Origin of the sequence: Bifidobacterium aquikefiri, assembly GCF_002259795.1 — a bacterium.
GTDB classification, from domain to species: Bacteria; Actinomycetota; Actinomycetes; order Actinomycetales; family Bifidobacteriaceae; genus Bombiscardovia; species Bombiscardovia aquikefiri.
The window spans coordinates 1-169,830 of record NZ_MWXA01000004.1; the positions used below are offsets into that span (position 1 = coordinate 1).

Annotated in this window: 125 protein-coding genes, 5 tRNA genes and 1 pseudogene; 37 read left to right on the forward strand and 94 right to left on the reverse strand. The window is 52.2% G+C overall.

Features of this window, described 5'->3' with window-relative positions:
* Window positions 1-557: IS256 family transposase (locus BAQU_RS03250; protein WP_211277101.1), on the forward strand; the 557-nt coding region annotated here is incomplete at its 5' end.
* 404 nt (window positions 558-961) lie between these two features.
* Here BAQU_RS03250 and BAQU_RS03255 read toward each other — a convergent pair.
* Complete coding sequence (locus BAQU_RS03255; protein WP_094692723.1) at window positions 962-1,915, reverse strand: capsular polysaccharide synthesis protein; 954 nt, start codon at window positions 1,913-1,915, stop codon at window positions 962-964.
* Between the two features lie 913 nt (window positions 1,916-2,828).
* Between BAQU_RS03255 and BAQU_RS03260 the strand changes: the two genes are divergently transcribed.
* A complete protein-coding gene (locus BAQU_RS03260; protein ID WP_094692725.1) occupies window positions 2,829-3,881 on the forward strand; it encodes a glycosyltransferase in 1,053 nt (350 codons plus the stop codon).
* A 132-nt stretch (window positions 3,882-4,013) separates the two neighbouring features.
* The gene (locus tag BAQU_RS03265; RefSeq protein ID WP_094692727.1) at window positions 4,014-4,988 is read left to right on the forward strand and encodes a glycosyltransferase; all 975 of its coding nucleotides are present in this window, start codon (window positions 4,014-4,016) and stop codon (window positions 4,986-4,988) included.
* 103 nt (window positions 4,989-5,091) lie between these two features.
* On the opposite strand, the gene BAQU_RS03270 is transcribed toward BAQU_RS03265, so the two are convergent.
* Window positions 5,092-6,582: a flippase gene (locus tag BAQU_RS03270; protein ID WP_158215627.1), complete on the reverse strand. Its 1,491-nt coding sequence runs from the start codon at window positions 6,580-6,582 to the stop codon at window positions 5,092-5,094.
* A gap of 386 nt (window positions 6,583-6,968) precedes the next feature.
* Entirely contained in the window at window positions 6,969-7,232 is a 264-nt protein-coding gene (locus BAQU_RS03280) for a hypothetical protein (protein WP_094692733.1), read from the reverse strand.
* 115 nt (window positions 7,233-7,347) lie between these two features.
* Here BAQU_RS03280 and BAQU_RS10670 point away from each other — a divergent pair, with 115 nt between their 5' ends.
* From BAQU_RS10670 to BAQU_RS03335, 10 genes are all read left to right on the forward strand, one after another.
* Window positions 7,348-7,482 (forward strand): hypothetical protein, encoded by a 135-nt coding sequence (locus BAQU_RS10670; protein WP_275542230.1) that lies wholly within the window; start codon window positions 7,348-7,350, stop codon window positions 7,480-7,482.
* 205 nt (window positions 7,483-7,687) lie between these two features.
* Entirely contained in the window at window positions 7,688-7,891 is a 204-nt protein-coding gene (locus BAQU_RS03285; RefSeq protein WP_094692735.1) for a hypothetical protein, read from the forward strand.
* Between the two features lie 589 nt (window positions 7,892-8,480).
* Entirely contained in the window at window positions 8,481-8,939 is a 459-nt protein-coding gene (locus BAQU_RS03295; RefSeq protein WP_244568416.1) for a PTS sugar transporter subunit IIA, read from the forward strand.
* Complete coding sequence (locus BAQU_RS03300; protein ID WP_094692741.1) at window positions 8,936-9,241, forward strand: PTS sugar transporter subunit IIB; 306 nt, start codon at window positions 8,936-8,938, stop codon at window positions 9,239-9,241. Before BAQU_RS03295 ends, BAQU_RS03300 begins: the two co-directional genes overlap by 4 nt.
* Window positions 9,238-10,617: a PTS ascorbate transporter subunit IIC gene (locus tag BAQU_RS03305; protein ID WP_094692743.1), complete on the forward strand. Its 1,380-nt coding sequence runs from the start codon at window positions 9,238-9,240 to the stop codon at window positions 10,615-10,617. The genes BAQU_RS03300 and BAQU_RS03305 overlap by 4 nt, the downstream gene beginning before the upstream one ends.
* Window positions 10,618-10,750: 133 nt before the next feature.
* Complete coding sequence (locus BAQU_RS03310) at window positions 10,751-11,479, forward strand: GntR family transcriptional regulator (protein WP_094692745.1); 729 nt, start codon at window positions 10,751-10,753, stop codon at window positions 11,477-11,479.
* Between the two features lie 914 nt (window positions 11,480-12,393).
* The gene (locus BAQU_RS03315) at window positions 12,394-12,771 is read left to right on the forward strand and encodes a hypothetical protein (RefSeq protein ID WP_094692747.1); all 378 of its coding nucleotides are present in this window, start codon (window positions 12,394-12,396) and stop codon (window positions 12,769-12,771) included.
* A 1,012-nt stretch (window positions 12,772-13,783) separates the two neighbouring features.
* Complete coding sequence (locus tag BAQU_RS03325) at window positions 13,784-14,458, forward strand: bifunctional 4-hydroxy-2-oxoglutarate aldolase/2-dehydro-3-deoxy-phosphogluconate aldolase (protein WP_211277102.1); 675 nt, start codon at window positions 13,784-13,786, stop codon at window positions 14,456-14,458.
* Window positions 14,459-14,599: 141 nt separating this feature from the next.
* Window positions 14,600-15,955, forward strand: a complete 1,356-nt coding sequence (locus BAQU_RS03330) for an MFS transporter (RefSeq protein WP_094692751.1) — start codon at window positions 14,600-14,602, stop codon at window positions 15,953-15,955.
* Window positions 15,952-16,551, forward strand: coding sequence for a P-loop nucleotide/nucleoside kinase family protein (locus BAQU_RS03335; protein ID WP_094692753.1), 600 nt, complete (start codon window positions 15,952-15,954; stop codon window positions 16,549-16,551). Before BAQU_RS03330 ends, BAQU_RS03335 begins: the two co-directional genes overlap by 4 nt.
* A 77-nt stretch (window positions 16,552-16,628) precedes the next feature.
* Here BAQU_RS03335 and BAQU_RS03340 read toward each other — a convergent pair whose 3' ends face one another.
* Entirely contained in the window at window positions 16,629-17,456 is an 828-nt protein-coding gene (locus tag BAQU_RS03340) for a DeoR/GlpR family DNA-binding transcription regulator (RefSeq protein ID WP_211277103.1), read from the reverse strand.
* Window positions 17,457-17,631: 175 nt separating this feature from the next.
* The gene (locus BAQU_RS03350; protein ID WP_094692757.1) at window positions 17,632-18,666 is read right to left on the reverse strand and encodes a LacI family DNA-binding transcriptional regulator; all 1,035 of its coding nucleotides are present in this window, start codon (window positions 18,664-18,666) and stop codon (window positions 17,632-17,634) included.
* Window positions 18,667-18,946: 280 nt separating this feature from the next.
* Between BAQU_RS03350 and BAQU_RS03355 the strand changes: the two genes are divergently transcribed.
* The 5 genes from BAQU_RS03355 (at window position 18,947) to BAQU_RS03375 (ending at window position 23,140) form a co-directional block, all read left to right on the forward strand.
* Window positions 18,947-19,720 (forward strand): glucose 1-dehydrogenase, encoded by a 774-nt coding sequence (locus tag BAQU_RS03355; protein WP_094692759.1) that lies wholly within the window; start codon window positions 18,947-18,949, stop codon window positions 19,718-19,720.
* A 78-nt stretch (window positions 19,721-19,798) separates the two neighbouring features.
* Window positions 19,799-21,133, forward strand: a complete 1,335-nt coding sequence (locus BAQU_RS03360) for an MFS transporter (protein WP_094692761.1) — start codon at window positions 19,799-19,801, stop codon at window positions 21,131-21,133.
* 260 nt (window positions 21,134-21,393) lie between these two features.
* Window positions 21,394-22,230 (forward strand): MurR/RpiR family transcriptional regulator, encoded by an 837-nt coding sequence (locus BAQU_RS03365; RefSeq protein ID WP_094692764.1) that lies wholly within the window; start codon window positions 21,394-21,396, stop codon window positions 22,228-22,230.
* A 33-nt stretch (window positions 22,231-22,263) separates the two neighbouring features.
* The gene (locus BAQU_RS03370; protein ID WP_158215628.1) at window positions 22,264-22,581 is read left to right on the forward strand and encodes an HAD family hydrolase; all 318 of its coding nucleotides are present in this window, start codon (window positions 22,264-22,266) and stop codon (window positions 22,579-22,581) included.
* 22 nt (window positions 22,582-22,603) lie between these two features.
* A complete protein-coding gene (locus BAQU_RS03375) occupies window positions 22,604-23,140 on the forward strand; it encodes an HAD family hydrolase (RefSeq protein ID WP_275542231.1) in 537 nt (178 codons plus the stop codon).
* Window positions 23,141-23,213: 73 nt separating this feature from the next.
* Here the strand turns inward: BAQU_RS03375 and BAQU_RS03380 are convergent, their stop codons facing one another.
* The 4 genes from BAQU_RS03380 to BAQU_RS03395 all read right to left on the reverse strand — a co-directional run bounded on the left by BAQU_RS03380 (window position 23,214) and on the right by BAQU_RS03395 (window position 27,632).
* On the reverse strand, window positions 23,214-23,474 hold the full coding sequence (locus BAQU_RS03380; RefSeq protein ID WP_094692770.1) for an HPr family phosphocarrier protein: 261 nt from the start codon (window positions 23,472-23,474) through the stop codon (window positions 23,214-23,216).
* A gap of 12 nt (window positions 23,475-23,486) precedes the next feature.
* Window positions 23,487-25,556 (reverse strand): glucose PTS transporter subunit IIA, encoded by a 2,070-nt coding sequence (locus BAQU_RS03385; protein WP_094692772.1) that lies wholly within the window; start codon window positions 25,554-25,556, stop codon window positions 23,487-23,489.
* 120 nt (window positions 25,557-25,676) lie between these two features.
* Window positions 25,677-26,576 (reverse strand): N-acetylmuramic acid 6-phosphate etherase, encoded by a 900-nt coding sequence (gene murQ / locus BAQU_RS03390; protein WP_094692774.1) that lies wholly within the window; start codon window positions 26,574-26,576, stop codon window positions 25,677-25,679.
* 3 nt (window positions 26,577-26,579) lie between these two features.
* Window positions 26,580-27,632: a MupG family TIM beta-alpha barrel fold protein gene (locus BAQU_RS03395; RefSeq protein WP_158215629.1), complete on the reverse strand. Its 1,053-nt coding sequence runs from the start codon at window positions 27,630-27,632 to the stop codon at window positions 26,580-26,582.
* Window positions 27,633-28,143: 511 nt separating this feature from the next.
* Between BAQU_RS03395 and BAQU_RS03400 the strand changes: the two genes are divergently transcribed.
* Window positions 28,144-29,334, forward strand: coding sequence for an endonuclease/exonuclease/phosphatase family protein (locus BAQU_RS03400; protein ID WP_244568417.1), 1,191 nt, complete (start codon window positions 28,144-28,146; stop codon window positions 29,332-29,334).
* A gap of 1,176 nt (window positions 29,335-30,510) precedes the next feature.
* On the opposite strand, the gene BAQU_RS03410 is transcribed toward BAQU_RS03400, so the two are convergent.
* From BAQU_RS03410 to BAQU_RS03445, 8 genes are all read right to left on the reverse strand, one after another.
* A tRNA-Arg gene (locus BAQU_RS03410) sits at window positions 30,511-30,583 on the reverse strand.
* A gap of 651 nt (window positions 30,584-31,234) precedes the next feature.
* Window positions 31,235-33,418 carry a beta-glucosidase BglX gene (gene bglX / locus BAQU_RS03415; protein ID WP_094692780.1) on the reverse strand — a complete coding sequence of 728 codons (2,184 nt, stop codon included), beginning with the start codon at window positions 33,416-33,418 and terminating at the stop codon, window positions 31,235-31,237.
* 66 nt (window positions 33,419-33,484) lie between these two features.
* The gene (locus BAQU_RS03420; RefSeq protein WP_094692782.1) at window positions 33,485-37,036 is read right to left on the reverse strand and encodes a GH36-type glycosyl hydrolase domain-containing protein; all 3,552 of its coding nucleotides are present in this window, start codon (window positions 37,034-37,036) and stop codon (window positions 33,485-33,487) included.
* Complete coding sequence (locus tag BAQU_RS03425; RefSeq protein ID WP_094692784.1) at window positions 37,033-37,953, reverse strand: alpha/beta fold hydrolase; 921 nt, start codon at window positions 37,951-37,953, stop codon at window positions 37,033-37,035. The genes BAQU_RS03420 and BAQU_RS03425 overlap by 4 nt, the downstream gene beginning before the upstream one ends.
* Before the next feature lie 84 nt (window positions 37,954-38,037).
* A complete protein-coding gene (locus BAQU_RS03430) occupies window positions 38,038-39,699 on the reverse strand; it encodes an ABC transporter ATP-binding protein (protein ID WP_094692786.1) in 1,662 nt (553 codons plus the stop codon).
* Complete coding sequence (locus BAQU_RS03435; RefSeq protein ID WP_094692788.1) at window positions 39,696-40,730, reverse strand: ABC transporter permease; 1,035 nt, start codon at window positions 40,728-40,730, stop codon at window positions 39,696-39,698. Before BAQU_RS03435 ends, BAQU_RS03430 begins: the two co-directional genes overlap by 4 nt.
* 5 nt (window positions 40,731-40,735) lie before the next feature.
* A complete protein-coding gene (locus BAQU_RS03440) occupies window positions 40,736-41,731 on the reverse strand; it encodes an ABC transporter permease (protein WP_244568418.1) in 996 nt (331 codons plus the stop codon).
* A gap of 190 nt (window positions 41,732-41,921) precedes the next feature.
* The gene (locus BAQU_RS03445; protein ID WP_094692792.1) at window positions 41,922-43,571 is read right to left on the reverse strand and encodes an ABC transporter substrate-binding protein; all 1,650 of its coding nucleotides are present in this window, start codon (window positions 43,569-43,571) and stop codon (window positions 41,922-41,924) included.
* A gap of 418 nt (window positions 43,572-43,989) precedes the next feature.
* Between BAQU_RS03445 and BAQU_RS03450 the strand changes: the two genes are divergently transcribed.
* Window positions 43,990-45,132, forward strand: a complete 1,143-nt coding sequence (locus tag BAQU_RS03450; protein ID WP_158215630.1) for a LacI family DNA-binding transcriptional regulator — start codon at window positions 43,990-43,992, stop codon at window positions 45,130-45,132.
* Window positions 45,133-45,265: 133 nt separating this feature from the next.
* Here the strand turns inward: BAQU_RS03450 and BAQU_RS03455 are convergent, their stop codons facing one another.
* The 16 genes from BAQU_RS03455 to BAQU_RS03535 form a co-directional block, all read right to left on the reverse strand.
* Entirely contained in the window at window positions 45,266-46,711 is a 1,446-nt protein-coding gene (locus BAQU_RS03455; RefSeq protein ID WP_244568419.1) for an MFS transporter, read from the reverse strand.
* A 496-nt stretch (window positions 46,712-47,207) separates the two neighbouring features.
* Window positions 47,208-48,011 carry an SDR family oxidoreductase gene (locus BAQU_RS03460; RefSeq protein WP_094692798.1) on the reverse strand — a complete coding sequence of 268 codons (804 nt, stop codon included), beginning with the start codon at window positions 48,009-48,011 and terminating at the stop codon, window positions 47,208-47,210.
* An 86-nt stretch (window positions 48,012-48,097) separates the two neighbouring features.
* Window positions 48,098-49,549, reverse strand: coding sequence for an MFS transporter (locus BAQU_RS03465; protein WP_158215631.1), 1,452 nt, complete (start codon window positions 49,547-49,549; stop codon window positions 48,098-48,100).
* A 121-nt stretch (window positions 49,550-49,670) separates the two neighbouring features.
* Complete coding sequence (locus BAQU_RS03470) at window positions 49,671-50,324, reverse strand: peptide deformylase (RefSeq protein WP_094692802.1); 654 nt, start codon at window positions 50,322-50,324, stop codon at window positions 49,671-49,673.
* A gap of 164 nt (window positions 50,325-50,488) precedes the next feature.
* Window positions 50,489-51,862, reverse strand: coding sequence for a phosphoglucosamine mutase (gene glmM / locus BAQU_RS03475; RefSeq protein ID WP_094692952.1), 1,374 nt, complete (start codon window positions 51,860-51,862; stop codon window positions 50,489-50,491).
* Window positions 51,863-52,142: 280 nt separating this feature from the next.
* Window positions 52,143-54,755, reverse strand: a complete 2,613-nt coding sequence (gene pepN / locus BAQU_RS03480; RefSeq protein ID WP_094692804.1) for an aminopeptidase N — start codon at window positions 54,753-54,755, stop codon at window positions 52,143-52,145.
* Between the two features lie 265 nt (window positions 54,756-55,020).
* Window positions 55,021-56,859, reverse strand: coding sequence for a ribonuclease J (locus tag BAQU_RS03485; protein ID WP_094692806.1), 1,839 nt, complete (start codon window positions 56,857-56,859; stop codon window positions 55,021-55,023).
* A gap of 70 nt (window positions 56,860-56,929) precedes the next feature.
* Complete coding sequence (dapA, locus tag BAQU_RS03490; protein ID WP_094692808.1) at window positions 56,930-57,835, reverse strand: 4-hydroxy-tetrahydrodipicolinate synthase; 906 nt, start codon at window positions 57,833-57,835, stop codon at window positions 56,930-56,932.
* 169 nt (window positions 57,836-58,004) lie between these two features.
* Complete coding sequence (gene dapB / locus BAQU_RS03495) at window positions 58,005-58,751, reverse strand: 4-hydroxy-tetrahydrodipicolinate reductase (RefSeq protein WP_094692810.1); 747 nt, start codon at window positions 58,749-58,751, stop codon at window positions 58,005-58,007.
* Window positions 58,752-59,623: 872 nt separating this feature from the next.
* Window positions 59,624-63,841: an ATP-dependent DNA helicase gene (locus tag BAQU_RS03500; RefSeq protein WP_094692812.1), complete on the reverse strand. Its 4,218-nt coding sequence runs from the start codon at window positions 63,839-63,841 to the stop codon at window positions 59,624-59,626.
* On the reverse strand, window positions 63,838-68,511 hold the full coding sequence (locus BAQU_RS03505) for a PD-(D/E)XK nuclease family protein (protein ID WP_094692814.1): 4,674 nt from the start codon (window positions 68,509-68,511) through the stop codon (window positions 63,838-63,840). The genes BAQU_RS03500 and BAQU_RS03505 overlap by 4 nt, the downstream gene beginning before the upstream one ends.
* 468 nt (window positions 68,512-68,979) lie before the next feature.
* Complete coding sequence (locus BAQU_RS03510; RefSeq protein ID WP_094692816.1) at window positions 68,980-73,074, reverse strand: DNA-directed RNA polymerase subunit beta'; 4,095 nt, start codon at window positions 73,072-73,074, stop codon at window positions 68,980-68,982.
* Between the two features lie 148 nt (window positions 73,075-73,222).
* On the reverse strand, window positions 73,223-76,789 hold the full coding sequence (gene rpoB / locus BAQU_RS03515) for a DNA-directed RNA polymerase subunit beta (RefSeq protein ID WP_094692818.1): 3,567 nt from the start codon (window positions 76,787-76,789) through the stop codon (window positions 73,223-73,225).
* A 291-nt stretch (window positions 76,790-77,080) separates the two neighbouring features.
* Window positions 77,081-78,991 (reverse strand): heavy metal translocating P-type ATPase, encoded by a 1,911-nt coding sequence (locus BAQU_RS03525; RefSeq protein ID WP_094692822.1) that lies wholly within the window; start codon window positions 78,989-78,991, stop codon window positions 77,081-77,083.
* A 105-nt stretch (window positions 78,992-79,096) separates the two neighbouring features.
* Complete coding sequence (locus tag BAQU_RS03530; protein WP_094692824.1) at window positions 79,097-79,672, reverse strand: hypothetical protein; 576 nt, start codon at window positions 79,670-79,672, stop codon at window positions 79,097-79,099.
* 35 nt (window positions 79,673-79,707) lie between these two features.
* Window positions 79,708-80,376, reverse strand: coding sequence for a tRNA (cytidine(34)-2'-O)-methyltransferase (locus tag BAQU_RS03535; RefSeq protein ID WP_169713260.1), 669 nt, complete (start codon window positions 80,374-80,376; stop codon window positions 79,708-79,710).
* 348 nt (window positions 80,377-80,724) lie between these two features.
* Here BAQU_RS03535 and BAQU_RS03540 point away from each other — a divergent pair, with 348 nt between their 5' ends.
* Window positions 80,725-81,633: an HhH-GPD family protein gene (locus BAQU_RS03540; protein WP_094692826.1), complete on the forward strand. Its 909-nt coding sequence runs from the start codon at window positions 80,725-80,727 to the stop codon at window positions 81,631-81,633.
* A gap of 48 nt (window positions 81,634-81,681) precedes the next feature.
* Here BAQU_RS03540 and BAQU_RS03545 read toward each other — a convergent pair whose 3' ends face one another.
* The 6 genes from BAQU_RS03545 to BAQU_RS03570 form a co-directional block, all read right to left on the reverse strand.
* Window positions 81,682-83,046: a PFL family protein gene (locus BAQU_RS03545; protein ID WP_094692828.1), complete on the reverse strand. Its 1,365-nt coding sequence runs from the start codon at window positions 83,044-83,046 to the stop codon at window positions 81,682-81,684.
* Between the two features lie 139 nt (window positions 83,047-83,185).
* Window positions 83,186-83,476, reverse strand: a complete 291-nt coding sequence (locus BAQU_RS03550) for an ACT domain-containing protein (protein ID WP_094692830.1) — start codon at window positions 83,474-83,476, stop codon at window positions 83,186-83,188.
* A gap of 115 nt (window positions 83,477-83,591) precedes the next feature.
* Entirely contained in the window at window positions 83,592-84,842 is a 1,251-nt protein-coding gene (gene galK / locus BAQU_RS03555) for a galactokinase (protein ID WP_094692832.1), read from the reverse strand.
* Window positions 84,843-84,847: 5 nt separating this feature from the next.
* On the reverse strand, window positions 84,848-86,122 hold the full coding sequence (galT, locus tag BAQU_RS03560) for a galactose-1-phosphate uridylyltransferase (RefSeq protein WP_094692956.1): 1,275 nt from the start codon (window positions 86,120-86,122) through the stop codon (window positions 84,848-84,850).
* Complete coding sequence (locus BAQU_RS03565; protein WP_094692834.1) at window positions 86,115-86,939, reverse strand: DeoR/GlpR family DNA-binding transcription regulator; 825 nt, start codon at window positions 86,937-86,939, stop codon at window positions 86,115-86,117. The genes galT and BAQU_RS03565 overlap by 8 nt, the downstream gene beginning before the upstream one ends.
* Before the next feature lie 255 nt (window positions 86,940-87,194).
* Window positions 87,195-87,896: a polyprenol monophosphomannose synthase gene (locus tag BAQU_RS03570; protein WP_094692958.1), complete on the reverse strand. Its 702-nt coding sequence runs from the start codon at window positions 87,894-87,896 to the stop codon at window positions 87,195-87,197.
* A 274-nt stretch (window positions 87,897-88,170) separates the two neighbouring features.
* Between BAQU_RS03570 and BAQU_RS03575 the strand changes: the two genes are divergently transcribed.
* The gene (locus BAQU_RS03575) at window positions 88,171-89,319 is read left to right on the forward strand and encodes a quinone-dependent dihydroorotate dehydrogenase (protein WP_094692836.1); all 1,149 of its coding nucleotides are present in this window, start codon (window positions 88,171-88,173) and stop codon (window positions 89,317-89,319) included.
* An 83-nt stretch (window positions 89,320-89,402) separates the two neighbouring features.
* Here the strand turns inward: BAQU_RS03575 and BAQU_RS03580 are convergent, their stop codons facing one another.
* From BAQU_RS03580 to BAQU_RS03630, 12 genes are all read right to left on the reverse strand, one after another.
* Entirely contained in the window at window positions 89,403-90,506 is a 1,104-nt protein-coding gene (locus BAQU_RS03580) for an NADH:flavin oxidoreductase/NADH oxidase (protein WP_094692838.1), read from the reverse strand.
* Window positions 90,507-90,685: 179 nt separating this feature from the next.
* Entirely contained in the window at window positions 90,686-92,848 is a 2,163-nt protein-coding gene (locus BAQU_RS03585) for a transglycosylase domain-containing protein (RefSeq protein WP_211277104.1), read from the reverse strand.
* Window positions 92,849-92,916: 68 nt separating this feature from the next.
* Complete coding sequence (locus BAQU_RS03590) at window positions 92,917-93,636, reverse strand: Crp/Fnr family transcriptional regulator (RefSeq protein ID WP_094692960.1); 720 nt, start codon at window positions 93,634-93,636, stop codon at window positions 92,917-92,919.
* Between the two features lie 83 nt (window positions 93,637-93,719).
* A complete protein-coding gene (locus BAQU_RS03595) occupies window positions 93,720-95,006 on the reverse strand; it encodes a lipoate--protein ligase family protein (protein WP_211277105.1) in 1,287 nt (428 codons plus the stop codon).
* Between the two features lie 260 nt (window positions 95,007-95,266).
* A complete protein-coding gene (gene adhE, locus BAQU_RS03600; RefSeq protein WP_415447766.1) occupies window positions 95,267-97,936 on the reverse strand; it encodes a bifunctional acetaldehyde-CoA/alcohol dehydrogenase in 2,670 nt (889 codons plus the stop codon).
* 376 nt (window positions 97,937-98,312) lie between these two features.
* Window positions 98,313-98,468, reverse strand: coding sequence for a hypothetical protein (locus tag BAQU_RS10410; RefSeq protein ID WP_158215632.1), 156 nt, complete (start codon window positions 98,466-98,468; stop codon window positions 98,313-98,315).
* Between the two features lie 594 nt (window positions 98,469-99,062).
* A complete protein-coding gene (rpsI, locus tag BAQU_RS03605; RefSeq protein ID WP_094692844.1) occupies window positions 99,063-99,554 on the reverse strand; it encodes a 30S ribosomal protein S9 in 492 nt (163 codons plus the stop codon).
* 20 nt (window positions 99,555-99,574) lie between these two features.
* Window positions 99,575-100,024: a 50S ribosomal protein L13 gene (gene rplM, locus BAQU_RS03610; RefSeq protein ID WP_094692846.1), complete on the reverse strand. Its 450-nt coding sequence runs from the start codon at window positions 100,022-100,024 to the stop codon at window positions 99,575-99,577.
* Window positions 100,025-100,225: 201 nt separating this feature from the next.
* Entirely contained in the window at window positions 100,226-102,397 is a 2,172-nt protein-coding gene (gene malQ / locus BAQU_RS03615) for a 4-alpha-glucanotransferase (protein WP_094692848.1), read from the reverse strand.
* A gap of 97 nt (window positions 102,398-102,494) precedes the next feature.
* On the reverse strand, window positions 102,495-103,148 hold the full coding sequence (locus tag BAQU_RS03620; RefSeq protein ID WP_094692849.1) for an AbrB family transcriptional regulator: 654 nt from the start codon (window positions 103,146-103,148) through the stop codon (window positions 102,495-102,497).
* A gap of 76 nt (window positions 103,149-103,224) precedes the next feature.
* The gene (locus BAQU_RS03625) at window positions 103,225-103,878 is read right to left on the reverse strand and encodes an IMPACT family protein (RefSeq protein WP_094692851.1); all 654 of its coding nucleotides are present in this window, start codon (window positions 103,876-103,878) and stop codon (window positions 103,225-103,227) included.
* Window positions 103,878-104,870 (reverse strand): NAD(P)-dependent oxidoreductase, encoded by a 993-nt coding sequence (locus BAQU_RS03630; RefSeq protein ID WP_094692853.1) that lies wholly within the window; start codon window positions 104,868-104,870, stop codon window positions 103,878-103,880. The genes BAQU_RS03625 and BAQU_RS03630 overlap by 1 nt, the downstream gene beginning before the upstream one ends.
* Between BAQU_RS03630 and BAQU_RS10415 the strand changes: the two genes are divergently transcribed.
* Window positions 104,869-105,081: a hypothetical protein gene (locus BAQU_RS10415; protein ID WP_094692855.1), complete on the forward strand. Its 213-nt coding sequence runs from the start codon at window positions 104,869-104,871 to the stop codon at window positions 105,079-105,081. The two genes, BAQU_RS03630 and BAQU_RS10415, sit on opposite strands and share 2 nt — an antisense overlap.
* Before the next feature lie 50 nt (window positions 105,082-105,131).
* Here BAQU_RS10415 and BAQU_RS03640 read toward each other — a convergent pair whose 3' ends face one another.
* The 3 genes and pseudogenes from BAQU_RS03640 to BAQU_RS03655 form a co-directional block, all read right to left on the reverse strand.
* On the reverse strand, window positions 105,132-106,400 hold the full coding sequence (locus BAQU_RS03640) for a CapA family protein (RefSeq protein WP_094692964.1): 1,269 nt from the start codon (window positions 106,398-106,400) through the stop codon (window positions 105,132-105,134).
* A gap of 411 nt (window positions 106,401-106,811) precedes the next feature.
* Entirely contained in the window at window positions 106,812-107,516 is a 705-nt protein-coding gene (locus tag BAQU_RS03650) for a DUF4391 domain-containing protein (RefSeq protein ID WP_094692859.1), read from the reverse strand.
* Window positions 107,517-107,876: 360 nt separating this feature from the next.
* Window positions 107,877-109,124: pseudogene (locus BAQU_RS03655) on the reverse strand (AGE family epimerase/isomerase); the annotation flags it as partial.
* 315 nt (window positions 109,125-109,439) lie between these two features.
* On the opposite strand from BAQU_RS03655, the gene BAQU_RS03660 reads away from it, so the two are divergent.
* A complete protein-coding gene (locus tag BAQU_RS03660) occupies window positions 109,440-110,441 on the forward strand; it encodes a LacI family DNA-binding transcriptional regulator (protein ID WP_094692863.1) in 1,002 nt (333 codons plus the stop codon).
* Between the two features lie 110 nt (window positions 110,442-110,551).
* On the opposite strand, the gene BAQU_RS03665 is transcribed toward BAQU_RS03660, so the two are convergent.
* Window positions 110,552-111,784 (reverse strand): ISL3 family transposase, encoded by a 1,233-nt coding sequence (locus tag BAQU_RS03665; protein ID WP_094692865.1) that lies wholly within the window; start codon window positions 111,782-111,784, stop codon window positions 110,552-110,554.
* Between the two features lie 108 nt (window positions 111,785-111,892).
* On the opposite strand from BAQU_RS03665, the gene BAQU_RS03670 reads away from it, so the two are divergent.
* Genes BAQU_RS03670 through BAQU_RS03685 form a run of 4 tightly spaced genes read left to right on the forward strand, consistent with a single transcriptional unit; the run spans window position 111,893 to window position 115,898 of the window.
* Window positions 111,893-113,125 (forward strand): extracellular solute-binding protein, encoded by a 1,233-nt coding sequence (locus BAQU_RS03670; RefSeq protein ID WP_094692867.1) that lies wholly within the window; start codon window positions 111,893-111,895, stop codon window positions 113,123-113,125.
* A gap of 6 nt (window positions 113,126-113,131) precedes the next feature.
* The gene (locus BAQU_RS03675; RefSeq protein ID WP_094692869.1) at window positions 113,132-114,043 is read left to right on the forward strand and encodes a carbohydrate ABC transporter permease; all 912 of its coding nucleotides are present in this window, start codon (window positions 113,132-113,134) and stop codon (window positions 114,041-114,043) included.
* 2 nt (window positions 114,044-114,045) lie between these two features.
* Entirely contained in the window at window positions 114,046-114,885 is an 840-nt protein-coding gene (locus BAQU_RS03680; RefSeq protein WP_094692871.1) for a carbohydrate ABC transporter permease, read from the forward strand.
* 8 nt (window positions 114,886-114,893) lie between these two features.
* Entirely contained in the window at window positions 114,894-115,898 is a 1,005-nt protein-coding gene (locus tag BAQU_RS03685) for a glycoside hydrolase family 130 protein (RefSeq protein WP_094692966.1), read from the forward strand.
* Window positions 115,899-116,256: 358 nt separating this feature from the next.
* Here the strand turns inward: BAQU_RS03685 and BAQU_RS03690 are convergent, their stop codons facing one another.
* The 3 genes from BAQU_RS03690 to dinB all read right to left on the reverse strand — a co-directional run bounded on the left by BAQU_RS03690 (window position 116,257) and on the right by dinB (window position 119,896).
* Entirely contained in the window at window positions 116,257-117,930 is a 1,674-nt protein-coding gene (locus tag BAQU_RS03690; RefSeq protein ID WP_094692873.1) for a PH domain-containing protein, read from the reverse strand.
* Window positions 117,930-118,460: a PH domain-containing protein gene (locus tag BAQU_RS03695; protein ID WP_094692875.1), complete on the reverse strand. Its 531-nt coding sequence runs from the start codon at window positions 118,458-118,460 to the stop codon at window positions 117,930-117,932. Before BAQU_RS03695 ends, BAQU_RS03690 begins: the two co-directional genes overlap by 1 nt.
* 152 nt (window positions 118,461-118,612) lie before the next feature.
* Window positions 118,613-119,896: a DNA polymerase IV gene (dinB, locus tag BAQU_RS03700; protein ID WP_094692877.1), complete on the reverse strand. Its 1,284-nt coding sequence runs from the start codon at window positions 119,894-119,896 to the stop codon at window positions 118,613-118,615.
* 174 nt (window positions 119,897-120,070) lie between these two features.
* Between dinB and BAQU_RS03705 the strand changes: the two genes are divergently transcribed.
* Window positions 120,071-120,157, forward strand: a tRNA-Ser gene (locus BAQU_RS03705).
* 160 nt (window positions 120,158-120,317) lie between these two features.
* Here BAQU_RS03705 and dapC read toward each other — a convergent pair.
* The 9 genes from dapC to nrdF form a co-directional block, all read right to left on the reverse strand.
* Window positions 120,318-121,541 (reverse strand): succinyldiaminopimelate transaminase, encoded by a 1,224-nt coding sequence (gene dapC, locus BAQU_RS03710; protein ID WP_094692879.1) that lies wholly within the window; start codon window positions 121,539-121,541, stop codon window positions 120,318-120,320.
* A 103-nt stretch (window positions 121,542-121,644) separates the two neighbouring features.
* Window positions 121,645-123,159 (reverse strand): amino acid permease, encoded by a 1,515-nt coding sequence (locus tag BAQU_RS03715; protein WP_094692881.1) that lies wholly within the window; start codon window positions 123,157-123,159, stop codon window positions 121,645-121,647.
* A 166-nt stretch (window positions 123,160-123,325) separates the two neighbouring features.
* Entirely contained in the window at window positions 123,326-124,093 is a 768-nt protein-coding gene (locus tag BAQU_RS03720) for a hypothetical protein (protein WP_094692883.1), read from the reverse strand.
* 163 nt (window positions 124,094-124,256) lie between these two features.
* Window positions 124,257-125,468: an FAD-binding protein gene (locus BAQU_RS03725; RefSeq protein WP_094692885.1), complete on the reverse strand. Its 1,212-nt coding sequence runs from the start codon at window positions 125,466-125,468 to the stop codon at window positions 124,257-124,259.
* Between the two features lie 80 nt (window positions 125,469-125,548).
* A complete protein-coding gene (gene rpmG, locus BAQU_RS03730; protein ID WP_094692887.1) occupies window positions 125,549-125,716 on the reverse strand; it encodes a 50S ribosomal protein L33 in 168 nt (55 codons plus the stop codon).
* A 45-nt stretch (window positions 125,717-125,761) separates the two neighbouring features.
* Window positions 125,762-125,835 (reverse strand) — tRNA-Met (locus tag BAQU_RS03735).
* A 4-nt stretch (window positions 125,836-125,839) separates the two neighbouring features.
* Window positions 125,840-125,911, reverse strand: a tRNA-Thr gene (locus BAQU_RS03740).
* Between the two features lies 1 nt (window position 125,912).
* A tRNA-Tyr gene (locus tag BAQU_RS03745) sits at window positions 125,913-125,994 on the reverse strand.
* 375 nt (window positions 125,995-126,369) lie between these two features.
* Window positions 126,370-127,362 carry a class 1b ribonucleoside-diphosphate reductase subunit beta gene (gene nrdF / locus BAQU_RS03750; protein ID WP_094692889.1) on the reverse strand — a complete coding sequence of 331 codons (993 nt, stop codon included), beginning with the start codon at window positions 127,360-127,362 and terminating at the stop codon, window positions 126,370-126,372.
* A 376-nt stretch (window positions 127,363-127,738) separates the two neighbouring features.
* Here nrdF and BAQU_RS03755 point away from each other — a divergent pair, with 376 nt between their 5' ends.
* Window positions 127,739-128,512 carry a radical SAM protein gene (locus BAQU_RS03755; RefSeq protein ID WP_094692891.1) on the forward strand — a complete coding sequence of 258 codons (774 nt, stop codon included), beginning with the start codon at window positions 127,739-127,741 and terminating at the stop codon, window positions 128,510-128,512.
* A gap of 291 nt (window positions 128,513-128,803) precedes the next feature.
* Window positions 128,804-131,272 carry a trans-4-hydroxy-L-proline dehydratase gene (gene hypD, locus BAQU_RS03760; RefSeq protein ID WP_094692893.1) on the forward strand — a complete coding sequence of 823 codons (2,469 nt, stop codon included), beginning with the start codon at window positions 128,804-128,806 and terminating at the stop codon, window positions 131,270-131,272.
* Between the two features lie 58 nt (window positions 131,273-131,330).
* On the opposite strand, the gene BAQU_RS03765 is transcribed toward hypD, so the two are convergent.
* From BAQU_RS03765 to BAQU_RS03800, 8 genes are all read right to left on the reverse strand, one after another.
* The gene (locus tag BAQU_RS03765; protein WP_094692968.1) at window positions 131,331-132,446 is read right to left on the reverse strand and encodes a proline racemase family protein; all 1,116 of its coding nucleotides are present in this window, start codon (window positions 132,444-132,446) and stop codon (window positions 131,331-131,333) included.
* A 77-nt stretch (window positions 132,447-132,523) separates the two neighbouring features.
* Entirely contained in the window at window positions 132,524-133,102 is a 579-nt protein-coding gene (locus BAQU_RS03770; RefSeq protein WP_094692895.1) for a TetR/AcrR family transcriptional regulator, read from the reverse strand.
* Between the two features lie 120 nt (window positions 133,103-133,222).
* The gene (gene prdB, locus BAQU_RS03775) at window positions 133,223-133,972 is read right to left on the reverse strand and encodes a D-proline reductase (dithiol) protein PrdB (RefSeq protein WP_244568421.1); all 750 of its coding nucleotides are present in this window, start codon (window positions 133,970-133,972) and stop codon (window positions 133,223-133,225) included.
* A gap of 12 nt (window positions 133,973-133,984) precedes the next feature.
* Window positions 133,985-134,173, reverse strand: coding sequence for a CBO2463/CBO2479 domain-containing protein (locus BAQU_RS03780; RefSeq protein WP_094692897.1), 189 nt, complete (start codon window positions 134,171-134,173; stop codon window positions 133,985-133,987).
* A gap of 92 nt (window positions 134,174-134,265) precedes the next feature.
* Window positions 134,266-136,044 (reverse strand): D-proline reductase (dithiol) proprotein PrdA, encoded by a 1,779-nt coding sequence (gene prdA, locus BAQU_RS03785; protein WP_094692899.1) that lies wholly within the window; start codon window positions 136,042-136,044, stop codon window positions 134,266-134,268.
* 24 nt (window positions 136,045-136,068) lie between these two features.
* Window positions 136,069-137,274: a proline reductase-associated electron transfer protein PrdC gene (locus BAQU_RS03790; protein ID WP_094692901.1), complete on the reverse strand. Its 1,206-nt coding sequence runs from the start codon at window positions 137,272-137,274 to the stop codon at window positions 136,069-136,071.
* Between the two features lie 283 nt (window positions 137,275-137,557).
* Window positions 137,558-138,328 (reverse strand): amino acid ABC transporter ATP-binding protein, encoded by a 771-nt coding sequence (locus tag BAQU_RS03795; protein WP_094692903.1) that lies wholly within the window; start codon window positions 138,326-138,328, stop codon window positions 137,558-137,560.
* Between the two features lie 154 nt (window positions 138,329-138,482).
* Window positions 138,483-139,202, reverse strand: a complete 720-nt coding sequence (locus tag BAQU_RS03800; RefSeq protein ID WP_211277106.1) for a substrate-binding periplasmic protein — start codon at window positions 139,200-139,202, stop codon at window positions 138,483-138,485.
* Between BAQU_RS03800 and BAQU_RS10525 the strand changes: the two genes are divergently transcribed.
* A complete protein-coding gene (locus BAQU_RS10525) occupies window positions 139,192-139,494 on the forward strand; it encodes a hypothetical protein (RefSeq protein WP_211277107.1) in 303 nt (100 codons plus the stop codon). The two genes, BAQU_RS03800 and BAQU_RS10525, sit on opposite strands and share 11 nt — an antisense overlap.
* On the opposite strand, the gene BAQU_RS03805 is transcribed toward BAQU_RS10525, so the two are convergent.
* From BAQU_RS03805 to BAQU_RS03830, 6 genes are all read right to left on the reverse strand, one after another.
* Window positions 139,478-140,143, reverse strand: a complete 666-nt coding sequence (locus tag BAQU_RS03805; protein WP_211277108.1) for an amino acid ABC transporter permease — start codon at window positions 140,141-140,143, stop codon at window positions 139,478-139,480. The genes BAQU_RS10525 and BAQU_RS03805 overlap by 17 nt on opposite strands.
* Window positions 140,144-140,785 carry an amino acid ABC transporter permease gene (locus BAQU_RS03810; protein WP_094692909.1) on the reverse strand — a complete coding sequence of 214 codons (642 nt, stop codon included), beginning with the start codon at window positions 140,783-140,785 and terminating at the stop codon, window positions 140,144-140,146.
* A gap of 438 nt (window positions 140,786-141,223) precedes the next feature.
* Window positions 141,224-142,462: an aspartate aminotransferase family protein gene (locus BAQU_RS03815; RefSeq protein ID WP_094692911.1), complete on the reverse strand. Its 1,239-nt coding sequence runs from the start codon at window positions 142,460-142,462 to the stop codon at window positions 141,224-141,226.
* Window positions 142,463-142,757: 295 nt separating this feature from the next.
* The gene (gene nrdE, locus BAQU_RS03820; protein WP_094692913.1) at window positions 142,758-144,944 is read right to left on the reverse strand and encodes a class 1b ribonucleoside-diphosphate reductase subunit alpha; all 2,187 of its coding nucleotides are present in this window, start codon (window positions 144,942-144,944) and stop codon (window positions 142,758-142,760) included.
* Between the two features lie 63 nt (window positions 144,945-145,007).
* Complete coding sequence (nrdI, locus tag BAQU_RS03825) at window positions 145,008-145,559, reverse strand: class Ib ribonucleoside-diphosphate reductase assembly flavoprotein NrdI (protein WP_094692972.1); 552 nt, start codon at window positions 145,557-145,559, stop codon at window positions 145,008-145,010.
* A 360-nt stretch (window positions 145,560-145,919) separates the two neighbouring features.
* Window positions 145,920-147,002 carry a histidinol-phosphate transaminase gene (locus BAQU_RS03830; protein WP_094692915.1) on the reverse strand — a complete coding sequence of 361 codons (1,083 nt, stop codon included), beginning with the start codon at window positions 147,000-147,002 and terminating at the stop codon, window positions 145,920-145,922.
* 228 nt (window positions 147,003-147,230) lie between these two features.
* Here BAQU_RS03830 and BAQU_RS03835 point away from each other — a divergent pair, with 228 nt between their 5' ends.
* Window positions 147,231-148,451, forward strand: coding sequence for a trans-sulfuration enzyme family protein (locus BAQU_RS03835; protein WP_094692917.1), 1,221 nt, complete (start codon window positions 147,231-147,233; stop codon window positions 148,449-148,451).
* A 30-nt stretch (window positions 148,452-148,481) separates the two neighbouring features.
* Here the strand turns inward: BAQU_RS03835 and BAQU_RS03840 are convergent, their stop codons facing one another.
* The 5 genes from BAQU_RS03840 to BAQU_RS03860 all read right to left on the reverse strand — a co-directional run bounded on the left by BAQU_RS03840 (window position 148,482) and on the right by BAQU_RS03860 (window position 156,607).
* Window positions 148,482-152,744 carry a transglutaminaseTgpA domain-containing protein gene (locus tag BAQU_RS03840; RefSeq protein ID WP_094692919.1) on the reverse strand — a complete coding sequence of 1,421 codons (4,263 nt, stop codon included), beginning with the start codon at window positions 152,742-152,744 and terminating at the stop codon, window positions 148,482-148,484.
* Window positions 152,741-153,763, reverse strand: coding sequence for an AAA family ATPase (locus BAQU_RS03845; RefSeq protein WP_094692921.1), 1,023 nt, complete (start codon window positions 153,761-153,763; stop codon window positions 152,741-152,743). Before BAQU_RS03845 ends, BAQU_RS03840 begins: the two co-directional genes overlap by 4 nt.
* A gap of 93 nt (window positions 153,764-153,856) precedes the next feature.
* Window positions 153,857-154,150, reverse strand: coding sequence for a co-chaperone GroES (gene groES, locus BAQU_RS03850; protein WP_094692923.1), 294 nt, complete (start codon window positions 154,148-154,150; stop codon window positions 153,857-153,859).
* Between the two features lie 181 nt (window positions 154,151-154,331).
* Complete coding sequence (locus BAQU_RS03855; RefSeq protein ID WP_158215633.1) at window positions 154,332-155,756, reverse strand: hypothetical protein; 1,425 nt, start codon at window positions 155,754-155,756, stop codon at window positions 154,332-154,334.
* Between the two features lie 152 nt (window positions 155,757-155,908).
* On the reverse strand, window positions 155,909-156,607 hold the full coding sequence (locus tag BAQU_RS03860; protein ID WP_094692927.1) for a GNAT family N-acetyltransferase: 699 nt from the start codon (window positions 156,605-156,607) through the stop codon (window positions 155,909-155,911).
* A 68-nt stretch (window positions 156,608-156,675) separates the two neighbouring features.
* On the opposite strand from BAQU_RS03860, the gene BAQU_RS03865 reads away from it, so the two are divergent.
* The 4 genes from BAQU_RS03865 (at window position 156,676) to mscL (ending at window position 159,021) form a co-directional block, all read left to right on the forward strand.
* The gene (locus tag BAQU_RS03865; protein WP_094692929.1) at window positions 156,676-157,269 is read left to right on the forward strand and encodes a 5-formyltetrahydrofolate cyclo-ligase; all 594 of its coding nucleotides are present in this window, start codon (window positions 156,676-156,678) and stop codon (window positions 157,267-157,269) included.
* 121 nt (window positions 157,270-157,390) lie between these two features.
* Window positions 157,391-157,594 (forward strand): FmdB family zinc ribbon protein, encoded by a 204-nt coding sequence (locus BAQU_RS03870; RefSeq protein WP_094692931.1) that lies wholly within the window; start codon window positions 157,391-157,393, stop codon window positions 157,592-157,594.
* A 106-nt stretch (window positions 157,595-157,700) separates the two neighbouring features.
* Window positions 157,701-158,447: a flagella basal body P-ring formation protein FlgA gene (locus tag BAQU_RS03875; protein WP_158215634.1), complete on the forward strand. Its 747-nt coding sequence runs from the start codon at window positions 157,701-157,703 to the stop codon at window positions 158,445-158,447.
* Window positions 158,448-158,547: 100 nt separating this feature from the next.
* Complete coding sequence (gene mscL / locus BAQU_RS03880) at window positions 158,548-159,021, forward strand: large conductance mechanosensitive channel protein MscL (protein WP_415447773.1); 474 nt, start codon at window positions 158,548-158,550, stop codon at window positions 159,019-159,021.
* Window positions 159,022-159,030: 9 nt separating this feature from the next.
* On the opposite strand, the gene BAQU_RS03885 is transcribed toward mscL, so the two are convergent.
* The 8 genes from BAQU_RS03885 to BAQU_RS03920 form a co-directional block, all read right to left on the reverse strand.
* Window positions 159,031-159,216 (reverse strand): hypothetical protein, encoded by a 186-nt coding sequence (locus tag BAQU_RS03885; RefSeq protein WP_094692974.1) that lies wholly within the window; start codon window positions 159,214-159,216, stop codon window positions 159,031-159,033.
* A gap of 80 nt (window positions 159,217-159,296) precedes the next feature.
* The gene (locus BAQU_RS03890) at window positions 159,297-162,944 is read right to left on the reverse strand and encodes a helicase (RefSeq protein WP_094692937.1); all 3,648 of its coding nucleotides are present in this window, start codon (window positions 162,942-162,944) and stop codon (window positions 159,297-159,299) included.
* A gap of 6 nt (window positions 162,945-162,950) precedes the next feature.
* Window positions 162,951-164,303 (reverse strand): FHA domain-containing protein, encoded by a 1,353-nt coding sequence (locus BAQU_RS03895; protein ID WP_094692939.1) that lies wholly within the window; start codon window positions 164,301-164,303, stop codon window positions 162,951-162,953.
* A 116-nt stretch (window positions 164,304-164,419) separates the two neighbouring features.
* Entirely contained in the window at window positions 164,420-165,826 is a 1,407-nt protein-coding gene (locus BAQU_RS03900; protein ID WP_244568423.1) for an MATE family efflux transporter, read from the reverse strand.
* A 346-nt stretch (window positions 165,827-166,172) separates the two neighbouring features.
* On the reverse strand, window positions 166,173-166,556 hold the full coding sequence (rplL, locus tag BAQU_RS03905; protein ID WP_094692941.1) for a 50S ribosomal protein L7/L12: 384 nt from the start codon (window positions 166,554-166,556) through the stop codon (window positions 166,173-166,175).
* Window positions 166,557-166,668: 112 nt separating this feature from the next.
* On the reverse strand, window positions 166,669-167,190 hold the full coding sequence (gene rplJ / locus BAQU_RS03910; protein WP_094692942.1) for a 50S ribosomal protein L10: 522 nt from the start codon (window positions 167,188-167,190) through the stop codon (window positions 166,669-166,671).
* A gap of 328 nt (window positions 167,191-167,518) precedes the next feature.
* Entirely contained in the window at window positions 167,519-168,220 is a 702-nt protein-coding gene (gene mtnN, locus BAQU_RS03915; RefSeq protein WP_094692943.1) for a 5'-methylthioadenosine/S-adenosylhomocysteine nucleosidase, read from the reverse strand.
* A gap of 146 nt (window positions 168,221-168,366) precedes the next feature.
* Window positions 168,367-168,834, reverse strand: coding sequence for a hypothetical protein (locus BAQU_RS03920; RefSeq protein ID WP_094692944.1), 468 nt, complete (start codon window positions 168,832-168,834; stop codon window positions 168,367-168,369).
* Window positions 168,835-169,830 lie beyond the last annotated feature (996 nt).

The window sequence follows — 169,830 nt, forward strand, 5'->3', positions numbered from 1 at the left end:
TCTCCTCGCTCATCTCGCGTGGGCTTACCGGCGTGCGCCTGGTGACCGGCGACCGGTGCGCCGGACTGGTGAACACCGTCAGTGAACTCCTGCCACAGGCCCGCTACCAGCGGTGCATGGTGCACTTCATGCGCAACGTGCTCTCGAAAGTCTCCCCTCGTCACACCCGATGGGCCGGGGACGCGCTCAAGGCCGTGTTCGCGATGGAATCACGCGAATCGGCGTTGGCCAAGGCCGAGCAGGTCGCCACCGAGATGGAGGAGCGGAAACTCAGGGAGGCCGCCAAGTGCCTGCGCGAGGGCATCGACGAGACCACCACGTACCTGCTCAAGGATTACCCGGTCGAGCATCGCCGGCGCATCCGAACGAACAACATGATCGAACGGTTGAACCGGGAGATCCGCAGGAGAACCCGCGTGGTGGGCGCTTTCCCGGATGGTAGATCGGCATTGATGCTCATCACTGCGAGAATCCGCTACGTCACCGGCAACCAGTGGTCGACCCGCCGCTACCTGGACATGTCCCGACTCCACGACACCATACAGGAAGCGAACTGACAACGCACACAGGAAACAAAAACCAAAGTGCGCAAGAACCCGGGCACTACCCATTCTTTTATTCTCTATAATACTTTTTATTCAATTCACGGTCGTTATCATTGACAATTCTCCATTATTTGCTTTGTTCTTAGCACTTTTATACTCTTCAGTGGTTGCTCAAAGCCATGGATCAACGGCGTTATCTAAGTCGTATCGAACACGAGTAAATCGGAAATTTAAAAATATTTCATTACCTTGACAATTGTAAAAAACAATGAGTATTTACCAAATATCTACAGGATGATATCGTATCCGTCAATAAATGATTAAACGATTATCTGTGTACTCCGTATCCCCTGTGTCTCAGTCATCGTTAGCTATCGTTGCGAGGAGTCATACAAGCACAGCGCTTGTATGACAAATTACTCAATATTGATAGTTCCATAATTGATTAATTGTCCGTAAACAGTCAAGGAGCCGTCAAAGAGTTTTGTCTTATATGGCCTTTTATATGTCAACTTATGAATGTATGTGTTGTCAATTGGAGGAATTCGGCTAGAGCTCAAATTCATATAACTCTGCAGAGCCAATGTATTCACATTATTGATTGGTACATTATTTATCATCTCTCGAAATTGAACAAAGTGCTGGTATGCGATTTTGAGAAAAGTTTCACACATAAAATAATCAATTAATCGATTCTCAGTCTTCCAATATTGTTCATAGCAGTCAATAACATATTTGAATAGCGGATTTCCCTCTTTACCGGCAATAAAGTAGAAAGTCCAATGTTTTGAAAATGCACCGGATGGTGGGTCCACCAAACGTGAGGCAGAATAGAAATCATACTTCATAATTTCTGAAGAAAGAGAATTGCTCAGATAAGCGCTAGCATCTAGCCAAACGCCTCCATGTTCATAAAGCAATTTGAAACGCATGTAATCAGATAAGTTGGTCATGGATATAGTTCCCGATTGAATCTTAGAAAGGAGTGGCAGAGGTATCTGAATAAATTGTTTGTAGTTTTCCCTACTGATTATATGAACGGTTCTGTTGTTAGCGTTCCTCTGAATACTATCAATACATCTTCTGACAAGATACGGAGTAGTATCGTCAATCCCTTGCCACCACATGAGCCACACTGGACCGTCATTTATGCATGCATGATTCGATGAACTTTGTTGTATTGGCACCTTGCAGCAAACTTCCTCGAATAGTCTGTCTCTAAGTTTCGAATAATAGGCGACGTCACTAACGAACGGCAAATAGGTCATCGCTCTTTGAAGAGCAAATACCAAACCATACTTTTGATAAACGAACCAAGATGTTTCAAATATCTGTTTGAACTTGTTAGTGATTTTTTGAGTTAATCTCATGCATCAGTCCTTCTTCTCATGTGTTACCACGTCTCCAATTTCTTTCAGTCACCAACACCCATTTCTGACATACATACCCGATACAAGCAAACAAAGATCTGAAAAATTGCTTATTGAGGGCCACAGTACCCGTAATTGCCTGGGTCGCGAGAATTAGTCATTTTCTCAGCTTGATTCCTAACTATCTGTGTATTAGCAGACAGACTTTTCGTCGATTGCGTATCGATGATTTCGTGAAGCCGGGACATATTCGCCCAACATCGAGTTAATCAGCCGTTGAAATTCATGGATACGATTTTCTAGCTTATTAGAACCAGTATCGGAATCGGTATGCTCAACCGCGTGGATTCTTCTTCTTTATGCACCACACCTAAGGACGTTCAACCATGCAACTAGGGATAAAGGTTTAGATGTTGACACATCGAAGGAGACGCCTTCAGAGATGAGATTCGTTACCTCACAGAAAATTTGAACTGGTTCCAAGCGAATTCATTAGGTTCAATACTAAAGCCTTGCGTTTGGATTTCTGGGAAAACGATACTCGCAGCACCATCAAAAATCGGCATCAATGTACAAGAATTCCGCCTCGATGCAACAATCGATTTTGTATTATGGATCTTTCTAGTTTGTCTGATTAGGTTTTCGCTGCTATCTTATCTGCCTCTTACACCTCTAGAAATCTTAAGAAAATTCACAAGCAAAGATATATGCAATTCAGGATATTATCGAAACATAAGTGGATGGTAAGCCACGGAATTTCGCGTACTGTCAATGACCCTAGCGACACACTCTAAAAATTGATTATTGAATATGTCGTAGCCAACTCATTTCAGGTCACACACACGTTATAAAGTCAAATTACCCGAATCCGTTTCATAATCGTAGTCACAACATACAATAAGAGGAATCTCAGATGCCTTCCAAGCCATTAGTCAGCGTGATAGTGCCCGTGTACAACATACCTAATGACTTGTTAAGCAGGTGTTTCAATGCGTTAGCAGTACAAACTTATACGAACATGGAGATCATTGTAATAGATGATGGTTCTACAATTGAAGGAAATAAAACAATTTGTGACGCTTTCCAATCTAACCATTCTCAATTTTCGGTAGTTCATAAAAATAACGAGGGAGTGTCAACTGCAAGAAACATCGGCATAGAAAAATCCAAAGGTAAGTGGGTAACATTCATCGATTCAGATGATTGGATAGAACCAGATTACATAGAAAAGCTAATATCATTTACAAACACCAATAAAATGGCTGACATCGTGTTCTGTGACTGCACTGTAGAGTATGAAAACCGAAGTGTGAAAAATTCATTCGTTCCGCATAACTTTAAAAGATTCTTGAATTCGAAACACGATCGTCAACTTCTCCTTTTAGAAATGCTGGGGCAAAACAAGTTCTATAATCCGCCAGAAATCGGAATAGGCGTGCCATGGGGAAAGTTATATAGGCGTAATTTTCTCAAGGACAACAACATTGTATTCGAAAGGAACTTAAGACGAATGCAAGATAACGTTTTTAATCTTTATGCATTCAAACTGGCCAAATCAATTGTTTACGTTCCCCAGTATCTTTATCACTATAATAATTTAGAGATGAGTGTAAGCCATAGATTCAATACACGAATTATAGAGGATTTCGATAAAGTTCATGACTCGACAGCACAATTTCTTAAAAAATTCCCTTTCGACAATGCTCTGGAGCGGGGATATCGCTCTCGTGTAGTTCAAAGCCTTCATCCTATTTTACGTAGTTATTTTTTCCACAAAGATTATTCGAATAACTACTCTACGAGGTATCAAGAAATAAGGAAGCTCATTTCTAAAGAACCTTATAAAACAGCTTTGGAGCATTTGCCTGTCAGCAGTTTGCCACCAAAAATGCTCGTATTCTCTTTACTCTTGAAGTTGCATCTGTTGCTAATAATGCAGATGATAATTTCCAAGGAGAACAATTAGGCATAAAGATTGACACTATTGCAGCTAATCCAACTTATACTCGCTAATCTATCTATTCCATTACTTGGTTAGTCCAAATCGAACAGTAGATTGAATATTATTATTCATGAAAACTTGGGTTATAGGCAGGAAATGTTTGAAACAACTAATACTAAGAACGATTTTCCTTTGACTATTGTTATTCCTGCAAGAGGAACAAGCTCAACGTTATCGCGTCTCTTTGTATCAATAGAGCGAGAAGCGGTGAAAACGAACGTGCTTGTTGTAGATGATAATTATTCAGAATATGAAAAGAGCGAACTAGCTAAAACAGTAGCTTCGTTTGCTAAAAAATCACTGAATAATACATATAGAGTAATTCCAAATTATGGCAAATACGCTGGTGGAGCTCGCAATACCGGAATTAATGCGACAACAACAAAATGGTTGCTTTTCGCTGATGGTGATGATTTCTTTTCACATGGTTGGTATAAATGCGTTGCTCAATATTTTTGTTCACCCTTTGATGTTGTTTTTTTTGGATCAACATCATTCAATGAATCAACTGGAATGCTTGGACAACGCCACCGTCGTTATGCATGGGCTGTTAAGAAATACGAAGATAAAAAGAGTGTTAGGAATGAGTTACGTCTTCGCTATGATTTTCCCGTCCCTTGGTGCAAATTAATGAAAACATCTCTGATTAAAAATACTCATATCAAGTTCGATGAAATTATTGCTAATGAAGATGTGAACTTTTCACTAGAACTAGGTAAAAATGCCAATTCCATCATGGCAGACAAAACATGCATATATGTTGTGACTGAAAGCAAGAGTTCATCGATGCAGCAGGTTGATTATGAGAGAAGCAAGGCGCGGATCTCTGTCGCTTTGAAGGCACAAGACTTTTTGATTAATGAAACTGATTATCGGCATTGTCATATTTCGATTTTCTATTGGTACTTACTTGCAATTAAATCTGGTCTGACTCATGACGAACTTAGCAATCTCAGAGAGTTCATTAAATCCAATAACGCTTCATTGTTTTCAAAGAATATTCTTCTTTGCTGCAAACAAATATTGCAACTTGCAATTGTCAAACTAAATAATGCTGTTCATAGACACTGAATCAATATCCGATGACGGTTTATCTCTAAACTCTAGATAAGGCAGTGTGGTGCTGAGTGTAGCTCCAGTGTTATCAAACCCTTACGCAGCAAAATCGATGTGCTTAATCGATTTTTTTCAATCCAAACTTCACTAAAACTTTTCCCAATATTGAAACTGTAACTGCTTCACGGAGCAAAATCAGAATTCCTAAGTATATGATTGCAAAAATGCCACAAGAGAGAATAACTGATAATAATGGATTCAATATCGCAAGCGAACAATTTGCAGCATAGGTTATGGCTGTGGACAATAACACAGCAAGAGCTAATTTCTGTAGTTGCGCTTCCCTAAATAATGGGAAAATTGTTTTACGCAAAAAATAAATATTGAGAATTAACGCAAACAATTGAGTCAAAACAATACTGATGGCAGCTCCCACTCCTCCCCAGATTGGTATAAAGAAATAACAGATTATGATTGACAAAATTAATGTCGAAAATGTCACTACTGCAAATGTCTTCTCTTTATTTGTCGCTGTCAGATCTTGACTCAAAAGGATATTGATGGGAACTAAAAAAAGAACCGGAGAAAGAAAATAAAGTGGGATTGCTGAGCCTCGAAATTCATTTCCTCCTAAAACTGTGACAATGTCATTGCCAGATAGCAAACAGATAGAAATGAATGGAAGGCTGATAAGCATAACAAAATTTATGTATTTCACCATCAATCGGTTGAATTTTTCAGCATTACTCTTTCCAGAGAAAAAGGAGAGCCTAGGAAGCATAACACTTCCGACAGAACCTATAGCAGCATTAAGTACACCTTTGATCTTAAAAGCCAGTTGATATATACCAACTACCGATGTTGTACTCAAAAAACCAAGCATGACTATGTCAATTTGACTGTATATACCTGATGACACACTTGAAATAGCAAAGGACAGTATTGGTTTAAAATGCCTTCTGAGATCCCATTTTCCTTCTTTTTTGAAGGAAATGAGCTTACGCAGCCTCAGCATGTTCACGACGTTTGAACCGTATCCAGCGATAACCGTAACCAATCCGTACATCACATAGTCTGATGCATTCCTCACCAACAGAAACATTGCGATGAGTGAAACAATTTTGAATGCAATGTTTCTCACCGTTATATAGCCATACTGTTCTATCGCTTGATAGAACCAGTCAATGCCGAAAGATGACAGCCAAATGCCGGAACTGAATATGAGCATCAAACTTGTTTCTTCGCGCATTTTAGGAACGAAGAATATCGCGAGAATAAAAACAAGATAGACAATGGTCGTCGTACATAGCAAAATGACCAGTAATTCTTGAACCGTCTTGCTGAGTTGCTTATAATCATCACGCACCCTTGCGCACTCACGCACTCCATAAACGGTGATGCCCATGACCGCAAATAAAGAAAAGTAGCCAATCAGACTCTGCGCAAAAGCCACTGCACCAGTTCCGCGAGTGCCTAAAACTCTTGAAGCATAGGGAACAGTCACCAATGGAAAAATGAATGACGACGAGGTCAAAATCATGTTCATCAACACGTTGAACTTAACAGACCTTATCTTAGGCTTGTGCTCCAAGGGCTTCTCTTCATTCACTCGTCTTAGCATACTCGATTGTCATACCCTCGATGCATACACTTACTGTTGAGTTTACAAATAATCTGAGGAATCACTACGTATAATTCAGTATTCAGCGTATGTTTTAACATATATATTCCCACTCCTCCACACTCCCCTACCGAAAATGCGTGGCTTTCCCTCGTGCATCCCGCAGATAATCCCACGCTTGATACAGCCTCTTTTTGCCGATGAGCTTTGACAGCACGAGCAACCTTGACATTGTTTCGCCATAGTCCGATGGGGGTTCGTGGGTTATAGAGGCTTTGTGCGATGTGGCTGAGGATTCCTTGTTGAGTCCATGCATCAATCGTTGGCTTGGCGTTGCGTCGCTGGTCATCGCTCAACTTGTGATACTCCCCCTCTCAATACCATGAGCGTATGATGCCGGTCTCTGGTCTGCGAGCAATGCATAACCGCAGGGTCTCGTGCTGAGACGCGAGATACAGATATCCCACATCCTTGCCGTCTTTCACGGCAACATAACCGAACACATTTTCGATCTCGCCATCGAAAAAGCCTGATTCTGCATATTCGTCGTGTTGCAGCCAAAGCTGATCGTAGAACCCTTTGATTGCGTCATCATAAGCCGCTTCTTTCCGAACGCACAGCGGAGGGAATGTAGTCATAATTCATGATGGCAATGAGGGAAAGCGCAAGCGTCTGTGTGATCGACTCTTTGGATTCGGTTTTTCGCGCTTCTTTGACAATTTGCTTGAGTCTCTCGAACATAATGTTCGGTTGATGGAAACCAGTGGAGAAGAGGGTCTGCAGAATCCTCACATCGTAATTCCGACTCAGATTCAGCTCCACCAAGTTCTCGGCATAGCTTTGTTCGTGGCTGATGGATGTCAGATCAACGTGACGGCTGCGAAGTGACGCAGTCAAGCACCATCTACTCTTCAGCCCACTTGTCTACCGCCCCCTCGTAACCGCTGCAGGGAACCAGATTTCCTGATTGCCCACGAGGATTTCTCATTGGTAGGAGCCATGGCTGCGAAGCGCCAGGGAGCAGCGCTATAAACCAGGCGAAGCAATCAAGCACATAGGATCCGACCTGCCAAAAATACGAGATATTCGGCGCATGCTCAGCGATGAAACATTCCATGTTGACCTTAGGAACGAGTCCCCATTCCCCAATGGAGGAACCATCACCTGTGTCTGCACGATTCCCATTCTGAAACCTCATGCACTGAACTTCACCTATGACGAATCTTCCAATGAGACTTTCACGGCACGCTACCGCGGCACACTGTACTTCCAGGAATTCGAGCAGGTGACATCGTAGGAGATCCACATTCGTGGCCGAGGGACTCCCCCACCACGCTCAGCTTCACGAATTCCCCAGCACAAATCCATATTCTCCGTAATGATATGGACTGATTTGCACTGGACTGTCTCCCTATTGGGTTTCATGGCTGGCGGCGGCCATCGCGAGGTCTTGATTATCCGATCGGTATTCGGTCTCGATCACGACACCGCTACTTGCGATAGCCCCTGCAAGTTCACACCACATAGAATCGATGCGATCGCTTGACGAAACCGATGCGCGAGCCCAATCCTATTGTCCGTTCTGACTTAACCATGCATTCGAATTGATATGCCAAACCTCCGCTGACAACACCTGACATGATTCCACCCTCATAGCAAGCAACACAAGAAGCCACGGTAATGCGTTGCGCAAGATAGACATGTTTGGGAAAATGGAAATTCATCATGACATTATGATGTTATAATTATTTTACGGATCAGCCCAAACGTTTCATTGTTACTGATCCACTTGTTTCACCAACGAAGGGGAAGCAAGAACACATCGATGGCAGAGGACTCCGAGTTGAGTAATTCAGATGTCATCCGCGAGTTGCAAAGGAGCTACGGTGCTTAATCAGTTTTTCACAAACGGTACGATGCTGTATTCGCGAAGCGTGACCGGGTGGGAAGAAGCGGTTGACCTTGTCACGCAACCGCTGTTGTCGCGTGAAACCATCAGACCGCAGTATGTCGACGCGATTAAGAAATCCATATCCTCGCCAGGCGGCACCTATATTGACCTTGGATACGGCATTGCATTGGCTCACGCTCGCCCAGAAATGGGAGTGGTAAAAACCTCACTTGCTGTACTGCACGTGTCACAGCCCTTTCTGCTGGCGGATTCGCCTGAGCATCGGATTACCACACTGTTCTGCCTCGCGGCAGAAAGCAATGAACGTCATCTGGAATTGATGAAGGAACTCGCATCCCTGCTGAGCGACGCAAGGTGGCGTCAGCAACTCGAATCAGTCAGCAATGAAGAAGAATTACGGTGTGTTTTCACCGGGGAAGAAGATAACTCATGAAATTTCTAGCTGTTTGCAGCACAGGCCTGGGCTCCAGTTTCATCACGCAGCTCAATGTAGAGAAAGCTCTGAGGGAACTTGGCGTTCAGGGCATCGAAACCGATCACAGCGATCTGGGCTCGGTTTCACAGGGTGATGCGGATGTGATCGTGGTCGGACGAGACATTGCAGAGGCTGCATCAGGCCTTGGCGACGTCATCGTTCTCGACAGCCTCATCGATATGAAGGAAATAACCCAAAAAGTCTCATCCGCACTTGAACGTCACGGAATCACCGTGCCAGAAAAGGAGCAGAAGCAATGAACGGCGTACTCAAGGTTCTACTCGACATATTTCGTCAACCTGCGGTAATCGTCGCCCTGATATCCCTGATCGGTCTGAGCGTGCAGCGCAAACCCCTCACTGACATCATGAAGGGAACCATTCGAACCTTCGTCGGCTTTCTGGTGCTGGCAGCAGGTGCCGGAGTGGTCAGCGGGGCACTCACCCCATTCGGAGACATGTTCCAGGAGGCTTTCCATGTCCAGGGCGTGGTGCCGAATAACGAGGCCATCGTGGGAACGGTACTGGTGCAATACGGCTCTGTCGCCGCGTTGATCTTCTTCCTCGGCATGGTGATCAACATCCTGCTATCGGCGACAACCCGATTCAAATACGTCTATCTCTCAGGGCATGTGGCCTTCTACATGGCAACCATGATCACTGTAATATTCGTTGCCGCGGGCTTCCCCACATGGGGAGTGCTGCTCTGGGGATCCATAGCTCAGGGTCTGATTGTGACGCTATCCCCAGCAATCGTGCAACCCTTCATGAAAGACGTCACCGGCACAGATGATGTCGCACTAGGACATACCGGAGGAGCAGGCATCGCACTGGGCGGTCTGGTGGCTCGATTGACCCGCAGCAAGAAACACCCTTCGAAATCCACGGAGGACATTCACTTCCCCTCCGGTCTCGGATTCCTGCGGGACACCACTGTGATCGTCGCACTGTCGATGGGCATCATCTATGTGATCGTGGCGCTCTTTGCCGGACCGACATACATTGAGTCCAAGCTCAGCAGCGGAGAGAATTTCCTAGTGTTCTCAGTGATTCAAGCAGCAACCTTCTCCGCGGGTGTGTTCATCATTCTCGCTGGGGTGCGAGTGGTTTTGGGCGAGATTATTCCAGCTTTCAAGGGCATCAGTGAGCATCTGGTCAAGGATGCCAAACCTGCTCTTGATGTTCCAGTCACCTTTACCTTCGCTCCAAACGCAGTGATGATCGGATTCCTCTCAAGCTTTGTCGGAGGCATTGTTGGGATGACCATAATGGCTGTAGCTGGCACAACGATAATCATTCCTGGCATTGTCGCTCACTTCATGACAGGCGGCGCTACAGGAGTGATTGGCAATGGAGCCGGCGGACGACGCGGAGCAATACTGGGATCGTTTGTCAACGGTCTCGCCATCACCTTCCTGCCGCTACTACTGTTGCCCGTTCTCGGCAGCGTCGGACACGCAAACGCCACGTATTCCGACGCTGATTTCGGCGTTGCCGGCGTATTCCTTGGGTACCTCAACCGAGCCGGTGGGCAGATTGCCATCATCGCAGGATTGGTGATATCCGTGATTTTGGTCTATGTGGTTTCCTTCCTCCTCGGACGCCGCAAGACCGCGAGCGCACAAGCAACGAAGTAAATACCCCCAGGCCACTCTCGCACCGACATTGATGCAATCGCGGTCGAGGGTGGCCTGCACCATATCCGTGTAGCAGCAAGCACATGCGGACAAGAGTATGGCCACCAAATCCTTCAACCGAAAGGAGTGACCGATGGACTCGAATATCGGCATTCCAAAATACATCACCGTCAGGGATCATCTTCGTCAGCGTTTGACGAGCATGCAGGCAGGCGAACAACTGCCCACCGAGGCTGAGCTATGCACACAGTACAACGTCAGCCGCATTACCATCCGCCGTGCGGTTGATGACCTGATTCGTGATGGCGCACTGGTGCGAAAGCAAGGCAGCGGAACATTCAAAACCAGGGATGACCCATCCACTGGAGAGGTACTCAGCGAACACATCCGCGGTTTTTTTCGTCAACAGTCCGATCTGGGGCGCAAGGTATACACGAAGGTCTTGCAAAACCATCTTATCAATGACGCGCTGATCGCTGCCAAACTCGATCTTCATGACGATGCCGACATCATCGAGCTCGAGCGCTTGCGCTATGTCAATGACGAGCTGCAGCAGCATGTGGCCACTTACCTACCGGCTCAGCGTTTTTCGGCCGTTCTTGAGCATGACTTCTCGCACGGATCACTCTATGAATTCATTGAGCAATCCTATGCAATCGAGCTGTCACGCAATGAGGTTGTGGTGAGAATCGAGAAGGCCGACCCTGCAGTCGCAAGCTTCTTCGGCATCCCTTCCGAAAGCTCGGTGTTGGCAATGGATTCGACGGTTTTCGATACTTTCGGCTCTACCATTGCCTTCGGCACCGCACTCCACCCACCGGAGCACAGCGAAGTCAGATTCATTATCACCAACCGCTCATGAGACTGAAGTAATCGGAACAAGTACCCCTGCCAGCGTCAATTCCTATCACTATTTATCCGATTCTTCATCCGAACATGTCCCATTGTCCGGAGCAGAGTTCCAAAGTCTCTACGATTTCGCCAAAGTGCGAATCTACTGAGCTTCTACGGCAGTCCACCTTTGACTTCTCCCTGCGCAATATTCGCAAATTACAGATACCGAGATCACCTTATTCTCTAGGTGCCTGGTTCGGTGTAACATCCCGATTCACGCGATACAGGACCGGAACCAACTGTCGAGCAGTCGGGTTCTCAAACTCACACGCGCAACAAATCGCACCACGAAGGGGCTCCCGTATTCCCGAGCTTCCCACTGTGCCTCGTCACCGGTGCTTTTGTCTTGATGATGCGGTCCAGACAATCCTGGGCACTGGGTGAGTATTCTTTGCCTTGCTTTCTATCTTTTATGGCATTCAAATTCATCAAAGCCAAAAGCACTATTTCGAAGACATTTGCCGCGTCAACGGTTTATGGAGTGCTACAACGATGAGCAGCAAACTGTATCATCGTCGAGATACCTTGCATTCCTGCTACATCCATCACGCCCGACACCACCAGCGCACGTTCAATCGTTTCATTCCTAACTCCCCCACACACAAGGCAAGCAAGTGGCTGGGGGTTCAAAACTCGACTCAATCAGTTCACTAAAGAACCACGACTAACCTATGCGCATATTAGTGATTACAACTTCACAAGGAATCATTCGAATGCTCAATTTCTGCTCAGCAGCCGTTTTGCAGCACTAACAATGAGGCAACGGGGATTGGCTCACATTGTCGCAAACGCTGTATTATGGACTCGGTGTATTTATTTTTGGGATCCTTGAACCAGTCAGAACATCAGGGACGATGTAAGTCACAAGAAGAAGGGTCAGATATGGGATATCGATACTTTTCACTACGAAACGATGGCAGACTTCCCGTGCATATCACGCTCTCATGGGATCAAGCAGCCTGGATGCAACGAAACATTATCCGCAGATCCCGCGAACTACCCGCAACGCATGAGTTCTCGCTCTCAGATCCACCCTCCGTGCGCGACATCAATGTCGACCTGAACCGGCAAGAATTCCATATCGACCTTCGCCAAGAGGCATCCTTCCCGAATGGTGCAACAATTTCGTGCAGATGCGAAATCCCTGGGTTGACATCCAAAACGCTTGAGTTCACCTATGATGCAGACTCAAATGACACCTTCGGCACACGCTTCTTCGGAAACCCATTTTTCCAGAGTTTCGAACAGGAGACAAACTAGTCTCTTCATGGCGAGCGGAATCATCCACTAATTCAGACATCGAAAGTACCGAAAGCATCGAAAGATCAATATCAGCTTTCCACCAGAAGCCACTTTTCGGAATATCTTGAAACTGCCCGCACACAAAGATCACAACTAATCCAGCACCCTTGAATCGATTTCCGATTTCATCGTCTCGTTCTTGATCTACACGCTGCTGCAATACTGCATGATTTATATTGTGTATATTGATGCACTCTACTTCTCAATTATGCGAGAAGGAAATCATGGGGAGCGAATCAAAAGCAGACAAAATCGCCGTTCCATCTCGCAAAGAACTCATGAATTGCACGAGGTAGGTACTGTCTGAGCACGTGAACGAAATCGATTTGCCGAGCTGACGACCGTCATCCCGAGCATCCCACCCAACCATCATCCAGAACATCACACCCAACCGTCATCCCGAGCGTAGTCGAGGGATCTCCGCTGTTGGCATCTCATGGCATGAGATCTCTCGACTCCGCTACGCTTCGCTCGAGATGACGGTGAGGTCCTAAGTGCAGCTCGAAACGACGGTGGGATTCCAAGTGCTGCTTGGGATGACGACGAAAAGAAACACTCGAGACGAGCTGACTGTGCTTGGGATAACGAGGTAGATCTCAAGATATGTGCCATTCGGAAAACCTACACACCAAAACCGGAAGAGTCCCTTGTTGTATGTTTTATTTGCAGCTCTAAACTTGGTCATAAGGGGAAAGGCCGACTATGGGGTATCGGCATGTGAAACTCTCCAACGGAGGTACCTACGTTGCGCGCATGCAACTCTCCTGAAGGGTCAATGTCGATGGAAGGCTGGTTACCGGCATCTATGAACCGTCAGGATATCATGACATTACAATAGGCAAATCGCGGACAATTGATATGAAAGACGAAGCCACAGCTTCTCGATGCAACCCCTTCTTTCAAATAATTAACACGTAATTTCCCAATTATGTGTTAATCCATGTTGATATATGTGAAAATACGATATATCATGAGTCGCATGTTAGGAAAATATAAAATTTCAGCATTGGACGCCGTCATTACATCAGGCGTCTTGGTAATTGTTCGTCTCGACGATCACGAGGATGCACTGAAGGTTTGCAAAGCTGCAATCCGCGGTGGCGTCAAAGCAATTGAGGTCACCCTTTCGACCCCAGGTGCGTTCGACATCATTCACACGCTTTCAACCGAATTCGCAGATGAAAATGTGGTCATTGGTGCGGGAACCGTTCTCGACCCAGCATCCGCATACAAGTCCATCACATGCGGCGCACGAATGCTTGTCAGCCCCAATCTCAATCCTGAGATGATTCGCACTGCGAATCGATATCAGGCGGTTTCGATCAGCGGTGCAATGACTCCAAGCGAAGTTGTCAATACTCTGGAGGCAGGCGCCGACATCGTCAAACTATTCCCCAGCGAAGTAACCGATCAAACGTTTATCAAAACCGTGTCATCACCACTCCCATGGGCTCCGCTCATGCCTTCAGGTGGTGTAACTGCAGACAATGCAGCCGAGTGGATCAATGCAGGGTCTTTGATTCTTGGTGTTGGAAGCTACATAACCAAGGCCGCTCGCAAGGACGGGAACTACGAACATGTCACACAGGCAGCGGCAACAATGCTTTCAGCCGTTGCGAAAGCTCGCCAAGCCCAAAAGGCATAGGCAGCACACATTCAATGCATTCCAATATTTCTGCAAACAAAGGAAGTTTTCAGAAATATTGGAATGCTTAGCAACTCTTTTCTTATAAACATCAGTTTCATAACTCAATATATTGGTATCAGAACACGAAGGAGTGTACTCATGGATGCCCACGCGCAAGCGATCACAGCAGATCGGACAGTATCTCAAGACGATTCGGACACGCAACGCAGCAAAAAGTTGCGTTGGTTCTTCATCGCCTTGCTGGTCATCGGTGGAGTAGTGAATTATCTCGACCGGAGTAACCTCAGCATTGCAAACACAACCATTGCAAAAGAATTCAACTTGGATTCCACACAAATGGGATTGATTCTTGCCGCATTTTCTTGGCCATACGCAATAGCCAATCTTCCAGCCGGCTATCTTGTCGATAAGTTTGGTCCAAAGCGAATCTATTCCTGGGCAGCAACGCTCTGGTCCGTTGTCTCGCTACTCAGTGCAACGGCGAGCACTTATGGCCTCTTCTATGCGTTCAGAGTTGCACTCGGCATCTCAGAATCGCCATTCTTCACCGCCGGTCTGAAAGTGTGCGATAACTGGTTTGACGAGAAGGAGAAGGCACTCCCTGTCTCCATCGTCAACACCGGTTCACAGATAGCCAATGCCATTGCACCTCCGCTCCTGACCATCTTGCTCATCAAAATCGGCTGGAGAGGCATGTTCCTCATCATCGGTGGACTTGGACTCTTGGTCACCGTTATCTGGATGGTCTGCTATCGCAACCCATCGGTGAAGGAAATTGCTGCCATCAAAGGTGAGGACTGGCAGAAGCAGGCCGCTTCTGAGAAGCAGAACAAGCAGCAGAATTCACAATCAGGTGCAAACAAGAAAAGCTGGATCAGCCTGTTCAAGCAGTCTCAGACATACTTCATGATTATCGGAGCCTTTGGCATTTTCTACACCGTGTGGGTATACCTCACCTGGCTGCCGACATATCTGCAAAAGGCAGAGGGCTTCGACTTGATGACATCGGGATGGCTTGCCATGCTGCCGTATCTGTGCGGGATCGTTGGCGTTCTCTGCGGTGGTTGGATTTCAGGAAAGATGCTCAAGATGGGTTACAGGACCATCACCTCGCGCAAGGTACCAATTGTCGCAGGGGCATTCCTCGCGGCATTCGCCGTGTTGCCCGTTGCATACATGCACAATGTGACCTTGACAATGATCCTGTTGTGCGTCGGCTACTTTGCATCCCAGATTCCAATCGGCTGCATGTGGACTCTCGCTTCGGACATCGCCGAACCGGATCAGGTCTCCTCACTCGGTGCAATCCAGAACTTTGGAGGCTTCGTCGGTGCTGCTGCCGCGCCTATGGTCACTGGTTACATTCTTGACCAGACCGGTCAAAACTTCACACTTGCATTTGTTGTCGCTGGAGTTCTGTTACTTGTCGGAGCATTCTCCTATCTCATCTTCGTGAATGAGCCAGCATCGAAGAAAAGAGGAATCGCACGATGAACACCATTGGGCAGACCCCTGTCTTCTTTGTCATAGGTCCTGCAGGATCAGGAAAATCATCGTTCGCAAGAGCTCTGGCAGTGCGCATTCATGGCGCATATCTTGACAAGGATGCGATTTGCAACACGTATACCGGCGTTCTCCTTGAAGAACACGGATATGACCCCTCCGAACGCGACGGCAACGCATATTATCGAGATGAGCTGATGCCCATTGAATATGAATCGTTGCTCAATGTCGGTTCATGCAACGCAAAACTTGGCATACCTGTCATCTTCGATGCGCCATTCGGTGCATTCTTCAACGATGTGAATTATGTCAAGAACATTGCCAGCAAGCACAACTGGCCTCAGCAGGTACATGCTGTTGTCATTCACATATCCGTTGATGGGAAAAAGGTGCATCAGCGTCTCATCGAACGAGGACTGAAACGTGACTCGTGGAAGCTCGACCATTGGGACTCCTTCTGGCCCAAGGCTTCCGGAGTGACCTGTACATGGCAGCAAGCGACGCACATAACGATTAACAACGATACCGATCGCGAAGACTTCACAAACGACGTCAATGCGGTCATCAAGACAATAACCAATTCATAACGTCCGAATACCATTCACAGCCCCACGAGGTTGGCATCAGAAATCGATGATTCATCTGATGCCAACCTCTTTTATCTCTATTCAGCGTGCACAAGAGTTATATGCGCAGTCTGACCTTGTGCAATATCCGACTGGGCACTCTGCGAAAGATCATCATCGGTGATGATCTCATCAAGTTCGTCAAGAGCCGCCACACGATACGATTCTCGAACTCCATATTTTGTACTGTCAGCTATGAGACATGTCGCCGTTGCACTGCGCATGGCCGCCTGCTTGAACTGCACCTTGTCCGTGCTTGTCGTGGTAACCCCATCGTCCAAATTCCAAGCTCCTGAACTCATGAAATATAAGTCCGCATTAATCTCTTCAAGCACTTTAGTCGCCAAGACGCCAGACGAGGAACGACTATCGCTATCAACCGCCCCACCAGTGTGGATCACGCTGATTCCCTGAGTGGTGAACAGCGAATCCACAACATAGAAATCGTTAGTGACAACGCACACGCCCCTACGTTGGACGAGAAAAGGCGTGAGAGCCTGACAGGTTGTTCCCGCATCGATAATCAACATCATGTTATCTTGTATCAGCTCCCCAGCCTGTTGGGCGATTGCACGCTTACGCGGCATTTCCAACGTACTGCGCTCAGTTCTTCCCCGTGGAGGAGCCTGGCTGATCCAAGAGGTCAGCTTGACTCCCCCCGGCGTCGAAATCACTCTTCCGCTTTGCTCCAAAGCTGCGATATCTCTGCGGATGGTCATATGCGACACACCAAAACGTTCAACCAAAGACTTGATAGTTGCCACACCGGCCTTGTGCAGCAGATCAATGATGATCTGTTGCCGTTGTGCAGGTATGAGCTGATTCTCCTCGCTTGCAATCGCATCTTCGCCCATAATGTTCTTCATACCAGAATGGTATCGCTAATACGGGCGGTGGCGCTCATCACCGAAGATTGATCCAACGTGCAATGATTGGTGGATTGGTTGATTATCGGATTGGTTGCAAGGTTGCAGGGCTGCAGAGTTGCAAGGTTGTAAACATGAAAACGATGACACGGGAAAGAAGAATCGCTGCCGGCCATCACTCATCGCGCAATGAGTGTGCCGGAACCGACCGCACATCCAGAGTAATGCGTTTGCTTGCGCGGTATGGACCAAGCGCCGGTACCTGCCTGGCGGCATCGACCTGTTCCATGAGATTGCATGCCGCGGCTCGCCCAAGTGCCTGCGGATCCTGCTCGAGCAGATAGATGCCATCGGCAACGTATTGAGACCAGCGCCAATCGTCGAAGCTCACCAGCCCAACATCCTGCGGAAATTCGATGTGCAACTCCCTCAGACAGGCAAGGATGTCAAACAGCAAGGGCCCCATAAGCGAAATGAACACCGTTGGACCCTTCACGTGTTTCAGAGATGTGGCAATGGTCTGCTTCAACCACGCATTATCGTGCTGGTTAAGCTCGACATGGAGGAACAGCTTGTCGTTTCGAGCGGCGGAATCTCGGAATCCCTCGATTCGCCTTGTCTGGGCGGAAATCTCGCTGCCAATTCTGCTGAACACGACAATGTTGCTATAGCCGAGCCGAGCGAGATGATCGCCAAGTCGTTTGCATGACACTTCATTGTTTGCAGTCACCATGGAAATGTCCTCTGGAAGATCCTCGGGTTCACGATCAACCATCACCAGTGGCTTCTTTGCCTGGACTATACTCTGATACGCCACAAAATGCTTGGCGCTTGGTTGAACGATCAACCCATCCACCTGTTGCGAAAGCAAGCGATTGATCTGATCATGCTCCTGAATCACGGAATTATCGGCGTTCATCAGCATGACATCGTATCCTGCAGGCTGCAGTTGTCTATAAATGCCTTTGAACAGCAACGAGGAGAAGACATTCGAAATGTCCCCGACGATCAGACCGATCACGTGCGTCTCTTGCTGCCGCATTCTTCTTGCCGACGCACTGGGATGGTATTCCAGACGCTTCACCGACTCCGCGATAAGCGCTCGGGTTCTGGGACTCATTTTCTGATAGTTGCCATTAATGTATCGAGAGACCGTGGTGACCGAGACCCCAGCCTCACGAGCGACATCAGAAATCGTTGCTCTGCCCATACTTCCATTCTCCTGTTCTGGAACAGTCTTTCAGTCAGCGTCGACCGAAGCCTCCCACACACTCATGGTACTGCCGCGTTATGCGCCGTTTGACAGTCCAATGCTCAAGTTATATATTAGGTGTATCGATAAACCAAATCAATGGTGATTGCTTTTATTTAGTAGGGGAAACGATATTACTATTGAGCTTCATCGACGAGAGCGCAGCACACAGCTACCCCAAGAACGGACACGAACAAAGGCTGCTCTTGAGAGACGATTCAGGATAAGGAAGTGCGGTATGGCAGATTTTTCAATCGATAGCTTCAGCCTGCGAGGACGTGTGGTTGTCATCACCGGCGGCGCAAGTGGCTTGGGACAGTTCTATACCCAAGCAGTCAGCAAGGTGGGAGCAGACATCGTTGTCGTATCATCAACGCAGCACGGCTGGGATGAGACCCGCGAGGCAGTCGAATCGCATGGCGGGAAGGTTCTGTTCATCCAGCGCGACATCACCGAAACATCCGCAGCCGAGGCGATTGTTCGGCAGTCCCTCGACGAATTCGGACATATCGATGTGCTTATCAACAATGCGGGCATGCAGCGCAGGCATGAACTCGTCGACTTCCCCGATGAAGACTGGAACAAGGTCATTGACCTCAATCTCAATGCTCTCTACCGTCTCTCCCATGAAACCGCGAAGGTGATGATTGAGCAGGGGCACGGCAAGATAGTCAACATCGGTTCCATGCAGTCATACCGGGCCGGAAAATTCATCTTCCCTTATACGGCAAGCAAGCATGGGGTCATCGGACTGACCAAGGCATATGCCGATGCCTTGGCACCTCATAACATCCAAGTCAACGCGCTGGCACCTGGCTACATCAACACTCCCATGACGAAGGCACTGCAGGAGGATCCCGTTCGAAGTGTAGAGATTCATGATCATATTCCTGCCGGGCACTGGGGCGAGCCAAGCGAATTGATGGGAGCAATGGTTTTCCTGTGCTCTGCCGCTTCAGACTATGTCACTGGGGTGACCCTTCCCGTTGATGGCGGCTATCTGCTGCGCTGAGGCGTCAGAGGAACGATTTTTCGAACTGCAGCCACGCTTTTCCAATCACAACACACCGCATGAACTCAAAGGAGAGTCATGAGTAGTCTCACCAAAAATCTTGATGCCATCCGACAGAACAACAAGATCGGACATTTCCGTTACACCATTGGCGTGACGCTATTCGGCATGCAGCTCATCAACTATTTCGACCGGGTCAATCTTTCGACAGCAGGCCCCTCGATGATGAGCTACTTCCACATGTCTTCGACGGAATTCGGCATCGTGTCTTCAGCATTCACCTGGACCTACATGATCATGCAGATTCCCTCGGGACTCATTCTCGACAAGATAGGGGTGAAATGGGTTTCGAGAGTGTCCTCTGCATTATGGGCTATACCGACCTTCCTCACCGCATTCGTAAGCGGTCTGGGACCACTCATCCTGCTGCGAGTGCTTCTGGGTGTGGTCGAAGCACCAAATACGCCTGCCGGTTCAAAGGCTGCCGGGTATTGGTTCCCGCTGAGAGAACGCGGATTGGCCACTGCCCTGTACGATTCTGGAACCAAGTTTGCGAATGTCATCGGTGTGCCGGTCTGCGCATTCCTCGTTCTGCACTATGGCTGGCAGTCGGCGTTCTTCTTCACCGCGATCATGAGCGTCATATTCAGCCTCTGGTATTGGATCATCTACCGCAATCCACGCGAATCCTCACATCTTTCGAAGGCGGAGTTGGAATACATCGAGCAGGGTGGCGCTCAGGAGGATGCGCAGCCGGAACCTGGGGTCAATCTGTGGTTCGTGCTCCGTCAACGCAAGATGTGGGGACTTATGCTTGGCAACTTCGCCTACAATTATGCAACCTTCATGTTTCTCACCTGGCTGCCGAGCTTCTTCGTCAAGACCCTGAACCTTGACATTCAGCAGTCGGGCTTCATGACGGCGATTCCCTGGCTCTTTGGATTCATCGCAGAGATCATCGTGGGCGGATGGTTCGTCGATCATCTGATCAAACGCGGACTGGATGCTTCAAAGGTTCGCAAGACTACGATCGTCATCGGACTCAGCATGGGCATCGCCCTGGTGGGCGCCGCCTATTCGCCTTCCGTATGGATCGCCGTAATCTGGTTCACCATCGCCTTGACCGGAGTATGCGTTTCGGCTGCAGGCTTTTGGGCGATCCCATCGATCATCGCCCCAACAGGACTCGTCGGCGTGGTGAGCTCGACCATGAATGTCTCAGGCATGATAGCGGCAATCATCACACCGATCATTACCGGTGCCGCAGTCGATGCGACTGGATCCTTCGCCACTGCTTTCATTCTTATCGGCGTCGTTCTGGTATTGGGTGTCTTTGGCATCCTCGTTCTTATGGGGCCTATCGAGCAGATGCATCCAGAACGTAACGATTCCAACGCGACAATATCTCGATAATGATCAAGGACTCTCATCCAAGACAACGTTGCACGTGAGGCACGCGGCGTTTTGGGCAAAACAGTGGTGCATGGCTTTTCGAAGGTTGGGATGTGAAAAACCTTCGACGGCGATGCACCACTGTTCTTTGCCATACTTCGTGATTGGGATACACTATTCACAAGAATCGGGGTCTGCAATCATGAGTCGGCGGAGCTTCGCATTGATGGGGCTCCGCCAGCCATGGAACACGGTGTCTACAGTGTTGGAATCAAGGAACGATGAGCTGCATTTACAAGATTACAGAGGATATGTCGAGCTATACGGCCACGGAGAAAAAACTGGCGGACTACATTCTCCAGCATAGGCAAGAGACCACACTGAGCGCCACCAAGGAACTTGCAGCCCATGCTGGGGTCTCCCCGTCGGCGGTGGTCCGCTTCACCCAGCGCCTTGGCTACAGTGGCTTCGTGGCTTTCAAGGTGGATCTTGCCAGCGATAGTGTTGATGACATTGCCAATTTTGACGACATCCTTCTTGAAGAGGATTCCATCAGTGACGTCGTCAGAAAATCTAAATCCCTGAACACCAGATTGCAGGAAGAGTCATATCGCCTCTTGAATATCGATAGCCTGACCAAGGCGGTCGAGGCAATGCAGCATTGCCAGAAGGTATATCTTTACGGAATCAGTGCTTCTGGCATCGTATGCATGGACTTATGGGAAAAGCTTTCGAGAATCAATCGCCAGACCATCTATCATCAGGACTTCCATGATCAGCTTGCTGCCACCACCCATATTGGTCCCGCTGATGTCGCCCTGGCAGTGAGCTACAGCGGCAAGACACATGAGGTGAACGCCGCCATGCGCTATGCGAAGGAGCAGGGCGCTGTGACCGTCGCCGTTACGCAATTCGAGAAGAGCCCGTTGACGAGATTCTCCGACATTCTCTTACGCATACCCTCAACCGAACGTGAGATTCGGCTGGGAGCCATCGCCTCAAGAAATGCATCGCTCATCGTCACCGACCTTCTCTATATGTGCCTCGCCAAGAATGATCTGGAAAAGACCAAGGAATATCTGATCAAGACCAAGGAAGCGATTCAGCGTTTATATTAGGAATGTCTAGGAATGAGGTTGAGCCACAGCACTGTGACACAGCATAATCAGATACGAGCCGATGGGATGAACACTGTGAACATACGCATGATTGCCATGGATTTGGATGGCACGCTGCTGAAGAACGACCACCGTAGCATATCGAAAGCATCCGTTCGCGCCATAGATGCCGCGCATAACAACCATATTGCATGCACCGTTGCGACGGGAAGAATCTTTTCGATCATTCCCCATCAGGTTCGTGCAATATCTGACATTGACTGGTCGGTCACATCCAATGGTGCAGTGCTGTATGACAACAGGCTGTATGGCAGCAAGGAACCTTCGCTGACGGGGCGGCACCTATGTTGACATTCACGGAGCAGAGCGGCTCTTGCGCAACATCCCTCAGAGCACATGGATAGAAATGTGGAGCTGCGGAAAGATCTATGTTGGCAGAAGGCAATGGGAACGTATGGACGAATACTCGCTACGCCCGTTGCATGTTCAGGCACTGCTGCAGATTGGAAAGGTCGTCGATGATCTGCAGCAGCTGATCGACGACAAGATGCCTATAGAAAAAATCAATTTCCCTTCCATCGATAAGACCGCACAGGAAGTCGTGATGAAAGACCTGCTCGACAACCGGCTCTATTCCTTCATACCCATGCGCGAAGGGCTGGAAGTCATGGGTGCAAGGGTATCCAAGGAGCACGGCATTCAACGTCTCTGCACAGCTCTGGGCATTGGGTTGGAAAATGTGATGGCCATCGGCGACAGTGAGAACGATATCGAGATGCTTGAGGCTTGTGGCATGGGCATCGCCATGGGAAACGCATTGGATGAAGTCAAGGATGCGGCCGATCACGTCACGCTGAGCAACGAAGATGATGGCCTTGCCTTGGCAATCGAACGATACGCGCTGAACTGATGAATCAGATGGACTGATGGGTGGAAAATCACGCCAGAAACGTGATTTTCCACCCATCAGGCAGGCATGCTTACTAGAGATCGTTCTTGAAGAAAGCCTCGAGTTCTTCTGCGGCCTTGTCCTCGTCCGCTCCGGCGATGCTCACCTTCAGCAGGTCTCCCTTGCCAATGCCGAGAGACATGACACCCAGAATATGTTTCGCATCTGCGGTGCTGCCTGAATGATCCAAGGTGATGTCAGACTCGAACTGCTGCGCGATCTTCACGAGCTTTCCAGCTGGTCTGGCATGGATTCCCACAGGATCCGTGATCGTGTATGTAAATTCCCTGCTCATGTACGCTTCCCCTTAGTGTTCTTTGCCTGTTACCGAGAGAACCTTGGTTCCCACTTCAATATGCTGATTCGTGTAGCTGCCGAAGGAAGATACCGCATCCATGTTGGTGACGACGGTGATCACGGTGTCTTTCTTGCCGGCTTCGCGAATCTTCTCGAGATCCATCAACCCAAGCTGCTGGCCTGCGAGCACATGCTGCCCGACCTTGACGCTGAAGCTGAACGGTCCGCCATCGAGTTCAACGGTGTCTATCCCCAGATGCACGAGTACTTCGAGTCCTGAGTCACTGATCATCGTGAATGCATGCTTGGTATCCGAGATCGTGAAGATTTTTCCATCGACCGGAGCCACGACCGTCTGCATCTCAGGGTTGACCGCAAAACCATCGCCAAGCAGCTTCTGCGAGAAGGTTTCATCATCGACCTCGCCGAGTTGGATCAGATTCCCTTCAACCGGCGCAACCATATCGGTAACAACCGTGGTGTGGGTGTCGGTCTGTGTATTCAATCCAGCCATGGTGTGCTCTTGCTCGGATTCGAGCTCTTCTGGCGTGGAGGTATCCTGTGCGTTTGTACCAGCAGCGGCACCCTCGAGAATGGTGCCATCCTCTGCGGTTGCCACCATCGCACTCTTCGGAGTGCCGAAGAAGTATGTGGCTACGAATCCACCAAGATAGGCTGCAAGCAGGCCAATGACATATCCGAGTGCCTTGCCGAATCCACCAGCGATGAGTGGTATGAGAGCGATACCGGAAGGACCAATGGAAGTTGCACCGATTCCGCCAATCGCACCAACAACGGCACCACCAACACCACCGCCGATACATGCGGTGATGAACGGACGACCGAGTGGCAAGGAAACACCGTAGATCAACGGTTCACCGACACCAAGGATTCCGACTGGCAACGCGCCCTTGATCATGCGGGTCAACTGCTTGTTCTTGCGGCAACGAATCCACAAGGCAATTGCGGCACCGACCTGACCTGCACCTGCCATGGCGAGGATAGGAAGCAACGGCGTCATGCCAAGATCCTTGATCATCTCAAGATGGATTGGGGTAAGAATCTGATGCAGTCCCAGCATGACCATAGGCAGGAAGACCAGACCGAGAACGAAGCCGGAGAACGCTCCGCCAACGTTCAAGACCCAATTGATCGCACCGACCAGAGAGTTCGAGACCCAGCCTGCAGCGGGCATTACCAGGAAGATCGTGAACAGACCCATGACCAGCAACGTCAAGAACGGAACGATGATGATGTCAAGCGAATCGGGAATATGCTTATGGAACCACCGTTCGACATAGCTCATGATCCACACCGCAAACAGCACTCCCAACACACCGCCGGAACCGGCGACAAGATCCTTGCCGGTAAAGACGTTGGGAAGGGCGAGCGGTGCCACAACGCCAGGCAGATAGATCAGACCGGCGATGATGCCGCCCAGCCCCTGCGTTGCACCAAATTCCTTTGCCGCGTTGATGCCGATGTAGACGTTCAGGAAGGCAAACAGACCCTGATTGATGACTTTCATCGTCAGAATGAAGGTGCCCCACTCGGCTCCAATGGCCCCAACGGTCTGGAGGTTACCGAGCACGCCCGCGATGCCGGATATAAGACCTGCGCCAACGAATGCGGGAATCAGTGGAATGAATATTGAACTGATGTGCTTGAGCGCTGCACGCCACCACGTTTGTTTCAACGCTGCCTTGTGTGCGGAATGCACCTGCTCTGCCTTGGCCTCGACTTCCTCCTTTGCAGACTTGTAATCATGGCCGGACTTTGCCGTGTGAGCCTTGGCTCCCTCAGGGAACGGCGCACCCAGATCTACGCCGACCTCATCGACCATGCTCTGTGCAACCTTGCTGACGACTCCAGGCCCGAGAACAACCTGCAGCGTGTCTTCCTGCACAACCCCCAGCACGCCGGGAATCTTCTTGAGTCCGGCAACGTCAACCTTGCTTTCGTCGCGAATCGTCATGCGAACGCGTGTCATGCAATTGATGAGCTTCTCGACATTCTGGGTACCACCCACATTGTCATAAATGCTCTCACCTATGCTCCTATATTTATCTTCCCCAGCCATTGAAAACCCTTTCACCCTTACTGCGTTGTTTTGTTATGAATTGTGTCAATATGAATTGTGCAAACATGAAAAACATCTTCAATCCTGCCGTGGGCTGTGACCATGGCGGATTGCATTGCATCAGTCGTTGTTCTTGACCAATCTGGATATGAAGCCACCTGCCTTTCTCAATTGAACTGAAGCGTTCTGCTTGGAAAGTCCCGTCAGTATCATGACGATCGCGAGCTTCACATCGTGCCCGGACGCTTCAAAATTGGTGTCTGCAACCTCTTCGTTGCAGTGTGTCGCCTCTCGAATTATACGTTTGGCCCGTTCAATAAGTTTCTCGTTGGTCGGTTTTACGTCAACCATAAGATTCTCATACACTTTGCCGATGCCAACCATCGCTCCAGTGGAAAGCATGTTGAGCACAAGCTTCTGCGCAGTTCCCGCCTTCAGACGCGTTGAACCGGAAAGCACCTCAGGTCCGACAGGAACTTCAATGGATATGTTCGCATGAGCGGATATTGCAGCATGCCCGTTGCATGCCAGGCTGACCGTTGCGGCTCCTACCTGAGTTGCATAATCGAGACCTCCGATAACATATGGTGTACGCCCTGAAGCGGCAATGCCTACAACGGTGTCATTGCTGTTCAAACCTCGTGCCTTCAGGTCTTCGGCTCCAAGCTGGATGTTGTCTTCTGCACCCTCCACTGCGATGGTCATTGCCTTGATACCACCGGCAATCAACCCCTGTACCATCTTCGGGTCGATGCCGAAGGTAGGTACGCATTCTGCCGCATCGAGCACGCCGAGCCTGCCGCTGGTTCCTGCTCCCATATAGAACAGACGGCCGCCTTGATTAAAGTGTTCGATGATGGTGGCAATAGCTGATTCTATGTCGCGCAATGCAAGAGAAACACTGGTTGCAACGCTTTGATCCTCCTGGTTCATGACCGTCGCGAATTCATGAATGGACATTGAATCCAGGTTCATGGTTTTCGTGTTTCGGGCTTCCGTGGTCAGACTGGCAATATCCATGATTCATTCCCCTTGCATAAGTGTGATGCCGGTACCGGCACCGATGAATGGCAACAATGATCGATCAGCTTCGATGACCCGACCCAAGACCTGCACTCTGGAATCAGGCGGCAAATCTCGTCGGGTAATCTGCAGCTCCCCTGCATAGCGGCCATAGTCTGCATTGTCGAGCGTGAGGGTGCCCGTTGGACGAGGTTCTGCGGAGGCAGCACATGGTGCGACCGGCAGCACCTGGAGGCGTCTGCTCTCCATGAGACGGACGACATCGCGGGCCACATCAGGGCGATTATGCCAGACCATAGCGGTGAGTTCGCTTGGCACTGCGCCCAATCGCAGGCCAATCGTGCCCGACTCGAAATATTGCGTGAAGGCATGAAGCGCTTCGTCGGTGATGGTGTTGTCCGCGATGTAGATGCGATCGGTCTGCGTCCGCTCCAAATCCAGCGCAGCTGCCAACGGATTCCATTCACGATGAATTTCAAGTGTCGGAAGATGCTCAAAGAGTGGAGCTCGCAGCTCGCCATCGCCCGATACAAATCCCATCGTCTTCAATCCGAGGTTGTGGAACCATTCGTTCTTTGCTCGATACCAGTCACGGTCGAGGCCGGTTTCAGGCCGCGGATAGTAGTTATGCCATGCCTCAAGATGGTCGAAATCCGCGTGGCTCTTCCTGAGTGTATCGATATCATGCTGCGAAATCGTACTTGCATTCAATGCAACAGGCATCGCGTGACTCAGGCTTGCAACCTCGCTAAGGTCGATGCCATCATCGATGCGCAGACCAGTGATTCCGGTTTCCAGAATCGCTGTCGGCTCGTTGAGCGACCAGCCCATGCGATTAAGACCGGTATCGGAAACATCCGCGACCAGTTCAAGGTTGCTATCCTTGCACCAGCCCGCAAGCAGAGTCAGTCGTGACCGAAGAAGCTTTGGATCGTCTTCTGGAATGTGCAGCGAAGTGAATACGCCTGTGAAGCCGGCTTGAGCCATGTGAACAAGGTATTCATGCGTTGCTGCGCCTAGCGGATTGCTTACATATATAGAAAATCCCCGCATATCAACTCCTTCATTGGAGCGAAATAGTAACATAAGAAAATATCGTTTCAGAATATTGTTAATATACATGAAATGATATTTCAAGATGGATCGTCACTGAATTTACAAACATATTACAAAAGCTTCACTTGACTGCGAAAGGAAGTCTCGGCCTATTACTCGATAATGCCTGTGATTGCTTGTTGCCGTTGGTCTTTTCGTGAAATTCCTGAACGTTCGATGGCGTTCGAAAGAGAAGGACAACGTTCGGTGGATTTCAAGGCATGAGCATTGATTTCCCTGTTCCCATGCGAAACCGCGACTGTGTATCCTCTTTGTAGATTCAGACAGTTCCCTTACTTCTTTCATTCGGCTGATTTATTCTCGAATGCACGGCTGAACCATACTTCGATCATGCACGTTGCTGGTGTTGGTAATTCATGAACATGCAGATCAGATTGAAGATCGACGTCGAGGATTGAAGTTGAAGATAGAAGTTGAAGATAGAAGTTAGATTGAGGAGTGATGATACATGACGAGGGCTTCGTATTCGTATCACGATGGCGATACCCAACCCTTGCCCGCGGCACAGAACGCACAGGAGTACGCACCCGCTCCAAGAAGCTATGTTTCATCTGGCAATCGCAGCAATCTGGGCAGCTCAGGCAACCAGAGACAGCAGACAGAGCAGACAAACCGGAGAAGACCGCGCGAACGCAGACATGCAAGCCACGGTTTCCTGAGCTTTCTGCTGTGGATCATCTCGGCATTCATCATAGCGATCATGGTGATTCGCATCTTGCCAGCAAGCATTGCAAACAGCGGGTTCATGCCGCTGATCGTTTCGTTTGTACCATGGCTGGCACTTGTTTCGGCGCTGGTACTGGTTCCGGCACTGGCGTGGCGACGTAAAGTCCTCGCTCTGGTAAGCGTGGCGTGCATACTCATTCAGATTTTCTGGCATATCGGCTACATCAAGCCAACCACCACGATTTCCCAGGCGGCAAAGACTGCGGTTGCGAGCGCCACGATCAACACGACCGACAAGTATGCACGGATCATGACCTTCAACACCCATGTAGGCACTGCGGATGTAAATGAAATCGTGCAGACAGTAAAGGACCAGCATGTTGAGGTGCTTGCTTTGCAAGAGATGACGCAGGGATTCATTCAGCGCCTTGAAGCTGCCGGAATCTCCAAGGTGCTCCCCTATTCGGTGATTGCCAGCACCAAGCATGGCGATAATGGTGGCGTCAATGGGCTGTGGACGGCAGCTCCCCAAAGCGATGCGAACTCGAACCTGATCCCAACGGATGCGTCGAGCATTCCTGCCGCATCGATCACCCTGGGCACTTCGATTGTTCGCTTCGGATCCGTTCATCCCAACTCCCCCACCCGTGGGCAGCAAAGCGTGTGGAGCTCAGGTCTGAGCACCATCAGCTCACTCAAGAACTATGACCATACCTATGTTCTTATGGGTGATTTCAACTCAACCTGGGATCATCCGAGTTTTCGGTCGCTGCTCGGTTCGAAGTTCGTGGACTCATCAGAGCAGGCCGGTGAAGGATTTCACATGACGTATCCTGCTAACTCAAAGATCCCGCCACTGATTGAGATTGACCATATCGTGCACACGAGCGGAGTCACAGTGGGTGACATCGAGACCGTTCAGATCGCAAATAGTGACCACCGCGCGCTCCTGGCCACTTTGCAGGCTTTGTGAACAACTCACCGTGGAATCGCATCACCAAGCGATAGAGGCACAGCATTGCGATTGAGTTGGAGGTTTCTCACGTGGCTCGATCGCAATGTTTCTATACGGGCGCACAGAGAAACAGTAGCGTCTGGGCATGCTGACAACTACGAAGATCATCATGAATGACCTTTCACGCTGAGAAAAATAACCCATTTCAAAGATAATCTGATTTGCATCAGATATACCGCGATGGTGAATACGGTATGCTCTTCCGAGCATCTTTCCTGTCGCCACGGGCGTTCCTTTTCCTGGCCTCCCGAGCGCTTTCTTCTCCTGCCAACGCAGGCACTATCCTCTCCTGCCAACCCTCTCCTGCCATCTCGAGCGGAGGCGTAGCCGTAGCCGAGAGATCTCAGTTGTTGGCACCCTGAACGGGTGAGATCTCTCGACTCCGCTACGCTCCGCTCGAGATGACGGAGGGAATAATGGGCCTGGGATGACGGGTGGAACCGGACTGTCACTTCGTTACCAAGGCCACACTGCATTCTGAGGACCAGAACCAGTACGGTATCACCTGCCGGACACATCCATCCACCACGATTGCGCATGTCTGAGCAGCATTGTCATTGAAGCACAGTTTCATGCAAACCAGCGCGTTCATCCATCTAAAGATACGTATTGTCTCCTTGCCGCTCTAAATGTTGCACGCGTTCATTCAACGAGTCCATTGCCCTTTGCCTTGTCTGTGCCCTCTGCCTCAAACGGTATGAAGGTGCCCGCTCTGCAGCATTGACGAATGGGAATCTCAATGATGAAGAGAAGGCTGCATATCGCGCATTGTTCTACAGGAATTTCATGTCGGAAAACATGATTAATGAAATACGAAGTGTGCCTAGCAATGTTTCAATGATCAAGCAACAGGCGAACTCTCGGATTCCTTCACTGCTCGTAGTATCGAACGGAATGGGCACCGGCTTTGATACAGAGACTTGGCAAAGATATCAGATCAACCACTTTGAACGACTCCATGAAGCCGAAATAGTCTTTGTTGACTGTCCCCATTATCTTCATGACTATGAGTACGAACACATCGCTATGACGATCAGGCACTTCATTGATGCAATGGATTAACTGTTACCGAATGTAGAATTGGAGGCCACGATACGGAATAACCTCTGCAGGCTATATGCGAAAACCAATCTGTGCCCCGGATGCGAATCGAACGCACGACACCTTCTTTAGGAGAGAAGTGCTCTATCCCCTGAGCTACCGGGGCAACGATGTTCTATCCTACACTCTTTCCAGCGCGTGACGACACTTTGGCGAGGATATGTCTGATAAACGAGTTCTTCGTATTCTGGCGTGTAGGGTTGCCGAAGATTCTTGAATGTCATCTGCCCTGTTGCTCCGCGCATACCCTTCTGCCGCCACCCTGAGCACACCTTCTCTTCCGTCATCTGTCATCTCGAGCGGAGGCGAAGCCGGAGTCGAGAGATCTCACCTCACGGATGTCAACAGCGGAGATCTCTCGACTCCGGCTTCGCCTCCGCTCGAGATGACAGGGTGCGGAAACCACCCGGGATGACAGGGTGCGGAATCAACCGGGGCGACAGGGTGTGGAATCAACCGGGGTCTATTAACCCAGAAAAAGGAGAACCCGGCGATGGAAATCGCCGGGTAAGGAAGAAGAGAGAAAGAAATTCAGTTATTGGATTTTGGGGAAATCCATCGCCTTGCGACGACAACTCTTATATAACCAGCCATTGCTTTGAAGAAGGATACGTTTCTCTAAAAGTTTTCTGGGAATTACTCACGTCCATACACTATCAACCGTCTGGTAAAGCGCAACGCTCAGACGGCAACACTGACATGGCAAGCGGTGTCGTCTGAGTTTGAAAGACTCAAACGACACCGTAAAAAGACCCCTTCACTCCAGATGCAAGCGAATTGGCTCAGAAAGGTCACGGCTGTTGCCGCCGACCCAAACCAGAAAATCACCGGGATCGCTATGCATCGAGTCATCAAGATGAACATAGCGCACGTCGTTCTCTTCAAGCTCAAAATCCACGCGCGTGGTTTCGCCGGCCGCGAGTGCGACCCGTTGGAATCCCTTGAGCTGCTTGACCGGACGAACTACCTCACCAACGAGATCACGAACATAGAGCTGTGCGATCTCAACACCATCGACATCGGAATCGTTGGTGATGTTCACACTTATGGTAACGGGATGCTCGGTGCTGAAACCATTGCCGGAACTCTCAAGCGAGCCATAGGTGAAACGACTGTAGCTCAAACCGAAGCCAAATGGATACGCCGCATAGTTGGAAACATCAAGATACTTGGACACATACTTCTCATTTGGTGCCTGTTCGTATGGTCTACCGGTGTTGTCCTCGTCATAATAAATGGGGATCTGGCCAGCCGATTCCGGGAATGACATCGTGACTTTCCCAGATGGGTTCACCGAGCCATAGAGCACATCGGCAATCGCAGATCCGCCTTCAGTCCCCGGGTACCACGCTTCAAGAATCGCATCGGCGGCTTCGATGTCATGCAGGTCAAGCGGTCTACCATTGAAGAGAACAACGACAATGTGTGGATTCACCTGATGCACGGCATTGAATAATGCAACCTGTCCTTTCGGAAGGCGAATGTTCGATCGGCTTGATGCCTCTCCACTCATGGTCGAGAGCTCTCCCAGAGCGAGAACTACCACATCCGAACGCTTTGCCAGCTCAACTGATTCTGCAACCACTGATTCGGTAGGAATGAAATAGTCGCAACGCTCCTCAGTCGTCCGCACCTTCGATGCGATTGATGCATCGCACGCAAGCGCATGCTCACGAAGCCCTTGCATCAGCGTCACCGCACGATCGGTTCTTCCACGCCATGACCATGCTCCGAGAACGTCCGGAGATTGGGCGGCTGGTCCGAGCAATGCGACGCTCTGCGACTCCTTCAATGGCAAAATCGAGTCATTGTTGCGAAGCAGAACCAGTGATTCAGCGGTGACGCGTCTGGCTACTGCACGATGCTCCTCGCTGAACACGACTTCCTTCTCGCGTTCCTCATCAGCTCCGCGGAATGGATGTTCGAAGAGACCCAGCTCGTTCTTCAACTGAAGAATTCGCAAGACGGATGCATCGATCAACCGTTCATCGACAGCTCCCGATTCAACCAAGGCTTCAAGGGTGTGCATGTAGCACAGCGTCATCATTTCGATATCGACACCGGCGTGAATCGACAGATCGGCCGCCTGCGTCTCATCCGCTGCAACACCGTGCGAGATCAGCTCCTTGACGGCTCCGAAGTCAGAGATCAGCACTCCATCGAACCCAAATTCGTCGCGCAGAATGTCTTGCATCAGATGTCGGTTGCCAGTCGCAGGAATGCCACCAACAGTGTTGAACGAGGTCATCACGAGTCGTGCACCTGCCTCGATCGCGGCGCGATACCCCCGCAGATACACATCCCGAAGCCGTTGTTCAGACATGTCCACGGTGTTGTAGTCACGACCGCCCGTGACGGCTCCATATGCCGCGAAATGTTTGACGCAGGCCGCGACCTTATTGAAATGATCCTGCAAATCGCCTGGTTCGCCCTGATATCCCTTGACCAGTGCCGATGCCAGCTTGCCATTGAGGAACGGATCCTCTCCGGTTGATTCCATTACACGACCCCATCGAGGGTCGCGGACCAGATCGACCATTGGCGAGAACACGGCAGAGAGGCCGGACACCGAAGCTTCCTCAGCGGATACCTGAGCCATTTCCTTGAAGGCACCGGTGTCCCATGAGCTTGCAAGGCCGAGCGGAATCGGGAAGATCGTCTCATATCCATGAATCACGTCGCCCATGAACATCGTTGGAATGTGCAGGCGATTGCGATCCATATATTGCCCTTGTATGCGCTTGCACTCCGCTGCTCCAACAACGCCCAGAACCGTGCCGATATTCATGATCTGGTCTTCATTCAGGCCAAGCTGGCTCATCGGGCCGGTGCGTTCCTCGGCCTTATCGGAATAGAAATCACCGGTAATTTGCGTCAGTTGTCCGATTTTCTCTTCCAAGGTCATCTGCCGAAGCAGATCCTCGATTTTCGACTGTTCCATGATTGCTCCCTGTAAGCTTCTCTGACTGCAAGGTATTCTCCTCGCACAGATATATGTCTTTACTCGCTAGGCGATGGTGCACCGCTTCGAGCCCACGGTCACCTCTATGTCAGTCGCATCTTCGAGCTGTTCGGCATTGATGACCAGACCACCTTGGCGATATGGCAACTGCTGATAGCTGCCATCAATCGTGCTTCCGTTGATCTGAACCGTCACTGCAGAGTCGTCATCGAGAACGTGATATCGAACCGTGCGCTCAGCGCCGAAGAGATTGACCGAGATCGATGTGCCATCGTCTTCACGCGCAAGCACAGGATCGATGACCAGCCCATTCGCCTCGATCTGCAAGCCAAACACATGTTGCACCAGCTGGCGTAGGTAGATGCCAGGACCGGACGAATATACGCGCCAGCCACCTCGAACCCCGACAGGATCCTTCGCATCGGCGCGCAGACGGTCCCAATCGCGTGCTGCTTCATAGCGGTCGGGAAAGTCTGCATCGGATGAAGCGAAGTAGCAGTTGCGCTGACGGATCTCGCTCGAAGACAGCCTTGAGAACTGGCCGACAGGACTGATGCGCAACAGTTCGCTCACGAAGGAGTCCTTGCCCAGGGTTGCGAGCGCCTCGGAATAACGAATATGAGCATGCGTGTACATCAGACCGATTTCGCGTCCCACGTTCGCCGCCTGTTCCGCTCTCTTGAAATAGCGCGGCACACCGTCGGCAAAGCGAGCAGGCTTGTTCATCAGCCGCACACCATCGGGATAGTGCAGATTCTCGTCGATGAGCTTCAAGTGTCCCTTGGCCTGCTCAGGTGTGAGCAGCCCTGAAATGATTGAACGTGTCATCGGAATCAGTCGGTATTTCAAGCCGGTGCGCGTGTCCGTGGGGTGAATGATCGGCTGCGGCCCCTCGTCGGTAAAGTTCACATAGCCGGCAATCACATCATCGAGGATGAAGTCCTTGGGGAATGCCGCCTCGATTGTGGCGGCTTCGGCGACGAACTTCCCCGCCAGATCCGAAAGTCCAGCCTTCTTCAATTGGGATGCGAGCACCAGGGATGCCTGATGCAGGAGCGCGATGGTCCAGCTCGAAGCCATGTTCTTCTTCATCGATGCCTGAGCGGGCTGAAGCGTATCGTCCCAATCGCCGTTGCCATATGAGAACAGTTTCGTTCCCGACACACGATGATGCTCGATATACGAAAGAATTCGTTCCAGATGCTGGACTACACTCGCCTTGCCGTCGTCATCAAGGAATGGTTCGGTCTGCTTGAGAATGTCGTAGTCTTCGCTGGCACTCAGATACTCGCCCATGGCCATCAGAGGCCACACGGGAATGTCGCCATGCGAATCCTTCTGATACATCGATGAGTATGCGTCGAACATGAACCATTGGGGCAAGGAGCCATCACTGTTCTGATGGGCGAACACCTTCAGCAGAATTTCTCGAGCCCCGGCAAAATGTCCAAATCCAAGCTCCATTTCCAACGGACCCTGCAATACGTCTCTCGTGCCCCATGCAGCCCCTGAATACTGTTCGAGCCCGTGTGGTGAAAGGAAATGTACCAGCGCGTTCTGCACGAACCATGGGATGAGAATGTTGAACTCGCTCAGGCGACCTTCGCCATTGACATGAAGATCGTCGGCAAATGATGCGATGCGTGCGTTGTGTTTCTGCAGCACCTTCGTGGTGTCGAGCGGGCTGCTGATCAGTCTTTCTGCGCAATCACAGGCCTCCTGCGCACCGCGAATGCTCGCTGCAATGGACAGATGGAGCTCTCGCTGGCCCTTGATGGAGAAGGTGAAGATACCACTATGCTGAGGTGCCTCGGCTGAAACGACCTTCGTATCATCCTTCGGATTGGCGAAGAGAACCTCGTCGGACCCACATTGCGCATTCTCGGAGACAAAGGCATAGCTCAATCCCGGATACTGCTTGAAAACCTCGGAATCCCATGCTGGGGCAAAGATGACACCGTGCTCTTCATGACGCGCATACCACTGCCGTGGCTCCTCGACATCGACGGTGAGCATGGCGTCGATTGGGGTGCTTGAAGTGAATCGAATGTCCAGAGCATTGCTGTCTGCCGATGCCGTGGTCGTCACGTTGAGCACCATATCACCGATCCGATAGACCCAGCGGGAACCGCCCAGATGCATGATGAAAGCGGATGGAAGTTGCAGCACACGCCACTCCCCTTCGAATCTCACCAGCACACGGACGCCTTCTGATCTGAGCAGGTTCAGCGCATTGCGCTGGACCGAGACGAGACGGTTCATATTGGTGTTGCCAAGCACAATATGCGACGCGAAAACGCCCGGGGCATAGCTTGTGGAAGCCAGAACAGGGTGCTCGGGATCGAAGTCGCCGCCAGATAGCAGAACCTGGCCATGCGAGCGTGCCACCGCAAGTTCCTTGGTCCGTGACACAACATGGGTTCCGTCGGCGGAGAAGAATGACAGCAAGCTTGAATTTCGCCCATATTCAGGCGAGACGATGCTGCCCGAAACCAGGGACCTGAGCTGTTCGTCGCTGAGTACATCGGCGTTCAAGCCTCTCGCCGTGGCCAGCAGCGATGGGATCGCGCTCTTCGTCGGTTCAGACTGATTCATGGACTGCTGAACGGTGACATTCGTAGCCTTGCCCACGGTCTGGGCATGTTCCAGAATTGCCGAATCGGCCAGCTTCTTGCTCACCTCGGCCATCTCACCACGATAATCGGGGTTGAACGCCACCAACTGGTTCCACTCGATGCCGTCTTCGCCGAGCTGACGGCCCTTGGAGAGAAGACACACCATTGCAAACTCGTATTGATCGATATGACCGCCATGCCAGTTCTCATCGCTCAAGGCAAGGGGAGCCGATCCGAGACGAGCCTGGTGTCCAAAGAAGTCAAAGCCGTCGGTAAGATACGCGGCTGTTCCCTCGCATATGGTCGACACCAGAAGTGGCAGCTGCGGCGCGTCGCTCATCGTCTGTCGAGCCGATACGACGCATCCGGGCCCCTCAAGCGTCTCTTCGTGGAAGGCAACATATTGGGAGATATACGGTTCGCTCGTCAAGGCCTGCTCGACAGGTGCCAATGCAATATCCTGAGCGGTGACAAGCTCCCACGTATCGTTTGGCTCCAATGTCTCGGATCCAGCGGGCACGACCTTCACGTTCCACACCCAGGAACACCCATTGCCAGTGATTTCCTTCAAGGCCTGCGACTCATCCGAAACCGGACTGAGAGTCACGCTCCATCTGACTCCAAGATTCTCTCCACTCCATTGAGCGCACTGTTCAGAACACGTGAAGCGCGGGGCAGCCTTTGCGTCCTCTCCGAAATACGTTCCGGTGAGCGCAATCGACGTGATATCGTCTCCTCGCTTTCGCCTCAGCCATAATCCCGAGATTGCAGCGTCATGGACACCTGGCTGGTATTGCAAAATCTGGATATCATTCACACGGATGGAACGCGGGTCACCGAATGGGGTAAACTCCACATCCAGATCGCCGGCATGCATGGCGAAGTCATGTTCGATTGACTTTCCCCATGAATTCCACTGTGGATTCGACTGTGAATCCCATTGTGTCTGTTCGCCTTGTGCTTCGGGCGTATGAGCCGTCATCGCCTTGTCCTTTCAAGAAATGTCTGTGACCAAAAATCATCAAGCAAGGTTGCCGTCAATCCCGGGTTTTCGCTCTGCGGACCGTGCGCAGCATCGGGAATGATCTCGTAGCGGGCACCTATGATTCTCGCCATTCTGCGTTGCCACTCCTGAGGCCACGCCCAGTTGTCGTTTTCACCATGAAAGACCAGAACCGGCAATCCCGTAGCCTTCACTTCAAAGCTCGTGTCATGGACCTTCGCGAGCTCATCGATGGTCTGCAACAACTGATCTCGGCTCGTGCGCTTCGAACGAGTTCTCAGGAAGCGCTGTAGCTCATCGAGCTCCGAGTCAGGAGCATCCGCCTTTGAGGGATTGTTGAGCGTCCACAGATCGCTTTCAGGATTGTCGAGCAGCATTTTTCTGTCAAGGTCATGTCTGCCCGCCCACCCGTGCGGACCGGAAGACATGAGCGTCAGGCTTTCAAAGCGTTCCGCATGGGCAATGGCGGCAGCTTGGGCCACGAGTCCACCGAAGCTGTGGCCAAGCAGATGCACTCTGACGACACCCACGGCCGACGAGATGATCTTTGCCAGTGCGCATGCATCTGAGGCATCCTGCTCTCGCGTATAGCTCCGCTGCCCTTCTGGAGCGAAGGAATCAGCCTGTCCACGCTGCGAATACACCCACACATCCCAGCCAAGCTCGGCAAGAAGCGGCAAAATGGGGTAGAAATCCTCCTTCGAACCCGTGAAACCGGGAATGCAGAGAACACTGCCCTTGACTTGCTCACCGACGACTGGCGATGCGTGCAGGGCTGTCAATTCTCCGGCAGACATGGTGACGTCGAGGATCTCCACTGACGGCGGAACGGGTAATCCTCCAAACGCCTGTCCTGGACGTATACGTGGATCTTGGATTGTATGTGCTGTAAACATCTATTCCCCTCGGGGTTAAGCATTCTTGAATGAATGGCGCCTGATGCCGCTCGCCACTCCTTGTGGCGAGCGGCATCATCTGTGTCAGGCCTGCTCGCCAACCTGCAACTTCGGAATCGCATCCAGCAGCGAAATCGTATAGTCATCGTGCGGATGCTGCAGAACCTTGGAAGTCTCGCCACGTTCGACAACATGACCTTGGTTGAGCACCATGATGTTATCGGTTATCAATCGCGCACTCAACAAATCGTGCGTGATATACAGCATGCTCACGTTCAGACGGACGCGCAGATCGTCGAGCAGCGCGAGAATTCCAGCTCGCAGCGTCATGTCAAGCATCGAGACCGGTTCATCGGCGATGAGCACTTTCGGATCGCTGGCGAGCGCACGGGCAATGACCACACGCTGACGCTGACCTCCAGAAAGCTGATGAGGAAGCTTTGCGGCGAACTGTTCGACCGGCGTAAGCCCCACGAATTCAAGCAGTTCGAGCATGCGATTTCTGGCCGCACTCCCCTTGAGCTTCGTATAGTTGAGAATCGGACGACTCAGAATGTATTCGACATTGTGAAGCGGATTCAACGCGGCATAGGGATCCTGGAACACCATCTGAATGTCAGAGCGCAAGGCCCGCAAATCGCGACCGCGATGCATCTTCTCGATATGCTTGCTGCCAAGCGTGATAACACCCGAAGTTGGGTTTTCCACAGCCGTGATCATCTTCGCAATCGTCGACTTTCCGGAACCGGAAGCGCCAACAAGCGCCAGAGACTGCCCTGGGTCAAGGGTGAACGACACATCGTCTACCGCTCTGACTTCGCCATCCCCCCGCTTGTGTGCAGGATATATCTTGGTGATGTGAGAGACAGTCAACGCCGTACGGTTATCCTCGGCATGCGCGTTTTCCTTGTATGCCTCATTCGCATTTTCGCGCGTGCGCAGCCCTGGGACCGAAACATGCTCTGCACGCGGATCGCCATAATGGCTCAGCAACATCTTCGTGTAGTCATCCTTCGGATGCTCAAGGATTTCACGGCTGGAAGCATCCTCGACGATGCGGCCATTGTGCATGACCAACACACGTTGGGTGGATTCAAGCACGATGCCCAGATCATGACTGATCAGGATGGCGGTGAATCCCTCTGACTTCTGCAGTTCACGAATCGTGTTCATGACCTCGTGCTGGACGAGCACGTCGAGTGCCGTCGTCGGTTCATCAAAGACCATGAGTTTCGGATCGAGACTCAGCGCGAGTGCGATGGACACACGCTGACGCATGCCGCCCGAAAGCTCGCCTGGATAACGGTTCAAGGTATTCGCCGGCAGACCGACCTTTTCGATCAGCTCCTTTGCACGAGCCTCGCGTCTGTCTTTCTGAACATGCTCATGCGCCTTGAAGATATCCATGAAATGGTTGCGAATCGTGCGTACAGGGTTCAGTGCGTTCATGCCGGACTGCAAAACCATTGCAAATCCGCCACGACGCTGCTTGCGCAGCTCCTCCTGATTCAGCGTTGAGATATCAACGCCATCAAAAATGACCTTGCCCTCACTCACACGTGCAGGCGGACGTGACAATGCCGTGATTGCAAATCCCAGCGTCGACTTGCCCGAACCTGATTCGCCGACCAAACCTACGAACTCACCTTGTTCCAGATCGACGTTCACATCGTGAACAGCCTTGACAGGCTCCGTTCCTGGTGTGTCGTATTCGATGGAAAGATGATCAATATGAAGCAGACTCATCGTGAACTCCCTTCACGCAGACGAGGATTGCTGAGTCGGTCAACGCCGAAGTTGATGAAGGTCATGGAGACGGCCAAAAGTGCGATCATCAGACCGGGAGCAAGCAGAAGCGCCCACTGCCCAGTGAGAATGACCCCATTGTTCTGTGCCCAATAGATCATTGTGCCCCAGCTGATCGTTGTGGAATCGCCAAGACCAAGGAACTCAAGTCCGGCTTCCGCAAGGGCCGCAGAGGTTGCGGCACCGAAGAAGTTGTTGATGATGAGCGAAAGCATGTTCGGGAATATCTCGTGGAAGATGATTCTCGCCGCGCTGTCGCCGCTGAACGCAGCAGCAGTGACGAAGTCACGTGACCGCAGGGATTGGGTCTGGCTGCGAAGCACACGTGAGCCCCATGCCCATCCGGTGAATACAATGACCAGGATGATCACCTTCATACCGCCGTTCTGCAAGTATGATGCGATGACGATCATCAATGGCAGCTGCGGAATCACAAGGAACAGGTTGACGATGAATCCGACGAATTCGCCGCCGAATGACTTGATGTATCCCCAGCTCAGACCGATGACGACAGCGAGAGCAGTGGAAAGAATGCCTGCGATCATGGCGACCATGACCGAGATTCGTCCACCCCAGATGAGCTGAGAGAACACGTCCTGGCCACTCGCCGTGGTGCCAAGAAGATGGCTCAGCGATGGCTGCGCATTGGTTTCGAAGCCGGTCTGCTTTGGATTGTAAGGGCTTAAAACAGGTGCGAATATGGCTATCAGAATGATCAGGCTGAAGAGGATGATGCCGAATCGAGCCTTCGGAACGGACCATACCGTGGCGAAGCTGCGGCCGGCCACCCTGAGCCCTCTGATCAGAACGTTGTCATCAGCCGAATCGTGCTTCGCGCGTGGCTGTGAGTGTTCGCCCTTGTTTGACGGTGGCGTGGCAACTTCAAGGGCTTTGTCCTTGTCGCTTGCCGGGCCGTTCGCAGGATTACCTGACGCGGTTCCTGTGACATGTGCATTCTGTGCTTGTGTCATTCCACTCACCTCCTAGTCCGTGGATCGAGAACGCCGTAAAGGATATCGACGATGAAATTGGCTACCAGAACACTGACCGTGATCATCAGGAACAACGCCTGCATGAGTGGATAGTCCTGATTCGTGACTGCCTGGAACAGCAGCATGCCGATGCCTGGATAGCTGAACACCTGTTCAACCAGCAACGAACCGCCGACGACACCGCCGAGCACCAGACCGAATGAGGTGAGGTTTGGAAGCAGCGCGTTTCGAGCCGCATACCTGAGCATGACGGTGCGCTGATGAAGACCGTTCGCCTCGGCGAAGGTCACATAATCATCGCCGAGCGTGTTGATCATGTTGTTGCGCATGCCCATGACCCAGCTGCCCAACGAAGTAATGAGGATGGTCAATCCAGGAAGGATCGAATGATACAGTGCATCGACCAGGAACGACCAAGACAGGTTGGGAACCGAAGTTGCTGCATATGCACCGGATGTCGGGAAGGCCTTGGCGACGTATCCAAGGAAGAACAGCAGCAGAAGCGCAAGCCAGAATGGCGGGAACGCCGAGAAGAATGAGCTCGAGACACTGCCGGTCGCATCGACGAGCGAACCGCGCTTCCATGCCATCGCTGCACCGAGCATGGTACCGATAATGAAGGAGAGAATGGTGACCGTACCAACAAGCACAAGAGTCCACGGCAACGCTGTAGAAACGAGCGAGGAGACCGATTGTGGGAAGTTGCTGTACGAGATTCCGAAGTTCAGATGAACGACATCATTGAGATATTGAATGTATTGCTGGAATGGGTTGCCTGTGGGCACCCCTAGCTGCGCTTCTATTGAGGCACGCATTTCCGGCGTCACAGGACCATTTTGTGAGAGCTTTGCGATGGCTGCGTCGGCAGGAGAACCGGGCATCATACGGGGTAACAGGAAGTTTACGGTGATTGCCGCCCAGAGTGTGAGCAGAAAAAGACCGATTTTCCCGAGATAGTAGCGCACGAGATGACCTTTCACTGAAAGTTGGTTTGATTGATTGTTACACGTTGGTTGTTGCAAGCTCGGTTGCGGTCGGGCTCATCGCTGTGAAGTCAGGCGTTGCAACCTTGGATATAACAGGCGACATGCAATGCCCAGGGGAATCCAATGATGTGGACTTTCCAGATTCCCTTGAGCAGAGCATGTGCATCTGTAGGAGAGACCAGAATCAGGCCTTCTTGAGGTTGGTCACCACCATCAGCACCTGAGACGTCCATGTGCTTGGCGAAGCATAAGGATTCTTCTCGGTTGGCCAGCCGGTGAACTTCTTGGTGCTGTACAGGCCCCAAAGACCGCCATAGAACATGCCGACAACAGGAACCTGGTTATACACAACCTCTTGCAACTGGTTGACGATCTCCTTCTGTTCGGTGGTGGAAGATGTTGCCTTGAGCTGAGCGAGCAGCGAATCGGTCGTGCTGTTCTTGTAGCGCTCGAAGTTGGCCGAAGCCGCTGTACCGACCGGCTGGTAGAACTCGCCGTTGAGCAAGTTGCTGTAGTCAGTGTAGACATCGCCGGTACCACCGAATGACGCGACAATCAGATCGTAGTCGCCATTGTTCAGAGCTTGGGTGTAAGCAGCTGGCTGTGGCTGATTGAGCTTGACCGAGATGCCAATTGCACTGAGCTGAGTCTGCAGCGTTTCAATACCACGAAGCCAGTCACTGTATCCACTGGGAACCGTGACGGTCAAGGTCAGCTGCTTGCCGGTACTGTCGACGAGCTTGCCACCCTTCTCGGTGTATCCGGCCTTGGCGAAGTACTTCAACGCGGTCGTCTTGCTCTGCTTGACGACTCCGCTGTTAGGAATGCTGGAGTTGACCCAGGACTTCTGATTGGGAAGCAGCAGCCCGGTCTGCGTCGAGGCATCGACGTAGCCTTCCTCGGCATCCTTGGCGATTGCCGCACGATCGATCGCATTGCTCAGGCCAAGACGGAAGTTGACATTGTTATATGGAGTCTTCGTGAGGTTCGGGAAGAGCGAGACCGTGCCGCCCGGAGGGAACCAATAGTGATTGTGCTGCTTGTCGGCACCAACCCAGGTCTTTTGCACATCGTTCATGTACATATAGCCCCAGTCATAGCCCTTGTTGACCATGTCGAGCGCCTTGTTTGATGCTGGGAAAACGATGGAAGTCGCAGCAACCTTGCCCGCCTGCCAATAACTGGCGTTCTTCGTCAGAGTGTATTGGTTCGGCGTATAGGTGCCGAGTTTGTATGGCCCGGTTCCTACAGGAGTCGCATTCGTGTCCTTGACCGGATCCTTGACGCTCTTCCAGATGTGTTGGGGAACGATGAGCTGCTGGTCGATGATCTTGACGGCAGGAACGTCGTTGTCCTTCAGATTGAAGGTAACCGTGTCGCCACTGGCCGAGATGGAAGCAATGTGCTGCCATACGCCGAGCGTGTCAAGGGCGCTGTTGGTCTTCAGCAGATTGAAGGTATAGACGACATCATCAGCGGAGAATGCCTGGCCATCCGACCACTTCACACCCGAGCGAATCGTGTATTCCACGGTCTTGGGATTGACGATCTTGTGAGATGTCGCCAGGAATGGTTTCTCCGTGCCGTCGATGCTGTTGACGACCATCAATGGTTCATAGATGAAGTTGATACCGGTTCTCTTGCTGCTTGAGAATGGGTTGAAATTCTTGGTGAAGGTAGGGCTGCCGTTATCTCCCCCAAAGAGAATTTCAGTTGACGAGCTCCCCCCTGCTCCTGACTGTGCATCGGTGCTGCCGCATGCAGCGAGGCCGATGGCCATGGTGGCAGCAGCTAGGGCAGCGACTGCGCGTACCGCTAGGTGTTTAGTATTCATGTGACGCTTCTTCCTGTCCACGTTGACAAATGACGTACCCGAAATCTCGACGTGCACGTCACCGCTGCAATCAAAGCATTTGGCATGACCTGTTCATTGTGAGGAACCACAATGTTCAGGGCACAGTGAAAACCACTTTGATTCAACTGGCAGAAACAATTGTATGCGCTTACATCTGCTTTTGCAAATATAGTCGATATTATTTCTTTCTGCTCTTACATTGGCTTTATTTCAGTGCTTTTAACGTATACAATTTCGACACGCCGAAATGTTAGCGCTACCAAGCACATGTTTTTTATGTGTACACTGATGTCCAGATGTAAGAAATGTATGAAAACGAATTCACGTCATTCATCGTGATTCGTCCATTGCCTTGATTACATTTCGTCAGTCAATATCAATTCCCATGGAGGCAACGATGTCATCCAAGAAACCGACTGTATACGATGTGGCCAAGGAAGCCGGCGTATCGATTGCGAGCGTTTCAAGAGCTTTGAGAAAGCCAGAGAGCGTACGTCCCGCAACGCGCGAACTCATCGATCGGGCTATAGAGCGACTTGGCTATGTTCCCAGCGGAAGCGCGCAGAGTCTGGCCGCCCGCAGAACCGGCGTCATCGGACTGTTCATGTCGAATCTTGACGAGCTCGACGATCTTCAGGACTTTACGCTGAGCAGCGTCGATGACGCACGAGTGAAAATCGATCCCACCCACCATACCGACTATCACCGCAATGATTCCTTGTATTATGACCAGGTGCTTCGAGGATGCGAGCTGGAGACCTGGAGACGAGGGCTCTCGCTGATGGTCAATCTTGGCTTGGACAGAAACGAAAAGGGGCTCACCCAACTTGCCGGCGAAATGGCCGGAAAAGTCGATGGACTGATCGTGATGGCACGAAGTGTGCCCGATTCCACCCTGGAATTCCTCAAGCGCCGCGTGCCTGTCGTTATGGTAGCGGACGCACCCTCGGATAACGAGGCCGGTTATGATCTGGTCCGTGTCAGCAATCGTAAGGGCATGCGCAAGCTGGTGCAGCATCTTATCGACACACATCATGTCGATGACTTTGCATACATCGCTGGTCCTGACGACTCCCCCGACAATCACAAACGATATGTGGGATTTTGCGAGGGTTTGCGCAGTCGAGACATCAATCCCGAGACCGTGCCAATATACCGCGCCGGATTCTCGTTCACAGTGGCTCGCACCATTACGCTGGACATGGTGACCAGGCACAAGATACCCCGTGCCCTGGTGTGCGCAAACGATCAGATGGCGCTCGGCGTGTGCAAGGCCTTGACCGACAGCAACATTCGCATCCCTCAAGATGTGATCGTAACCGGATTCGACGGCATCAAGGAATCCGAAACGAATGCGCCTCGCATCACCACGGTCAGCCAGCCAATGCGCAATCTCGGACGCGCCGCCGTGAGCACGATGGTACAGCGCCTCGAAAATCCCGATGCCGAACCCTATGCAATCGAACTTCCGGTGACGTTACTGTTGCGAGAAAGTTCAGAAGGCGAAATTTCGAAGAAAAGACCAGCGACGAATATCTGAATACACGAGATTTTCGAGTTTTGTGGCAATTTTGAAGTACACGGACGGAATATCGTTGATTTTTCGTCGCCAACAAGCAAAAAATCAGACTTGTCACTGTACAATTGCCACAAAACTCGAAAATCTCACAATGTTAGAGACCGATTTCCTCCGTTGAAGCGATGTCGTTCTCGTAATCCATATCCTTCGTTTCCTTGGTAAACAGCAGGGAGATGAGGGTCAACACGGCCGCGCCAGCAAGATAGACACCGACGAGCCAGGTGCTGCCGTGAGCAGCACTCCACAATGCCGTGGCCACGATGGGCGCAAGCGCTGCACCAAGAATCGAACTCACGTTATAAGCGATGGCCGAACCGGTATATCGAACATTGGTTGGGAAGAGCTCAGGAAGAAGCGCTCCCATTGGACCGAAGGTAAAGCCCATCAAGGTGAATCCGATGATAAGGAACGACTCAGCGACCCACGTCGTTGAAGACTGACCTCCACGCCCGTCGAGGAAGAATGGGAAGAGCAAGCCAAATACAATGATCACGCCGGTTACGATAAGCAGCAGTTTGCGCCGCCCCATCGAATCGGCCAAGGGACCCGATATCAGGGTAAAGATGCCAAAGAAAATCACTCCAACAATCTGCATCAGCACAAAATCGGTATAGGTGATGCCGAGTCCCGCAGGACTCCCGTTGGTTGCGGCGGTGCCATAGGTCAGGCTGAACGTCGTCATGAAATAGAACAGCACATAAGTGGCAAGCATCGCAAAGGTACCCAGCACCACGGCCTTGAAATGGTGCCGCAAAGTGTCTGCAAGCGGCATCTTGACGATCGCACCCTGACGCTGCGCCTTTTTGAAGGCTTCAGATTCAACGAGCTTCAAACGAACCCAGAGTCCAATCGCGACCATTACCGCGGAGAACACGAACGGAATTCTCCAACCCCAACTCAGGAATGCCTCTGATTGCAACAATGAACTCTGCGGATGCGGAAGCGCATAGTTGATGATCAGGAACAGACCGTTCGCAACGATGAAACCGAGCGGTGCACCCAACTGCGGGAATGTCCCATACCACGCACGCTTGTTTGCAGGAGCATTCTCAGTAGCGACAAGAGCGGCACCAGACCATTCACCACCAAGGGCAAAGCCTTGCGTCAAACGAAGCAGCAACAGGAAGATTGGAGCGATAACACCAATGTGATTGTACGTTGGCAGGAAACCGATGATGAAGGTCGCGACTCCCATGGTGAGCAGCGATGTCACCAAGGTAGTCTTGCGGCCATACTTATCCCCCATATGACCAAAGAAGACGGCACCTATTGGACGAGCAACCATGGCTGCGCCGAATACGGCGAATGAAGCCATCAGGGATGCTGTGCTGTTCGTGACCGGGAAGAACAGCTTCGGAAAGACCAGAACCGCAGCAGTTGCATACACATAGAAGTCATAGAATTCAATGGTCGTTCCGACCAGACTTGCCGCAATGACTCGAGCTGGAGAATTCAGAGGCTTGACTGCCTCACGATCTGCGTTGTTTGACGGTGATGATATTGATGTCGATTCTTGGATCGACGAGGACAAAGATGACACGATTACCCTTCTCGTTTTCGTGCAAAAAAGTCTTCCCGATGGCGAATTCGCTACTTGTAGTGGTCGAAGCCGTAACAAAGTATAGATGACTGGATGGTTATGGTCCTTGTGGGAGCCGTGGAATAGAATCCTAACACGCATGATGCCCTTTTCAAGGATTAGTCCACTTTTTGAGCTCATATTGAGTCTATAAGCTGAGTTTTGCAAACGTGCCGTGGCATACAAGCATTTTTTGGCTTCGCTACGTCCGAGATGAAGCCATTTTCATGCGTTTATACTGTGCCAAGTTCGCAAAACTTGAAATCTCGATTGTTGGTCGTGGCTGTTTGATGTCAACTTATGAGTTTTGTTGCCTTTTTTCAGATAACCAATTGAAAAGTGGCATATTTTCGTCAAACATGTACAGAAATATGCCCCTTTGAAGAGGGTCTATCTGAAAAAAGGCAACAAAACTCAATATCCGCGCTCCAAAAAAGAGGTTTGGTCCGTTTCCAGCTTATTTTTTGCGATAGAGCTTGGTGTATGAACCCTCGGCACGAGGACGAATCACTATCGAATCAATGTCAACCGTGTCAGGCAAATCAACAGCCCAGCGGATAGATTCTGCAATGTCGTTGGCATGCAGCGGGTCTGGGACGCCCTCATACACGCTGTCTGCCTTGGAGTGATCGCCGCCAAAACGCTTGAGTGAGAACTCCTCGGTCTGCACGAGGCCAGGCGACACATCGATAACACGAATTGGCTCGCCAATCTGTTCCAGCCGAAGCACCCGAGCCATCACCCGCTCGGCAAACTTCGAGGCGCAATAGCCTGAGCCACCTTCATAAGGCTCGATTCCTGCCGTCGAAGAAACGATCAGAACCGTGCCTTCGGACTCCTTCAAGGTTGGCAACAGCTTCTGTATGATACGCAGGGTGCCCAGCACATTGAGCTCATACATGCCGCGCCAATCGTCAAGATTCGCCGTTGCCACCGGATCCTTGCCGAACGCGGCGCCAGCACAGTTTACGAGCGCCTTGACTGGACCTTCAGCAACGATGGTCTTCACGGCGTCGTTTGTCGAACCTTCATCCGTGATATCGCAGACCACATATTCGCATGATCCACCCTTCGCCTTGATGGAGTCCGCAAGTGCCTTGAGCTTATCCTCACGCCTTGCGAGCGCGACGACACCCCATCCATCGGCAGCCAGGGTTCTCGCGGTTTCGGCGCCAATACCGCTCGAAGCTCCGGTTACGACGGCACGCCTTGCCGGCTCAGATGGCTTGGCTATGGTTTTTTGATTCACTGAATCAGCCATGTACACTCCTTCACTATGCTTGTTGCAGCGTATACATCGCAGAGGCAACTGTCACATCTGCTTTCGCTGTATATATCCAGTGTGACTCACCCCTGAACCTTTTTGATTACGGGCTTTGCTTTCGGCGAATCCAAACGATATGTCATCAGGGTGAATATCAGCCCGAAGAAGGCCAGAACGGTGAGCATGAGAAAATCGAGCTGAGTGCCGGATGCAACGGCCGCATTCGCATTCACAGAGCTCGTTCTTCCCTCGAAAGCGGTTATCGCGGCAGCCAGGACGGATGTTCCGAGCGATCCCGCATATTGCTGGAAAGTGTTGAACATAGTGTTCACATCGCCCTTTTCTGCAGGAGCAACGCGCTTGGTCGCATCGGACATGGTGCTGCCGAAACCGGTGTTGAAACCGATTCGGATGAACATGTAAAGGAGCGTCAGCGTAAGCACCGTCGAGGACTTGGTGAACCAGCACAACAATGCGCAGCCGACCATCATGGAAACATTGCCCAGAGTAATGGTGATGCGAGGGCCATGCTTGTCATAGGTTTTGCCGGCAAACGGCGATATGAATGCGCCGGCAATCGAACCCGGAAGCATGATCAGACCGGCAACGAGTGCGCTCGTGCCCAGATATTTTTGTGAGAACAAGGGAAGAATCACAGAAATGCCGATATTCGCAAACTGGAAAATGAAGTAGTTTGCCGCGCGCAACCGGACAATGCTACGAGCGAGAAGATGAAAGTTGATGATCTGACGTTTGCCCTTGATGGCATGAACTACCAGCAACGCCAGTGCTGTGAACGTAATGACCAATCGAATGGCGAAGCCCCAGTTGGCTATTCCCATCCTGCCCCACTGATTGACGACTTCGATGAGCCCAAGCATGCTTACTGCGAGCAATGCGAGCCCTATGGCATCGAAACGTCTTGGATTCTTTGATGCTGGCAAGATAACGTATCGGAAACCGACGAGAGCCAAGACCGCAATCAGAGGAACGAGTATCCAGAAAATCATGCGCCATGATATGAAGTTGGTAAGGATACCACCATATACGGGGCCTAAGGCCGGTGCCAGCGAGACCACCATTGCTGCAAGGCCGACATAGAAGCCGAGACGGTGAAGTGGAACCAATTCAAAGATAAGATGATACATCAGTGGCGTTGCCACGCCGGTTGCCATGGCCTGCAACAGACGTCCCGCCATCAGCAACGCAAGGTTTGGAGCGAGGGCGCACAGCAGTGATCCGCAGAAGCAAGTCACGACAGCGAAGCGGAACATCGCCTGCGCTGGGAATCGCTCGTTGAGATAGGCCGTCGAACACATCACGACCGTGACCATGAGCAGATAGCCCGAGGTCAGCCATTGAACGCTGTCAAGGCTGGCGTTGAACTGCTTCATCAGAATCGGGAAAGCCACAGTCAAGGATGTCTCGGTCAGAATTCCCAAAAATGTCAGTAACCCGACCGAGAAGATTGCAATTTTCGACCGTAAGCTCACCTCACGCATGGATGTTTCCCCCCTTGGCCCTTGTGCATTCATACCGAGCCTCACCTTTAGGATTGCGCTTCGACCCATTGCGGTAAGCCCGAGAATTCTCAAAGGCAGTGATGGCAATGTCCAAGCAATCGAGTTCTACCGTACTCGATTCAGCTGGACATAATCAGAGTTCAAAGCCCAGTTCTTCCGAGGCTGCGTGGGGAATCGCCTCGAATGCCCAGTACTCGTCGAGATTCTCGCCAGTACTCAGGCTGCGGATTTCTGCCTTGTCAATATAGAGCTCACCGTGGAGATGATCGGTCTCATGCTGGAAGATTCGCGCCGGCCACCCATGGAGTCTCTCTTCATGTTTCTTTCCGGATTCATCCATCCAGAAAGCATCGATATCAAGCCACCGCTTTCGGACTGCCTGAAAACCATCAACGGAAAGGCAACCCTCGTAGAAGCTGCGCGTTTCGGTTCCGATTGGCTCATATCGGGGATTGATGATGACGTGGAAGGGGAATTCAGCAATTTCTCGAGGATCGTCTTCGTCATCTCGAATATGATCCTCGACCACTGCCAAGGTGAGCGCAATGCCGACCTGTGGAGCAGCAAGCCCAACGCCTGGGGCATCGAGCATCGTCACGCGCATAGCCTCGATCAGCTTGCGGAATGTTCTCTTGCCTAGCTGACCGGTATATGCCTCGCTCTGTTGGCGCAGCACTGGATCGCCGGCCTCTACGATGCCAAGCAGCTGATCTTCCCCCGCCTCTTTCAGCATCGCATCTATTGCCGTGTTGAGACTTGCATCCAGCTTGGTGTGACCGGGGAACATTGAACCTCCAAATATTGCTTTTCGTAATGGATTCGTGTGTTGCTGCAGCTTGGTCTGACACACATCGCTGCAACAACGTCACTTCTTGGATTGACTGTGTTGATTGCGTCAGCGCTGGTTACCACGCCAAGCATCGCCAAGCCGAATGTTAATCACAACGCCAGCTACAGCGAAAGCTCATCCTTGACGACCTGCGCAAGGCGCTCACACGTTGCATCCGCCTGCTCCTGCGTCTCGGCCTCGGCCATGACACGCACCAACGGCTCAGTGCCACTGGGACGCAACAAAACTCGGCCAGTCTCTCCGAGCAACTGCTCCTCATGTGCTACGGCATCCTTGATTTTGGCGTTGGTGGTGGCGGCGAGCTTGTCGACATTCGGTACGTTGATCAGCTGCTGCGGCAGTTGCGGAAAGTCAGCGGCTAGCTGCTTCAAGGACTTGCCCGTGCGTACGACCTCGTTGGCGAGAGTGAGAGCCGTGAGCGTGCCGTCACCGGTGGTGGCGAATTCGCGGTTGATGACATGTCCAGACTGCTCGCCACCAAGGGTGAATCCTCCACGAAGCATCTCTTCCAGCACATATCGGTCGCCGACGGCGGTCTGTACTGTGGCGATGCCCATGTCCTTGAGTGCAAGCTTCAATCCCAGATTGCTCATTACGGTCACGACGAGCGTGTTGTTGGCGAGCTTGCCGTCGCGCTGCTTGGCGCGCGCAAGAATGCCCATGATCTGATCACCATTGACCATCGTGCCATCTTCATCCACTGCAAGGCATCGGTCTGCGTCGCCGTCGAAGGCTACTCCCATAACGGCTTGCGATGCCTTTACCATCGCCTGCAACTGCTCGGGGTGAGTCGATCCGGCATGCTTGTTGATGTTGTATCCGTCTGGGGACGCATTGATGACCACAACATCAGCACCGGACTGACGCAAAGCTTCCGGCGCCACAACCGAAGTGGCACCATTGGCGCAGTCAGCAACGATGCGCAGGCCAGCAAGCGGCTTTGAGCGCGTCTTGTCTGCGCCCATCGGTGCCACGGCATCAACAAGATGCTCGATATAGCTGTTGGTTGCGGTGACGGTATCGTGCGAAACCCTGCCGACACCCTTGCCGGTCGGACGCTCCCAATCCTGGCCGAGCACCTTTTCAATGTCGTCTTCCTTGGAATCAGGAAGCTTGAAACCACCGCGTGCGAAGAATTTGATGCCATTGTCCGGCATGGGATTGTGTGATGCAGATATCACTGCACCCATCTCGACATTGAGCACGGAAGTAAGATATGCGATACCAGGAGTGGGGATGATACCCACATCGATGACGTCAAAGCCACCGGCGCTCATGCCTGCCGCCAGAGCCGAGGCGAGAAAGTCGCCAGACACGCGGGTATCGCGTCCAATCAATGCTCGGCGTCTGCCACCCGTCTGGTCACGGCTGCCCAAGACACGAACTGCTGCATCTCCCAAGTCGAGTGCAAGCCTTGCTGTCAAATCTCGATTGGCCAGTCCTCGCACACCATCAGTTCCGAAAAGTCTTGGCATCTTGCCCTTCTTCATGCTCACGATTCATATGAATCCGAAGTTATAACCATACCAATTGTTGTCCATCATCGGACAAAAATGCGGGTGCTGCGATTTTTCGCACACCACCCGCACAGCAACAATCCCTTTATCCCGGCTCCGAGAGAAAACTGCCGCTCATTGTGAACTTATGAAAGTATGTACCGTAATTTTTGGCCTCATCATGGCGACAAATCAACAATTTCACTCGTTGATACTTCCACAAGTTCACAATGAACAGCAGCTCGCCCAACATGCATGTTCAGAGCTGAGAATTGTAGGTCTGAACCTTCAATACGCGACGAGAATCGTCGAGGTTCTTGATGATCATGCCACGAAGGGCACGATCGGCATCCTTGTTTTCATTGAGCCAGCGCTCTGCGAATTCAACAAGCTGGTGCGCATCGGCAAATCGAGGATACAGGCTCTGCCCACTCAATGGGCAAATCAGTGTCTCCGCAATGTGGAATGACTTATCTCTCCAGATGGAATTGACGGTGCCGAAGAAACTCTCGACATAGTCTTTATACAGCTGCGAATCCGTATTCTGCGAGAAGCTCATCGCAATGGCTTCGATCTGGGAATTCGTCAGATCATTGTCATCCAAGGCTTCGGTCCACGCCCACTTCTTCGCTTGAGCAGTCGGGCGTGCCGCCTTGGCACCATATGCCTTTTCACGATTCTCAGTGGTTTCGCGCCTGCCGAGTTCTGCATCGATTGCCGTATCACTGATCAGGTTGTTGGCAGCGAGTGCATGGATGATGAGCCAACGCAGGCTGTTGTCGATGACCAGGCCATCAAGTGTGAGTTCGCCGCTCAGCAGACCTTGGGCATTGTCTTCGAAGTCATCGTCAACACCATAGCCAAGGTATGCCTGGAGCAACTGGAATTGTTCGTCGGAACCGGCTTCTGCCGCAAGCACGAGCCTCCACAGACTCTGGGCAACGAGTTTCATGATGGCTGCCCTGCGGGTTGGTGCAACATAGTAATGGACGGCGCCCGAAATCTGAGACAGAGCGTATCGGAATGTGGTCGACTGCTTTTCTGTGGAAATAGCCTTCAACGACAGGGCTGCGAAATGCTCTGCCGGGAATTCAGCGTCCCTCGTCATATCCCAGAGTGAGAGCCATATGACCGCTCGAGCCAGTGGATCTTCAAAGGCATAGAGATTCCCCGCGGCAAAGTCCAATGATTCCTTGTCAAAGCGCAGTTTCGTATAAGTGAGATCATCATCGTTCACCAGAATGAACTGTGGACGCTTCAGACCGATGATGTCACTGATCTCGGTGCTTTCACCATCGATATCGAGCTCGAATCGATCGGTGCGAATGATCTTGCCGCTCTTGTCAGCGTTATAGAATCCCACGCCAATGCGATGCGGACGCAATACCGGAAACTCTGCAGGTGCCGTCTGCACAAGCTTCGCCTTGATAATCCTATCGTCAGCATCAGTGTCGATTGCCGCAGTGATCGTATTGATGCCTGACTGCTCAAGCCACAGCTTCGACCAGGAATCAAGATCGCGACCGGAAGCCTGAGAAAGTTCGGCAAGCAGGTCGTTGAGTGTGGCATTGCCATAGGCATGCTTGGTCAGATAGCTGTGGATTCCTTCGAAGAACTTCTTGCGGCCGACATAAGCGACGAGCTGCTTCAACACTGAGGCACCCTTGGCATAGGTGATGCCATCGAAGTTGACGTAGGTGTCGTTCAGATCATGGATCGGTGCCACGATGGGATGCGTGGTTGGCTTCTGATCCTCGGCCAGAGCCCAGCTTTTCTCGCCGGAACAGAAGGTTGCCCAGTCATCAGTGTGCTCGGTCGCCTCGGATGTGGCAAGCGTAGACATGAATTCTGCGAATGATTCGTTCAGCCATAGATCATTCCACCACTTCATCGTCACCAGATCGCCGAACCACATGTGTGCAAGCTCGTGAAGCACGGTTTCGACGCGACGGTTGATGACGGCGCCACTCACCTTGGATTCGAAGATGTAGGAATCGCGCAAGGTCACGAGGGCGATGTTCTCCATGGCTCCCGCGTTGTATTCAGGAACGAAAACCTGATCATACTTGGCATAAGGATAGGGCACGCCCCATGTCTTGGCATAGAAGGCAAACCCCCGCTTGGTCACGTCGAACAGCGACTCGGCATCCTTGTCAAAGGCATCCTTCAAGGATTGGCGGCAATAGAGTCCCATGGGAACCGTGCGGCCATCCTCGTTGGCATATTCAGAGGTCCACTGGGCGTACGGCCCGGCAACGAAGGCGGTCAGATAAGAGCTCATCGTGGGCGTCTGCTCAAAGATCCATCGCTTGATGCCCTCTGCAGCTGCATCGCCAAGCGTTCCCTCGGCTGTCTTGCCGGCCAGATTCTCGACTGAGCCAGCAGGAGAATTCGAAAGAACCGTCCATGATTCTGGAGCAACCACCGTGAAGTCGAATGTGGCCTTTACATCAGGCTGATCGAAGACTGCATATACGCGGCGAGCATCGGGAACCTCAAACTGGCTATAGAGATAGATCCTGCCATCAGCTGGATCGACGCTGCGGTGCAGACCTTCGCCTGTGCGCGAATAGTCGCACGTGGCGATCACATCGACCTGATTGTGCTCTTGAAGATTCTCAAGAGCGATTCTGTCGTCCTTGAAGGCGACTGCGGGATCCAACTGCTCTCCGTTAAGCACGATGCTGTCGATCTGTGGCGCAATCAAATCAAGAAAAGTGCTGCTTCCCGGTTGTGCGTCGAAGGTAAGCGTCGTGGCCGACGTGAAGGTCTTTGATCCTTGCGTCACATCAAGCGACACCACATATGCTGGATGTGAAATTATCCCCTGCCGTTCCTCAGCCTCGATCTGTGTCAGATTCGATCCTGGCATTCCCCACTCCTTAACTATCATCACACGATGATGAATGTGTTGGCTTTGCAACTCATACGAACATATGGACAACTATGTGCCGGTTCCTGGCACGCCGTGTGCCAAAGCATGTCCGATCTCAATCCAACCTTACTCTCAGGCATGCTTGTGGCCCCGAAACATTCGACACCTCTCGTGTCTCCCGCTTCGGGGCCACAAAGCCAGATATGCGGCTCATCCAGTCACGAAGTTCACCGTGCCATCTGAACCGATATATGCTGTTCGCTTACTTCTCGACGTCCTGCGCTATGTCGGCAACGACTGGCACGATCATCGGGCTGCGGTGCAGCTTGCGCGCTATCCAACCCCCCAGGGTTCTGCGCATGATCTGCTGCAGCTGGTGCGTGTTGTGCGTACCCTGCATCATCGCATCCTGGAGTTGTTCAACGATCTGTTCACGAATGCGTACGAACTCGCTCTCATCCTCGGCAACCGCATTGAGGAAGATCTTCGGTCCGCTGATCACATCATTGGATTGCGTATCCACAACAACGAAGGATGATACGAAACCTTCGGACCCGAGGATTCTGCGCTTTTCAAGCTCTTCATCGGTAAGCTCGCCGACCGAATCTCCATCGACATAGACATAGCCGCAGGGAACGCTGCCAACGACTGCTGCCTGACCATGATAGAGATCAACGACATCGCCATCTTCTGCAAGCACCACGTTCTTCGGATCGACACCGGTCTTGACTGCAATCAGACCGTTGGCTACCAAGTGGCGGTTTTCACCATGGATGGGCATGGCGCAGCGAGGCTGAACAATGTTGTAGAAATACAGCAGCTCGCCCTCGTCGGCGTGACCGGAAACGTGGATCGCCGCGTTGTCCTTGTTGATGACTCGTGCTCCAAGGCGTGTGAGCTTGTTGATGACCTTGTACACGCCATGCTCATTGCCTGGAATGAGTGAGCTGGCAAGAATCACGGTATCGAATTCGTTGATCGTGATGTCTCTATGCGTTCCGTCGGCAATGCGGCCGAGCGCAGCCATTGGCTCACCCTGCGAACCCGTGACCATATAGACGATCTTGTTATCTTGAATGTCATGAGCCTGTTTCAGGTCCACAACCGTGTCCTCTGGCAGATGCAGATATCCCAGATCCGAGGCGATTGCCATGTTGCGTACCATCGAACGACCTGCGAATACAACCTTGCGGCCAAACTTATGCGCGGCATCGACGACCTGCTGCACGCGATGCACATGGCTCGAGAAGCTGGCAACGATGATCTTACGGTTTGCCTCAGCAAAAGCCTTGTCCAGAGCCGGTCCGATTGAGGTCTCCGGCTTGACGAAGCCCGGAACCTCGGCGTTTGTGGAATCGACCATCAACAGATCGACACCTTGTTCGCCCAGACGACCGAATTCGCGCAAGTCGGTAATCTTATGGTCCAAAGGCAGTTGGTCGAGCTTCATGTCGCCGGTATCGATGATGTGACCAGCAGGGGTCTTGACCGAAACACCGAGCGCATCTGGAATCGAGTGGGTGACGGTGATGAATTCAAGGTTGAAAGGACCGACCTTGAGTTTGTCGCGGCCTTCGACCTCAACCTTGGTCGGCTCAAGATGATGCTCCTTGCACTTCGCATCGACGAATGCGAGCGTGAGCTTCGATCCGATCAGCGGGATATCTGGGCGCAGTTTCAAGAGATACGGAACCGCCCCGATATGGTCCTCATGACCGTGCGTGAGCACGAGTGCTTCGATGTCGTCAAGACGAGTGCGAATATAGTTGAAGTCAGGAAGAATCAAATCGACCCCAGGCTGCTCCTCTTCTGGGAAGAGAACACCACAGTCTATGAGCAAAAGTCGACCGTTATATTCGATGACGTTCATATTGCGTCCGATTTCGCCCAAACCGCCAAGAGCCACGATTCGCATCGAACCCTTGTGATATTTCGGCGGTGCGACGAGGATTTTATCCGGCTGCGCAGTCGAAGTTGTCAACTTGCGTGAATTGTTTCCCCTGGAACCGGAATAGTTGCCACGACGCTTGCTATTTCTGTTCTGCGACCGGTTAGCTGTATTTCTTTTTCGTGTCGTACTTTTATGTTGTTCTTGTGTCATTTCCACTTGATTTTCTTTATTCAGTGCCTTCGCCTGATACGAAGGCAACGCTCATCGTGTGATGTGCGAATCACAGCAAGCCCGCTCGGCGCATACCCTCTTCCGCCTTGTCAAGTTCGCGTGCACTCGGACCTACGTTAGGTTCGCGCATCGTTGTTCCGGGAATGTATCCCTTGATTTTCAGTGCTGCCTTGGCCATGACGGCCTGGAACCCATCTCCATTGAGAGCGGTGATCACAGGCTCGATCTGAGCCGCCAATTCCTGCGCTTTACGAATGTCCCCAGAATCGAAAGCATCGGCCAACTGTCTCATCGGCTTTGCAGCAACGTGGGCAGCCACTGAGATTACACCTACGGCACCCATGGCGAGGAAAGGCAGATAGAGCGAATCATCGCCTGAATACCAGACCAGATTCGTCAATCTGCGCTTGACAAGAGCCTCGGCAATATTGCCCGTTGCATCTTTTACGGCTGCAATGTGTTCGAATTCCGCAAGGCGCTGATACGTGCTTGTTGTGACATGCAGTCCGGTGCGTCCGGGTACATCGTAAACAATGATTGGCTTTTCGGCTACTTCGTTCACCGCCTTGTAATGAGCCACGATTCCGCTCTGCGAGGGACGAGAATAATAAGGCATCACAATAAGCAAGCCATCCGCTCCGGCATCCTGAGTCATCTCGGCCATGCGCACTGTGTGAGCCGTATCGTTCGAGCCTGCACCCGAGATAACGGGTACGTCAACGGCCTGCTTGACAACCTGAACGAGCTTGACCTTCTCTTCAAGGTGGGTTACCGGTGACTCTCCGGTGGTTCCATTCACCAGCAATCCATCCGCTCCATCGGAAACGAGATGCTGAGCCAAGGCGGCTGCAGCGTCGTAATCTATCGCACCGTCTGACTTCATAGGGGTGACCATTGCAGGTATGACACGGCCAAATGGGGCCGAATCAAGAAGATTAGCGTTCGGAGTGCTCATAAAAACCAAGGTACTGCGCGGCTGAGACTGGAATTGAGCGAGGAAACACCTTCATTGTGAACTTGGCGAAGTAGATCAGCTCAAAAACAGTGCATTTCTGAGACAATCGAGCCAAAAATCGGAAATTATACTTCGACAAGTTCACAATGAATGGGAAAGGTGCAGATTGTTAGAGATTAAGGAAGGAATCGAGGCCAACGGTGAGGCCAGGATGCGATTGTGTGGCCATATTTCGAATTGCAAGAAGCACACCAGGCATGAATGAACCACGGTCGAAGCTATCTGCGCGAATGGTGAGCTGCTCTCCAGCGTTGCCAAGCAAGACCTCTTCGTGCGCATTGAGCCCACGCAGTCTGACTGCATGAACATGGATGCCATCAATGACTTCGCCACGAGCCGAAGTATCGTTCTGTGTCCCGTCTGGGATACCGCGCAGATTTGCTGCACGGCGTGCATCTGCAATCGTATGCGCGGTGTGTATTGCGGTGCCGGACGGTGCATCGACCTTGTCGGGGTGATGCAGCTCGATGACTTCTGCCGATTCAAAGTATCTGGCTGCCACGCCTGCGAAGTAATCGGCAAGAACTGCTGAAATCGCAAAGTTTGGAGCAATAAACACGCCGACTTCCGGGTGATCCGCGAGTGCAGTGCGAATCTTTTCGTATTTCTCTTCCGTCCAGCCGGTGGTGCCGACAACAACGCTGATGTCGCGCTTTACCAGTTCAAGAACATTGTTCAGCGTCACCGATGGAATGGTGAAGTCGACGGCAATATCGGTGTTCTGAGAGTTGACGATATCGAAGGAATCTCCAGCATCGAGCTGTTGTGCGATGACCATGTCATCCGCGGAGTCGACGGCACCGACCACGGTGCGACCCATACGGCCATGCGCTCCAATAACAGAAACCTTGATCATCAGCCTGCAACCTTTCGTTCATTGGGAACATTGTTACGGAAGAATCTTGCCGAGGCTCATCGCCTGGATCACCTACCCAGGGCATCGCCTCGGTCAACACCCATGTCATCGACAAGGATATGGTAACCGGCGTTATGTACTACAAGCGACTTTGCGATCACTGCACTCACCTTTGTCTTTGTCCTTGCTTTTTATGTACTCTCACCCGGGATTTCGAGTTTTGTCGCCTCAAATGATGAAATCGCCTCAGCATGGTCCTTTTGCTCTGGTTTTTTCAACGATTTCGGGCATGTATATGAGAAAAAAGGACTCTTCAGATTTTGGTGTGTGAGGGCTGTGCGGTTGTGAATCACCCAACCCTCCATCACCCTTGGGTGATGGCGCAGCCAGACTACCTCGAGCGCGCCCTTTCTGTAACCATAAGTGTGCCCTTTTCCTCATCATTCCGAGAGCTCCCCCTCTTCCCGTCAACCCGAGAACTCCCCTTCTTTCCGTCATCCCGAGCGCCCCCCCTTCCCCGTCATTCCGAGCGGAGCGTAGCGGAGTCGAGGGATCTCATCCCACTGGAATCCAACAGCGGAGATCCCTCGACTGCGGCTTCGCCTCCGCTCGGGATGACAAAAAGGGGTCGCGTGGGATGATGGAATGGAGAACTCCGCATGACAGTGACAGCCAACGGTCAAGAACAGTCGGAACCACGCACATCAAACCATGAAGAGCGAGTTTTGTTGCCTTTTTGAGTATCAACTTGAATTTCCCCCCAATTTCTGCGAAATATTCCTAGATCTTTAGGGGATGTTGAGCCTGGATACTGGTAAAAGGCAACAAAACTCGCTTACTCGGACTTTGGGACCGTATTTTCGCACAAGAAATCAGTCTTCGTCGGATATTTGGGGCAATCCGGCATCCAAATCACGGATGATTTCGTCTCGGGAACGAGATTCGGTTTGAATCTGTCGGTTTTCGGGTTTGGATTCGCTCACGTAATAGAGGCATGCGTCGATTTGGCCGATATCAATGCCTTGCATCATGGATAGAAGGACTCGATACATATCAAGCTGTAGGAGTTTGATGCGAATGTCTTCGCTCGACACGGGACGACGGCCCGTCTTCCAATCCACAATCGTATATCTTGCAGCGGATTGTTCGCCGTTTGAGCGCAGAGCCCCATCCGATGACCGAGCGTTCAGACCGCCATTGAATACTGCATCGAGTTTGCCTTTCAGCACCTGATCATTGATAGCTCCGACTATGGGCCGTTCAACCCAGGCAACGCTTCTGTGCGCCCAAGGCGAGCGAGCCAGCCGCTCTTCCCAATCACATAGCTGCCTCTGTTCGGAAGTTGTCGCTTGGTCACGCTGCTTCACGAGTTCAAGAATCATGGCCTGACGTGTTATTTCAGTGGCAATGCCGTCTACTCCTTCATCCTGTTGAACGGTGAAATCGTCTTGCGCAGACAGAAAGGCACTCGCCCATTCATGCAATCGCGTGCCCGCCTTGGCAGCGGCGGATGGCATGCGTGGGATCGGACGGACGATGCCACGCCAAAGGCGCCGCTCCGCTGCCTCATCGTGATCGCCGGCGAGCGCCTGCAATGCCGTGACATTCTGTCCACCGGACGAAAGCACTTGCAAACCACTCTTGCGCAGAGCCTTCACATCGTCGGCTTTGCCATGCAGAGAGCCAAGCCTTCCTGAACGCTGCGCAATCACCTGCATGGCCTGCGCGAGCAATGGGGTGCTCCCATCAAGGATTGCCTGGTCGTTTGTATGTTTTTCTTTGGAATCGATCGCTCCAAGGACGAATCGGGCAGAGGTGTCGAGCGCTGATTTCATTCGTGGCTTCAACGCCATCGGCCAAATCAGCGCTTCCGAGTCGGAAGAGTGTGACGATTCGGATTCGTGTGCTTCTTCGGCGCAATCCTGTGCAAGCTCAGCCAACGCTGTAAGCATTGCAGTTCGATAATCCCGGGCGTGATCCCCTACGAAGTAGCCCGTGAATTCAGGATTCTCCGCACTCGTCGCCGATGCAGAGGTTCCAGAATCGGCACCAGCCCGTCGTTGCAGGTCAGCATCACTGAAACACGCCGCGGATGGATCCCCGATAAAGCTCTGATAGCTTTCAATCCAGAAATTCGAGGCTGCGGAATCTTCAAGCAGATTGGATTTCGAACCGTTTGCTTTGCCATTTTTTGAAGCGTTATAGCTGAGCAGCACATCGTGGCGTGCGCGTGTGAGAGCGACATACGCCAATCTGCGTTCGTCTGCGTGGTATCGTGAACCGAATTCCTTCTGCTGTGAGAGCCACTGCGTGTTTTCTTCATCACGGCATTCCCCATAGACCTCATCTTCAAGACTTATCAGGCTGATGCGGTCAAGTTCGCTTATTGTGCTGGCATTCTCATCCGCATCATGCGGGAAGCGTGGCAGAATTCCTGCATCTGCACGAATGGGAACTGGAACGGCTGTCGCATCATCCATCCAACTCCTTGCTGTGGAAACGTAGCTTGCAGGGCGTGCCAATCTTCCAAAGCCATCGATCACCGCCGGATGGGTCTGTTCGATTTTCAACCCATCCCCCTGATTGCTGGGAAATGTTCCGGACTTCATGCCTACCACCGCAACGGCATCCCATTCGAGTCCCTTGGATTGGTGGATGGTCATCAGCACGACGTCTGGGTGCCCTGCGATGTCACTGGCAGGCTCATCGGGACTCTTGCCCATGGAATCGACCCAGGCGACAAATCCACGCAGCGTCGACGGAGTGCCATCCTGTAGTTCGGCTTCAAAGGTGTCAACCAATGCTTCGAAGGTATCCAAACTGGACTGGGCGGAGCTGCGATCGAGTCTGCCCCCATCGTCATGCAGACTCTGTGAGAGTACGACATCGATATCAAGCTGCAACGCGTGAACAGCAGCTCGTATGACGGTCTTCAGACCAGAACCAGCCTGTGACTGGACCTGCCTGAGCACCGATGCGAACTGCAGTAGCAGGTAGTGTCCCCGCTCGCTTATCCGAGAACCCTTATGGCTCAGGATTGATGTGAGATCGTCCTCCATCAGCACATCGATCGCAAAGACATTATTGGGGACGTTGTCGCGATGCTGATTCACATATCCATGCATCTGACTATGTTTCGCGCCCGTTGGGGCGAGTCCAGCCTCTACAAGCCCACGATACTGGCTCTCGACATTGATGCCTTTGACCATCTGAGCGAAGGCATTGAGATCGGCCGGGTTTACATTGAACCGTGGTGTAGCCAGCAACCGCATCAATGCTGCCACATCGGTATGGTTGCAGATCACATTCAGCAGGGCACGCAAATCTCGGATTTCCGGTCTTTCGAGGAGAGCTGAATATCCGACGACTTCATAGCTCAGGCCCGCATCGTGGAGAGCGCCACAATATTGAGGAAGATTGGTCTTCGATCTGAAGAGAATCGCCACATGGGGTGCATGCGTATCAACCGATTCGGAGCTTGCGGCGGCACTGGCCGAAGGGGTCGATTCAACACCGTAGCGGTGCCTCGATTCCTGAACAAATCGTATTACTCCCTGAATCTCTTCGTCCAAGGTCTGTGTTGCGAGAAGTCCCAAGGTTCCACGGTCTGCGCTGTCCCTTGCTCGCAGGGGTTTCACATCGACTTCGCGCATGCTGGCGCTCGTAGCCGTTCCCCGATCCTGACGCAACGGCAAGGTCAGATTATTGGCAGCATCCAGAATCAGCGACCCATTTCTAAAGGTTTGGGAAAGGGAATACTGCCGGGTTGGAGTATAGGCTGTCTGAGCCGAAAGCTTGTCGAATTCCTGCAGAAAGGTTCTAAATGCTCCAGGGCTTGCGCCACGCCACGCATAGATGGACTGAAATGGGTCACCGACCGCGCTGACCGCAGAGCGGTCAGATATATGCCTCCGTGTGGAAGCAGCTTCTGAATCTGGCTTCTGCGAAGCTTGGTCATCGCCGTCAGGATGGAACAAAGCCGCAATCAGCAAGGCCTGTGTGGTGGACGTGTCTTGATATTCATCCAGAAACACATGCGAGAAACGTCTGCGATATTGAGCACCGATCGAGGGAAATCTCGTAACCAATTGGTATGCAGCCAAGGTGAAATCGCTGAATTCAGCCATATTCGCCTTTCGCTTTGCCTCCTGATACTGCTCTGCAAGGGTGAGCAGCACCTCTCGGTTCTGTGCGATGGTTTTGAGATGTTGAGCTCTGAAGGCGCGACGCAAATCGCGGTTATGCTGGATTTCTCCCAATTTCTTGGTTCGTGTCTTCTCGCTCATCTTCTTGCTCGTATCGAGGGGAGCGACCTTCTTGTCGCTGGGATCGGCTTTGGGAATCTCAACGCCGCCAAGGATGGAATTCACACGGCTAATGAAGGCCGAATCCCACGAGTGCATGGCGTGTGCGGCCTGTTCAAAGGTCGTGCAACTTCCATCGATCATCGAATTGGAACAGGCGTGAGCCACGGCAAGCACATTGTTGACCGTGGTCGAGAAACTCTGCGAAGCGACGTCGGCATCGGAAGGTGTTGCTGCAGCCAATTTTCGTAGCAGACGCTCTTCTGAAAAAGCATCGCCTTTGACGGCAGCATCACTATTTTCCTCATAATCTTCGGCTTCTGCATCCTGCGTTGCAAAGAGACTCTGAATGTGTTCACCCACCACCTCGGCAGCGAGCTGATATGCACCGGCATCACTCAGAGGCTGGGTGGACTGGTTGAAGCCGACAAGCAGACCGTATTGTCGCACAATGCTCTGGAAGAAAGCATCGTAGGTCTGCACCTCTGGTTTGAGAAAGATGCTCGCACCGGTATTGGAATGTGCAATAACGGCTGCCGATACGCGGGTCAGTAGCTCCGAGGCGGCCTTCCGAGTGAAGGTCAGGCCAAGGATGCGTTCAGGCGAGACACCCGATTCTATGAGTCTCACTATGCGCATCGTCATCGTCATCGTCTTGCCAGAACCGGCACCTGCAACGATGAGCTGATTGGCATTGATATTGGCCTCGATGATGGACTGTTGCTCAGCGGTGCTGGTAAAGACTGGTTTTTCGCTGTGCTGCATAGCAGTTGTGCCCTGTGTCATCTGCGTTCCTCCATCACGTTCGCGTGAAGCAGTTCCCACGCCTTGCACGTATTCGAGCCACTGCTGGAATTATTGGGCTTATGGCATCGGTTGGCATCAAGCTGCATGCGTTCATCCGTGCTCGACAACCTCACACTGGCAGCGAAAAACACGCGTGAAATCATGCTGAGCGCCCAGATTCCCTGCGTGTGCTGATTGCGCACAATAAAATCCCAGAGTTCCTGATCGACTGTTTCAATGCGGGGTTTCTCTGAGAATTCAACGTCGATAAAACCGTCGATTGCCTTATGATGTGTCCGAGGCTCGAATATGGTATTGAATCTTCCCTCTGTTATCAACCCTGGCTGATGGTTTGTTTCAGGAAGCATATAGGCCAAAGCCGGAGCTCCATCCTGAGCCACATCGAAGAGATCTGCCTGTGAAACATACCGGGTTTGATCTGCACCGCCTGTGCTCTGCTGATCGAACAAGCTTGCAAGCTGATAACAGATGAGCTGCAAATCGTTGAACATGTCCTTGGCGGCATGCCCCTTGCCCGTTTTGTAGTCCACGATGCGAATGGTCTCATGGTCTTCGGATTGACGATGCTCGATTCTATCGATGCGCCCTGTAAGTCCAACCCTGACCGATTCGGGCATGCTTGGCATGAAACCGCCGCTCAAAGCGCTCATGACTCCAAACAGTTCATGCTCATCAAGATGATGCTCGGGATATGTCCGGTTCCATACAGGGAGCACATCGTTGACTGATATGCACGCATTGAACGGATGTTCAGCCTCTGAAGATATAAACCGGCCTACTTTCACTGGAGGTTTGCCGTCCAAAGCGTATTCCGGCTGCACACCATCGACGAAATATGACGCTATGTTATGAAGAATCTGAGGAACAAGCCGACGCTTCGACGCGCTGAGATACATATCCTCTGGATTTGGATGCTCGGCACTTCCCTCCATGAGCTCCTGGTAGATCGACTCCAGGCGTTCTGCGATATGTGATTTCAAGACTTCAAGACCCTGCTCATGCACCGGGCTGGTACTCGAAGATTCAGGCAATGCCAACCTATCCAACCCCTCATTCGTTGCTATCTCTGCAACCTTGTGAATGATGGTTCCGAACTGCATATGCACGTTGCTGGGCATTGGTCCGGTGAATTGAGAATCCAGCACCCATTCCAGCGGGCACTGCCAAATCGTGTCCACTGCTGAAGGTGTCAGCACCACCGACGGCCGATCTGACTGGTCAGGCTGGCATGGCTCGACGTTTCGGTCAGCTTGGTCGGGCTGACCAGACTGCTCAGGCCGTGGCACGTCCTTCACCTTCAGATTGTCCGACGAGTGCAGATACACGAATGGCCATGTTCCGGGATTGGCCTCTGCGTACCCCTGACTGGCAAGCATACACAGGGTTGCCATGGCATCTTTGCCATCCAAACTCGCAGGTTCTGTGTCTGCAAGAGTGCCCGCGAGAGTGCCCGCGAGAGTGCCCGCGAGATCATTCGAATCAGCGTGATGATGCAGGATCTCGTTCGCCAGTTGAGATCTTGCTATGGTGATTATCCCTCGGACACTGTTCTCCAGACCTGCCCACTGCCGTTGCCTTGTCTCTCCATCAGGACTTGTGAATGGCAATAGGTCCATACCGACCTGGGAGTATGGCACTTGCGCCAAATCGCTGAGACGTTCGAAACGCTCGGGAATCATGCCAAACAACAGGTCGGAGGGAATCGTATCGGTATTCCACACAGCGCTTATTCTCAACTGTTCGGCTGATCGAGTCAGGGAAACGAGGAAACTCTTCTTCTCGGAGTTCAGGGTGGCAATCAGCCGTGCCGTCGAATATCCAGCAAGCTCGTCATCGAAACCATCGTCCGAGGTTGGCACGGTCCAGTTGCCATCTATGTTGCCGTGCAAGACGATATTTGCCAATTCCTGAGTACCGAAAAGGGTATCTCGTTCGGTCAGGTTCGGCCAAGTGCCTTGTTGCAGCGACGGCATCCATACTATCGGCCACCGCTTTGCCTGTGCCAATGCTCCGGCAGGCGTGGTAAGCGTCACCGCATGCTCGATGGGGCCAACATGCGCGAGGGAATCAGCCTCAATCTGCATGCCGCGAACCTGGTCGATGAAGTCATCGGTGCTTGCATAACTCTGTGTTGCACCTGACAACTGAAATAGCCGCATCAAGGCATCAAGCCTATCGTTTGCCAATTCCCCTGAATTACCAAGTTCCAGTGATTCTTCCTGCCATGGTTCAGCAAGCCTGCATGCATTCCATGCCGTCCATAGCATCACATCAGGAGGCACATCGTCAACGGTTGAGATTGCCCTCTTCTTCATGAATGATGCCAGGTCAGCCTCGCATTCACGAATCACACGAATCGCATGCTCAAGTGCGAGAATATCCGCATCCCTACCGCTACCGGCTGCAATCGCGTTGAGCACGGAAATAATGGTGTGCGCCTCTGCATCAGTACCAGTGACAAGCAAGGTGAGCAGCAGTTGCCGAGTGATACTTGCTTTTTGGGATGTGGAATGGAATGCATCGTCTATCGTGATGCCACTGAGCTGTTGGGCACCCGCCGCCTGATGATTGACACTCCCCGCCCAGTCAAGCATGTGCTCGCGGATATCGGCAATCAGTGATTCCTTGAGCTGCGCGCTGTCGTGCTGCGCAGTGCTGAGCTGCGAACCTTCATCTGGCGAATCGGCAGCGTTGGTGGTCATTACCGCGCTATCCGCGCTATCCATCGCACATAGGGCACAGCAGGTGTCCAGCACCGATTCCAGACGTTGAATACGTATTGGACGATGCTCTGTTGTTGAACCGTTGATTGCAAAGATAAGTGGACTGGAGAGCAATGTCCTCAACCGATTGGCAAACCACAGGGATTGTGTCTGGGCATTGGTTGCCGGTTGTGACTTTATCCGTCGCTCAATCAGTTCAACCATTGCAAAGAGTCCCCGGATTACCGGTTCATCCTTCAATGGGCGTGTTATCGCGGAGTATCTGACCGGAATGCCCGCCTCTCTCAGACGCTCTCCAAAGGCTCGAATTGTGGAATTGTCGTGGGCGATGATCGCCATATCATTCCAGTCACGTTCATTCGCAAGGCTTTCATGCCTGATCTGCCACAGAATATCATCCATCTCTGCCTGTGGTGATTGGAAGATTCGGCTGTTCACCGTGCCATCATCGTCGAGATCCCGCACAGGCGCTATGGGCAACGTCCCGTCCCATTGGGGCAGCTTGCCCGGGCGCTTGGCCAAAGGTAGATCACTTGGAATTTCTCCGGTGATGCTCAATGACACCCGCGAAGCCACTACATCAAGGAATGTGTGAGCTGCTTGGGATGGCTGATCGCACGATCGCCGTTGAGCAGACGCTTCAGGGAGCACATTGCTCGTGGATGTTCGAGTCGTGGATTCGTACTTCTTTTCAGATGGCTTCCGCACCCTCGCAACGATGGGTAGCCAGGCTACATTGCATTGAGCCGCGCCCAATCTGCCAAGACTTTCAGATACAAGCGCAAGTCGGGATGCATTCCTATCCGTTTCACGCGACTCCGTGCCTATTCGCGAAGCAAGAAATTCGGGATACGCTCCTCTAAAGCTCTGCACCGACTCGTCTCTGTTGCCAATCAGCACCACACGGCTGCCCCGCGCCTCCAATGCCTGGATGAATGACATGCCGGCAAGCGTCAGATCCTGCCAATCGTCTATCACGATGCACCGCGGTATGCTCTCTGCACTGCAATCTCGAACGACATGTGTGGCGACGACCAGCATGCGTGACGCATCAAGTCTGAACTCATGCGGATACCGCCGTTCAATTTCTGCAGCATATTCCTGCCAGAGATGAAAAGCCAAGCTCCACTGGGTATTGAGTCTATCTCGCTGAGGAAAACTCAAGGGCTGTGATGCAAGCCGCTGCAAAACTGGCTGCTCGTCAGTGATGGAGAGTCCCAGCTCATTCATACGAGCGAGCATGTCTCGAAGCTCTGCGGCAAAATCATCATTGATCAGCGCCATGATATCTGTCATACCAGGAATCGAAGGTGCGGCATGGTTGAGCTGCGCAACACCCGGTGCCAGAACTTCCCACCACGGTGCGTTGTCAGTCTGTGCATCGTCACCTTGTGCATTGCCAGTACGTGCATTGCCAGTACGTGCATTGCCAGTACGTGCATTGCCAAAATACCGTGCCAATAATCTGCAACTCTCGCAGTCATCTCCTCTGAGCACCTCTTGGATGTGAAGGGTCAAAACCTTGCGCAGCAAGGAATCCTGTTCCGCACCATTCAACAGTTTTGGCAAAGACAAGGCCTGTGCGGCACGAGTCTGGCTCAGCAGACGGAAGGCGAGAGCGGCAAGCGTGCCCACTGGTCTCGTCTGATCACTCACACCGGTTCTGCGGATGATGGCATTGCTCAGCGCTGCTGCCGCCTTGCGTTGGGAAACAACCATGACCATGGCCTCGTTGCCAAAGGTGTGAAGCCCGGCAAGCATGGCTTCCAAGGCAAACTCCGTTTTCCCGCTGCACGGTGGACCTGAAACGACAAGTGTGCGGGTCACATGCCCCTGCTGATTCTTCAACTCACCCCGTATCAACTGCTCAACGGCTCGCATCGCCTCCGAACCTGCATATGAACTCTCTCTCCCAAATTCCTGCATATATACAAGCTATTGCAAGCCCTCCACAAAAATTTCTCTTCCCGTTGTGGCATATAAGGGCTGTGTGGTTTAAAGCATCCGGCCCTTCGTCACCCCTATACGAAGCGCAAGCAGTTCACCCCGAACGCCCCCTACGTCACCCGGAGCACATCTCCCTAGCCACCCCAAGCGTGCTTTTCTCCCGTCATCTGATACAACCTTTTCTGTCATCATCTGACGCGCGCTTTTTCTGTCATCTCGAGCGGAGCGTAGCGGAGTCGAGAGATCTCAGTCGTTGGCATCCCCTGTAGAGGGTGAGATCTCTCGGCTACGGCTTCGCCTCCGCTCGAGATGACATAGGGAACGCTCAAGATGACAGGGAGAAGAAGGACGCCCGAAATAACGGGGTAGGGAAACATTCATACAACATATGTGAAGGCCCCGCCATTTCATGAATGGCGGGGCCTTCACTATGGACTGGGCTATGAATCAGGCCTGATCGCTTGAGGATGGAGCGGCAGGTGTGGTTCCCGCCGTATTGCCATCATCAGGATTGATTGCGCCATTGTCGGCATCCTGCGAGTTCACGCCACCCTGACCACCTTGATCGTTCAGGAAATCATCGGGGTTGAAATCATCGCCGAGCTTCAAATCGCCGAAGTCGATATTCGAGAAGTCGACATCGTTGAGATCAGCATCACTCAAGTCCATGTTGCTGCCATCACCACCGAGACCGAAGTTCGGATAGATGGTGTCACGGATTGCCTTGTCGGGCTCGACAACCGCATTGTGGTAGCGTGCCAGACCAGTGCCGGCAGGAATGAGCTTACCGATGATGACGTTCTCCTTGAGACCCTTCAAGTCATCAACCTTCTGACTCAAAGAAGCCTCGGTGAGCACTCGTGTGGTCTCCTGGAACGAAGCTGCAGACAGCCACGAATCAGTTGCCAGCGAAGCCTTCGTGATACCCATAAGCTCAGGTCGGCCAGCGGCCGGCTTGCCACCCTTCTTCACGGCGGCGATATTCGCGGCCTTGAACTTTGCCTGATCGGCAAGTTCACCTGGCAGCAAATCAGTCTCACCGGAATCGATCACTGTTACGCGACGTAGCATCTGGTGCACGATAACCTCAATGTGCTTATCGTGGATATCCACACCCTGTGAGCGGTACACATCGTGGACTTCGTTCACAATGTTTACCTGTGCCGCACGAGGTCCGAGAATTCGAAGAATCTTCTTGGGATCAACAGAACCTTCGATGAGCTGCGTGCCAACGTCGACATGCTCGCCATCCTTGACCAGGAGCGGTGCTCTGCGGGTCACTGGGTACGAGATCGGCTCAATGCTCGAATCATCAGGAGTCAACGTGACCTGACGACCACGGTCGGTGTCCTCGACCTTGATATTTCCCGGGAATTCAACGATTGGAGCCTCGCCCTTTGGTGTGCGGGCCTCGAAAAGCTCGGTGACACGAGGAAGACCCTGCGTGATATCGGATGCCGAAGCAACACCACCGGAGTGGAAGGAACGCAGTGTCAGCTGGGTACCAGGCTCACCAATGGACTGTGCCGCAACGATACCGACAGCTTCACCAACATCAACCAGGGTGTTGGTTGCCAGCGACCAGCCATAGCACTTTGAGCACACACCACGCTTTGATTCGCAGGTGAGCACTGAACGTGCCTTGACCTCTTCAATACCATGGGCAACCATGTCGCGAAGCACATCCATAGACATGGCCTGATCGCGCTTGAAGAGCACGGTCTTGCCATCCTTCGGATCAATGACATCCGCAGCAAGCAGACGTGAGTATGGCCCACCATCTGCATTCTTGACGAGCACCAGATTGCCATTATCATCACGCTCGGCAACCTTCATGGTCAGACCGCGCTTGGTTCCACAGTCCTGTTCACGAACGATGACGTCCTGAGATACATCGACCAGACGACGGGTAAGGTAGCCGGATTCTGCGGTACGCAGTGCCGTATCAGCCAGACCCTTGCGGGCACCGTGCTGAGAGATGAAGTACTCGAGCACGGACAGACCATCGCGGTAGTTGGACTTGACAGGACGAGGAATAATCTCACCCTTCGGATTTGCCACCAGACCACGCATGCCGGCGATCTGACGAATCTGCATCCAGTTTCCACGAGCACCGGACTGCACCATGATATTCACGTTGTTGTCCGCAGTGAAATGCTCACGCATGGCAGCAGCGACCTTGTCGGTGCACTCGGTCCACAGGTTGATGAGCTCCTGACGACGCTCCTCATCTGTCAGCAAACCCATATCGTATTGGGAGTTGACCTTGTCGGCCTGCTTCTCATATCCCTGAACCATCTCATCACGCTCAGGAGGAGCAACGATATCGGAGAACGCCATCGTCACACCAGACCATGGTGCACGGGTGAAGCCAAGATCCTTCAAGGCATCCAATGTGGCTGCAACCTGTGCAGTGGAATAACGGGTTGCAATGTCATCGACAATGCCAGCAAGCTTGCCCTTGGGGACCTGCTCGTTGATGAATGGATAGTCAACAGGCAACGTCTCGTTGACGAGCACGCGACCGTACGATGTCGCGAACAGGAATGAACCATCTTTCAGACGCTCTTCCTTGGCAATCTCCGGCTCGCCTGGTTCTGGATCAACGACCTTGATGTCTTGTGGTTCCCAGTTCTTCGGGAGCACAAAGTCAGAAGGTACGCGGAGCAGAATCTTCGACTGCATGTCGATCTCACCACGATCCAAGGCCATACGAGCCTCAGCGAGCGAAGAAAGAATGTGTCCCTGACCCTTGGCACCCTCACGGACGGTTGACAAGTAGTACAGACCCAGAATCATATCCTGAGAAGGCATGGTCACGGTGTGTCCATCAGCTGGCTTCAAAATGTTATCCGAAGCGAGCATCAACGAACGAGCCTCCGCCTGAGCCTCTGCACTCAAGGGAAGGTGTACAGCCATCTGATCGCCATCGAAGTCGGCGTTGAATGCAGCGCAGGCCAGTGGTGGAAGATGTATTGCCTTGCCCTCTACCAGAATCGGCTCGAAGGCCTGAATACCCAGACGGTGCAGTGTAGGCGCACGGTTAAGCAGCACTGGATGCTCGGAGATGACCTCTTCGAGAACACCCCAGACCTCGGCGTCGCCACGATCGACAAGACGCTTTGCGGACTTCATGCTCTGTGCATAGTTCAGATCAACCAGACGCTTGATCACGAATGGTTTGAAGAGCTCCAAAGCCATTGGCTTTGGCAGGCCGCACTGATGCATGCGCAGGCTTGGCCCGACAACGATCACGGAACGGCCTGAGTAATCCACGCGCTTGCCGAGCAGGTTCTGACGGAAACGACCCTGCTTGCCCTTGAGCATATCGGAGAGGGACTTGAGCGGACGGTTCGAAGCACCGGTGACCGGACGACCACGACGGCCGTTATCGAAGAGTGAATCCACAGCTTCCTGCAACATGCGCTTTTCGTTGTTGAGCATGATCTCAGGAGCACCAAGCTCGAGGAGCCGCTTCAAACGGTTGTTACGGTTGATCACACGACGGTACAGATCGTTCAGATCGGAAGTGGCAAATCGGCCACCATCGAGTTGAACCATTGGACGAAGGTCGGGAGGAATGACTAGAACCACGTCCAGAACCATGGCCTCTGGCTTGTTGCCAGTGGTAAGGAATGCATTCACGACCTTCAGACGCTTCAAAGCTCGAGCCTTGCGCTGGCCGGAGCCAGTCTCGATCTCTTCGCGAAGCTCCTTCTCGCAGCCTGCAAGATCGAAATCCTGCAGACGCTTCTTGATGGCTTCGGCACCCATGCAGCCCTCGAAGTAATCGCCGTAACGATCCTCCATCTCTCGCCAGAGGTCGACGTCACCTTCCATATCGCCTGGCTGCAGGCTCTTGAAACGATCGAACACTGCACTCAGACGCTGAATCTGATCGTCGTAACGCTGACGAATGTTCGTCATGTCACGTTCTGCGCCATTGCGAATCTTGGACTTCATCGAGCCCTTTGACTCTGCCGAAGCCTCAAGCTCGGCAAGGTCCTCTTCGACCTTCTTCGCGCGCTTCTCAATCTCGTTGTCACGAGCCTTCTCAAGATGCGCGATTTCCGTATCGAATTCATCCTGCAGATCAGGGAGATCCTGATGACGCTGATCCTCATCCACCTTGGTGACCATGTAGGCAGCAAAGTAGATGACCTTTTCCAGATCCTTGGGAGCAATGTCAAGCAGATACCCCAAGCGTGACGGCACACCCTTGAAGAACCAGATGTGTGTCACGGGAGCTGCGAGTTCGATGTGTCCCATGCGTTCACGGCGAACACGTGACTTGGTGACTTCCACGCCACAGCGTTCGCAGACGATGCCCTTGAATCGCACGCGCTTGTATTTGCCGCAGGCGCATTCCCAGTCACGAGTAGGCCCAAAGATCTGTTCACCGAACAGACCGTCCTTCTCTGGTTTGAGGGTTCTGTAGTTAATGGTTTCAGGCTTCTTTACTTCGCCATAGCTCCATCCACGAATATCCTCCGCGGTGGCCAAGCCGATTCTCAGTTTGTCAAATGCGTTGACGTCCAGCACTATGTGTCCTGTCTTTTCTTATTGGCATTTTTGCTTGTGAAAGTTTAATTTTTCAGGGACTGCGAGAGTGCGCATTTCACAACTCTCGCAATCATACTTCCGATCCTCGTGACTTCACGTACAAAGTCATCTCGAACCGGCTCAATGCTCAGCGATATTGCGGTTCTGCGTCGTCGTGTGAAACTGGCGAGGAAGCATCTGGTCGCGCACCGATATTGAATCCGAGATCATCCAAAGCCGATGATGGATCATCGTCCTCGTCCTTCATATCAATGGCAACACCGTCTGCATTCAAGACCTCAACGTTCAATGACAAGGACTGCATTTCCTTGAGCAGCACCTTGAACGACTCAGGTATGCCTGCAGGAGGAAGATTGTCACCTTTCACGATGGCGCCATACACGCGGACACGACCGTCAACATCATCGGACTTGGTGGTCATCATTTCGTGCAGCGTATAAGCGGCACCGTAGGCTTCAAGAGCCCAGACTTCCATTTCTCCGAAACGCTGTCCACCGAACTGAGCCTTACCACCCAGTGGCTGCTGGGTAATCATGGAGTAAGGGCCAGTTGAACGAGCGTGAATCTTGTCGTCAACGAGGTGGTGGAGCTTCAACATGTACATGTAACCGACAGAAATTGGCTTGGTGAAAGGCTCACCGGTGCGGCCATCATACAGAACGGCCTTGCCATGGTCTCCAACCAGCTTGTTTCCATCGCGGTCGGGCAATGTGGTCTTGAGCAAGCCGTTCAATGCATCCTGCTGAACACCATCGAATACTGGCGTTGCAACTGGTGTATCTGGATCTGCCTTCTCTGCGCCGGCAGGGATGTGTTTCTTCCATTCGGCCTCAAGATCTGGATCGATGTTGATGTCCCAGCCGGAGTGAGCAATCCATCCAAGGTGGAGCTCAAGTACCTGACCAAGGTTCATTCGACTTGGCACACCAAGCGGGTTCAACATGATGTCGATGGGAGTTCCATCTGGAAGGAACGGCATGTCTTCCTCGGGAAGAATGCGGGAGATAACACCCTTGTTGCCGTGGCGACCGGAAAGCTTGTCACCTTGGGTAATCTTGCGGTGTTGCGCGATGTAGACGCGAATCATCTGGTTCACACCGTTGGGCAGCTCGTCGCCATCCTCCTCGGCATCCTCGCGTGTGATCTCCTTGACGGAGATAACCGTTCCGGTCTCACCGTGAGGAACCTTGAGCGAAGTGTCGCGAACCTCGCGGCTCTTCTCGCCGAAGATTGCGCGAAGCAAGCGTTCCTCCGGGGTCAACTCGGTCTCGCCCTTTGGCGTGACCTTGCCGACCAGGATGTCTCCGGCTTCGACCTCGGCACCGATACGGATGATGCCGCGCTCGTCGAGGTTCGAAATTGCGTCTTCACCAACGTTTGGAAGATCACGAGTGATCTCTTCGGAACCGAGCTTGGTCTCACGAGCATCGATTTCGTATTCCTCGATATGGATCGAACTCAAGGTGTCGTCCTGAACAAGGCGCTGGGAAATGATCACGGCATCCTCGTAGTTGTAACCATTCCAAGGCATGAAGGCAACAAGGACGTTCTTGCCGAGTGCCATCTCGCCGCCCTGCGTTGCAGGGCCATCGGCCAGAACCGAACCCTCTTCAACGCGTTCGCCATCCTTGATGACGGGAACCTGGTTGTAGCAGGTGGTCTGGTTGGAACGCTGGAACTTTGAGAGCTTGTAGCTTGACTGCGAGCCATCGTCGTTCAGCACACGAATGATATCTGCGGAAACGTAGGTGACCACACCATCCTTCTCAGCGAGAATGACATCGCCGGAGTCAACGGCCGAGCGCCATTCCGAACCGGTTCCGACCAGCGGACGCTCGGACTTGATCAACGGCACAGCCTGACGCTGCATGTTGGTACCCATGAGTGCTCGGTGGCCCTCGTCATGTTCCAGGAATGGAATGAGAGAAGCACCGACAGACACCATCTGGCGTGGGGAAACATCCATGTAGTCGACTTGCTCGACGGGAACATCTTCCGCTTCACCTTCTGCATCTCGCACAAGAGCCGTCTTCTCAACCAGGTGGCCATCCTTGCCGATGACCTGATTGGCCTGCGCGATGACATGCTCGGCTTCCTGATCTGCTGTCATGTAGACAACGTCGTCAGTAACGAGACCATCTTCAACCTTGCGGTACGGAGTCTCGATGAAACCGAATGGGTTGATGCGACCGAAGGTTGCCAGAGAACCGATAAGACCGATGTTTGGACCTTCTGGGGATTCGATTGGGCACATGCGGCCAAAGTGGCTGGGATGCACGTCTCGAACTTCCATGGATGCTCGATCTCTGGAAAGACCTCCAGGACCCAGGGCGGAGAGACGACGCTTGTTCGTGACTCCTGCGAGTGGGTTGTTCTGATCCATGAACTGTGAGAGCTGCGAAGTTCCGAAGAACTCCTTGATGGTTGCATTCACCGGGCGAATGTTGATCAGGGACTGAGGTGTGATTGCCTCGGCATCCTGAGTGGTCATACGCTCGCGGACAACGCGCTCCATGCGGCTCAGACCGGTGCGCAACTGGTTTTGAATCAGCTCGCCGACCTGACGGATACGACGATTGCCGAAGTGATCGATATCGTCAACGTCAACGCGAAGGTCGACGTCTTCACCATCGCGCTTGCCCTTGAAGGTCTGGTCTCCTGCATGCAGGGTTACCAGATACTTGATAGTGGCGATGATGTCTTCACGCTGGAGGCTGCGGTCGTTGAAGTCAGCTTCGAGCCCAAGCTTGCGGTTGATCTTGTAGCGGCCAACACGGGCAAGGTCATAGCGCTTGTTGTTGAAGTAGAAGGACTCGAGCAGGTTGCGTCCTGCTTCAGGAGTTGCGGTGTCGGAAGGACGAATCTTGCGATACAGATCGGTCAAAGCCGTATTCTGGTCGTTGATCGGCTCCTTCTCGAGAGCATCGAGCACCAGAGGATAGCCTTCAAAAGCCTTGCGAATCTCTTCCTTGGTCATGCCGATTGCCTCAAGGAAGACGATGGCCGACTGCTTGCGCTTGCGATCTACACGAACGCCAAGCACATCACGCTTGTCGATCTCGAACTCAAGCCATGCGCCACGGCTAGGAATGATCTTTGCGCCATAGACTTCCTTGTCGGAAGTACGGTCGCGGTTGCGGTCGAAGTACACACCTGGAGAACGCACCAGCTGGGAGACGATGACACGCTCGGTGCCGCCGATGATGAATGTTCCGTGAGGGGTCTGCAATGGGAAGTCTCCCATGAAGAGGGTCTGTGACTTGATCTCGCCGGTGTCACCGTTCTCGAACTCTGCGTTGACGTAGAGCGGCGCAGAATAGGTATAATCCTTCTCCTTGCACTCCTGCACGGTGTGGCGTGGTTCTTCGAAGTATGGGTCCGAGAACGTCAGACTCATGGTCTGTGCAAAGTTCTCGATAGGAGAAATCTCCTGGAAGACTTCGTCAAGACCGGAGACATGGGCCACGTTATGTGTTCCGTTCGCCTCGTCCTCTTCGGCCTTGGCCTGCCACCGCTCGTTGCCGACCAGCCAATCGAAGCTGTCGGTTTGAACGCCCAGAAGATATGGAACGTCGATGGGTTCACGGATCGATCCGAAATTCACACGATTTGGAGCCTTGTGTAGTGTAATGTCGGCTTCATCGTTGCGTGCGTATGTTGTAGTGGTACTCGTTGCAGCTTTATTGGCAGCCAAAATGGACTTTCCTTATCGCTCGCTGTATTCCGATGGTTCATTATTCATGAGGATACGAGACGCTGAAAAGCACAAAGACCAAGGAAAAATGGTATTCATGTTTGCGGGCGCTTCCCCAATGAGGCATGCCCGCTATATGACACACTCCATACTGCTGCAAAACATTACCACAGTCGCACAGTTATGGCAAGAGTCACAAGATACAACACGGTACATCCTTTACAACGCTGAGTATCTCCACGGCAGGATCACCAGCAGGATCAACGGAGTTTGATTATCTCTACACACTGCTCATGTTCTGCCGTTGCTGCTGGAACGAAAATGGGGCAGCAGCCGAGCGGAGTTGAGAATAAACCCGGATTCACTGCCAACGTGGACGAGCGCGGCAACAAGCGGGGTAAGAATGCCGAATGCGGCAAGAACCATGCCAATCACATCAACAACGATGGTGCCCACAAAATTGAATGCAACCACTCGTCTACCTTGTCTGGCGATAGTAATCATGCGTGCAACATCATGCAAGCGAGAAGAGACAAGCACCACATCAGCAGATTCCTGAGCAATGTCGGTTCCAGAGCCCATGGCGATGCCGACGTTGGCACGAGTCAGTGCAGGTGCATCGTTGACGCCATCCCCCACCATTGCGACAATCCTGCCCTGCGAGCGCAATTCGTTGATAATCTCAAGCTTGTGCTCAGGCTTCAAATCAGAACGATACGAATCGATGCCAGTTTCTGCCGTCACATATTCAGCCACCTCTTTGCGGTCACCGGTCAGCATTACAGTGCGCATGCCCATCGCCTTCAATGCGGCAATGCCCGATGGTGCAGATGGGCGAACGCGGTCTTCAATTTCGATCGCCCCGATGCAGCGATGATTGCACATAACATAGCTCATGGTGGAAACCGGCGAAGCCTTGACACTTGCGATCTTGCTGAATTCAGATTCCGGCACCACCTCTCGGTTACCGACAGTGATGGCATTGCCCTCCACCTCGCAGGTGATTCCAAATCCGGGCGTGTAATTGAATTTTCGAGTAGCAAGAATTTCGAGATTTCTTTTCATCGCCGACTGTACTATAGCCTTGCCAAGCACATGTTCAGAATTTGACTCCGCACTTGCCGCGAGTGTCAGCAACTCGTCTGCCTCAACTCCAGAAATCGGATGCATGTCAACAACAACAGGCTTTCCCAGAGTGACCGTGCCCGTTTTATCAAAAATCACGGTATCAACAGAAGACAATGTCTCCATATGCGTGCCGTCTTTGACAAAAGCTCCTGACCGGGCAGCTCGCGCGATGCAGGCAAGCATGGCAAGCGGCGTTCCCGCTGCAATGCCGCAAGCTCCGGCAACGATGATGACATCGATGGCGCTGGTCGCGTTGCGGGTAATAATTGCAGTGATGATTGCCCCCACCACTGCAACGCTCACCAATGCCGTAGCCATACGGTCTGCCAGTTTTTGCACCGGTGCCTGGGAATTCTGCGATTCTTTGACGGTTTCTATGATTTTCCCGTATGAGGAATCTACGCCAACTCCGGTAGCCTTGATATCAAGCAATCCCTGCTGATTTACGGACCCTGCAAACACAGTGCTTCCTTCGTGCGTCTGCACTAACGCCGATTCACCCGTGATGCGTGATTGGTCGAGCTCGGAGGAACCTGCAACCACGGTACCATCGACCGGCACGCGTCCACCGGGAAAAATGCGCACAACCATATTGCGAGTTACCTGTGCGAGTGCAATCGTGCTGAGCTGATCGTCGTTGCCCACCACCGATACCGTCTGTGGCAGAAAAGCCATTAACTCCTGCAGCGCACTACGGCCGGAATCCATGCAAAGATCCTCGAGAATTTCGGCGGCCAATACGAATACGGTGATGATCAGCGAGGTGACCCACTGCCCGATGGCCGCTGCGGCTGCAATCGCTATGAGCATCGAAAGATCCATGCTCATGTGATGCGCCCGAATGTCATGCCAGGACTCGATGATGATCGGCCAGCAGCCGTAGGTCAGCCCGGCAAAGGTAATGATTCCAATTGCCCACACAGCTTGCGGCACAATGAGTCCCAGAGCGAAAACCACGATTGCGATTGCAGCTGTCACCACCGCTCGTATCACCATGAATGTGTCGATACGACGCAAGATTCCAAGAGATACTGCGGGCTTTTCACTCTCTGTTTCCAACGTTTCAATGGTCATCTCAGGCTCCGACCGCTCGTCTCAACAATATATGCATCTTGACCATAGCGACTTTTCTGCAGGGGTGGAATGGAAGATTGCTCAGCAGCTCGAGGCTGGGCATGGCTACTGAACGGCAATGGTGACTTGATTGGAGGTTAGTTTGGAGTCGTCTTTCATCGAAAGCTGTGCCTGATATGTTCCAGCGTTGACTTTAAGAAGATTCGAATCAGACTGACATGCCGATCCAGTTGCGTTGGTGTTCCAAGCTATGCTTTGAATGTCGGAATCCGAATTTGAAAGCAGTAGCATTCGTGTCGATACAGGGCAAACATCGGACTTCCAGATGGTCTGGCTGCCCGAGCTTATCGTGAGCACTCGAGACGCGTTCGATGCGTTGATGAGGCAATTATCCGAACCACTGTGGGCAATCGTAGCGGTGAAATGCACTGTTCCGCCAACGCCAACCGTTGTTGGCGTGGCCTTCAGTTCCAATGAAATGTCTTCCGCCGAGCAATCCGAAACCCCGCTGACCTGACGCGGTGAGGGAGCTGCCTGACGACTGATTGCGTTGATGTCTCCCCTGTGAATCCAACGATTGATGCCTTCAACACCTTGTGCAATTCCCCATATGATGCCGAAAACTGCACTAAGGAATGCAATAAGCACGATGACTGCGACAATACGGCGGACAAGAAACACACGCCGTTGCCGCTTGCTTATTACACGTCTTCTTTTCAATCCTTGTCACCGCCCTTGAAGCCCAGTTGTCTCCACGCTTCGTAGACCGCTATCGAAGCACAGTTCGTCAGATTCAGACTACGCAAGGATGGGCGCATCGGCAATCTCACCTGTTCGGCAACATCCGGGCCGGTCATGATATCCATTGGGTCGGGAATGTTTCCCGGCTCTGGACCGAACATCAAAATGTCAGTGGGACGGTACTGCACATCGGTATAAAGCTTGGTCGCGTTGGCCGTAAATGCGATGATGCGAGAATTCGGCATAGCCTTGACGAGGCTTTCAAAATTCGGATGCAGTACCACATGTGCCATGTCATGATAATCAAGACCAGCTCTGCGAAGCTTGGTATCTTGAAGATTGAAACCAAGAGGTTCGACCAGATGCAGGATTGTGCCGGTCACTGCACACAGACGAATGGCCGATCCCGTATTGCCTGGAATTCTTGGAGAATAGAAGCACAGGTGCGGAGTGACCGTTACTTGTTTGCTGGCATCTTCGGCCTTCATCATGGCATCAACCACACTGATTGGATTGCCATGGGCATCTGTCACCAGTTCGTCAGGCCCATAGTTCGACTTCCTATAGCCATATTCATACATGGTTTCCACCGATGAGTCCGGTTGTTCTGCCTGTGTGTTCAAAGTTTGCCCTTCCGCTGTCATAAACGCCACCATAACACCGCCGTTTGGCATCAGCACAAGGCCATCCTGACCGAGATTCCCGAGTTTTGTGGCAATTGCGAAGTAACAATCATTGAAACCTCTTGTTTGCATACGCCATTTCAACGATTCTGAGTGTTTATACTTCGCAATTGCCACAAAACTCGGGAATCTCGCTGCCAGTCGATTATCCAGATCGGTTCCTGGGAACTGTTGAATGAAATTGTTTGCTTTTGTTAGATTTTTTGATAAGAATGAAGCCAATAGATGCAAAGGCCGGCACAATGCGATGAATGCCCGGCAATATGGCATGATGACATATGGTGATGCGTGAAAAGGGGAAGTGTGTACATGGCTGATTTGCCTCTGGATTCGCCGCAGATAGTTGAGTTGAAAAGCAGACTCTTCCCTTGGTGGGATAGCAATGCTAGAGATTTGCCTTGGCGCTTCGGGAAAACAACTCCTTGGGGTATTCTCGTGTCTGAAGTGATGAGTCAGCAAACCCAGATGAGCAGAGTCGCTCCGTATTGGACCACTTGGATGAATGTATGGCCGGATGCACGCGCACTCGCGAAGGCATCAACTGCCGAGGTCATCACCGCATGGGGCCACCTTGGATATCCGCGTCGAGCCCTGCGGCTGCAGGAATGCGCTCGCGTCGTGGCTGAAAAATACAACAATCGGCTGCCACAACGCTATGAGGAATTGATTGCTCTTCCAGGAGTTGGCGACTATACGGCGAGTGCAGTACTCTCCTTCGCTTTCAACGCTCGAATTGCCGTGATTGACACGAATATTCGTCGAGTACTCTCCCGTGCTGCACTGGGTGTCGAATCCTTGGGCGGTGCCGCAACCGTTGCCGAGCGAAACCTTGCCAATGACTTGCTCCCGCGTGATTCCAAGGAAAGCAATATATGGAATCAAGCCACCATGGAACTCGGCGCAATGGTGTGTACGGCAAAGAATCCACAATGTGAGATTTGTCCACTATGCGAAAAATGCAATTTCGTTGCCGCAGGAAAACCTGGACTCGCAGAAGGACGGACTCGTCCCCGGCAGCATTTCAAGGGAACAAACCGTCAGGTCAGAGGTCTCATACTTCACGCATTGCGCAGCAAGACAGATGCGGAGCCCTTGTGTTATCGCGAACTCGTCAAACTGTGGCCGAAAAGCGCGCAGCTTGATGAATGTCTGATGTCGCTTGACGATGACGGTCTTATCGAACTCTTGCCTGACAAGGCGATTCGATTCCCGAAATAACATGGCGCACCAAGATGATTGGAAAACGGCACAGCCCTCGAGGGGCAATCAGTTCTTGAAGCTGTGGATCGGCGCGGGAATCCTTCCGCCGCGAGCCACAAATTCCTCGCAGCTATGCTGATTGACAGGCATGATCGGCGCACGGCCAAGCAGCCCCCCAAATTCAGCCATCTCTCCAACGCCTTTGCCAATCACCGGAATGACGCGAACCGCCGTGGTCTTCTGGTTGATCATACCGATTGCAGCCTCGTCGGCGATGATGCCGGAGATCGTTGCCGGTGTCGTCTCGCCAGGAATCGCGATCATATCAAGTCCGACGCTGCATACGCAGGTCATCGCCTCAAGTTTCTCGATCGTGAGGCAACCCGACTGCGCGGCATCTATCATATTCTTGTCTTCAGAAACGGGAATGAATGCACCGGAAAGACCACCAACATAGCTCGAAGCCATGATGCCGCCCTTCTTTACCTGATCGTTCAACATCGCGAGAGCTGCGGTGGTGCCAGGTCCGCCGACCTGTTCGAGACCGATTTTCTCGAGTATCTCTCCAACGGAATCACCGACCGCTGGAGTCGGAGCGAGAGAGAGATCGATGATGCCGAAGGGCACGTTCAATCTACGGCTCGCCTCTTGCGCTACCAATTGGCCAACGCGGGTGATCTTGAACGCCGTGCGCTTGATGGTCTCACAGAGGAATTCAAAGTCCTTGCCGCGAGCGCTGTCGAGTGCCTTGCTGACAACACCTGGACCTGAAACACCAACATTGATGACTGCATCGCCTTCCGTCACACCGTGGAACGCTCCTGCCATGAACGGATTATCGTCAGGTGCGTTACAGAAGATGACGAGCTTGCTGTTGCCTGAACTATCGGTATCGGCGGTGGCCTCGGAAACCTGCCTGACGATGCGGCCCATCAGAGCCACAGCATTCATGTCGATTCCGGTCTTGGTGGATCCCACATTGACGCTTGCACAGACTCGCTCGGTCTCGGCCAACGCCTGCGGCAGCGATTCGATAAGCATGCGTTCCGCCGGTGTCATCGACTTGCTGACCAGAGCGGAGAATCCTCCCAAGAAGTTCACGCCCACTCTGTGCGCCACATCGTCGAGTGTGTGCGCAATCTGGACAAAATCCTCAGGCTTTTTGCATGCGCTTGCAGCAACCAGTGAAATGGGTGTGATCGAGATTCGCTTATTGACGATGGGAATGCCAAACTCACGTTCAATCTGCTTGCCTGTGGCAACAAGATCCTTGGCGTGATTGTAAATCTTGCCATAGATTCGCTCGCACAATGCATCCAGATCATCCGTCGCACAATCGAGCAGACTTATTCCCATGGTTATCGTGCGGACATCGAGCTTCTCCTGCTCGATCATCTGGTTCGTTTCGTGAACTTCCATGATGTTCAACATGTGCTGCTCCTCAATACTGCAACGTGTGTACTGCGTGGGGTGGGGTTTTGTCGGCTGTGGTGGCGTTGAGCGGTCTCAACGTCGTGCAGGCGAGACAATCTTCTGAAAGAACGTGAATTCACCATTCATCGAAGAAACTTCAGATTCTGTGCATCCTCGTGAAGATTTCCTCGCGCTGGCAGCGAATGCGTACGCCTATTTCCTGACCGAGAGTATCCAGATCGTCGGTGATCTCATCGAATTCCTGCGTCGAACCTTCGATGTCCACAATCATCATCATGTTGAAGAAGCCTTCGATTATCGTCTGAGAAATATCGAGCACATTGACCTTGTGCTCTGAAAGATAGGTGCAGACTCGAGCGATGATGCCAACCGTGTCTTTCCCAACTACAGTGATTACCGCTTTATGACTGGGGATTGCCTGATTCATGGAAAAGCTCCTCTAATAAGAATCCGAACGTGCCCCAAGTATAAATCATGGCGCATACCCAGCGTGTGCTGGATATGCGCCATATGAACGGCGAGCAGTAGGTATGTACCTTCAATCAGGATTCGCGATGTGCGCTGGCACTCGCCACCGCCGCAAGAGCGCGCGGCTCATGGAATCCTTCCGTCTCGAATCTATCGGCAATCTTCTGGGCAATCGTTCGGCTTGCACCTTGCTTGACGAGTGCAATGATCGAGCCTCCGAAGCCGCCACCGGTCATGCGTGCGCCATAGGCACCGTTCTGGCGGGCAACATCGACTGCTATGTCAAGCTCTGGAACGGTTACCTCATAATCGGACTTCAACGAATCATGGGATGCGTTGAACAGACGCCCTGCCTCGACGATGTCCTTGCTGTTGAAGGCCTTGACGAATGTGCGTACACGCGAGATTTCGGTGACGACGTGACGAACGCGCTTCTTCATGGTTGCATCCGGAATCGCGTCAAGCGTCTCTTTCAACGCCTGGAAAGGATCTTCGGACTGTTGGATCTGGTCGGCGCATACGCGAAGGTTTGGCACGCCAAGAATGTTGGCAGCCTTCTCACATGTGGTACGACGCTGGGCATATTGGCCATCGTTGAGCTGGTGAGGTGCCTGTGTATCGACAACGAGCAGTTCCAGCCCCTGTGCCAAAAGATTGAATGGCTCCTGCCTGACGCTCTCCAGGGCAGAAAGCTCTGGTCGGCAATCCAGAAGCAGTGCATGGCCAGGCTTGCAGCGCATCGAGGCGTTCTGGTCAAGACCGCCCGTGCTGGCACCTGCCATGTCATTTTCTGACTTCATGGCAGCCTGGATCAGGGTGACTCGACCCTCATCGGAAGCTCCGAAACCAAGTCTGAAGACATCATCGATGGCAAGCGCGGTTGAGCAGGTCATGGCGGCCGATGAGCTCAGACCTGAGCCGAGTGGCACACATGATGCAAATGCGGCGTCGAAGCCTGTCACACGGTCAAAGCCCATCTTGCGCAATGCCCAGGCAACCCCAACGGGATACGCCGCCCAGCCCTTGACACTGCCGGCCTTGAGCCCTTCAAGATTGGTCTCGGAGATATCGCCCGGCTTCAGTTCGGAAACCACGCGAACGATGTTGTCATGACGGGGCTTCAATGCGATGAACGTGCGCTGCGGCAGTGCGATGGGCAGGCAGAGTCCTGCATTGTAATCAGTGTGCTCACCAATAAGATTCACACGGCCAGGGGCACTCCACACGCCAGTCTCATGACCGCCAAAGGCCTTTCGGAAGAGATCGCGAGAACGATGAACACCCTGCTCGGTAGTCAATGGTTCGACAAATTCAATTTCCGACATTTCGCTCAGTTCCTCTCAGCTTCGAGATCGATGGGGCCAAGCTCGTGGAATCGCGCGGCAATCTTCTCTGGCGTCGTGTCAGAAATCCATGCTGCCATGCCCGATTCGGAACCTGCAAGATACTTGATTTTATTCGCGGCCCTTCTGAACGAGAAGAATTGCAAGTTCAGACGGTAGTGGTCGCGACGCTTGTCATGAATTGGCGCTTGATGCCATGCAGAAATGTATGGCAGATCCATCCCCTTGCCGTCACCCTTGTCGAAGAATGCATTGCCACGCTTGAGCAGCGTCGAATACATCTGAGCCAATCCCCAACGCTCGTCGTCGTTGAGCTGGTCGATGGTCACAATGCCATCGCGAACCGGGGAAACCTGAACTTCCAAAGGCCAGCGCGCTGCAGCAGGCACGTATGCCACCCAAGTGCGGTTGCGGAAGATGATACGTTCCTTGGCTTCGATCTCGGCATTGAGCATATCCTTGAGCAGATTGGAACCAGTCTTGTCGAAGTAGGCTTCCGTACGCTTAAGCTCCTGCTCAAGCTTCGGTGCAATAAACGGATAGCAGTAGATCTGACCATGAGGATGAGCGAGAGATACGCCAATCTCTTGCCCATGATTCTCGAACGGAAAGATCTGCTGTATGCCATCGATAGCCGAAATCTCGGCAGTTCTGAATGCCCAGGCCTCGACGATGGTACGAATGCGCTCGACCGGCAAATCCGCTGGCAATGCATGTTCGTTGGGATCGAAGCAGACGACTTCGCACCGGCCATTCGCCGTACTCTTTGCCCACAGGGGATTGTTGTCGACATAAGTGACTGTGTCAGGTTCTCCAGGAACCTGCATCATGGATGGGAAACGGTTCTCAAAGACTACAACATCATAATCGGTGTCTGGAATCTCACCATCCTGGTACGGATCACCTGGTTTGCGGGCTGCCAAAGGATTGCCCGATGCCACTGCACCCGGCCCTGCAGTAATGGGACGATTCATGCGAGCAGTCGCCATGGGAATCCAATCCCCGGTAAGTGGGTCGCGTCGCATCTGCGGAGCCTGAATTGGCATGGGTTTGCCGTTCGCATCCCGGTGAGGCTCGAAACGGTTCGGCAATGGTCGTGGGTCGTGGAGCTCGCGGGTCCGCTGTCCGGAAACGAATTCTGGATCGTCATCCATGTAGAAGAAATCACGACCATCGGCAAGCGTCGTCGGTGTGATGCGAATATGCTCCGACGCATATTCGCCTGGTGTGTAGTGGTCAAATGTTGGTTGAGTATCACTCATCGACATTGTCCCTTTCTTCATTGTTGTCTTCAGCGGAATTCTGGTGTGCAAGCACGAGTGTCTTGACCAATTCCTTTGTTTTTCTTGAGTCTTGCGGATCAAGCTCGTCATCGGTGATTACAGCCTCTACATCATTGAATCCGGCAAACAACGATAGCGATGTGCTGCTCCATTTGGTGTGATCGGTCAAGATGATCGTTTTGTCTGCAATCTGCATCATGGCCATGTCGGTGGCGGCTTCCAAGGAATTCGGCATCAGGAATCCACGAGGAATCGACACGGAATGCGTTCCGAGAAAAACGGTATTGACCCGAAGGGATGCGACAACCTTGTCTGCGATTGGCCCCACCAGGGAATTCGAGCGACTGATAACACCACCGGTGACGATGACCTCAACGTCTTTGCTTTCAAGAGCCTGCACCAGCTCTGCGACCGGCAAGGAATTGGTAAGAATGGTGATGCCCGAAGAACGTCGACTTTCAAGCAGATGCTGGGCAAAGACATAGGCAGTGGTTCCACCACCGATGGCAATCACGTCACCGGGAGAAACATAACTGACTGCCTCTCGGGCAATGGCATCTTTGAGACCGATGTCCATCTGGGATTTTACAGAGAAGAGTGGTTCGGCGAGCAATGAACTTGTTGTGACCGCTCCGCCATGGACCCGCTTCAACAAGCCTTTATCTGCAAGATCGGCGATATCTCGGCGAATTGTCATCGCAGATACGCCTAATTCCTCGGAAAGTGCCGTGATACGTACCGCCCCGCGAGTACGCAATCTGCTCAGTATGAGATGCTGACGTTGTGAGGATATCATTCGAACATTATCGCACACATTCGCGCAAAATGACAACTCAAGTTGAGCGTTTCATGAACGGTTTTACCGATTCCCACTCAAAGACCGCTTCGTGGAATTCATAGTTGGCGATGAGCTGCATTCATTGTGAACTCAAGAAAGTAGCAAAGGCAATTTTCATTGAAATTTCCACCATTGCCAAGCGATTTTCGCCATCTCTACTTCATGAAGTTCACAATGAACAACGCCGGCAGCTTCGCAAGCTTGATAGAGCCGCTATTTGCTGCAAAGGCGCCGAATTCCCCAGAGTGTCACCTTAAGCATCGCCTCGACAACTATCGATTGGGTCATCTTGGATTTGCCACGTGTGCGCTCGACAAAGGCAATCGGCACCTCTCGAATTCTCCCACCGGCAGCAGCGACTCGTCTGGTCATGTCAATCTGAAAAACGTATCCGTTCGCATTGATCCCATCAAGATCAATAGCTCGAAGAATTTCCGCCTTGTAAGCTCGAAAACCTGCGGTCATGTCATGTACCGGAAGAGCGAGCATATGCCTTGCGTACCACGATCCTAACCGTGAGATTGCATTCCTCGTCGGCGACCAGTTGATGGTCTGACCACCTTCAATACGACGAGATCCGATGACCAGATCGATACTTGGATTGCGATTCAATACGGCCAGCATACGCGTAAGATCCTCTGCGCGGTGAGAGCCATCCATATCCATCTCGCAGATGACGTCATAGCCCTGTTGCAGACCCCAATGAAATCCTTCAATGTATGCAGGCCCAAGGCCTTCCTTGGCATGTCGGTGAATCACATGAACACGATCATCTCCCTGCGCAAGAAAGTCTGCGACGCGACCGGTGCCGTCAGGTGAATCATCGTCCACTACGACAATGCTGACTTGAGGGTTTTTCGAGAAGACATGAGCCAAAGTGGGGCCAAGATTTTCTCCCTCGTTATATGTGGGCATAACAATGAGAACAGAGACGGCATTCCGCTGTGAATGCGTGTGGAGATTATTCCGCTGCCCGGCATCCTCATAATCTCGATCAACGCTTCCCTCTGGAGAATTCTCACTCTTGAAATCCCACACAGTCACTCCTTTCATGACTTCTGACAACTCTAACGCCTTTGCAGCTTGGAAACGATAGAACCCGCTGAATTCAAGAGCAATTCTCATGCAACTCACAGAACAGCTGAGCATTTAAGGAAATATTCAGCTCAAACGTGCAACAATGGTAGGCATGGCTTATGTATCCCAATCTTTTGCACGTGACAAAATCAATCAGTGCAGCACTGACATGTTCACCTTTGCGTACAAGCATGTCGCCAAACCGTTTATTTTCAATGAAACACCAGATGTGGCCCACGACCAGATGATCTCTTTCTGCCGGGCGGCAGGCAAGATTCCACCCTTGATGTGGCTGCTCAACGGGCTGCTCGACTACACCGATCCAATGATTGAATCGAATGTGATGGGTATCCATTTCAACAACCCCTTCGGGCTATCTGCCGGTTTGGACAAGAATTGCGACTTGTCGACAGTGCTCGATGCCGCTGGATTTGGATTTGAAACCGTCGGCTCCACCACTTCTCGCCCATGCCCGGGAAACGACCGCCCATGGTTCCATCGTCTGCCTGAGTACGATTCGATGCTGGTGCACGTAGGACTGGCAAATGATGGTTCACAGTATGTCATTCCCCGCGTCGAGAAGGCACACACACAGTCGAAAAGCATGAAGATGTCCATCTCCATCGCTCGTACCAACGACGACAAGACCGGCGACATTGACGAAGGTATTGAAGATTATCGCATATCGCTGGAGCGAGCGGCCAACCGTTCCTCCATTATCGAGATCAACATCTCATGCCCGAATACTCGTGCAGGAGAACCGTTCAACGAAGATCCCAAGAATCTCGATCGTTTGTTCACCGAACTCGACAAAGTACAGCATCAACAGCCGCTGCTGGTGAAGATGCCACTGAACAAGACTTGGGAAGAATTCCAAGGTCTGCTCGATGTTCTGGTCAGTCACAATGTGCAGGGCGTGACTATGGCAAACCTGCAGAAGGACCGTACTGGGCTTGACGTTCCACAGAGCTGGCTCGGTGGGCTTTCTGGAAGCCCGTGCTATGTACCCAGTAACGATACCGTCGCCCGCACCTATCAGCAGTACGGCGATAGACTGACCATCGCCGGTGTTGGCGGCGTATTCACACCAGAACAGGCCTACGAAAAGATCCGCAATGGTGCAAGTCTTGTGATGTTCGTTTCCTCGTTGATGTATCGCGGGCCTCAGCAGATCACCACCTTGAAGCGCGGCTTGGTCAAGCTGCTCAAGAGAGATGGCTTCGCAAACGTTTCCGAAGCTGTCGGAGCGAATTTCCGCTGAATTCAGATAATTGCAAAAGCCTGGCCCTCATATAAGGACCAGGCTTTTTCGATGGTGAGCCATACGAATGGTCTAATGAAGGTTCAGCGCTTGGTGCCGAATGCACCACGAATGTATTGATCGGGATATGGTGCCTCGCGCTTGCCAAGTCCAAGCTTGTGAGCTGCGCGCAACGGCCAATAGGGATCTCGCAGTGCCCCCCTGCCAATTTCGACTGCATCGGCCTGTCCCTTGTGTATGATTCTCTCTGCCTGCTTTGGCTTGGTAATCAGTCCAACCGCAGTTGTGGGAATCTGAACCTGCGCACGAATCGCTGCCGAGAATGGGACCTGATAGTTCGGCTTTGCAGGGATGCTCACACCAGAAACTATGCCGCCTGTCGATACATCAACAAGATCGACTCCATGCGACTTGGCGACCTTGGCGAATTCGATGGTCTGCTCCAAATCCCAGCCACCTGCAGCCCAGTCGGTTGCAGAAACGCGTATAAGCAGGGGCATGGACTCTGGGATCACGTCTCGGATGGCATCAATGACTTGCAGGCCAAAACGCATGCGATTCCCAAGCGAGCCACCGTACTCATCGTGACGGGTATTGACCAGGGGATCCAGGAACTGTGTAATGAGATAGCCGTGCGCGGCATGGATTTCAATCGCCTCGAATCCGGCAGTGAGTGCTCGGCCTGCCGCAGCTCGAAAATCGCTCACAATCCTCTGGATATCGTCAACGCTGAGGACACTGGGCGCAACACACATGCCAAAAGCCTGATCGCTCGGTCCCACAGGCTGCCATCCACCTTCACTTTCAGGCACATTGCCCTGAATGTGTCCGAGTGAGAACGAGCCGGTCGAAGCCTTGCGTCCAGCATGATTGAGCTGAACGGCAACCTTGGCACCGGTCTTCTTGACATCTTCGACAATCCACTGCCACGATGCAATCTGGTCGTCGTTCCACAGACCCACATCACAAGGCGATATTCGCCCTTCGGGACTGACCGCAGTGGCCTCAGTGATTACGAGCCCAAAACCTCCCAAGGCTCGCGAAACATAGTGCTGGTAGTGGAAAGGCGTTGGCTTGCCATCTTGCGCATACACGGAATAGGTGTCCATCGGAGGTAGCCAGATTCGGTTTCGCGTGGTCAAGCCGCGCAAGGTCAGTGGAGAAAACAAGTGTGGAATCTCAGACATTATGCCCCTTCTTTTTGGGTTGTATCAGCGCCAGCGCATGCCCGTGGGCATTGCAACTGCTGCGCTGTTGAGGAAGCTGCCAACAGTGGCGGGCAGACTTCGCCATAACCGATTCCATTGTATGCTCATATGGCGGCGCATGATGCAAAGGTATTCACCACGGTACGGTTATTTCCGCTTCAGTTGTCGCTTGAAGTGGTCGAGCTCGTTGTTGCAGCTGCAGTCGTGCCTGTGTATGCAGCGTCCGGGGTTCCATAATTGTTGTCTATAGGAATCTTTGCTGCGGCAAGGTACGAATTCATGAAGGCCTTCCACGCCGGCGTTGCGATATACATACCATACCAAGTACTGTGATAGACACCGTTTATGGTCTTGTTGTTGAAAGACTGGATGCTCTCGGCGTTGCCTACCGCAACGTATGCTGCAACCTGAGGAACGAATCCACCGGTCAACATATACGTTGACTCATTGGTTCCAGTCTTTGCGAAAGTCTTACGACTATTGTCAAGCTGCGTTGTCGCTGCCTCGCCACCCGACTGCACAACACCTTGGTTCAGCGCATAGGCAACGGTCTGAGCAATACCAGAAGAGATTGCCTGATGGCAGTTAGCGCTAGGCACCTTGAGACTGTCCCCATCCTTGTTCAAGACTTTCTTCAGGGCAATGGGCGTGCACTCCACACCGTTTGCGGCAATCGTGGCATATACGTTGGCCATCGTCAAAGGCGATGCCTGAACGCTTCCAATCACCATAGGAGGGTTGTACGAGTTGGATGAATAGACATCCGTCTGCCCTGTTGGAGAGTTGTGGTAACCCATGAGCTTTGCCGTGTCAGCTATCGAATTGATGCCGATGATCTGTGCCATGGACGCCTGGGTTGTGTTGTGGGACTTGACCAAGCCTTCCAAAGGTGTTTCAGGAGACGTGGTGCCACCTCCGGAATTCTGCACTGGCCATGAGCCCGTTCCCGTGTAGTTGTATCCGGGGAATGAGTTCAATGGATAGCTTGTATAGGTGCTGAGAGACTGATTGATGGACTTGCCCGCCCGCATCCAGGCCGCAAGGTTGATGGGCTTCCATGTCGAACCGACCTGGAATCCCCATCCACCGCCATCAACCTGGTCAACGGCATAGTTCAAGGCGGTCTTGGTTCCACCGCCTGAACTTTGCGAAGCATCATAGGTACGGTTGATGCCGAATCCCAGCACCTCGCCGGTTCCGGGTCGAATGGCAGCAATGGCGACCTCGAAGCCTGTCGGATCATCCACTGGAATCGTCGCGCGTGCGGCATTCATGGCAGAGCTGTTCGCATTCACATCCATCGTGGTGTAGATCTTCAGACCGCCCTGTTCAAGGAGCTTTTCGCGGGCTTCCTCGGTCTTGCCAAACTCCTTGGAGTTCAAAATCTGCTTGGTTGCGTATTCGCAGAAGAAGGCAGCGTCGCCGGCAGCCTGGCATCCAGCGTTCACATTCTGCACATGAAGCGTGTCCTTGACGGGAATTGCCTTGGCGTCATTGCATTCCTTCTTGGTGATATAGCCTTGCTGATACATCAGATCGAGCACAATGTTGCGCTGAGTCTCTGATTCCTTCAGATTCTCGGTAGGATCATATTTTGCAGGATTCTTGGTAATGGCCGCAATGGTTGCTGCCTCTACGATGTTGAGATCCTTTGCCGATTTGTTGAAAAACCGCTGAGCAGCGGTCTCGACACCGTAGATGCCGTTGCCAAACTGTGCGATGTTCAGATACCCCTGCAGAATCTCGGCCTTCGTATACTTCTTTTCCATCTGCACCGCGACAAGCATCTCTCGAAGCTTTCGAGCAACCGTCTCTTCAGAGGCGTGATATACGGCAATGGGGTCATTGTCTTCCTCTGCCTGGCTCATCAGTACGTTCTTGACATACTGCTGCGTCAATGACGAGCCACCCTGCGTATCGCCCTTCTTGATGTAGGTCTGAACGAATGCACGCATCACGCCCTGCACATCAACACCGGCATGCTCGAAGAAGCGGCGATCCTCTCGGGCGACCACAGCCTTTTGCATATAATCGGATACTTGATTCAGCGGCACTACGATTCTGTTCTGCGTATAATACTGCGCGATCACGGTCTTGCCAGCGGAAGCATAAATGGTCGACTTCTGGGGAAGATCGGTGACGTCGAAATTGATGCCCTCGGTTTGCAGGCTAGGAATCAGCGCCTTCACTGCAGTGTTCGCACCAAACACCGCGGGTAGCAAAAATCCGGAGGCTACCACTCCCCCAGTTACGCAAAACATTGCGTAAGCCAGTAATAGCGTAAAAAAACGACGTACGGTTATTGACTTCTTCTTCGGCATGCTGTTCATTCTAAAGCTAGACCCTGAATAAGGAACTCAGGATGTGTGGTTTATTTGTAACTTCCACATTACCTGCGCGAGCGACGAATTAGCATTCCTGGTTCGAAAATAATGATGGAACGGCCCTTGCGGGAGATCCAACCACGATTTGCAAAGTCCATCAAAGCCTTGTTCACCGTTTCTCTGGAAGCTCCTACGAGCTGTGCCATCTCTTCTTGCGTCAGGTCGTGAGGCACCATGAGGCCGGCCTCCATCGGCTCTCCGAAACGTTGGCCGAGCGAAATCAAAGTCTTGGCCAACCGTGCAGGAACATCCATGAATACCAGATCGGAAATATGCTCGTTGTTTCGACGCATGCGATTGGCGAGTACCTGCAGCATGTCTACGGCGACACGTGGATGTTCATCCAGCCAATCAAACAGTGCCCGGTGTTCCAAGGATACGACGTGCGTATGATTCGTCATGACAACCGCCGATGCGGTTCGTGGACCGCCCTTGGGATCGAATACTGGAATCTCTCCAAGTACCTCTCCCCTGCCATGGATGCTCAGCAGCTGCACACGGCTGTCTGCGGATCTGCGAGTCAGCTTCACACGGCCATAATCCAACAGATACATACGCTGATCCTCGTCGCCTTCGCGGAACACGAAGTCGCCCTTGTCGAGTATCCGTGAATCAAGATAAGGAATCAACTGGTCTGCCTCTTCCGGCGAAACCTGTTTGAAGAGAGCAGTCTGCAGGAGGGTATTGCCACGCTTGGGCAGTTCATTTGGCTTGCGAACGCTCATGCCTTCCTTTCTTGAAGCACTGATCGACCTTGCACCAATCGACATTGACTGTGCAACTTGCTCAGTTGATTGTAACCCTGTATTCAGACGATGCATTGGAGCCACGCATCCTTGGAAAAGCTCTGCGTTGCAAGCTCATGCGCCTGATTGGCCACCGCATGCGGAACCGTCGCTGTCTGTGCCTGACTGAGATGCTCCACAAGGAATGCAAGCAGATGATCGATGATTGCATTTCTCGACATTCCCGTCTGGGAACGCATCGGATCCACTCGCTTTGCAACGGATTTCACCGCTTTATCCGAGAGCTTTTCCTTGGAGACACGAAGAACTCTCCCCATTTTCCCTGCATCGATATCGTAGGCAAGCGTGACATGATGGAGCACCGCGCCTGGACCACCACCTTTGCCAGCGAATCGACGCTGTGCGGCTCCCCCAATCTTTCCCTGTTCAGACGCCAGATCATTCATTGAAGAGAAACCTACATTCATGCCCAGTTCCCTGAGTGCGGCAACAAGCCATTCATCGCAGAGTCGATACGACTGTGCAACATCCATGCCCTCAACGAAGCTGAGCGGTGCATACAGCGAGTATGTGATGGTGTTATTCGGCTCAACGAACATTGCGCCGCCGCCGGTGACCCTGCGAACGACCGTGATCCCCTCGCGCTTGGCCTCCTCAAGATTGACTTCGTTATGCAAGGACTGAAATCGGCCGATGATAACGGCTGAAGACTGCCATTCCCAGACACGCAGCATCGCAGGCAATGTTCCATCTGCGACCTTTTCTGCCAAGATCTCGTCAAGAGCCATCTGCGCTGCAGGACTTCTCGGAACATCGTGGATGACCAGCGGGTTCAAGGATTCCCATCGCAATGAAAGCACAGGCGCATATTTGCCCGAGGATGAGAGCTGGGATTCGGCTTGTATCGTGAACTGCTGGCAATCTCTGGGATTCGCTGAGCATGGCGTACATATGTCATGCTCGAAATGTTGTGCTGCTGAAGGCTTCGTGCCTGTGCCAATGCGTATGTCAATGTCAGAACTGTGCGTGTCAATGTCATCCGCGTTGTCTCTCGCCGCTCTGAGAACCGCACTTGCAATGCTCTGAGCGTGTGCACCAACCAATTGAGCTTCAGAGTGAGCACCAATCACTTGCGCAATCGTGTGTACGAGGATTGCAGTGTCGAGAGGAAGCGTGAGCCCGTCAATGCACTGTTCGATGGCCTTGATGAGCACAATGTCGTCGTCATTGGTTGAAATGAAGAAATCACCATCGAGTCGGCTGCTCTCAATCTGCATATTGGCAATAGTCAAGGTAACTCCAACAAGCTTGCCGCCAACCAGTTTGCATTCACCACGAGTCGTTGACATGTTCTGCGCCCTTCACTTTCCACAACAACTATACCTTTCATTCCAAGCATCCGGAAAACAGGCCCGTTGCGAATAAGATTTCGAGTTTTGTGGCAATTTTGCTGTACAAGGTCCGAAAATCGTTGAAGGCACGTTGAAAAATCAACAGAAATCAACAGTTATATCTGAGCATTGCCACAAAACTCGTAAATATCGCCAACCAAGCCATAAAAAATGCGGTCATGAACCCAAATCCAGGGCTCATGACCGCAAATGATTGCTCAGACTCCCCTTGCCTGACGCTTTTCGTGCGCTTCCTGCTGCGAAATGCCGTAGTAAGCGGCGATTGCGATATCTTTCATATCTTCAATCTGAGGAATACGCGGATTTGCAGGTGCACATTGATCCTCATAGGCACGCATGCCGATATGATCGAGCACGCTCCAGAAGTAATCCTCGTCAACGCCTGCAGCCTGGAATGATGAATCCATACCGAGCTTATTGTCACGGTAATCCTCAAGAGCGCTGGCAAGGCTTTCAACACCCTGCTCAGGCGTATCGGCCTTGAGACCAAGGTTCTTGGCAATGTCCTGATAACGCTGCGGTGCGATGTACTTGTTGTACTTTGGCCAGCTCGTCGGCTCATCTGGGACTGCTGCGTTATAGCGCACCACATAAGGCAGAAGAATCGAGTTGGTGCGACCGTGGGCAATATGGCAGAGTGCGCCAATCGTATGGGCCATGGCGTGACACATGCCCAGGAAGGCAGAGCCGAATGCCATGCCTGCCATCGTAGCGGCATTGTGCATTTTCTCTTGAGCGACCTTCTTTACCTCTGGATCCTCTTCGTTCACCGACGCAGCGAGATTATCCCAGACAAGCTTTGCTGCGTGCAGTGACATGCCATCAGTGAAGTCGTTGGCATATACCGACACATATGACTCGATGCTATGTGTCAGCGCATCGAAGCCTGCATCGCACGCGAGGCGACGTGGCTGTGTTCTTGCCAGAACAGGATCAACGATGGCCACCGTTGGAGTGAGCGCATAGTCGGTAATGGGGTATTTATATCCGGTCTTGTGATCGGTGATGACAGCGAATGGCGTGACTTCCGAACCCGTTCCCGAAGAGGTTGGAATGCAGACAAGACGTGCCTTCTTGCCAAGCGGTGGAATCTTGAAGGCGCGCTTTCTGATGTCGAAGAACTTTTCACGAACGTCGGAGAACGAAATTTCTGGGTGTTCATACAGCAGCCACATGATCTTGGCAGCATCCATCGGACTTCCGCCACCGACTGCAATGATGGTGTCAGGTTCAAATTCCTCACGCATCATCTTGGCACCACGTTCAACCGTTTCAACGCTTGGCTCCGGCTCGACGTAGTCGATGATACGGAAGGTCACCAGCTCCTGGCGGGCACGAAGCTGATCGATGACCTTGTCTACGATGCCGAGCTGTTCCATCACCTTGTCACATACGATGACAGCCTTCTTGATGCCGAACATATCGCGAAGATATTGAATGGCGTTCGGCTCGAAATATGTGCGTGACGGTATCTTGAACCACTGCATGTTATTGTTCCTTCGAGCGATGCGCTTGACGTTGATAAGGTTCACGGCCTGAACATTGCCGGATACCGAATTGCCGCCATAGGAACCGCAGCCGAGAGTCAGCGATGGTGCGATGGCGTTGTAGATATCACCGATGCCACCCAAGGAGCTTGGCTGATTCCAGATGATGCGGCATGCATGCATGCGGGAGCCGTATTCTCGGACAAGCGCTTCATTATTGGTATGAATTGCTGCCGTATGGCCAGCACCACGCTTAAGCATCGCTTCGCACATTTCGAAGCCCTGCTCCTTGTTTTCGAACTTCAGCACTGCCTGCACCGGTCCGAGCTTCTCCATGGTCAGAGGCTCCATTGCACCGACCTCCTTGCATTCGGCAGCAAGAATGGTTGCATCCTCTGGAATGGTGAATCCAGCCGCCTTTGCAATGAACTGTGGAGATTTGCCAGGAACGACACTGTTGAGTTTCGGCTTCGGAGCGCCTTCGCCAGCATATGCAGTGACGCCAAACATATACTGTTCGAGCTTTGCCTTCTCATCGGCATTCACGAAGTATGCCTTGCGTCGCTTGAGTTCAGCAACCAAGCGGTCATAGACATCCGCGTGTGCAATGATTGCCTGCTCCGTTGCACAGATCATGCCATAGTCAAAATGCTTGGAAAGGATGAGATCATTGGCGGCGCGCTCGACGTCAACATCGGCATCGACGTATGCAGGTGCGTTGCCCGCACCGACACCCAGAGCTGGTTTGCCCGAAGAATAGGCAGCCTTGACCATTCCAGGACCGCCGGTTGCGAGAATGGTTGCAATGCCGGGATGCTTCATCAATTCGCCTGTGGCTTCGATTGAGGGATGCTCAATCCACTGAATGCAGTTTTCGGGGGCTCCTGCCTCGATTGCAGCATCGCGAACAATTTTGGCAGCTTCTACCGAGCATTTCTGAGCGAATGGGTGGAATCCAAAGACAATGGGACAACGAGTCTTGAGCGCAATCAGTGACTTGAAGATGGTCGTCGAGGTGGGATTCGTCACAGGAGTCACACCAGCCACCACACCGACAGGTTCGGCAATTTCGACGATGCCTCCGATCTCGTCATCGTTGATGACGCCGACGGTACGCTGCTTGGCCAGATAATTGGTGACATGCTCACAGGCGAAGATGTTCTTGGTTGCCTTGTCCTCAACGAGTCCGCGTCCAGTTTCGTCCACTGCCATCTTTGCAAGCACGAGATGCTTGTTCAAGGCAGCGATGGAGGCCTTTGCCACAATGCGATTAACCGTGATCTGGTCAAAGTCCTCGAATTCCTTCAGTGCTACCAAGCCTCTTTGCACCAGTGCGTCTACTTCTGCCGCCGCAGAGCTCTGTTGCGGTTGCTGAGGAATTACCTTCGTTCCCTCGGTTTCGCGATTCGTCGTGTTTTCGATGGAAACCTTTTCTGTTTCTGCATTCTTTTTCACAGCTCCCACAGTTCCTCCCATGGATGTGTTGCAAATCTTCAATATTCGTCAAGTTCTGTTGTATTACATAGGTTATTTCGTACATCGAATTGCTCTGATTCGTGGCCAGACACACCTTCGATTGCCACTCAATTGTGACCTGCATCACAATGTAGCGTAGCTATGGGACGCTGGCAATTTTGTACGTGAATATAAGAAGCTGAGCGTGTTGTGTACGAATGCGGAAATATTTTTGGAAAGTTCTTGTTAGTTTTTGGGAGAATCTGTGTTCATTTCAATATCATGATATGCAAGCGCTTTCTCACAGCTCTTGGGGGTTATAGGCATAGAAGTGTGGGTTTTTGGTCTTTGCTGGTGTACTGGCGTGTAATTCGTTCCAGTAGATGCCCTGCTCCTCTCCCGTCATTCCGAGTGAGCGGAGCGGGCCGATCAGATAGCCGACCTGCTGATAGCCCAAGGGCTGTCATTCCGAGTGAGCGGGGCGAGTCGGTGGTATGAACTTGTCAAAGCTGTATGTACCATCGTCATCCCGAGTGAGCGGAGCGAGTCGAGGGATCTTGGCTGTTGATGCTTGCAAGGGTGAGATCTCTCGACTCGCTCCGCTCGCTCGAGATGACAAGGCAGGTGGATTCGCTCGGGGTGACAAGAGAGATGGGGATGGTTGGGATGGCGGGCATCGACATCGGGTCGTTCCTGCTCTCGTGGTTCTGTTGCGATGCATGATGGTGCCGCAATACGGACACAGGTTGCTTTCATGCATCCCAGGTCAAACAGGATTATCAACCAGCACAAACCCCAGCCTGGAGAACGCCTCACGGCATGTTTCACACATACTTTGTGCCGTGCCGTTATACCAGCGTAAAAATTATCAAACAGAAGCAACACCCACTCCCACAAGAACTAGGAAACGATTTCCCACACACCTCTGTGCCCCCACACACATCTGTGCCTATAGCCAGCTCTTGATGCGCCATTGCCGGAATCGAGCGAACGGAAATACAAAAAATCCTCAAGTCCCGAAGGACTTGAGGAAATACATACAACCGAAAGCTTAACGCTTTGAGAACTGAGGTGCACGACGGGCCTTGTGCAGACCTGCCTTCTTGCGCTCGACTGCACGAGCATCGCGAGTCAGGAATCCAGCCTTCTTCAAAGCTGCGCGATTTGCATCGGTATCAATCGAGTTCAGTGCACGGGCAACACCGAGGCGGATTGCTCCAGCCTGGCCGGTGGTGCCGCCACCATCAACGAGCACCTGCACGTCGAACTTGCCTTCAAGCTTAAGCAGGACGATTGGTGAATTCACCTCTCGCTGCTGCAAACGGCTTGGGAAGTATTCATCGAGCTTGCGTCCGTTAACAGTCCATTCGCCCGTCCCAGGAACCAGACGAACGCGTGCGACAGCTTCCTTGCGACGACCGGTGCCATATCCTGGAGCGATTGCCGAAGCACCGGTGCCAGCACCGGCGTTTGTTTCGGACGTGTATGAAGTGAGTTCTTCCTCAGTCTCAAGGACCGCGGAATCATTGGTATTTTCAGCCATGTTGATAATCTCCTTTGGTCCTACTTGGCCTGCTGTGAGACCTGTGAGATCTCAAAGGTTTGTGGTTTCTGAGGGGTGTGAGGATGCTCTGCACCGGCGAAGATGCGCAGACGATCCATCTGTGTCTTCGCGAGCTTGTTCTTGGGAAGCATTCCCTTGACTGCCTCGCGAATAATACGATCGGGGTTCTTCTCAAGCAGTTCGGCGTATGTATCAGCACGAAGTCCGCCTGGACGACCGGAGTGCGTGTAGAGCTCCTTGGAGAGCTTGTTTCCCGTGATTGCAACCTTGGCGGCGTTGATCACGATAACGTGATTGCCTGAATCCGCGTGTGGTGCAAATGTGGGCTTGTTCTTGCCGCGTAGCAAAGTCGCGACCTGGGTGGCCAGACGGCCAAGCACCACGTCGGTTGCATCGACGATATACCAGTCATGAGTTAAATCAGCTGGTTTAGGCGTGAAAGTCTTCACAGTTCAACCTTTTCCTTGCATTGTGTTCCGGGCTCATCTGACTGTCACAAAGGCATGCAGACAAACCTCTTTATCCGTGGGCTCCCTGAAAGTCCTATACGGCGAGTGGGAAAAGCGCTTCGAGGACCCCGTAGGGAAACACAACAATCCTCTAGTATACCGCTGGACTCGACAACGTCAAACCGCAAAATACCGATGCCGTCAGCAATACCGATGCATGATATGTGTCAAGGACTGCAGGCGCTGATGAATGAAGAGCTCCTCAGCTGGAACTCCATCGCCATTCGCATCTGCCAGAGGAATGCGCCAGTTGGGATATTCATTGTTGGTTCCGGGCTGATTCTGCGTTCTGCCTTCACCCACTCCATCCGCTATGGAAACAGCCAAGAGCTTGCATGGTGACGCGCACAAGGCCTTGTATTGACCTTCAACGATTTCCTGCTCGTGCTGAGGAATATCGGCAAGCCACTCACGATCGATCCATCCTCCATCAACGAGCTCATTCATCAAGGCGCGTTGTTCGATTCGTGCCGCTGCCATGACCTGATCGAGAGGTTCGTTGAGGAGATGCAATGAGTTTCGCAACGACACCTGTTCGAACTGCAGATACCCCGATGCTGGAGGCATGTCATGGGTATTGACCGATGCGATCGCATCCGGCGTCCAATCCTCAGGTTTGATGAATGCTCCATCTCGCTGCTCGAACCATTCCACCACACAGCCCAGAATGCCATGAGACTTCAATGATTCTCTCACATAATCGGGAACGATACCGAGATCCTCGCCAACGACCACACCATTGGCGCGCTGGGCTTCGATTGCCAGAATACCTAGCATGACACCGGCATCGTATTGAACGTATGCGCCGTCTCTCGCCCCTCTGCCTGAGGGAATCCACCAGAGTCTGAACAGTCCAAGAACGTGATCGATACGCAGTGCACCTGCATGAGCGAACATATGGTGAAGCATATCCCTATAAGCCCTATAGCCTGTCTGCGCAAGGTTGTGAGGCTCAAACGGGGGCTGACTCCAGTTCTGTCCTTGCTGATTGAAGTAATCGGGGGGCGCGCCGACCGTTGTCCCGCGTGCGTATCGTTCAGGGCTTCCCCACACATCCGAACCCAACGCATGGACTCCAACGGCCAGATCGGCCATGATTCCGATGCGCATGCCGGCGCTGCGGGCGCTGCTCTGCGCATCGCCGTATTGTTCGTCGGCAATCCATTCAAGCCATTCATAGAAGCTCAGAGTGTCTGGATACTTCGAACATAGATTGCTCACTTCGGGAGAATCAACGCTGAATGCCTGAATCCAAGAAGAACCGTCGTGGGTTGGTTCACCCCATTTATCGTATGCGAGGCACCACGTTGCATAGGCAGTCAGTGCCGGATCTCGCTCGGTTCTGAAGGCATCGAACTGCTGTTGACGTTCAAAGCTGCGTCCTGCCTTGAAAATCGTCCATAATGCAGGCATTTTGGCCCGCCACATGGCGTCTCGGTCCAGTCGTTCCGTATTCGAATTGAGCGAACGAACGGAATCGTGCAGTTGTTTGATTTTGCCTCTTGACTCCTGACCAAGCAGATTATATTCCTCGATGGATTCAGGGCGAATGTATGTGAAATTCAGAAAGTTGCGCGAAGAGGGCAGATATGGTGAAGGAGTTAGAGGTGCCACGGGTTCAGAGGCATGAAGCGGATTGATCATCATGAAATCCGCACCGGTCTTGCGCTTTGCGTTTTGCAGAAGTTGGGCCAGGTCTTCATAATCACCAATGCCCCATGACTCGCTCGAACGGATGGAATACAACTGTGCCATCCACCCCCACGGTCTGGTGAGTTCGAGATCCCTGTCGATTGTAATTCGCTTTGGAGCGCAAATCAATGTTGCCTGCGTGCTACGCCTTCCCGCATTCACCGTGAGCGTGTGGTAGCCAACCGGTATGTCAACCGGGAGAATGATGGATGTCTTGGTTATGAACGAACCCTGAAATGGGACAGCAGCAGATCCATCTCCTGCATTGACGCGAAGTGAACCGGTGAAGACGCGGCCATCTTCCAAGGTTATGGTGCCAGTCGGTGATTCCAACAAGGTGGTGTTGACTTGCACGACGCTTTCTGCACCCTGGATGTGCAGGATTGTGGGTGGAATCAGACGAGAATATTCCTGTGCGCGTATGCGACGCAGCGATTCTCGAATCTTCTCATCGTTCGAGGCATCGTAGCCCATCGATTGAATGATCGATATGAGAACGTCATCAGAAGCTTCATGATAATCATGAGTCTGACCGATGTATGAAGTGGAAATGCCAAGACTATTTGCCAACCGAATCAAGGGGCGAGCCAGCCGTGAATCGCTCTCTGTATTGTGCACCATGACAACCAGTCTAAAACGATATTCTTACAGTCATCACCATAGGTTGTAAATTTTGTGGATTTATATAGATTTCACCTGTCGCTGGACATACGTGAGATCACTGTTGAACCTGATCTGGATCCTGTGATCTCTGCTGCAATGCGTGCTGGGCTGCGTGCATCACATCAGGCTGGGAATCCTTGGCGAGAGTCTGCAAGGTTTCCAGATCCGTTCGTGAATTGAGCGCCACGGCCTGACGCACCATTGTGGCTAGAATCACTGGCGCGTCTTGCTCGTTCACCGTACCCAGACTTGCAAGGTAGGCGAGGGTCGGGGCATCGGTACCTTCGGTCTGCGCTCCTTCGAGACGAATGCGCCAAGAGGCCTGAGGATTCTGCAGGGCAGCGGCACGGACCTGTGCATCGTCATCCTTGGCAAGTCTGCCAACGAGCCAGTTCTTATCTGAGACATTTCCAGCGACTCCTGCACGAACACTCGGCTCTGCATCGCCAGAAAGTTTGACCAGAACATTTGGGAACGGCATCTTCTCGGCAAGAAACACTCGATCCTCAACAGGAGTGTGGGAATTGCCGGCGACAGCCTCCAGGAGTGCCGTAGAACGCGAGAATGCTGCCTGATCGGTACTGTCAGGGAGCGGCGCACGAGCCACTTCGCTCAGTTCGGCTGTATCGGTCGAATGACGCAGACGCTCATATGAAACATTGAGAGTCTCTCCAATATTGTCGTTCTGCTGTGGTTCTTCGTCCGTCATGCTAGCCAGCTTAATGAGAGCGCCTGATTTATATGCTGATTCGCATGCCTCTCACAGTCTGTGTCAGCGTTCAATTTCAATGCGACAGTGCAAGAATGCTGCGCTGAAGACCCTCCTCATGCAGCTGAATGTCGCCACTGAGCCCATCAACGATGCGAGTCTTGAAAGATCGGGCATTTACAGCGGGAATATCAGCGATAAGAACAACGTTCTGGGTATATTGTGTGTCCACTATAGACCCGTTGTTCAACGCGATCGCCCGTTTGCACAGACTCAGCTGTGGATAGCTGATGATGAGTGTGAATCGAGCGCACATGATGGTTTTGCCGTATTGCGCGACGTCCAGAGCTGTAGCTGCCGCGCTTGCATAGGCACGCGTCAAACCTCCCGCACCAAGCAGAACACCTCCAAAGTAGCGGGTGACGGTTATCGCGCAATCCGCTACCGAACGATGCCGCAGGAGCTCGAGAATGGGTTTCCCGGCAGTGCCGGCCGGTTCACCGTCGTCACTCATGCGTTCTGCTGCAACATCGTTTGCATCAAGATACAAGGCGGCAAATGCGATGTGTCGCGCCTTTGGATGCTGCAATCTGATGCGGGCGACAAACTCCACCGCATCATTCACCTGATCGATATGGCAAGCATCCGCGATGAATCGTGAGCGCTTCTCTTCGAAGACCCCATGTGCGGCTGTTTCCTGGGTATTGAGAATGGTGAGTGAATCCTGCATCACACAACAACATTAGTGGCTTTTCCAGCATAGAAGTCACGAATCGAATCCACACACTGACGGACCGCATTATGCACGGCCTGATCGGTGCACCATGCGGCATGTGGCGTGAGGATGGTATTCGGCACAACACGAAGTGGATCCACCTCAGGCATCGGCTCTGTATCGAACACATCAAGCCCGGCAAAGATGTCACCCTTTTCGAGACGGTGCGCGAGAGCACCCTTTTCAATCAATTCAGCACGCGCCGTATTGATAACGATGGCACCCTTGCGCAAGGCAGCCAGATCGTCGGCTGTGACGATTCCCTTGGTGTGCCTGTTGTATGCCAGATGAAAGCTTACCACGTCTGAAGACTCGAAAAGATCGTGAATGCTTTCTACTGACGCAGCTTGAATCTGTTGCATTTCCTCAACATGAGGATGGTGTGACCAGACCTTGACATGCATGCCAAATCCGTGTGCAATTCGAGCTACCCATTGGCCAATGCCGCCGAAACCAACGATTCCCATCGTCTTTCCATAGAGTTCTGTACCATTGAGGGGTTGCCATTCGCCTTCGTGCATATCAGCGTTCATTTCGCCGACTCGACGAGTGATTTCCATGAGCAAGGCAATTGCGTGCTCTGCGACTGCCGCGTCACCGTAATGAACGATGTTGCAGATGCGTATTCCATATTCATGAGCTTTTTCGAGGTTGACATAATTGTCAACGCCTGTGCCGCCAAAGGCTATGCAACGCACCGTTTGGCTCATTGTCTTCAGCAGATCGTCACTGACATGGAAACCGACGACTATCACCGAGTCAGCGCCTTTCATTCTGCGAGCCAGAATATCCTCATCCAGCATGGTATCAGTGAAGAGACGAACGCGGCAGAGACCATCGAATTCAGGAAGCAATGCTCTGAACGCCTTTACCATAACAGGTACACAGTTCGGAATAACGAGTAGGGGCAGACCTTCGCGTGAAGGCGTAGTTTCGATAACACTCATGCTGTCAAGGATAGAACCGGAGCATTACAGGCCAGATAACGGCTCTGCCATTCACGCTTTGAGAGAACATGGTCGCCATGTGGGTGAGATTGCGAGTGACAAGCGGCGTCGAAAAATCGAAATTGCGAGTTTTGTGGCAATTCCAAAGTATCTGGCTGCATTTACCGTCCATTTGGACCATTCTTCCGTCGATTTTGAACAAGGATACTGAACAATTGCCACAAAAACTCGAAATTCGCTCCATCAAGTTTCCCTGCCTCGTCAGCGGGCTTGGGGTTGTGTCGATTCCGTGGACAAATCCCATTCCCTGACAACCCCGGCATCGGCTCCCATCGAATATATGACATTCGAAATGCGTTGTCGTATCTGCTGATCTTGCGTCGGATTGGCACATGTGTTGTTTGACGACAGCGGGCACCATTGATACATGTTGCCTTTCATGTTGGAGGTTGCAACCCAGTCAATGCGATTGACCTTCCAGGAGCCGGCTACACCTTTGTTGCCTGCGAACTGAATTCGCGCTGTCACTCCCTGGTTATTGACGATTCGTTCCGAGGGGGCGCTGACTGTTATGGCATTGCCCAAGCCATATATGATCCAGGTTCCGTTGTAATTTTCGATAGGCTGGGCACAATGGCACCCTGCCCCATATATCACGTCAAATTTTCCGGTATCCGCCAAGGCATGGGCCTCTGCCTTCTGCCATGAATCTGCATGATCCAGATATTCCTGAACGGAATGCATCGCCATCGCAACCACATCGGCACCTTCGCTTCGTACCGTGTCGGCCTTGGCAACTGCCCTGTCGATATCCGCCTGATGGAGAGGATCTCCAAAATCACGCAGACGATCAACGCGCCAATCAAAGTCAGGAATCATGGCATTGAGCGACACCGTTCCCGTTACCAAGCCAAGCTTGCCACCCCCGGTAGGCGAATCGATAACGAGTGGCTTCTCGGCATCTGCCTCGGATACATATGATCCTATTTGAGCAATGCCATGGCTGATCAGTTCATCGTTGAGCCGACGTATGCCCTCTGCTCCCTGATCCCATGAATGATTTGTGGCGTGGGTGCATGCCCTGTAGCCCACCTTGGCAACCGAGTCGACTACCTCCGGTGGAATGGCAAAAACCGGATATCCGGCATAAGGGCCACCGCGCTTGGCTATCGGTGTCTCGAATTCGCATATAGCCAGATCGGATGCCTTGATATAGTCTGCCATGGGCGCGAACAGCGAGGTGAAATCGAATGCGGAACCATCCTGTGCAGCGGTGTTCGTTCCCTCGAAATGTTGCCACAACGTTGGATGGAACAGCAGATCCCCATTGACGAGTATCGATATACAGTCCTGATCGGGACAATCAGGTGCTTTGCCATGGTGACTGATCACAGGGTCGGGCACTCCCGATTGCCTCGTTATGGCATCATGAGCAATCACATCGGAACCGCTCGGAGTCAAGGTCTTGTTGTCCATTATTCGAGACGAGATCATCCAGATTGCAAGTATCGCGAACAGGGCAACGAGCATCAACAGGATTGGTGAAAGAGCCTGAAGATATCCACGCCTGCGCCGTCTATTATCGAGGTGCTGTGGTCTTTGCCGTCGATTCATAACGAGGAACTGCCCATCTTCTCTTCGGGTAATGCGGGTTGTGGTGGCATCTCTTCTCTCAACAGTTTCGCATATGTTACAAAACTTATCGAGTACTGTCCAAGGATGCTTCTTTTGAGCAGAGCGCGGGACTTATACAACTTCACAACAACAGTTTTTACAAAAAATGAAAAAATGAACAGAATGTGAAATGCCGATATTGATGTAGTAGATTTGCCTCGAGGGAACGGAAGGACAATGGCGTACCTTTCGAGCCCCCTACTATCCGGACTCCCCTTGCTTTTGAGTGGAAGCACCGATACAGCGCAGGATTCTTCACTTGGAGCGTTATATTGCCGCATTCAAGGACTCAAGCTGTGCCCGCACCTTGTGCAGCTTGGCATATATCTCGTTGCGCTGGGTGGGATTCTTTGCTCGGGCATGATCCTTGGTGAGTTTGGCCTCAAGATTGTGCAGTTCCGAGAGCGATTGAGACCGCGCAATGCGTGCATCAAGATTTTCTGGATTGGATGTATTCAGAATTGCCTGGGAATTGAAGCTTTCCCATACCTCTTCGATCTTCGTTCCACAGATTTTCAAGGTGAGATCCTGCGCCTTGTGCCATTGCCCAACGAAAATCGTGTTCTGTTGCACGTGACCTGCCCTTACTGGCAGTGCCCTTCGCACAGCCAAGGCACACTCATCACCTTGATCACCGCTCCTAATGCATATGAACAGTATGCCTGATGGACGCAGTTTCGCGATATGTTCGAGTGCATCGACGGGAACTTCGGACGCATTGAGCGCAACGGCAACAATCAGAATCTCCTTGAGCTTTCCCTCGGCAGGGAGTTTCATGTTGGATGAGTTGACGACACCAAGCACCGCAATTTCGCTGATATCATTGACAAATCGCCGTTTGAGCCCTGAAGACACCGGAACTTTCGTGTAGAACATCTGTTTCGGCAGAATTCCTTTACCCTCAGGCATCGCCGCCTGCTGAGGCAATCCAAGAGTCAACGCAGAAACTGAAGCACACTTTGCAACTGCCATGGTCCACCTATTCTCGTTCGTGACTTGCGAAGGATGCGCAAGATGTTATTCCATACTACTTGCCGAGCAAAGATTTTCCATGAACCGCCGCTGCTGTGAGAGATGCTGTTGCAAGAGACATCGTTGCAAGAAAGCAGCATGATTGAAAGCCTTAATCATACATACGGGAAGGCTATCTTGCAGTCTCGTCGAGAAGCGAAGTGGAGTCAGCTCGATAATGATCTCCACTTCGCTCGGCTTTCGTTACATGCATGTCAGAATCGACCACGCGACGCTGGCGGGGAAACGACCGGCATCATAGCGCAGCTGCCTGGCCGCAGCCGAGCCGCCACGCTCCGCCGCGATGCCGTCCTCACGTTCTTTGAGCGCAGGAGCCACGGAAACCGACGGCGTCAGCAGCGGAATCAGCGTGCACTGAAGTGCGTGGTACAGATCGGACTTGCCCGGCCAAACCGTTGCAATAACCCTGTTATCGCAATCAAGCTGATGAAACCACGAACCATGATCATGGTCAATCAGATATTCATCGATATACGCCCAGAAGCGGCTGTACCACTGCGCATACTCCTGTTTCTGCGTGACGGCAAACAGTGTCGCTGAAGTATTCACCGCCTCAGCCAAGGTCCAGTGCATGCGATCGGTAACAACCGGCTTTCCAGCCCAGTCGGTCGTGTACGCCAGGCCATCCCGACCACCTGGAGTGGTGGCCCAGCCATCCTCGACCGCGCGCCTGAACAGTGCCTCGGCAGCCTCGACCAGACGATCTCTCTCTGCCTTGTCAAGACTGGAATCGCTCAACGCATACTGGGTGATGAGACGAGCCCATTCGATGCCATGACCAGGAGTTGCCCCATACGGCTTGAACTGATCGTCCTTCTTGTCTGCGTTGAACTCAAGATCCGGAACCCAGTCAGCGGTGAAATGCTCGGGAATACGCCATTCGTTACGCTCGGACCATCCAACGACGTGACGCACGATCCGACCTGCGCGCCTCCGCCAGGTCTCGTCCTCAAGCACGTCGGCCAAGGCAAGAAACGCCTCGGTCGTATGCATGTTCGCATTCACCCCGCGATAAGGATCAAGCTCCGTGAACTCTGTGTTCCACGTATCTACGGCAAGTCCTGCTTCATCATCCCAGAAATGCGTGAGGAATGTTGCCGTCGCCTCATCCAACAGTTCCCTCGCACCGGGACGACCGATCAAGGTGGCCGAAGCACTGGCCAGCATGACGAACGCATGCGTATAGCAAACCTTGCCCGGCTCGGGCGTACCGTCTTCGCTGACGGACGGATACCAACCCCCATTCCTGTCATCATGAAGGATGCCTTTCAGCCCCCTGAGCGCCGCGTCAACAAGCTCCGTCGAACCCTCGTGCCCTGCTATTGCTCCCAGCGAGTACACATGAGTCATACGACACGTTATCCAGGTCTGAATCCCCTCGCTGGGATCAGGCTCGCCCACATCATCCAGCCAATACGAACCACCCTGCGGCGCAGGGAAACGATGGCCGAACCCAAGAAGGTCATCACGAACCTTCCCCAGAAACTCACGATTCTCATCAGTACCCAGAACATAGGCACCAGCATTGGCCTGCTTACTCAACGACATTGTTGCTCCCTTCAATACACCAACAGCTGCAAAACCGTTTCATTCGATTGCAGTTGCCAACCAACTTTCTGCAGACCACACACGAGACTTTGAAAAATCACCGTATGGTCTCACCTGACATCATTATCGAGGTTCGGTGTCACGAACGTACGTGGTGGAAAACAGCCTACAACATGCTGGAAAACAAAGACAGTGGAGTGTCGTCAAAGCGGTTTGACACGCCGATCGTCAAAGCGGTTTGACTGAATCTTCAAACAGATATAATTTTGACTCAAAGCTTGGGAATTAAAAGATGCCCCAATGGAGGGGATTGGAATGGATAAACCTACGATCGCGGACGTTGCACGCTTGGCAGGAGTGACCAAGGGGACAGTGTCGCATGTTTATAACGGTCACCGACCGATTTCCGCCGCAACTAAGAAGAAGGTCATTTCTGCCGCACTCTCCTTGGATTGGTCGCCCAACTACAATGCACAGGCCCTGGCCGTGCAGCGCGCGAACGCAGTGGGCATCGTACTGGCCCGCGATCCAAGTGTCCTGGCATCAGACACATTCTTCCCAATCTTCCTTTCCGGCGTCGAGACAGTGCTTGCCAAGCATGGAGTTGCATTGGTTCTACAGGTTGTAAATGGGCACGAAATGGAATGCGAGGCATATCGCACCATGGCGCAGGGAAGGGTCGATGGCGTCATAGTGCTTGACCTGAGCCGCAACGATTACCGTATACCACTCTTGAAGAAGTTGCAGCTCAACGCCGTCCTAGCCGATTCTTGCAACAGCTCAAAAGACAGAGGATTCTCCAATGTTTGGGTTGATGATAGAGCACCGATAAAGATACTCATCAGTCATCTTCTCGAGCTTGGACACAGGCGCATAGCGCATGTCTCCGGCCCGATGCAATACGTTCATTCGTATGAAAGAGCGCAATGCTATATCGAAACCATGGGCAGCGGTGAACTCCTCCGAACAGGGGATTTCACCGCGAACTCCGGGGTGGAATGCACCAAGGATCTGTTGTCGTCGTCGAATCCGCCAACGGCGATCATCTATTCCAACGATGTCATGGCTACGGCAGGACTCTCCTACGCGCAGAGCCAGGGATTCAAGATACCCGAGGATCTTGCCGTTGCAGGCTTCGATGATGACCCCATCTCGGAGCATCTCAATCCACCACTGACCAGCGTATACACCAATGCTTTCAAACGCGGGCAGATCACCGCAGACCGTCTTCTTGCAGAGATCAATGGGGCTCTGCCCGAGTCGGTTGAAACAGAACCGTCGCGCATCAGATTCCGAGCCAGTACAGGAGATAGATAGATTTGGCACCTCGCCAATTTCATATTGAAATCAAGTGAAGGGAACACTCAAGGAGGAGTGAAATGAGAAACAAATATAGGCCTTTCGCTGTTTGGTGTGGGTGGGGCTGGTTATATGGTGACGGTGGCTAGGTCGAGCTTGCCGCAGGTCAGGTAGATCATCGTGGAGAAGTAGTCCATGTTGCGGAAGCCGCGGGCTCGGGTTTTGATGTGTTGGATGATGCTGTTCAATCCCTCGAGGATCGCGTTGGTGCACCGGTGGTCGAAATACGTGAGGATGTCCTGCCAGTGACGACGGATCCGGCGGGCGAGGGTTTTCATGGGTTCCAGACGGGAGTGCATCATCCACGAGCACAATGTCTGGAACCCGGCTTCGGCCTGCATCCGGCTCGTGCTGGTGGCGTAGATGTCCTGGAGGGTCTCGCGCATCTGGCAGGCGCGTCCGGTCTTGACCCGTTGTTCCTGCAGGTTATGCTTGGTCTCCAGCTGGAGCCCGGTCAGGCCCTCCTCGTTGCGCAGCCACAGGTATTTCGTGCGCCTGAGCAGGGGGTTGCGCCCGGCCTCCGTCTTGCGGACCTTGTCGACGGCCTCGTTGGCGTGCTTGATCACATGGAACTTGTCGATCACCTTGGCGGCGTTGGGCAGGTGTTCGCGGATGCCCTTGGCGAACCCCAGGCTCATGTCGCAGGTGACCAGTGTCACCCGGTTCGGGTCACCGTTGTGGTCCATGAAATCCAACGCGAACCGTTTGACGGTGTTCGCGTCCTTGCCGGGCACCACGCAGATCACGTTGCGCTCCGCCAGATCGGCGACCACGGTGATGTACCGGTGGCCTTTGCGGCTGGTCTCGTCGATGCCGATCGCCTCCACGCCCGTGTAATCCTCGTACAGGCGGGCCTGGTCCACATAATGTCTGATGAACCGCCACAATCTCGTGTCATGTTCGCCGACCTGCTCGGCTATGTCCGCGACCGGCTGGCTTTTCGCCAGCTCCACGACCATCGCCTCGAACAACAGCGTGAACCCGCTGCCTGGACGGGCCCACGGCACCGGCACCGCACGCACGCCGTGCTCGGGGCATGATACGCGCGGCACGCCCGCGTGGATGAACGCCTTGTACTGGAAGAAGTTCAAGTGCCGCCACACCCGGTTCCTGACATCATGCATCGGGCACGCCTCCCGCCCGCACTCCGCATGTGGGCAAGAAAAACGCGAGCCGGGCTCGAATCCGATCGTGATGTGCAATTCGCGTCTGCCGCCCTCCCCGTCACGGAACTCCACACCCGAAACCCTCCAGGGATCAGGCAACTGCAAGGCGGCGGTGAACAACAACGTGGTATCCATACCCCCAAACTACCCGCCAGCCACCTCCACCCGACCAGCCCACCCACACCAAACAGCGAAAAGCCCAAATATATAACAACGAGCATTGCTATTGCCGCAGCTCTAGTCATGGCTTTGAGCGGTTGTGGGTCAGGCGGAAGCGCAAGCAGCGCCGACACAAAAGCACAGGGACCGATCAAGGTTTGGTTTTCCAACAATGAGCAGGAACTAGCCTGGGGAAAGACAGTGGTGGCGGCGTGGAACAGCAAACACCCCGATCAAAAGGTCACTGCCCAGGAAATCCCCTCCGCATCATCTTCGGAAGAGGCGATTACCGCGGCCATTACCGCAGGAACCAGCCCGTGCTTGGTCTACAACATTTCGAGTTCATCAGTACCTGGCTGGGTCCGGCAGGGAGGATTGGTCGATCTTTCCAAGATTAGTGACGGCAACAGCTATATCGAAACTCGCTCCGGCGATGCCTCGAACTCGTACAAAACCAATGGAGACTACTATCAGTTGCCCTGGAAGTCGAATCCAGTCATGATCATCTACAACAAGGCCATTTTCAAAAAAGCAGGAATCAATCCGGAAAATCCAGGAATGAACACATACAAGGGATTCCTTGCAGCAGCGAAGAAGATCGTCTCCTCCGGAGCCTCGAAGAGTGCCATCTGGCCAGCTCCCACGAATGAGTTCTACCAGCCTTGGAACGATTTCTATCCGCTCTACCTCGCTGAGACGAGCGGCACTCCCTTGATCAAGGATGAGAAGGCCACGTTCGACAGCGAAGCGGGACGCGATGTCACACAGTTCTGGAAGTCAATCTATGAAGATGGGCTCGCGCCTACTGAGAAAGCAGCTGACGATGCTATGGCACAGGGAACGACCGCCATGCAACTTGCCGGCCCATGGGCGATAGCTTCATATAAAGGCAAAGTGGATGTAGGTGTAATGCCTGTACCCACCTCGACAGGCAAGAAGAGCGTCTACACTTTTGCTGACTCGAAGAACATCTCAATGTTTACGTCGTGCAAGGCTCAAGGCACAGCATGGAACTTCCTCAAGTTCTCGACGAGCGAAGCTCAGGACGCCAAGTTCATCGAGGCAACTGGCCAGATTCCCATGAGGAAGAACGCGACCAGCAATTATGCATCATTCGTCGCCAAGAATCCGTCCTATGCACCTTACGTGGATCAGTCAGCACGTACCGGTGACGTTCCGAGTATTACCAATGCCTCAGAGGTCTGGCAGAAGTTCCGCGATCTTTGGTCGGCCGACGTGATCTTCGGCAAAGGTTCCGCGAGTACATTCGTGAGCGATTCCGCTACTGCTGTCAACAGTCTCGTGAAAAAGGGCTGATGCCATATGCATGACAGCAATCTCCAGCGTCCCTGGTACAAGCGGATACGCTTGTTCGGGGACCAGCCGGTAGGACTGATATTCTCAGCCCCCTACATTGTTTTCGTGCTTGCCATATTTGCATACCCATTCATTTTCGCAATCTACATGGCATTTCACGATTACTTCTTTACAGCACCGGGAGTGCAGGCGAACAAACCCTTCGTCGGCTTCAAAAACTTCCAGACCGTACTGACAGATCCTGATGTATTGCAGTCGTTCCGGAACATTCTTGTCTTTCTGATCATCAACGTTCCCCTGACAGTGGTACTGGCGTTGGTGTTGGCGACAGTGCTCAACAAAGGAATCAAGTGGGCTGCGGCATTCAGAATCGCCTTTTACCTTCCCTACATCACGGCGAGCGTGTCCTTGGTGGGCGTGTGGATGATCCTGTTCTCTCAGGATGGTCTCATCAACGCCTTCCTTGGGCGCTTCGCCCCTAACCCATCTTGGCTGGTGAATGAGCATCTGGCGATGCCGTCGATAGCACTGTATGTCACGTGGAAACAGCTTGGTTTCTATATCTTGCTCTACCTGGCGGCACTGCAGAACGTTCCCCAGGAATTGCACGAGGCGGCCGAGGTAGACGGAGCGAATTCCTTCCAGAGATTCATTCACGTCACGGTCCCAGGAGTGAGATCAACGACCACATTGGTCTTGATACTGGCAATCATCACGGGAGCAAACCTGTTCACAGAACCATACCTGCTGACCAACGGAGGCGGCCCTGATGGTGCATCAACTTCGCCGGTACTGCTCATCTACCAGTTTGGTATCCAACAGCAGAACCCGGATTTGGCATCCGCGATCGGCATGGTGCTGGTCATCCTTGTCGGACTGCTCTCTCTGTTCGTTAACAGATTAAATAAGGAACGGTGATCATGCATCACACATCTAAGATAAGGGTGGCGTTACGCCACGTTGTAGTGATCTTGGCGGCCCTTATATTCGTTTTCCCCTTCTACTTCATGATAATCGGAGCCTTCCAGCAGAATCCGACGAACACTCCGGACAGACTGTTCCCGATGTCGGGCTGGACCTTGAATAACTTCATCGCTATCAACTCGCGCATCAGCCTGTTGGGATCGTTGTTCAACTCGCTCGTCTTCGTTGTCGGGGTACTGCTGGGAACGGTGACATTCGGTCTACTTACAGGATACGCGGTTTCCTGCCTCAAATTCAGAGGGAAAGGCTTCGTCTGGATATTAATGATGCTCGTACAGATGATCCCTTTCCAGCTGCTCATGATTCCGCTGTATGTGCAGATCGCTCGGAACTACGGTCTTGGTGATACCTATATCGGAATTATTCTGCCCTTCGCCATCAATACCACGGCCGTATTCATCTTCGCCCAATTCTTCAAGGCTCTGCCGCCATCGATTTTCGAGGCTGCAAGGATAGACGGGGCCGGGGAGCTGCGGATACTATGGTCAATCGCCATCCCCATGGTGAGACCGGCCTTGGTAACGGCTGTACTGGTGACGTTCATCGGCCCGTGGAATGAGTTCCTGTGGCCTTTCCTCATCACCAAAAACACGAGCATGCAGCCATTGGCTGTCTCCTTGGCGAACTTCATATCATCGGTATCGCAGTCGATGGCGAATCCCAATGGGGCAATCCTTGCCGGTGCGACCGTTCTCGCTTTCCCGGTGGTCGTTATCTTCTGTGTGTTCCAAAAATATTTCACTGCATCTGACATCGGATCAGCTACGAAAGGATGAAAATCATCATGACCGGAACGAGTTTCTTCACCGGCGCAACATTCCCTCTGGGACCGTTCACCCCATATGAGCATAATCCAGTGCTCAAACCTTTGGGTGGATCGTGGGAATCGTCGAACCTGTATAATCCCGCTGCCCTTGTGGATGGCGATGAAGTGGTCCTTCTGTACAGGGCCCACGCAGAAGACATCGTCTCACACATCGGGCTGGCAAGAAGCAGAGACGGATACCACTTCGAACGGGAATCCGAGCCAATCTTGTCACCCACGGAAGATTACGAACGCTACGGCTGCGAAGACCCACGGATCACCGCGATCGACGGGACGTACTATCTGACCTACACAGGTTGGGACAGACACAATGCGAGACTTTGCCTAGCAACCTCAACGGATCTACATCACTGGGAAAAGCATGGCCCTTTGTTCAAAGGTTTCGACACATTTGCCGCGACCAACACACCCCATGGGGGCGACTGGTCAAAGGCCGGCGTGATCCTGCCTTACCAGCTCAAGGACAAGTGGTGGATGTATTTCGGCGAGGGATCCATTTATTGGGCCACAAGTGACGATCTAATTCATTGGACGCCCGGAATCCCCGACACTGATCCGCTGTACCGCTCCACCCCAGGCTCCTTCGACGCAGATCTTGTTGAGATCGGCGCCCCGCCGGTGCTCACCGAGAATGGTCTACTGGTATTCGTCATGAATGGAGCCACGCGTACCATCCGCGCAGATGGTGAAGTCGATGTAGATTACCGATGCGGGCAATTCGCCATTGATCCCGACGAGCCAGATCGCGTGATTGCACGTATGAATACTCCGTGGCTCAAGCCACAGACCTTCGAGGATCTCAATGGCCTTGTCCCGAACGTCACCTTCGTGGAGGGATTAGTGTTGTTCAAGGGCAAATGGTTTGCATATTATGGCCAGTCTGATACCACGCTCGCAGTTGCCGTGCACGATCCGAAACAGACATGGGGCGGCAAATTGATGCAGGCAGCCGCTTCACTATGATGGAACTACATAATTGGCACAGGTAAACCCAAGGCATCGGCCGGGCACTGAAACAAATAGGATCTTCATGGTCGCGCAGATCCTATGATCTTCAGCATTTCGGCACTGGGTTTCCAACGTCGCTAGGAGAACCGGGCTGGTTGAACTCCGATGGGATGATCGATCGGTCCGGCAAACTCGTCGACAAGGCACTGCGCGACTTTACCAGTCCGCTTCATGAAGATGTGACCTGCGATTGGCATCCACAGGTCACATGGCTGGGCGGCGGTATGGGATCTTCAATATTGGAAGCGCGAATCTCGTCAGGAATCAGCATAATCATATTGCTGTGCTGCCTATTTGGGACCTGTTCCAATGCTTATCTGGAATTGGTGTGTATCGCCCAGTGTGCCAGTTGTTCGGCTTGAGTGGTTTTCAATGCGGAAAGCCTGATTCTGGTATCTTTTCCAAATGCAAACAGAGGCATAATCAGCTTCTCCACATCTGCTCGCATACGCAGCGGTGTGGTATAGCGGTCCACTGTTTGGATTCGAGACCGCTTGGTAAACAGTGTGAACATAGTGAATCCCCTTGCACCGCCGATGACAATATGCTCATCGTCGAGGATCTCGTAGCCTTCGCATCGAGATTTCATCAGCCGGAATACACACCAGAGACCGCCAAGCAGCACCAATGGCAGCACAAGCCACAGCATCCACATATGCTGCGTGAACACAGCAATTCCGATGAGTGCAAGACATAGGAATGCAGTAATTTCGAGCGGAATCAGCAGCATATAATGTAACAGCACACGAGCCGTATGGTTCAGTCGAGGTTGAGCAATATGCCATTTCGGGAGTATGCGCGATATGACGGCATACAGCTCTCGATCGCGGATTACCGGAATCAGATCAATGCTGCCGCTGTCACCATCATCATCGCTTCCATGAGCTGCACTCACGGCAACAGTGACGGAACTCAACTTCAAGACGCTTCGCAACACGTTTCGGTGAATGCTCACATTCTGAATCCGCTGCACCGGCACAACAACCGTGTGCCTGGTCAGCAAACCACGTTGAATCACAACATCGTCGCCACGCAATGATACCTGAAAATCATAGAACTTGAACAGAGTCGTCACGACACTGAACGCAACAGCGGCAAGAATCAGAACGATTGTCAACAAGCTGAAGGCAAATATCGAAGTTTGAATGAACTGCATGATCCGATGTTCGACATCGGCCAGAATGTGAGCGTTCACCATCTCGTTCAGCCTACCCATCAAGCCCAGCATGGCGAGAAGCGTTCCAAGAAGTCCCAGATTCGTCACTGCGAACACCACGATATCCCGCAGGTGCGCTCGATATACGGGTATATCTGCGTTGGGTTGGAAGGGTTGCGAAAGTAATGGCCGGGCAAGCGATGGCTGCACGGCAACAACCGTGCCATCAGGTCTGCCGTCAGCTTCTGCCTCTGCAGCCCCGCGTCTGTCCAAGACTGTGTCAGCATTGCACCGACTACTTCGATATCGTTCAAGCTCTGCCTGGATCGATTCGTCAACAGCACTCAACACGATTTCTGCATCACTATCGCCGGCACTGGCAACGCTCAGCTTTATGGCATGGAAAGGCTGGAAATACAACGGCTGTTCCTTGCTTATCGCATGAACATGCGATAGCCCAATGACCTTGCGCTTGCGGTTGATAATGCCGCAACGGAATTGAATCGCTCCGTTCGATAGGCGAAAGGACTGAGTGAAGTACGTGAGCAATGGCATAACGACCACATTCGTCAACAGCAACACACCGAGAGCCACGAAGCACCAGAATCGCCATTGGGGACGATTGAGCACGATAATGCCAATGCCCACCATCAGAGAGACGATTGACTTAAGCCCATCAACGATTTCAGACACCAGAAGGATTGGGTGCATGAGCCGCCATGAGGATTCTTGTGTGATCGAGCTGTCATCTGCACTGTTGTCTGATGTGGTATGTGAATGCACAACGCTGCTCGAAGGACTTGCTGGGGTCTTCGCTCCCCTGCTTGTCATCACAGATCTTCCTTGGTGGCCAGCACCTTGGCTGTAATCTGTTCAACGACCTGCAAAGCCTCATCGGAATTCAGCGCCTCGATATCCTCCGAACCGACCGCTGTGTGAATGGCTACGGCAGTAAGTGAAAACATGCGCAAGACCGGTCCTTGACGAGTATCGACATGTTGTACGCGATTGTATGGGACGACGGTCAGATTGCGCCAGAACCATCCGCGTCGGATAATCACCTGATGCTCACCGATCGAAAACCGGTTGATTGCATATTCATAACGGGAAAACAACGGCTGCACAATAATTCTGATTCCTGAAAGTACCGCAATCACCACGATCACGATGCGCTGCCACGATCCCCACCACCCCCAGCGAGGAAAGAACACTGCTGCAAGAGCACAGAGAATCAATACAAAGCCCTGCCCGAATATGGTCGAAAGCATCCAAACCATCTTCACCCTTAACGGGAGTCGTCTCCATTGCTGTGTAGCCAGCCACGAATTATTCTGGTCTGTCTCTTCGTGTGCCTCACCCATAGCGCAAGGAACCTTTCTCAATGCTTATTCTTTCCACCATCACAAGGTTACAGAGGCTGTGCTTTCGGAAGTCACTTTTAGCTGATTCCGCTCAAAAACCGACTCACAAAGCACAACGTGCAACGTGCGTGCCAGTCATGGTTCGTTCAACACTACAGTCCGATATGAATCGACTGCCTTCCATAGCGCTGACGGATAGAATCGACGGCTCTTTCCGTTTCGCCATGCTTTTCACACTGCACTTGATCCGGTTCGTTGAGAATGTCTTCAATCGTTGCCTGAATCGCAGTGCTCCTGGCCTGAGTCAAACCGGACGCGCTTACCCCAGCCAAACGAACGCTCCGCGGCAAAGGCCGAGATTGCAAGACACGCGATGATTGTTCCTCTTTCTGGTCATCCATACCCATCATGGTCTGAAACAGTGACCGCGCAATTGGATACATTACCTGGGCAGTGTCACATGGACGCTCGATAGTCTGCGCCTTCGTTCGATAGCTCAGATCATCGAAGCGAAGCTTCACCGTAATCGTGCGCGCCAGAAGATGACGCGAGCGCAGACTGGATGCAACCTCGTCAGAGCAACGCCGCAGGAGCGCAATAACAGGAAGAGCACTGTTCGTGTCCTTGGAGAAAGTTCGCTCTGACCCTATGGATTTTTCGGGTGCATGGAGCACAATTTGTCGTTCATCCTGACCGCGAGCCGCCTGATAGAGGGTATGCGCCAAACCCGGAGAAGCCACCATCTCCAAGAGTTCGGCCTCACTGTGCTGAGACAATGTCTCAACACCGTTGATTCCCCAAGAGTTGAGCCTTTTCTCGAGCGATGGGCCGATGCCGGGAACTGCACGCAAAGGCATCATCTGCACAAACTCGGCTTGCCTTGCCACCGGAATCAGCAGCATTCCATTCGGTTTCGCATTGGTCGATGCCATTTTGGCAACAAGCTTGTTCGAAGCGATGCCAACGGAACAGGTAAGCGAAAATCGTGAATGCACCTGGGTACGAATCCAACGGGCAATGGCTGATGGGCTTTTCCACCGTCGTAAGGCAGGCCCCACGTCCATATATCCCTCATCGACCGATACACGTTCGATACGGTCGGTAATCTGACTAAAAACCTCATCAAAGATCCGATGCGACATGTGCCGATAATATTGCATGTCAACCGGTAGAAAAATTCCTTGTGGGCACAGTCTGCGAGCTCTCGATACCGGCATTGCCGAGTTCACGCCATATGGACGTGCCTCGTAGCTTGCGGCGCTCACCACTGATCGAGCGCCAGTACCGATAATCACTGGTTTACCGCGCAATTCTGGATGCCTCGCAACTTCGCATGATGCATAGAAAGCATCCATATCGATATGAAGCATGGTGCAACCAGATTCATCGTGACCCCAATCACGCTTGGCGGCTGCGAGTCTCGGTGATGTGCTCATACTTCAATCCTAGCGTTACGCGGCACCTATGACCTTTCTCTTTGGCAAAGGCAGAACGTGTGTAACGAAAGACAAATCACCCCTTCGGAGTGTTTGGTATGACCTATCCGAAGAGCATGGTAATATGTTATGCTGTTGCGCTTTATGGCTTCCACAAGATACCATCGGCGTGATGGAGACGTGCCTGAGTGGCCGAAAGGGGCACCCTGCTAAGGTGTTGATTGCGCAAGCGATCCAAGAGTTCGAATCTCTTCGTCTCCGCGAACAAGGGTTTTGGATATTCGTCCAAAGCCCTTTTTCCATACCAACACACTGAGTTACGCACGTTGTGCTTTGCAAGTCGGTTTTCGGGCAGATTCGAGCGAAAAACTACTTATGAAGCACAGCGTGAGAAGAGCTGAGGACCATAGGGCCTATGTGTTCAGCGAATCGAAGATTCTATCAGGCGGGCGGCGGCTGCACGAATTGCCTCATCTGAAGCAGTTATGGAGAAACGTAGGTATTCAGGGGCACCGTAGAATTCGCCAGGGCTCGGAACAATCCCCAGCTTCGCCAGCTGACCCATATCTTCCCAGCAGTTCTCTCCAAGCGTGTGCACCCAAACGTAGAGGGCACCCTGCGGCATATGGGCATCATAGCCGTATTCCCCAAGCGCATTGACAAGCATCGTCAGACGCGTATGATATCTAGCTTTCTGCTCCTGAACCGCCTCGATGTCTCGCAAGGCAGCAGACATGGCATGCTGTACTGGACCGGGAATAATAAGTCCAATCTGCCTGCGATAGCGAATCATGTCTTCGATCAGTGAATCGTCTCCCGCAATGAATGCGGTGCGATATCCAGCCATGTTCGACTGTTTGCTCAAGGAGTACAGGCTCAGAATTCCGCGTGCAGATCCGGCGCAGACCTGAGGGTTGAGCAAGCATGGTGCCGAATTGAACACCGAAGTCATGTCAATGGCTTCAGGCACATCGGAGTATGGGCGCTCCCCTATGTTCGTACGGTGTTCGGAGAGCGAGTAGTCATTGGCCTCTCGCCAGTCGAGAAATGCGTAGCATTCATCGGAAAGAACGACAGCACCAATTGCGCGTGCCGCCGCAACAATCGCAGCAAACTGCTGGGAGTCAATGATCTCGCCTGTTGGATTACATGGCGAATTGACCCAAATTGCCCTGACATTATCAATGTTCTTCCAGGAAGATACATCGGTGACATCATCGACCTTGACGACTGTGGCGCCTGCAATCTGAGTGCCTATCTCATACGTGGGGTAGGAAATCTTGGGTTGCACCACAACATCGCCTGCATTCAAGTGCAGTAGGCTGACCATCAATGCAACTGCTTCCTTGGATCCGACCGACGGAACGACGGAAGCATGAAGCATCGTCAGATCAACGCCACGTTGACGAAGAAACCAGTCATGAATGGCATTGCGCAGTTCACCGGAACCTATGGTCTGAGGATAGCCGTGAGCGTCTGCTTCATCGGATGCCTGCGACAGTGCCGCACGAACCGACTGAGGCACTGGATCCACAGGCGAGCCCACGGAAAGGTCAATGCATCCACCGTCGTATGACTGCGCAATGTGTCGGAACCTGGCAACACGTGACCAGTCATAAGGCGAATCGAAATTTTGAAATCCCACGTACACTCACTCCAAGTTCAAGACGATATGAATAACTGCTCTTCAGTCTAGCTCAGAGCGATTAACCTGCGAGAGAATACATATGGAAAGCCGTTCGAACATCCTACTGTGCAATGGTTGCTGTGGGTGACCCGTCCTTCAACTTTTCATTGCCCAGGCGTGAATGACGATATGAGTAGCCAAAGTAAATGATGAATCCGATAACAAGCCAGACCACGAAACGAATCCATGTAAGCACTGTCAGATTGAGCATGAGCCAGAAGCACGCAAGCGCGACCAGAATCGGGACCCAGGGATTGCCTGGAATCGAGAATGAACGCCTTACATCCGGACGCTTGCGACGCATGATCGGCACGGAAATAGCCACAAGGGTGAATGCCGAAAGCGTGCCGATGTTAACCATGTCAGACAAGATTCCGATATCGAAGCACGACGCGATGATCGCCACCACAATGCCACCGATGATCTGAATCGATGCGGGCGTGCCATGGCGACCGGTCTTCGACAGGCCGCGAGGCAGCAGCCCGTCGCGGCTCATCGCAAATACGACACGGGTCAAACCGAGCAGCAAGACCATCACGACTGTGGTGAGGCCAATGACAATGCCGAAGGATATGATCTTCGCTGCCCATGTGGCCCCCACAAGCTCGAATCCTGTGGCAAGCGACGGTTCGGCTGCCTTGGCGAGATCCTTGTAGGAAACCATTCCGGTGGTGACTATGGCGACGAGAATATAGAGAACGGTGACGATGGAGAGCCCAAGAATGATGCCCTGTGGAACGGTTTTATGCGGATTCTTGGCCTCTTCTGAAGTGGTGGCAACAACATCGAAACCAATGAAAGCAAAGAAGACGAGGGCAGCGCCGGAGATAATGCCCGGAACACCGTAGATCGATGGTGCCATGCCCGTTGCCCATTGCCATAGCGGTTCGGTCATCGTACCGGTAACCGTGGCACCCTTGACAGAGCCAGCAGGCTGAGACGTGGGGATAAAGGGCGAATAGTTCGAAGCCTTGACATAGAAGAATCCGACAACGATAACGAATATGACGATGGCAATCTTGAGGATGGTCAATGCACCGTCGACTCGTGCGGAAAGCTTGGTTCCCAGCACCAGCAGCGTGGTGAAGAAGGCAACGATGATGATTGGGGCAACATCGATGTGGAACGAGCCGATAGCAATGTTCGTATTAAACCTGATGCCCATCAGCTGCATGAAATCATTGAGATATACGCCCCAGTACTTGGAAATGACCGATCCTGCCATCAGCATTTCGAGGATGAGATCCCATCCGATGATCCATGCAATGATTTCACCGACTGTGGTGTAGGTAAAGGTATAGGCAGAGCCAGCGACCGGAATCATCGAGGAAAACTCCGCATAGCACATGGCTGCAGCACCGCAGACGACAGCGGCCAGAATGAAGCTCAGAATCACGGCAGGACCAGCATGATAAGCGGCAGCCTGAGCCCCTACCGAGAATATGCCTGCGCCGACGGCAACTGCCACACCCATCACAGCCAAGTCCCAGGCATTGAGTGTGCGCTTGAGCTTGCGATGCTCCTCGCCAGTTTCAGCTACTGTTTGCTCGACAGATTTCGTTCTGAAAATGTGCATACCCTCTGATCCCCCACGCCCTTGTTGCGAAGACTGCAGTACGCCGCCTTGTGGAGTCATAAGTATATGCCGTTTCGTGATGCCCGCAAGCCGATTCGCACTCATTGCAGCGATTACCTGTCCTGTGGACACGGTGATCTTGAGCGTCGGCTAGATTACTGAGCAGTCAGGAAGTGATGTTTGCGCTGTCTGACGATGACGATGACGATGACGTACCTGAGCCGCTCTGGCTGGAATCGGAACCACTACCCGAGCCTGACGAGTCAGAACCTGAGCTGGAACCTGAATCGGTTCCTGATCCTGTACCAGATCCCGACATGCCATTCATGCTGCCTCCCATCTGGCCATATCCATTGCCTGTACTGGAATATCCCTGAGTGGTCGAACCGGTTGAACCAGAGGTTGAAGCATAGACAATCAGACCGCCGCCAAGTCCGCCAAGAAGACCGCAGAGCAGCGACATTCCAGCTACAAGCCCGACTACGCTGCCCTTGATGCCGAAACGCTGTGCAAAAGACTTCTTTCGCGCTGGTATCGGAACCTGACTGCGACCATCTGCATGGTTTTGGGCCCAGTCACCTGGATTTGCATGCGGTTGATAATAAGCATTGCTTCCCTGCGGCACACGGTTCGAATACGGCGTTTGTGGCGTTCTTGGCTGACGAGGCGTTGCCGGTCGGGCAACATTGGGACTGTTGGGGTTGTTGGTGGTATTTGGATTGCTCGGGTATGGACGGGAGGGGGTACCAGCATTGGATGCAGGCTCAAAATTCTGAGAGTCATTCGGACGGTAGCCGTTGTTGTACATCTGCTCTGCATTGACCGGATACTTGCCGATCGGATGAGCCAAGCGTGGCTGCGACTTGGGAGCCGAGTCATGTGGTTGTTGACTCGAAACGTTCTCTTCTGGGTTGGTATTATTCACGTCACTCATGATGGTGGCCTTTCTGTGCGACTGATACCATTCAACGGCTCAAATCGTATGAAAGGCTGAAGCGTTACTGCGTATGAACATACGTCTTGCGCAATGTCTTCATGAAAAAGGCTGAACGAATGCTGAGATCAACAATGGCTCGGCGAATCGCTCGTAATTGCCCCTATTCAAGCCCGACAACAACTGGCTCAGGAATGAGATCGATGCCGAAAGCATATTGAACTCCATCTTGGATGGCATGTGCCAACGCCCAAACCTCGCTCGCTTTCGCTCCTCCAATGTTAGTCAGCGCAAGTGTGTGAACCGATGAAAGTGCTGCGCTGCTCTGCTTGCTGACTCTGAATCCTCTGTGGAATCCTGCATGATCGATCAGCCATGCGGCAGAGGTCTTCACCCCCGGTTGACCATCAGCAAGCGTAACGCCGAACTTCGGTGCGTTATCTGGAAGTTGTTCTGCGCGGTGAGCACTGATCTGAGGGTTGATGAAGAAGCTTCCGCAACTATGGCGATCCGTGATCCTAAACACATGCGACGGTTCTGTATCGTCCAGACGCAGTGCGTCGACAACCTGGTTGTCTTTGGCAATGTTTTCTTCTCGTTTCATCCCCGACATCCAGTGATTATTGTATCGCGCGGGATCTTCAAGCATTCCCTTGGCAGCTCTTACCCTCAGTACCGCGCCTCGAATGACCTCGGTATTCATACGATCTCCAAGGCTTGCATTCAGGGCTCTGGCAAGTTGCGGATAGGCCAGTGTGCCAGTCGGACTGTGTCTGAGTACGAAGGTCACTGAGAGCACCACATACCGAGGGCTTGGGAAGAACTTCGCTCCCTCTTCCCCAAACATCGACTGTTTCAGCGCAGATGTGCGATAACCGAACTGCATACTATCGCCATCGAATGTCAGGACAACCTTGGCTTTGCGATCCCACACCTCGACACTTTCGACGCTCGTTGCGACTTCCTGACCATACGCACCTATGTTTTGCACCACAGAAGCACCGACAGTTCCTGGAATTCCAGACAGCCCTTCTACACCCTCCAAGCCAAGTGATACAGCAAATTCAACGAAATCATCCCAGTTGGCACCAGCGCTTGCAGTGAGGTGGACGGTCGTGTCAGTGCCTTCTACCGGATCGGCTTCATCGGGAACGACAATGTCTCTGCGTCCATCTCGGATGACTACGCCATGGAAAGGAGCGTCACCAACCAACATGTTCGAACCGCCGCCAAGCATACACAGGGGAATTCCAGCGTGGTCGGCGTCTTCAATTGCCTCGATAAGGCCCACACGCGTTGTAGGCTCTGAAAATCTTGCAATCTCGCCGCCCACTCCAATGGTGGTTAGGTCTGCAAATGATGGTGATGAAGTCATGGTTACCAGCCTATCCCACTCCAGAAAAAACAGAAGACCCGACCTAAAAGGGTCGGGTCCTGAGGTAAGAATCTGAAAATTCAGCGAGTCTCCCGGTGAATTGTCTGCTTGCCACAACGTGGGCAGTATTTTTTCAGCTCGAGACGATCCGGAGTGTTACGGCGATTCTTCGTCGTGATGTAATTACGCTCTTTGCACTCGGTGCACGCCAGCGTTATGCCTGGACGAATATCTGCGGCCTTTGCCATAGTTCACCTCTATTAGTCTTTCCCACCGGATGTTACCAGTGATTGTAGCGAGGGAGAGACTCGAACTCTCGACCTTACGATTATGAGTCGTACGCTCTAGCCAGCTGAGCTACCCCGCCATAGAGCCTCGAGTGAGAATCGGACTCACGACCTCTTCCTTACCAAGGAAGTGCTCTACCACTGAGCTATCGAGGCGTGGCGGATAGTGGATTCGAACCACTGAAGCATTACGCGGCTGATTTACAGTCAGCTCCCTTTGACCGCTTGGGAAATCCGCCATGTCACCGAAAACGGCAACTTTGCCATCTTGCCACGCTTTCGCATATTCCGCAAGTTGTGGACTCGCCGTGTCGCATCAGTATGAGCAACCTGATACAACACCGTCACCCTCACTCAGCCGTCACACCGCTCCATATCAGTATGCAGACCCTCCAACGCGTACAAACAACCAGGAGGAGGGCAGATTCAAGCTGTGCACCCCACCTACCGGTTTTGAAAATTCCGTACTTTTCCATTAAATCCTTTCCGATAGTCGGCAAAGGCATGAAAAAGGCTCTGAGCCGAAGAAAAATATGATTCAGAGCTTTTCATATAGCTTGAGTGAAGGAAGCGTGACGGTAACCACCTCAGACAGTCAGAACTCCACTACCTGCTCAGAAGTCCCAGTCGTCGTCATCGGTTTCGACAGCCTTGCCCATCACATAGCTGGATCCCGAACCGGAGAAGAAGTCGTGGTTTTCGTCTGCGTTGGGGCTCAACGATGCAATGATCGCAGGGTTGACATCAGTCGAGTCCGAGGAGAACAGCGCTGGATACCCAAGGTTCATCAAGGCCTTGTTGCCGTTGTAGCGCAGGAACTTCTCGACGTCCTCGACCAGCCCGACACTTTCGTAGAGGCTGCGCGTATAGTCGACCTCGTTGTCATAGAGGTCATTGAGCAGCTCGTAGGTGTAGTCGCTCAAATCCTGGCGTTCAGAGTCTGAAACCTTTTCGAGACCCTTCTGATACTTGTATCCGATGTAGTATCCGTGAACCGCCTCGTCGCGGATGATCAATCGAATCACATCTGCGGTGTTGGTGAGCTTCGCATGGCTTGAGAAATACATGGGCAGATAGAAACCAGAATAGAAGAGGAACGATTCGAGCAGAGTAGAGGCAACCTTGCGCTTCAATGGACTGTCGCCCTCATAATAGTCGAGGACGATCTGCGCCTTCTTCTGCAGGTATTCGTTCTCTTCGCTCCAGCTGAATGCATCGTCAATCTCTGGAGTCGAGGCAAGCGTCGAGAAGATCGAGGAATACGACTTCGCGTGCACCGATTCCATGAACGAAATATTGGTGTAGACCGCCTCTTCATGGGGTGTGAGCGCATCAGGAATCAGCGAGACCGCGCCAACGGTGCCCTGAATCGTATCAAGCAAAGTCAGACCGGTAAACACATGCATCGTGAGCGTGCGCTCTTCGTCGGTCAGCTTCTGCCAGCTGGGAATGTCGTTGCTGATCGGCACCTTTTCCGGAAGCCAGAAATTACCGGTCAGACGATCCCACACCTCCAAATCCTTGTCATCCTCAAGACGATTCCAATTGATTGCAGACACGCGATCAATCAGTTTCAGTGGCTGTCTCGGTATGGAAATAGGTACCATAATCTTCCTTTCACATAACTTCCTGCTGCGTGTGGTCCCCATCACCGCAATGTATCAGCAATGTATCGCGGCGAATTGCGAGCTCCGGCATCCTTCCATCAGTACTGAAGGATTTTCTCCAGGAACACCAACCGTTAATGCACACTCATTGTACTCAAATACACGCGCATCATCGCTCAACAAGAAATTTTCTGCACGTGTGAAAAATCACACTTTATGGAGTTCCCACCTTGTAACATGACGAAAACAGAAGACGTTCTAGTATGGATTTCAAGATGTGAAAATCGAATTCCTCATCACGCGAATACACAAGACAGCCGAGCTACTTGCATAGGCTCGACCGCGCAGAATGCACTTCTTGATTCGGGGGTGATTCATGACGCCGTATATATTCAACGTCCAACATTTTTCGACGCATGACGGGCCAGGCGTGCGTACAACCGTCTTTTTCAAGGGCTGCCCGATACGATGCGCATGGTGTCATAATCCTGAAAGCCAATCGTTCAGACCAGAAACCCTGACCAATGAAGACGGTTCCACCGAACATATCGGTGCCCAATATCGTGTTGATGAACTCATTCACGACCTGGCCAAGGATGAGATCATATATGATCAGTCAGGCGGTGGGGTAACGCTTTCCGGCGGTGAGGTGCTGGCGCAGGACAGGAAATATGTATTCGAGTTGCTCGAAGGACTCCATGAGCGCGAAATCAGCATAGGCATTGACACATGCGGGGTTGCACCGCAACGAATCGTCGAAGAAAGCGCAGCATATGCAGATTTCTATCTATATGATTTGAAGTTCATCGATGACTCGCTGCACAGAAAATACACCAGAGGATCAAACCGTTTGGTGCTAAGAAACCTGGAAACACTTGCCCGTCTTAACGCACGGATCATGCTCAGACTCATCATTCTCCCCGGTTTAAACTCGGATGAATCGGTTATTGAAAGCACCATGTTATGGCTGAAGACTCATCACATTGCAATTGAACAGGTCGACATACTGCCATACCACACCTATGGCATGAATAAATATGCAAAGCTTGGACGAAAGGCCGTGCCATTCCCTGTTCCATCCGATGAGCTTATTGAAAGAATCAAGCGACAGATAGAAGACTTCTACCAGAATGTGACAATAGGAGGCTAACTATGACGCGTGTGTTTCCGGTACTGCGCAAACGCAGCCATAGCCATCCAGGATCCAGATCTGGCGCTGAAACGATAGGACGGTAGCAACTGCCAAGTACGCCGCAACATATTGGGGTACACACATTCCGCTGGCACCATTGCAATCAATGGGGCTGTGCAATTGCCTTTATCGCAAACCATCACCGCATGGCGACAATATCGGCAATACCACGAACAGCACTGACAAATCTTAGGTGACACATCTTGCATGCCAACCTTGAGCATCCTTATCACAATCTGGAGAGTAACAATGAGTGATCTGCAATTTATCTCGACCATACCAAGTTCCACAAGTCAACGCCCGGAACAGCTTCACGAAGAAACGCAGGAACGGCGACAAACGCTGAAAAAGCGCGGCTCAACGCCGCGAACCCAGCGACTTCGCAACATAAGCGAATCGACACATCCTTCGATTTCCCTTGAAAGGGCGCTCATCGAAACCGATGTATATCGCAAATATGAAGGAAAACTTCCCACACCAGTGTTGCGCGGTCTTTTCTTCAAAACATTGATGGAACGCCGGACACTCTATCTCGGTGACGACGAACTCATCGTTGGAGAGAAGGGAACGTCACCGCAGAGTGCACCGACATTCCCTGAACTGTGCTGCCACACAATCCAGGATTTCAACAACATGAACGACCGCGAACATGTTTCGTTCAAGGTAACACAAGAGGATAAGCGCATTCAGCAAGACACCATCATTCCTTTTTGGAAACAACGGGCGACCATGACAAAAATGTATTCCGCGCTTCCACAGAGCTGGCATCTCCTATTCGAAGGTGGCATGTTCACGGAATTCATGACGCAGCGGGGACCCGGGCACACTGTCGCCGACGGAAAAATCTATGGTAAGGGCTATGTGGACTGCATTACCGACATTGATGCGCAGATTGCCAGGATTGACTACAACCATGACATGAATTCGGCTGCGAAGAAGGCTGAGCTGCAGGGGATGAAACTGACATGCGAAGGCATGATTATCCTCGGAAAAAGATATGCGCAGAAGGCTCGAGACATGGCTTCATGCACTGAAGATGCGCAACGTCAGCAGGAGTTGCTTGACATTGCACGTATCTGCGAACGCGTTCCTGCCCATGCGCCAACAACCTTCCGTGAAGCCATACAGATGTATTGGTTCACGCATATCGGCGTGACGAATGAAATGAACAATTGGGATTCGTATTCCCCTGGAAAACTTGATCAGCATCTTCAGCCCTTCTATGAGCGTGGCCTCCGTGAGACGAAGCTGACCCGAGAGCAGGCTCGTGAACTCTTGGAATGTCTGTGGATCAAATTCAACAGTCAACCCGCCCCGCCAAAAGTTGGCATCACCCTCAAGGAATCAGCGACATATACCGATTTTTGCAATATCAATACCGGTGCGCTCAAAGCAGACGGTAGTTGCGGTGTCAGTGACGTAAGCTATCTGATTCTCGATGTTATGGACGAAATGAAGCTTTTGCAACCGAGTTCCAACGTGCAGATATCTCGCAAGACTCCTGAACACTTTTTGCATAGGGCTTGCGAGATTTCAAGAAAGGGCTGGGGGCAACCGGCCTTCTATAACTCCGACGCACTGATTCAGGAACTTCTGGGCATGGGCAAAACATTGGAAGATGCACGCGAATCCGGAATCGCCTCAGGTTGCGTTGAAGTTGGCACCGCCGGCAAGGAGGCGTACGTGCTCACCGGATATCTCAACATTCCCAAGGTGCTGGAGCTGGTTTTGAACAGAGGCTTCGACCATTACAGCAATGAGCAGATTGGCCTGGATGTCGGTAATCCGAGAGAGTTCTCAAGTTTTGATGAGCTCTATGAGGCCTTCGAACGTGAATTGCGATATGTCACGGACATCAAGGTTGCTGGCAACAACCTCATTGAACAGCTATTCATGGATACCCTGCCCGTTCCATTACTGTCGGTCATCACCGATGACTGCATAGCCTCTGCAAAGGATTATAACTGCGGCGGTGCTCGATACAACACGAGCTACATTCAGTGCGTTGGCATTGCCACGATTACCGATTCTTTGGCGGTGTTGCGCAAACACGTTTTCGTTGACCACAGCTTCAGCATGAACGAGTTGATAGATGCCTGCAACGATGATTTTTGCGGCAGCGAGAAAATACTCGACCTTGTAAAAAATCACACGCCGAAGTATGGCAATGATGATGAATTCGCCGACTCCATCCTTCACAATGTGGACGATTCGTTGCAAGCCATCATTGCAGGCAGACCGACTCCGAAAGGCGCTCGAACCATAGTTGAATTCCTGCCAACTACATGCCATGTGTATTTTGGTCAGACAATGACAGCATCACCGAATGGCCGACGTGCCCATATTCCACTTCCCGATGGCATATCACCAGAAAAGGGAGCTGATCTCCATGGTCCAACGGCTGTGATTCGATCCGCTGCCAAAATCAATCAGCTACGCACAGGTGGGGCATTGCTCAATCAAAAATTCACCCCTTCCGTCGTTGCCGGCAAGAAGGGCATCCTAGCAATGTCGGCGTTGATACGCGCCTATTTCACTTTGGATGGCCATCACATTCAATTCAATGTCGTTGACCGAGCAACCTTGATAGATGCCCAGAAACATCCGCTGGATTACACTGATCTCATCGTTCGAGTCGCCGGATACAGCGATTATTTCAATAATCTTGACAAGGCATTGCAGGACGAAATAATTGCAAGGACGGAACAGGCACTCTGACATAGCACGGTGCCCATACCATGCAACCATGGTATGGGCATCATCGTCGCTTTCACGATCAGACAAGAAAGCCCTGAGGGTATATGTCGTCTGGGTCGAGAACAAAAGTTGAAAAACCAGTGGTAAAGGCTTTCCCAGTTATGCGAGGAATCACAGCTTCATAGGGACCGACGGTCGTTGTCCGTTCCACCTCGCCGATAAATTGAGAGCCGGTTATCGACGAGAACGCAGCACGCTCCCCCACCCCAATCTTTCCTGCATTCAGCAATGTTGCAAGCTTTGCACTGGTTCCCGTGCCGCACGGGGAGCGATCAATCTGTCGATCACCGAATACGACACCATTCTGGTAATGCCGGTTGCCCTGCAAAGAGCTGCCAAATTCGACAAAATTGACTCCTGAAATGTCAGCCAGAGGATGCCTGACATTGCATTGTTCACGTGCGGCCTGAAGAATTTCCATTCCAAGGTCCATGACCTTCGGTGAATTCACAGGTTCGAGTTCAAGTCCAATCTTATCGGCATCAACGAGCGCAAAAAAGTTTCCACCAAATGCGATTGTGACATCGACCTCAGGCAACTGGGCATCAGGCAACCTGAGAACAACATGTTGCTCGGCCACAAATGCCGGAACATTCGTCAAGGTAACATTCGCAACCTGTCCGTCTCTGACATGAACCTGCGCTGTAACCAGGCCAGCAGGTGTATCGAGCCTGACATCGATATCGTCGTCATAAATCTGCTCGAAAGATTCATATCGTCCTGTAACCAGCCCTGATTCCACAGCGAATGTGGCAACACCAATCGAACCATGTCCGCACATGGTTGCGAATCCTCGGCTATGGGAGAATACAACACCAATATCTGCATCCGGTCGAGTTGGAGGGAACAGAAAGGCACCAAACATGTTCCGATGTCCTCGTGGCTCAAGCATGAGCAACTGACGAATTCCGTCATAATGACGTTCCATTTGCCGCATCACCGCAATGGCACTGTGACCGTGCAACATTTCCAAACCGGATACGACAATTCGCGTGGGCTCACCCTGCGTATGCGATTCGACGGTTTGGACTATCGGACGGGTCCGATAGACATCAGCAGCTTTCAGTCGCCGCACCGCATTTTCGGTACGCTGCTGAAACGAATTTTCATCTATTTGAGCGGTATTGACCATCATTAATCCCTTGAAGAAATATTGTGCGAACCTGCAGACTGTTGTCGCGGTCCCACGATGCCCTGCAAGAGATTGCAGGGTCATTGCCTGATGACGAACCGTTTCAAAGTTTCAGCTACTATTCGTGTCGGCTCACCGATCAAAGGCTGAGAACCTTGGTATAGACACCAGTCATAGAGCATTGATCGTTCTGTAATTGCATACAGTCTTACGATGTCGTGTGCCGACGTTTCTTTTGTTATTTCACCGTTTTCCTGTCCTTTTGCAACGAGTTTGCGATGAATGGCAAAGTAATATCGTTTCTGATTTACCAGTGAACGGTCACCACGGGGATTCAGCTGCGAAGCGAGCAAGGCACTGAGCATTTCAACCGGAACGTCACGCTCGATATAGTCGAAAAACTGAACATTCAACCATCCGATTTGTTCAACGACGGATGTCTGAGGATCGAGTCGTTGCTCGAGCTCATGATATTTGTCGTCAAACAAATCGCTCAACGTGCCCAGCAAGGCTGATTTTCCTTGAAAGTGATGATAGAAAGTCCCTTTCGCAGTACCAGCCTTTTCGATGATTTCATCGACGGTTGTCTTGTCAAAGCCTTTGTCTCTGAATAAACTCCATGCCGCATGGATGATACTTGCCCTTGCATCCCTCACCATGAACAACTCCCTTATACATCTGCGATAGTGCTTTTAGCACTCTACATCAGACTGCAGTCTGGAAATCAGTTCATCTGCTTGCGTACACAAACAATGCTCCCGGCCGTAAGCACCTAATTTTCATACATTATGTCTATATTCATAGGGAAGCATTTTCAACTGTCCAAAATGATCGAATTCCTCAACAGCATCGAGCGTGTCCTTGAGAATTCCGGCTTGCATCTCCTTGTTGTTCGGTTCGCCGGCATTGGAACCAATGGGAACATGGGGTGCCGTGATTCTTGGAGCTCCCTGTTGCCGAGCGATTGGAGGCAATGCTGCAATCAGGCATGTGCTCATGCCTGCAGCCTCGCAAGCTCTCAACACGATGGTCGCCGAACGATGGCATGTTCCGCATCCGCCGGTAGCCAAGACGATGTCGGCCCCTTCTTCCTTGAGCTTGTGTGCTATTTCCGGACCAGTGGCTTTCGTGAACTTATCAACATTGCCACCACCTCCCATAAATCCATAGAAGGTATCGACCAGAGAACCGATGAAACCTTCATCACGCAGTTCACGCAACCGGTCGATGGGCAGCATCGCATTCACATCCTTGTTGATATCTGAATTATCGAAACCGCCATGAGTCACCATGAGTTCGCTCGAAGGAGTGTCACTCGGTATCTCGCGGTATGTAGAGTCACCAGCGGTATTGAAAGGAACCTGTTTCTTATTGTGAATTCCTCCTGAGGTAATGAAGGCGACCTTGCACTGTGACAATGGTTTCTTCAATGGGGTCCACACGGGTTTGGGAGTGATGGGAACATAAATTTCAGAACGCAATCCTGGCGCTGTAGTGAGTTGCATCATTATGTGATCCTGACTTTCCATGATTGAAATGGTTTAGAGTACATTGACATAGCTGAGATAGAATTCACACTTCTGCCCCAGCTCAAGATTCTTATCGGTAAGAATGCAGCGCAAAGGCAGTGAGAGGACACCCATTCGACCGTCGATGCCGACGCGCACGCCAACCTCGGTTATTTCCTTGATGGTTCCGTGCAATAGCAGTGGCTGCAATTCGACCTGCATTGGTTTTCCTTCGTCTTTCGCAGTTTTGTCGATTCATCTGGTCGCCGAGCGACGATCTTTGGGACGCGGACAATGTATCCCATCACACACGGTCATCGAGCAAGCTTCTGATTGTCCTTGATGATTGCCTCGTCCCAACGGCGTTCAGGCGGCTCTATAGGTATTCCCGACATCTTGTTCTTCAACATGAGGATTGCACGACGGGCATCATCTGCGGTGAGCGTGTTGTCCGCGAGAATCTCATTCTCAAAACCCTTCTCGTCCTTGTTGAGCTCGATCATCGCATCCATGTATGGATTGCCGACAACCAGCTGTCCCTGATACGCCGCGAAAGTCACACCCACCACTGGAACTCCGCGAGATCCGATCTGCTCGATGTTTTCGGAAAAATCAATATGGTTGTTTCCAAAGCCTTCGGTCGTGATAATTGCACCATCGACTTCCATTGCCTCGATCTGGGACCCAAGACGACTCGATACGAAACTTTTCTCGTCATTGACCTGTGGAGACCCGATGAACACCACGCCGGTCAGATCGAGTTCCTCATCATTTTGCAAAGCCTCGACAAGAGGTTCGCGGAAGAAATGCCTGGTGATCTCCTTGGTGGCCGGCCCGATGCATGCCAAAGCGTGAATGCCTCCATCAAGCACCTCGTTAGGACTCAAGACAACAGGCACATTACCCATGTCGACGTTTTTCTCGCCGCCTTGGACACCGCAAGGTTCGGAAGGTACAAGAAGATTATCGTGCATCGCCCCCTGACCCATGATCTCTTTGACAAGAACGACGCGCGGACGTCCTTTGCGTCGAACGTCCTTGAATACTTCCTTATTGACTGCATCTTCAGTCGATAGAGCGCCGATCTTCTCTCGTATGGCTCGAATGATTACGTCACAGGCACTATGCGCGGCAAAAGGTCCACGACGCTCCATGCCTGTGCCTTCTTCAATCCGAACATCGACACGGATCATAATGTCGCTGTCATCAGGACAGCCTGGCCGTCCAAAGCGAATCTTTTCATCCATATATCCCTCACAGGAACCGAATTCGTGAATCTGAACACCAGCCTCATCCATGCCAGTGAGCACGAAAACCGCTCCGGAGAGCACATTCGTGATACCTTCGCCAAGCTTTCCCTCTGCCTTGGCTGCGATGGGAATGACATCCATGATCGTGTTCGAATACACATGTCGAGCATTCGGAGCAATCACATCCATTGTGATGTCCTTGACCAAGGAATCGGATTCCTTTGCTTGATCGACAAGCGAACGGTCAATCGAGAGAACTCCGTCTGCATATGATGTCTGGCTGCCAAGAACAACCTGGTGAACCGGATAATCTCTTTTCACCAGAGTGCGAAGCACCTTGTCGGGAATTGATTCCTCAACAGCAGGTGCCTTGAAGCTAACAGACTCCTTCATCCCCTCTGCCGGTGCGATCGAAGGTAAGACACCGAGGGGGATATCCAAATCAATCCCTTCGCTCTTGTCGATATGCAAATGCAAGGTACCGTCAGAATTTATTGTTGGAACAGACTCGACAGACTGTTTGGAAGATGCCGGAGTCGCTTCTTTATCCTGAATCTGACTCACCGCTTCGAGCGCAGACTCATCCTTCTGCACCGAATCAGTCAGCATGTCTGGCGTTAGTTGAGTAAGTGCCTCGGCATCGGATGCAAGTGTTGCACCCAAAGCCTGTCTGATGCTGAGGCCATCATCGCTGAGCGTCATCAGATTCGATTCGACCATATCGTCGAAGATCGTCGGATCTTCAAAATCCTGACCGCTCAATAGTGTTCCGGCAGGCCGTCTGCAGCACAACACTGCAGGATCGTCAAGGTGCTCCTGCAAGACCTCTTGAGACAATGACATATCGATTCCTTTCTAAATGTGGCATCAAGCCTGTGAAATTCTTGTTGTTTTTCTGAAAGATCTGATGAGATGTTCTCGGCCTGCAATCATGTATGCGTCTGTCACATGATGCACCCGCATACCAATCTTCGGAGCAATTTGCATGACAGTATTCGTGCAGTCGGTGCAATGACTGATGAGAATGCTTTGTGCACCCTTCTTCTTCAATGCAAGAACAGCTTGGGCCTGTCCTGGGCACACGCCCGGATTGCGACATTTGAGACGGTCATTCGGCAGGCGACAGACATTCTTGCACATCTCGATGCCACATAATGAGGCACCCTTGCTTGCAACAATCGCCTTGAGCCTGTCTTCGCTTGCTCCGCAGGCACACACTATGATTCCCATCGGACCACGGTCCCGTATCTCCGGACCCGCGATAATGATTCCACCCGAAGTCGCTTCAATACTGCTTTTGGCAGATATCGCGCCGCCCATGTATGGCCCGCCCATTAGCAGCTGAGCATCGCTGGCAACCTGTATATGCAGAGCATCGAGCACTTCACCGACGCTGATTTCGATGGGGACATCATAGAGAACCAGACTCACATTATCGTCGTACCCGCTGCCTTCAATATTTCCAGCAACGGTGAGGTCCTTTGTTTCGACCACTTCTCGATTCACCACCGCGCGATGCAGACGCATCAAGGTTTCCACATTGCTCACCACCGCGCCAGCCTTGCTTGGCAACTCATTCGGGTCGAGAAGCACTCCGAGCACATCCCTCACGATTGCACGTTCATCGCCGGCAGGATATCGATCCTCGAGCATCTTGATTTCGATTCCCGGACTAATGTCGAAATGCGAATTGCCGATATGTGCATCAGACAATGCAGACCGTAGGGTTGCAATTTCACGCTCATGCTTTGCCTTGATTGCGATGATGCCCCGCTCAGCACCTATTTCGTGCATCGCAATCGTCAATCCGCTGAGAATCTCTTGGGGATTCGATTCGATTCTTGCAACGTTGTGTTCCAAAAGCGGTTCGCATTCTGCAGCATTGGCAATCACGACGTGGCACCCTTTTCCAAAGGAGAGTTTCTTCCACATCGGAAAACCAGCTCCACCCATGCCGACCAATCCAGACTGACAAATCCGTTCGGTCTGTGTGAGTTTCGCAGGCAACGTTTTGACCGCATGCTCCCCAAATAGTAACGATGCAGGAATCACTCGGTATTGGCGATCCATCATGCTTCCCTTCTAACAGAAATATGCGAAATGAGTGTTGTCAGGAACAAGTCCACTCTGTGGCGATATCCACCGACAAACGCCAGACTGCGATTATGAGCCGCCCAGAACCCCTGTTGATCCACGGCGAGCCAACAACGTTTTTGTTCTTTGTTCTAGAACACATTCTAGTCAGAGTAATTGAACATATATGTTACGAATAGATGTATTGCAAGTAATGCACGGTCTGGAACAACTCGCCGCCAAATCCAAGCAACCGCCATCAGACGACATCACTCGTTGCAAGTCAATGATTCACTGCGCTCAGGAACTGCCGAGTCCGCGATTGCTGTGGGTGATCCATGATTGCCTCGGGAATCCCCTCTTCGATCTTATGACCGTCTGCCATCACCACCAAGTGATCCCCCACCGTTCGCGCAAAGTTCATCTCGTGCGTTACGACTACCATCGTCATTCCACTATCCGCAAGCTCACGCATAACATCCAGCACCTCATGCGCCAGTTCGGGATCTAGTGCCGATGTAGGTTCGTCGAATAACATCAGTTTTGGCTCAAGGGCAAGGGCTCTCGCAATCGCGACCCTCTGCTGCTGTCCACCGGAAAGTTGGGTTGGATGAGATGATGCCTTATTTTTCAGTCCCACCCGATCCAGCAGTTTGAGGGCAACCTCGCGTGCCTCACTTTCATTCCTTCGCAACACGTGACGCTGTGGAAATACCACATTCTGCAGCACCGTCATGTGTGGAAACAGGTTGAACGACTGAAAGACCATGCCACATGTGCGCCTCAATGACAGCAGTTCATCCTGTCTCAAGGGGAAAGATACATCATAAAAGTTCCCGTTCAAGCTCATATTGCCAGAATCAGGTTGCTCCAATAGATTGATGCAACGCAGCAGTGTAGATTTTCCAGCACCGGAAGGACCGATTATGGAACAGACCTCTCCCTTGCGCACACGCAGGGAAACTTGATGCAGAATCGTATTTTTACCAAATGATTTCGTAATTGCACCCAGTTCCAACATGAAATCTTCTGATTCATTCCTTTGAGTATCCATACTCACTCCTTGTGCGGGTTGTCATCACAGTGGCACATAATGGTGTTTCCATTCATGTCGTTCATGCACAATGGCATGCCTAAGTTGTCGTTATTCAGCGAAACAGCATGCCATTGAGCAGAGAATGCAGATGGTGATCTATCTGTAGGACACGTCAGCTCAGAGGGACCACGTACTGCTTTGTTCCCACCTTTGCCAAGCCTGAACTCAGTTTCTGTGCCTCCAATAGCTTTACAATCGTGCCATCGCTATGCGCCTTCTTTATTCCAGCGTCCAATGCCTTGCCAAGCGAAGTGTTGCCCTTGGTATATGGGAAGGCGGCTTCCGGTGCCTGAACCGTCGCCTGCACCCTCTTGTCTGGGTGATCGTTGGCGAGGGCGACTGAGATGGAATCGTCCTTGGCGAATTGAGGAACCTGCACGCCGTATGCGTCTATTGCCACGTCGATACGGCCAGCGTCGAAATCGGCTTTCAGCTCGACACTGCTTGGATAGGTCTTCAGCTTATCGCCGAGAATGTTCTTCAAGTCGTTGACCCACAGGTAACCGTCAACGGTACCGACCGAATTGACCTTTTCAAGGTCGGCTATGGTTTCGACATGCAGACTCTTCTTTGCAGCCATGCCCAACCCGTCAAGATAGGTCGATGATGAGAAGTCAACCGCCTGCATACGCTTCGCCGTGGCATCGATGCAACCTATGGCCATGTCAATGCTTCCACCCGTGATGGATTGAACGGCATCGGCATATGTGGCCTGCTGCCACACGGGCTGGAGATTGTTTTTCTTGGCTATCTCCTTGACCAAGGTCACGTCAATGCCTTTAGGATCGCCATTGTTATAGCTTGAGAATGGTGGAATATCGATGACCCCCACCGTAAGTTTTCCGGAAGTTACCGTCGTGATCGACGAGGATGATTCGCTTGAGCTGCTTGACCCGCATGCTGCAAACGTTGCGACTGACAGCGCTGCCAAGGACACCGCTGCCACAACTTTCCGTAACGAGAATCGTGTCATAATCCTATCTCTTTCTGTTTCTGGGTTGGGTAACCCAACTTCATGGTTCTTGCGCGCCCGCCCCGGATGGGAAACGGACACCGCTGGAAACCGCCGTGCAATGAGAACGACGACCGACAGTGCTGACGGTTTGGCTAATATGCCGTGTTGATGCGCCGCTCCACCCATGTGGTGATCCATGTGGATGGAAGTGTCACCGCGGCGTAGACCAACCCGGCAAGAACGAATACTCTGAGATACTGGAAGCTCTCTCCTCCCAACGAATACGCCTGCTTCATGAGCTCGGGAACGGCTATGGTATATGCCAAGGATGTGTCTTGGAATGCCAGGATGGTCTGCCCCATCAGACCGGGAATCGTTGACAGCAGACCTTGAGGTGCGACCACACGCAGAAAAGTGATTCTCGGTTTCAATCCCAGCGCCTGACCTGCTTCCAACTGCCCCTTGGGAACCGAGAGAATGCCTGCTCGAATGATCTCCGAGCAGTAGCACGAATAGTTCCACGCCAGAGCACCAATCACAGAGGCTATGTTGGTCAGATTCAAACCAAATCGTGGCAGACCGTAATAGACAAGATAGAGGATGACCAGAGCCGGCATTCCTCGGCCCACCTCGACGATTACGAGTCCCACGGCGCTGATCAGCCGATGCTTTGACATCACCATCAACGCAAGGCAGAATGCGAGAGGCAGTCCAATTGCAATCACGGCGGCGATAATCCACAGACTTTGACGTAGTCCAACAAGCAAGGTGGGAAGAAACTGCATCCAGCTGGTAAGCAGTGAAGCATTATCCGACAATCAAATCACCGACTTTCGTAGACGCTCGTCCAAGGAACGCGAAGCCATCGCAATGGGGACGCTTAAGGCGATGTAGAGCAACCCTGCAAACACATATGGCAGGACCCCCGAAATGCTTAGATTCTGACGCGCGTATGCCTGAGCCTGAAATACCATCTCTGCGACAATGATGGTGGATGCAATTGAGGAATTCTTCAACAGACCAATGAAATATGTTGCTATTGTCGGGCTTACGATGCGCACCGCCTGTGGGGCGATAATCCTGAAAAATGCAATCGGACGCGAGATTCCAAGGGCTTGCGATGCCTCGTACTGTCCGCGAGGCACAGTTTGCAAGCCTGCACGATAGATTTCTGCGAGGTAGCCGGCGGAGATCGTGCCCAAGCCCAGCAGCGCCGCCTCCAGCGATGTGAGGCGAAACTCCGGCGAGGAAATGCCGAACTTGAGAACGAACAGCCAGACAATCATCGGAACGCCCCGAAGCAGGTCAACGACCAGACGGCATATCAGGCGCAATGGCAGAATCGATGTTCTCAGACCGAGAGACAATGGAACCGCGAGTATCGCACCCACAATAAAAGATCCAATGGAAACTATCAAAGTCAACGGAAGTCCTTGCAGAACAACCAGAAGCGGTTCCATGCGCAACCCCCTTCTTAGGACACATCCCGAAAAAATCCAAAGTGGTGAAGTAATCATGTGCTAGTCAGCTGGTAGCACCTAACCTCTTGCTGCCAAGTAAAAGACTTCCTGTTATCGATTGTTTTTCGGTAAGGTAAACTGTAAGTGAACTACGTTCTAGTATGAAGTATTGATCGGCACGTAACAATGGTAGATTTCAGAGGAGTTCACCAGATTCCTACTGCCACCTTGCACATTCTCCCGCCTGTCTGCTCTGCTGAGACGGCAGGTTTTACATGTATGAAAGTGTACATAGTGTCAACACTTGCAATGAACAATGCCGATGCCAAGTACATATCACCCTGCATCTCACAACATGCATCAGGTGCACCGGTGGTGAACACACATCAGAAAGAGCATACGCGCCTCGGCAAAACCTATTGCACGCATCGACTTGTGCTACGCATGCGCGCTGGCAAGCTCGCCACAGGTCACCAGGATGGCATCGCGCAGAATGGAGAGCGCCTCGTCTATATGGAAGCTGGTGACAATCAGTGGAGGAATGACCCTGATGATCGAGGTGCCGATAGCCGTGGTCAACAGGCCCCGACGCAATGCTTCATGCTTGACGTCCAGCGCGTTGACAGATGAGTCGAATTCAAAGCCAACCAACAATCCCATGCCCCGTACCTCACGAATGTGTGGCAACGTTCGTGCCCCTTCCATCAGATATGCACCCATGCGACGCGCATTTCCGGGCAAGTCACGATCCATGATTTCGCCGACCTCGGCTAGCGCCGCCGCAGTGCACAGAGGGCTTCCACCAAAGGTCGAGCCGTGAGTTCCGGGGGTAAATGATGCGGCGATGCGCCTCGTGGTGCACATTGCCCCGATGGGTACGCCCCCGCCCAGCCCCTTGGCCATCGTCACAATATCGGGTCGTATCGCAAACTGCTGGTATGCCATCAGCGAGCCGGTTCGTCCCCAACCGGTCTGAACTTCGTCAAGAATGAGCAGCAATCCCTTGGAATCGCATAACGCACGAATACCTTGCAGAAATTCCTGCGTTGCTGGATGCACACCGCCCTCACCCTGCACCGGTTCAAGCATAATGGCAATGGTCGTGTCGTCTACTTTTGACGCGAAATCATCCAGATCATTGAACTGTGCATAGACAAAGCCTGGGGTCATGCCCCCATATCCGTTTTGATTGGCCGTTCCAGGCTGCCCTGTCGCTGCCATGGAGCCAAAGGTTCGCCCATGAAAGGAGTTGGATGCGGAAATAATCGTATATTTTTTGGAATTATAATGATCGGTTCCATATTTTCTTGCCAGCTTGATTGCAGCCTCATTCGCCTCCGTGCCCGAATTCTGAAAGAAAATCTTCTCCATACCGATGGCATCGCACACCTTCTTTGCCAGCAGTGCCTGCGGAATGGTATACGGATAGTTGAAGGTATGCATGATGTCGCCGACCTGATCCCGTATGGCTGCGACCACTTTGGGGTTTACATTACCTGCATTGTTGACTGCAATTCCACCATAGAAGTCCAAATAGGCATTGCCATCAGGATCATAGAGATACATGCCTTCGGCGCGTTCGGCAACGAAGTCATATCGCTCATATGTCTCAATCATGTAGGTATTGACAAGGTCTCGAATATCTTGCTGAGTCAATCCTGTATCCGCCAATTTCATACCAGACACCCCCTCGTCGAAAGAACCACCGACGCTTGATTTTGTAGTAATCGCGTACAGAGCACCAAAGTGATACGCGATATAGAACGGAGTCTAGAAATAAATTGTTACCGACACTTATCAAGAAAATTTCAATATTTACACAAGAAACATCGTGCGAAAGATACCAGTGCAAATCTCTTTTTATGATAGAAGGTTTGCACTGTTCAGTACACATGATTGGCAGAAGAAGCAGGAAAAACAGCATAACCGCTTCTTTGGCGGAGGCCTACTGGAACTCCGCCAAAGCGAAACATTAGAGCTGGCAGCTGACGCAGCCCTCGACTTCCGTTCCTTCGAGCGCCTGCTGACGAATACGGATGTAATAGAGGGTCTTGATGCCCTTGCGCCATGCGTAGATTTGCGCCTTGTTGAGATCACGCGTGGTTGCGGTGTCTGGGAAGAACAGCGTCAACGAAAGACCCTGGTCCACATGCTGCGTGGCAACGGCATAGGTGTCGACGATGGCCTTCCAGCCGATTTCGTAGGCATCGTCATAGTATTGCAGGTTGTCGTTGGTCATGTATGGTGCCGGATAGTAGACGCGGCCGATCTTGCCTTCCTTGCGAATCTCGATCTTCGATGCGATGGGATGAATCGAGCTTGTGGAATGATTGATGTAGCTGATTGAACCCGTCGGTGGCACGGCCTGAAGATTCTGGTTATAGATACCATCCTTGAGGATTGCCGCCTGAAGCTTCTTCCAGTCATCGACCGTTGGAATCTCGATCTTGAACTTGGCGAAGAGATCGCGCACGAACTGGGTCTGCGGCTCAAGCGAACGGCGACCATCGGTGTATTTGTCGAAGTAGTTGCCTTGGCCGGCTGGCTTAGCATATGCGGACTTTTCAAAGCGAGCAAATGCCGTGCCCCGTTCGACCGCGATGCGGTGCGACGCACGATAGGCATGGTAGGCGACTGTCATGAAATATATATCCGTGAAGTCAAGCGCCTCTGGTGAGCCATAGTGCATGCCCTCGCGCGCCAGGAAGCCGTGAAGGTTCATTTCGCCGAGACCAATGGCATGTCCTTCATCGTTCGCGCGACGAATCGAAGGCACCGCATCGATGTGAGTATGTTCCGCGACAGAGGTGAGTGCGCGAATCGAAGTCTCCACAGTATCGGCAAGACCTCCGTCAATGGCCTTCGCAATGTTGAGAGAACCCAAGTTGCACGAGATATCACGGCCGACATGCTTGAAGGTCAGGTCCTCGTTGAACTCGTTGGGCTCCTGAACCTGCAGAATCTCGGAGCACAAGTTGCTCATCGTGATGCGGCCATCAATCGGGTTGGCGCGGTTCACAGTGTCTTCGAAGACTATGTATGGGTAGCCGGACTCGAACTGAATCTCGGCGATGGTCATGAAGAATTCGCGGGCATCGATATATTTCTTGGTGATGCGATCGTCGGCAACCATCCTGTCGTAGTTTTCGGTGATCGAAATATCTGACAAGGGCTTGCCATAGACGCGCTGCACGTCATAAGGGCTGAACAGTGCCATGGGCTTGCGCTGCTTGGCAAGTTCGAAGGTGATGTCAGGAATCACGACACCGAGTGAGAGGGACTTGATACGAATCTTCTCATCGGCGTTTTCACGCTTGGTGTCGAGGAAACGCAGGATATCAGGGTGATGAGCCGAGAGATATACAGCACCGGCACCTTGGCGAGCACCAAGCTGGTTCGCATACGAGAATGAATCCTCCAGAAGCTTCATGACTGGGATGACGCCGCTGGACTGATTTTCGATATGCTTGATTGGTGCACCGAGCTCACGAAGGTTACTGAGCAGGAGTGCCACGCCGCCACCACGCTTCGATAGCTGGAGCGCCGCGTTGATGCCACGCGAAATGGATTCCATGTTGTCTTCGATGCGAACCAGGAAGCAGCTTACCGGCTCGCCTCGCTGAGCCTTGCCCAAATTCAGGAAGGTTGGGGTTGCGGGCTGGAAGCGACCGCGAATGATTTCCTCCGCATATTTGATGGCCAGGTCCTCGTCGCCCGATGCCAATTCAAGAGCCACGGCCACGCAGCGCTCAGGGAAGTCTTCAAGGTATTGCTTCCCGTCGAAAGACTTCAATGCATAAGAGGAATAGAACTTGAAAGCACCAAGGAAAGTCTCGAATTCAAATCCGAGTGACTCGGCGTGGGCATAGATCTTGTCAAGAAATTCCGGGGTGTATTCTGCGAATACGCCCTTGTCGTAGTATTGATTGTTCAACAGATAGCTCAGACGCTCGTGCGTTGAGGCGAACTGCCTTGTATTGGCAGCAACATGCGATGAGACGAATTCCTGTGCTGCCTGCTTGTCTTTGTCGAACTGAATCTTGCCGTTGCTGTCATAGAGATTCAGCATCGCGTTCAGTGAGTGATAGTCATGCGCCGAATCATAGGTCTCATCGCTCGTCTGATCCATTTCGAGCGCGGTGTCTTCCTGAGCTGCCATTGCTTCCCCTTCACAGAGTGTATTCGTATGTTCCTGATATGTATGTTTTCAAACGTAAGCTTGTTATTGCCGTTCTTTGAGATTCGCGAAGAATTCGGGAACCCCCTTGCGTACCTTTTCCTCATCTTCTCTTGTCCCCATGAGCTCGAAATAATAGAGAAATGGTACCTTGCACTTCTTGGACACCAAGTCACCGGCCATGCAGAACGCCTCGCCAAAGTTGGTGTTGCCAGACGCTATTACTCCACGAATTCCATCGCGGTTTTCACGATCATTCAGGAAGAGTCTGACCTGCGTCGGGATTGCCTTGTCCGCGCTGCCGCCACCATAGGTTGGCACGACGAGGATGTAAGGCTCACGAATATTCAGCGAGCCACCTCGACGGTGCAGAGGAATCCTGTAGACGTTGATTCCTTCATGCTCAAGATGGCAGTTCCTGATGAATCGTGCGGTATTCTCCGAGGCCGATGAGAAGAAGACCACCGCTCCTCTGACTTCGCCTTCTGCAGGAATATCCGGCGTGCTGATTGCAACCGGATCGCCTTCGACTGTTTCGCCATGGCGTTGTTTTCCATGGGTCTCAACACCTTCACCGTCATGATCGACGCCATTCATCGCATTGGCCGTTTTCTCAAGTGTCTCACTCATGAATCCCCCTCATCAACGCGTGCGACTCCCACAACAGCACCCGCAGACTCTATTATCTCAAACCTTTGCGAAAACTACTATATCTAGGTACCGCTCCAAATGGCAACACTATATATAGTGTTTCATGTGGTTAATATCACATTGGTGTAATTTGACTTGATTCGTCCACTACGAACTGCTCTGTTCGTGAGATTTACGAGTTTTGTGGCCATTCTCAGGTATCGTGCCTGATTTTCGTTGAAATTGCGACGAGAACCAGCGCAAACACAGCTGTTATACCTGAGAATAGCCACAAAACTCGTAAATCTCGAATTTTCTTGGCTCTTTTCAGACCAAAAGGCCCACAGTCTTCAACCGAGAACATGTCTGGATGACCAGATCATTGGCAGCAGCCTCACCTACGGTAAAACGGATGCCTTCATCAGCGAAGACTCGAGTCGAAAGACCAGCCTTGATGAAGTATTGCTCCGCCTCTGTGGTTTTTTCGCCAAACTGGATCCAGAAGAAGTTGGCCTCGGCATCAGGAATCGTCCAGCCCTGTTCCCGCAATGCCGTGAGAACACGCTGACGTTCCGAAATGATGACCTGAACGCGATCGTTGAGTTCGTCATAGGCGTCGAGACTTGCCAATGCAGCGGTCTGGGCAACGCGAGAGACCCCGAAGGGAAGTGCCACCTTACGCATGCCATCAACGACATCTTCAGGAGCAACTGCATATCCAATGCGCAGTCCGGCCAAGCCATAAGCCTTCGAGAAAGTCTGAGCGACAACGACATTGGGATATTCATGGAACAGTTCCATGGCAACGGCGGTATTCGGATCGGTATTGAACTGGAAGTATGCCTCGTCGAAGAGTACCAAAACATCACTGGGAACGGCATCCAGCAACTTTCGAGCATCGGTATCGCTCACAGGAACCGAAGTGGGATTGTTTGGATTGTTAACGATGACAAGGCGGGTCTTGTCACTCACCGCCGCAATCATCGCATCAATATCGTGATGTCCATCAGCAGTCAATGGTACTTGAACGCTGGTCGCACCAGCCGTGGCGACGATGATCGGATATGCCTCGAAGCTTCTCCAGGGATAGACAATCTCATCATCAGGTCCTGCAACCAACTGGATCAATTGTGTAATTACCTCAGTCGAGCCACAACCCAAGCAAATGTTTTCGGATTTCACGCCTGTCTCCTGGGCCAGCCGCTCTACGACTCCCCATCCGCGCATATCCGGATAGCGATTGATAAAGTCCAGCGCATCATCGCGTATTGCTTCCTTGACACTTGCAAGGGGTTCAAAAGGATTCTCATTACTCGAAATTTTATAGGTATGACGATCGGACTTCGGAGCCGGCTTACCTTGCTTGTAAGAAGGAAGAAGATCTATGTCGTCACGATGTTTGAAAGCCATAGCCCTATCCTATGCCTTGGCCGGACATAGAAATCCGATTCGCCATACACAGCGCACGAAAGTTGGCCTCTCCAGGCACAGCCAAGAGATCCGCAATCATTTTCATCACATTGATTGCATATTCGTCTTAGTTTTTTCTTATAGGCTGTGACAGATTCCCTATCTTGCAGAGGAAATCGGGAAAACCGGAAGCATGCGGATAAGACGATTGCGTGATATTGATAAATCATGACAACAGATTCAATACATAAAGGTGTCTCTTTCGACGATCAACCACTGGGATTTTCGACACGAAGCATCCATCTTGGCAATGGGACGGACGCCGAGACAGGTGCGATTCGTAGACCAATCACGCTTGCCAATGCGTACGCCCTCCCCTACGACGCATCAGAATTGAACTGGTCAAGCTCGGATCTCAACCTCTATGCGAGAAACGGCCATCCCAACCAGCGCTATCTTGAGAGCAAGATCGCCAATCTGGAAGGTAGCGAAGATGCAGTCGTATTGGCATCAGGCGTCGCAGCTCTTGCTGCAACCTTCACGACCTTCCTTTCGCGGGGCGATCACGCCATTTTCTCGGACACCACCTATATCGCGGCATACCGTCTGCTCAACGAAATACTTCCCAAGAAATATGGTATCGAGACCAGTATCGTCGATACGTCGAATACACAGAACGTGCAACGTGCAATCCGGCCCAATACCAGGCTCATCCATATTGAGACTCCTGCGAATCCAACACTGAAAGTCAGCGACATTGCAACGATTGCACGATATGCACATGATGCGAACCCTGAGATTCTGGTGAGCGTCGACAACACATTCAATACACCTTTCAATGTTCAGCCCATCAAGCTCGGGGCGGACATCGTGATTGAAAGTCTGACCAAGTACATCAACGGACACGGCGACGCACTCGGTGGCTCCATCGCAGCAAGCAAGTCTGTGACCGATCAGATACGTTTCACGTCACAGGTCAACTATGGAGGCGTCATCAGTCCATTCAACGCATGGCTCATTAACAGAGGCTCGGTGACGCTCCCATTGAGGATGAGGCAGCACAACGCCTCAGCACAGCTCATTGCCGAACATCTTGCCGACCATCCGAAGGTGAGTTTCGTTGCATATCCTGGCTTGAAAAGCCACCCTAATCATGACATTGCCGCAAGCCAGCTGGTCGGCTCCGATGCTGGATATTCAGGAGTACTGAGCTTTGGGCTGCAAACCAACCACGATGGCTACAATCGTTTCATCGCAGCACTGCATATCGTGACCTCGGCGGTTTCACTCGGTCACGACGAGAGTCTCATTGTATTTCTTGGAGAGAATGACGAACGACAGTATCTCTATCCAGAGGCGTTCCATCAAGGCTTCCTGAGATTCGCCGTGGGGCTGGAAGATGCGGATGATCTGATCCGTGACCTTGATCAGGCATTACACACGATCTAGCCAGGCGCAGATACAGATGATGCAGCTTTGCTAGCCCTGAGCACGGAGCAGCGACTGGGGAAACATGCGTCGCATGATTCGCGCTGCTCTGGCAATTATGTCCGTCTCATCCGCTCTCGATTCAAGAATTGCAGCAATCATGGTTCGGAGCCTGTCCGTGTCGATTGTTGGCTGGACCTCATTATGTGGCCCTCCCTGCCTCACATCCGCACCATACGCAACTTCCGATGCAGCGGCATAGAGCCTTCGTATGTCACTGGCCGTAGCTGCGCTACTTCTCGCAACCTTTGCTGCAATAATCTCTGCGATCTCAGCATCGGTTTCTCGCCTTGTCCACCGCAATCCTGCATCGATGGCAGTGGCGACAATCTCCTGCCACATAACCAGCACACCAAAGCCAGATCCAACCTTCTGGTATGTCTCGATGCTATGGAGCCTTCGACGACGCTGCACCCTTCGAAGCATCGAAGGGCCGAACAGTGCTATGACGAGAATCATGAGTAACAGCATGATCTGCCACACATACGAAGGAACGTTCCATCTGTTTTCAGCGCGGTTCCCCTGACTTGCATCGCTGTTTTGCGAAGACGAAGGGGATGCACTCACGGAAGGCGTGGAAGTTGTCGGCGAGGCAGTCGGCGCGATTGCATTCGAGGTAGAAGAGGCAGCACTGGCTGTGGGCTCGGCTGAGCTTGATGCATCCGTTGTCGCTGTGCTCTCGGAGGCTGGAGTCACGTCGAAAGGCACCCAGCCGATGCCATCGATATATGTTTCCACCCATGCGTGAAGCTGGTTTGCCGTAACGGTATGTGTTCCACGTTTCGTTGTGCCGGCATTATAGCCGAGCACCATGCGGGTCGATAATCCCATTGCACGACCGAGTACGGCGAGTGCTGAAGCATAGTGAATGCAATACCCAGACTTTGTCTTGAGAAAATCCCCAATGACCTGCATGTTGCCTCGCCCATTGCCATCGGGTGCATCGAGCGAATATGTGAATCCGTTGGTGGTGAAATATCGGACCAGATACTTCATGGCAGCTATTTCCTGTTGTGCATTGGCACCCGTTGTAGGAATCCCCTCGCTGCGCGCCTTGTTCACGATTGCCTGCGCATCCTTCGGCAGTGCCTGCGGAAGCGAACCATAGTATTGCCGCAACCGCCTCCCGGAACCGGTATCGTCGGTATGGAGCGTCTTCAACCGCGCTTTGAAGAGATTCCATGTCGAGAGATTCTGGGAACTTTCCGACGGGTTGCTGGATGGAGCATCAGTCGCATTGTCAGATGAACCGTTCGCATTACCGTCCGCTTCGTCAATGTCTTCGTCGAGCTCTTCGAGGACTTGCTTCATGTCATTGCTCACATCGCTGATCTCATCAAACTCTGAAGTCTTCTGGATCGGCTGCAGATACACGCTGCGAACACCATAGCTGGTGTCATTCTTCGAGCCAGAATCCTTGGTGAAGAGCGAGCCATCATAGCAAGTCAGCCAGAGCGAGGAATCAGCATCGCCCGTGAATCGTATGCCAATTCCCGGCACCGGCAAGAAGCTCGAGGAGAGCGCCTTGACGTCGATTGTGCTTCGTTCGAGATAGTCGTCGAGGTTTTCTATGTCGAAGACGCTCAATGATGCAAATCGTGCAAGCTGCGTCAGCCTATCAGCGCTTGTCGAAGCGAGTGACGAGGACTCATTGGCCCACTGCGAACTGTAGAGATCGCTATTCGCTGCAATCTGATAGCTTGAACCATAATCATCGTTATTGGTCGCATTGAGATTGAAACTCCACGTATCGCCGTTGAAGTTCCCCAAGGTTGACATGCGCATATACATCGCACGATCAGCCGAATATGTGAAGACGGTTGAAGTCGAACCACCTTGAAGATTCCTTTTCAGATCGATCAGTGGACTTACCGTCTCGCTTGAGAACAGTCCAGGCGTCTCGCCGTATCCTATGCTGACGCGTTGTGCCAAGGATAGCGAGAGGGGCGTGGTAACCATTGCAATTGCAGTGATGATTGCACAAATAATCGTAGGTATTGGTACCCATACCGCACTTCCACTCCCAATCTGCCAGTTCTTCGATTGCGAGCCACTCGGGCCTGAACGTTGCCAGAAGACAAAGCCAGGCGAGCGGTTCGTCGTCCACAGCAACGTCAACGCTGCCATGATCACCCCAAAAAGCATCCACCATTGCACACTGCTTCCCACGACCAGATAGCTGAAGCTCATGGTAATGATAGGAAACAGAGCCAACATGGGTGAAGTCTGAATCTGAGTCATCAGGCACCGCAGCAGCATAAGAGTCAGTGCGCCAACGACCAGTATCAGAGCATCCGCGTCAGCGTCAATGCTCACAGGAGGGTATTGTTCATACATGGAATTGAATCCATCAGTGAGTGCGTCCCATGCCGTCGAAAAACCCGAAGGCGTCGTAACCGTATGCTGTATCCCGTTTGCAGCCGTTTCCACCGTCGTCTGCGCCTGCTGAAACAGCCAGATGCCTCTGGTCTGGTATATGCGCGTGTCGGCAAGAACCACTCCAGAAGTCAGAAATAGCACACAGTCCCCTCCGGTTCGTATGAGGGAACGCACAAGATTTCGGGCGGGAATGCTGATTTCAATTGACAGCACTGCGAACCCTGCGGCAAGATACCATATCCAGATGCCCTGAGGTTCAATGACGGCAGTGATGGATTGCAAAGTCGTCCCAAATAACGCCAAGAGTGCGAGAATGCTCATGAGCTGAGCAGCCATGGCATTGAGCAGTGACGCATTGTGTTGCCACGCAATGGATGCAGATGTTGCCTTACTCTGAGTTGCAGCATTCTCCGATTGCTTCGCAGCCATGACTGTAGCAACGACTGGACGCAGCGTTCCCAATGCCCGAGGAAGGCCAGGCTTCGTTGCCTGTACGGTAGCCTTGCGAGCGTGTTCGACATTCTTCGCATCTTCTGTTGCCTCGGACTTGAGAATCTTCAACTGAGGTTTGGTCTCGATGCACGCGTCAGGCTGGACATGCCTGAGCTCATAGCGGTCAGAAAAAGCCGAATGCTGCAGACTTTTCTCAATCCCATGCGTCTGTGTCGAAGACGTCAGCACAACGATTCGGTTATACTCACGAATCTTGTGATTCAATCCTTTGAAAATCGCGGATTTCTCAGCTTCTGAACCCTCATGCCCATGCACATCCACAGGCGCTTGCACTAAGCCTTCGCGACGCGAGCCTTTCACTGCTGGCGATGATCCATCACTGACCTGCTCCGCACCAGAGTGCGCCATGTGTGGTGATTGTTGATCACGATATTGCAGTGATGCCAAGAACCGATATACATCGCTGCCGGATTCGGCAATCACATGCCCATCGGAAACACTGATGCTTGCCTCCGAGGGAACGCTATGGCTGCAATACATCAGCGCCTGTGCAATGCACGATTCGAGATGTCTATCATGTTCGTCGAGTATCAGCAGGACTTTCGCGGGAATTTCACGATTGGATTCCCGCGTCATCAATTCACCGCGATGAGCTGTATATTTCCATGCGATCATTCGTGGAGAATCGCCCTGCGCATAGGCGCGTACACCACTGAAGGATTGAGTGTGAGCATTCCCCGGCACAAAGTTACTCAGTGTCCTCATTCGCTGGGAAGATTGTTCCTCAACATCGGGCAACACCACATATTCGTCATGAATATCCCTGTGAATGCTGCGGATTCTCCAGATTCCAAAGGGGTCAGACCACATCACCACCACAGAGTGAAGGCGGTACAGCCCGCGAACCGGAGCAATCCTGCCGACGAGCGAAGCAACAACTGAGCCGCTTGCATCAAGGCTCACCCATTGCAGTGTGGTGGTTACCACCCGAGGAAGCAGGAATCCTCGCATCAGATGGGGCACGCTCAACCTCACCAAAGTCGAGACATCTGAATCATCAGGAACTCCACTATCCTTCACAGGAATGTCCTGCGCGTCGGTTTGAAGCTGCCGATATGGCTGCCATTGAAACACATCCTGAACTGCACTGGATGCATGCTCGCGATCATAGAGATACGAGGATTGAAGACACACTCGCTGCAGTCCGACCAACAGTAGCGAAACAAGCACGAGCAACCATACTGCAACGCATGAGGCCATCAATGACTTATCATCAAGCATGAGCCCGAAGAACGTGACGATCGCCGCTACGACCATTACCAGCACACCGCCAGCAGTAGGTCTGATGGTTCCACGAGAACGCCAGCGATGAAGACGGGCGGAGCGCCAGGAACGAAACGCCGAGCGAAGCGTGTGCATCATGTCAACACATTGCTGGCTGCGGCATTGCGAAGGATACTGTTATTCTCACCGTTCAATGCAGAAATCCCTTCAAGCTCGTCGGAGATGCGCGGCGCAGCAATGTCATTCACGATCTCGGCCAGTATGGTCTTGCAACGCTCCGCACTGCTGTTCACATTCGAATTCGTCAAAACGAGACGATGCGCCAATACAGGGATAACCAAGTTGCGCACATCATCGGCGACAACAAAATCACGATGTTCAAGTACGGCGTGAGCTCGAGCCATAGCTGCCAGAGCCAGACCTGCACGAGGCGAGGCACCGAAGCGAATTTCAGCATCATCACGAGTTGCATGCACTATGGATACGACATACCGTGCAACGCTCTCGCTGATATGTACCTGCGAGACTTCGCGACGCAGCGCGACAATATCTTCAAGACTGCAGATCTGTTTCAAAGCCGCAAGCGGGTCATCATGCTGAATCCCGGCAATAGTTTCTATTTCAGCCTGTTCTTTGGGATATCCAATACTCGTGCATGTCATGAAACGATCGAGTTGCGCCTCCGGGAGTGGATATGTGCCTTCAAGCTCGATTGGATTCTGCGTCGCAACTACAAAGAAGGGGTCTGGCAGGGCATGCGTTTCGCCATCGGCACTGATCTGCCGCTCAGCCATGGCCTCCAGCATGGCCGACTGGGTCTTGGGATTTGCGCGATTGACCTCGTCGGCAATCACGATATTCGCAAACAACGGCCCTGGTCGAAATACGAAATTCTCGGAGCGTCGATCATAAATACTTACACCGGTCAGATCGCTGGGCAACATATCCGGGGTGAACTGGACGCGATGAACAGTTCCTGCCATGACCTTGGCCATCGCCCTGGCCAAAGTGGTCTTGCCAACACCGGGAATGTCTTCCAGCAACAGATGTCCGCCGGCGGCAACGGTCATGACAGCCAGTTCAACGACATCGCGAGGGCAGTTAAGAACGGCAACAAGTGCATCGACGATCTCGTTCGAGGTCTGCTGATCGTTCATATTTCCCCCCAGCCCGTGGACACACACCATTGTACGTAAAAACCCCGCAGAGCATAATGAAATGCCCTACGGGGTGAACCACCAGCTTCGGTACTACTTCAAGATAGCCAGAACGTCACGAGCCGAAACGATGAGCAGATCCTCACCGTCGTAGTGGACTTCCGTGCCGCCGTACTTTGAGTAAAGAACCTTGTCTCCGGTCTTTACATCAACAGGAATGCGCTCGCCCTTGTCGTCACGACGACCAGGTCCGACCGCAAGAACTTCGCCCTGCTGTGGCTTTTCTTTTGCTGTATCTGGAATTACAAGACCAGAGGCTGTTGTGGTTTCAGCCGCGGCCTGCTTGATGACAATTTTGTCTTCCAACGGTGTGAGTGAGATCGACACTGTGGACCTCCTCTTTCTTATAAGAGAATCAATATGTTTCGCGCCGTAACCCACGTCGAGAGGCTGACGGGACACTCCACACGAGTCATTCGCGCTACACGACATGGTAGCGCGAAATTAGCACTCTGCCAACTCGAGTGCTAACGGCAATCGGAAAACAGCTCAGAGCGAAAAGAAGAAATCAGTTATTGCCACGCCTCGAAAGGATTGTTTCAAGGCCTATGCTCAACGATTCGGAACTCTGAGTCGGAGGATCGACTTCTGCATGAAGCTCGTTGGCATGGAACTGCTCCGAATCGCCGTCACTGTGACGATCAAGTTCTGATTCAGCATCCGCGGCGGCGGTTGGACTGTCAGCAAGCGCACTCTCCAGTTCGGCCTTGCCAACAACACCTGCGACCGAAATCTCTCGAGTTTCATCCGCCGCCTGGCGTGACTGAGAAGAGTCAGATTCCTTGCGAACTGACTTCACAGGCTGCTCGGCAACCGTGGATGCTGCCGGTCCCTGTGCCGCTCCGACGCGAGGAGACGTCAGCGTGGACTTCGATGCAGTATGCTGCTCCCCTTGAGACTTATCTGTCAGCTGCCCACTTCTCTTGGGTGTTGGACTGGCAATGGAAACCTGCTTGCTGGATTTGATCTCTCGACTTTCAGGCCCGCTGCTCTGCAGATCATGAGCATCACGTGCCGATCCAAGCGAGAAGGAAATCAAATCCTGCGAAGCGGCCTTCTGTTGTGAGTCCTGTTCAAGCTTTGGCATGTCAACGTTCGGCAATGATGCCTTGCGAGCTGCAGCTTGCCTCTGTGGCTCCGATGCACCTGCAACGTTGTGCGAATCAGGCTTTGAGACCGTTGTATGTGCACTCGTCTGAGAGCGTGCACTGGCTGATGACTCCACTGACACAGAGCGTGAAGCTGAGGAACTCTTCTCTGAGCGCTGCTGCTCTTGCTTGGCAAGCTGAAGAATACGTTGAATCTCAGCCTTATTCAGGACATCGGTTGCCGTTGCAGGAGATGTCTGCATTCGTTGATGGAAAGAAGGAGTGTGCCCATCCCTGTAAAGCCGACGGTTGCTGGGTTGAACTGCTGTTTTCTCTGGCTTTTCACCTGCCGGCTGCAAGGCTTGCCTATGTTCAGGAGTATCAGCCTGTGACCGGGCATCTGCTGCCTTGATGGTCGCCACCCTATTGGCAGCACCTTTCGAACCTCGGGCAATGCGCCGTTCCCAAGCTCGGGCCGACTTCGCAGCACGCGCACCAAGCATCAGGACACCCAGAAGAAGTATTGCCGGAATCAGAGCATACAGCATGGAGATAGTCGTTGTTGCCCCGAGAACTATCAATACGACTGTCACTATGGCGAGCGCCGCAACGATGAACTGACGCCTTCGAATAGCGGCACGCCTCATCTGACGAATTCGTTCAATATGCTCCTGTTTGTGCGCAGCAATTCTTTGCGTCTGTTCAGAGTCCATGAACGAACCTTTCACCCTTTGCATGCCGGCAACATGCGACTTCGTATCACCAACACGTGTGGCATCTTCTTGAGTTACCACATGCAGCGATGAGGAGTATCTGTCTTCGCGATGCTCCGATGCACGTCTCATCCCCATTATGGTCTTTCCCGGTAACCAACCGCAAATGAGAAGCACAGCAATCACTAAGAGTACGAGGCTGCTTAGTGATTCATAGTTCATATGGCCTACGATAGAGTAAGAATGTTGATTATGTAATAAAAGTCGTGGCGTGTCGAATAAATTCAGCGACTACGTGTTCTCTCTGGCCGCTCTTGGTCACTCGTCGCTGAGTCACCAAGACGATCAACGACGGTATTCTCCACATCGCTCAGCAGCAATGCGTAAGCTTCGTGGTCTCTCCATTCACCATTGATATACATATACTCTCGCCGCAGACCTTCCCTTGGTATGCCCAATTTCTCGACCACGCGCTTGGATCGATCGTTCGAAGGCAGAATATCGATTTCCAAACGATGCAGACGTGGCCCATCGACTGCACCAAATGCCCAATCGGCAAGCATGGCGAGAGCAAGAGGAGTGAATCCAAGTCCGGCATGATTGTGATCGATCCAATAACCGACTGTCCCCGTTCTCATCGAGCCATAGCAGATTGCACCCAGTGATATCTGTCCTACGATCCGCCCCTCGAATTCGACCATGAATACAATTTCTGAACCCGCTTCGGCAAGCTCACGTTCACGGCGTACCCACTGGGAGAATGAAATGCCCTGGCCGTGCATGGGATCTCCTGATTCCCAAGGTTCAAGCCAGTCTCGATTGTTGTATCGAAGTGTATTCCACTCAATGTCATCCTCTTCGCGTAAAGGGCGCAGACTAATTGCTGGTTTGCCCTCGGGAGCGACAATTTCAGTCGGCGTATGGAAATGGCTATTATCGGTACGTGACCGAAATGCATCCATAAATGATTGAAAAACGGACATGCCGCCATTATCGCACCGTTCGCGTTGAAAACTGGTAGATTATATGCTCGCGCGCCATACTGGTTGGTATGGAAAGCATCGCATCTCAGAAATCGGCACTGCGCCACAAAATATTGCATCGACGTTCTAAGATTTCCAAGGCCGCTCGCCTCGCTTCGGCTCAGCAGCTTGTGAGTGTGGCAAAACGTTGTGACCTCATCAAGGCGCAGACCACGATTGCATGCTTCGTGTCGATGGGCAGTGAGGTCCGAACATCGGCGTTCTTGCAGTATTGCATGGAACAGCCTGTACGGGTCCTTGTGCCTCGTCTTGGCAGGGGTCTTGATATGGGATGGAGCTATTATTCTGGCAATGAGACCTTGGAGAACAGGGGAAGGCACCGTCCTGCAGAGCCGGCTGATGAGGTTCTCCCTCCTGCGGCGCTTGAGTATGCCTCGACGATTTTCATTGCGGCTCTCGGCGTTGATGGCCAGGGTAACCGTCTGGGACGCGGCGCAGGTTGGTACGATCAGGCATTGCAATACTGCAATGCAGACGCTCGAATCATCGCAATCTGCTGGCCATGGGAAGTTTCACAGCTTCCCATCCCGCATGACTCGAACGATGTGGCGATTGATGGTGTGCTTACCCCTCTGGATTTCACGCCCATAGACAAGCACTGAGGCACAAGACCGTAGAGAGTGCAATAATACGGTCTGGAGTATTGAGCGCAGTCTATACTGTCTCAGTGCAGCACAATCAGTACTACGTTGTTGGTGAATCAAGAATCAGTGGAGGAAGACCTTGCCTACCTATCATTACCGTTGCAAGAACTGTCAATATGATTTCACAGAGCAGCAGTCATTCAGCGATGATCCGATCACTATCTGTCCTCGGTGTGGTCAGGCTCAGGTTCGTAAGATTTTTTCCGCCGTTCCCATTGAATTCAAAGGTCACGGCTTCTATCGCACCGATTCGGGTTCGCATTCGAGCTCGTCATCGAAATAGTCCCCACTCATATCAGTGAAGGTTTCCATCACGTCATGAGATCACATTCGACCACATGCTCATGGCTCAGGTGCATTCTTGCATCGATTCGTTCAAGAATTGCCCAATGCTTGACTTTCTTTCCTCTCATTCCTCAGCAATGGATTCCCTGCAACGAAGACGTTTCAATGCCCATGTCCGGCATATCCTGTGCGCCGTATGCTCCGCATTGACACTGTTTGCAGTGTGCCAATCCATCGCAGAAGGATCGCGCAATCGTATACAGATCGTCGTTGCATCTCGCGAGATTGCTCGTGGTCAGCAACTCAGCTCGGAGGATCTGAGCCTCATCAGTATTCCCGAGTCATCGGTAACGCGCCACTTTGTCCACACCATTGAGGCAGCGGACGGCAAGCAATCGCAAACCACCCTCTCAGCCGGACAACCCTTGCCCAGCAATGCCATATCGGAAGGCTTAAGCATTGCTGCGGGACACACCTCAATTCAGATCCAGCTTGCCAGTGTGCCTTCGCAACTCTCGATTGGAGACACGGTACGACTGGTATCATCGGCAAGCTGCTCAAAGGCCGGGTCAGACATCGTCACCGAGGATGGCTCAGCCACTCAACCAACCGAAGACCCTGATTTACACAGCGCAAATGCCGAGTCAGACTTGGTATTAACTTCGGTCTGTACTCTTGCCAGGCAGGCTCAAGTGCTCAGTATCGCCGAGCCATCAGACGATTCATTGCTCAACTCAATAACGGCGAATAGCGAAGATCAATCGCTTGTTACATTCTGTGTGTCCCCGGAAGAGGCGGTTGCAATTCTGAGTCAACAGCAGCAGGGTCCTATTCTTGCGGTGAGTGGCTGATGTACACTCAGGAAGAGAAGTACAAGGTCACAGGGCCAAATCTTCGGAGCATTGAGAAGAAGGAGTAAGAATGTCATCTCTGTCAGAAAACGGGAAACGAATGAGTGCGAAAACCATGCAGGCCACGCATCAATTGGCTGCACTGACCGATAAGGGACCCATAGGCGGATTCAAGAAATTCGTTTCACGCGGTTCAATGATTGATATGGCAGTCGGTGTCGTTATGGGCGCCGCGGTCACCGCAGTGGTGAATTCAGTCGTAAAATCATTCATCACACCTCTGATCGGTATGCTTTTTGGCAAACCGGATCTGTCGAATCTTCTGACCATCACCTACAATGGTGCGACCATTTCCTTCGGGGCAATCCTTGGTGAACTCCTCAACTTCCTGATTGTGGCGTTGGCGGTATACTTCTGCATCATTCTGCCCATCAACAAGCTTCGTGACATGACCAGAGCCGTTGCCGGAGTTGAAGAGGCGAAACCTGCGGAACCATCACCGGAGGAACAGTCCGTTGCAATCCTTCAAGAGATTCGTGACCAGCTCAAGGAACAGAATACCCTAAACAAGTAGTGTCAGCCGTTATTCCTTCTCGGCAGTGAACACACCCCAGTGGGGTGGCAATTCGCCAAGGATGCGTGCATCATCGTCCGCATCCCTGGCTTTTTTTGTCTGCATATCGCCTGCCTCAAGCTTCACGCCGTCGGCATCAAAATGCTCGGTTCCCTTCAGCACAACACGGTGGTGTTCTCGCCTTGAGCGCCTCATGGGCTCATAGGTCGGCGCAAGGTCCCGATGCGACGCGCGCCTGTCGATCTGTGAGGAATCATCTTCCGTAGAAAGCGCATTCATTCCGTATCTCCATAGACCTCTGCAAGTTGGCTGACAATACGATCCACTTCCTTGTCGGGGTTGACGAACGCCGCCACACTCCATACGGTAATGACCGACCAACCGAGCATCTGAAGACTTTCGTGAATAAAACGATGCCGCTGTCTGGTTGAGCGAATGCGCATGTAATCGGCGTTATCCGTCAATACGGCTAGTGCAAAGGGCTTGCCCTTCACGCCGACGACCAACGGGATGCGGGTACCTTGGTCGTATCCATAGTAGAGGGCAACTTCAAGTCCACGCTTGCGGATGCGATCAGCAAGGTCATCAAGCAGCATGTCAGGCGATGGTGTTTCATGTGCCACTGGCTTGATGCGTTCCTTGCCAAGATTCTCAGCCCACTGCAACACGACTTTCAGGAACCTTGGTCCTGGCTGATGAATTCTGTCGTCTTCCATGTCTTCTGAACCAAAGGCAGAGATGATGTCAAGGTTCCTTGACGAAAGAGCCAAGGCATCAAGAAGCATGCCCTTGCCTGCTTCACCTTCCAGCTCACCAAACTGCTGGAGCAGTCTTCCGTGTGCAGTCTTGGCGAAGCCGAATGAAATGATGACATCGCCAGACTGAGCTCCAGCAATTTCATCGATGCCGATGATGCGAATGTGGCGCAGGAACTTGGCAAAGTTTGGATCCTTGACTGCACAGGATTTCAGTTCTGCACCCAGCCTGGCTCGATGCGTTGGTGAAAGTGTGACGACGGTAAGCACATAGGATGCCGGAACGATCGTGAACGAATGAGCCCGCTGACGCAGCTCCCCGATAACTGCATCAATCTCCTGCTGGCTGGATTCAACCAGACCGGTAGCCATGACCGGGACACCTGTGGCCTCGATCCGCTTATATCTGACCACACCCTGTGTCGTCGAGCATGTTCCTTCTGGTGTCGAAGAGCCATATCCCTGCACCTTGAGAAATGCCGATACATCTTGTGGACGCCGATCCGGGGTGCTTGGAATATTGACACTGGGAAGCAGCGATATCATGCGCTTTACAGAGTTGGAAGTGACGGTCTCGCGATGCGCCAGGATCACAATCTGCCTGACTCGCTTTGCAATGGTCAGCAACTCGATGGATGGCATATGCGCTGCAGCATCGACGATTGCCATGTCTGCGAGCTGATCGGTGCTGGTCAATGCGGCCAGAGTGGCAGGCGTTGCAACACAAATCGGCTTTGCAGCTGAGATAAGTCTCGGGAAATCTCGGTGGAGTGCATCGACTCCGACTCGCTGATGACCGGAAAGCTTGGTATGGAGCTGGTTTGCCTCCTGAGTATGAGAAAAGAGCATCTCAGAGAGGCGCTTGGTGAGTTCCTGATTCAACATTGCCCCGACGCTGCGCACATGTTCGGTATCGATCTGCACAAATCGATCGGCAGCACTCGAGAGAGCCGAACCATCCTGATTGGAAATCATCTCTGAGGAACGCACGATATCCTCGAAAACGGTAGTCCACCAAGCCAATTGCAATTCAGCGCGAACGGCCTTGGAGCTGACCCGCCTCGAATGCAGATCACGAATGAGTTCTCCCAGGCCCACCTTGTCGAAGTCTTCCTCAAGACGGCAGCGCTCAGGCAAGGTTTCCAATGCAAGATGATCATTGAAGAGAGCCTTGAGCCGTTCTTCGAGATCCTTCAAGGTCACTGATTCAAACTCGGCACCCTGAGGAGTGGTCGCCAGCACCGTATTCAACGCTGTCAGATCGTTCGACAGCGAATCCTGCGTCTCCATGATCTGGTCAAGCCGTGGAGGCAATACTGGCCATCCGCCGTGAGGAACGAAGATGCGCCACTGTTCTGCCTGCTTGGAAACGATGGTCAGAGCATCATGGAGATTATCGACCTGTGCCCCGACCCGAAGCAGGCCCTTTGCTTCCTTCGTATGCCTTCTGCGTTCCCAGAAGCCCATGGTAGTGCCATTGGCCTTGCGTTCGGCCTTGGACTTGGTCGCCTCTATCATCGACGCAATATCACGTTCGAAGATCTCAGGCTGGAAGATATCGAGAACTCGGCGCAGATTCTTGAGCACCGTGACCTGATTCTCCCAATCGTGTGCGGTTGCCGGCACAGGGAAGCCGCATGTCTGAACCGTGTTCGCCACTTGCTGACGAATTGAAGGCAACGTTCGCTCCAGCAGTCTCACAACGCGCTGATAAGCGTCAACTGCATCGTTTTCCGAGCTGATTGATGCCTTGTACCACACGGTATCATCGGGACCTATGGTGAATTCGCCAATATCCGCTGCACGTTCAAGCAGTGCAGCCCACTTTTTGATATTCGGACCGATTGCCCGTGCAGCATTGATATCGAGACGCACGCGTGTGATTGGATGCGTTGGCAATGCAGCGATGTGTGCAAGGTTCTGAATGGTCTGATAGGCTGAGACGCCCCAACCTTCGTTGACTCCGTGCAGATCGCCAAGATAACGGGTAAGACGTGAACGTACGCCTACGAGCTCGTCGGCAAGCTGATTGAAACGAGAACCGGCCGTACCTTGCTGATAGCCAACGGCATCAATCAACTGTCGATCAATGCGCGCATTGGTGGAGGCATCGGCAACATCAAGTACCATGTCTTCCATATCGTTGGCACGCATCACCTGCATGAATCTGCGCTTCTGCTCGGCAACGCTCGGCACATACAACACGGTGCGGCCGTTCACGATGCAGCGCGATGCAACTGCCGCCGCATGCGTGGCCGTGTGCTTGTCGGAACTCTCATTCATGAAGATAGAACGACCAGACGCAGCAAGATGGGCTGCGAAACGAACATGATTATCGACATCAGCAATTTCCAGCTCGTCATGAGGATCTGCGTCAAACGGACTGAAATCAGCCATTGGCTGGTTTTTCAGCAGTTCGACAGCATCGGGCTCGCCAGCAATTGCATCAAGCACTGTGTTTCCTGAAGACCCATTGGCTAGTTCATCAATAATGTCTTGACTCTCATTGATCAGCAGTGTAGATGGTTCGACAAGACATCCAAGAATGATGTCGTGATCGATGGTGAAGTCGGCAATCTCATCATTCGTTTCGTTCTCGATGTGATTGAACAGCGCACTTGTCTCTGCGGTTCCACCTTGGAAATGCACCTCGTTGAAGAGTCGCTTTGCGTTGATATCGACACCATGATCTCTCAGTGCAGAGATCAACGCATTATTCATTTCCACAGGACCGGAGAGACGTATCGTCATCTTTGGACGAGCTCCTTGCGGCGCCTCGACCGTGACTGGATACAGCAAAACCGGCATTGAGCTACCAAGCCATGTCGCCACACCCACCACCAATGAAAGCTCTGCACAGCCACTGAGACGATTCTTCGCAGTCTGATCTTCGAGGACTCGACCCATCCGCTTTATCGCTGCACGAAGCACACCGTTGTCTCGGAACAAGGAGTCCAGATGCGTCTGGCCTCCTGCAAAAAGCTGAGCGATTCCAGACGGATGCGCGTGTGTGAGCTCCAGACGAGCCGTCAGCTGGGTAATGTCCTCCAATGGAGTCTGCCCAACTTCACTTTGATATTCACGTCTCCATGCACGTATCGAATCTAGAATGTTCGTTTCTTTTCCTCGTGCCTGATGTAAGGATCCATTGGCTGGTTCTTCACTCATTCTTGCTCACTTCCGCGTTGCCTCGAGATACTCCTGATAACCTGTGTTGGACTGGAGCGCGACATCAATATCATGGTTGCCCTGAGCTGCCAGCCAGGCATACAGATCGTCATATAACGATGTATTCATTGCAAGGAACGGCAGCAATTCAGCGTGTCTGGCCATGTCGAACTGTGTGGAGAAATCATGGCTTGTTCGCGCATCATCCGACGTGAAGCCATCAACTTCAACGATATGCTGTTTCTTGGAGAACTCGCCCTTTGAGACTTTCTCAAAAACCGACCCAGGCTCAAAGACCGGCTTGAACGCAAATTGATCGGCATCCGTCCGCTGTGCCTGTTCGGCGGCTTCGGCCATGTGTGCGGCATGGTGAGCATTGTCATTGTCAATCGTTGCCGATGCTAGTGGTGTGAACGTGGAGTGCGGCGACTGTGTGGAATGGGCATCGGAAGGATTCGTATGCTCGTCTCTCTGGGAGGTATCCGGTGTGGCCTTATCACGCGTATTCTCATGTGCCGTGTCGATGTGAAGAGCATCGGAAAGAGCATCTTCGAACAGATCACGCTGCTCTGGGACATGGTGTTTGGCGGATACGTCCTGCCCTGCCTGCTGTGTCGTTTCCGAAACAGCTTGTGCCGTGCCCTCTGCATTGGCAGAATCACCCGGCCCGACGGGTACAGATGAGAGATTCTTAGTGGCTCTCGAAGTCTCTTTATTTGCCTTATCTGCTTGCTGCGCAGCTGGTTGAGTCGTTTCACCTCCAGGTTCCTGAGCAGAGGCCTCACCCAGAACCGCATCATGAAGCTGCGTGATCCTACTGCGAACCGAGCTGGCATCGAAGGCACTCGTTGGCTCACCGGCACGCAGATCAAGAATGTCATCAACGGACATATCAGCCGCATCCGGCTCAACAGGAGCGTTATCAGTGGCATACGAGAACAGATCGGAAACATCATCGGACTGCTGAGCCAGGGGCTTACGCTCAGGCTGAATGTCATGGCGCTTGAAGGATACCGGAACATCACCGAATTGCAGAGTCATCTCTTTACGAGGTAGCAGAAAGTCCTGATCGAGCGGCACACGAACAAGATCGCCATTCGAACGCACAATATATGTGCCGTTGGTCGAGTGCAGATCACGAATCGTTGCAGCACCTGAATTGGTCACTGCGAAGACAGCATGACGTTTTGACATGGACCGTGTTTCATCAGGAACATTAAGACGTGATGTACCTTCATCAGGAAGAGGTCGTAGTGGTTTGCGCCCTATTTCGATGCTTTCACCCGAGTTCACCATCACATCATCCATGTTCTTGACACTGACGATCCATTGATGAGTCGGTCGCTTATCAACACTCACGACTGCCGTCCTCCTTACGATAAAGCCCGTATCACCCGCATAATAGCCATAGCTTCATATCCATTGTGTCATGAATGAGCAATAAAAACTGAAAAACCACCGCGATTCTCGCACAATCAGTGAATTCTTACAGCTGAATTGCTCTGTAAACGTCGCAAAATCATACGTTGAAATGGAATTGTAACCAAGAAAGAGAGCACATCCGATACCGATTGCGCCATCTGCACACCCAATACACCGAATATATGAGGAAGGATGAGCACTACCGGTGCAAGGAACAGACCAAGGCGGCACAATGCCAGGAAGGATGCAATGCCTGTCATTCCTATGGTCTGCTGCATCATATTCGACATCATGTTGAATCCATTGAGCGCACAGGTGAAACATTGGATGCGCAATGCGAAGGCTCCAATGGCAATCACCACCGGGTCAGAACGAAACACCCCAATGAGATGAGGCGCACTGATAAAAAGCACCACGGCCAAGACAACCAGCAGCGAGGTTGACATGCGAATGCAGAACCAATAGCCTCGCTTGACCCTTGGGAATAATCCGGCGCCGTAGTTGTATCCGCATACAGGCTGGAATCCTTGACCAAGCCCGACAATGACCGAATTGGTAAAGAGCATGATTCTCATGACTATTGCCATTCCTGCAATTGCGGCATCTCCAAATGGATTGGCGGCAAGGTTGACACAGGTCACGGCTATGGAACCGGCACCTTGACGAACAAGAGACGGCAATCCCCCTCCGAGTATTTCACGCACCAGAAGAACATTCGGCCTGAACTGACAGTATGAGAGAGAGACCACTGAGAATTTTCGGCTCATATAGAGCAATATGCCAAAGCTCACTGTCTGGCAGATGGCTGTGGCAAGACCTGCACCGAAGATGCCGAGATGAAGTCCAAAGATCAATGCCGGTGCAAGTGCGAGGTTAAGCATGGCTCCCGAAACAAGTCCAACCATGGCATATGCCGACTGACCTTGATAGCGGAGCAGACCGTTCATGGTGAACGATGCACAGACGAATGGAGCAGCGCAGAGCAGCGGGGTGAGATATTCAATTGCATACGGGGCAATGGTCTCGGTTGATCCAAGCATGCTCACCAAAGGTCGTAAGGTGACAAGGCCAAGAACAGTAATCAGGAATCCGCATCCCACAGAGCCGAAGAATCCTATGGAGAGCAGCTTTGCGGCTCTATCTTCGTCATGCTTGCCCAATTCTCTGGCAAGTGTGTTTCCCGATCCGTTACCAAAGAAAAAACCAACTGCCTGAAGTATCGTCATGATCGAAAATGCAATGCCAATCGCCCCCGATTGCGCAGTGCCCAGCCGACCAATGAAGAAGGTATCGACCAGGTTGTACGCCATGGTGACCAGATTCGAAATGACCGCAGGCGCACTCAGTTTCATAATCAGCCCTTCGACAGGCCGTTGCGTCATTTCGTAGTATTTGGCATCAGCCCGTGCGTGCTTGATCTTCTTCGGGTCCAGATTCTTCACCTGCAAGCCGTTCGCCATCTCATCCCCTACAAATCTCAGCGATTTTTACGAAAATATGCTATCGCAAGTTTGCAGAAACATATGGGGTGATGACCAGACCCTCATGTGCTTTTGCAGTCAGTTTTTCTGCAGGTCGTGCCCTGGAAGTCGCTTTTCACGCGGATTTGCTCGAAAAGCGACTTCCAAAGCGCAACCCGTGCAACACGCACAACATTCTGCGGGTAGAAACCGGATGCACTTTTCGGGGTATGACCCTAACAACAATTATGACTCTAACAACAATGACCTGCCGAGGTAACCCGGCAGGTCATTGAAAGCAACGAATCAACATTCGTTATCACTCGTATGAGCGGCGCGAAACGAACTACTTGAGTTCTACAGTTGCGCCAGCCTCTTCGAGAGCAGCCTTTGCCTTCTCGGCATCTTCCTTCTTGGCCTTCTCAAGAACAGCCTTAGGAGCTGAATCAACAACACCCTTTGCATCGGCAAGACCGAGGTTGGTCAGAGCGCGAACGGCCTTGATGACCTGGATCTTCTTGTCGCCAACGGCGGAGAGGATGACGTCAAACTCGTCCTTCTCTTCCTCAGCTGGTGCAGCGGCGCCTGGAGCGGCGGCAGCAACGGCTGCGACAGGAGCGGCAGCTTCAACGTCGAATTCGTCTTCGAACTTCTTGACGAAGTCGGAGAGCTCAACGAGGGTCATTTCCTTGAAAGCTTCAAGGAGCTCATCGGATGAGAGCTTAGCCATAATGGCTTCCTTTCATTTGCGGTGGTTCACGATTCGTGAGCCTGCTGGTGCAGGCAATCCACCAAACATCTTGTTTTTTCCTTGCATTGATCAAGCGGCACAAGCCACAAGATCAGGCAGCCTTTTCCTGCTTTTCGCGCAATGCGTCGATGGTGCGAACAGCCTTGGTAGGTATCGCAACAAATGCAAATGCGGCCTTGGCCATCGTGCCTTTCAGCGCGCCAGCCATCTTGGAAAGCAGAACCTCACGGGATTCGAGATCCGCAAGTTTCTGGACGCCCTCTTCGTCATAGACAGTTCCATCTGCGAAACCGCCCTTGACAACGAGCTGCTTGTTTGCCTTGGTGAAGTCGCGAAGTGTCTTCGCAGCCTGGACGTAATCGCCCTTGACGAAAGTGATGGCGGTTGGGCCCGAGATGAATTCATCCAGTCCCTCGACGCCTGCTTCCTTAGCTGCAATGCGAGCCAGCGTATTCTTCGCCACGGTATAGGAAGTATCGCGGCCTAGTTTGTCACGCAGGTCTGCGATCTGCGGGACACTGAGCCCGCGGTACTCGGTGAGAAGAATCGCGTCGGAATTACGGAATTTACCCGTAAGCTCCGCGACCACCTCTTCCTTTTCGGGCCTTTTCATGGCGTTCCTTCCTAAGTGGCCACTGGAAGGTGACTATGAGTGCCAAGTCTACGAGGGCAATAAAAAAGCCCTGCGCGCAGGCAGAGCATCAACATCCACAAGCGTCTTGAACGAATCCGTTCCAGACGAAGCTTCTGGGCTTTCATCTCAACCTACGCTGGCCTGGTACACAAATTTCACGCAATCTTACGATCACGACCAGCGGTCTGTGGTTTTACAACTTCATCAGGCTACACCCTTATTACGAGATTGCGCAAATTCATTGTGTCTGCTATGCCCACTGAGCGTGTTTCACACCATCTCGCCTTGTCACAAGTAGTGTGCACGCCTAGAGCTTTTCGATGATTCGAATCACCTGCCTTGCCGCGGTATCGGCAAATTCGGAAATATCAAAGTCCTTGAATGACTCGTATTCCGTATCGGCATTGTCACTCAACGCGCGAATCACAAGAACGGGAACATGGTTGCGCGCTGCAACATGGCACACTGCCGCACCTTCCATCTCTACTGCATCAGCGCCAGTGACGCGCGAAACCTGCTGAATCTTTTCTGCGGTATCCACGAAATAGTTGCCGGAAGCAATGATACCGGTTATATGCTTCGTACCCATGTCACTGAGCACACTATCGGCAATGGCAAGTAAAGCAGGATCGGAATGGAATTCGTTCTGTTTCGGTGCAAATTGAGCAATGAGACGCATGTCAGAGTCGAGATATCGCAGAGTGCCTCCAAGGACCACATCATTGATATGGAGCGATGGATTGAGGTTGCCGGCTATCCCTGAGAAAATCACGGCATCCGGCCGATAGGTGTCAATGAGATACTGCGTCGTCGATGCAGCATTGACTGTTCCCATGCCCCCGACAGTGGCAATGACACGAATCTCCTCGCCGCTTGTCGACTTGATATCACCTTGTACCACGTCAAGACTTGCCTGCTGCGAATCTGCACTATGCGATAAATTCGATAGCGATCGTGCAATAAGGCCGACCTCTTCGTTCAATGCTCCGATGACCGCTACCGTTTTCATACCCGCTCCTTAATTGTTGCCCGAGTGGGAGTTTAACACCTTAATATACCGCTGCCGCTCCCGCACACATCGGAAGCGGCAGCCGATGGCACAGTGATTCCTGCCACGGTTTCGAGAGCTGGTTGATCAATGGTTTGTTGCCTTACTCAGTACACCGATGGCTGATAGTCATAGATGCCCATCAGAAGATTCACCACGATGACGATGATTGATACGATAACGCCGACGACTGCGAAGATATAGGTGGCTCGCGAGCGCTCCTCGCCCTTCTCGGGAATCAGAATACCAACGACCGAGAGGACCAGCCCGACTGTGCCGAATGGGCTCACGAAGCGGTTATATTGCCATACGACAACGAAAAGCCCGATAAGGGCCAGAATGAAACCTGCGATGGCAAATCCTTTTGCAGCACTCTTGCCTTGCCCGCGATTCGGATACTGCTGGTATGGATATCCAACGAAGTTCGGTGGCATCATATTCGGTTGCCGATTATTCGGCTGTGAGCCAGGCTGAGCACCATGCTGGCCTTGAGATTGATTCGGCGTCTGAGAGACACCGGGCTGATTGGTTTGAGGACGTTGAGCATTGAATTGCTGATTGTTTGGCTGTGTCATATTGCCCCTATTCTTGGATTCCCTCGATTGTGCGTGCTGCGCTTACTGTGCATTCATTCCATCTCGTCAATTCTACCGAATCCTTCACCGATTTTCTTCTAGCCTTCGCCGAGAAACCGTGATCAGCAGGTAAGCAGCAGGTGATTCATGTATCTTCATCGGCAATGCCATGCGCTGACACGGAGATCGAGCGGGCCAGCAATGGTACTTGCTTGTGAGGGATTCACATGGATTTCTCAGCCGACACCATGTAAGTCCGAAGAACAGACCTGCATCATAGTAATCAGACCCCGCTGGTTTTCTTCCATTTCTCTCTCCACTGCGGGGTCTTCCCCTATCTTGTCTGCATCTTCTGAGGGCTATAGGCACAGATGTGTGTGGGGGCACAGAGGTGTGTGGGAAATCGTTTCCTAGTTCTTGTGGGAGTGGGTGTTGCTTCTGTTTGATAATTTTTACGCTGGTATAACGGCACGGCACAAAGTATGTGTGAAACATGCCGTGAGGCGTTCTCCAGGCTGGGGTTTGTGCTGGTTGATAATCCTGTTTGACCTGGGATGCATGAAAGCAACCTGTGTCCGTATTGCGGCACCATCATGCATCGCAACAGAACCACGAGAGCAGGAACGACCCAATGTCGATGCCCGCCATCCCCACCTCCCTTGCTATCCTCACCTCTCTTGTCATCTCGACCGAATGTCATCTCGAGCGAATTACACCTCCCTTGTCATCTCGAGTGAGCGGAGCGAGTCGAGAGATCTCACCCTTGCAAGCATCAACAGCCAAGATCCCTCGACTCGCTCCGCTCACTCGGGATGACGATGGTACATACAGCTTTGACAAGTTCATACGATCGACTCGCTCCGCTCACTCGGAATGACAGCCCTTGGGCTATCAGCAGGTCGGCTATCTGATCGGCCCGCTCCGCTCACTCGGAATGACGGGAGAGGAGCAGGGCATCTACTGGAACGAATTACACGCCAGTACACCAGCAAAGAC

Excerpts from the sequence above, each read along its gene's own strand:
- BAQU_RS03505 (WP_094692814.1), bottom strand. The coding sequence starts at position 68,511 with ATGCAGGAATTTGGGAGAGAGAGTTCATATGCAGGTTCGGAGGCGATG.
- BAQU_RS03470 (WP_094692802.1), bottom strand. The coding sequence starts at position 50,324 with ATGTTCCCCGGTCACACCAAGCTGGATGCAAGTCTCAACACGGCAATA.
- BAQU_RS03350 (WP_094692757.1), bottom strand. The coding sequence starts at position 18,666 with ATGGGCAGAGCAACGATTTCTGATGTCGCTCGTGAGGCTGGGGTCTCG.
- BAQU_RS03830 (WP_094692915.1), bottom strand. The coding sequence starts at position 147,002 with ATGGCTTTCAAACATCGTGACGACATAGATCTTCTTCCTTCTTACAAG.
- BAQU_RS03545 (WP_094692828.1), bottom strand. The coding sequence starts at position 83,046 with ATGTTGAACATCATGGAAGTTCACGAAACGAACCAGATGATCGAGCAG.
- BAQU_RS03285 (WP_094692735.1), top strand. The coding sequence starts at position 7,688 with ATGCTCAGCGATGAAACATTCCATGTTGACCTTAGGAACGAGTCCCCA.
- BAQU_RS03920 (WP_094692944.1), bottom strand. The coding sequence starts at position 168,834 with ATGACACAGCCAAACAATCAGCAATTCAATGCTCAACGTCCTCAAACC.
- BAQU_RS03540 (WP_094692826.1), top strand. The coding sequence starts at position 80,725 with ATGGCTGATTTGCCTCTGGATTCGCCGCAGATAGTTGAGTTGAAAAGC.
- BAQU_RS03565 (WP_094692834.1), bottom strand. The coding sequence starts at position 86,939 with ATGATATCCTCACAACGTCAGCATCTCATACTGAGCAGATTGCGTACT.
- prdB (WP_244568421.1), bottom strand. The coding sequence starts at position 133,972 with ATGGAAAGTCAGGATCACATAATGATGCAACTCACTACAGCGCCAGGA.
- rplL (WP_094692941.1), bottom strand. The coding sequence starts at position 166,556 with ATGGCTAAGCTCTCATCCGATGAGCTCCTTGAAGCTTTCAAGGAAATG.
- malQ (WP_094692848.1), bottom strand. The coding sequence starts at position 102,397 with ATGGTGCACAATACAGAGAGCGATTCACGGCTGGCTCGCCCCTTGATT.
- BAQU_RS03595 (WP_211277105.1), bottom strand. The coding sequence starts at position 95,006 with ATGTCAACGACTCGTGGTGAATGCAAACTGGTTGGCGGCAAGCTTGTT.
- dinB (WP_094692877.1), bottom strand. The coding sequence starts at position 119,896 with ATGAGCACATCACCGAGACTCGCAGCCGCCAAGCGTGATTGGGGTCAC.
- BAQU_RS03855 (WP_158215633.1), bottom strand. The coding sequence starts at position 155,756 with ATGAGACGTGCATCGGAGCATCGCGAAGACAGATACTCCTCATCGCTG.
- BAQU_RS03640 (WP_094692964.1), bottom strand. The coding sequence starts at position 106,400 with ATGCTCGTTGCCCTGTTCGCGATACTTGCAATCTGGATGATCTCGTCT.
- BAQU_RS03450 (WP_158215630.1), top strand. The coding sequence starts at position 43,990 with ATGTCATCCAAGAAACCGACTGTATACGATGTGGCCAAGGAAGCCGGC.
- BAQU_RS03840 (WP_094692919.1), bottom strand. The coding sequence starts at position 152,744 with ATGATGCACACGCTTCGCTCGGCGTTTCGTTCCTGGCGCTCCGCCCGT.
- BAQU_RS03685 (WP_094692966.1), top strand. The coding sequence starts at position 114,894 with ATGACCGGAACGAGTTTCTTCACCGGCGCAACATTCCCTCTGGGACCG.
- BAQU_RS03500 (WP_094692812.1), bottom strand. The coding sequence starts at position 63,841 with ATGACACAGGGCACAACTGCTATGCAGCACAGCGAAAAACCAGTCTTT.
- BAQU_RS03525 (WP_094692822.1), bottom strand. The coding sequence starts at position 78,991 with ATGACCATTGAAACGTTGGAAACAGAGAGTGAAAAGCCCGCAGTATCT.
- BAQU_RS03365 (WP_094692764.1), top strand. The coding sequence starts at position 21,394 with ATGAGCTGCATTTACAAGATTACAGAGGATATGTCGAGCTATACGGCC.
- nrdE (WP_094692913.1), bottom strand. The coding sequence starts at position 144,944 with ATGGCAGCTCAGGAAGACACCGCGCTCGAAATGGATCAGACGAGCGAT.
- BAQU_RS03885 (WP_094692974.1), bottom strand. The coding sequence starts at position 159,216 with ATGAGGCGCTCAAGGCGAGAACACCACCGTGTTGTGCTGAAGGGAACC.
- BAQU_RS03535 (WP_169713260.1), bottom strand. The coding sequence starts at position 80,376 with ATGACAGCGGAAGGGCAAACTTTGAACACACAGGCAGAACAACCGGAC.
- BAQU_RS03465 (WP_158215631.1), bottom strand. The coding sequence starts at position 49,549 with ATGAATGCACAAGGGCCAAGGGGGGAAACATCCATGCGTGAGGTGAGC.
- BAQU_RS03430 (WP_094692786.1), bottom strand. The coding sequence starts at position 39,699 with ATGAGTCTGCTTCATATTGATCATCTTTCCATCGAATACGACACACCA.
- BAQU_RS10415 (WP_094692855.1), top strand. The coding sequence starts at position 104,869 with ATGCTGTCAAGGATAGAACCGGAGCATTACAGGCCAGATAACGGCTCT.
- dapA (WP_094692808.1), bottom strand. The coding sequence starts at position 57,835 with ATGAGCACTCCGAACGCTAATCTTCTTGATTCGGCCCCATTTGGCCGT.
- BAQU_RS03715 (WP_094692881.1), bottom strand. The coding sequence starts at position 123,159 with ATGCACATTTTCAGAACGAAATCTGTCGAGCAAACAGTAGCTGAAACT.
- BAQU_RS03675 (WP_094692869.1), top strand. The coding sequence starts at position 113,132 with ATGCATGACAGCAATCTCCAGCGTCCCTGGTACAAGCGGATACGCTTG.
- BAQU_RS03765 (WP_094692968.1), bottom strand. The coding sequence starts at position 132,446 with ATGATGGTCAATACCGCTCAAATAGATGAAAATTCGTTTCAGCAGCGT.
- BAQU_RS03330 (WP_094692751.1), top strand. The coding sequence starts at position 14,600 with ATGGATGCCCACGCGCAAGCGATCACAGCAGATCGGACAGTATCTCAA.
- BAQU_RS03650 (WP_094692859.1), bottom strand. The coding sequence starts at position 107,516 with ATGGCAGTTGCAAAGTGTGCTTCAGTTTCTGCGTTGACTCTTGGATTG.
- BAQU_RS03325 (WP_211277102.1), top strand. The coding sequence starts at position 13,784 with ATGAGTCGCATGTTAGGAAAATATAAAATTTCAGCATTGGACGCCGTC.
- galK (WP_094692832.1), bottom strand. The coding sequence starts at position 84,842 with ATGTCGGAAATTGAATTTGTCGAACCATTGACTACCGAGCAGGGTGTT.
- BAQU_RS03795 (WP_094692903.1), bottom strand. The coding sequence starts at position 138,328 with ATGGATACTCAAAGGAATGAATCAGAAGATTTCATGTTGGAACTGGGT.
- BAQU_RS03810 (WP_094692909.1), bottom strand. The coding sequence starts at position 140,785 with ATGGAACCGCTTCTGGTTGTTCTGCAAGGACTTCCGTTGACTTTGATA.
- mscL (WP_415447773.1), top strand. The coding sequence starts at position 158,548 with ATGAGTGCGAAAACCATGCAGGCCACGCATCAATTGGCTGCACTGACC.
- BAQU_RS03265 (WP_094692727.1), top strand. The coding sequence starts at position 4,014 with ATGTTTGAAACAACTAATACTAAGAACGATTTTCCTTTGACTATTGTT.
- BAQU_RS03815 (WP_094692911.1), bottom strand. The coding sequence starts at position 142,462 with ATGAAATTGGCGGATACAGGATTGACTCAGCAAGATATTCGAGACCTT.
- BAQU_RS03300 (WP_094692741.1), top strand. The coding sequence starts at position 8,936 with ATGAAATTTCTAGCTGTTTGCAGCACAGGCCTGGGCTCCAGTTTCATC.
- BAQU_RS03725 (WP_094692885.1), bottom strand. The coding sequence starts at position 125,468 with ATGACTTCATCACCATCATTTGCAGACCTAACCACCATTGGAGTGGGC.
- BAQU_RS03630 (WP_094692853.1), bottom strand. The coding sequence starts at position 104,870 with ATGAGTGTTATCGAAACTACGCCTTCACGCGAAGGTCTGCCCCTACTC.
- BAQU_RS03865 (WP_094692929.1), top strand. The coding sequence starts at position 156,676 with ATGGAAAGCATCGCATCTCAGAAATCGGCACTGCGCCACAAAATATTG.
- mtnN (WP_094692943.1), bottom strand. The coding sequence starts at position 168,220 with ATGAAAACGGTAGCGGTCATCGGAGCATTGAACGAAGAGGTCGGCCTT.
- BAQU_RS03460 (WP_094692798.1), bottom strand. The coding sequence starts at position 48,011 with ATGGCTGATTCAGTGAATCAAAAAACCATAGCCAAGCCATCTGAGCCG.
- murQ (WP_094692774.1), bottom strand. The coding sequence starts at position 26,576 with ATGGATATTGCCAGTCTGACCACGGAAGCCCGAAACACGAAAACCATG.
- BAQU_RS03690 (WP_094692873.1), bottom strand. The coding sequence starts at position 117,930 with ATGACAAGCAGGGGAGCGAAGACCCCAGCAAGTCCTTCGAGCAGCGTT.
- BAQU_RS03420 (WP_094692782.1), bottom strand. The coding sequence starts at position 37,036 with ATGACGGCTCATACGCCCGAAGCACAAGGCGAACAGACACAATGGGAT.
- BAQU_RS03360 (WP_094692761.1), top strand. The coding sequence starts at position 19,799 with ATGAGTAGTCTCACCAAAAATCTTGATGCCATCCGACAGAACAACAAG.
- galT (WP_094692956.1), bottom strand. The coding sequence starts at position 86,122 with ATGAGTGATACTCAACCAACATTTGACCACTACACACCAGGCGAATAT.
- BAQU_RS03620 (WP_094692849.1), bottom strand. The coding sequence starts at position 103,148 with ATGACGGACGAAGAACCACAGCAGAACGACAATATTGGAGAGACTCTC.
- BAQU_RS03665 (WP_094692865.1), bottom strand. The coding sequence starts at position 111,784 with ATGGATACCACGTTGTTGTTCACCGCCGCCTTGCAGTTGCCTGATCCC.
- BAQU_RS03260 (WP_094692725.1), top strand. The coding sequence starts at position 2,829 with ATGCCTTCCAAGCCATTAGTCAGCGTGATAGTGCCCGTGTACAACATA.
- BAQU_RS03400 (WP_244568417.1), top strand. The coding sequence starts at position 28,144 with ATGACGAGGGCTTCGTATTCGTATCACGATGGCGATACCCAACCCTTG.
- BAQU_RS03315 (WP_094692747.1), top strand. The coding sequence starts at position 12,394 with ATGGGATATCGATACTTTTCACTACGAAACGATGGCAGACTTCCCGTG.
- BAQU_RS03445 (WP_094692792.1), bottom strand. The coding sequence starts at position 43,571 with ATGAATACTAAACACCTAGCGGTACGCGCAGTCGCTGCCCTAGCTGCT.
- BAQU_RS03590 (WP_094692960.1), bottom strand. The coding sequence starts at position 93,636 with ATGAGCGTTCGCAAGCCAAATGAACTGCCCAAGCGTGGCAATACCCTC.
- BAQU_RS10670 (WP_275542230.1), top strand. The coding sequence starts at position 7,348 with ATGGAAACCAGTGGAGAAGAGGGTCTGCAGAATCCTCACATCGTAATT.
- BAQU_RS03770 (WP_094692895.1), bottom strand. The coding sequence starts at position 133,102 with ATGGTGAGGGATGCAAGGGCAAGTATCATCCATGCGGCATGGAGTTTA.
- BAQU_RS03845 (WP_094692921.1), bottom strand. The coding sequence starts at position 153,763 with ATGAACGATCAGCAGACCTCGAACGAGATCGTCGATGCACTTGTTGCC.
- pepN (WP_094692804.1), bottom strand. The coding sequence starts at position 54,755 with ATGCCAGGATCGAATCTGACACAGATCGAGGCTGAGGAACGGCAGGGG.
- BAQU_RS03695 (WP_094692875.1), bottom strand. The coding sequence starts at position 118,460 with ATGGGTGAGGCACACGAAGAGACAGACCAGAATAATTCGTGGCTGGCT.
- BAQU_RS03680 (WP_094692871.1), top strand. The coding sequence starts at position 114,046 with ATGCATCACACATCTAAGATAAGGGTGGCGTTACGCCACGTTGTAGTG.
- rpmG (WP_094692887.1), bottom strand. The coding sequence starts at position 125,716 with ATGGCAAAGGCCGCAGATATTCGTCCAGGCATAACGCTGGCGTGCACC.
- BAQU_RS03755 (WP_094692891.1), top strand. The coding sequence starts at position 127,739 with ATGACGCCGTATATATTCAACGTCCAACATTTTTCGACGCATGACGGG.
- BAQU_RS03485 (WP_094692806.1), bottom strand. The coding sequence starts at position 56,859 with ATGACACAAGAACAACATAAAAGTACGACACGAAAAAGAAATACAGCT.
- BAQU_RS03335 (WP_094692753.1), top strand. The coding sequence starts at position 15,952 with ATGAACACCATTGGGCAGACCCCTGTCTTCTTTGTCATAGGTCCTGCA.
- dapB (WP_094692810.1), bottom strand. The coding sequence starts at position 58,751 with ATGATCAAGGTTTCTGTTATTGGAGCGCATGGCCGTATGGGTCGCACC.
- glmM (WP_094692952.1), bottom strand. The coding sequence starts at position 51,862 with ATGCCAAGACTTTTCGGAACTGATGGTGTGCGAGGACTGGCCAATCGA.
- BAQU_RS03435 (WP_094692788.1), bottom strand. The coding sequence starts at position 40,730 with ATGACACAAGCACAGAATGCACATGTCACAGGAACCGCGTCAGGTAAT.
- BAQU_RS03305 (WP_094692743.1), top strand. The coding sequence starts at position 9,238 with ATGAACGGCGTACTCAAGGTTCTACTCGACATATTTCGTCAACCTGCG.
- hypD (WP_094692893.1), top strand. The coding sequence starts at position 128,804 with ATGAGTGATCTGCAATTTATCTCGACCATACCAAGTTCCACAAGTCAA.
- prdA (WP_094692899.1), bottom strand. The coding sequence starts at position 136,044 with ATGTCATTGTCTCAAGAGGTCTTGCAGGAGCACCTTGACGATCCTGCA.
- BAQU_RS03575 (WP_094692836.1), top strand. The coding sequence starts at position 88,171 with ATGGCTTATGTATCCCAATCTTTTGCACGTGACAAAATCAATCAGTGC.
- BAQU_RS03585 (WP_211277104.1), bottom strand. The coding sequence starts at position 92,848 with ATGCCGAAGAAGAAGTCAATAACCGTACGTCGTTTTTTTACGCTATTA.
- BAQU_RS03280 (WP_094692733.1), bottom strand. The coding sequence starts at position 7,232 with ATGACTACATTCCCTCCGCTGTGCGTTCGGAAAGAAGCGGCTTATGAT.
- BAQU_RS03385 (WP_094692772.1), bottom strand. The coding sequence starts at position 25,556 with ATGGCTGGGGAAGATAAATATAGGAGCATAGGTGAGAGCATTTATGAC.
- nrdF (WP_094692889.1), bottom strand. The coding sequence starts at position 127,362 with ATGGTACCTATTTCCATACCGAGACAGCCACTGAAACTGATTGATCGC.
- BAQU_RS03670 (WP_094692867.1), top strand. The coding sequence starts at position 111,893 with ATGGCTTTGAGCGGTTGTGGGTCAGGCGGAAGCGCAAGCAGCGCCGAC.
- BAQU_RS03780 (WP_094692897.1), bottom strand. The coding sequence starts at position 134,173 with ATGCAGGTCGAATTGCAGCCACTGCTATTGCACGGAACCATCAAGGAA.
- BAQU_RS03890 (WP_094692937.1), bottom strand. The coding sequence starts at position 162,944 with ATGAGTGAAGAACCAGCCAATGGATCCTTACATCAGGCACGAGGAAAA.
- BAQU_RS03310 (WP_094692745.1), top strand. The coding sequence starts at position 10,751 with ATGGACTCGAATATCGGCATTCCAAAATACATCACCGTCAGGGATCAT.
- nrdI (WP_094692972.1), bottom strand. The coding sequence starts at position 145,559 with ATGAATGGCGTCGATCATGACGGTGAAGGTGTTGAGACCCATGGAAAA.
- BAQU_RS03340 (WP_211277103.1), bottom strand. The coding sequence starts at position 17,456 with ATGAAGAACATTATGGGCGAAGATGCGATTGCAAGCGAGGAGAATCAG.
- bglX (WP_094692780.1), bottom strand. The coding sequence starts at position 33,418 with ATGGAACAGTCGAAAATCGAGGATCTGCTTCGGCAGATGACCTTGGAA.
- BAQU_RS03625 (WP_094692851.1), bottom strand. The coding sequence starts at position 103,878 with ATGCAGGATTCACTCACCATTCTCAATACCCAGGAAACAGCCGCACAT.
- BAQU_RS03720 (WP_094692883.1), bottom strand. The coding sequence starts at position 124,093 with ATGAGTGACGTGAATAATACCAACCCAGAAGAGAACGTTTCGAGTCAA.
- BAQU_RS03900 (WP_244568423.1), bottom strand. The coding sequence starts at position 165,826 with ATGGCGAACGGCTTGCAGGTGAAGAATCTGGACCCGAAGAAGATCAAG.
- rplJ (WP_094692942.1), bottom strand. The coding sequence starts at position 167,190 with ATGAAAAGGCCCGAAAAGGAAGAGGTGGTCGCGGAGCTTACGGGTAAA.
- BAQU_RS03355 (WP_094692759.1), top strand. The coding sequence starts at position 18,947 with ATGGCAGATTTTTCAATCGATAGCTTCAGCCTGCGAGGACGTGTGGTT.
- BAQU_RS03660 (WP_094692863.1), top strand. The coding sequence starts at position 109,440 with ATGGATAAACCTACGATCGCGGACGTTGCACGCTTGGCAGGAGTGACC.
- BAQU_RS10525 (WP_211277107.1), top strand. The coding sequence starts at position 139,192 with ATGACCCCCACCGTAAGTTTTCCGGAAGTTACCGTCGTGATCGACGAG.
- BAQU_RS03550 (WP_094692830.1), bottom strand. The coding sequence starts at position 83,476 with ATGAATCAGGCAATCCCCAGTCATAAAGCGGTAATCACTGTAGTTGGG.
- BAQU_RS03570 (WP_094692958.1), bottom strand. The coding sequence starts at position 87,896 with ATGCCCACATATAACGAGGGAGAAAATCTTGGCCCCACTTTGGCTCAT.
- BAQU_RS03790 (WP_094692901.1), bottom strand. The coding sequence starts at position 137,274 with ATGATGGATCGCCAATACCGAGTGATTCCTGCATCGTTACTATTTGGG.
- rpsI (WP_094692844.1), bottom strand. The coding sequence starts at position 99,554 with ATGGCTGAAAATACCAATGATTCCGCGGTCCTTGAGACTGAGGAAGAA.
- BAQU_RS03425 (WP_094692784.1), bottom strand. The coding sequence starts at position 37,953 with ATGTTTACAGCACATACAATCCAAGATCCACGTATACGTCCAGGACAG.
- BAQU_RS03860 (WP_094692927.1), bottom strand. The coding sequence starts at position 156,607 with ATGTCCGTTTTTCAATCATTTATGGATGCATTTCGGTCACGTACCGAT.
- BAQU_RS03835 (WP_094692917.1), top strand. The coding sequence starts at position 147,231 with ATGACAACAGATTCAATACATAAAGGTGTCTCTTTCGACGATCAACCA.
- BAQU_RS03255 (WP_094692723.1), bottom strand. The coding sequence starts at position 1,915 with ATGAGATTAACTCAAAAAATCACTAACAAGTTCAAACAGATATTTGAA.
- BAQU_RS03395 (WP_158215629.1), bottom strand. The coding sequence starts at position 27,632 with ATGCGGGGATTTTCTATATATGTAAGCAATCCGCTAGGCGCAGCAACG.
- BAQU_RS03380 (WP_094692770.1), bottom strand. The coding sequence starts at position 23,474 with ATGAGCAGGGAATTTACATACACGATCACGGATCCTGTGGGAATCCAT.
- BAQU_RS03580 (WP_094692838.1), bottom strand. The coding sequence starts at position 90,506 with ATGTCTGAGATTCCACACTTGTTTTCTCCACTGACCTTGCGCGGCTTG.
- BAQU_RS03875 (WP_158215634.1), top strand. The coding sequence starts at position 157,701 with ATGCTTGACTTTCTTTCCTCTCATTCCTCAGCAATGGATTCCCTGCAA.